This window comes from Streptomyces sp. NPDC023481, assembly GCF_055560195.1.
This window is the reverse complement of sequence record NZ_JBVHJE010000005.1, coordinates 1-230,686: the sequence shown is the minus strand read 5'-3', so window position 1 is coordinate 230,686 and position 230,686 is coordinate 1. Positions and strand designations below refer to the sequence as shown.

176 protein-coding genes, 2 pseudogenes and 1 riboswitch (1 of these 179 cut by a window edge) are annotated in these 230,686 nt (G+C 74.2%); of the genes and pseudogenes, 90 read left to right on the top strand and 88 right to left on the bottom strand.

Features of this window, described 5'->3' with window-relative positions; all coding sequences use genetic code 11:
* The 8 genes from ACZ3ZD_RS13260 to qcrB form a co-directional block, all read left to right on the top strand.
* Nucleotides 1-7,729, top strand: partial view of a non-ribosomal peptide synthetase gene (locus tag ACZ3ZD_RS13260; RefSeq protein ID WP_467396148.1) — the 3' portion only. 11,678 nt of this gene lie to the left of the window's left edge; 7,729 of the gene's 19,407 nt are visible here — the last part of the coding sequence; the start codon falls outside the window, past its left edge; it ends in the stop codon at nucleotides 7,727-7,729.
* Nucleotides 7,730-7,742: 13 nt separating this feature from the next.
* The gene (locus ACZ3ZD_RS13255) at nucleotides 7,743-27,614 is read left to right on the top strand and encodes a non-ribosomal peptide synthase/polyketide synthase (RefSeq protein ID WP_467396146.1); all 19,872 of its coding nucleotides are present in this window, start codon (nucleotides 7,743-7,745) and stop codon (nucleotides 27,612-27,614) included.
* A 132-nt stretch (nucleotides 27,615-27,746) separates the two neighbouring features.
* Nucleotides 27,747-27,950, top strand: a complete 204-nt coding sequence (locus ACZ3ZD_RS13250) for an MbtH family protein (protein WP_014676677.1) — start codon at nucleotides 27,747-27,749, stop codon at nucleotides 27,948-27,950.
* Nucleotides 27,951-28,132: 182 nt separating this feature from the next.
* Nucleotides 28,133-28,702 (top strand): GNAT family N-acetyltransferase, encoded by a 570-nt coding sequence (locus ACZ3ZD_RS13245; RefSeq protein ID WP_467396144.1) that lies wholly within the window; start codon nucleotides 28,133-28,135, stop codon nucleotides 28,700-28,702.
* Nucleotides 28,699-29,949 (top strand): MFS transporter, encoded by a 1,251-nt coding sequence (locus ACZ3ZD_RS13240; protein WP_467396142.1) that lies wholly within the window; start codon nucleotides 28,699-28,701, stop codon nucleotides 29,947-29,949. Before ACZ3ZD_RS13245 ends, ACZ3ZD_RS13240 begins: the two co-directional genes overlap by 4 nt.
* A gap of 94 nt (nucleotides 29,950-30,043) precedes the next feature.
* Nucleotides 30,044-32,491 carry a SpoIIE family protein phosphatase gene (locus ACZ3ZD_RS13235; protein ID WP_467396141.1) on the top strand — a complete coding sequence of 816 codons (2,448 nt, stop codon included), beginning with the start codon at nucleotides 30,044-30,046 and terminating at the stop codon, nucleotides 32,489-32,491.
* 80 nt (nucleotides 32,492-32,571) lie between these two features.
* Nucleotides 32,572-32,847 (top strand): hypothetical protein, encoded by a 276-nt coding sequence (locus tag ACZ3ZD_RS13230; protein WP_467396139.1) that lies wholly within the window; start codon nucleotides 32,572-32,574, stop codon nucleotides 32,845-32,847.
* The gene (qcrB, locus tag ACZ3ZD_RS13225) at nucleotides 32,844-34,340 is read left to right on the top strand and encodes a cytochrome bc1 complex cytochrome b subunit (RefSeq protein ID WP_467396137.1); all 1,497 of its coding nucleotides are present in this window, start codon (nucleotides 32,844-32,846) and stop codon (nucleotides 34,338-34,340) included. Before ACZ3ZD_RS13230 ends, qcrB begins: the two co-directional genes overlap by 4 nt.
* Here the strand turns inward: qcrB and ctaF are convergent.
* Nucleotides 34,276-34,659, bottom strand: coding sequence for an aa3-type cytochrome oxidase subunit IV (gene ctaF / locus ACZ3ZD_RS13220; protein ID WP_467396135.1), 384 nt, complete (start codon nucleotides 34,657-34,659; stop codon nucleotides 34,276-34,278). The genes qcrB and ctaF overlap by 65 nt on opposite strands.
* The gene (gene ctaD / locus ACZ3ZD_RS13215) at nucleotides 34,656-36,338 is read right to left on the bottom strand and encodes an aa3-type cytochrome oxidase subunit I (protein ID WP_467396134.1); all 1,683 of its coding nucleotides are present in this window, start codon (nucleotides 36,336-36,338) and stop codon (nucleotides 34,656-34,658) included. The genes ctaF and ctaD overlap by 4 nt, the downstream gene beginning before the upstream one ends.
* Nucleotides 36,339-36,434: 96 nt before the next feature.
* Here ctaD and ACZ3ZD_RS13210 point away from each other — a divergent pair, with 96 nt between their 5' ends.
* Together ACZ3ZD_RS13210 and ACZ3ZD_RS13205 are read left to right on the top strand one after the other, a co-directional pair.
* Complete coding sequence (locus ACZ3ZD_RS13210; protein WP_467396133.1) at nucleotides 36,435-36,803, top strand: DUF6479 family protein; 369 nt, start codon at nucleotides 36,435-36,437, stop codon at nucleotides 36,801-36,803.
* Nucleotides 36,804-36,986: 183 nt separating this feature from the next.
* Nucleotides 36,987-37,172 carry a hypothetical protein gene (locus ACZ3ZD_RS13205; RefSeq protein ID WP_467396131.1) on the top strand — a complete coding sequence of 62 codons (186 nt, stop codon included), beginning with the start codon at nucleotides 36,987-36,989 and terminating at the stop codon, nucleotides 37,170-37,172.
* A gap of 9 nt (nucleotides 37,173-37,181) precedes the next feature.
* Here the strand turns inward: ACZ3ZD_RS13205 and ACZ3ZD_RS13200 are convergent, their stop codons facing one another.
* Both ACZ3ZD_RS13200 and ACZ3ZD_RS13195 read right to left on the bottom strand, forming a co-directional pair.
* Nucleotides 37,182-37,766: an isochorismatase family protein gene (locus tag ACZ3ZD_RS13200; protein ID WP_467396129.1), complete on the bottom strand. Its 585-nt coding sequence runs from the start codon at nucleotides 37,764-37,766 to the stop codon at nucleotides 37,182-37,184.
* Nucleotides 37,767-38,054: 288 nt separating this feature from the next.
* Nucleotides 38,055-38,492 (bottom strand): MarR family winged helix-turn-helix transcriptional regulator, encoded by a 438-nt coding sequence (locus ACZ3ZD_RS13195; RefSeq protein ID WP_467396128.1) that lies wholly within the window; start codon nucleotides 38,490-38,492, stop codon nucleotides 38,055-38,057.
* Nucleotides 38,493-38,635: 143 nt separating this feature from the next.
* Between ACZ3ZD_RS13195 and ACZ3ZD_RS13190 the strand changes: the two genes are divergently transcribed.
* From ACZ3ZD_RS13190 to ACZ3ZD_RS13160, 7 genes and pseudogenes are all read left to right on the top strand, one after another.
* The gene (locus ACZ3ZD_RS13190; protein WP_467396126.1) at nucleotides 38,636-41,671 is read left to right on the top strand and encodes an FAD-binding and (Fe-S)-binding domain-containing protein; all 3,036 of its coding nucleotides are present in this window, start codon (nucleotides 38,636-38,638) and stop codon (nucleotides 41,669-41,671) included.
* A 2-nt stretch (nucleotides 41,672-41,673) separates the two neighbouring features.
* Nucleotides 41,674-42,783 carry an enolase C-terminal domain-like protein gene (locus ACZ3ZD_RS13185; RefSeq protein ID WP_467396124.1) on the top strand — a complete coding sequence of 370 codons (1,110 nt, stop codon included), beginning with the start codon at nucleotides 41,674-41,676 and terminating at the stop codon, nucleotides 42,781-42,783.
* Nucleotides 42,784-42,854: 71 nt separating this feature from the next.
* The gene (locus ACZ3ZD_RS13180; protein ID WP_467396122.1) at nucleotides 42,855-43,865 is read left to right on the top strand and encodes an SDR family oxidoreductase; all 1,011 of its coding nucleotides are present in this window, start codon (nucleotides 42,855-42,857) and stop codon (nucleotides 43,863-43,865) included.
* 4 nt (nucleotides 43,866-43,869) lie between these two features.
* A complete protein-coding gene (locus ACZ3ZD_RS13175) occupies nucleotides 43,870-44,385 on the top strand; it encodes a metallophosphoesterase family protein (RefSeq protein ID WP_467396121.1) in 516 nt (171 codons plus the stop codon).
* A 7-nt stretch (nucleotides 44,386-44,392) separates the two neighbouring features.
* Nucleotides 44,393-44,989 (top strand): GNAT family N-acetyltransferase, encoded by a 597-nt coding sequence (locus ACZ3ZD_RS13170; protein ID WP_467396119.1) that lies wholly within the window; start codon nucleotides 44,393-44,395, stop codon nucleotides 44,987-44,989.
* Nucleotides 44,990-45,031: 42 nt separating this feature from the next.
* Nucleotides 45,032-46,477: pseudogene (locus tag ACZ3ZD_RS13165) on the top strand (MFS transporter); the annotation flags it as partial.
* Between the two features lie 237 nt (nucleotides 46,478-46,714).
* Nucleotides 46,715-47,503: a dienelactone hydrolase family protein gene (locus tag ACZ3ZD_RS13160; protein WP_467396507.1), complete on the top strand. Its 789-nt coding sequence runs from the start codon at nucleotides 46,715-46,717 to the stop codon at nucleotides 47,501-47,503.
* A 43-nt stretch (nucleotides 47,504-47,546) separates the two neighbouring features.
* Here the strand turns inward: ACZ3ZD_RS13160 and ACZ3ZD_RS13155 are convergent, their stop codons facing one another.
* Nucleotides 47,547-48,668 (bottom strand): XdhC family protein, encoded by a 1,122-nt coding sequence (locus ACZ3ZD_RS13155; RefSeq protein WP_467396117.1) that lies wholly within the window; start codon nucleotides 48,666-48,668, stop codon nucleotides 47,547-47,549.
* A gap of 196 nt (nucleotides 48,669-48,864) precedes the next feature.
* Between ACZ3ZD_RS13155 and ACZ3ZD_RS13150 the strand changes: the two genes are divergently transcribed.
* From ACZ3ZD_RS13150 to ACZ3ZD_RS13140, 3 genes are all read left to right on the top strand, one after another.
* Complete coding sequence (locus tag ACZ3ZD_RS13150) at nucleotides 48,865-50,847, top strand: GTP-binding protein (protein WP_467396115.1); 1,983 nt, start codon at nucleotides 48,865-48,867, stop codon at nucleotides 50,845-50,847.
* A gap of 86 nt (nucleotides 50,848-50,933) precedes the next feature.
* Entirely contained in the window at nucleotides 50,934-52,790 is a 1,857-nt protein-coding gene (locus tag ACZ3ZD_RS13145; protein WP_467396113.1) for an endoglycosylceramidase, read from the top strand.
* A 198-nt stretch (nucleotides 52,791-52,988) separates the two neighbouring features.
* Nucleotides 52,989-54,014 (top strand): alcohol dehydrogenase, encoded by a 1,026-nt coding sequence (locus tag ACZ3ZD_RS13140; RefSeq protein WP_467396111.1) that lies wholly within the window; start codon nucleotides 52,989-52,991, stop codon nucleotides 54,012-54,014.
* A gap of 42 nt (nucleotides 54,015-54,056) precedes the next feature.
* On the opposite strand, the gene ACZ3ZD_RS13135 is transcribed toward ACZ3ZD_RS13140, so the two are convergent.
* Nucleotides 54,057-55,292 (bottom strand): glycosyltransferase, encoded by a 1,236-nt coding sequence (locus ACZ3ZD_RS13135; protein ID WP_467396505.1) that lies wholly within the window; start codon nucleotides 55,290-55,292, stop codon nucleotides 54,057-54,059.
* 222 nt (nucleotides 55,293-55,514) lie between these two features.
* Here ACZ3ZD_RS13135 and ACZ3ZD_RS13130 point away from each other — a divergent pair, with 222 nt between their 5' ends.
* Nucleotides 55,515-57,488, top strand: a complete 1,974-nt coding sequence (locus ACZ3ZD_RS13130) for a ricin-type beta-trefoil lectin domain protein (RefSeq protein WP_467396109.1) — start codon at nucleotides 55,515-55,517, stop codon at nucleotides 57,486-57,488.
* Nucleotides 57,489-57,505: 17 nt separating this feature from the next.
* Here ACZ3ZD_RS13130 and ACZ3ZD_RS13125 read toward each other — a convergent pair whose 3' ends face one another.
* The 3 genes from ACZ3ZD_RS13125 to ACZ3ZD_RS13115 form a co-directional block, all read right to left on the bottom strand.
* Nucleotides 57,506-57,661: a hypothetical protein gene (locus ACZ3ZD_RS13125; protein ID WP_467396107.1), complete on the bottom strand. Its 156-nt coding sequence runs from the start codon at nucleotides 57,659-57,661 to the stop codon at nucleotides 57,506-57,508.
* Complete coding sequence (locus tag ACZ3ZD_RS13120; RefSeq protein WP_467396106.1) at nucleotides 57,658-58,506, bottom strand: bifunctional 5,10-methylenetetrahydrofolate dehydrogenase/5,10-methenyltetrahydrofolate cyclohydrolase; 849 nt, start codon at nucleotides 58,504-58,506, stop codon at nucleotides 57,658-57,660. The genes ACZ3ZD_RS13125 and ACZ3ZD_RS13120 overlap by 4 nt, the downstream gene beginning before the upstream one ends.
* Nucleotides 58,507-58,532: 26 nt before the next feature.
* Nucleotides 58,533-58,613: riboswitch (ZMP/ZTP riboswitch) on the bottom strand.
* A 158-nt stretch (nucleotides 58,614-58,771) separates the two neighbouring features.
* Complete coding sequence (locus ACZ3ZD_RS13115) at nucleotides 58,772-59,137, bottom strand: nuclear transport factor 2 family protein (protein WP_467396105.1); 366 nt, start codon at nucleotides 59,135-59,137, stop codon at nucleotides 58,772-58,774.
* A gap of 171 nt (nucleotides 59,138-59,308) precedes the next feature.
* Here ACZ3ZD_RS13115 and ACZ3ZD_RS13110 point away from each other — a divergent pair, with 171 nt between their 5' ends.
* The 4 genes from ACZ3ZD_RS13110 (at nucleotide 59,309) to ACZ3ZD_RS13095 (ending at nucleotide 61,850) form a co-directional block, all read left to right on the top strand.
* A complete protein-coding gene (locus tag ACZ3ZD_RS13110; protein WP_467396104.1) occupies nucleotides 59,309-59,611 on the top strand; it encodes a hypothetical protein in 303 nt (100 codons plus the stop codon).
* Nucleotides 59,612-59,770: 159 nt separating this feature from the next.
* A complete protein-coding gene (locus ACZ3ZD_RS13105) occupies nucleotides 59,771-60,859 on the top strand; it encodes an S-(hydroxymethyl)mycothiol dehydrogenase (protein ID WP_467396102.1) in 1,089 nt (362 codons plus the stop codon).
* The gene (locus ACZ3ZD_RS13100) at nucleotides 60,859-61,488 is read left to right on the top strand and encodes an MBL fold metallo-hydrolase (RefSeq protein WP_467396100.1); all 630 of its coding nucleotides are present in this window, start codon (nucleotides 60,859-60,861) and stop codon (nucleotides 61,486-61,488) included. Before ACZ3ZD_RS13105 ends, ACZ3ZD_RS13100 begins: the two co-directional genes overlap by 1 nt.
* 71 nt (nucleotides 61,489-61,559) lie before the next feature.
* Nucleotides 61,560-61,850, top strand: a complete 291-nt coding sequence (locus ACZ3ZD_RS13095) for an SDR family NAD(P)-dependent oxidoreductase (protein ID WP_467396099.1) — start codon at nucleotides 61,560-61,562, stop codon at nucleotides 61,848-61,850.
* Between the two features lie 75 nt (nucleotides 61,851-61,925).
* Here the strand turns inward: ACZ3ZD_RS13095 and ACZ3ZD_RS13090 are convergent, their stop codons facing one another.
* A complete protein-coding gene (locus ACZ3ZD_RS13090; protein ID WP_467396098.1) occupies nucleotides 61,926-63,314 on the bottom strand; it encodes a pyridoxal phosphate-dependent decarboxylase family protein in 1,389 nt (462 codons plus the stop codon).
* Nucleotides 63,315-63,390: 76 nt separating this feature from the next.
* On the opposite strand from ACZ3ZD_RS13090, the gene ACZ3ZD_RS13085 reads away from it, so the two are divergent.
* From ACZ3ZD_RS13085 to ACZ3ZD_RS13075, 3 genes are all read left to right on the top strand, one after another.
* The gene (locus tag ACZ3ZD_RS13085) at nucleotides 63,391-64,779 is read left to right on the top strand and encodes an aminotransferase-like domain-containing protein (protein WP_467396096.1); all 1,389 of its coding nucleotides are present in this window, start codon (nucleotides 63,391-63,393) and stop codon (nucleotides 64,777-64,779) included.
* Between the two features lie 165 nt (nucleotides 64,780-64,944).
* Nucleotides 64,945-65,640: a L,D-transpeptidase family protein gene (locus ACZ3ZD_RS13080; protein ID WP_467396094.1), complete on the top strand. Its 696-nt coding sequence runs from the start codon at nucleotides 64,945-64,947 to the stop codon at nucleotides 65,638-65,640.
* Between the two features lie 181 nt (nucleotides 65,641-65,821).
* On the top strand, nucleotides 65,822-66,007 hold the full coding sequence (locus tag ACZ3ZD_RS13075; protein ID WP_467396092.1) for a hypothetical protein: 186 nt from the start codon (nucleotides 65,822-65,824) through the stop codon (nucleotides 66,005-66,007).
* Nucleotides 66,008-66,091: 84 nt separating this feature from the next.
* Here the strand turns inward: ACZ3ZD_RS13075 and ACZ3ZD_RS13070 are convergent, their stop codons facing one another.
* The 3 genes from ACZ3ZD_RS13070 to ACZ3ZD_RS13060 all read right to left on the bottom strand — a co-directional run bounded on the left by ACZ3ZD_RS13070 (nucleotide 66,092) and on the right by ACZ3ZD_RS13060 (nucleotide 69,875).
* Nucleotides 66,092-67,468 (bottom strand): S1 family peptidase, encoded by a 1,377-nt coding sequence (locus ACZ3ZD_RS13070; protein WP_467396090.1) that lies wholly within the window; start codon nucleotides 67,466-67,468, stop codon nucleotides 66,092-66,094.
* A gap of 138 nt (nucleotides 67,469-67,606) precedes the next feature.
* The gene (locus tag ACZ3ZD_RS13065; protein ID WP_467396088.1) at nucleotides 67,607-68,437 is read right to left on the bottom strand and encodes an SAM-dependent methyltransferase; all 831 of its coding nucleotides are present in this window, start codon (nucleotides 68,435-68,437) and stop codon (nucleotides 67,607-67,609) included.
* 193 nt (nucleotides 68,438-68,630) lie between these two features.
* A complete protein-coding gene (locus tag ACZ3ZD_RS13060) occupies nucleotides 68,631-69,875 on the bottom strand; it encodes an MFS transporter (RefSeq protein ID WP_467396086.1) in 1,245 nt (414 codons plus the stop codon).
* Nucleotides 69,876-70,009: 134 nt separating this feature from the next.
* Between ACZ3ZD_RS13060 and ACZ3ZD_RS13055 the strand changes: the two genes are divergently transcribed.
* Nucleotides 70,010-70,936: a LysR family transcriptional regulator gene (locus ACZ3ZD_RS13055; protein ID WP_467396084.1), complete on the top strand. Its 927-nt coding sequence runs from the start codon at nucleotides 70,010-70,012 to the stop codon at nucleotides 70,934-70,936.
* A 51-nt stretch (nucleotides 70,937-70,987) separates the two neighbouring features.
* On the opposite strand, the gene ACZ3ZD_RS13050 is transcribed toward ACZ3ZD_RS13055, so the two are convergent.
* Complete coding sequence (locus ACZ3ZD_RS13050) at nucleotides 70,988-71,905, bottom strand: aminoglycoside phosphotransferase family protein (protein WP_467396082.1); 918 nt, start codon at nucleotides 71,903-71,905, stop codon at nucleotides 70,988-70,990.
* A 162-nt stretch (nucleotides 71,906-72,067) separates the two neighbouring features.
* Between ACZ3ZD_RS13050 and ACZ3ZD_RS13045 the strand changes: the two genes are divergently transcribed.
* A complete protein-coding gene (locus ACZ3ZD_RS13045; RefSeq protein ID WP_467396080.1) occupies nucleotides 72,068-72,454 on the top strand; it encodes a PPOX class F420-dependent oxidoreductase in 387 nt (128 codons plus the stop codon).
* Between the two features lie 27 nt (nucleotides 72,455-72,481).
* On the opposite strand, the gene ACZ3ZD_RS13040 is transcribed toward ACZ3ZD_RS13045, so the two are convergent.
* From ACZ3ZD_RS13040 to ACZ3ZD_RS13030, 3 genes are all read right to left on the bottom strand, one after another.
* Entirely contained in the window at nucleotides 72,482-75,034 is a 2,553-nt protein-coding gene (locus tag ACZ3ZD_RS13040; RefSeq protein WP_467396078.1) for an alpha/beta hydrolase family protein, read from the bottom strand.
* Nucleotides 75,035-75,370: 336 nt separating this feature from the next.
* Entirely contained in the window at nucleotides 75,371-75,781 is a 411-nt protein-coding gene (locus tag ACZ3ZD_RS13035) for a Zn-ribbon domain-containing OB-fold protein (RefSeq protein WP_467396076.1), read from the bottom strand.
* 165 nt (nucleotides 75,782-75,946) lie between these two features.
* On the bottom strand, nucleotides 75,947-76,702 hold the full coding sequence (locus ACZ3ZD_RS13030; protein WP_467396074.1) for a TetR family transcriptional regulator: 756 nt from the start codon (nucleotides 76,700-76,702) through the stop codon (nucleotides 75,947-75,949).
* 257 nt (nucleotides 76,703-76,959) lie between these two features.
* Between ACZ3ZD_RS13030 and ACZ3ZD_RS13025 the strand changes: the two genes are divergently transcribed.
* The 3 genes from ACZ3ZD_RS13025 (at nucleotide 76,960) to ACZ3ZD_RS13015 (ending at nucleotide 79,198) form a co-directional block, all read left to right on the top strand.
* On the top strand, nucleotides 76,960-77,802 hold the full coding sequence (locus ACZ3ZD_RS13025) for a hypothetical protein (RefSeq protein WP_467396072.1): 843 nt from the start codon (nucleotides 76,960-76,962) through the stop codon (nucleotides 77,800-77,802).
* Nucleotides 77,803-77,894: 92 nt separating this feature from the next.
* Nucleotides 77,895-78,647: a peptidoglycan-binding domain-containing protein gene (locus ACZ3ZD_RS13020; protein ID WP_467396071.1), complete on the top strand. Its 753-nt coding sequence runs from the start codon at nucleotides 77,895-77,897 to the stop codon at nucleotides 78,645-78,647.
* 38 nt (nucleotides 78,648-78,685) lie between these two features.
* On the top strand, nucleotides 78,686-79,198 hold the full coding sequence (locus ACZ3ZD_RS13015; RefSeq protein ID WP_467396503.1) for a flavin reductase family protein: 513 nt from the start codon (nucleotides 78,686-78,688) through the stop codon (nucleotides 79,196-79,198).
* 27 nt (nucleotides 79,199-79,225) lie between these two features.
* Here ACZ3ZD_RS13015 and ACZ3ZD_RS13010 read toward each other — a convergent pair whose 3' ends face one another.
* From ACZ3ZD_RS13010 to ACZ3ZD_RS12985, 6 genes are all read right to left on the bottom strand, one after another.
* On the bottom strand, nucleotides 79,226-81,619 hold the full coding sequence (locus ACZ3ZD_RS13010) for a SpoIIE family protein phosphatase (RefSeq protein ID WP_467396069.1): 2,394 nt from the start codon (nucleotides 81,617-81,619) through the stop codon (nucleotides 79,226-79,228).
* 112 nt (nucleotides 81,620-81,731) lie between these two features.
* Nucleotides 81,732-82,112, bottom strand: a complete 381-nt coding sequence (locus tag ACZ3ZD_RS13005; RefSeq protein ID WP_467396067.1) for a hypothetical protein — start codon at nucleotides 82,110-82,112, stop codon at nucleotides 81,732-81,734.
* 420 nt (nucleotides 82,113-82,532) lie between these two features.
* Complete coding sequence (locus ACZ3ZD_RS13000; protein ID WP_467396066.1) at nucleotides 82,533-83,450, bottom strand: MurR/RpiR family transcriptional regulator; 918 nt, start codon at nucleotides 83,448-83,450, stop codon at nucleotides 82,533-82,535.
* Between the two features lie 77 nt (nucleotides 83,451-83,527).
* On the bottom strand, nucleotides 83,528-85,249 hold the full coding sequence (locus ACZ3ZD_RS12995) for a phospholipid carrier-dependent glycosyltransferase (protein WP_467396501.1): 1,722 nt from the start codon (nucleotides 85,247-85,249) through the stop codon (nucleotides 83,528-83,530).
* 91 nt (nucleotides 85,250-85,340) lie between these two features.
* Entirely contained in the window at nucleotides 85,341-87,248 is a 1,908-nt protein-coding gene (locus ACZ3ZD_RS12990; RefSeq protein ID WP_467396064.1) for a phosphatase PAP2 family protein, read from the bottom strand.
* 447 nt (nucleotides 87,249-87,695) lie between these two features.
* Complete coding sequence (locus tag ACZ3ZD_RS12985) at nucleotides 87,696-88,337, bottom strand: nucleoside/nucleotide kinase family protein (protein ID WP_467396062.1); 642 nt, start codon at nucleotides 88,335-88,337, stop codon at nucleotides 87,696-87,698.
* A gap of 101 nt (nucleotides 88,338-88,438) precedes the next feature.
* On the opposite strand from ACZ3ZD_RS12985, the gene ACZ3ZD_RS12980 reads away from it, so the two are divergent.
* Both ACZ3ZD_RS12980 and ACZ3ZD_RS12975 read left to right on the top strand, forming a co-directional pair.
* Nucleotides 88,439-89,179 (top strand): HAD family hydrolase, encoded by a 741-nt coding sequence (locus ACZ3ZD_RS12980; protein ID WP_467396060.1) that lies wholly within the window; start codon nucleotides 88,439-88,441, stop codon nucleotides 89,177-89,179.
* On the top strand, nucleotides 89,176-91,530 hold the full coding sequence (locus tag ACZ3ZD_RS12975) for a glycoside hydrolase family 65 protein (RefSeq protein WP_467396058.1): 2,355 nt from the start codon (nucleotides 89,176-89,178) through the stop codon (nucleotides 91,528-91,530). Before ACZ3ZD_RS12980 ends, ACZ3ZD_RS12975 begins: the two co-directional genes overlap by 4 nt.
* 111 nt (nucleotides 91,531-91,641) lie before the next feature.
* On the opposite strand, the gene ACZ3ZD_RS12970 is transcribed toward ACZ3ZD_RS12975, so the two are convergent.
* Nucleotides 91,642-92,022 carry a BlaI/MecI/CopY family transcriptional regulator gene (locus ACZ3ZD_RS12970; protein WP_467396056.1) on the bottom strand — a complete coding sequence of 127 codons (381 nt, stop codon included), beginning with the start codon at nucleotides 92,020-92,022 and terminating at the stop codon, nucleotides 91,642-91,644.
* A 165-nt stretch (nucleotides 92,023-92,187) separates the two neighbouring features.
* Here ACZ3ZD_RS12970 and ACZ3ZD_RS12965 point away from each other — a divergent pair, with 165 nt between their 5' ends.
* The 3 genes from ACZ3ZD_RS12965 to ACZ3ZD_RS12955 all read left to right on the top strand — a co-directional run bounded on the left by ACZ3ZD_RS12965 (nucleotide 92,188) and on the right by ACZ3ZD_RS12955 (nucleotide 95,259).
* Complete coding sequence (locus ACZ3ZD_RS12965; RefSeq protein WP_467396054.1) at nucleotides 92,188-93,747, top strand: hypothetical protein; 1,560 nt, start codon at nucleotides 92,188-92,190, stop codon at nucleotides 93,745-93,747.
* Nucleotides 93,744-94,688, top strand: a complete 945-nt coding sequence (locus tag ACZ3ZD_RS12960) for a lysylphosphatidylglycerol synthase domain-containing protein (protein ID WP_467396052.1) — start codon at nucleotides 93,744-93,746, stop codon at nucleotides 94,686-94,688. Before ACZ3ZD_RS12965 ends, ACZ3ZD_RS12960 begins: the two co-directional genes overlap by 4 nt.
* An 82-nt stretch (nucleotides 94,689-94,770) precedes the next feature.
* On the top strand, nucleotides 94,771-95,259 hold the full coding sequence (locus ACZ3ZD_RS12955) for a DUF5709 domain-containing protein (protein ID WP_467396050.1): 489 nt from the start codon (nucleotides 94,771-94,773) through the stop codon (nucleotides 95,257-95,259).
* 79 nt (nucleotides 95,260-95,338) lie between these two features.
* On the opposite strand, the gene ACZ3ZD_RS12950 is transcribed toward ACZ3ZD_RS12955, so the two are convergent.
* On the bottom strand, nucleotides 95,339-95,545 hold the full coding sequence (locus tag ACZ3ZD_RS12950; protein WP_467396048.1) for a hypothetical protein: 207 nt from the start codon (nucleotides 95,543-95,545) through the stop codon (nucleotides 95,339-95,341).
* Between the two features lie 225 nt (nucleotides 95,546-95,770).
* Here ACZ3ZD_RS12950 and ACZ3ZD_RS12945 point away from each other — a divergent pair, with 225 nt between their 5' ends.
* Together ACZ3ZD_RS12945 and ACZ3ZD_RS12940 are read left to right on the top strand one after the other, a co-directional pair.
* The gene (locus ACZ3ZD_RS12945) at nucleotides 95,771-97,606 is read left to right on the top strand and encodes a glycoside hydrolase family 15 protein (protein ID WP_467396046.1); all 1,836 of its coding nucleotides are present in this window, start codon (nucleotides 95,771-95,773) and stop codon (nucleotides 97,604-97,606) included.
* 101 nt (nucleotides 97,607-97,707) lie between these two features.
* Nucleotides 97,708-97,944, top strand: coding sequence for a hypothetical protein (locus tag ACZ3ZD_RS12940; protein ID WP_467396044.1), 237 nt, complete (start codon nucleotides 97,708-97,710; stop codon nucleotides 97,942-97,944).
* A gap of 126 nt (nucleotides 97,945-98,070) precedes the next feature.
* Here ACZ3ZD_RS12940 and ACZ3ZD_RS12935 read toward each other — a convergent pair whose 3' ends face one another.
* The 6 genes from ACZ3ZD_RS12935 to ACZ3ZD_RS12910 form a co-directional block, all read right to left on the bottom strand.
* On the bottom strand, nucleotides 98,071-100,806 hold the full coding sequence (locus ACZ3ZD_RS12935; RefSeq protein WP_467396042.1) for a SpoIIE family protein phosphatase: 2,736 nt from the start codon (nucleotides 100,804-100,806) through the stop codon (nucleotides 98,071-98,073).
* Between the two features lie 94 nt (nucleotides 100,807-100,900).
* Complete coding sequence (locus ACZ3ZD_RS12930; RefSeq protein ID WP_467396040.1) at nucleotides 100,901-103,396, bottom strand: SpoIIE family protein phosphatase; 2,496 nt, start codon at nucleotides 103,394-103,396, stop codon at nucleotides 100,901-100,903.
* 96 nt (nucleotides 103,397-103,492) lie between these two features.
* A complete protein-coding gene (locus ACZ3ZD_RS12925; RefSeq protein WP_467396038.1) occupies nucleotides 103,493-103,780 on the bottom strand; it encodes a DUF1232 domain-containing protein in 288 nt (95 codons plus the stop codon).
* Between the two features lie 29 nt (nucleotides 103,781-103,809).
* The gene (locus tag ACZ3ZD_RS12920; protein ID WP_467396036.1) at nucleotides 103,810-105,027 is read right to left on the bottom strand and encodes a hypothetical protein; all 1,218 of its coding nucleotides are present in this window, start codon (nucleotides 105,025-105,027) and stop codon (nucleotides 103,810-103,812) included.
* A 282-nt stretch (nucleotides 105,028-105,309) separates the two neighbouring features.
* A complete protein-coding gene (locus tag ACZ3ZD_RS12915) occupies nucleotides 105,310-106,275 on the bottom strand; it encodes a DUF1152 domain-containing protein (protein WP_467396034.1) in 966 nt (321 codons plus the stop codon).
* Nucleotides 106,276-106,413: 138 nt separating this feature from the next.
* Complete coding sequence (locus ACZ3ZD_RS12910; RefSeq protein ID WP_467396033.1) at nucleotides 106,414-107,778, bottom strand: FAD-dependent oxidoreductase; 1,365 nt, start codon at nucleotides 107,776-107,778, stop codon at nucleotides 106,414-106,416.
* Nucleotides 107,779-108,008: 230 nt separating this feature from the next.
* On the opposite strand from ACZ3ZD_RS12910, the gene ACZ3ZD_RS12905 reads away from it, so the two are divergent.
* Nucleotides 108,009-109,073, top strand: coding sequence for an NAD-dependent epimerase/dehydratase family protein (locus ACZ3ZD_RS12905; RefSeq protein ID WP_467396031.1), 1,065 nt, complete (start codon nucleotides 108,009-108,011; stop codon nucleotides 109,071-109,073).
* Between the two features lie 6 nt (nucleotides 109,074-109,079).
* Here the strand turns inward: ACZ3ZD_RS12905 and ACZ3ZD_RS12900 are convergent, their stop codons facing one another.
* The gene (locus ACZ3ZD_RS12900) at nucleotides 109,080-110,702 is read right to left on the bottom strand and encodes a C40 family peptidase (RefSeq protein WP_467396029.1); all 1,623 of its coding nucleotides are present in this window, start codon (nucleotides 110,700-110,702) and stop codon (nucleotides 109,080-109,082) included.
* A gap of 362 nt (nucleotides 110,703-111,064) precedes the next feature.
* On the opposite strand from ACZ3ZD_RS12900, the gene ACZ3ZD_RS12895 reads away from it, so the two are divergent.
* Nucleotides 111,065-113,080: a DUF1996 domain-containing protein gene (locus ACZ3ZD_RS12895; RefSeq protein ID WP_467396499.1), complete on the top strand. Its 2,016-nt coding sequence runs from the start codon at nucleotides 111,065-111,067 to the stop codon at nucleotides 113,078-113,080.
* Nucleotides 113,081-113,162: 82 nt separating this feature from the next.
* A complete protein-coding gene (locus ACZ3ZD_RS12890) occupies nucleotides 113,163-113,795 on the top strand; it encodes a GNAT family N-acetyltransferase (protein ID WP_467396027.1) in 633 nt (210 codons plus the stop codon).
* A 24-nt stretch (nucleotides 113,796-113,819) separates the two neighbouring features.
* On the opposite strand, the gene ACZ3ZD_RS12885 is transcribed toward ACZ3ZD_RS12890, so the two are convergent.
* Entirely contained in the window at nucleotides 113,820-114,500 is a 681-nt protein-coding gene (locus ACZ3ZD_RS12885) for a lipoprotein (protein WP_467396026.1), read from the bottom strand.
* Between the two features lie 97 nt (nucleotides 114,501-114,597).
* Nucleotides 114,598-115,239, bottom strand: coding sequence for a class I SAM-dependent methyltransferase (locus ACZ3ZD_RS12880; protein WP_467396024.1), 642 nt, complete (start codon nucleotides 115,237-115,239; stop codon nucleotides 114,598-114,600).
* A 91-nt stretch (nucleotides 115,240-115,330) separates the two neighbouring features.
* Between ACZ3ZD_RS12880 and ACZ3ZD_RS12875 the strand changes: the two genes are divergently transcribed.
* From ACZ3ZD_RS12875 to ACZ3ZD_RS12865, 3 genes are all read left to right on the top strand, one after another.
* The gene (locus tag ACZ3ZD_RS12875) at nucleotides 115,331-115,789 is read left to right on the top strand and encodes a flavodoxin family protein (protein WP_467396022.1); all 459 of its coding nucleotides are present in this window, start codon (nucleotides 115,331-115,333) and stop codon (nucleotides 115,787-115,789) included.
* Nucleotides 115,790-117,045: 1,256 nt separating this feature from the next.
* Complete coding sequence (locus tag ACZ3ZD_RS12870; RefSeq protein ID WP_467396020.1) at nucleotides 117,046-117,522, top strand: hypothetical protein; 477 nt, start codon at nucleotides 117,046-117,048, stop codon at nucleotides 117,520-117,522.
* A gap of 610 nt (nucleotides 117,523-118,132) precedes the next feature.
* Entirely contained in the window at nucleotides 118,133-118,882 is a 750-nt protein-coding gene (locus tag ACZ3ZD_RS12865) for a bestrophin-like domain (protein WP_467396019.1), read from the top strand.
* Here ACZ3ZD_RS12865 and ACZ3ZD_RS12860 read toward each other — a convergent pair.
* A complete protein-coding gene (locus ACZ3ZD_RS12860) occupies nucleotides 118,864-119,856 on the bottom strand; it encodes an acyl-CoA desaturase (protein ID WP_467396017.1) in 993 nt (330 codons plus the stop codon). The genes ACZ3ZD_RS12865 and ACZ3ZD_RS12860 overlap by 19 nt on opposite strands.
* A 236-nt stretch (nucleotides 119,857-120,092) precedes the next feature.
* Here ACZ3ZD_RS12860 and ACZ3ZD_RS12855 point away from each other — a divergent pair, with 236 nt between their 5' ends.
* The gene (locus ACZ3ZD_RS12855) at nucleotides 120,093-122,261 is read left to right on the top strand and encodes an alpha/beta hydrolase family protein (protein ID WP_467396015.1); all 2,169 of its coding nucleotides are present in this window, start codon (nucleotides 120,093-120,095) and stop codon (nucleotides 122,259-122,261) included.
* Between the two features lie 33 nt (nucleotides 122,262-122,294).
* Nucleotides 122,295-122,555, top strand: a complete 261-nt coding sequence (locus ACZ3ZD_RS12850) for a hypothetical protein (protein ID WP_467396014.1) — start codon at nucleotides 122,295-122,297, stop codon at nucleotides 122,553-122,555.
* A gap of 7 nt (nucleotides 122,556-122,562) precedes the next feature.
* Here ACZ3ZD_RS12850 and ACZ3ZD_RS12845 read toward each other — a convergent pair whose 3' ends face one another.
* Nucleotides 122,563-124,182: a peroxidase family protein gene (locus ACZ3ZD_RS12845; protein ID WP_467396012.1), complete on the bottom strand. Its 1,620-nt coding sequence runs from the start codon at nucleotides 124,180-124,182 to the stop codon at nucleotides 122,563-122,565.
* Nucleotides 124,183-124,503: 321 nt separating this feature from the next.
* Nucleotides 124,504-125,787: a cytochrome P450 gene (locus ACZ3ZD_RS12840; RefSeq protein ID WP_467396011.1), complete on the bottom strand. Its 1,284-nt coding sequence runs from the start codon at nucleotides 125,785-125,787 to the stop codon at nucleotides 124,504-124,506.
* A gap of 353 nt (nucleotides 125,788-126,140) precedes the next feature.
* Here ACZ3ZD_RS12840 and ACZ3ZD_RS12835 point away from each other — a divergent pair, with 353 nt between their 5' ends.
* From ACZ3ZD_RS12835 to ACZ3ZD_RS12815, 5 genes are all read left to right on the top strand, one after another.
* Nucleotides 126,141-127,391: a beta-ketoacyl-[acyl-carrier-protein] synthase family protein gene (locus ACZ3ZD_RS12835; RefSeq protein ID WP_467396010.1), complete on the top strand. Its 1,251-nt coding sequence runs from the start codon at nucleotides 126,141-126,143 to the stop codon at nucleotides 127,389-127,391.
* A gap of 28 nt (nucleotides 127,392-127,419) precedes the next feature.
* Nucleotides 127,420-128,355 carry an acyl-CoA desaturase gene (locus ACZ3ZD_RS12830; RefSeq protein ID WP_467396008.1) on the top strand — a complete coding sequence of 312 codons (936 nt, stop codon included), beginning with the start codon at nucleotides 127,420-127,422 and terminating at the stop codon, nucleotides 128,353-128,355.
* 799 nt (nucleotides 128,356-129,154) lie between these two features.
* Nucleotides 129,155-130,030 (top strand): helix-turn-helix domain-containing protein, encoded by an 876-nt coding sequence (locus tag ACZ3ZD_RS12825; RefSeq protein WP_467396006.1) that lies wholly within the window; start codon nucleotides 129,155-129,157, stop codon nucleotides 130,028-130,030.
* Between the two features lie 95 nt (nucleotides 130,031-130,125).
* A complete protein-coding gene (locus tag ACZ3ZD_RS12820; RefSeq protein ID WP_467396004.1) occupies nucleotides 130,126-130,941 on the top strand; it encodes an SAM-dependent methyltransferase in 816 nt (271 codons plus the stop codon).
* A 258-nt stretch (nucleotides 130,942-131,199) separates the two neighbouring features.
* Nucleotides 131,200-131,700: a hypothetical protein gene (locus tag ACZ3ZD_RS12815; protein ID WP_467396003.1), complete on the top strand. Its 501-nt coding sequence runs from the start codon at nucleotides 131,200-131,202 to the stop codon at nucleotides 131,698-131,700.
* Nucleotides 131,701-131,747: 47 nt separating this feature from the next.
* Here the strand turns inward: ACZ3ZD_RS12815 and ACZ3ZD_RS12810 are convergent, their stop codons facing one another.
* On the bottom strand, nucleotides 131,748-132,911 hold the full coding sequence (locus tag ACZ3ZD_RS12810; RefSeq protein ID WP_467396001.1) for a PP2C family protein-serine/threonine phosphatase: 1,164 nt from the start codon (nucleotides 132,909-132,911) through the stop codon (nucleotides 131,748-131,750).
* 416 nt (nucleotides 132,912-133,327) lie between these two features.
* On the opposite strand from ACZ3ZD_RS12810, the gene ACZ3ZD_RS12805 reads away from it, so the two are divergent.
* Genes ACZ3ZD_RS12805 through ACZ3ZD_RS12795 form a run of 3 tightly spaced genes read left to right on the top strand, consistent with a single transcriptional unit; the run spans nucleotide 133,328 to nucleotide 135,002 of the window.
* Nucleotides 133,328-134,008, top strand: coding sequence for a hypothetical protein (locus ACZ3ZD_RS12805; RefSeq protein ID WP_467395999.1), 681 nt, complete (start codon nucleotides 133,328-133,330; stop codon nucleotides 134,006-134,008).
* The gene (locus tag ACZ3ZD_RS12800; protein WP_467395997.1) at nucleotides 134,005-134,274 is read left to right on the top strand and encodes a BON domain-containing protein; all 270 of its coding nucleotides are present in this window, start codon (nucleotides 134,005-134,007) and stop codon (nucleotides 134,272-134,274) included. Before ACZ3ZD_RS12805 ends, ACZ3ZD_RS12800 begins: the two co-directional genes overlap by 4 nt.
* The gene (locus tag ACZ3ZD_RS12795) at nucleotides 134,271-135,002 is read left to right on the top strand and encodes a metallophosphoesterase family protein (protein WP_467395995.1); all 732 of its coding nucleotides are present in this window, start codon (nucleotides 134,271-134,273) and stop codon (nucleotides 135,000-135,002) included. The genes ACZ3ZD_RS12800 and ACZ3ZD_RS12795 overlap by 4 nt, the downstream gene beginning before the upstream one ends.
* 155 nt (nucleotides 135,003-135,157) lie before the next feature.
* On the opposite strand, the gene ACZ3ZD_RS12790 is transcribed toward ACZ3ZD_RS12795, so the two are convergent.
* From ACZ3ZD_RS12790 to ACZ3ZD_RS12755, 8 genes are all read right to left on the bottom strand, one after another.
* The gene (locus ACZ3ZD_RS12790; protein ID WP_467396497.1) at nucleotides 135,158-136,405 is read right to left on the bottom strand and encodes an MFS transporter; all 1,248 of its coding nucleotides are present in this window, start codon (nucleotides 136,403-136,405) and stop codon (nucleotides 135,158-135,160) included.
* A gap of 381 nt (nucleotides 136,406-136,786) precedes the next feature.
* A complete protein-coding gene (locus tag ACZ3ZD_RS12785; protein WP_467395993.1) occupies nucleotides 136,787-137,776 on the bottom strand; it encodes an aldo/keto reductase in 990 nt (329 codons plus the stop codon).
* Between the two features lie 166 nt (nucleotides 137,777-137,942).
* Entirely contained in the window at nucleotides 137,943-139,169 is a 1,227-nt protein-coding gene (locus tag ACZ3ZD_RS12780; protein WP_467395991.1) for a cytochrome P450 family protein, read from the bottom strand.
* A gap of 61 nt (nucleotides 139,170-139,230) precedes the next feature.
* Entirely contained in the window at nucleotides 139,231-140,442 is a 1,212-nt protein-coding gene (locus ACZ3ZD_RS12775; protein ID WP_467395989.1) for a cytochrome P450, read from the bottom strand.
* On the bottom strand, nucleotides 140,439-141,065 hold the full coding sequence (locus ACZ3ZD_RS12770) for a GTP-binding protein (RefSeq protein ID WP_467395988.1): 627 nt from the start codon (nucleotides 141,063-141,065) through the stop codon (nucleotides 140,439-140,441). The genes ACZ3ZD_RS12775 and ACZ3ZD_RS12770 overlap by 4 nt, the downstream gene beginning before the upstream one ends.
* Nucleotides 141,046-141,408 carry a DUF742 domain-containing protein gene (locus ACZ3ZD_RS12765; protein ID WP_467395986.1) on the bottom strand — a complete coding sequence of 121 codons (363 nt, stop codon included), beginning with the start codon at nucleotides 141,406-141,408 and terminating at the stop codon, nucleotides 141,046-141,048. Before ACZ3ZD_RS12765 ends, ACZ3ZD_RS12770 begins: the two co-directional genes overlap by 20 nt.
* A complete protein-coding gene (locus ACZ3ZD_RS12760) occupies nucleotides 141,405-141,812 on the bottom strand; it encodes a roadblock/LC7 domain-containing protein (protein ID WP_467395984.1) in 408 nt (135 codons plus the stop codon). The genes ACZ3ZD_RS12765 and ACZ3ZD_RS12760 overlap by 4 nt, the downstream gene beginning before the upstream one ends.
* On the bottom strand, nucleotides 141,809-143,530 hold the full coding sequence (locus tag ACZ3ZD_RS12755) for a sensor histidine kinase (protein WP_467395982.1): 1,722 nt from the start codon (nucleotides 143,528-143,530) through the stop codon (nucleotides 141,809-141,811). Before ACZ3ZD_RS12755 ends, ACZ3ZD_RS12760 begins: the two co-directional genes overlap by 4 nt.
* Nucleotides 143,531-143,862: 332 nt before the next feature.
* On the opposite strand from ACZ3ZD_RS12755, the gene ACZ3ZD_RS12750 reads away from it, so the two are divergent.
* Complete coding sequence (locus tag ACZ3ZD_RS12750) at nucleotides 143,863-147,237, top strand: pyruvate carboxylase (RefSeq protein ID WP_467395980.1); 3,375 nt, start codon at nucleotides 143,863-143,865, stop codon at nucleotides 147,235-147,237.
* A 66-nt stretch (nucleotides 147,238-147,303) separates the two neighbouring features.
* On the opposite strand, the gene ACZ3ZD_RS12745 is transcribed toward ACZ3ZD_RS12750, so the two are convergent.
* From ACZ3ZD_RS12745 to ACZ3ZD_RS12720, 6 genes are all read right to left on the bottom strand, one after another.
* The gene (locus ACZ3ZD_RS12745) at nucleotides 147,304-148,284 is read right to left on the bottom strand and encodes an SMP-30/gluconolactonase/LRE family protein (RefSeq protein ID WP_467395978.1); all 981 of its coding nucleotides are present in this window, start codon (nucleotides 148,282-148,284) and stop codon (nucleotides 147,304-147,306) included.
* 164 nt (nucleotides 148,285-148,448) lie between these two features.
* Entirely contained in the window at nucleotides 148,449-148,913 is a 465-nt protein-coding gene (locus tag ACZ3ZD_RS12740; RefSeq protein WP_467395976.1) for a hypothetical protein, read from the bottom strand.
* 114 nt (nucleotides 148,914-149,027) lie between these two features.
* Nucleotides 149,028-149,804: a polysaccharide lyase family 7 protein gene (locus ACZ3ZD_RS12735; protein ID WP_467395974.1), complete on the bottom strand. Its 777-nt coding sequence runs from the start codon at nucleotides 149,802-149,804 to the stop codon at nucleotides 149,028-149,030.
* 122 nt (nucleotides 149,805-149,926) lie between these two features.
* The gene (locus ACZ3ZD_RS12730; protein ID WP_467395972.1) at nucleotides 149,927-151,141 is read right to left on the bottom strand and encodes a chitinase; all 1,215 of its coding nucleotides are present in this window, start codon (nucleotides 151,139-151,141) and stop codon (nucleotides 149,927-149,929) included.
* A 129-nt stretch (nucleotides 151,142-151,270) separates the two neighbouring features.
* Entirely contained in the window at nucleotides 151,271-152,563 is a 1,293-nt protein-coding gene (locus tag ACZ3ZD_RS12725; RefSeq protein ID WP_467395970.1) for an MFS transporter, read from the bottom strand.
* 79 nt (nucleotides 152,564-152,642) lie between these two features.
* The gene (locus tag ACZ3ZD_RS12720) at nucleotides 152,643-153,650 is read right to left on the bottom strand and encodes a Ppx/GppA family phosphatase (protein ID WP_467395968.1); all 1,008 of its coding nucleotides are present in this window, start codon (nucleotides 153,648-153,650) and stop codon (nucleotides 152,643-152,645) included.
* 259 nt (nucleotides 153,651-153,909) lie between these two features.
* On the opposite strand from ACZ3ZD_RS12720, the gene ACZ3ZD_RS12715 reads away from it, so the two are divergent.
* From ACZ3ZD_RS12715 to ACZ3ZD_RS12700, 4 genes are all read left to right on the top strand, one after another.
* Nucleotides 153,910-155,076 carry an FAD-dependent oxidoreductase gene (locus ACZ3ZD_RS12715; RefSeq protein ID WP_467395967.1) on the top strand — a complete coding sequence of 389 codons (1,167 nt, stop codon included), beginning with the start codon at nucleotides 153,910-153,912 and terminating at the stop codon, nucleotides 155,074-155,076.
* A 374-nt stretch (nucleotides 155,077-155,450) separates the two neighbouring features.
* The gene (locus ACZ3ZD_RS12710; RefSeq protein ID WP_467395965.1) at nucleotides 155,451-156,806 is read left to right on the top strand and encodes an FAD-binding protein; all 1,356 of its coding nucleotides are present in this window, start codon (nucleotides 155,451-155,453) and stop codon (nucleotides 156,804-156,806) included.
* Between the two features lie 142 nt (nucleotides 156,807-156,948).
* Entirely contained in the window at nucleotides 156,949-159,489 is a 2,541-nt protein-coding gene (locus ACZ3ZD_RS12705) for a discoidin domain-containing protein (protein WP_467395963.1), read from the top strand.
* A gap of 893 nt (nucleotides 159,490-160,382) precedes the next feature.
* Nucleotides 160,383-162,665, top strand: coding sequence for a catalase (locus tag ACZ3ZD_RS12700; protein ID WP_467395961.1), 2,283 nt, complete (start codon nucleotides 160,383-160,385; stop codon nucleotides 162,663-162,665).
* 87 nt (nucleotides 162,666-162,752) lie between these two features.
* Here ACZ3ZD_RS12700 and ACZ3ZD_RS12695 read toward each other — a convergent pair whose 3' ends face one another.
* The 6 genes from ACZ3ZD_RS12695 to ACZ3ZD_RS12670 all read right to left on the bottom strand — a co-directional run bounded on the left by ACZ3ZD_RS12695 (nucleotide 162,753) and on the right by ACZ3ZD_RS12670 (nucleotide 168,970).
* On the bottom strand, nucleotides 162,753-164,420 hold the full coding sequence (locus ACZ3ZD_RS12695) for a PP2C family protein-serine/threonine phosphatase (protein ID WP_467395959.1): 1,668 nt from the start codon (nucleotides 164,418-164,420) through the stop codon (nucleotides 162,753-162,755).
* Nucleotides 164,404-165,465 carry a SpoIIE family protein phosphatase gene (locus tag ACZ3ZD_RS12690; protein ID WP_467395957.1) on the bottom strand — a complete coding sequence of 354 codons (1,062 nt, stop codon included), beginning with the start codon at nucleotides 165,463-165,465 and terminating at the stop codon, nucleotides 164,404-164,406. The genes ACZ3ZD_RS12695 and ACZ3ZD_RS12690 overlap by 17 nt, the downstream gene beginning before the upstream one ends.
* Nucleotides 165,462-165,908 (bottom strand): anti-sigma regulatory factor, encoded by a 447-nt coding sequence (locus tag ACZ3ZD_RS12685; RefSeq protein WP_467395955.1) that lies wholly within the window; start codon nucleotides 165,906-165,908, stop codon nucleotides 165,462-165,464. Before ACZ3ZD_RS12685 ends, ACZ3ZD_RS12690 begins: the two co-directional genes overlap by 4 nt.
* A complete protein-coding gene (locus tag ACZ3ZD_RS12680; protein ID WP_467395953.1) occupies nucleotides 165,908-166,288 on the bottom strand; it encodes an STAS domain-containing protein in 381 nt (126 codons plus the stop codon). Before ACZ3ZD_RS12680 ends, ACZ3ZD_RS12685 begins: the two co-directional genes overlap by 1 nt.
* Nucleotides 166,285-167,178 (bottom strand): STAS domain-containing protein, encoded by an 894-nt coding sequence (locus ACZ3ZD_RS12675; protein WP_467395951.1) that lies wholly within the window; start codon nucleotides 167,176-167,178, stop codon nucleotides 166,285-166,287. The genes ACZ3ZD_RS12680 and ACZ3ZD_RS12675 overlap by 4 nt, the downstream gene beginning before the upstream one ends.
* A gap of 613 nt (nucleotides 167,179-167,791) precedes the next feature.
* Nucleotides 167,792-168,970 (bottom strand): acyltransferase family protein, encoded by a 1,179-nt coding sequence (locus tag ACZ3ZD_RS12670; protein ID WP_467395949.1) that lies wholly within the window; start codon nucleotides 168,968-168,970, stop codon nucleotides 167,792-167,794.
* Between the two features lie 565 nt (nucleotides 168,971-169,535).
* Between ACZ3ZD_RS12670 and ACZ3ZD_RS12665 the strand changes: the two genes are divergently transcribed.
* Nucleotides 169,536-170,261 (top strand): hypothetical protein, encoded by a 726-nt coding sequence (locus tag ACZ3ZD_RS12665; RefSeq protein WP_467395947.1) that lies wholly within the window; start codon nucleotides 169,536-169,538, stop codon nucleotides 170,259-170,261.
* 11 nt (nucleotides 170,262-170,272) lie between these two features.
* On the opposite strand, the gene ACZ3ZD_RS12660 is transcribed toward ACZ3ZD_RS12665, so the two are convergent.
* On the bottom strand, nucleotides 170,273-171,130 hold the full coding sequence (locus ACZ3ZD_RS12660) for a hypothetical protein (RefSeq protein ID WP_467395945.1): 858 nt from the start codon (nucleotides 171,128-171,130) through the stop codon (nucleotides 170,273-170,275).
* A 182-nt stretch (nucleotides 171,131-171,312) separates the two neighbouring features.
* Between ACZ3ZD_RS12660 and ACZ3ZD_RS12655 the strand changes: the two genes are divergently transcribed.
* From ACZ3ZD_RS12655 to ACZ3ZD_RS12640, 4 genes are all read left to right on the top strand, one after another.
* Nucleotides 171,313-172,431, top strand: a complete 1,119-nt coding sequence (locus ACZ3ZD_RS12655) for an abortive phage infection protein (RefSeq protein ID WP_467395943.1) — start codon at nucleotides 171,313-171,315, stop codon at nucleotides 172,429-172,431.
* Nucleotides 172,432-172,536: 105 nt separating this feature from the next.
* A complete protein-coding gene (locus ACZ3ZD_RS12650; RefSeq protein WP_467395941.1) occupies nucleotides 172,537-172,974 on the top strand; it encodes a Fur family transcriptional regulator in 438 nt (145 codons plus the stop codon).
* Between the two features lie 33 nt (nucleotides 172,975-173,007).
* The gene (gene katG, locus ACZ3ZD_RS12645) at nucleotides 173,008-175,233 is read left to right on the top strand and encodes a catalase/peroxidase HPI (protein WP_467395939.1); all 2,226 of its coding nucleotides are present in this window, start codon (nucleotides 173,008-173,010) and stop codon (nucleotides 175,231-175,233) included.
* A gap of 255 nt (nucleotides 175,234-175,488) precedes the next feature.
* The gene (locus tag ACZ3ZD_RS12640; RefSeq protein ID WP_467395937.1) at nucleotides 175,489-176,676 is read left to right on the top strand and encodes a right-handed parallel beta-helix repeat-containing protein; all 1,188 of its coding nucleotides are present in this window, start codon (nucleotides 175,489-175,491) and stop codon (nucleotides 176,674-176,676) included.
* A gap of 61 nt (nucleotides 176,677-176,737) precedes the next feature.
* Here ACZ3ZD_RS12640 and ACZ3ZD_RS12635 read toward each other — a convergent pair whose 3' ends face one another.
* Together ACZ3ZD_RS12635 and ACZ3ZD_RS12630 are read right to left on the bottom strand one after the other, a co-directional pair.
* Entirely contained in the window at nucleotides 176,738-178,747 is a 2,010-nt protein-coding gene (locus tag ACZ3ZD_RS12635) for a glycoside hydrolase (protein WP_467395935.1), read from the bottom strand.
* 207 nt (nucleotides 178,748-178,954) lie between these two features.
* Nucleotides 178,955-179,683, bottom strand: coding sequence for a hypothetical protein (locus tag ACZ3ZD_RS12630; protein ID WP_467395933.1), 729 nt, complete (start codon nucleotides 179,681-179,683; stop codon nucleotides 178,955-178,957).
* 484 nt (nucleotides 179,684-180,167) lie between these two features.
* On the opposite strand from ACZ3ZD_RS12630, the gene ACZ3ZD_RS12625 reads away from it, so the two are divergent.
* The gene (locus tag ACZ3ZD_RS12625) at nucleotides 180,168-180,350 is read left to right on the top strand and encodes a hypothetical protein (protein WP_467395931.1); all 183 of its coding nucleotides are present in this window, start codon (nucleotides 180,168-180,170) and stop codon (nucleotides 180,348-180,350) included.
* A gap of 79 nt (nucleotides 180,351-180,429) precedes the next feature.
* Nucleotides 180,430-181,320, top strand: a complete 891-nt coding sequence (locus ACZ3ZD_RS12620) for an SDR family oxidoreductase (RefSeq protein WP_467395929.1) — start codon at nucleotides 180,430-180,432, stop codon at nucleotides 181,318-181,320.
* 25 nt (nucleotides 181,321-181,345) lie between these two features.
* Here the strand turns inward: ACZ3ZD_RS12620 and ACZ3ZD_RS12615 are convergent, their stop codons facing one another.
* The 4 genes from ACZ3ZD_RS12615 to ACZ3ZD_RS12600 all read right to left on the bottom strand — a co-directional run bounded on the left by ACZ3ZD_RS12615 (nucleotide 181,346) and on the right by ACZ3ZD_RS12600 (nucleotide 184,438).
* On the bottom strand, nucleotides 181,346-182,422 hold the full coding sequence (locus tag ACZ3ZD_RS12615) for a phosphotransferase (RefSeq protein WP_467395927.1): 1,077 nt from the start codon (nucleotides 182,420-182,422) through the stop codon (nucleotides 181,346-181,348).
* A 104-nt stretch (nucleotides 182,423-182,526) separates the two neighbouring features.
* Entirely contained in the window at nucleotides 182,527-183,117 is a 591-nt protein-coding gene (locus tag ACZ3ZD_RS12610) for a 2'-5' RNA ligase family protein (RefSeq protein WP_467395926.1), read from the bottom strand.
* Nucleotides 183,118-183,184: 67 nt separating this feature from the next.
* Entirely contained in the window at nucleotides 183,185-183,955 is a 771-nt protein-coding gene (locus ACZ3ZD_RS12605) for a polysaccharide deacetylase family protein (protein ID WP_467396495.1), read from the bottom strand.
* Nucleotides 183,956-184,282: 327 nt separating this feature from the next.
* Nucleotides 184,283-184,438 (bottom strand): DUF6131 family protein, encoded by a 156-nt coding sequence (locus ACZ3ZD_RS12600; protein WP_467395924.1) that lies wholly within the window; start codon nucleotides 184,436-184,438, stop codon nucleotides 184,283-184,285.
* Between the two features lie 322 nt (nucleotides 184,439-184,760).
* Between ACZ3ZD_RS12600 and ACZ3ZD_RS12595 the strand changes: the two genes are divergently transcribed.
* On the top strand, nucleotides 184,761-185,633 hold the full coding sequence (locus tag ACZ3ZD_RS12595) for an SGNH/GDSL hydrolase family protein (RefSeq protein WP_467395922.1): 873 nt from the start codon (nucleotides 184,761-184,763) through the stop codon (nucleotides 185,631-185,633).
* Nucleotides 185,634-185,675: 42 nt separating this feature from the next.
* Here ACZ3ZD_RS12595 and ACZ3ZD_RS12590 read toward each other — a convergent pair whose 3' ends face one another.
* Both ACZ3ZD_RS12590 and uppS read right to left on the bottom strand, forming a co-directional pair.
* On the bottom strand, nucleotides 185,676-187,091 hold the full coding sequence (locus ACZ3ZD_RS12590) for an oxygenase MpaB family protein (RefSeq protein ID WP_467395920.1): 1,416 nt from the start codon (nucleotides 187,089-187,091) through the stop codon (nucleotides 185,676-185,678).
* A complete protein-coding gene (gene uppS, locus ACZ3ZD_RS12585; protein ID WP_467395918.1) occupies nucleotides 187,088-187,840 on the bottom strand; it encodes a polyprenyl diphosphate synthase in 753 nt (250 codons plus the stop codon). The genes ACZ3ZD_RS12590 and uppS overlap by 4 nt, the downstream gene beginning before the upstream one ends.
* 239 nt (nucleotides 187,841-188,079) lie before the next feature.
* Between uppS and ACZ3ZD_RS12580 the strand changes: the two genes are divergently transcribed.
* Both ACZ3ZD_RS12580 and ACZ3ZD_RS12575 read left to right on the top strand, forming a co-directional pair.
* Complete coding sequence (locus ACZ3ZD_RS12580; RefSeq protein WP_467395916.1) at nucleotides 188,080-189,279, top strand: serine hydrolase domain-containing protein; 1,200 nt, start codon at nucleotides 188,080-188,082, stop codon at nucleotides 189,277-189,279.
* Nucleotides 189,276-190,853 (top strand): alpha/beta hydrolase, encoded by a 1,578-nt coding sequence (locus tag ACZ3ZD_RS12575; protein WP_467395914.1) that lies wholly within the window; start codon nucleotides 189,276-189,278, stop codon nucleotides 190,851-190,853. The genes ACZ3ZD_RS12580 and ACZ3ZD_RS12575 overlap by 4 nt, the downstream gene beginning before the upstream one ends.
* A gap of 11 nt (nucleotides 190,854-190,864) precedes the next feature.
* On the opposite strand, the gene ACZ3ZD_RS12570 is transcribed toward ACZ3ZD_RS12575, so the two are convergent.
* Nucleotides 190,865-192,862, bottom strand: a complete 1,998-nt coding sequence (locus ACZ3ZD_RS12570) for a glycosyltransferase (protein WP_467395912.1) — start codon at nucleotides 192,860-192,862, stop codon at nucleotides 190,865-190,867.
* Between the two features lie 234 nt (nucleotides 192,863-193,096).
* Here ACZ3ZD_RS12570 and ACZ3ZD_RS12565 point away from each other — a divergent pair, with 234 nt between their 5' ends.
* Both ACZ3ZD_RS12565 and ACZ3ZD_RS12560 read left to right on the top strand, forming a co-directional pair.
* Entirely contained in the window at nucleotides 193,097-193,972 is an 876-nt protein-coding gene (locus ACZ3ZD_RS12565) for a TIGR03619 family F420-dependent LLM class oxidoreductase (RefSeq protein WP_467395910.1), read from the top strand.
* A gap of 228 nt (nucleotides 193,973-194,200) precedes the next feature.
* Complete coding sequence (locus tag ACZ3ZD_RS12560) at nucleotides 194,201-195,835, top strand: phosphodiester glycosidase family protein (protein ID WP_467395908.1); 1,635 nt, start codon at nucleotides 194,201-194,203, stop codon at nucleotides 195,833-195,835.
* Between the two features lie 176 nt (nucleotides 195,836-196,011).
* On the opposite strand, the gene ACZ3ZD_RS12555 is transcribed toward ACZ3ZD_RS12560, so the two are convergent.
* On the bottom strand, nucleotides 196,012-196,419 hold the full coding sequence (locus ACZ3ZD_RS12555) for a hypothetical protein (RefSeq protein WP_467395906.1): 408 nt from the start codon (nucleotides 196,417-196,419) through the stop codon (nucleotides 196,012-196,014).
* A 175-nt stretch (nucleotides 196,420-196,594) separates the two neighbouring features.
* On the opposite strand from ACZ3ZD_RS12555, the gene ACZ3ZD_RS12550 reads away from it, so the two are divergent.
* Nucleotides 196,595-197,581: an aldo/keto reductase gene (locus ACZ3ZD_RS12550; RefSeq protein ID WP_467395904.1), complete on the top strand. Its 987-nt coding sequence runs from the start codon at nucleotides 196,595-196,597 to the stop codon at nucleotides 197,579-197,581.
* Between the two features lie 118 nt (nucleotides 197,582-197,699).
* Nucleotides 197,700-198,074, top strand: coding sequence for a hypothetical protein (locus ACZ3ZD_RS12545; RefSeq protein ID WP_467395902.1), 375 nt, complete (start codon nucleotides 197,700-197,702; stop codon nucleotides 198,072-198,074).
* Nucleotides 198,075-198,141: 67 nt separating this feature from the next.
* Here the strand turns inward: ACZ3ZD_RS12545 and ACZ3ZD_RS12540 are convergent, their stop codons facing one another.
* The 12 genes and pseudogenes from ACZ3ZD_RS12540 to ACZ3ZD_RS12485 form a co-directional block, all read right to left on the bottom strand.
* Nucleotides 198,142-198,381, bottom strand: a complete 240-nt coding sequence (locus ACZ3ZD_RS12540) for a hypothetical protein (protein ID WP_467395900.1) — start codon at nucleotides 198,379-198,381, stop codon at nucleotides 198,142-198,144.
* A gap of 117 nt (nucleotides 198,382-198,498) precedes the next feature.
* Nucleotides 198,499-199,380: a DMT family transporter gene (locus ACZ3ZD_RS12535; protein ID WP_467395899.1), complete on the bottom strand. Its 882-nt coding sequence runs from the start codon at nucleotides 199,378-199,380 to the stop codon at nucleotides 198,499-198,501.
* A gap of 37 nt (nucleotides 199,381-199,417) precedes the next feature.
* A complete protein-coding gene (locus ACZ3ZD_RS12530; RefSeq protein ID WP_467396493.1) occupies nucleotides 199,418-199,969 on the bottom strand; it encodes a hypothetical protein in 552 nt (183 codons plus the stop codon).
* A gap of 18 nt (nucleotides 199,970-199,987) precedes the next feature.
* Nucleotides 199,988-200,614, bottom strand: a pseudogene (locus ACZ3ZD_RS12525) (hypothetical protein); the annotation flags it as partial.
* The gene (locus ACZ3ZD_RS12520) at nucleotides 200,611-200,931 is read right to left on the bottom strand and encodes a DUF2071 domain-containing protein (protein ID WP_467395897.1); all 321 of its coding nucleotides are present in this window, start codon (nucleotides 200,929-200,931) and stop codon (nucleotides 200,611-200,613) included. The pseudogene ACZ3ZD_RS12525 and the gene ACZ3ZD_RS12520, both read right to left, overlap by 4 nt.
* A 116-nt stretch (nucleotides 200,932-201,047) precedes the next feature.
* Entirely contained in the window at nucleotides 201,048-201,323 is a 276-nt protein-coding gene (locus tag ACZ3ZD_RS12515; RefSeq protein ID WP_467395895.1) for a DUF4190 domain-containing protein, read from the bottom strand.
* 1 nt (nucleotide 201,324) lies between these two features.
* Nucleotides 201,325-201,489, bottom strand: coding sequence for a hypothetical protein (locus tag ACZ3ZD_RS12510; protein ID WP_199833654.1), 165 nt, complete (start codon nucleotides 201,487-201,489; stop codon nucleotides 201,325-201,327).
* A gap of 168 nt (nucleotides 201,490-201,657) precedes the next feature.
* A complete protein-coding gene (locus tag ACZ3ZD_RS12505; protein ID WP_467395892.1) occupies nucleotides 201,658-201,939 on the bottom strand; it encodes a hypothetical protein in 282 nt (93 codons plus the stop codon).
* A gap of 115 nt (nucleotides 201,940-202,054) precedes the next feature.
* A complete protein-coding gene (locus tag ACZ3ZD_RS12500) occupies nucleotides 202,055-202,870 on the bottom strand; it encodes an ABC transporter permease (protein WP_467395890.1) in 816 nt (271 codons plus the stop codon).
* A 33-nt stretch (nucleotides 202,871-202,903) separates the two neighbouring features.
* The gene (locus ACZ3ZD_RS12495; protein WP_467395888.1) at nucleotides 202,904-203,797 is read right to left on the bottom strand and encodes an ABC transporter permease; all 894 of its coding nucleotides are present in this window, start codon (nucleotides 203,795-203,797) and stop codon (nucleotides 202,904-202,906) included.
* Nucleotides 203,798-203,800: 3 nt separating this feature from the next.
* Nucleotides 203,801-205,000 carry an ABC transporter substrate-binding protein gene (locus ACZ3ZD_RS12490; RefSeq protein ID WP_467395886.1) on the bottom strand — a complete coding sequence of 400 codons (1,200 nt, stop codon included), beginning with the start codon at nucleotides 204,998-205,000 and terminating at the stop codon, nucleotides 203,801-203,803.
* Between the two features lie 27 nt (nucleotides 205,001-205,027).
* Complete coding sequence (locus tag ACZ3ZD_RS12485; protein ID WP_467395884.1) at nucleotides 205,028-206,059, bottom strand: ABC transporter ATP-binding protein; 1,032 nt, start codon at nucleotides 206,057-206,059, stop codon at nucleotides 205,028-205,030.
* 110 nt (nucleotides 206,060-206,169) lie between these two features.
* Here ACZ3ZD_RS12485 and ACZ3ZD_RS12480 point away from each other — a divergent pair, with 110 nt between their 5' ends.
* Both ACZ3ZD_RS12480 and ACZ3ZD_RS12475 read left to right on the top strand, forming a co-directional pair.
* A complete protein-coding gene (locus ACZ3ZD_RS12480; protein ID WP_467395882.1) occupies nucleotides 206,170-206,910 on the top strand; it encodes a FadR/GntR family transcriptional regulator in 741 nt (246 codons plus the stop codon).
* A 39-nt stretch (nucleotides 206,911-206,949) separates the two neighbouring features.
* Nucleotides 206,950-207,711, top strand: coding sequence for a cache domain-containing protein (locus ACZ3ZD_RS12475; RefSeq protein WP_467395880.1), 762 nt, complete (start codon nucleotides 206,950-206,952; stop codon nucleotides 207,709-207,711).
* Between the two features lie 78 nt (nucleotides 207,712-207,789).
* Here ACZ3ZD_RS12475 and ACZ3ZD_RS12470 read toward each other — a convergent pair whose 3' ends face one another.
* Nucleotides 207,790-208,440 (bottom strand): FMN-dependent NADH-azoreductase, encoded by a 651-nt coding sequence (locus ACZ3ZD_RS12470; RefSeq protein WP_467395878.1) that lies wholly within the window; start codon nucleotides 208,438-208,440, stop codon nucleotides 207,790-207,792.
* A gap of 130 nt (nucleotides 208,441-208,570) precedes the next feature.
* Here ACZ3ZD_RS12470 and ACZ3ZD_RS12465 point away from each other — a divergent pair, with 130 nt between their 5' ends.
* Nucleotides 208,571-208,960, top strand: coding sequence for a winged helix-turn-helix transcriptional regulator (locus tag ACZ3ZD_RS12465; RefSeq protein ID WP_467395876.1), 390 nt, complete (start codon nucleotides 208,571-208,573; stop codon nucleotides 208,958-208,960).
* Nucleotides 208,961-208,964: 4 nt separating this feature from the next.
* Here ACZ3ZD_RS12465 and ACZ3ZD_RS12460 read toward each other — a convergent pair whose 3' ends face one another.
* Nucleotides 208,965-210,443: a glutamate-cysteine ligase family protein gene (locus ACZ3ZD_RS12460; RefSeq protein ID WP_467395874.1), complete on the bottom strand. Its 1,479-nt coding sequence runs from the start codon at nucleotides 210,441-210,443 to the stop codon at nucleotides 208,965-208,967.
* Nucleotides 210,444-210,615: 172 nt separating this feature from the next.
* Between ACZ3ZD_RS12460 and ACZ3ZD_RS12455 the strand changes: the two genes are divergently transcribed.
* The 3 genes from ACZ3ZD_RS12455 (at nucleotide 210,616) to ACZ3ZD_RS12445 (ending at nucleotide 213,705) form a co-directional block, all read left to right on the top strand.
* Complete coding sequence (locus tag ACZ3ZD_RS12455) at nucleotides 210,616-211,605, top strand: hypothetical protein (RefSeq protein ID WP_467395872.1); 990 nt, start codon at nucleotides 210,616-210,618, stop codon at nucleotides 211,603-211,605.
* Between the two features lie 541 nt (nucleotides 211,606-212,146).
* Nucleotides 212,147-212,554: a YciI family protein gene (locus ACZ3ZD_RS12450; RefSeq protein WP_467395870.1), complete on the top strand. Its 408-nt coding sequence runs from the start codon at nucleotides 212,147-212,149 to the stop codon at nucleotides 212,552-212,554.
* An 8-nt stretch (nucleotides 212,555-212,562) separates the two neighbouring features.
* Entirely contained in the window at nucleotides 212,563-213,705 is a 1,143-nt protein-coding gene (locus tag ACZ3ZD_RS12445; RefSeq protein ID WP_467396492.1) for an RNA polymerase sigma factor, read from the top strand.
* A 58-nt stretch (nucleotides 213,706-213,763) separates the two neighbouring features.
* On the opposite strand, the gene ACZ3ZD_RS12440 is transcribed toward ACZ3ZD_RS12445, so the two are convergent.
* On the bottom strand, nucleotides 213,764-215,335 hold the full coding sequence (locus ACZ3ZD_RS12440; RefSeq protein WP_467395868.1) for a glycerol-3-phosphate dehydrogenase/oxidase: 1,572 nt from the start codon (nucleotides 215,333-215,335) through the stop codon (nucleotides 213,764-213,766).
* A complete protein-coding gene (locus tag ACZ3ZD_RS12435) occupies nucleotides 215,332-215,943 on the bottom strand; it encodes a TetR/AcrR family transcriptional regulator (protein WP_467395866.1) in 612 nt (203 codons plus the stop codon). Before ACZ3ZD_RS12435 ends, ACZ3ZD_RS12440 begins: the two co-directional genes overlap by 4 nt.
* Nucleotides 215,944-216,133: 190 nt before the next feature.
* Here ACZ3ZD_RS12435 and ACZ3ZD_RS12430 point away from each other — a divergent pair, with 190 nt between their 5' ends.
* The 5 genes from ACZ3ZD_RS12430 to ACZ3ZD_RS12410 all read left to right on the top strand — a co-directional run bounded on the left by ACZ3ZD_RS12430 (nucleotide 216,134) and on the right by ACZ3ZD_RS12410 (nucleotide 221,885).
* The gene (locus tag ACZ3ZD_RS12430; RefSeq protein ID WP_467395864.1) at nucleotides 216,134-217,723 is read left to right on the top strand and encodes an FAD-binding oxidoreductase; all 1,590 of its coding nucleotides are present in this window, start codon (nucleotides 216,134-216,136) and stop codon (nucleotides 217,721-217,723) included.
* A 38-nt stretch (nucleotides 217,724-217,761) separates the two neighbouring features.
* Entirely contained in the window at nucleotides 217,762-218,643 is an 882-nt protein-coding gene (locus tag ACZ3ZD_RS12425; RefSeq protein ID WP_467395862.1) for a diacylglycerol kinase family protein, read from the top strand.
* A 63-nt stretch (nucleotides 218,644-218,706) separates the two neighbouring features.
* Nucleotides 218,707-219,075: an NUDIX hydrolase gene (locus tag ACZ3ZD_RS12420; protein ID WP_467395860.1), complete on the top strand. Its 369-nt coding sequence runs from the start codon at nucleotides 218,707-218,709 to the stop codon at nucleotides 219,073-219,075.
* A gap of 116 nt (nucleotides 219,076-219,191) precedes the next feature.
* Entirely contained in the window at nucleotides 219,192-221,693 is a 2,502-nt protein-coding gene (locus ACZ3ZD_RS12415; RefSeq protein ID WP_467395858.1) for an ATP-dependent Clp protease ATP-binding subunit, read from the top strand.
* A 42-nt stretch (nucleotides 221,694-221,735) separates the two neighbouring features.
* Nucleotides 221,736-221,885 carry a hypothetical protein gene (locus ACZ3ZD_RS12410; protein ID WP_467395856.1) on the top strand — a complete coding sequence of 50 codons (150 nt, stop codon included), beginning with the start codon at nucleotides 221,736-221,738 and terminating at the stop codon, nucleotides 221,883-221,885.
* 35 nt (nucleotides 221,886-221,920) lie between these two features.
* Here the strand turns inward: ACZ3ZD_RS12410 and ACZ3ZD_RS12405 are convergent, their stop codons facing one another.
* On the bottom strand, nucleotides 221,921-222,298 hold the full coding sequence (locus ACZ3ZD_RS12405; RefSeq protein WP_467395854.1) for an STAS domain-containing protein: 378 nt from the start codon (nucleotides 222,296-222,298) through the stop codon (nucleotides 221,921-221,923).
* 345 nt (nucleotides 222,299-222,643) lie between these two features.
* On the opposite strand from ACZ3ZD_RS12405, the gene ACZ3ZD_RS12400 reads away from it, so the two are divergent.
* Complete coding sequence (locus tag ACZ3ZD_RS12400) at nucleotides 222,644-224,347, top strand: LCP family protein (protein ID WP_467395852.1); 1,704 nt, start codon at nucleotides 222,644-222,646, stop codon at nucleotides 224,345-224,347.
* Between the two features lie 25 nt (nucleotides 224,348-224,372).
* Here the strand turns inward: ACZ3ZD_RS12400 and ACZ3ZD_RS12395 are convergent, their stop codons facing one another.
* On the bottom strand, nucleotides 224,373-225,218 hold the full coding sequence (locus ACZ3ZD_RS12395; protein WP_467395850.1) for a DUF1206 domain-containing protein: 846 nt from the start codon (nucleotides 225,216-225,218) through the stop codon (nucleotides 224,373-224,375).
* A 613-nt stretch (nucleotides 225,219-225,831) separates the two neighbouring features.
* Entirely contained in the window at nucleotides 225,832-226,947 is a 1,116-nt protein-coding gene (locus tag ACZ3ZD_RS12390; protein WP_467395848.1) for an MFS transporter, read from the bottom strand.
* Nucleotides 226,948-227,261: 314 nt separating this feature from the next.
* Here ACZ3ZD_RS12390 and ACZ3ZD_RS12385 point away from each other — a divergent pair, with 314 nt between their 5' ends.
* The 3 genes from ACZ3ZD_RS12385 (at nucleotide 227,262) to ACZ3ZD_RS12375 (ending at nucleotide 230,559) form a co-directional block, all read left to right on the top strand.
* Nucleotides 227,262-227,924, top strand: coding sequence for a ScbR family autoregulator-binding transcription factor (locus ACZ3ZD_RS12385; protein ID WP_467395846.1), 663 nt, complete (start codon nucleotides 227,262-227,264; stop codon nucleotides 227,922-227,924).
* A 93-nt stretch (nucleotides 227,925-228,017) separates the two neighbouring features.
* Entirely contained in the window at nucleotides 228,018-228,143 is a 126-nt protein-coding gene (locus ACZ3ZD_RS12380; protein WP_467395844.1) for a hypothetical protein, read from the top strand.
* 235 nt (nucleotides 228,144-228,378) lie between these two features.
* Nucleotides 228,379-230,559 (top strand): MMPL family transporter, encoded by a 2,181-nt coding sequence (locus ACZ3ZD_RS12375; RefSeq protein ID WP_467395842.1) that lies wholly within the window; start codon nucleotides 228,379-228,381, stop codon nucleotides 230,557-230,559.
* Nucleotides 230,560-230,686: the final 127 nt, after the last annotated feature.

The window sequence follows — 230,686 nt, the reverse complement described above, 5'->3', positions numbered from 1 at the left end:
CGTGCCCGTCACCCACCACGACTGGTCCGGCCGGCCCGCCGAGTGGGGCGCGCGCGAGCTGGACCGGCTGCTCGCCGAGGACCGGCAGGCCGGCATCGACCTCGGTTCGGCGCCCCTGATGCGGCTGACGCTGATCCGGCTGGCACCGGACCGGGTCCGGCTGGTGTGGACCTTCCACCACGTCCTCCTCGACGGCTGGAGCGCCGCCCAGGTCTTCGACGAGGTGTGCGAGCGGTACGCGGCCCTCACCTCCGGGCGCCGCCCCGCCCTGCCCGAGCGCAGGCCGTTCGCCGACTATCTGCGCTGGCTGTCCGGGCGGGACACCGGCCGGGCCGAACGGTACTGGCGGGACACCCTCGCCGGCTTCCAGGCGCCCACCGAACTGGCCCGGGACCGGCGGCCCGCCGAGGCCCACCGCGCCTCCTCCTCCGGGTCGGTGCGCACGACCCTCGACCCGGACGTCTCGGCGCGGCTGCGGGAGACCGCCCAGCGGGCCGGGCTGACCCTCAACACGGTCCTCCAGGGCGCGTGGGCGCTGCTGCTGTCCCGCTACGGCGGCGGTGACGACGTGGTGTTCGGTACGACCGTCTCCGGCCGGCCCGCCGAACTGCCGGGCGTCACCTCGATGGTGGGCCTGTTCATCAACACCCTGCCCACCCGGGCCCGCGTCGACGGGACGCGCCCGCTGCTGGACTGGCTGCGCGACCTCCAGGCCGCCCAGTCCGAGGCCCGCCGCCACGACTTCGTCTCACTGGCCCAGGTGCAGTCGTGGAGCGACGTGCCCGGCGGCACCGGACTGTTCGACTCCATCGTGGTCTTCGAGAACTACCCGTTCGACGAGGGTGCGTTGGCCCGGCACGGCCTCGCCATGGAACAGGAACGGGACCTGGAGCCCACCAACTACCCGCTCAGCGTGGTCGTCGCGCCCGGCGACACCCTGGCCGTGCACCTCGACTACGACCCCGCCGCGTTCGACGCCACGACGGTGGAGGCGCTCGGCGCGGGCCTGCGCACCCTGCTCACCGGCATGGCCGCCGACCCGGACCGCCGGCTGGCGGAACTGCCGCTGCTGGACCCGGCCGCGGGACGGGCGCTGGTGGACCGGTTCGGCGGAGGCACGGCCGAGGCACCGTACGACACCCTCCCCGAGGCGTTTGGCCGGCAGGCCGGGCGCACCCCGGACGCCCCGGCCGTCCGGCACGGCGACACCTGCCTCACCTACCGCGAACTCGACGCCCGCTCCAACCGGTTGGCGCGACAGCTCATCGCCGCCGGCGCCGGACCCGAGCGCTTCGTCGCCCTCTGCCTGCCCCGCACCGCCGACCTGCTCGTGGCTCTCCTCGCGGTGCTCAAGAGCGGCGCCGGCTACCTGCCCGTCGACCCCCAGTACCCGGCCGAGCGCGTCGCGTTCCTCTTCGGGGACGTACGGCCCGACGCCGTGATCACCGCCACCGAGACCGCCGGACGGCTGCCCGAGGGCCCCTTCACCCGCATCCTGCTGGACGCGGACCAGGACACGGACCAGGGCACGGACACGGACACCGGGGTGCCGGACACCCCGGTCGGCGACGACGAACGGCGCGGCCCCCTGCTGCCCGGCCACCCCGCCTACGTCATCCACACCTCCGGCTCGACCGGCCGGCCCAAGGGCGTCGTCGTCAGCCACGCCTCCGTGCTGGCCCTCACCGACTGGGCGGCGGCCGAGTTCGGCGGCCGGGGCCTGCACCACGTGGTCGCCTCCACCTCGCTCAACTTCGACGTGTCGGTCTTCGAGATCTTCTCGCCGCTGCTGTCCGGCGGCTGCGTGGAGGTCGTCCGGGACCTGCTGGCCCTCGCCGAGCGCCCCGGACCCTGGCACGCCGGACTGCTCAGCGCGGTGCCCTCGGCACTGGACCGGCTGCTCGCCGAGGACGCCGTCGACCTCACCGCGGACACCGTCGTCCTCGCGGGGGAGGGGCTGCCCGCCCGGACCGTACGCCGGGTCCGCGCGGCGATCCCCGGCAGCCGGATGCACAACATCTACGGCCCCACCGAGGCCACCGTCTACGCCACCGCCTTCACCTGCGACCCGGCCGACCCCGACCGCGACCCGCCGATCGGCCGGCCCCTCGGCGGTGCCCGCGCCTACGTGCTGGACGAGCGGATGCGCCCGGTGCCCGTCGGCGCGCCCGGCGAGCTGTTCCTCGCCGGTACCGGGGTCGCCCGCGGCTATCTGCGCCGGCCCGGGCTGACCGCGTCCCGCTTCCTGCCCGACCCGTTCGGCCCGCCCGGCAGCCGCATGTACCGCACCGGCGACCTGGTCCGCTGGACGGCCGACGGCGACCTCGTCTACCTCGGCCGCGGTGACGACCAGGTGAAGGTGCGCGGCTTCCGCATCGAACTCGGCGAGGTCGAGGCCGCCTTGGCCCGCCACCCGGCGGTGGCGGCGGCCGCGGCCCGGGTGATCGAACAGGCCGACCACCGCCGCCTGATCGGGTACGTGGTGCCCCGCGCACCGGTCCACTCCGACGCCACCGTGCCCGCCGGGTCCGCTCTGCCCGACACCGCGCAGTTGCGGGCCTTCCTCGCCCGCAGCCTCCCCGACCACCTGGTCCCGGCCCTCGTCGTCCCGTTGGAGCGGCTGCCGCTCGGCGCCACAGGAAAGCTCGACCGGCGGGCACTGCCCGTGCCGGAGCGGGCCGCGCAGGGCACCGGCGAGGCCGGCCGGCCGCCGCGTACCGAGGCCGAGCAGACCCTCGCGGCCATCTGGTCGGAGGTGCTGGGCGTGCCCGAAGTCGGCGCCGACGACAACTACTTCACCCTCGGCGGCGACTCCATCCTCGGCATCCGGATCGTCTCCGCCGCCCGCCGGGCCGGGCTGGCGCTGACCCCCCGGCACCTGTTCACGCACCAGACCCTCGCCGAACTCGCCGCCGCGGCGGAGCGCGTCCCGGTCGCCGCGGTCACGGCCGAGCAGGGCCCGGTCACCGGCGACGCCCCGCTCACCCCGGTACAGCACTGGCTGCTCGACACCCTCACCGGCGACCCCGCGCACTTCAGCCAGACGGTCGCCTACGAGCTGGCCGAGGACCCCGACGAGAACCTGCTGCGGGGTGCCCTGGCCGCCGTACTGGAGCACCACGACGCCCTGCGGCTGCGGTTCGAGCGGGACGGGGACGGGCGGTGGCGGCAGTACGGCACCGCGCCCGGCGCCGGGCACCCGCACCTGCAGGTGCACCAGGGGGCTGCGTCCCGCGCGGTGGCCGACGCCCTCGGCGCCGGCTTCGACCTGGCCGCGGGGCCGCTGCTGCGGGCCGCGCTGTGCCGCCCCGACGACGGTCGCCCCGTCCTGCTGCTCGCCGCCCACCACCTGGTGGTGGACGCCGTGTCCTGGCGCCTGCTCCTGGAGGACCTCGACACCGCCTACCGGGCGCTGCGCGACGGCGAGCGGCCCGCCCTGGGACCCAAGAGCACCGCGTTCCGGGACTGGGCCCGGCGGCTCGCCGCGCACACCCAGGCGGGCGGCTTCGACGCCGAACTCGCCCACTGGCAGCACCTCGACGCCGGCACCGCGCTGCCCGTGGACCACCCCGACGGCACGAACACCGTCGCCGACGAGGAGAGCGTGACCGCCGGCCTCGACGCCGACGAGACCCGCCGGCTGCTCCAGGACGTGCCCGACGCGTACCGCACCCGCGTCAACGACGTCCTGCTGTGCGCGCTGGGCCGGGTCCTGGCCCGCTGGACCGGCCGGGACCGGGTCGCGGTGACCCTGGAGGGCCACGGCCGCGAGGACCTGTTCGAGGACACCGACCTCGCCCGTACGGCCGGCTGGTTCACCGCCATGTACCCGGTCGCCCTGGACGTGCCCCGGGACGCCGGCACCGGCACCGTGCTGAAGGCGGTCAAGGAGAACCTGCGGGCCGTACCGCACGGCGGACTCGGCTACGGCGCGCTGCGCCACCTGCACCCCACGGCCGGCCACGAGCTGCCCGGCCTGCCGCCGGTCTGCTTCAACTACCTGGGCCGGCCGGACGCGAACCCCGCCCCCGGCGGGCTGCTGCACGCGCCCCACGGCGGTCTCGCCGGCGGCATGGACCGCTCGGCGCGGCGGCCGCACCTCCTCGACGTGCTCGGCCGGGTATGCGAGGGACGCCTGGAGTTCACCTGGTCGTACAGCGGCGCGGTGCACCGGCGGGAGACCGTCGCGCGGCTGGCGGCCGAGCTGGCCGACGAACTGCGCGCCATCGTCCGGCACTGCGCCGAACCCGGCGCGGGCGGCCGTACCCCCTCCGACTTCCCGCTCGCGCCGCTCGACCAGGCGGCCGTCGACCGGCTCGTCGGCGACGGCGCGGACGTCGCGGACGTGTACCCGCTCACGCCCACCCAGACCGGCATGGTGATGCACGGCCTGGACGAGGCCGAACACGGCCTGTACGTCGAGCAGATCACCTTCGTCGCGGACGGCGCCGACGACCCGGCCACCCTGGCCGCCGCCTGGCAGCACGTCGTCGACCGCACCCCCGTGCTGCGCACCTCCGTCGCCCTGCACGGCGTACCCGTGCCGCTCCAGATCGTCCACCGGACCGTGACCCTGCCGGTCACCGAGCACGACTGGAGCGGACTGCCGGCGGACCGGCGCGAGACGGAACTGGAGCGGCTGCTCGCCGACGAGCGGGCCCGGGGCCTCGCCCTGGACCGCGCCCCGCTGCTGCGGCTCGCCCTGGTCCGGCTCGGCCCGGACGCGGTGCGCGTGGTGTGGACCTTCCACCACGTCCTGCTGGACGGCTGGAGCGTCTTCCACGTGCTGTCCGACGTCACGGCCGCGCACGCCGCCCTCGCCCGCGGCGAACGGCCCCGACTGCCCGAGCGCAGGCCGTTCGCGGACTACGCCGCCTGGCTGGCCGCCCGCGACACCGGCCCCGCCGAGGAACACTGGCGCGCCGCCCTGGCCGGCCTCGACTCGCCGACCACGCTTCCCTACGACCGCCGTCCCGCCCCGGGCACCACCGCCCGCTCCGGCACCTGGCTGTCGCAGCGGCTCGACGCCGAACACACCCGGGAGCTCCAGGAGTTCGCCCGCCGGCACCGGCTCACCCTCAACACGCTGGTGCAGGGCGCCTGGGCGCTGCTGCTGGCGCGGTGGAGCGGACAGCGGGAGGTGTGCTTCGGCACCACCGTCTCCGGCCGGCCCGCCGACCTGCCCGGTGCCGACACCGTCACCGGCCTGTTCATCACCACCCTGCCCGCCCGGACCGCGGTCGACGGCAACGCCGGCTGCGCCGCCTGGCTGCGCGCGGTGCAGGAGGCCCGCGCCGAGGACCGCCGGCACGACCACCTGCCCCTGAACACCCTGCACGCCCTCACCGGACTCCCCTCGGACGGCGCGCTGTTCGACAGCCTGGTGGTCTTCGAGAACTACCCGGTCGGCGACGCCACCGCGGGCGCGCACGGGCTCGCCCTGCGCGACCTGGACGCCCGGGAGGCCACCAACTACCCGCTCACCGTCGTCGTCTCGCCCGGCGAACGACTCGCCGTCGAACTCGGTTACGACCCGCGGTACTTCGACGCGGCCACCGCCGCCTCCCTGGCCGGACAGCTGCTGCACACCCTGCGGGCGCTGGCCGCCTCCGACGGCACCGCCCGCCTGGACGACCTCGACCTGCTGCCGCCCGGCGAGCGGGACCGGCTGCTGCACGGCCCGGCCCGTCCGGCGCTCCCCCCGGTGCCGCCCGCCACCCTGCCCGCGCTGGTCGAGGCCGCCGTCGACCGGTGGCCGACCGCCCCGGCGCTCGGCGCGCCCGGCACGCTGCTCACCTTCGCCGAGGTCGAGGCGCGGGCCAACCGGCTGGCGCACCGGCTCATCGCCCGCGGCGCCGGACCCGGCGACCTCGTCGCGCTGCTGCTGCCCCGCTCGACGGACATGGTGCTGGCGCAGCTCGCGGTGGCGAAGGCGGGCGCCGCGTTCCTGCCCGTCGACCCGGCCTACCCGGAGGAGCGGACCGCCCTGATGCTGCGCGACGCGGCGCCCGCCCTCACCCTCGACGCCAAGGAGGTCGCCGGGCTGCTCGCCGCCCCGCCGGACGGCGTACCCGGACACCGGCCCGGCGACGGCGACCGTACCCGTCCGCTCGACCTGGACGACCCGGCCTACGTCATCTACACCTCCGGCTCCACCGGCACCCCCAAGGGCGTCGTCGTCACCCACCGCGGGCTCGCCGCCTTCTCGGCCGCCGAGGCCGCGCACTACCAGGTCACCCCCGGTGACCGGGTGTTGTCGTTCGCCACGCCCAGCTTCGACGCCTCCGTGCTGGAACTGTGCATGTCGCTGCCGCACGGCGCCCGGCTGGTCGTCCCGCGGCCCGGCCCGCTGCTCGGCGCCGAACTGGCCGACACCCTGCGGGCCGAGCGGATCACGCACACCCTGCTGCCGCCGGCCGCGCTCGCCACCCTGCCCGCCGACACCCCCGGGACGCTGCCCGACCTGAAGACGCTGACCGTCGGCGCGGACGCGTGCGGCGCGGAACTCGTCGCCCGCTGGGCCCCGCACCACCGCATGGTCAACTCCTACGGCCCCACCGAGGCCACCGTCGTCGCCACCTGGTCCGCACCCCTGGAGGCGGACGGCGGCGCGCCGCCCATCGGCCGCCCGCTGCCCGCCACCGGCGCCTACGTCCTCGACGCCCGGCTACGGCCGGTCCCCGACGGCGTCGTCGGTGAGCTGTGGCTCTCCGGAACGGCGTTGGCCCGCGGCTACCTCGGCCGGCCCGGACTGACCGCGTCCCGGTTCCGCGCCGACCCGTTCGGGCCGCCCGGCACCCGCATGTACCGCACCGGCGACCTGGTGCGCCGGGACAGCGCGGGCGAACTGCACTACCTGGGCCGCACCGACCACCAGGTGAAGCTGCGCGGCCACCGCATCGAGGCGGGCGAGGTCGAGGCGACACTGGTCCGCCACCCGGGCGTGCTGGACGCCGTGGTGACCGTACGCGAGGACGAACCGGGCCAACCGCGGCTGGTCGCCCACCTGCTCACGGAACCGGGCGCGCAGCCGCCCACCCCGACCGAACTGCGCGCGCTGGCCGCCCGGTTCCTGCCCGGCTACATGGTGCCCTCGGCCTTCGCGGTGCTGGACCGCTTCCCGGTCACCGAGAACGGCAAGACCGACCGTGCCGCCCTGCCCGCCCCGGCACCGGCCGAGGAGGGGACGCGCCCCGAGTACGTGGCCCCCCGCACCCCGGCCGAGGAGGCGCTGGCGGCCATCTGGGAGGAGACCCTCCAGACGACCGTGGGGGCCGAGGACGACTACTTCCTGCTCGGCGGCGACTCCATGCGGGCCCTGCTCATCGCCTCCCGCGCGAACGACACCTTCGGCGTCACCCTCACCCCCCGCGACATCCTCCTCTCCCGCACGGTCGCCGCCCTGGCGGAACTCGTGGAGGAACAGATCCTGAACGAACTGGAGGAGGAGGCCTACGGCGACACCGGCTCCGCCGACGGCGAGGCCTCCTGGCACGGGTCCGCGGAAGCCTCCGGCCACGGTGGCGGCGATACCGGAGGCGACGAGTACGGGGCCGGTGCGCACGGCTCAGCCGAGGCCGCCGCGTCGCCCACCGCCGGTGCCCCCGCCCCCGACGACCCCGCTGCCGACGCCCCCCAGCCCCCCGCCCCCGGCACCGCCCAGGCTCCCGCCCCCGGCGGCCCCCGCTCCGAAGACGCCCCCCGCGGCGGCTATGACCACGAACGGTGAGGATCCGACGACCATGACGTCTTCGACCCCTTCCAACCCCTCCGGCTCCGCGCGGCCCACCCGGCCCTCCCGGCGGGACCGTGCGCAGGCGCTGCCCGAGGAGATGCGGGAGGCGCTGCGGCGGCGGCTGGCCGGCCGGGCCGGCGGCGCTGCGCCGGGCGCCCGGCAGGGCATTCCGCGCGCCGACCGGGACCGCCCGCTGCCGTTGTCGTTCGCGCAGCAGCGGCTGTGGTTCCTGGACCGGCTGCGCCCCGGCGACCCCCGCTACAACAGCGCGGTCGCGGTCCGTCTCACCGGTGCCCTGGACCGCGAGGCGCTGACCGAGGCGCTCACCGCCGTCGTGGCCCGGCACGAGGCCCTGCGCACCACGTTCGAGGAGACCGACGGCCGCCCGGTGCAGCGGGTGCACCCCGCCGCACCGGTGCCCGTGCCGGTGCGGGACGCCGGCGATCTGGACGCGGACCTGCTGGCCGAGTACTCCCGCCCGTTCGACCTGTGCCACGGCCCCCTGCTGCGGGCCCTGCTGCTGCGCGAGTCGGACACCGCGCACGTCCTGTTGCTGACGGCCCATCACATCGTCACGGACGGCTGGTCCATGGGCGTCGTCCTGGACGAGCTGTGCACCGTCTACGACGCCCTCGCCCAGGGCGCCCGACCGGACCTGCCCGCGCCGGCCACCCAGTACCCGGACTTCGCCGTGTGGCAGCGCGCCCAGCTCTCGGGCCCCCGGCTGGAAACCCAACTCGACTACTGGAAGACCAAGCTGGCCGGGGCCGTGGCGCCCGAGCTGCCCCTGGACCGGCCCCGGCGCGGCGAGGAGGCGGGCGACGGCGCCGTCCACACCTTCACCGTCCCCGCCCCGCTCACCGCCCGGCTCCGCGACCTCGCCAGGGAGCAGCACAGCACCCTGCACACCGCCCTGGTCGCCGCCACCCAGGCGCTGCTGGCCCGCTGGTCCGGGCAGGACGACATCACCGTCGGCTCGCTGACACCCGGCCGGTCGCGCACCGACCTCGAACGGACCGTCGGGTTCTTCGTGAACACCGTCGCGCTGCGCACCCCCGTGGACGCCTCCGGATCCTTCCGCGACCTGCTGGCGCAGGCGGCCGAGACCGTGGGCGACGCCTTCGCCCACGGCGACACGCCGTTCGAGCGGGTCGTGGAGGCGGTCGGCGCGTCCCGCGAGGCGGGCCGCAACCCGCTGTTCGACGTCATGGTCCTGCTGCACCCCGACCCGCCCGCCGCGACCGCCCCGCGCTCCCTGGCCACCAGCCCGGTCACCGTGCCCCGGCAGGCGGCCACCTTCGACCTGAGCATCGAGTTCGTGCCGGACGGCACCGCCCTGACCGGCCTGCTGGAGTACCGCACCGACCTGTTCGACGCGGCCACCGTCGAGCGGCTGGCCGGACAGCTGCTGCGCCTGCTCCAGGGGGTCACCGACACCCCGGACCGTCCGCTGGGCACCCTGCCCCTGCTGTCCGGGGACGAGGTACGGCGCATCGTCCACGACTGGAGCGCCGGCCCCCGCCTCTCCGTGGACGGCGCCCTGCACCCGGCCCTGTTCGAGCGCCGCGCCGCCGACACCCCGGACGCCCTCGCCCTCGTCGCGGGCGGCGAACAGCTGGACTACGCCACGCTCAACGCCCGCGCCAACCGGCTCGCCCACCACCTCATCGCACTCGGCGCCGGCCCCGAACGGCTGGTCGCGCTGCGGCTGCCCCGCACCGCCGACATGATCACCGCGATCCTCGCCGTCTGGAAGTCCGGCGCGGGCTATCTGCCGCTCGACCCGGCCCTGCCCGAGGAACGCGTCCGGTACCTGCTGGACGACGCCCGCCCCGCCCTGGTCCTGGACGAGGCCGCCCTGCGCGCCGTACCCGCGGCCCTCCCGGACACCGACCCCACCGACACCGACCGGCGCGCCCCGCTGCACCCCGAGCACACCGCGTACGTCATCCACACCTCCGGCTCCACCGGCCGCCCCAAGGGGGTCGCCGTGTCCCACCGCGCGGCGGCGCACCTGCTGGCCGCCCACCGGGCCGGCTTCGTCGCCGAGGCGGGCGGCGGCCCGCTGCGGGTCGCGCTCACCGCGTCCTTCTCCTTCGACACGTCCCTCGAAGGCGTGCTGCTGATGGCCGACGGCCACCCGCTGCACCTGGTGGACGAGACGACCCGGATGGACCCGGCCGCCCTGGTCGAGTACGTCGTCCGGCACCGTGTCGACTTCCTCGACGTCACCCCCTCCTACCTGCGGCAGCTGCTGCCCGCCGGGCTGCTCACCGACCCCCGGCACCACCCCCGGGTGCTCATGCTCGGCGGCGAGGCGGTCGGGTCCGCGCTGTGGCGGGAGCTGGCCGCGCACCCGGACGTGACGGCCCACAACTTCTACGGCCCCACCGAGTGCACGGTCGACGCGCTGTCCTGCCGGATCGACGGCGGCGACCGCCCGCTGGTGGGCCGCCCCCTGCCGGGCCTGCGGGCGTACGTGCTGGACGACCGGCTCCAGCCGGTGCCGCCCGGCGTCGGCGGCGAGCTGTACCTCGCCGGCCCCCAGCTGGCCCGCGGCTACACCGGCCGCCCAGGCCTGACCGCCGCCCGCTTCCTCGCCGACCCCTACGGGCCGCCCGGCACCCGCATGTACCGCACCGGCGACCTGGCCCGCTGGACCGCCGACGGCCGCCTCGACTACCTCGGACGCGCCGACGACCAGATCAAGGTGCGCGGCCACCGCATCGAACCCGGCGAGATCGAGGCCGCCCTGCTCGCGCTGCCCGGCATCGCCGCCGCCGCGGTCGCCGCCGTACCCGACGCGCACGGCCACACCCGCCTCGCCGCCTACGTCGTCCCCGCGCCCGGTGCGCCCCGGCCCGCCCCCGCCGACCTGCGGGAGGCCCTGCGCCGGGTGCTGCCCGACGCGCTGGTGCCGTCCTCCTTCACCCCGCTGGACGCGCTGCCGCTGACCACCAGCGGCAAACTGGACCGCCGCGCCCTGCCGGCCCCCGAAACCGCCACCGGGGAAAGGGAGTTCGTCGCCCCACGCACCCCCGGCGAGGAGGCCCTGGCCGGAATCTGGGCCGAGGTGCTCGGCGTGGACCGGGTCGGCGTCACGGACAACTTCTTCGAGCTGGGCGGCGACTCGATCCTCAGCATCCAGGTCGTCTCCCGCGCCCGCGCCGCGGGCCTGCGGATCGGCTCCCAGGACGTCTTCCGGCACCAGACGGTCGCCGACCTGGCCGCCGCGTCCCGCCGTACCGACGCCCCGACCGCCCCCCGGCGCCCGCACACGGACGGGCCCGCGCCGCTCACCCCCGTCCAGGAGTGGTTCTTCGCCACGCACGGCCCGCTACGGCACTACGCCATGTCCATGATGCTCGACCTGCCGTACGACCTGGACGAGCGGGCGCTGGAACGCGCGGTGGACGCCCTGGTGGCCCGGCACCCGGCCCTGCGCACCCGCTTCACCCGCACCGCAGACACCTGGCGGCAGCACCCCGGCACCGGCCCGGCCACCGGACTGCTCACCCGCCACGACCCCGGAACCCCGCCCACCGACGCAGCCGAGGCCGCCCGCGCGGCCCTCGATCCGGCCACCGGGGCCCTGTTCCGCGCCGCCCTGCTCACCGGCGGCGGACGTCCCCGACTCTTCGTCACCGCCCACCACCTGGCGGTGGACAGCGTGTCCTGGCGGGTGCTGCTCGCCGACCTGGAACAGGCCTACCGGCAGGCGGCGGCCGGCGAGGAACCCCGGCTGGAGCCCGAACACACCCCGTTCGCCGACTGGGCGCGCGACCTCACCGACCGGGTCCGGGCCGGCGACCTGGACGACGACCTGCCCCACTGGACGGCGGAGGCCGCGCTGCCGCGCACCCCGCTCCCCGTCGACCTCCCCGGCACCCCGCTCGCCGGATCCGTGCGCACCGTCCGCACCCGGGTGGACCGCGCCACCACCGAGGCACTGCTGCGCCGCGTGCCCTCGGCCTACCGCACCCAGGTCAACGACGTGCTGCTGAGCGCGCTGGCCCGGGTGCTGGCCGACTGGACGGGCACGGACCGGGTGACCGTCGCCCTGGAGGGCCACGGCCGCGAGGAGGACCTGGTCGAGGGCGCCGAACTGGGCCGCACGGTCGGCTGGTTCACCACCCAGTACCCGGTCACCCTCACCCCGGCCGGCCCGGCCGACTGGGGGACCACGCTCAAGGCCGTCAAGGAGCGGCTGCGGGCCGTGCCCCGCCGGGGCCTCGGCTACCAGGCGCTCGGCCACCTCGGCTCACCCCGGCCCGACGCGCGCGGCCTCGCCGGACTCCCGCTGCCCCAGGTGTGCTTCACCTACCACGGCCAGTGGGAGACGCCCGGCGGCGGGGACTTCGCGCCCGTCGCCGACGTACCCGGACGGGACATGGACCCCGGCGCGCCGCTGGACCACCTGCTGGACGTGTCCGCCCTGGTCACCGCCGGCGAACTGGAGATCACCTGGCACTACAGCGACCAGGTGCACCGCTCCGGCACCGTCCGGGAGCTGGCCGAGGGCATGGTGCGCGCGCTCGCCGCCATCGCCGAGCACTGCGCCCGGCCCGGCGCGGGCGGCCGTACCCCCTCCGACTTCCCGCTCGCCGGCCTCGACCAGGCCGGCGTGGACCGCCTGGTGGGCGACGGCCGGGACGTGGAGGACCTGCTGCCGCTGACCCCGCTCCAGGAGGGCATGCTCTTCCACCGGCTGGTCGGCGGACCGGACGACGTGTACGTCGACCAGGCCGCGCTGCTGCTGGACGGGGTGACCGACCCCGGCGCCCTCGCCGCGGCCTGGCAGCGGGTGACCGACCGCACCCCCGCCCTGCGCACCTCGGTCGTGTGGGAGGACGTGCCGGTACCGCTCCAGATCGTGCACCGCCAGGTCACCGTGCCCACCGAGCAGCTGGACTGGCGGGACCTGGACGCGGGGGAGCGGGAGGCGCGCCTGGACCGGCTGCGCGCCGACGACCTCGCGCGCGGCCTCGACCTCGGCACCGCGCCCCTGATGAGGCTCACCCTGGTCCGGCTGCCCGACGACCGGCTGCACCTGCTGTGGACCTCCCACCACCTGATCCTGGACGGCTGGAGCCTGGCCCAGGTGCTCACCGACGTCTTCGAGGAGTACGCGGCCCTCACCACCGGCGCCGCGACCCGGCCCCCCGTGCGCCGGCCGTTCGCCGACTACGTGCGCCGGCTGGCCGGCCAGGACACCGAGGCCGCCCGCGAACACTGGCGGAACGTGCTCGCCGGGTTCGCCACCCCGACCCCGCTGCCCGTCGACCGTGTCCGGCGCCCGGGCCACGAGACCCGTTCCGGCCGCGTGCACACCGCCGGCCTGTCCGAGGAGGTGTCCGCACGGCTGGCCCGCACCGCCCGCGCGGCCGGACTCACCCTCGGCACGGTGGTGCAGGGCGCCTGGGCGCTGCTGCTGTCCCGCTACGGCGCCGAGCGGGACGTGCTGTTCGGCACCACCGTCTCCGGCCGCCCCGACGACCTGCCCGGCGTCGAGTCGATGATCGGCATGTTCATCAACACCCTGCCCACCCGGGTCCACGTGGACGGGGGCCGTACCGCCACCGCATGGCTGCGGGAGCTCCAGGAAGAGCAGGCCGGGGCACGGCGGTTCGCCGCCGTGTCCCTCGCCGAGCTGACCTCGCTCAGCGACGTGCCCGCCGGCAGCCCGCTGTTCGACAGCATGGTGGCCTTCGAGAACTACCCCTTCGACCAGGCACGTTCGGCCGCCACCGGGATCCGGCTCACGGACGTCTCGGCCCGCGACGCCACCAACTACCCCCTCGTGCTGCGGGCCTACCAGGGCGAGCGGTTCGGCTTCGACCTCGGCTACGACCCCGAGCTGTTCGACGCCGACACGGTACGGTCCCTCGCCGGCCGGCTGTGCCTGCTGCTCACCGAACTGGCCGACGACCCGGACCGGCCGCTGCGCGCGCTCGCCTGGACGACCGCCGAGGAGCGCCGGCGGATGCTGGCCGACTGGAACGGCACCGAGGAGGGCAGGCCCGCCGACACCCTGGACGCCCTGTTCGCCGCCCAGGCCGCCCGCACCCCCGACGCCGAGGCCGTCACCTGCGGAGACGACCGGCTCGACTACGCCACCCTGGACGCGCGGGCCGCCCGGCTCGCCCACCGGCTCGCCGAACTCGGCGCCGGCCCCGAGACGTTCGTCGCCCTCGCGCTGCCCCGCTCCACCGACCTCGTCGTGGCGGTCCTCGCCGTCCTCAAGACCGGCGCCGCCTACCTGCCCGTCGACCCCGCGCTGCCCGCGGAACGCGTCCGGGACCTGCTCGCCGACGCCCGCCCGGTCGCCCTGGTGACCACCCGGCGCACCGCGGCCGACCCGGCCGTACCGGTCCTCCTGCTGGACGATCCCGGTGTCCGCGCCGACCTGGCCCGCCGCCCCGCCGCCGGCCCGGCCCGCCGCGCACTGCCGGAGAGCCCCGCCTACGCCATCTTCACCTCCGGCTCCACCGGCCGGCCCAAGGGTGTCGTCGTCCCGCACGCCAACGTGGTCCGGCTGTTCACCCGCACCCGGCACTGGTTCGACTTCGGCCCCGACGACGTGTGGACGCTCTTCCACTCCTACGCCTTCGACTTCTCGGTGTGGGAACTGTGGGGACCGCTGCTGCACGGCGGGCGGCTGGTGATCGTCCCCGAGGACACCGCCCGCTCCCCGGAGGACTTCCTGCGCCTGCTCGCCGACGAACAGGTCACCGTCCTCAACCAGACCCCCTCCGCCTTCTATCCCCTCACCCGTGCCGACGCCGAACTCCCCGACGTGAGCGAGCGGTTGGCGCTGCGCACGGTCGTCTTCGGCGGTGAGGCGCTGGACGTGACCCGGCTCGCCGACTGGTACACCCGCCACCCGGACACCGCGCCCCGCCTGGTGAACATGTACGGCATCACCGAGACGACCGTGCACGTCACCCATGCGCCACTGGACCGGGCGACGGCCCACGCCGGCACCGCGAGCCCCATCGGCACCGGCATCCCCGACCTGCGGCTCTACGTCCTCGACGACACCCTCCAGCCGGTGCCGCCGGGCGCCGTCGGCGAGCTGTTCGTCGCCGGCGAGGGCCTCGCCCGCGGCTACCTCAACCGGCCCGGCCTCACCGCGACCCGGTTCCCCGCCGACCCGTTCGGGCGGCCCGGCACCCGCATGTACCGCACCGGCGACCGGGCCCGCTGGCGGGCCGACGGCACACTGGAGTACCTGGGCCGCGCCGACCAGCAGGTCAAGATCCGCGGCTACCGCATCGAACCCGGCGAGATCGAGGCCGCCCTGCACCGCCACCCCGGCGTGGGAGCCGCCACCGTCGGCGTCTACGAGGACACCTCCGGGACCCGCCGGCTCGTCGCCCACGTCGTCGGCACCGGCACCGGCGAACGCGCCGTACCGCCACCGCCCGCCGCCGAACTCCGCGCCCACCTGGAAACCCTGCTGCCCGCGCACATGGTGCCGGCCGCCTATGTACCGATGGCGGCGCTGCCGCTCACCGCCAACGGCAAGCTCGACCGGCGCGCCCTGCCCGCGCCCGGCCCCGACGGCTTCGCCGCCGACGGCACGCGGACCGCGCCGCGCACCCCGGCCGAACGGTTGGTCGCCGCCGCGTGGACGGACGTCCTGGACACCGACGAGGTCGGCGTCGACGACGACTTCTTCGCCCTGGGCGGCGACTCCATCCTCGCCGTCCGCGTCACCGCACGGCTGCGCGCCGCCTTCGGCACGGACGTCTCACCCCGGCTGCTGTTCACCCACACCACCGTGTCCGCGCTCGCGGCCGCCCTGGGCGAACCACGGACCGGGGACACCGCCGACGCCATCCCGGCCGCCGCCGCCGACGGCCCGGCCCCGCTGTCGTACGCCCAGCAACGCCTGTGGTTCCTCGACCGGTTCGAGCCGGAAAGCACCGAGTACACCACCCTGTCCGTGCTGCGGCTGCGCGGGACGCTCGACACCACGGCCCTGCGCACCGCCCTCGACGGCCTGGTCGCCCGGCACGGCACCCTGCGCACCACCTTCACCGAACACGACGGCCACGCACGGCAGGTCGTCCAGCCGGCGCGGCCCGTGGACCTCCCGGTGGAGGACCTCCCGGACACCGCCGCCCTGGACGCCCTGCTGGACCGGGAGGCCGCCGCCCCCTTCGACCTGGCCACCGGCCCGCTGTTCCGGGCCCGCCTGGCCCGGTTCGCCGCCGACGACCACGTCCTCGTGCTGGCCACCCACCACATCGTCACCGACGGCTGGTCCACCGGCGTACTCGCCCGGGACCTGGGCGAGCTGTACGCGGCGGCCCTGGAGGACCGCCGCCCCGACCTGCCCGAACTGCCCGTCCGCTACACCGACTACGCCGCCTGGCAGCGCACCCGCGCCGAGCGGGCCGAGGCCGAACTCGCCCACTGGCGCCGGGTCCTGGACGGAGTGACCCCGCTGGAGCCGCCCACCGACCGGCCCCGGCCGGCCGTCCGCACCCGCGAGGGCGCCCTCGTCACCTTCACCCTGCCCGCCGCCCTGACCGAGCGGCTGCGCGAACGGGGCCGCGAGGCCGACGCCACCCTCTACATGACCCTGGTCGCGGCCTGCCAGGTCCTGCTCGCCCGCTGGGCCGGGCAGGAGGACGTCACCGTCGGCACCGTCACCGCGGGCCGCGAGCGGCCCGAACTGCACGACGTGGTCGGCATGTTCGTCAACACGCTGGTGCTGCGCTCCCGGGTCCGCCCCGAACTGCCGTTCCGGGAGTTGCTGGCCGAGGTGCGCACCACCGTCCTGGACGCGTTCGCCCACCAGGAGGTGCCCTTCGAGCGGGTCGTGGACGCCCTCCAGCCCGAGCGGGACACCAGCCGCACCCCGCTGTTCCAGGTCATGGTCGCCCTGCACAACCTCGGCGCCGAGCTGCCCCGGCTGCCCGGCCTGACGGTGGAGCCGGTGACCCCGCCGGTCCGCACCGCCACCTTCGACCTCGCCTTCGACTTCACGGAGACCGACGGCGGCCTCACCGGCTACCTGGAGTACAACACCGGGCTGTTCGACGCCGACACCGCCGAACGCCTCGCCGCCCGGCTGCGGACCATGCTGGAGGCCGCCGCCGCGGACCCCGGGCAGGCCGTGGGCCGTCTGCCGCTGATGACCGACGCCGAACGGCGGCAGGTGCTCCGGCAGGGGCAGGGCGCCCGGCTGCCCGAGCCGGACACCACCTTCCCCGCGCTGTTCGAGGCGCAGGCCGCCCGCACCCCGCACCACACCGCCCTGGCCGCCCGCGACACCACCCTGGACTTCGCCGCGCTGAACCGGCGCGCCAACCGGCTCGCCCACCACCTCATCGCCCAGGGCGCCGGTCCCGAGGACGTCGTCGCCGTACGGCTCCCGCGCACCTCGGAGCTGATGACGGCACTCCTCGCCGTTCTCAAGGCGGGTGCCACCCTGCTCTGCCTGGACCCGGAACTCCCCGCGGAGCGGCAGGACCTCCTGCTCGCCGACGCCCGCCCGCACATCCTCCTGACCGACCTCGCCGCGGTGCCCTGGGACCGGCTGCCCGCACACGACCCGACCGACGCCGACCGGGTCAGGCCCCTGCTGCCGGGCCACACCGCCTACCTCGTCTACACCTCCGGCTCCACCGGCCGCCCCAAGGGCGTCGCCGTCGAACACCGGCAGCTGGTCAACCTGTGCCACGACCACCACGCCCACCTGCTCGCCCCGCACACCGGCGACGGCCGGCGGCTGCGGGCCGCGCTCAGCGCGTCCTTCTCCTTCGACACCTCATGGGAAGGGCCGCTGCTCCTGACCCTCGGCCACGAGGTCCACCTGATCGACGAGGACGTCCGCCTGGACCCGGAGGCGTTCTGCGCGCAGGTCGCCGGGCACCGCCTCGACCTCGTCAACGTCACCCCGTCCTTCCTGCGCGAACTCACCGCCGCCGGCCTGCTCGCCCCCGGCCGCCACCACCCGCGGCTGCTGCTCGTCGGCGGCGAGGCCGTCACCCTGGCGGACTGGCGCGAACTCGCCCGGGTGGAACGGGAGTCGGGGGTGGCGGTGTACAACATGTACGGGCCCACCGAGTGCACCGTCGACGCCGTCTACGGCCGCACCGCCGACCGCCCCGACCGGCCGGTCATCGGCCGCCCCGGCGGCAACCTGCGCGCCTACGTGCTCGACGGCGACCTGCGCCCGGTGCCTCCCGGCGTGCCCGGCGAGCTGTACCTGGCCGGGGCCCAGGTGGCCCGCGGCTATCTGCACCGGCCGGGCCTCACCGCCGCCCGCTTCCTCGCCGACCGGTTCGGCGCGCCGGGGGAGCGGATGTACCGCACCGGGGACCGCGTCCGCTGGGACCGGGACGGACTGCTGGAATTCCTCGGCCGGGTGGACGAACAGGTCAAGATCCGCGGGTTCCGCATCGAACCCGGCGAGGTGGAGGCCGCCCTCCTGGCCCACCCGGACGTCGCCGACGCCGCGGTCACCGCACGCGAACACGCCGGCCGGCTCGTCCTCGTCGGCTACGTGGTGCCCGCCGGCGAGCGCCCCCCGTCCGCCGACGAACTCCGCCTCGCCCTGCGCCGTACCCTGCCCGACCACATGGTGCCTGCCGCGTTCGTCCCGCTGGCCCGCATCCCTCGTACCACCAGCGGCAAGACCGACCGGCGCGCCCTGCCCGCCCCGCCCGCGCAGCCCGACAGCGCCACCCCGTACGTCGCCCCCCGGCCCGGCACGGAGGAACGCCTGGCGGCGATCTGGGCGGAGGTGCTCGGCGTCGAACGGGTCGGCGCCCGCGACAACTTCTTCGCGCTCGGCGGCGACTCCATCCTGAGCATCCAGATCGTCTCCCGCGCCCGGCAGACCGGTCTCGCCCTCACCACCAAGGACGTCTTCCGCCACCAGACGGTCGCCGAACTCGCCCTGCGCGCGAAGGAGTCCGCCCCCCGCCCGGTCGCCGCTGAAGAGGCGGGTGAGGCCCCGCTCACCCCGATCCAGCACTGGTACCTGGACGACCGCGACCCCGCGGCTCCGCTCCGGTTCACCATGACCCAGCGCCTCGAACTCGCCCCCGGCACCGACCAGCCGGCGCTCGCACAGGCCGTCGACGCCGTCGTACACCACCACCCGGCCCTGCGCACCCGGTTCTGGCACACCGCCGACGGCTGGCGCCAGGAGGCCCTGGACGAGGCACCGGACGGCGTCTTCAGCCGCCACGACGTGGCCGGACTGGACGACACGGCGCTGGAGGCCGCCGTCCAGCGGCTCACGGACGAGGCGCAGGCCGGCCTCGATCCCCTCGCGGGCCGGGTCGTCCGCGTGCTGCTGCTCGACCGGGGCCCGCGGCAGGCGGCCCAACTGGTCGTCACCGCCCACCACCTGGTGATCGACGGGGTGTCCTGGCGCATCCTGCTGGCGGACCTGGAGGCCGCCCACCGGGCCGCGGCGGCCGGCCGTCCGGTCGGACTGCCCGCCACCGGCACCGCCTACGGCCACTGGGCCGCCCGCCTGGACCGGCACACCCGCTCCGGCGCCCTCGACGCCGACCTGCCGTACTGGACCCGCACCGCCGAGGCCCCCGCAGAACTGCCCGCCGGACGCCCCGGCCCCAACACCCACGGCACCGCCGCCACGCTCACGGTCACCCTGGACGAGCGGACCACCGACGCCCTGCTGCGGCAGGTCCCGGAGGCCTACCGCACCCAGGTCAACGACGTCCTGCTCAGCGCTCTCGGCCGGGCCCTGGCCCGCTGGTGCGGGCGCGACACGGTCCTGCTCGGCGTGGAGGGACACGGCCGCGAGGACCTGTTCGAGGACGTGGACCTCTCCCGGACCGTCGGCTGGTTCACCGCGGAGTTCCCGCTCGCCCTGCGCGTCGCCCCGGACGCCGGCTGGCACGACACCCTCCGCTCGGTCAAGGAGCAGCTGCGCGCGGTACCGCTGCACGGCCTGAGCCACGGCGCCCTGCGCCACCTGCGGCCCGACAGCCCCCTCACCCGGACCCCGGCCCCACGGGTCGGCTTCAACTACCACGGCCAGTGGGACACCGGCGGCGCCGACGGCCTGTTCCGCGCCGCCCTGCCCCCGGCCGGCCGGGACACCGACCCGGACGAACCCCGCCCCTACGTCCTGGACATCACCGGAGTGGTCCAGGGCGGCCGGCTGGAACTCGGCTGGACCTACCCGGCGGCCGTCTACGACGAGAGCACGGTCCGCGGGCTCGCCGAGGACACGCTCGCGGCCCTGCGGGACATCGTGGCCCACTGCGCCCGGCCCGGCACGGGCGGCCGTACCCCCTCCGACTTCCCCCTCGCCGGCCTCGGACAGGACCAGCTGGACCGGCTCGTCGGCACCGGCCGGCACGTCGAGGACGTCCTGCCGCTCACCCCGCTCCAGTCCGGCATGCTCTTCCACGGCCTGGTGGACACCGAGCACGCCTACTTCGACCGTACGGCGGTACGGCTGTCCGGCGTCGCCGACCCGCGCGCCTTCGCCACCGCCTGGCAGCAGGTCGCCGACCGCACCCCGGCGCTGCGCACCAGCGTCCACTGGCAGGGCCTGCCCCACCCGGTGCAGGTGGTCCACCACCGCGCCGAGCTGCCCGTCACCCACCTCGACTGGCGCACCCTGACGCCCGCACAGCGCGCGGAGGCCACCGAGCGGCTGCTCGCCGAGGACCGCGCGGCCGGCCTGGACCTCGGCACCGCGCCGCTGACCCGGCTCACCCTGGCCGCCCTGCCCGGCGACGAGGTCCTGCTGCTGTGGTCCACCCACCACATCGTCCTCGACGGCTGGAGCACCGGGCAGCTGCTCACCGAGGTGTGCGAGCGGTACGCCGCCCTCACCGGCGGCCCCGACCCGGCGCCCCCGGCACGGCGGCCCTTCGCGGACTTCCTGCACTGGCTGCGCGAGCAGGACGAACCGGCGGCCGAGCGGCACTGGGCCGAGGCCCTGGCCGGCTTCACCGCCCGCACCCCGCTGCCGTACGACCGCACACCCGCCGAGGCCCACCGCGCCCGGTCCGCCGCCGCCGTCCACCACGAGCTGGACGCGGACGTCTCGCGCCGGCTGCGGGAGGGTGCCGCCCGCGCCGGGCTCACCGTCAACACCGTGGTGGAGGGCGCCTGGGCGCTGCTGCTGGCCCGCTACAGCGGCCGGGACGACGTGGTGTTCGGCACCACCGTCTCCGGCCGCCCGGCCGAACTGCCCGGCGTCGACGGCATGATCGGCATGTTCATCAACACCGTGCCGGCCCGGGTCCGGATACCCGCCGGACCGGTGCTGCCCTGGCTGCGCGGCCTCCAGGACCGGCAGAGCGACGCCCGCCGCTTCGACTTCCTGGCCCTGCCCCGTATCCGGTCCGTCGGCGAAGTCCCGCCCGGGGAACCGCTGTTCGACAGCATGGTGGTGTTCGAGAACTACCCCGTGGACGAGTCGGCCACGGCCCGCACGGGCGTCCGCGTCGAGGAGGTGCGCGCCGACGACGCCACCACCTTCCCCTGGTGCCTGCGCGCCCACCTGACCGAACGGCTCGGCTTCGACCTGGCCTACGACCCCGCCCTGTTCGACGCCGGCACCGTCGAACGCGCCGCGGACCGGCTGGCCGCCCTGCTCTCCGCCCTGGCCGACGGGTTCGACACCGACCTGGCCGCGCTGGACCTGCTCACCCCGGCCGACCGCGGCCTGCTGGCCGCCTGGAACACCACCGCCCGCCCGACCGCCCCGCGCAGCCCCGTCGACCTGTTCGCGCAGCAGGCTCGCCGCACCCCGGACGCCCCCGCGGTCCGTGACGGCGACCGCGAACTGTCCTACCGCCAACTGCACGACTGGGCAGCGGCATTGGCCGCACACCTGGTCGCGGACGGACTCGCGGCCGAGGACCGGGTCGCGCTGCTCGTGGACCGCTCCGCCGAACTCGTCGTCGCCCAGCTCGCGGTGCTCATGGCCGGCGGTGCCTACGTCCCCGTCGACACCCGCGCCCCCGAGGAGCGCCGCCGCGCCCTCCTCGCCCAGGCCGGCGCCACCGTCCGGCTCACCACCACCGACGTGGCCGCCGCCCGCACCGGCACCGGCGAGGTGCCGGCACCGGCCGCCGACCCCGACCGGCTGGCCTACGTCATGTTCACCTCCGGCTCCACCGGCCGGCCCAAGGCGGTCGCGGTACGGCACCGGGACGTGGCGGCCCTCGCCACCGACAGCCGGTTCGCCGACGGCGTCTGCGCCCGGGTGCTGCTGCACTCGCCGGCGGCCTTCGACGCCGCCACCTTCGAGGTGTGGGCCCCCCTCCTCACCGGCGGCTGCGTGGTCGTGGCCCCGGGCGAGACCGTGGACGCGGCCCTGCTGCGCCGGCTGGCGGCGGACGGAGGGCTCACCGCGCTCTGGCTGACCGCCGGACTGTTCCGGCTGCTCGCGCAGGACGCCCCCGACTCCTTCCGGGGCCTGAGGCAGGTGTGGACCGGCGGTGACGTCGTGCCCGCCCAGGCCGTGCGCCGGGTGCTGGCCGCCTGCCCCGGCCTGACCGTCGTGGACGGCTACGGCCCCACCGAGACCACCACCTTCGCCACCTCCTGCGCCCTCACCGACCCGGCCGCCGTACCCGACACCGTGCCCATCGGCCGGCCGCTGGACGACATGCGGGTGCACGTCCTCGACACCCGGCTGCGGCCCGTACCGCCGGGCTGCGCGGGCGAGCTGTACGCGGCCGGGGAGGGTGTCGCCCGTGGCTACCTCGGCCGCCCCGGCGACACCGCGGCCCGCTTCCTCGCCGACCCCTACGGCCCGCCCGGCGCCCGCATGTACCGCACGGGCGACCTGGCCCGGCGGCGGCCGGACGGCACCGTGGAATTTCTGGGCCGCGCCGACGACCAGGTGAAGATCCGCGGCTTCCGGGTCGAGCCCGGCGAGGTCGAGGCCGCCCTCGCCGCCCATCCGGACGTCACCGACGTGGCCGTGCTGGCCCGTGAGGACCGCCCGGGCGCCAAACGGCTCGTGGCCTACGTCGTCGGACCGGCCGGCCGGGACGGTGAGGGCCTGCGTGCCTTCGCCGCCCGCACCCTGCCCGACTACCTGGTGCCCACCGCCGTCGTCCCGCTCGACGCCCTCCCGCTCAGCCGCAACGGCAAGGTCGACCGGGCCGCCCTGCCCGCGCCGCGGGCCCTGCCGGGCGGCACCCGGGTCGAGCCGCGCACCGAGGCCGAGCGCCGCACGGCCGCCGTCTTCGGCGAGGTGCTCGGCAGCGAACCGCCCGGCGTGGAGGACGACTTCTTCCAGCTCGGCGGCGACTCCATCCTCAGCATCCGGCTCGCCTCCCGCCTCGCCGAGGCCTTCGACACCGAGCTCACCCCGCGCGCGGTGTTCACCCACCCCACACCGGCCGGCCTCGCCCGCCTGCTCGACGCACGGCAGGGCGCCGGCCGGGCGGCAATCACCCCGGCCGCCCGGGAGGGGGCCGCGCCGATGTCGTACGCCCAGCAACGCCTCTGGTTCCTCGAGGAGTTCGCGCCCGGCGGCGCCGAGTACGTCACCGCGCTCGCCCTCCGGCTGCGCGGCACCCTGGACACCCGCGCCCTGCGTGCCGCCCTCGGTGCGCTGGTGGCCCGGCACGAGTCACTGCGCACCACCTTCGACAGCGTCGACGGACACGGCGTCCAGCACGTCCACCCGCCGCAGGACGTGCCGCTGCCCGTGCGCGACCTGACCCGACTGGCCGTCCCGGCGCGTCAGCCGGCGCTGCGGGGCCTGCTCGCCGAGGAGCGCTCCCGGCCCTTCGACCTGCGTGAGGGACCGCTGCTGCGCACCGGACTGGTCCGGCTGGCCGAGGACGAGCACGTGCTCACCCTCACCCTGCACCACATCGTCACCGACGGCTGGTCCACCTCCGTCCTGCTCGGCGACCTCGCCCACTACTACCGGGCCGAACTCGGCGCAGCATCCGACGAGTTGCCGCCGCTGCCGGTGCGGTACACCGACTACGCGCACTGGCAGCGCACCGCCGGGGAGGCCGCCGCCGAAGAGCACCTCGCCTACTGGAAGCGGCACCTGGCCGACACCGCGCCACTGGACCTGCCCACCGACCGGCCCCGTCCGCCGGTGCGCACCAGCGCCGGTGCGACCACCCGGCTCGCGGTGCCCGCCCGGACCGTGCAGGGGCTGACCCGGCTCGCCCGGGAGCACGGCACCACCCTGTTCACCACGCTCGTCGCCGCCGCCCAGGCCTACCTCGCCCGGCTCTCCGGAGCCGAGGACATCGCCGTCGGCACCGTCACCTCCGGCCGCGACCGGCCCGAGACACAGGGCCTCGTCGGGTTCTTCGTCAACACCCTGGTGCTGCGCTCCCGAGCCGAGGCCGGGCAGCCCTTCACCGGGTTCCTCACCGCCGTACGGCAGACCGTCCTCGACGCCTTCGCCCACCAGGACGTGCCCTTCGAACGGGTCGTGGACGAGGTGCAGCCGGTCCGCGACACCAGCCGCAGCCCCCTGTTCCAGGTCATGGTCGTCCTCCAGAACACCCCGGCGGCCGCGCTCGACCTGCCCGGCCTCGACGTCACCGACGTGGAACCGGAGTCCGAACAGGCCGCGTTCGACCTCACCCTGGAGTTCGCCGAGACCGGCTCCGGAGCGCTGCACGGCCTGCTCACCTACAACACCGACCTGTTCGACCCGGCCACCGCCGAACGGATGACCGCCCAGCTCGGCACCCTGCTGCACGCCGTCGCCGAGGACCCGGACCGCCCGCTCGGCGCGCTCCCGCTGACCTCCGCCGACGAGCTGAAGACGCTGCTGGAGCAGGGCCGGGGCACCTTCCGCGCGGTACCCGAGTCCACCCTGCCCGCCCTGTTCGAACGGCAGGCCGCCCGGACCCCGGACGCGCCGGCGCTGCTCGACGGCGACCGGGAACTGACGTACGCGGAGGTGGACCGAGCCGCCAACCGGCTCGCCCACCGGCTGCTGCGGGACGGTGTCGGACCCGAGCGGGTGGTCGCCCTGGCGCTGCCCCGCTCGGCGGCGGCCGTCGTGGCCCAGCTCGCGGTCGCCAAGGCCGGCGGTGCCTTCCTGCCCGTGGACCCCGACTACCCGCCGCAGCGCAGGGAGTTCATGATCCGGGACGCGGGCGCCCACCTCGTCCTCGGCGACCCCGCCGAGGTCTGGGCCGCCGACGGACCGGAGACGGCACCGGCGGACACCGACCGCCCCACCGCCCTCACCCCCGCCCACCCGGCCTACGTCATCTACACCTCCGGCTCCACCGGCACCCCCAAGGGAGTGGTGGTCACCCACCGGGGCCTCGCCTCCTTCGCCGCGGCGGCCGCCGCACAGTACGCGGCCGGCCCCGGCGACCGGGTCCTGCAGTTCGCCTCACCCAGCTTCGACGCCTCCGTGCTGGAACTGTGCGTCTCCCTGCTGAGCGGGGCCGCCCTGGTCACCGGCGAGGAGGGCCCGCTGGTCGGGGAGCGGCTCGCCGAGGCGCTCGCCGAGCGGCAGGTCACTCACGCGCTGATCCCGCCGGCCGCGCTGGCCACCGTACCGGCGGACACGGCCGCCGCACTGCCCGGGCTGCGCACGCTCATCGTGGGCGCCGAGGCCTGCCCGGCCGACCTGGTCGACACCTGGGCCCCCGGCCGTCGGATGGTCAACTCCTACGGGCCCACCGAGGCCACCGTCGTCGCCACCTGGACCGGCCCGCTGACCCCCGGCACCGGCGCCCCGTCCATCGGCCGCCCCGCCGGCCACACCCGCGTCCGCGTGCTCGACGCCGCGCTGCGTCCCGTACCGCCCGGCGTGACCGGCGAGCTGTACCTCGCCGGACCCGGACTCGCGCGTGGCTACCTCGGCCGGCCGGGACTCACCGCCCAGCGGTTCGTCGCCGACCCGTTCGGCGCGCCGGGGGAGCGGATGTACCGCACCGGGGACCTGGTCCGCTGGACCGCCGACGGCCGGCTCCGCTTCGCCGGACGCGCCGACGACCAGGTCAAGCTGCGCGGCTTCCGCATCGAACCCGGCGAGATCGAGGGCGCGTTGCGGCGCAGCCCCCTGGTGCGGGACGCGGTCGTCGTCGTCCGCGCGGAGGAGGGCCCCGGCGCACCGGCCCGGCTCGTCGCCTACGTCGTCCCGGCCGGACCGGCCGACGCCGGGCTGCCCGTCGGCGAACTGCGGCTGCACCTGGCGGGATCGCTGCCGCCGCACATGGTGCCGTCCGTCTTCGTACCGCTCGACCGGCTGCCGCTCACCCCGAACGGCAAGACCGACCGGCGGGCCCTGCCCGCACCCGGTCCGGTGCGCTCCGCCGACGGACCGCGGACCGCGCCGCGCACCGAGACCGAACGCCGGATCGCCCGCATCTGGGCCGATGTGCTGGGCCTGGAGGAGGTCGGCGCCGACGACAACTTCTTCGCCCTCGGCGGCGACTCGATCCTGACCATGCAGGTCGTCTCCCGGCTGCGCCGCGACGGCCTGCACGTGGCCACGCGGGACCTGTTCACGCACCAGACCGTCGCCGAACTCGCCACCGTGGTCCGCAGCGCGCCCCGCCGCCGCGACGACGGCCCGGTGACCGGCGAGGTGCCGCTCACCCCGATCCAGTCGTGGTTCCTCACCACCCCCCGCGCCGCCCACCACCACTTCAACCAGTCGGCGCTGCTGGAACTCGACGGCACCCCCGACCCCCGGGCGCTGCGCGCGGCCCTCGGCGCACTGCTGGAGCACCACGACGCGCTGCGCATGCGGTTCACCCAGGAGGCCGACGGCTGGCGGCAGTTCAACCCGCCGCCCGCCGCCGGCACCGACTCCCTCGTCCACCACGACCTGACCGGGCTGTCCGCCGAGGACGCCGACGCGGCCATGGCGAAGGCCGCCGACGAACTCCACGCGAGCTTCGACCTGGCCCGCGGCCCGCAGCTGCGCGCGGCCCTGTTCACCGGGGACCCCGGCCGGCCCGCGTTCCTCCTCCTCGTCGCCCACCACCTGGTGGTGGACGCCGTCTCCTGGCGCATCCTGCGCGACGACCTGGAGACCGCCTACCAGCAGGCCCTCCAGGGCGAACCGGTCACCCTGGGCGAGCGCGCCACCAGCTTCCGGGACTGGGCCCGCGGCCTCGCCGCGCACGTCGCCGAGGGCGGCCTCGACCACGAACTGCCGTACTGGGAACAGGCGGTGGCCACCGACGACGTACCGGCCCCGGCACCCGGCGCGGGCCCGGCCGCCACGGTGAGCGTGGAGCTCGACGAGGAGGACACCACGGCCCTGCTCCGCTCCGCGCCCACCGCCTACCGCACCCGGGTCAACGACGTGCTGCTCGCCGCCCTCGCCCTGGCGCTGGCCCGGTGGACCGGACGCGACCGGGTCCGCCTGGACCTGGAGGGCCACGGCCGCGAGGACCTGCTCGACGGCGTCGACCTCTCCCGCACCGTCGGCTGGTTCACCACCGTGTACCCGGTCGCCGTCCAGGTGTCCGACCCCGGCGACCTCGGCCCGGACCGCGACTGGCGGTCCCTGGTGAAGTCGGTGCGCCGCCAGCTGCGCGCCGTACCCGGCAACGGCATCGGCTTCGGCGCGCTGCGCACCTTCGGGCCGCCCGAGGTCCGCGAACGCCTCGGCGGCGCCGCACACAGCCAGGTGGTGTTCAACTACCTCGGCCAGTGGGACGCCCGGCCCGACACCGCCGGCGGCGGCCTGGTCCGCGCCGAACACGGCTCCTTCGGGCAGGACCACGATCCCCGGGACCCCGGCTCGCACCCGGTGGAGGTGGTCGGCGCGGTGCAGCACGGCCGGCTCGCCTTCACCTGGCACCACCGGCCCGGCGTCCACGACACGGCGACCGTGCGCCGGGTGGCCGAGGAGTTCGCCGACGCCCTGCGCCACCTCGCCCGGCACGCCCGGGGCGGCCGGTGACACCCGGCCGGCCCGGACCCCGGCCCCCACCGCGGACCCCGCCGGCCCGCGGGCCACCGCCCACCCGGACCCGCATGACCACATGACCACATGACGGCACGACGACATCACGGCATGACGAAAGGACACGACATGGACGAGAACACCCGCTACCAGGTGCTGCGCAACGACGAGGAGCAGTACTCCCTCTGGCCCGTCGACATCGAGGTGCCCGCCGGCTGGCAGCCCGTCGGCAAGGAGGGCACCGAGGCCGAGTGCTCCGCCTACGTCGACGAGGTCTGGACCGACATGCGGCCCAAGAGCCTGCGCGAGCGCATGGAGAACGCCGGCGCCTGACCACCGCGGCCCCGCACGACCACCGCGGACCCGCCGGGCCGGCCCCGCACGACGCCGGCCCGGCGGCCCGCCCTCCCCGCCCACCAGCCGGCCCGACACGCCGGCCCGGCCCCCCACGTGCCGCCGTCCCGGCGCCCCACCGCCCTCGGCCCCCGCCACCGCATCACCTCCGAGGAGCCGCCATGACCCCCGTCCTGCGCACCGAACGCCTGGAGTTCCTCCCCTACCGGCCCGAACACGAGGACGTCTTCGTCGCCCTGCTGCGCGACGCGGAGGTGTGCCGCTGGATGGGCCAGGACCTCGTACCCGAACCGGAGATCCGCGCCCTCTTCCGCGCCATCCTCACCGACGTCTACCCGCAGCGCCGCTTCGACGTCTGGGGCCTGTGGCACGCGGGCGCCTACGTCGGCCACGCCGAGGTGAAGCCGACCGGCAACGTCGACGGCCACGAACTCGTCACCGCGCTCGCCCCCGCCTACTGGGGCCACGGCCTCGGCGGCGAGGCCGTCCGCGGCCTCCTCCGCCACGCCGCCGACGACCTCGGCCTCGCCGAGGCCTACGGCATGGTCGGCGCCGAGAACACCGCCAGCCTGAGCATGTGCCACCGCCTGGGCTTCCGTCACGTCCGCGACATCACCGCCGACGACGGCACGGTGACCAAGCTGCTGGTCATCCCCACGGCACTGGGCGCGGTCCCGGACCGGACGACCGAGGGCGCGGGCGGGCCCGTCCGGCGTGAGGAGGCCGTATGACACGGGCACCGGTCAGCGACGGCGACACGGAGGCCGCGGGCGGGGAACGGGCGGGCGGCCTGTGGCGCAACCGGGACTTCACGCTGCTGTGGGCCGGGCAGTGCCTGTCCGATCTCGGCGGCGCCATGGTGGACCTCGCGCTGCCGCTGCTGGTGCTGCAGCAGACCGGCTCGCCGGCCCGGGCCGGGCTGGTCGGTACCGTCGGACTGGTCACCGCCCTGGTGTGCCGGCTGCCGGCCGGGGTCCTCGCCGACCGTGCCGACCGCCGCCGGCTGATGCTCGGCTGCGACGCGCTGCGGCTCGCCGGGTACACCCTGCTCGGCTGGGCGGTCCTGACCGGCCGGGCGAGCCTGCCCGTGATCCTCGCCGTGGTGGTCGCCGGCTCCGCCGCCACGGCCGTCTTCAGCACCGCCGAGCACGCCTCGGTACGCAACCTGGTCCGCCCCGGCCAACTGACCTCCGCCGTCGCCCGCAACGAGGCGCGGACCTACGGCGTCTCGCTGGCCGGACCGCCGCTGGGCGGCCTGCTGTTCGGGCTCGGCCGGGCCCTGCCCTTCCTCGGCAACGCGCTCAGCTTCCTGCTGTCCCTCGTGGCCGTCTGGCGCATCCGCGGCCCCCTCCAGCAGCCCCGGAGCGAGGCCGCCCCACCCCTCGGCGCGTCCACCGTGCAGGGCCTGCGCTTCCTGCTCGGGCATCCGTTCCTGCGCGCCCTGCTGGTGATCGCCGCCCCGCTGAACATGGCCTTCACCGGCATGATCTTCGCGATGACGCTCGCGCTGCGCCGCGCCGGCGTCTCCCCGCCGCTGATCGGACTCGCCGGCACGATCTTCGCGCTCGGCGGCCTCCTGGGCGCGCTCGCCGCCCCGGCGCTCCAGCGGCGGCTGCGGCTGCCCGTCCTGATCACGCTGCTGTGCTGGGCGACCGCCGCGTTGATGGCCGTCGGCACGCTGCTGGCGGGCACGGTGGCGGGCGCCGTACCGCTGGCCGCCGCCGTGTTCCTCGGGCCCACGGCGAACGCCGCCCTCTTCGCCCACCAGGCCGCCGTCACCCCCGACCACCTCCAGGGGCGGGTGGTGGGGGGCGTCCTGCTCGCGGCCGGCTCGGCCGCCGCGCTCGCCCCCGCCCTGGCCGGTGCGCTGCTGGCCCGCTTCAGCCCGGTCCAGGCCACGCTGGTCTTCCCCGCCCTGGTCACGGCCGCCGCCCTGACGGCCACCCTGAGCCGGGGCATCCGGACGATGTCCGGCTAGGCCCTCCCCGCTTCCGGCCCCGGCCCACGCTCCCCGGAGGTTCGGACAGGTCACAGGGGCTGCGCGGGCGGCTCATACGCGCTGTAATGGCGAGGTGGTGAGTGAGGGCGCTGCGGTCAGCGGAACGAGAACGGCGCCCGAGCGTGCCGAAGTCGCCCTCGCCTCGCTGATGGCGTCCCCGGACACCCCCGACCGGCTCCGCCGCCTCCTCGAACAGGCGCTCGTGTTCGCCGGGGCGTCCTTCGCCGGGGTGTACAGCCCCGGCGACGACCCCGCCCAGCTCTGTCTGGCCGAGTCGGCCGGCCTGCCCCGCACCCTGTACGGCCTGCGCGACTGCTACCCGGTCGCCGGCGGCTCCCCGGTCGCCGAGGCGCACCGCGCCGGACGCCCCCGGTGGCTCGGCCCCGCCGAACTGGCCGGCTGCCCGGACGCGCGCCGCACCCCGTCCCCGGACTTCTGCGTGGCCGTCCTGCCGCTCTCGCAGGGCAGCGGCTGCCTGCTGGCGGTCGGCGAGCACCCCGGCGGCTTCGGCACCGACGAGCGGGCCTGCCTCGAACTGGTCGCCGGCGCGCTCGCCGTCCCCGCCCCGGCCGCCGCGGGCGAGACCGGCGACCTGCCCGAGGACGCCTTCAGCCTGGCCATGGACACCGGCCGGGTCGAGGTCGGCGGGGCCATCCTGCGGCTGCTCGACATCGACCGGGACGACTTCGACGGCCGCGTGGAGACCCTGCTGGGCCGCGCGGTCCCCGAGGACCTGCCGGCGCTGATGTCCGTGGTCGAGGCCGACCACATGTCCATCGGCGAGCGCGAGCTGGAGTTCCGCGTCCTGCGGCCCACCGGGCCACCCCGGTGGCTGCGGCTGCGCGGCCGGCTGCTGCCCGGCGGCGAGGGCCGCACCGCCCGGCTGGTCGGCACCGTCGCCGACGCCTCCACCCTGCGCTCCGACGTCACCGACGTGGCCAGGGTGCAGCGCCTGGCCGCCGCCCTCGCCACCGCCGGCACCGTCAAGGACGTCGGCCAGGCCGTCGTGGCCGCCCTGCGCAGACCGCTCCAGGCCGACCGGATCGCACTGGCCGAACTCGAGAACGACCGGCTGGTCGTCACCGTCCTCGACCCGCCCGAACCCGAGGCCTGGCCTGAGGTGTGGCGCAGCGAGTGGCGCACCGAGTGGCCCGACGCGCCGGTGCGCGCCATGCCCACCCTGGCCGCCGCGCTGCGCGAGGGACGCGCCCGGATCTGGCCGGCCGGCAGCCCGCTGGAGCCCGCCCTCGCCGAGGTCGGCCCGGGGGGCCTGGCCGTACTGCCGCTGCCCGCGGCCGGCCGCATGGCAGGCGCCTGTCTGCTCGGCTGGGACGACCCGCACGACTTCGCCCCCGACGAGCGCGCCCTGCTCACCGCCTGCGCCGGCCTCGCCGGCCAGGCCCTGCTGCGCGCCCACGCCTTCGACGCCGAGCACGAACTCGTCGGCATGCTCCAGCGCACCCTGCTGCCCCGCCGCCTGCCCCGGCTGCCCGGCGCGGTCGCCGTCGCCCGCTACCTGCCCACCACCGCGGGCCTGGAGGTCGGCGGCGACTGGTACGACGTGATCCCGCTCGCCGACAACCACGTCGCCCTCGTCATCGGCGACGTCCAGGGACACAACGCGGGCGCCGCCACCCTGATGGGCCAGATGCGCACCGCGCTGCGCGCCTACGCCGCCGAGGGCCACCCCCCGGACGTGGTCGTCGCGCACGCCAACCGGCTGCTGCTGGAGATGGAGACCGACCTCTTCGCCACCTGCGCCTACGTCGACGTGGACATGGAGCAGGGCACCGCCTGGTGCGTGCGCGCCGGGCATCTGCAACCGGTGCTGCGCCACCCCGACGGCACCGCCGAGATCGTACGGGCCGAGGGCGGCCCGCCGCTCGGCGTGCTCGCCCAGGCGGAGTTCCCGATGACCCCGCTGCGCCTGAGGCCCGGCACCGTGCTGGCGCTGACCACCGACGGCCTGGTGGAGTCCCCCGACTCCGACCTGGACACCGGCATGGCCGGGCTGGCCAGCCGGCTGTCGGCCGCCGACCCCGCCCACCTGGGCCTGGTCGCCGACGCGCTGCTCTCCGGCGCCCACCGCGGCGACGACGTGGCGCTGCTGCTGGTGCGCTACGACGGGATGGCCGTACGGCCGCTGCGGGAGAGCTGGACGGTGTGGCGGGTGCCCGAGGCGGTCCGGCACGCCCGCCGCTTCACCCGACGCACCCTGCGCGGCTGGGGCGTGTCCCAGGACGCCCTCGACGCGGCCCTCCTCATCGTCTCCGAACTCGTCACCAACGCCCTGGTGCATACCGGCGGCCAGGTACGGCTCGACCTCAGCCTGGTCAACCACCGGCTGCGTCTCGCCGTGGCCGACACCTCCCCGCGCAGCCCGGTGCAGCCCACCAGCATCGGCTGGGAGGCCACCGGCGGCCGGGGCATCCTGCTGGTGGAGGCCGTGTCGGCGGCCTGGGGGACGGTCCCGGTCAGCGGCGGCAAACAGGTCTGGGCGGACCTCGTCACCGGCGGCTGACGCCCGCTCGGGTGCGCCGTAGAGCCGTTCAGACAGGCTGGGGAGGCGTGTTCCGCCACCCGTGTCTAGGGTCGGTTGATGTGGCACACACCTTCGAGGAACTGGTGCAGAAGCAGCGCGCGGCCGAGGCGGCCCACACCATGGTCGAGGAGCTGCGCGACGCCTACGGCCCGCCGGCCGAGCGGGGCATGACGGGCGCCCAGTCGGGCACCTACGAGACCGCCCTGCGCGCCTGGCGGGACCTGGCCCGCGATGTGCAGACCGCGGTGAGCGAGTACGCCAAGGAGACCGGCCGGCCCCGGCGCGAGGTCGAGGCAGAGGTGGAACGGGCGGCGGCGTCCGAGGACGACCGGTGAGAGGCGGCGGCGCCCGCCGTGCGGAGCGGGCCGCCAAGGCCCTGGACGCACGGTTGCCGCTCACCGAGGGCGGCGCGGTGCTGCGCAAGGCGTTCCCGGAGCACTGGTCCTTCCTGCTCGGCGAACTCGCCCTGTACAGCCTGCTCGTGCTGGTGCTGACCGGGGTGTGGCTCACCCTGTTCTTCCAGCCGGAGATGCGCGAGGTGGTGTACGCCGGGTCGTACGTGCCGTTGCGCGGGGTGCGCATGTCGGCCGCCTTCGACTCCACCCTGCGGATCAGCTTCGACGTGCGCGGCGGCCTGCTGATGCGGCAGACCCACCACTGGGCCGCGCTGGTCTTCGTCGCCGCGATCGGCCTGCACATGCTGCGGATCTTCTTCACCGGCGCGTTCCGCCGGCCCCGCGAGCTGAACTGGGTGATCGGGCTGACCCTGTTCGCGGTCTCCCTCGCCGAGGGCTTCGCCGGCTACTCGCTCCCCGACGACCTGCTCTCCGGCACCGGGCTGCGCATCGCGCAGGGCATCATGCTGTCCCTGCCGGTGGTCGGCACGTACGTCGCCTTCTTCGCGTTCGGCGGCCAGTACCCGGGCCACGACATCATCACCCGGCTGTACCCGCTCCACATCCTGCTGCTGCCCGGCCTGCTCATCGGCCTGGTCACCGTGCACCTGATCCTGGTGTTCCACCTCAAGCACACCCAGTGGCGCGGCCCCGGCCACTCCCACCGCAACGCCGTCGGCAAGCCGATGTACCCGCAGTTCTCCGCCACCTCCGCGGGCCTGTCCTTCACGGTCTTCGGTGTCCTGGTGCTGCTCGCCGGTCTCGCCCAGGTCAACCCGGTCTGGAAGTACGGCCCCTACCGCCCCGACCAGGTCTCCACCGCCTCCCAGCCCGACTGGTACGTCGGTTTCCTGGAGGGCTCGCTGCGGCTGGTGCCCCCCTGGGAGACGAACGTCGCCGGGCACACGCTCATGTGGAACGTGCTGCTGCCGGCCGTCGTCCTGCCCGCCCTGCTGTTCGCCGTGCTCTACGCCTATCCGTTCGTGGAGCAGCGCCTGACCGGGGAGCGGCTGCGCGAGCAGCACCTGTGCGACCGGCCGCGCGAGCGCCCCGTCCGCACCGGCCTCGGCGTGGCGGGCACGGTGTTCTACGGCGTGCTGGTGATCGCCGGCGGCAACGACGTCATCGCCCAGACCTTCCGGGTCTCCGTCAACGCCATCACCTGGGTGCTGCGCGTCGCGCTGGTCGTGGCACCCGTCCTGGCCTTCCTGGTGACCCGCTGGCTGTGCCGGGCCCTGACCGCGGCGGAGCGGGAGCGGCTGGAGGAGGGGGTGCCGACGGGCGAGATCCACCAGACCCTCAGCGGCGGCTACGTCTCCGACCACGAGCCCGTCACGTCGTTCCGGCCGGGCGCCCCGCGCAGGCCCCTCACCGGTGCGCGTACTGGAACACCAGCCCGGCGACACCGCGAGCCAGAATCCCCAGACCGATGAGGAACAGCCACAGCCCGAAGACCACACCGCTCGCCGTCACCGCGAAACCGAGCGCGGTGACGACGGGCCAGCCGCTCTGGTCGGGGAAGAACGCCACCAGCCCGGCCGCGTCCACCACCTCGGCCCTGGTGCGGTCCTGGGCGCGGCTGCCCCGGCGCCGGTACTGGATCAGGCAGAAGAAGGCGGTCAGCGACGCCATCGCGCACGCCACGACCAGCGCGACCGTGCCGCTCACCTCCTGCGACCACACCCCGTACAGGGCGGCGGCGCCGCCGAAGAAGACCGCCACCACGCCGAACAGCAACGCTTCCGTCTTCACCGGAGCAGCTCCTCTCCGGGCGGCTGCTCGATCCCGGGATGGTGCAGGTCGAAGGCGGGCGACTCGGAGCGGATGCGCGGCAGCGCCACGAAGTTGTGCCGCGGGGGCGGGCACGACGTCGCCCACTCCAGGCCGCGCCCCCAGCCCCAGGGATCGTCCAGGGTGACCCGCTCGCCCCGGACGGCCGTACGCCAGACGTTGTACAGGAACGGCAGCGTGGACACGCCGAGCAGCAGCGCGCCCAGCGAGGACAGGGTGTTGAGCAGGGCGAAGCCGTCCGCCGGGAGATAGTCCGCGTACCGGCGGGGCATCCCCTGCTCGCCGAGCCAGTGCTGCACCAGGAAGGTCAGCTGGAAGCCCGGGAACAGCAGCCAGAAGTGGATCTTGCCGAGCCGTTCGTCCAGCATCTTGCCGGTGAACTTCGGCCACCAGAAGTAGAACCCGGCGAACATCGCGAACACCACCGTGCCGAACAGCACGTAGTGCAGGTGCGCCACGATGAAGTAGGTGTCGGTGAGGTGGAAGTCCAGCGGCGGCGAGGCGATCAGCACCCCGCTCAGCCCGCCCAGCAGGAACGACACCAGGAAGCCCATCGACCACAGCATCGGGGTCTCGAACGAGACCGACCCGCCCACCATGGTCCCGATCCACGCGAAGAACTTGATGCCGGTGGGCACCGCGATCAGGAACGACATGATGGAGAAGAACGGCAGCAGCACCGCACCGGTGGCGAACATGTGGTGCGCCCACACCACCGCGGACAGCATGGTGATCGAGGTCGTCGCCCCGATCATCGGCACGTACCCGAACAGCGGCTTGCGGGAGAACACCGGGATGATCTCGGAGATGATCCCGAAGAACGGCAGCGCCACGATGTAGACCTCGGGGTGCCCGAAGAACCAGAACAGGTGCTGCCACAGCAGCGCGCCGCCGTTCGCCGCGTCGAAGACGTGGGCGCCGAACTTGCGGTCGGCCTCCAGCGCCAGCAGCGCGGCGGTGAGCACCGGGAACGCGGGCAGGATCAGGATCGAGGTGAACAGCACGTTCCAGGTGAACATGGGCATCCGGAACATCGTCAGGCCCGGGGCGCGCAGGGTCACGATCGTGGTGATGAAGTTGACGGCGGTCAGGGTCGTGGAGACACCGCTCACCACCAGGCCCATCGCCCACAGGTCGCCGCCCGCGCCGGGGGAGAAGTAGGCGCTGTTCAGCGGGGCGTACGCGAACCAGCCGAACGCCGCCGCACCCTCCGGCACCAGGAACCCGGACACCACCATCAGCCCGCCGAACAGGTACATCCAGTACGACAGGGCGTTCAGCCGGGGCAGGGCCAGGTCCGGGGCGCCGATCTGCAGCGGCATCACCGCGTTGGCGAACCCGGCGAACATCGGTGTCGCGAACAGCAGCATCATGATCGTGCCGTGGATCGTGACGAACTCGTCGTAGCCCTGTCTGCTCAGCAACTGCAGTCCGGGCCGCGCCAGTTCGGCGCGCATGCCGAGCGCCAGCAGCCCGGCGAACAGGAAGAAGCAGAAGGAGGTGACCATGTAGAGCCGGCCGATCACCTTGTGGTCGGTCGTGGTGACCCACCGCAGCAGGGTGCGGCCGGGACGCGGGGCGGGGGCCGTGTAACGCGTGACGATCTCGAACGTTTCCGGCACTTCTGGCAGATCGGTCATCCCGGGCGAGGCTACTCGCGGTGACCGAGGGGCCGGTCACGCCACGCCCTGCGCACATCCGGTCGTATCCGCCGCTCGGCCGGGTACCCGGAGGTCATGAACAATGCCATGTACCAAGCGGCCGCCGGCGCTCAGGTGTTCGGATACGTCCTGATCCTGCTCGCCGGTCTGGCCTGCGTCGCGGGACTGATCTGGGCCTTCCGGCTGGGCATCAAGGTGCGCGAGCGGGAGTCGGCGCCGCCGCGCCCCGAGGAGCAGCCCACAATGCCGGCGTCCGGGCCGGTCCACGAGACGCGCGAGGTCCGTGAGCCCGACGAGGTGCCCCGCGCGGCCGACGGCGGCGAGCGCCTGACCCCCCACCAGCTCGGCAACGTGGGCAGCAAGCGCGCCGAGGACCAGAGCCGGCCCCGCTGGTCGCCCGGTTCCAGCGGGTCCTTCGGCGGCGGTGGCGGCGGGCGTACCTGAACCGCGCCCGAACGCCGCGCGCCGGGCCCGTGTTTCGGGCCCGGCCGCCCGGGGACCCGGTCGGACACAGATTCGCGGCCGGACCCCGGCGGGCCCGGCGGACGGCTCCCGCACCGGACGGTTCCCGCATCGGACGGCTTCCGTACCGGACGGTTCCCGTACCGGGCGGGGCGCAGAAGGAAGATGGACGACGTGACCGCGCATGCCAGCGAGAAACCTGCCATACCCGACGCGGAGACGGGCTGGGCCGCCGCCCACCGCCTGCGGAACCGAGGGGTACGCACCTGCGTGCCCGCCGTCGTGGACAGCGCCTCGGCGCACCGGCAGGGCCCGGACGCCGAGGACAACATCGTGCGCGGCGAGGACTGACCCGGTCGCTCAGGCGCGGGTCTTGGCGAGCAGTTCGAGGATCTCCGCGGTCGTACCGGTCTCGCCGAGCCGCGGGAAGACCCGCTCGACGCTGTTGGCGTGCGCCTCGGCGTCGGCGTCGGCCATGGCGTCCGTGGCGAGCGTGACGTGGTAGCCGTGGGCATAGGCGTCGCGGGCGGTGGACTCCACGCCGATGCTGGTGGCGATGCCGGTCAGCACGATCTGCGTGACACCCCTGCGGCGCAGCTGGACATCCAGGTCGGTGCCGTGGAAGGCGCTCCAGTTGTGCTTGGTGACATGGATGTCACCGGCGTGCCCGGACAGTTCGCCGACGACGACGTCCCAGCCCTCGGGGAAGGCCAGTCCACGCGGCCCGCGCTCGGTGCGCCCGGGGACGGCGTCGGCCCCGTCGGGCGCGAAGGACACCCGGACCAGGACGACGGGCAGCCCGTGCGAGCGGAACGCGCCTGCCAGGTCGGCGGTGCGGGCCACCACCTCCGGGCCCGGGAAGGGGTGGGTGGGCATGGCGACGATGCCGCTCTGCAGGTCGATCGCGACGAGGGCGGTGCGGGGGTCGAGCGTGGTGAGCGACATGGGTCGGTCAGGCCTTTCGGGAATCCGGGGAAACGCGGGGAATGAGCCGGCCGAGGGGACGGCCGGGCGGGTCGTCGCCGGCGGCAGCACCTAGCCGGCGAGCAGGGACGGGGCCGGCGCGATACGGGCGGGCCGCCGCGGTGGCGGCGGACGCGCCCGGCGCGCCGAGGCGGGGGCACACGTATGGCGGCCGCGGGCCTGTGAACGGCGGCCCGGCCTGCCGGGACAGGGCGTACCGCGGCGGGATGGCGGCGAACGCCCTCCCGGCGCGGGCCGCGAGCACCGCCGTCACGGCCGGGACAGCCGTTCCAGCAGCTCCAGTGCCGCGAGGACCGTCCGCCGCTCCTGTTCGGTGTAGCGGTCCTGGAAGGCGCGGGCCAGCCACTCCTCACGGACCTGCCGGTTGCCCTCGGTGCGGGCCCGGCCGCCGTCGGTCAGCGTGACCAGCTGGCGGCGGCCGTCGTCGGGGTCGGGAGCGCGCCGGACCAGTCCGTGCCGCTCCAGGGCGGCCAGCGTGGTCGCCATGGACTGCGGACGCACCCCCTCGGCCGCGGCGAGTGCGCTGGCCGTGGCCGCGCCGTGCTTGCCGACCAGGGCGAGCGCCGACTCCTGCGAGGGGCTGAGGTCGGCGTCCTGCGCCACCTCGCGGATGCGGCGCCGCAGCCTGCTGAAGACCACGCGCAGATCGCGTGCCGCGCGAGCGGCGGAGTCGGAGATGTCGGCCATGCGGTCAGGTTAGGACCGGCAGCCGAAACTGTCCAGTTGGAGCTGTACACCTCAGACTGTTCAGTTTTGCCTGTCTGTTTGCCGGGGTACTCGCGGCCTCGGACAACGCACGGCGGTGACCCGACTGAGCTAGAGGAGCACAGATGACCCCTCCGGACAGGTCCGGCCTGGAGGCGGCACTCCGGGCCGAGGTGGACGGCGAAGTCCGTTTCGACGCGGGCAGCCGCGGCGCCTACGCCACGGACGGTTCGAACTACCGGCAGGTCCCGCTGGGCGTCGTCGTGCCCCGCACGGTGGAGGCGGGCGCCCGCGCGGTCGCGGTCTGCGCACGCTTCGACGCCCCCGTCCTCTCCCGGGGCGGCGGCACCAGCCTGGCCGGCCAGTCCACCAACACCGCCGTGGTGATCGACTGGAGCAAGTACTGCACCGGGGTGATCTCCGTCGACACCGAACGGCGCACCTGCGTGGTGGAGCCCGGCATCGTCCTGGACGAACTCAACCGGTACCTCGCCCGCCACCGGCTCCAGTTCGGCCCGAAGCCGTCCACCCACAGCCACTGCGCGCTCGGCGGCATGATCGGCAACAACTCCTGCGGCTCCACCGCCCAGGCCTACGGCAAGACCGTCGACAACGTCCGGCGCCTGGAGATCCTCACCTACGACGGGCAGCGCGCCTGGGTCGGCCCCACCCCGCCCGACGAACGCGCCCGGATCATCGCCGGCGGCGGCCGGCTCGCCGAGATCTACGCCGGCCTCGACCGCATCGCCACCGAGTACCTGGCCGACATCCGCCACGGCTACCCCAAGATCCCCCGCCGCGTCTCCGGCTACAACCTCGACTCCCTGCTGCCCGAGAACGGCTTCGACGTCGCCAAGGCCCTCGTCGGCAGCGAGGGCACCCTGGTCACCGTCCTGCGCGCCGAGATCGACCTCGTGCCCGTACCGCCGTACAAGTCCCTGCTCGTCCTCGGGTACGACGACATCTGCGCCGCCGCCGACGACGTCCCCCGCCTGCTGGAACACTGCTCGCCCAGCCAGCTGGAGGCGCTGGACGGGCGCATGGCCCAGCTGATGCGCGAGGAGGGCGCCTACCTGGACTCGCTCGCCATCCTGCCCGAGGGCGACAGCTGGCTGATGGTGCAGTACAGCGGCGACAGCCAGGAGGACGTCGACGCCCAGGCACACGCGCTGCTCCACGCCCTCGGCCGCGACGAGAAGGACGCGGACGTCGCCTTCTCCGACGACCCCGCGCGCGAGGAGAAGATGCTCAGGGCCCGCGAGGCCGGCCTCGGCGTCACCGCGCGCCCGCCGGACGGCCGGGAGACCTGGGAGGGCTGGGAGGACTCCGCCGTACCGCCCGAACGCCTCGGCGACTACCTGCGCGACCTCAGGCGGCTGTTCGAGGAGTTCGACTACGACCACCCCTCCCTGTACGGCCACTTCGGGCAGGGTTGCGTACACACCCGCATCCCCTTCGGACTGCGCAACGCCGAGGGCGTGGCCGGATTCCGGCGCTTCCTGGAACGCGCCGCCGACCTCGTCTGCTCCTACGGCGGCTCCCTCTCCGGCGAGCACGGGGACGGCCAGTCCCGCGGCGAACTGCTCACCCGGATGTTCGGGGAACGGCTCGTCACCGCGTTCGGCGAGCTGAAGGCGCTCTTCGACCCCGGCAACCGGATGAACCCCGGCAAGATCGTCCACCCCAACCCGGTCGACGGACAGCTGCGGCTCGGCCCCAGCTGGCGGCCGGACACCCCCACCACCCACTTCGGCTTCCCCGAGGACGACCACTCCTTCAACCGCGCGGTCATGCGCTGCGTCGGCATCGGCAACTGCCGCGGCCACTCCGGCGGCGTCATGTGCCCCTCGTACCGCGCCACCATGGAGGAGGAGCACTCCACGCGCGGCCGGGCCCGGCTGCTGTTCGAGATGCTCGACGGCCACGCCGACTCCGCGATCGAGGACGGCTGGCGCTCCACCGAGGTACACGACGCCCTCGACCTCTGCCTGGCGTGCAAGGGCTGCAAGTCCGACTGCCCGACCGGCGTCGACATGGCCACCCTCAAGGCCGAGTTCATGTCCCACCACTACGAGGGACGGCTGCGTCCCATGGCGCACTACTCCATGGGCTGGCTGCCCCTGTGGGCCCGGCTGTCCCGGACCGCGCCCTCCCTGGTCAACTCGGCGCTCCACGCGCCCGGTCTGGCGCGCCTGGGCAAGCGGCTGGCCGGCGTCGCCGCGGCCCGCCAGGCCCCCGTCTTCGCCGAGGAGTCATTCCTCCAGTGGTGGCGGGCGCGCGGCCGGGAGGAACCCGACCCGGCCGACCCGCGCACCGTCGTGCTGTGGCCCGACACCTTCAGCACCTACTTCCACCCGTCCATCGCCCGGTCGGCCGTCCGGGTCCTGGAGGACGCCGGCTTCCGGGTCGCCGTCCCCACCCGGCCGGTGTGCTGCGGCCTCACCTGGATCTCCACCGGCCAACTGCCCGCCGCCAAACGGGTGCTGCGCCACACCCTCGACGTGCTGCGCCCCTACCTGGAGGCCGGCACCCCGGTCATCGGCCTGGAACCCTCCTGCACGGCCGTCTTCCGCTCCGACGCCCCCGAGCTGATGCCCGGCGACCAGGACGTGGAGCGGCTCGCGGCCCAGACCCGCACCTTCGCCGAACAGCTCGTCCACCACGCCCCCGACGACTGGCAGCCGCCGCGGCTCGCCCGGCAGGCGACCGTGCAGACCCACTGCCACCAGCACGCCATCATGAAGTTCGACGCCGACCGCGAACTGATGCGCCGGGTCCACCTCGACGCCGACGTGCTCGACGAGGGCTGCTGCGGTCTGGCCGGCAACTTCGGCTTCGAACGCGGCCACCACGAGGTGTCCATGGCCGTCGGCGAACAGGGCGTCCTGCCGGCCGTCCGCGCCGCCGCCCCGGACAGCCTGGTCCTCGCCGACGGCTTCAGCTGCCGCACCCAGATCGAACAGGGCGGCACCGGCCGCCGCGCCCTGCACCTCGCCGAGGTCCTCGCCCTCGCCCTCGACGGCAACCTGCCCGCCGACCACCCCGAGAAGCTGGCCGACCGGCCCGCCGAGCCGTCCGGTACGGCCCGCTGGGCGACGACCGCCGCCGTGGCCGCCGTCGCCCTCGGGGCCGTGGGCGGACTGCGGCGGCTGCGGAGGTGACCATGAGCGACCAGCCGGCCGTCGAGGCCGTGGACACCGCCGTCTACACCGTGCCCACCGACGCCCCCGAGGCGGACGGCACCCTCGCCTGGGACAGGACCACCCTCGTCCTGGTCACCGCCCGGGCCGGCGCCACCACCGGGCTCGGCTACACCTACGCGCCCGCCGCCACCGCCCACCTCGTCCGCGAACTGCTCGCCGGCACCGTCACCGGCCTGTCCGCGTACGACGTGCCGCGCGCCAACGAGCGGATGTGCCGGGCGGTGCGCAACGCCGGACTGCCCGGCGTGGCCGCCCAGGCGATCGCCGCCGTCGACATCGCCCTGTGGGACCTCAAGGCCCGCCTGCTCGGCCTGCCCCTGGTCCATCTGCTGGGCGCCGCCCGCGACGACGTGCCCGTCTACGGCAGCGGCGGCTTCACCACCTACGACGCCGCCCGGCAGGAACGCCAGCTGCGCGGCTGGGCCGAGGACGAGGGCATCCCCCGCGTCAAGATCAAGATCGGGGAGTCGTGGGGCTCCCGACAGGACCGCGACCTGGAACGGGTGGCACGCGCGCGGGCCACCGTCGGCGACGGCGTCGAGCTGTACGTCGACGCCAACGGCGGCTACACCGCCGGCCAGGCCGTACGGATCGCCGGCGCGCTCGCCGACCACGGCGTCACCTGGTTCGAGGAACCCGTCTCCTCCGACCACCTCACCACCCTCGCCGACGTCCGCGCCCGCACCCCGATCGACGTCACCGCCGGCGAATACGGCTACACGCTCGCCTACTTCGAGCACATGCTGGCCGCCGGAGCCGTCGACTGCCTCCAGGCCGACGTCACCCGCTGCGGCGGCATCACCGTCTGGCTGCGCGCCGCCGCCCTCGCCCACGCGCGCGGGATCGACGTCTCCGGGCACTGCGCGCCCCACGCCCACGCCCATGCCGCCGCCGCCGTGCCCAACCTGCGCCACCTGGAGTGGTTCCACGACCACGTCCGTATCGAGCGGCTCCTGTTCGACGGCGCCCTCGACCCCCGCGGCGGCCGCATCACACCGGGCGCCGACGGGGCACCCGGCCTCGGCCTGACCCTCGTGGAGGAGAGGGCGGCACCGTACCGGACGGAGTGAGCCGGAAGACCGTCCCGCGACCGCGTCCCGGGACCACCGCACACGCAGGAGACGCAGAAGAGGAGAAGAGCATGTCCCCGACCGTCGTCATCACCGGCGCCAGCGCCGGCATCGGCCGCGCCACGGCTCGCCTGTACGCCCGGCGCGGCGCCGACGTCGTCCTGGTCGCCCGCGGCGAGGGCGGCCTGGCCGCGGCCGCCGACGAGGTCGCGGCGCTCGGCGGACGGCCCCTGGTACAGCCCGCCGACGTCGCCGACCCGGCCCAGACGGAGGCCGTCGCCGAGGCCGCGGAGAAGGAGTTCGGCCCGATCGACGTCTGGATCAACTGCGCCTTCGCCAGCGTCTTCGCACCGTTCGACGAGATCACCCCCGAGGAGTACCGGCGGATCACCGAGGTCACCTACCTCGGCTTCGTCAACGGCACCCGCTCGGCCCTCAAACGCATGCTGCCCCGCGACCGGGGCACGATCGTGCAGGTCGGCTCCGCGCTCGGGGAACGGTCGATCCCGCTGCAGTCCGCGTACTGCGGCGCCAAGCACGCCATCAACGGCTTCACCTCCTCGCTGCGCACCGAACTGCTGCACCGGGGCAGCAACGTGCGGGTCACCGTCGCCCAGATGCCCGCGGTCAACACCCCCCAGTTCGAGTGGGTCCGCTCCCGGCTGTCCAAGCACCCCATGCCGGTCCCACCGATCTACCAGCCCGAGGTCGCCGCGCGGGGCGTGGCGTACGCCGCCGACCACCCGGGCCGCAAGCAGTACTACATCGGCGCCACCACCGTGGCCACCATCTGGGCCAACCGGTTCGTCCCGGCGCTCCTCGACCGCTACCTGGCCCGCACCGGCTTCGACTCCCAGCAGACCGACCGCATCCCGCCCACGGGCCTGGACAACCTCTTCGCACCGGCCGACCGGACACCCGCCGACGACCAGGGCGCGCACGGCTCCTTCGACGACACCGCGCACGCCCGCTCCTGGCAGGAGATCCTGGTCCGGCACCCCGCCGCCACCGCACTCGGCGCGGGCGCCGCCGCCCTGGGCGCCGTGAGCGGATACCGCCGGCTGGCGTCCCGCCGAGGCTGACGGCGTGCGCCTGCTGCTGATGTCCGACACGCACCTGCCCAAGCGGGCCAAGCGGCTCCCCGAGCAGCTGCTCGCCGAACTCCCGCGCGCGGACGTGGTGTTCCACGCCGGGGACTGGGTCGACACCGCCACCCTCGACCTGCTGGAGAGCCGCAGCCGCCGGCTGGTCGGCGTGTACGGCAACAACGACGGCCCCGGGCTGCGCGCCCGGCTGCCCGAGGTGGCGTACGCCGAACTGGGCGGCCTGCGCTTCGGCGTCGTCCACGAGACCGGGCCGGCGCAGGGCCGCGAGGCCCGCTGCGCAGCCCGTTTCCCGGACCTGGACGTCCTGGTCTTCGGGCACAGCCACATCCCCTGGGACACCACCGCCCCCGGCGGGCTGCGCCTGCTCAACCCCGGCTCCCCGACCGACCGCCGCCGCCAGCCCCACTGCACCTACCTGACGGCGACCGTCGCCGACGCGGCGCTCACGGACGTCACCCTGCACCGCCTGCCGCGGCGGGGAACGGACCTGGCATGATCACCGGGTGACCCCCGGACCAGGCATACCCGCCGTCGTCCCCGCCGGCCGGCTGTCCGGCGGAGTACAGCCCGTGCTGCCGCTGCCCGGCGGCCTGGAGCTACGGCCCTGGCGCCTGGACGACGCCGACGCCGACGCGCTGCTCACCGCCGGACGGGACCCGGCGATCAGCCACTGGAACCTGTTCACCGTCGGCGACCGGGCCGAGGCCCGCGCCCGGATCGAGCGCCTGCACGCGCGCCGGCGGGACGAGACCGGCGCGATCTGGGCCATCGCCCCACGCGGCGGCGCCGCCGTCGGACTCGCCGGGCTCAACGACGTCGACCTGGCGGCCGGCACCGCCGAGATCGTCTACTGGCTGCTGCCCGAGGCGCGCGGCGGCGGCCTCGCGGTCACGGCGGCCCGGCGGCTCAGCCGCTGGGCCCTGGCCGACCTGGGACTGCACCGGCTGGTCCTGTGCCACTCGACGGCCAACCCGGCCTCCTGCCGGGTGGCGGAGAAGGCCGGGTTCACCTTCGAGGGCACCCAGCGCAGCGCCCTGCTGCACGCCGACGGCTGGCACGACCAGCACCTGCACGCACGGGTGGCCGGAGACCCCGAGTAGCAGGGGCGGGGGATTGTCAGTGCCGGGTGGTACCTCTGAGGTATGGCCCAGTCACCGGCAACCCTGCTGCGGCGCGCGGTGCGCCCCGCCGCGCGCGCCGGCTCCCCGTACACCGTCCTCGTCGTCATGTGCGCCGGGTACTTCCTGGTGCTGCTCGACGTCACGATCGTCAACGTCGCCCTGCCCGCCATCGGGTCGGGGCTGGGCACGGACGTCGGCGGCCTCCAGTGGACGGTCGACGGATACGCGCTGGCGCTGGCCGCGCTCATGCTCACCAGCGGCACCGCGGGGGACCGGTACGGCCACAGACGGATCGTGCTGGCCGGGCTCGCCGTGTTCGGCACCGGGTCGCTGGGCTGCGGCCTCGCCCCGGACGTGCCCGTGCTGGTCGCGGCCCGGGTGGTGCAGGGCGTCGGCGCCGCCCTGCTGCTGCCCGGCACGCTGGCCCTCATCGGCAGAGCCTTCCCCGACCCGGCCCGGCGGGCCCGCGCGATCGGCGTCTGGGCCGGCATCGGCAGCCTCGCCCTGCCCGCTGGCCCACTGCTCGGCGGTGCCCTGACCGACGGCCCGGGCTGGCGGGCGATCTTCCTCGTCAACGTGCCGATCGTGCTCCTCGCCCTGGTCTTCACCCTCGCCGTGGTCCGCGAGAGCCGGGACCCGGCCGCCCACCCGCTCGACCTGCCCGGCCTGCTGCTCGGCGCCCTCGCCCTGCTCGCGACGACGTTCGCCTTCATCGAGGGCGGCCGGTCCGGTGCGACGGCCCCGGACGTGCTCGCGGCGGCCCTCGTCGCCGCGGCGGCGCTGGTCGCGCTCGCCGCCGTCGAACGCCGGCGCGGCGACAGCGCGATGGTCCCGCCCGCCCTGCTGCGCCGGCCGGCGTTCGGCGCGGCCAACGCCACCGCCGGGATCATGAACCTGTGCACCCTGGGCACCCTGTTCGTGCTGCCGCTGTTCCTGCAGTCGGTGCAGCACCGCTCGGCCTTCCAGGCCGGTCTGATGCTGCTTCCGCTGTTCACCCCGCTCGCCGTGTGCGCGCTGCTCGGCGGGAGGATCACCAGCCGTGTCGGCGCCCGCGTGCCGGCGGGCGCCGGACTCCTCGTCGCCGCCGCCGGACTCGCCCTGCTCGGCCGGACCACGGCCCACTCCGGCCCTGCGCTGCTCGTCCCCGCGTTCCTGCTGTGGGGGCTCGGCGTCGGCCTCCTCACCCCGGCCGTGGTCGCCGCCGCCATCGGCGCCGTGCCCGCCGAGCGCTCCGGACTGGCCTCGGCCCTCAACAACACCGCCCGCCAGACCGGCGGCGCCATCGGCATCGCGGTGGCCGGCGCGGTCGCCGGAGCCCCGGCCGACCGGACCCGCTTCCTGCACGGCCTGCACGCCGTGGCGCTCGGCTCGGCGTGCCTGTACGCGGCCACGGCCGTCCTCGCCCTGGTGCTCCTGCCGGGCACCTTGTCGCCCCGGCGGAGACGAGCGGGGCGCCGGGGCCGCAGGAGAGACCCGGTGGACACTGAACAACGGGACCCTCGTCGGCCCGCTTCCCGTCTCCCCGACCCCTACTTCCGAGCGGCCCCCCTCCGGATGACCACGGCCCTCGCCCACCCGGAGCAGATCCGCGCGGACCACCGCGCGGAGGTGTCCCCACCGCCACGAACCGAAACCAGCCGTGCTGTTCTGCCGGCGGAAGAAAACCGGCCGGACCGGGCTCGACGATCACTACAGTCGCGTCTCATGACGACGATCACGACGCGCACGGTCGAGTATCCGGCCGACGGTTTGACGATGATCGGGCACCTCGCGCTCCCGGCCGGTGCCGGCCGCCGGCCCGCGGTGCTGCTCGGACCGGAGGGCACGGGGCTCGGCGACGTCGAGCGCCGCCGGGCCGATGCTCTCGCCGAGCTGGGATACGTGGTGCTGGCCTTCGACCTGCACGGCGGGCGCTGTCTGGGCGACCCCGAGGAGATGCTGTCCCGTTGCCTGCCGCTGCTCGCCGATCCCGACCGGATGCGGGGCATCGGCCACGCGGCGCTCGACGTGTTGCGCGCCGAGCCGCGGACCGACCCCGACCGGATCGCCGCCGTCGGCTACGGCACCGGGGGCGCCGTCGGGCTGGAACTCGGGCGTGACGGCGTCAGCCTGCGCGCGATCGCGACGGTCAACGGGTTGGTCACGGGCCGGCCGGGCGAGGCGGCGCGCATCCGCTGCCCGGTGTGGGCCGGGGTCGGTTCGGAAGACCCGATCATGCCACCCGCGCAACGGGAGGCGTTCACCGCGGAGATGCAGGCGGCGGGCGTCGACTGGCGCCTCACGGTCTACGGCGGCGCCCTGCACGCCTTCCACCACCCGCCGGTCGACCACACCGTGCGTCCCGGCGTCGGCTACCACCCCCGGCACGCGCGGCGAGCCTGGCGCGACGTCGTCGACCTGCTCGCCGAGTGCCTGCCCGTGGCGGAGGATCCGGGGCGTGACCCGGGTGAAGCCGGATCCACGGCGGGACAGGCCGGACCCTCGGACCGGTGACCTGAGTCGGGTACGACGTCCTGAGGGCCCTGCCGGTGACCCGTCAGGAGCCCGGCACCTCGGACCACCCGTGCGGATGGATCGCCCCGCTCGTCCCGCTCAGCGGCGCCCCGCTGCCGCCCCACCGCAGCGCCACGATCTCCGCCGCCACCGACACCGCCACCTCCTCCGGCGTACGGGCGCCGAGGTCCAGGCCGACCGGGGAGCGCAGGCGGGACAGTTCCTCGTCGGTGAGGCCCAGGTCGACCAGCCGGCGGAGCCGGTCGTCGTGGGTGCGCCGGCTGCCCATCGCCCCGATGTAGGCCGCCGGGCGGCGCAGCGCCTCCCGCAGCAACGGCACGTCGAACTTCGGGTCGTGGGTGAGGACACAGATCACGGTCCGCCCGTCGGTGTGCGTGCCGCGCAGATACCGGTGCGGCCAGTCCACGACGACCTCCACGCCCGCCGGGAACCGCCGGGGCGTGGCGAACACCGGCCGGGCGTCGCACACGGTGACCCGGTAGCCGAGGAAGTCCCCGAGCCGGGCCACGGCCGCGGCGTAGTCGATGGCGCCGAACACCAGCATGCGCGGCGGCGGCGCGAAGGAGTGCAGGAACACCGTGACGGTGTCCTCGCGCCGCTCCCCGTGCGGCCCGTAGTGCCGCAGGCCGGTCACGCCGAGGGCGAGGTCGCCGCGCGCTTCGGCGGCCACGGCCGCGTCGAGACCCCGGGTGCCCAGGCTGCCGGCGGCCGTCCGGGGCCACACCGCGAGGGTGGCGCCGCGCGGCGCCGGCCCGTCGACCACGGTGGCCGCGGTGACCGGCTCACCGGCCGCGACGGACGCGGCGACCGCGCCGAACACGGGATCCCGGGCCGGGGTCACCGGCCGGACCAGGACGGTGATCTCACCGCCGCAGGTGAGCCCCGCCGCGAAGGCGTCCTCGTCGCTGTAGCCGAACGTCACCAGCCGGACCGCGCCGGTCTCCACGGCCTCCTGGGCCAGCTCGAACACCGCGCCCTCCACGCAGCCCCCGGAGACGCTGCCGACCACTTCGCCGCCCGGGCCGACCGCCAGCGCGGCGCCGGGCCCGCGGGGCGCGCTGCGGCTGACCGAGACGACCGTGGCCAGCCCGAACGGCACCCGGGCGGCGTACCACCGGTCCAGTACCGCGAGAATCTCACGCATCGTCCGCTCCTCGGCCCGTCGGCCCCCGCCGCACCCGGCACGGCATCCGGTTGAACGTTAATCCGTTGGCGGTGCCGTCGCCGTTCTGCTGCACTGCACCGGTCGAGTTCCCGCAACCCGCCAGGAGCGATCATGCGCGCACCGTTCATGTCCAGCCCGGAAGGATCCACCCACTCTCTCAAGGACATGACACTTCGTGCCTCTGCTCAATCTGGGAATCCTGGCCCATGTCGACGCGGGTAAGACGAGCCTGACCGAGCGGCTCCTGCACACCGCCGGAGTCATCGAGGAGATCGGCAGCGTCGACGCCGGCAGCACCACCACCGACACCCTCGCGCTGGAGCGCCGGCGCGGCATCACCATCAAGTCCGCCGTCGTGTCGTTCCCGCTGGACGGCGTCACCGTCAACCTCATCGACACCCCCGGCCACCCGGACTTCATCGCCGAGGTGGAGCGGGTGCTCGGCGTGCTCGACGGTGCCGTTCTGGTCGTCTCCGCGGTCGAGGGCGTCCAGGCGCAGACCCGGGTGCTGATGCGCACCCTGCGCCGGCTGCGCCTGCCCACCCTGGTCTTCGTCAACAAGATCGACCGGCGTGGCGCCCGGGAGGAGGCCGTACTCCGCCAGATGGCCCGGCGGCTGGCCGTACCGCTCGTCCCGACGGGGACGACCACCGGGCTCGGCACGCGCGCCGCCCGGTTCCGGCCCGGCCTCGGCCCGGCCGCGCTGGAGGCGCTGGCGGACCGGGACGACGGGCTGCTCGCCGCCTACCTCGACGGCGGGGTCCCGACGGGCCGGCTGTACCGCGCCCTCGCCGCGCAGACCCGCAGCGCGTCCGTCCACCCGGTGTACTTCGGCTCCGCGATCACCGGCGCCGGCGTGCCCGAGCTGATCGCCGGCATCGAGCGGCTGCTGCCCCCCGCTGCCGGCGACCCGGACGGCCCCCTGGCGGGCACGGTCTTCAAGATCGAGCGGGGTCCGGCGGGGGAGAAGGCGGCGTACGCCCGCCTCTTCTCCGGCACCCTGCGCGTCCGCGACCGGATCCCGCTCGGCGACGGCCGCCGCGACACCGGCGAGGAGGGACGCGTGACCGCCCTGAGCGTCTTCGACCACGGCACGGACACCCGGGCCGACAGCGCCGCGGCGGGCCGGATCGTCAAGGTGTGGGGCCTCGGCGGCGTCCGGATCGGCGACGCGCTCGGGGCCCCGGCACGGTCGTACGAGCACCACTTCGCGCCACCCACCCTGGAGACGGTCGTCGTCCCCGGCCCCGGCACCGACCGGCGCTCGCTGCACCTCGCGCTCACCCAGCTCGCCGAGCAGGACCCGCTCATCGGCGTCCGCCACGACGAACTGCGGGGGGAGACCTCGGTGTCCCTCTACGGCGAGGTGCAGAAGGAGGTCGTCCAGGCCACCCTCGCCGACGACTACGGGCTGGCCGTCACCTTCCGTGAGACGACGACCCTGTGCGTCGAACGCCCGGTCGGCAGCGGGCACGCCGTCGAGTTCAACAGGAAGGACGGCAACCCCTTCCTCGCCACCGTCGGCCTGCGCGTCGACCCCGCCCCGCCCGGCACGGGCGTCGCCCTCCGCAGGGAGGTGGAGCTGGGCTCGATGCCGTACGCCTTCTTCAAGGCCGTCGAGGACACCGTCCGGGAGACGCTCGGCCAGGGGCTGCACGGCTGGCAGGTCACCGACTGCACGGTCACCATGACCCACTCGGGCTACTCGCCCCGGCAGAGCCACGCGCACCAGCGCTTCGACAAGAGCATGTCGAGCACCGGCTACGACTTCCGGGGCCTGACCCCGCTCGTCCTGACCGAGGCGCTGCGCCGCGCCGGCACCCTGGTGCACGAGCCGGTGCACCGCTTCCGCCTGGAGGCGCCGGCCGACACGCTCGGCGCGCTGCTGCCGGTGCTGGCCCGGCTCGGCGCCGTACCGGAGAGCACGGGCACGCGCGCCGCGGTCTGCCTCCTGGAGGGCACCGTGCCGGCCGCCCGGGTGCACGCGCTGGAGCAGCGGCTGCCGGGGCTGACCCGGGGCGAGGGCGAGCTGGAGACGGCCTTCGACCACTACGCGCCGGTGACCCGGGGGACGGTCCCGGAACGGCCGCGCACCGACCACAACCCGCTGAACCGGAAGGAGTACCTGCTGAGCTTCACGCGCCGGGTCGGGGAGTGACACCCGAAGTGAGCTGACCCATAGTCAACTTACTTGAGAGTCAGAAGCTATTGACGCTTTCCGGACATCGCCGGACCGTGGTGGACATGCCTACCTCACGGGTACGTCTGCTGGCCGTGCTGGTCGTCCTCAGCGGATCCCTGGCGGTGGCGGGAGCTCCGCCCGCCACCGCCGCCACCCCCTCCGACTCCCTCTGGTTCGACGGCGCCGCGCTGACCGTGCGGGACGGCCGGTTCACCGACGGCCAGGGCCGCGAGATCGTCCTGCGCGGCTACAACGTCTCCGGCGAGACCAAACTGGAGGAGAACGCCGGCCTGCCCTTCGCCTCCACCGCCGACGCGCGCAAGGCCGCGGTCGCGCTGCGCGCCCTCGGCGGCGGCAACGCGGTCCGCTTCCTGCTCTCCTGGGCCCACGCCGAGCCCGCACGCGGCCAGGTGGACACCGGCTACCTGGCCGCCGCCACCGAACAGATGGGCGCCTTCCTGGACGCGGGCATCCGGGTCTACCCCGACTTCCACCAGGATCTCTACTCCCGGTACCTGTTCGACACCGGCAGCTGGTACACCGGCGACGGCGCCCCCGCATGGGCGGTGGCCGCCGGGGGTTACCCCAAGGAGTCCTGCGGCATCTGCCTCTTCTGGGGCCAGAACATCACGCAGAACACGGCCGTGCAGAAGGCCCAGTACGACTTCTGGCACAACGCCCACGGCCTGCAGGACGCGTTCCTCGCCACCGCTCAGACCACCATGGCCTACCTGCGACAGCACCTGAGCGTCGTGCAGTTCGCCGGAGTCGCCGGCTTCGACCCGTACAACGAGCCGTACGCCGGAAGTTACGACTCCGGGCAGACCTCCCGCACCTGGGAACGGGACCTGCTCTGGCCGTTCTACGTGCGGTTCCGCGCCCGCATGGACGCGGCCGGCTGGAAGGACAAGCCCGCCTTCGTCGAGCCGAACCTGTTCTGGAACTCCAACATCTCCACGCAGCGACAGGAGGGCGGCCTGCTCGACGCGGGCACGCTCGGCCCGGGTTACGTCCTCAACACCCACTTCTACGACCAGAAGGCCATCTCCGGCGTCCTGATGTGGGGCAAGGCGGCCGACGGCCAGTACGCCACCGACTTCGCCGCCGTCCGCGACCGCGCCGCGGCCGCCGGAACCGCCGCCGTGGTCAGCGAGTTCGGCCACCCCCTGTCCGGCACGGTGGCCGACAAGGCACCGACCGTCCTGAAGGCCATGTACCAGGGCCTCGACTCCCGTCTGTCCGGAGCGGGTTGGTGGGCGAACCCGGCCGCCTCGGGCCCGGTGCTGTCCGGCACCCAGTGGCAGTGGGACCTCTACAGCGGCCGGCACCACGAGCCGATGAACGGCAACCCCGGCAAGGTGCTCACCGCCGGTGACGCCTGGAACGACGAGGACCTCTCGGCGGTACGGCTCGACGACTCCGGGACCGCCGTCCTGCGCCAGGACGCCCGCCTCCTGGACCGCCTCTACCCGGGCGCCACGGCCGGCACCACCCTCGCCTTCACCTACGAGGACCGCTCCCGCGACGGCTCCACCACCCTCACCTGGAACCCCGTCCCCGGTTCCCTGCCGAACGTGGCGAAACTCGTCGGCACGGGCCAGTACGGGCTGCTCGTGTGGCGCTCCGGCGACGGCACCGCGCCCACCGACCTGCACCTGCCGGCGTCCTTCCCGACCGCTGCCACCACGGTCGTCTCCGACCTGGGCACGGTGTACGGACCGCCCGCGTACACCTCATCCACCCCGGTTGCCGTCGCCCCGGAGCCGGGCGGCACCGGCAGCCGCCGGCTCCTGCTCACCGACACGGACTCCGGCGTCCCGCACTACGCCCTGGTCACCAACGGCGCCACCGCCCCCTCGGCGGACCTGCTGGCCGCAGCGCGGTCCGAGCTGGCCGCGTGGGTCGCGGCGCGCTTCTGACGACGGCGGGGTGAGGGGGACGTCACGCGCGCCCGCCGGACCGGCCTCCTTCCCACCGAGGCGGCGCCGCGTGGCCGCCGCCTCACCCCCACGGCCCCGCCCAGGTCAGCGGGGGCGCGCCCGGTTCGGCGCGCGGGATCGGGCCGGAGCTGGTCTGCTGGTGCGGGGGGGCCGTCGTACCCCTACCGCGGAGAGACCATGAGTACCTACCGAGTCGCGCAGGTGACCCAGCCGGGCGGCACCTTCGAGCTGGTCGAACGCGAGGTGCCGCAGCCGGGTTCCGGCCAGGTGCGGATCGCCGTCGAGGCGTGCGGGGTCTGCCACAGCGACGCCCTCTTCGTGAGCGGCCAACTCCCCGGCGTCTCCTTCCCGGAGGTCCCCGGGCACGAGATCGCCGGGCACATCGAGGAACTGGGCCAGGGCGTGCGGGAGTACGGCTGGCAGGTCGGCGACCGGGTGGCCGTGGGCTGGTTCGGCGGCAGCTGCGGCCACTGCACGCCCTGCCGCGAGGGCGACTTCGTCGTGTGCCGCAACCTGAAGGTGCCCGGCTGGACCTACGACGGCGGCTTCGGCGAGAAGGTGATCGCGCCCGTCGACGCGCTCGCCCGCATCCCCGACGGGCTGGCCGCGAGCGACGCCGGACCGATGGCCTGCGCGGGCGTGACCACGTACAACGGTCTGCGGCGCAGCTCCGCCCGGCCCGGCGACCTGGTCGCGGTGCTCGGGCTCGGCGGGCTGGGCCACCTCGGGGTGCGGTACGCGGTCGCGATGGGCTTCGAGACCGTCGGCATCGCCCGGGGCGCCGAGAAGGCCGACTTCGCCAAGCAGCTCGGTGCCCACCACTACATCGACAGCACCTCCGGCACCCCGGTCGCCGAGGCGCTGCAGTCCCTCGGCGGCGCCAGGGTCGTGCTGGCCACCGCCGGGAACTCCGAGGCCATCACGGCCACCGTGGACGGCCTGGCGCACCGCGGCGAACTCGTCGCCATCGGCGCGGACACCGCACCCCTGGGCATCAGCCCGGCCCAGCTGCTCATGGCCGGCCGGGTGGTACGCGGGCACCCGTCCGGCACCTCGCAGGACGTCGAGGACACGATGGCGTTCAGCGTCCTGCACGGCATCCGCCCGATGACCGAACCGGTCCGGCTGGAGCAGGCCGGGGAGGCGTACGACAAGATGCTCGCCGGCGCCGCCCGCTTCCGCATGGTGCTCACCATGGGCTGACCGCGCCCCCTCGACACGGGGCCACCGGGGGCCGGCGCCGCCCTACGGCCGGCCCTCCAGCCGGGCCAGTGCCGCGAGCACCGGTGCCGTGCCGTCCTCGTCACGCAGGCGCGCGGCCAGGCCGCCCGCGCGCCGCCGGTACGCCGGGTCCCGGGTGGCCCGTACCAGCGCGGCGGACAGCGCGTCCACGGTCAGCCGGCCCAGCGGTACGACGGCCGGGGCGACGCCCAGGGCGGCCAGCCGGGCGGACCAGAACCCCGCGTCGAACTGCACCGGCACCGGCACGGCCGGCACCCCGGCGCGCAGCCCCGCCGCGGTGGTGCCCGCGCCCGCGTGGTGGACCACGGCGGCCATGTGCGGGAAGAGCCCCGCGTGCGGGACCTCGCCGACGGTCAGCATGTCGTCCCCGTCGGCCGCGAGCCCGCCCCAGCCGCGCTGGATCACCCCGCGCAGCCCGGCCCGCCGCAGCGCCGCCACCACCCGCGCGCTCAGCCCGCGGGCGTCCGGCACGGTGGCGCTGCCCAGACCGACGAACACCGGGGGCGGCCCGGCTTCGAGGAACTCCCGCACCCGCTCGGGCAGTTGTGTCTCCGTGTCGTACGGCCACCAGTAACCGTCCACCTGAAGGCCGGGCCGCCAGTCGCCGGGCCGGGGCACCACCAAGGGGCTGAAGCCGTGGTGTACCGGCCACAGCCGCCGCTCCCGGGCCCGCCGCGCCGCGCCGGTCCGCAGCGGGGGCAGGCCGAGCCGGGCGCGCAGGGCCGGCACCGCGCCGGAGAAGACCCGTTCCACGGCCAGGCTCACGCCCTGCCCGGCGAGCCGGTTGGCCGGCCCTCCCCAGGATCCGCCACCCAGCACCGCGGGGGCGAACTCCCGGGTGGCGGACAGGGGTTGCAGATAGACGCCCAGGCTCGGCAGCCGCAGCCCCTCGGCGATGGTGTGCCCGAGCGGGGCCAGGGAGGCGGACAGCAGCAGCACGTCGCTGTCCCGGGCCGCGGTCAGCAGGTCCTCGGTCATCCGCCCGACCGCGTGCCGCGCCAGCGCCACCACCCGCAGCAGCTTTCCGGCGCCGCTGGAGCTCTGGTGCAGGCCCCGGCCGCGCGGGGACTCCAGCTCCGCCCGCGGGTCCACCGGCAGCGCGTGGAACCGCACCCCGGAGCCGGCCACCAGCGGCTCGAAGCGGCCGTGCGTGACCAGGGTGACCTCGTGCCCGGCCAGCACGAGCCGGTGTCCGAGCCCGGTGTAGGGGGCGGCGTCGCCCCGGGAACCCGCCGTCATGATCGCAACGCGCACGACAGCCAGTATGGCCGCTCCGCCCGGGACCCGTGCCCCAACGGCGTGTGGTCCTCCACGGATTCACGCCTGCCGCAGCCGTTGACTTCGCCCCCGGGCGGCTCTACGGTCGGCCCGCAGTTGTTCGGTTCACCGATCTGCGTTCGATATGTCGGCCATGTTGGCCACCCGACCACCCGACCACCGGTTCCGCCCGCGGAGGCGCCGATGTTCCCCCCACCCCGTCCGAGCGCCGGCGGCCCCGCACGCCGCTGGGTCACCGCCGTCGTACGCCTGCTCGTTCCCCTCCTCGCCGTGGCCGCCGCCCTCCTCTTCGTCCAGCCGGTCCAGGCCCGGGCGGCCGTGACGCCCCGTCAGGTACCGGTGCCCACCGCGCCCATGGGCTGGGCGTCCTGGAACAGCTTCGCCGCGAAGATCGACTACAACGTCATCAAGCGGCAGACCGACGCCCTCGTGACGGCCGGCCTCCCCGGCGCCGGCTACCGGTACGTCAACATCGACGAGGGCTGGTGGCAGGGCACCCGGGACAGCGCCGGCAACATTACCGTCGACACCGGCGAATGGCCCGGCGGCATGAGCGCCATCGCCGACTACATCCACAGCAAGGGCCTCAAGGCCGGCATCTACACGGACGCCGGCAAGAACGGCTGCGGCTACTACTACCCCACCGGCCGGCCCGCCGCCCCCGGCTCCGGCAGCGAGGGCCACTACGAGCAGGACATGCTCCAGTTCTCCAGGTGGGGCTTCGACTTCGTCAAGGTCGACTGGTGCGGCGGCGACGCCGAAGGACTGGACGCGGCGAAGACCTACCAGGAGATCAGCACCGCCGTCACCAAGGCCACGGCCGCCACCGGCCGCCCGCTCACCCTGTCCGTCTGCAACTGGGGCAAGCAGAACCCCTGGAACTGGGGACCGGGCCTCGCCCCCATGTGGCGCACCAGCACCGACATCGTCTACTACGGCGACGCGCCCTCGCAGAGCAGCATGCTCGCCAACTTCGACCAGGCGCTGCACCCCGCCGCCCAGCACACCGGGTACTACAACGACCCCGACATGCTGATGGTCGGCATGCCCGGCTTCACCGCCGCCCAGAACCGCACCCACATGGCCCTCTGGGCGCTCTCCGGCGCCCCGCTGCTGGCCGGCAACGACCTCACCACCCTGTCCGCCGAGACGGCCGCCATCCTGAAGAACCCCGAGGTCATCGCCGTCGACCAGGACCCGCGCGGCCTCCAGGGCGTGAAGGTCGCCGAGGACGCGACCGGCCTCCAGACGTACGGCAAGGTCCTCGCCGGCACCGGGAACCGCGCCGTCGTCCTCCTCAACCGCACCTCCGCCGCCCATGACATCACCGTCCGCTGGTCCGACCTCGGCCTGACCGGAGCCACGGCCGCCGTCCGGGACCTGTGGGCACGCGGCAACCTCGGCTCCCACGCCACGAGTTACACCACCAGCGTCCCGGCGGGCGGCTCGGTACTGCTGAAGGTCACCGGCACCGAGGCGGCGAGCAGCGGCGCGAGTGCGTCCCAGGCCGGCCGGTACACCGGCGTGACCGCAGCCGACACCGGCCTGAACGTGGTCGACATCGCCTACACCAACACCGGCTCCACCGCCGTCACCGGCTCCCTCCAGGTGAACGGCCAGACCCCGACGACGGTGTCCTTCCCGCCCACCGGCGCCGGCCAGGGCACGGTCTCGGTGCAGGCGCACCTCACCAGGGGCAGCGCCAACTCCCTGGTGTTCACCGGCGGTCCGGCCCTCGGCGCCCTGACCGTGCGCCCGCTGCCGGGCACCGGCGCCACCCTGCTCGCGGGCCGGCAGTCCGGCCGCTGCGCCGACGTGTACGACAACACGATCACCAACGGCACCCCGGCCGAACTGTGGGACTGCAACGGCGGCGCCAACCAGGCCTGGACCTACACCTCCCGCAAGGAACTCGTCGTCTACGGCGACAAGTGCCTCGACGCCTACAACCTCGGCACCACCGACGGCACCAAGGTCGTCATCTGGGACTGCAACGGCCAGGACAACCAGAAGTGGACCGTCGGCACCGACGGCACGATCACCAACGTCCACGCGGGACTGTGCCTGGACGCGTCCGACGCCGGCACCGGCAACGGCACCCCGCTGGTGCTGTGGACCTGCAACGGCGGCGCCAACCAGAAGTGGTCCCGGACCTGAACCGACGCACCCCCCGGCTAGGCGGCGGACGCCACCAGGACCGCGGCCGCCAGCAGCGCGCACCCGAGTACACAGCAGGCCAGCAGCCTTCCCCGCAGCACCCGGTACCGTGTCTCGTACGCCTGCCGCAGTTCCTCCGCACGCTCGGCGCTGACCGCGCCGCCGCCCGTCACACCCCGAGCTGCCGGGCGGCGGCCGCCACGGTCTGCTCCAGCAGCGTGGCGATCGTCATCGGACCCACCCCGCCCGGCACCGGGGTGATCAGCGCGGCACGCTCCACGGCGGAGTCGAAGTCGACGTCGCCGACGTTCCCCGCGTTGTAGCCCGCGTCGATCACGACCGCGCCCGGCTTGACGTCCTGCCCGCGGATCAGCCGCGGCCGGCCCACCGCGGCCACGACGATGTCGGCCTCCCGGACCGCCGCCGACAGGTCGCGGGTGCGCGAGTGGCAGTAGGTCACGGTCGCGTCCCGGGCCAGCAGGAGCATCCCCACCGGCTTGCCGAGGATCGCGCTGCGGCCCACCACCACGGCCCGCTTCCCGGCCGGGTCGACGCCGTACTCGTCCAGCAGCCGCACGATGCCGCCCGGTGTGCAGGAGACGAAGCCCGGCAGTCCGAAGCTCATCGTGGCGAACGAGGCGAAGGTGACGCCGTCCACGTCCTTCTCCGGCGCGATCGCCTCGAAAGCGGCCCGCTCGTCGACGTGGTCACCCACCGGATGCTGGAGCAGAATCCCGTGCACCCCCGGGTCGGCCGACAACTCCCGCAGGGTACCGACGAGTTCGGCGGTCGTGGTGCTCGCGGGCAGCGCCACGTGCCGGGACTCGATGCCGGCCTCGCGGCAGCGGTTCCGTTTCATCCGGACGTACGTCACCGACGCCGGGTCCTCGCCGACGAGCACGGTCGCGAGACAGGGAGCGGTACCGGTGCGTTCGGTGACATCGGCGGCCCTCCTCGCGGTGTCCCGCACGATGCGGCGGGCGGGCGCGGTGCCGTCCATCAACCGGGCCTGGGTCATGCTGCACTCTCCTGAGCTGGATCGACTCTCCTCGCCCAGGCGCGCGGCAACCACCACGGACCGCTCCCCGGTGGTGCTCCACCTCAGCGCCAGTCACGGCCCGCGTACAGCGTAACCGAGGGCGCGTAGGCCCCTCACGGCCCCGGTCGGCCGCGGCCGCCGGGGTCCGGGCCGGCCGTACGGCGGCCCGGACCGGCGCGACCCTCCTTCCGGCGCCCGCCGTACCCGCCGGGTGCCCTCCGTCCTACTCCTCCTCCTGCTCCTCCTACTCGTCCCAGGCCTGCACGATGAGCTGATCGGCGATCTTGCCGTCCCGCAGGGTGACCATCGACTCGGCGAGCACCCGGGTGCCGTCCGCGTACTCGCAGGACTCGCTGTACGCGGCCTGGTCGCCCTGGACGACGCACCGGTCCAGCCTGTGCGTCATGTCGCGGCTGTAGATGTCGTCCAGCAACTCGGCGATCTGGCCCCGGCCGTGCAGGACGGTGGGATGACTGGGCTGGTTGTTGCGGTCGACGATGCGGATCTCGGCGTCGTCCGCGTACAGCGACAGCAGGTTGTTGCCGGTGTCGCCCTCGATGGCCCGGCGCAGTTTCTCGGTGTCGAAAGCGGAACCCGTCGCGGTACCCATGGTGACCTCCTTCAGGCGCCCGCGGCCCGGTCGGGAGCGGGCCGCACGGGCCCCATCTCCGAGCCTGCTCCGCCCCGGCGGCGCCGGCAAGCCCGGCCGCCGTCCTCCGCCTCACGGGTGAGCGCGGCCCGCCACCCGTGTCCGGCCGGGGCCCGCGGCCGTTGCAGGGACATGATCTCAACACGACGTATCGTCGCCGCCGTCGGTCTGGCCGCCGGGGTCGCCGGCCTCGCCGCACCGCAGGCGAGCGCGGCGGGCACCGGCGCACCGCTCGTCGGCCGGCTCGGCGCGCTGAGCACGCTGGACTCGCTCGCCGTCAGTGACATCCCGGCACCGGAAAGGAACCGCGTCCCGCGGGTCAGTGAACAGGTGGGGGAGCTGAAGCACCTGCGCGAGCTGAACCAGCTCAACCAGCTGGAGCAGGTCGTCGCCCCCGCCGCGCCCCTGCTGGGACTGGTCCCGGCCGTCCACTGACCGCGCCCGCCGCGCCGAGGGCCGTCCCGGCCGGGACGGCCCTCACCGCTGTCCGCCGCCGGTGGCGCGAAGATCCACGATCACCCTCGTGGACCGCCCGCTTCCCGCCACGCGCGCGTAGGGTCGGCGGCGAAGGCATTCGACGGAAGGGGCCAGAGCATGGCGCAGGAAGTACGCGGCGTGATCGCACCGGGCAGGGACGAGCCCGTACGGGTCGAGACGATCGTGGTGCCGGACCCCGGGCCCGGCGAAGCCGTCGTACGCGTCCAGGCCTGCGGGGTCTGTCACACCGATCTGCACTACAAACAGGGCGGCATCTCCGACGACTTCCCGTTCCTGCTCGGCCACGAGGCCGCCGGCGTGGTGGAGTCGGTCGGCGACGGCGTCACCGACGTCGCCCCGGGCGACTTCGTCATCCTCAACTGGCGTGCGGTGTGCGGCCAGTGCCGGGCCTGTCTGCGCGGCCGGCCCTGGTACTGCTTCGACACCCGCAACGCGCGGCAGAAGATGACCCTCGCCGCCACCGGCCAGGAGCTGTCCCCGGCCCTCGGGATCGGCGCGTTCGCGGAGAAGACGCTCGTCGCGGCCGGCCAGTGCACCAAGGTCGACCCGGCCGTCTCCCCGGCGGTCGCCGGCCTCCTCGGCTGCGGGGTGATGGCCGGCATCGGCGCCGCGCTCAACACCGGGAACGTCGGCCGGGGCGACGCGGTCGCCGTCATCGGCTGCGGCGGTGTCGGCGGCGCGGCCGTCGCCGGATCGAACCTGGCCGGCGCGGCGAAGATCATCGCGGTGGACATCGACGACCGCAAGCTGGAGAAGGCCCGCACGCTGGGCGCCACCCACACCGTCAACTCCAAGGAGACGGACCCGGTCGCGGCGATCAGGGAGCTGACCGGCGGCTTCGGCGCCGACGTCGTCATCGAGGCCGTCGGCCGCCCGGAGACCTACCAGCAGGCCTTCTACGCCCGCGACCTCGCCGGAACCGTCGTCCTCGTCGGCGTCCCCACCCCCGAGATGAAGCTCGAACTGCCCCTGCTCGACGTCTTCGGCCGCGGTGGTGCCCTCAAGTCGAGCTGGTACGGCGACTGCCTGCCCACCCGGGACTTCCCCACGCTGATCGACCTCCATCTGCAGGGCCGCCTGCCGCTCGACGCGTTCGTCACCGAGACGATCCCACTCGACCGGGTGGAGCAGGCCTTCGAGCGGATGCACCACGGCGACGTGCTGCGTTCGGTGGTGGTGCTGTGATGACCGTACGCATCGAACGCCTCGTCACCACAGGGCAGTTCAGCCTCGACGGCGGCACCTGGGACGTGGAGAACAACGTGTGGATCGTCGGCGACGAGCGGGAGGTGATCGTCATCGACGCCGCCCACGACGCCGAGGCCATCGCCCGCGCGGTCGACGACCGGCGCCTGACCGCCATCGTGTGCACCCACGCCCACAACGACCACGTCAACGCCGCCCCGGCGCTCGCCGACCTCACCGGCGCCACCATCTGGCTGCACCCCGACGACCTGCCGCTGTGGAAGCAGACCCATCCGCACCGCGACCCCGACCGGCACCTCCTCGACGGCCAGGTGATCGAGGCCGCCGGCGCCGACCTCACCGTCCTGCACACCCCCGGCCACGCCCCGGGCGCCGTCTGCCTCTACGACCCCGGCCTCGGCACCGTGTTCACCGGCGACACCCTCTTCCAGGGCGGCCCCGGCGCCACCGGACGCTCCTACTCCGACTTCCCGGCCATCATCGACTCCATCCGCAACCGCCTGCTCACCCTGCCCCCGGAGACCAAGGTCCTCACCGGCCACGGGGACACCACCACCATCGGCGCCGAGGCGCCGCACCTGGAGGAGTGGATCAGCCGCGGCCACTGAGCCGCGGACACAGCCCGCGGACGTCGGTGGACACCGGTGATACCGGGCCCGGGGGGCCGTACCGTCGGCCCATGACCGATCCGACGCGCTTCGCAGGACACGGAGTTCTCCTCACGGGCGGCGGCCGCGGTATCGGCGCGGCCGCCGCCCGGCGCATCGCCGGGGAGGGCGGCCGGGTGCTGGTCACCGACCGGGACCTGCCGGAGGCCGAGCGGACCGCTGCCGCGCTCCGCCGGGAGGGCCGCACCGCCGAGGCGTTCGCCTGCGACGTGGCCGAGCCGTCAACACCGGCTTCCGCACGGCCGTACGGCGCTCGTGACCGCCGTCGGCACCGGCTTCCACACGGTCGTACGGCGTCCTGACCGGCAGGCGTACCACGCTCCTGATCGCCGTCGGCACCGGCCTTGCGCCCGGCGCGTACGACGTCCCGTTCTCCCTCAGCCCGAGGCCGCCGCCAGCGCCCGCAGGACCCGTTCGGTGTCGGACTCGGTGGTGCGCCAGTTACTGAACGCGGCGCGCAGGCCGGGGACCCCGTCGTACACCGTCGGGGTCACGAACGCCTCCCCGGACTCCGCGACCGCCCGGGCCAGCGCCGCCACCCGCTGCGGCGACGGGTCCGCGGCGAGCGTGAAGCAGACCACGTTGAGCCGGACCGGGGCCAGCAGGCGCAGGCCCGGCAGCGCGTCGACACCGGCGCCGAGCCGGCGGGCCAGGGCCACACTGCGCTCCACGATCTCCCGGTGCCCGGCCCGCCCGTAGGCGACCAGCGAGAACCAGGCCGGCAGGGCCCGCAGCCGGCGCGAGTTCTCCGGGGTCAGATGCAGGAACTCCGGCTCGCCCTCGGGGCCGCCCAGGTACGGCGAGGCGTTGTGGAACACCGCCACCTGCAGATCGCGCCGCCGGGTGAACTGGACGGCCGCGTCATAGGGGACGTTCAGCCACTTGTGCAGGTCCACGCAGACCGAGTCGGCCGCGTCGAGCCCGTCGACCAGCGCGGCGTGCTCCGGTGAGAGCGCGGCGAAGGCGCCGAACGCCGCGTCCACGTGCAGCCAGAAGTCGTACCGCTCCTTCAGCGCCGCGATCGCCTGCAGATCGTCGAAGTCGACGGTGTTCACGGTGCCCGCGTTCGCGACGACGATCACAGGCCGGCCGGCCCGCTCGGCCAGCGCCGCCTCCAGCGCGGTGACGTCGACGGCCTCCCGGTTGCCGGGCAGCAGCGGCACCCGCCGCAGCCGGTCCCGGCCCAGGCCCAGCACCGACATCGCCTTCGTGACGCTGGAGTGCGGGCTGCCGGAGAGCACGTCGAGCGGGCCCAGCGCGGCGGCGCCCTCCCGGGAGACATCCACGCCGAGCCGCTCGCCGGCCCACTCCCGGCCGATCGCCAGACCGACCGTGTTCGACATGGTCGCGCCCGTCACGAACGCCCCGCTGTGCGCCTCGCCCAGCCCGAACAGCTCGCGCAGCCACGCCACCGTCTCCCGCTCCAGCTCCTGCGCCCAGGACCCGCCGGCCCCGGACAGGTTCTGGTCGAACGCAGAGGTGAGCCAGTCCCCGGCGACGGCCGCCGGTGTCGCACCACCGGTGACGAAGCCGAGGTAGCGCGGGCCCGCGGAGCCGGAGAAGCCGGGCGCCCACCGCTCGGCGAACCGGGCGAGCGCCCCGTCACCGCCCGCGCCCGCGTCCGGGAGCGGGGCCCGCCCGGACGGCGGCCCGGGCGCGGCGACCGGCCGCTCGGCCAGCCCCTCCACCTCCCGCACGGCGAGATCGCGGGCGGCCTGCAGCAGGTCGGGAAGCCGGGAGAGATCACCGGCGAGCGTACGGTGCATGCGCCGCAGCGTAGACCGCGGCGAGCGCCGGACACCTGGTCCACTTCAGCACAACTGGATCAACGAAACTGGACCGGTGGACACAGGATTCGTCGCCGCGCTGGGCGACTGGCGCGACCGCCCCGGGCCGCTCGCCCGGACCCTCGCCGCCGCGGTGCGCGACGCCGTGGTCGACGGCCGGCTCCCGGCCGGCACCCGGCTGCCCTCGGAACGGGAACTGGCCCGCACCCTGCGCCTGAGCCGCGGCACCGTGGTCACCGCGCTCGGCCTGCTGCGCGCCGACGGCTGGCTGCGCACCCGGCACGGCAGCGGCAGCGCCGTACGGCTGCCCGACCGCCTCACCGAGCGCACCACCCCCTGGTCCCTGGACCGGGGCGGCGCCCCCGACGCCGGCCTGGACCTCACCCTCGCGGTGACCGCCGCGCCCCACGAGGCCTACCGCGCCGCCCTCGCCCGCGCCGTCGAACGCAGCGCACCGCTGCTCGTCGACTCCGGTGTCGCCACGGCCGGCCTGCCCCGCCTCCGCGAGCTGATCGCGGACCGCTACACCCGCGCCGGCCTCGCCACCCGCCCCGAGCAGATCCTGGTCACCGCCGGCGCCCAGGCCGCCCTCACCCTGCTCCTGGACCACCTGCACACCGACCCCAGGGCCCCCGTGGTGGTGGAGAACCCCGCCTATCCGGGCGCCCTCGCCGTGCTGCGCGCCCGCCGGGCCCGCCTGCTGCCGGTCCCCGTGACCGCCCCGGTCGGCTGGGACCTGGAGCACCTCACCGCCGCCGTACGCCGGCACCGCCCCCGGCTCGCCTACCTGGTCCCCGACTTCCACAACCCGACCGGCGCCCACATGGACCCCGCCGCCCGCCGGGCCCTCGCCGCGCTCGCCGACCGCCACCGGCTGACCGTCCTGGCCGACGAGACCATGCGCGACCTGGACCTGCGAACACCGCCCGGCACCGAGCCCCACCTCGCCGGCGCTCGGGTCGTCCACATCGGCTCCGCGAGCAAGACCCTGTGGAGCGGCCTCCGGGTCGGCTGGATCCGGGCCACCGCGGACCTCGTACGGCGGCTGCGGCGCAGCCCGCTGCAGGCCCAGCTGTCCCCGCCGCCCCTGGAACAGCTCATCGCCGCCGAACTCCTCGGCGCACCGCTGGCCGCCCTGCTCGCCGACCGGCGCGCCCGGCTGCGCGCCCAGCGCGACCACCTCGCCGCGCTGCTCGCCGGCACCGGATGGACGTACACCGTCCCGGCGGGCGGGCTGACCCTCTGGCTGCACCTGGGTGACGCCGGCCCGGACGCCGCCGACCTCGCGGCCAGGGCCGCCGCACGCGGCCTCGCGATCACCCCGGGACCCCGCTTCACCGCCGACCGCACCACGCTGACCCGCCATCTGCGCCTGCCGTTCACCGCGACACCCGACACCCTGACCCGGGCGGTCGGGCTGCTGCGGGAGTGCTGGACGCCCTGAGCGCCGTACGGCCTGAAGTTCACCGTTTCGTCACAGCCTGACCGGAACGACAACCCTCGCCCGCCCGACCCGGTCTAGTAGTCCGAGACCGCGGGAACCGCGCCGGACAGGACCGGGGAGGCCCGGGCGAACGAACAGGACACGAGGGGAAAGGGACGAGGCCGCATGGGGGTCATACGCAGACGAGGGGTGGTCGCGCTGGGCGTCACGGGACTGGTGGCGCCGCTGGCGCTCGCCCTGACCGCGACACCGGCCCAGGCCGCGAGCTGCACCACACGGACGGGGCCGTACCAGAAGCAGGTCGAGAAGTTCCTGGGCCGGCCGGTCGACGGCAGGCAGTCCGCCGCGGACTGCAGGGCCATCCAGGCCTTCCAGACCCGGCACGGCATCACGCCCGACATCGGGTACGCCGGTTCCGTCACCTGGGGTGTGATGGACCTCATGAACAAGCAGAAGGCCGTCGGGAACAAGCCGAACAAGGACGGCAAGTGCCCGGTGAACAAGGGCCGGATCGCCTGCGTGAACCTCACGCTCCAGCTCAGCTGGATCCAGGACGGCAACCGGCTCGTCTACGGACCGGTACCCGTGCGCACCGGACGCGACGGCTTCGAGACCCGCACCGGCCTGAAGAAGATCTACTGGCGGGACATCGACCACCGCTCGACCATCTACGACGTGTCGATGCCCTACAGCCAGTTCTTCGACGGCGGCCAGGCCTTCCACTCCGTGGGCCTGAGCATGTGGAACCCGCCGGGTTCGCACGGCTGCGTCAACATGACCACGAAGGACGCCAAGAAGTACTGGTCGCTGCTGCGCACCGGCGACGACGTCTTCGTCTACGGCCGCAAGCCGGGCACCTGAGCCCGCACCCCCCCGCCCTGCCGTGCCGGCCCGTGCGCGAGGCCCGGCAGGACGCAGGGGGAGGTGAACGGACGCGGAATGAACTGCCGCTTCCGGTCGACACATTGACGTGATGAGCAACACGGTCCGAAATGCCCCTATCGCGGGTACTTACTCACAGCGCCTTCACGCCGGTCGGCATATGCTTCACAGCATGTCCACCACTGTTGCAGCCGCCTCCGAGCGATCGGCCGCGGAGGTCAACGAGGAGATCCGGGCCCTGTGGCGCCGGTCGGGCGGGACACTGACCACCGAGCAGCGCGCGGAGTACCAGCGGCTCGTGATGGAGTGGGCCGCCGCGGCCCCGCGGGCGCGCCGGGCGGCCTGACCGACCCCGCGCACAGCACGCCGAACCGTCCGGGCACCCGTGAGCACACGGGTGCCCTTCTCGTCGTCCCCCCGGGCCTTTCCGTCAGCCCCACGTCGCCGAGTAGTACCGCTGGTACGCCTTGCGGTCCTGCTCGGCCCGGATGAACCGGGTCGCGACCAGCGCGATCAGACTGCCCGCGATGACCAGCAGCCCGGGCCCGATGTTCCGGGTGTCCGTCAGCCGTGCCAGCAGGGTGCTGCCCTCCGAGGCGCCCGTCACCGGGGCCGAGGAGCCGGGCGAGGCCGTGCCGGGGGCCGCCGCGCGCTGGTTCGCGGGCGCCGACGACGCGGGGGAGGGGGTGCCGCCCGGGGCGCCGCCCGTGTTCTGCGCCGACACGATCAGCTGGACCCCGAGCGCCGTCAGCGCCTTGGTCACCGGCTGGAAGAACGTCGTACCGCCCGTCGTGCAGTCGCCGTTGCCGCCCGAGGTGACGCCGAGCGCGACGCCCTCGGAGAACAACGGGCCGCCGCTGTCGCCCGGTTCGGCGCACACCGTGGTCTGGATCAGCCCGGTGACCGTCCCCTCCGGGTAGTTGACCGTGGCGTTCAGCGCGGTGACCTGCCCGTCGTGCAGACCGCTGGTGCTGCCGCTGCGGAACACCCGCTGCCCGACCGTCGGATCGGCGGACCCCGTGATCCGCACCCCCTTGCCGCCGCCGATCGCGACGACGTCGGCGCCCGCGCCGGCCTTGCCGGCGGTGTACTGCACGAGCGAGAAGTCACTGCCCGGGAAGGAGCTGTTCACCGTCCTGCCGAGCTGCTGGTCGCCCTGGTTGTCGGCGAACCAGGTGGCGCCGGCCGGCCCGCAGTGCCCGGCCGTGAGGATGAAGTCCGACTGGCCGTTGGTGACGTTGAACCCCGCGGAGCAGCGGCCGCCCGTCGACAGGATCGGCTGGGCGCCGTTCAGCCGCGTGGTGAAGGTGCCCTTGGTCCGCTCCATGTGCACGAAGCCGCCGATGCGCGCGGCGACCCCGGTCAGCCGGGACCAGTCGCCGGCGGACACCGTGCGGTCCGCCTGCACCAGGACCTGGTTCGTCCGGTAGTCCACCGCCCATGCCGTGCCCGGCACCCGCGGCGCCGAACGCAGCCTGGCCGTGGCCGACTTCAGCTCGTCCATGCTGTGCGGCACCATCTTCGCCTCGGCCCCGGCCCGCCGCACCGCCCGCGCCGCCGCCTCGTTGGTCACCGCGACGACCGGGCGCCCGTCCGCGCCGATCCAGTTGCCCGCCGTACGGGCCGTGCCGAGCCGCGCCACCAGCGCGGCACCGGGGTCGTCGGTGGCGGCGAACGGCCGGGCGGAGGCGGGCGGGGGCTCGCTCGCCATGGCCGCCTGGGCGACCATCGCGCCCCCCAGGAGGAGTCCGCCGACCGCCGCCAGCCGTGTCACTCGCCGGACGACCCGTCGTCGTGCGTGCCGCATGCATGGCTCCCGAAGCCGAACCCGAACGCGCGGGGCCCCACCGGCACCGCGGAGCCCTCGGATCGTCGAGGGCCCGCACTTCCATACGGCGCCCGGGGCCACGGCGTTCACCGGCGACGGCGAACTCCCTTGCCGGGTTCAGCTCTTGCGGGCCACCCCGCCGAACATGGCGACCTCCTCCGGCTCGGCACCGGCCGCGTGCTCCGGGCGCCAGCGCGAGCAGGACACCACTCCCGGCTCCAGCAGCTCCAGACCGTCGAAGAACCGGGCCACGTCCGCGGGCGTGCGCTGCGTGAGCTTCGGAGTGCCGTGCTCGTTCCAGAACCTCACCGCCTCGTCCACGTCCGGCATCGACGGGCTGGTGACGGTGTGCGACAGCACCAGGTGGCTGCCGGCCGGCAGCCGGTCCGTCAACCGCCGCACCAGACCGTACGGGTCCTCCTCGTCGCCGATGAAGATGACCACGCCGAGCAGTATCAGCGCCACCGGCTCCGTGAAGTCCAGGGTCTTCGCCGCGTGTTCGAGGATCGCGTCGACATTGCGCAGGTCCTCGTCCAGATAGTCGGTACGGCCCTCCGGCGTGCTGGTCAGCAGGGCCCGCGCGTGCGCCAGGACCAGCGGGTCGTTGTCGACGTACACGATCCGGGACTCCGGCGCGATCCGCTGCGCCACCTCGTGCGTGTTGTCGGCGGTGGGCAGTCCGGTACCGATGTCCAGGAACTGCCGGATGCCCACCTCGCGGACCAGGTGACGCACGGCGCGGCCGAGGAAGCGCCGGTCGGCGCGGGCGTACTCGCCGATGCCCGGGTGCAGTTGGCGGATCTGGTCGCCGGCCGCGCGGTCGACCTCGTAGTTGTCCTTGCCGCCGAGCCAGTAGTTCCAGATCCGGGCGGTGTGCGGCTGGCTGGTGTTGATACGGGCGCGCAGCGACACGGCCACGTCGTTGGTGGCTGCCGGGTTGTCGGTCACGTGGGTCAGCTCCTGGATACCTGATGAGATGCCGTGATGCGTGATACGTGATGCGGTGGTGCCTGGTCGCGCCGGGGAGGTGCGTCGGCGGGACGCCCGGCGGGAGACCCGCCGTGCACAACGCAATCTAGACGTCCGGGTCGCCCCGCGCCGACCGACCGGGGTTTTCCGCCCGCGGGCGACCCGCCCGGCGTCAGGTGCGGCTCGGGGCCGGCTCCGGGTCGGGCCGGGGCGCGGTGGCGCGGCGGGGCAGGAGCAGGGGGGTGGCCAGCAGGAGCAGGCCGGCCAGGCCGATGGCCGGGCGCGGGCCGAGCACGGTGCCCAGCACGCCCCAGACGGCCGTCAGGAGGGCGGTCGAGGCTTTGGTCGTCACCTGCCAGGCGGAGAGCGTGCGGGTGACCCGGTCGGCGGCGGTGCGTTCGAGGCGGAACGTGGTGTAGACGGGGTTGAAGACCCCGCAGCAGAAGATCAGCCCGAGTTCGACGCCCATCACCAGCAGCAGCCCCCCGGCCCCCGGGCCCAGGAAGGCCAGCCCGACGGGCCAGAGCGCGCGCAGCGCCCCGGACGCGACCAGGACCCGGTGCTGCCCGAACCGGGTGACCAGCGGCCGGGCCAGCCGCGAACCGAGCAGCCCGCCGACCGAGGGCGCGGCGAAGGCGAGGCCGTACTGCCACGGTGCGAAGCCGAGCCGCCCGAGCATCAGGACGGTCAGCAGCGGCTGGGTGGCCATCACCAGGCCGTTGAACAGGGCGGTGTTGAAGAACAGCGGGCGCAGCGCCGCGTCGGCGAGGATGTACCGCCAGCCGTCCAGCAGGTCCCCGGCCCGCAGGCGCGTAGCCTCCCGCCGCTCGGGCCGGGGCTCGTGCCCGCCCGTCGCGCGGATGCCCACGGCCGACAGCAGGTAGCTGACCGCGTCGGCCACCACGGTCGCCACCGGGCCGAGCAGCCCGATCGCGGCACCGCCCAGCGGAGGCCCGACGATCGTGGTCGACCACGCCGTGGACTCGAACCGGGCGTTGGCCACGAGCAGGTCCTCGGCCGGCAGCAGCGTCTTCAGGTACGCGCCGGAGGCGGCGCGGAAGGTGATGTCGGCCGCGGCGACGACGACCGAGACCAGCAGGAGCTGGAGGAAGGTGAGCGCGCCGAGCGCGAACGCGGTGGGGATCGTCAGCAGCGCCGCGCACCGCACCAGGTCCATCGCGATCAGCACGGGCCGCTTGCGGCGGAACTCCACCCACGGACCGAGCGGCACCGCCACGGCCGCGCCCACCGCGGCGCCCACGGCGGACAGCGCGGCCACCTCCGCCGGCCCGGAGTGCAGCACCCGGACGGCGATGAGGGGGAAGGCGCCGAAGGCGAGCCAGGTGCCGAGCGCGCTGGTCCCGTAGGCCGCCCAGAGCCACCCGAACCGCCGCCCCAGCCGGTGCCCGCTCTTCATACCCGACGCCTCCCGCCACCCGCCCGTACCACCGATCCGCGAACCGGAGACATCCAACCGAGCGCCCTACCCGCGGATCAAACAACCACCGAGACCACCGCCACAACCGATGGTTGTGGCCGTAGGCTGTCGGCATGGACCTCGACGCCGTCCGGACCTTCGTCGCCGCCGCCGACGCGGGCCGGTTCCAGGAGGCGGCCGCCGAGCTGGCGATCACCCAGCAGGCCGTCTCCAAACGCGTCGCCGCGCTGGAGCGCCACCTGGGGGTGCGCCTGTTCACGCGCACACCGCGCGGCGTCCAGCCGACCATCGACGGGCAGGCGTTCCTGCCCCACGCCCGCGAACTGCTGCGCGTCGCCGAGCGCGCGGCCGCCTCCGTGCGCACGGGCCGCCGTCCGCTGCGCGTCGACGTGATCGCCTCGCGCGTCGCGCCATCGGGTCTGATGCGCGGCTTCCACCGCGCACACCCCGAGATCGAGATCGACGTGCTGTGGCTGTTCGACGCCGACACGGCCGTGGCCGCGATCCGCTCCGGTGAGATCGACGCGTCCTTCCGCGCCGTCGCCGCGCCCGGCCACCCCCTGCCCGAGGACATCGAGTCCGTGCGGGTGCTCGACGAGCCGCTCCAGCTCCTCACCGGCCCCCGCCACGCGCTGGCGGGCGCCCGGTCGGTGCCCCTGGCCCGGCTCGCCGGACACCGGATCTGGATGCCCGGCATCGTCCCCGGTACGGAGTGGGCCGCCTACTACGACGACCTCGTCGCCGAGTTCGGCCTCACCATCGAGGCGACCGGCCCCAACTTCGGCTCCGACGCGCTCCTCGACACGATCGCCGACACCCCGGCCCTGGCCACGTTCATGGGGGAGCAGACGCGGCTCGTGTGGCCCGCCGGCCACGGCCTGCGCCGCATCCCGGTGACCGACCCGACGCCCGTCTACCCGCACTCGCTCCTGTGGCACCGCGACAACCCCCAGCCGGCCCTGGCCGTCCTCCGCGCCCACCTCGCCACCCCGTCCGGCCACGACACCACCGGCACCTGGACCCCGGCCTGGGCGCTCTGACCGCCCACCCGGGGCGGGTCGCCGTACCGCCGCCGGTCCCGGACCTGCCGGTCACCGGCGGGCCGTCGCGGTGAGCCGCCGCAGCGCGGCCCGGGCGGGCGGCCCCCACGTGGATTTGCCTCCCGGCCGGCCGTGGACGCCGGCGTGTCCGATGTGGAGACAGGCGAGGGCGCGCAGCACCGCCCAGCCGCGGGCCCGGCGCAGGGTCGCGGGGTCCGGGCCCGGCCGGTACGCCGCGTGGAAGCGGTCGACGGCACCGTCCGGCAGCAGGATCCATGCGGCGGCGAGGTCGAAGGCCGGGTCGCCGGCGAAGAGGTCGCCGAAGTCGATCACACCGCAGAACGTGCCGTCCGAGGTCAGCACGTTGGCCGGATGCAGGTCGCCGTGCAGCCACAGCCTCGGGCCCGCCCAGTCCGGCGCGGCGGCGGCGTCCTCCCAGACCGCGCGGACGGCGTCCGGGTCGCGGACGAGCCCCAGATCGGCGGCCGACGCCAGTTGGCGGGCGAGGTGCTCGGCGGTGCCGGCCAGCGGGCCACCGCGGTCCCGGCCCTCGGGCGCCCCGTCGGGGGCGGGGCGGTGCAGGGCGGTCAGGAACGCGGCGAGGGTGTCGGCCCCCTCCGCGGCGCGCGTGACGGGGGAGCGGTCGGCGGGCTCGCCCGGCACCCAGGTCGTGACGAGCCACGGCCGGGGGAACCGTGCGGAGGGCTCACCGAGACGCCGGGGGACGGGCACCGGCAGCGGAAGGCCCGGGGCGAGGAGGGGAAGCCAGGCGTGTTCCTTGCGCAGCAGCGCGTCCGCGGACCGTGTCGCCCAGGGCAGCCGGACGGCGAGGCCGTCGCCGAGCCGCCACACCTGGTTGTCCCAGCCGAGCGCGCCGAGCCTCAGGGGGCGGTCCGCCAGGTCGGGGTGCTGCTCGCGCAGCAGACCCCGGATCAGGTCCTCGGTGATGTCGATCTCGGTGGCCGTCATGGGGGGCAACGGTAGCCGGGCGGCGGCCCACCTCGGTCACCGGTGCGAACCTGCCAACTCCGTCCGCGCGCAACGCGGTTGACACCTCACCGCCCGCGCCGGTGTTCCGGTCGGCGCTGTCCGGCCCTCCTGCCGCGGCGCGCCGCCTCCTAGACTGCGGGTATGGACGACTCGCGGCTCGACCGGCTCGGTTCCGGCAAGTACCTGCTGGTGACCAGTTACCGCAAGAACGGCACGCCCGTCGCCACCCCGGTGTGGGTGGTCCGGGACGGCGACACCCTCGGGGTGTGGACGGTCGCCGACAGCTGGAAGGTCAAGCGCATCCGGCGCCGCCCCGATGTCCTCGTCGGCCCCTGTGACGTGCGCGGCAACCCCACCGGTGACCTGACGCCGGCCACCGCCGAGATCACCGACGCGGCCACCACCGCCCGCTACCGCAAGCTGATCGCCCGCAAGTACGGCGTGGTCGGCCGCCTCACCCTGTTCGGCAGCCGGCTCCGGCGGGGCCTGGACGGCACGGTCGGGATCCGGGTGACCCTCGGGCAGTGAGGGCCAGGGGCCACCCGGCAGTCGCGGCTACGACGCGTCGCGCACCGAACCCGTCAGCTCCAGCCCACCGGTCTGCGGCTCACCGGTGCGCGGGTCGACCTGCCGGAACCGCAGCGACTCCGTGGTCTCGCGCACCCCGTCCCGCACCGTCGGCAGGGTGATGTCCGCGCTGGTACGCCCCGCGGGGATGTCCGCGTACAGGTAGAGCCCGTTCACCTTGGACAGCGGACGCTCGGGGTCGGGCTTCTCCCCGCTCATCTCCCGCAGCCAGCCCGCCGGGACGTCCTTGGTGGACACCTCCGGCGCGGCGGCCGGCACGACCGCGAACAGCGCGCCCATGTCCACGTCGACGGCCTCGGACAGCGACACCCGCCACTTCAGCGACTGCCCCTCGGTCACCTCGCCGGCGACGGGCGTGACGGTCATCGTCGGCGCCGGATCGTCGTCGTGGACGGTGATCCCGCCCCGGTAGGACCCGACGACCGCACCGCGGACCGCCTTGACCAGCACGTCGTGCGACACGTCGGCGCCGTACCGGGTGTTTCCCCTGACCTCGACCGGTACGTCGATGTCCTGGCCGCCCGGACGGACCGTCACCAGCCGGCCGGTGGCCTCGCCGGTGACCGGGTCGACGACATAGACCCGGACCTGACCGCTGCCGCCCCGGCCCGACACCCGCGCCGGGACCCGGTAGGTGCGCACACCCGAGTCGCCCTCGGCCACGGTCGTCCGGCCGAGGTCGACCCGCGGCAGCGCCTGGGTCCGCACCGCCGGTGTCCCCGGCCGCCAGCCCCACGCGTCCATGAGCCAGGCCCGCCCGGACGTCGAACGGGAGGTCAGCTCAAGCGACTTGACCGAGCCCAGGTCGAGCCCGGTATGCCCGGCCGGCAACGGCAGCCGGATCTCCCGCGCCCAGTAGGCGGCGGTCCGCTCACTGCCGGGGAGCCCGTCCAGGGCGACCCGGCCGAGCTTCGCCTTCCTGCCGGCGCTGTCGGTCAGGGACACGTCGAGCCGCGTGCCCGTGGAGTTCGGCGGCACGAACAGCCGCAGCGCCAGCGCCCTGGCACCGGCCAGCGACACCGGCTTGCCCACGGTCACCCGGGCGGGGGCGCCGGAGCGCGTCCAGTGCAGCGCGATCGCGTGCCGGCCCGCCTCCCGGTCGACCTCCCACTGCGCGAAGTGCGGCGAGGACCCCTTGGCGCCCTGCCCCAGACAGGCCGTGGCCGGGCTCGGGTCCACCGCGGCGCACAGCTTGCCGCCGGTCACCGACACCCCGCCGTCCGGCAGGAACCCGCCGCCGCGCCGGGCCCCCACCGCGTGGCTGAGGACCCGCGCCGGGTCCGCGGACGGCGCCCGCCTGCCGGAGCCGTCCAGCAGCGGCCGTACCCGGTCGTCGCCGGAGAGGAACAGCCGCGCCGCGGCGGCGATGTACGTCGAACCGGCCCGGTGCTGCTGGTCGGCGGTCAGCCGGGTCGCCGCGTGCCTGCCGCACACCCTGTCCGGGTGCCCCGGTTCGTCGGAGAAGTCGTCCTCGGCCGGCGCCGCGGCCTGGCCGGGCGTCCACTCCGAGTTGAAGAAGTTGTGGTTCGCGCCGACCACGTACACCGCGCTGTGCAGCGCCGTACCGTTGCCGACCCCGCGCGTGCCGTCGACGTACACCTCGCCCTGGAGGTCGGAGACGTCACCGTCGCAGCCCGGCAGGATGGTCACCGACGGCACGTCGGGCACCGGGTTCTGGCCGAAGACGGTCGGGCCGATCAGCACGGTGCCCCGGATGGTCCAGCGCACCGGCCCGTGGTAGCCGTCCTGTGCCGCGGGCGGAGCGGAAAGGCTGTCCAGGGCTGCCCGGTTGACGCCCTCGCCGCCCCGCGAGTGCCCGACCAGCAGCACCCGGGACAGGTCGGCGCGGGGCGCCTCGCGGACCGCGTCCGGCGCGGTGGCGGGGTGTTCGGACCAGCCCGCCCAGCGGGCCAGGTGCAGCCGCACCAGCGACGAACGGGCCTGTGCGCCGCCGTCCTCCGCCGCGAAGTCCTGTCCGTTGATCCCGTTGGCCGAGATCGACACGGTCACATAGCCCTGGGAGGCGAGCAGCCTCTGGTCGCGCAGGTAACCGCGGTGGCTGGGCACCGGCTTGGTGCCGGCCGGGCAGGGCCAGGTACCACTGGAGGAGTCGCGGCCCTTGTAGCACGTGTAGTGCCGGCCGTGCAGGAACAGGGCCAACGGCCGCCTGCCGGTGGCGCCGACCGGGGCGACGACGACCGCGCGCATCTCCACCGGCTTCGCAAAGCCCGGCAGCCGCACCGACTTCAGCGCGTACTCGCCCGTCCTGGTGCGGTACGCGCCGGGCTTGCCCGGATCCACGCCGTTCGCCGGCAGCGCGGCCGGCACCCGGGGCGCCGCTTCGGCACCGGTCGTCTCCCGCGCGTCCAAGCGCCTTCCGCCGGACCAGACTTGCAGCCGCTTCAGCGCGCTCGGCCGGCGTCCGTCCAGCGGGAGCCGGAAGGTGTGCCCGTCGGCCGTGGGCCGCGGCACCCCCAACAGCCTGTCCCCGGCGCGGAACTCGACGCGCGCGTCCCCCATCGGCACCGGCTTCCGCGACCGCCACACCAACTGCGGCGCCGCGTCACCGCCGGCCAGCCGCCACCCCGGCGGCAACGGCGCGTCTGTTGTCGACGCCCTTGGTGTCGCGGTCGGTTGGGAGTGGGCGACCGCCACTCCCGGGGATGCCCCCGCCACCGCGAGTAACGCGGTGGCGGTCACCCATATGCGCCGGGCACGGACCACATTTCCTCCTCGAACCACGACCACGGACGTCCCGGTCCTCCGGGCGTCCCTCGTCCGGTGAGGATGAAGGGGGCAGGCTGTGGGTTGCCTGTGCGGGAGAGGTGATCGATCACATCCGGCGGCGTACGGCGGTCAGGTCCAGGCGCGGTACTCGTCCAGCAGTTGGAAGACCGGCTCGCCGCGTACCGGGTCCTGGGCGGTGGACAGCCGGACCCGGTCGCCGCTGTGGATCCCGATGGGCGGCCCCATGACCCGGCCTCGTACGACGAACCCCTCGGCCATCTCGATCAGCGACACATTGCGCGCGGCGGGCGTGTTGCGGTGCACCACGGTGGAGTGGCGGACCGTGCCGACGCCCTCGCTGCGCTCCGTGCGCAGCTCGCTGCCCTGGCAGACCGGACAGAGCAGCCGGTGGTACGTCGCGGTGCCGCACCAGGTGCAGCGCTGGAAGTGGATGGCGTCCCTGGAGTCCGCCGCGGGGTCGAGAACACCCGCAGCGGAACCGGCCGCCGGAAGCGAGGTGCTTGCTGAGTGGTGGTACACGCTGGTCAACTCCCTGCGCTCGGCCGGAATAGCGCGCGCCCGGCGAGGACCGGGCACAGGTGTGCGCGGTTGCCGTGCCACCGTGCACGCCGTCAGGTTATGGCACTGAGTGTCACTCGTAAAGGCACTCCGTACCCCAAATTTGCGCCAGGTGCGACCGGTCGGTCAGCCGCGGCCGAGTGCCGTCTCCAGTTCCTGCACCACCCGCCACAGCGGGGCGTCCCGGCGCGCGACCAGCACCACCACGTCGTCGCCCGGCGCCGGTGCGGCCTCGGCGCCGGCAGGTCCGGGCCAGAGGGTCACGGGAGCGGTCACCGGAGCGGCCGCCGTCCGGCCGAACGTCCGCTGTACGTGCCCCAGCGCGTGGTCCACCGCCGCGCCCGGGTCGTCCTCACCGTCCGACCGCAGCCAGGAGCGCAGCGCGTTGTTGTGCGCGGCGACGACCGCGGCCGCGATGACGTCGGCGTTCAGGGTCCCGTCGGGCCGCCCCGCGAACCGCGCGCGCAGGTACTCGGCGAGCGCCCGCTCGTAGCGCCACACCACCGACAACTCGTAGGCACGCAGGCCCGGGACCTGCCGGGTGAGGCGGTAGCGCTGCACGGAGAAGGTCGGGTTCTCGGCGTACATCCTGAGCACCAGCCGGGCCGCGTCGCACACCCGCCGCACCGGATCGTGCTCCGGGCCGCCCGCCGCCAGGAACGCGGTCATGTCGGCCAGGCAGCGCTCGTGGTCGGGGAAGACCACGTCCTCCTTGGAGGGGAAGTAGCGGAAGAACGAACGCCGGCCGACCCCGGCCAGGGTCACGATGTCGTCCACGGTGGTCTGCTCGTACCCGCGTTCCAGGAACAGCCGGAAGGCCGCCCCCACCAGGGCGTCCCGGATCGGCGGCTTCGCGGCCGGCGCCGCGCTGCTGGAGCTCATGGGCGGGAACGTAGCACCCGCACCCGGTGGCATGACACTCAGTGCAGCAAGAGCATCCCTTTGGGGGAACTGAGTGCTGCTGAGGTCACGCGCCGCGAACCCCGCACCCGCCCCGACGGGGGTGGCCGAAAGCCGCCGTACGGTACGGCGTAACCTTTCTCCGCCGTTCCCCGCCTCACCGCCGTTCCCCGCCTCCCCGCCTCTCCACCTCCCCGCCTCCCAGCTTTCCCCGCCCAGCGCCGCCCCGAGGAGCCACCATGACGGCCGCCCGTCCCCGCCTGCTCTACGTCACGGACCTGGCGTACCAGGCCCGCGGGCGCCGGTACTGCGACGAGGACATCCACCTCGCCTCGCGGCTGCGCGACCACTTCGACCTGGCCCTGTGCCACCCCCGGGACGCGGTGGCCCTGATGGACGGCTTCGACGCCGTCGTCGTGCGCAACAGCGGGCCCGTCCTCGGCTACCAGCGGGAGTACGACGCCTTCCGCGCCCGCGCGCTCGCCGCCGGCACCCGGGTGTACAACCCGCTCACCGGCAAGGCGGACATGGCCGGCAAGCAGTACCTGCTCGACCTGACGGCCGCCGGCTACCCGGTGATCCCGACCGTCGACCGGGTCGAGGACCTGGACCGGCTGCCGTCCGCCAAGAGTTACGTGGTCAAGCCGAAGCTGGGCGCGGACTCCCTCGGCCTGCGGATCGTCCCGGCCGGCCGGCTCGCCGAACTCGCCGTCGGTGACGTCCTGATACAGCCCCGCGTCGACTTCGTCCACGAGGTGTCGTTCTACTTCGTCGACGACGACTTCCAGTACGCCCTGTACGCCCCCGATCCGAGGCGCCGCTGGGAGCTGGCGCCCTACGCGGCCACCGCCGCCGACCTGGAGTTCGCCCGCCGGTTCGTCGACTGGAACGACCTCGGCCACGGCATCCAGCGCGTCGACGCCTGCCGCACCCTGGACGGGGACCTGCTCCTGGTCGAGCTGGAGGACCTCAACCCCTACCTGTCCCTGGACGCGCTGCCGGAGGAGGCCAGGGACGCCTTCGCCACCGCGTTCACGGCATCCCTGAGCCGGTACGTGCTGGGCGCGCTCCACCCCGCCTGACGGGTCCGGGCGGCTGAACGCGGCCGCCGTGGGCGCCGTATCCCCGTGCGGGGCGCGAACGCCCCGTATCCGCGGGACGGAAGGAGAGCCAGGTGCCGACACCGCCCGACCCCGAACAGCCGCCGCCGGCACGGGTGCTGGAGCCCGTCCGGGTGCTGCGGCCCCGCCGTTTCGATGCGCTCGCGGAGCTGATGCGGGAGTTCCGGCCCGAACCGGTGACGTACGAGCCCCTCGGGGCCCGCCCAGCCGAGGACGACACCGAGGAACTCCCACCCGTCCCCACGGCCCGCCACTCCGCCAAGCACACCCCTGACCCCGCCACGCACACCGCGGGCCCTGCCACGCACACCGCGGGCTCCGCCAAGCGCCCTCCTGGCCCCGCCACGCGCACCCCTGGCTCTGCCGCGCGCACCTCCGGTTCCGGACTGCGCCGGGCAGCCGTCGGCGTGGCCGTGGCGGCCGCGGCACTCGTCGGCTTCGGCTGCGCCCTGCTGCTTCCCGGCCGTCCGCACACCGCCGCCGCTCCGGCCCCACCGGCCACCGCGGCCCCGGCCGCCACCACCCCGGCCGCGCCGACCCCCACCGCCGCGACCGACCCGGACGGCCCCGGCACCCTCCGCCAGGGCGACACCGGCCCCGCGGTCACCGACCTCCAGCGACGCCTGCTGCGCATCCCGGACGTCTACCGCGACGGCTCCACCAGCGGCAGTTACGACGCCACGCTCACCGAGGCCGTGGCCCGCTTCCAGCTCTGGTACGGCGTCAGCGGTGACGAGACGGGGGTCTACGGGGACGACACGCGGCGCGCGCTGGAGTCTCGAACCGGCTTCGGAGACGATGCATGAGCGAACGGGACCGAAGTGGCGGCAAGGGAGCGGACGGCATGGCCAACGAGAGCGGCACGCGGGACGAGGCGGCGGAGCCGAGTGGCTTCTTCGACCGGCTGGACCCGGACATGTGCGTGGTCACCGTGGCGGCGGGCGGTGAGCGGGCCGGCTGTCTGGTCGGCTTCGCCTCGCAGTGCTCCATCGAGCCGCTCCGGTTCGCCGTGTGGCTGTCCAAGGTCAACCGCACGTACCGGGTCGCCCGGGCCGCCCAGGTCCTCGCCGTCCACCTGCTCACCCGGGACCAGCGGGACCTGGCGGAACTCTTCGGCGGCGAGACGGGCGACGAGACCGACAAGTTCGCCCGGCTCGACTGGCGGGAGGCACACGGCGGCGCCGCCGTCCTCACGGACGCGGCGGCCTGGTTCGTCGGCACCATCCTGCACCGCACCGACGGCGGCGACCACGTCGGTTTCGTGCTCGACCCGGTCCAGTGGGGCGAGGGGCGGGGCGGACCGCTGCTCCGGCTCTCCGACGCCCTCGACATCGACGCGGGCCACCCCGCGGACTGAGGCAGGCCCCGAGCCCGGACGGCACCGCTAGCCGTCCGCGTCCGGCCACTCCTCCAGAGGCATCCGGATGTCCAGCACACACACGTCGTCCCGCCGCTCCTCCGCGAGCATCGAGGCGAGCAGCGCGTCCAGGGAGTCGGACTCGTCGCAGCCGTGCAGGCGCACCGCCTCGGCCAGCCGGGAGAAGCCCGCGTCAAGGCCCTCGCCGGGGCGTTCGACCAGGCCGTCGGTGTAGAGCAGCAGCCGGTCCCCGGGCTCCAGCCGCAGTTCCCGCGACTCGTAGGCCGGGTCGGACATGGCGCCCAGCAGCATGCCGCCCGGCCGGTCCAGGAAGGACACCTCGCCCCCGCGCACCAGCAGCGGCGGCGGGTGCCCGGCCTGCGCCCAGGCCAGGACCTGGCGTTCGGGGTCGTAGCGGGCCAGCACCATGGTGGCGGTGATCTGGCCGTCCCGGGAGTGCAGCAGCAGCTGGTTCAGCCGCGCCAGTGCCCCGGTGAGCGAGGAGCCGGTGCTGACCATGCCCTTCGCGGTGAACCGGAGCTGGGCCATGGTGGCCACGGCGTCGATGCCGTGCCCCGCGACGTCACCGACCACGAACAGGGCGTCGGCGGCGGGCAGTTCGATGGCGCTGAACCAGTCGCCGCCGACGTGGATGCCGGACTGCGCGGGCAGGTAGGCGACCTCGACGCGCAGCCCGGCCAGCTGCACCGGCTTGCTGGGCAGCGGCAGCAGGGCGTGCTGCAGCCGGGCCGCGAGGGCCCGTTCGGCCTGGAGGATGCCGCGCTGCAGGAGCATCGTGCGTTCGCTCTCCACCAGTGCCAGTTCCGCGCTGCGCTGGGCGGTGAGGTCCTGGACGAAGCCGTGCACCTCGACCGGGGTGCCGTCGGGCGCCGTGACGGCCTCCGCGACCATCCGCAGGTGCCGCACGCCCGAGGGTGTGTCGATGCGGAACGGCACGTTGAACGACCGCCCGCGGGAAACGAGTTCGGCGATGGCGTGGGCCAGCGGCCCGGTGTCCTCCGGCAGCGCCAGGTCGGGCAGCTGCTCCAGCCGGACCGGCTTCTGCCCGGGGATCCGGCCGAGCACGGCGTACGTCTGCGCGGCCCAGGAGATCTCCTGGGTGATCAGGTTCCAGTTCGCCCAGCCCAGGTTGCCGAGCCGTTGCACGTCGGAGAGGCGCTGCTCCTGCCGGTCCACCGGGTCGTGCCGCAGCCAGGTGACCACCAGGCCCTCGCCCAGCGGGGCCGCCCGCACGGTGTAGGTGGCGGTCACCGGGACCTCGCCGACCACGTCCTGGTAGGCGAACGGCTCGCCCTCGAAGGGCACCCCGGTCTCCAGGGCCTGCAGATAGCCCTGCCACAGCGGTTCGCCCGCGACCGCCGGGTAGCTCTCCAGGATGTGCCGGCCGACCATGTCCCGGCCGGTCCGGCCGAACACGTCGACCGCCTCCGGGGTGGCGGCGTCGATGCGGTAGTCCTCCACGTCGCCGGTGGGGGCGCGCAGCGGGGTCAGCAGGATCGTCGCGCCCGGCAGCGCGTCGAACACGGCCTGCACGGTGGGGGAGAGGTCCCCGGGCGTGCCGCTCTGCGGGCCGTCGAAGGCCCGCAGCCGGCCCGCGCACAGCCGGGCCACGGCCCGCAGCAGTTCCCGCTCGCGCGGTGCGAACGGCTCGTCCCGCCGGCGCAGCACCCCGAGGGCGGCGTGGGCGGTCTCGCCGGCCGGCACGGGCAGCCAGGCCCGGGTGGGCCACCGCTCCGGCGGGTCCCCGATGAGCAGGTACCGGGTGCGGTCGGCGGGGAGGTCCTCCAGCCAGCACGGCTCCCCGGACCGCAGGGCGTCCATCGCGGCGACGCCGGTCACCGGGGGCAGCTGACGCCACTGGGCGGCGAGGGTGGGGTCGAGGCCCGCGTACCCCACCAGCCCGAGGCCGCCCTCGGGCAGCCGCTCGTACAGCATCACCGCGTCGGCGTCCGTCTCCTGCGTCAGGTGCTCCAGCAGGCAGCCGGCCAGTTCGTGCGGTGAGGTGACCCGGACGAGGTCGCGGGCGAGGTGTCCGAGCACGTCCGCGAGGTCCGTGGTGTCGGCGGGCGCGGTCCCCCAGGAGCCTGGGCCGGCGGGCGGTGCGGCCGGGGTGGCGGTGGGCCGTTCCATGGGCGGCAGGGCGCCCAGGGTGAGCCAGCACTGTTCGAGGAGGGTGCGGTTGCCGTCCTTGGCCCGCTGGGCCAGTTCCTCGTGGGCCGTGTCGGGCGTACAACCGGTGAGGGCCATGAGCACGCCCTTGGCCCGCTCCAGGACCGCCGAGGTCGCGGCCAGGTCGCGCAGCCGTTCCAGTTCCGCGCGCTGCCGGGCGACGACCTTGGCCAGCGCCGCTACATCGGCGTGGGGGTCCCGGTCCACCGGGGGCAGAGGCTCGCTCGTCACGCGACGAGCATTGCACACCTCGGGCCGTTCGATCACTCGTCTGCCGGGTCAGGATTCGTACGCCCCTCAGGGAAGCGGCGCCTGCGGGGAAAAGCGCAGGTCGGGCCGGAGATCAGCGGCTGGTCCCGCGACCGGCCAGTGCCTCGCTGACCGCCCGTACGCTGCGCGCGATGTGCTGCAGCTGGAGTACCTCCGCCGCGTACATCTTGATCGTGTGTTCGATCACCGACTCGGGTAGTCCCAGCATCGGCAGCTCGGCCCGGGCGGTCTGCAGGGCGGTGCGCGCGACCCGGATCTCCTGCTGCACCTGGATCTGCGCGTGCCGGGCGAGCAGGACGGGGTGCCGGATGAGCGCCGGATAGCTGGCGTAGCGCGCGGGGATCAGCTCGCGCAGCCACTTGGCGGCCGAGCGCTCCCAGTCGTACGAGCCCGGGGTCTTGACCTGACAGGGCCAGTCGGGGGTGGTGCGCGTGCTGGTCAGGGGCATGATCATCGCTTCCGGTGGGCGGCGTCGTGAGGGTGTCGACGGATGTTCGGGGCGGCCCCGGCCTAGGGGATGACCGGGGCCGCCACGGGCGCGTCGCGCAGACGGCGCGCCCCGGAGCACCCCCGGCACCGACGTGGGTAGGGGACGGCGGCGAGGGGTGTCCGTGCGGGGGCCCCGGGCGCGGGGAGCCGGCGCTGCGAGCGGTGGTGCGTGCGCATGGGCGGTCCGTCGGCTTTCTCGGGGCGGTGAAGCGGGGTGCGCCGAGCAGTATTTATATATACCGACCGCTTTGCAAGAGGTATGAAAACATTCATGCGCGTTATGCGGTGAATCATCCCCGTCCAGGGGGTGGATGACCGCAAGATCTTCACGGCCTGCCCGTAAACGGCGGAAGGATCGGCCGGTCGGCCCGGGCAGCAGGCCCGGTCAGTCCCGGAGGAAGAACTGGTGCTGCTCGGAGAGCTGTTCGTACTTCTCCAACCGGGCCTGGGTGCGCTCCGGATCGGCGTCGGTCATGGCCTGCAGCAACGCGGCCGCCAGCACGCCGGGCGCCGCGTAGGAGTCGAACACCAGCCGGGAACCGGTCCCGGTGGCGAAGACGACGTCGGCCTCGTCGGCCAGCGGCCCCAGCGCCAGATCGGTCACCAGGGCGACCCTCAGACCCGCCCCGCGGGCCACCCGGACGGCCTGGAGCGTCTCCTGGGAGTGCCGGGGCATCGCGAACGCCAGCACCCAGCTGCCGCCCGCCTCGCGCGCCTGGAGCAGCGCGTCGTAGGCCACGCTGCCGCCGCGCGTCACCAGCCGCACGTCCGGGTGGATACGGCGGGCGGCGTAGCCGAAGTACTCGGCGAGCGACACCGAGATGCGCAGGCCCAGCACGGTCAGCGGGGTGGAGCGGGACAGCTCGCGGCCGACCTGGATGACCCGGTCGGGGTCGGCGAGATCGCGCCGCAGGTTCTCCAGGTTCTCGATCTCGGCGTCCACGGCCGCCTGGAGCTCGTTGGCCCGGTTCTCCTCGCCGGGCCCGCCGGCCAGGCTGCTGAGCGCGATCGACTGGAGCGTCTCGCGCAGGGCGGGGTAGCCGCTGAAGCCGACGGCCGCCGCGAACCGGGTGACGGAGGGCTGGCTGACCCCGACCCGGTCGGCCAGCTCGGTGATCGACAGGAACGCGGCCTCGGTGATGTGCTCGATCAGGTACTGGGCGATGCGCCGCTGCCCCGGCGACAGACGGGGGCCGTCGAAGAGTTCCCTGAGCCGGGAGGTCGGGGCGGCCTCGGCCTCGGGCGCCGACTTCCCCGAAGTGATCGCTGACGCCTGTGCGCGTGCCTGCTGCGGCGAGGGCACTGGTCGGCCTCCTTCGTCTGCCCGAGCACTCAACATAGCTCACGGACCGCCGTGACCAGCGTCTCGGAGCAGGGGCCTCACCGGCGGTACAGGCTGATGGAATGCCCCACTTCGCCGACCGGCCGGCTGCCTTTGATCAGCTCGGCCAGCCGCCCGCGCGCCTTGGCGACGGCGGAGTCCGACACCACCAGCAGCCCGTGCACCCGGCCGGGCGGCACGGTCCGCGGATCGGCGGCGCGGATGCCGTAGTACGACGGCACCCCGCTGCCCTTGTACACCAGCCACACCCGCTCACCGGGGTACCGCTCCCGGAGCCGGTCGGCGAGGCGGCCCAGGTCCTGACCCCAGTCCACGTTCGAGTCGTGCAGCAGCCGGTGGGTGTGCGCCGGGCCGCCGAACGCCTCGTTCGCGTACGGCAGGTAGTACGGGAACGTCCGCACCGAGCTCACCGCCACCCACAGCACCAGCGTGCCGGCCGCGAGCCCCGCCCACCGCCACCGCAGTGCGGGCACACCGGCCGCCGCGACCGCGAGGAACACCGGCACGAACAGCGCGTACCGGGTGCCGAAGTCCCGTGCCCCCGTCATCGCCGCCGCCAGCAGCACCACCGGCGCCACCAGCAGGTACGGCGCCGCGGGCCGCAGCCGCCGTACCGCCACGACGGCCACCGCACCGGCCGCGCCCAGCGCCATCAGCCCCAGCGGGGTCTTCACCAGCAGCGCGGCCGGCAGGTAGTACCAGAGCGAACCGGTGTACAGGCGCCCGAACAGATAGCCCTGCCAGGGCTGGTCCTCCAGCCCGAACTGCACCCGCATCCCGGCCCGGTAGGCGTCCGGCACCGGCAACAGCTCCACCAGCCGCGCGCGCAGCCCGTGCACCCCCGGCACCGGCTCGGCGGGCACGAACCGCAGCCGCGGGTCGACGGCCAGATACGCGGCCCACACCACGGCGACGGCCACGACCGCGACGACACCGGCACCCACCAGCGCCGACACCACCGGCCGCCGCACCCCGAGCCGGCGCAGCGGCCGCCAGGACACCGTGCCGGACCGGTGGGCCGTCAGGGCGGACAGCGCCGCCAGCGCCATCAGCACCGGCACCGCCGGCAGCGCGCTCATCTTCGTCGCCACGGCCGCGCCCAGCGCCGCGCCCGCGAGGGGCAGGTACCGGGCCGGGCGGCGGCGGGCCCGCCAGGCCAGCCAGGACGCCGTCAGGACGAAGGCCGCGGCCGGCATGTCCAGCGTGGCCAGGGACCCGTGCGCGATCACGTCGGGCGAGAACGCGTACAGGGCGAGCGCGGTCAGGCCGCCCGCCGTGCCCGTCACGTCCCGGGCGAACGCGAACACGACCAGCCCGCACAGCAGGGTCAGCGCGATCACCGGCAGCCGCGCCCACAGCATCAGCCGCCCGGGATCGTTGCCCGAGCCGTACAGCAGATGCCGGCCCGCCTCGCCCTGGTCGCCGGTGCCCGACGGGTCGTAGTGCGGGTCCGCCACCGCCACCCCGGCCGCGATCAGCAGCTTCCCGAGCGGCGGATGCTCGGGGTTGTAGCGCACCCGGTGCTCACGCAGGTAATCGGTGGCCGTGACGACGTACACCGGCTCGTCGATCGTCGGGGTCTGCTGGACCGCCGTGGTGACCATCGCCGCCGCCATCTGCGCGAGCAGCAGGAAGACCAGGAGCGGCGGCAGCCACCGCCGGTGCCGGCGCAGCCGGGCGTACCGGCCGGCCGGTGCCCGCCGTACCGGCTGAGTGGGGGCCTCGGGTGCGAGGACCGGGTGTCGTGCGCGCGCCATCATCCGCCCCGCGGCGGCACCGGCCGTACGGCGACGGGGGCGCGGGGGCCGGCTCGTGGCCCCCGCTGTCACACCGCTCCCGCCGCCGCGGACGTCACCGCCGCACGAGTCGTACCGACAGACCTTCTGCCGTGTACACGGGTACGGCCCGCAGCGCGTCGGAGTTCACCTCGATCCGGTCGAACCGCCCGGCCAGCCGGGGCGCGGCGAGGACCGGCAGGACGCTGCCCGCCGCCGGCGGCCGCTCGGTGTCCAGCCGCAGCGCCAGCACCGCCGGGCCGCCGAGCACGGCCCGGCACCCGGCCGTCAGCGGTGCCCTGCCGCCGGCCCGCACGGTGACCTCCAGGGTGCCCGCCTCCTGCGCGTAGGCGCCCCGCAGCCGCAGCCGCCGGGCCACCCGCAGCGTGCCGCCGGTCACCCGCACGTCCCCGTGGCCCAACGCGTCCTCGGAGCCGGCCGCCAGCGTGCCCCCGGCCAGCACGGTCCCGCCGGTGTACCGGTTGCGGCCGGTCAGCGTCAGCGCGCCCGTGCCCCGCTTGGTCAGCCCGCCGCGCCCGCCGATGTCGTTGCGCCAGCTGTCCGCCGCCGAGAAACCGCCGGCCGCCGCGTCCATGGTGACGGTGACGGCCGCGTCGAAGGCGCCGTAGCCGTCCGCCGCGGCGAACAGGTCGAGCCGGCCCCACTGCTCGAACCCGTCCAGCAGCGCGTACCCGGAGGGCAGACCGGTGCTGCGCAGCACCTCCCGGCGCTGGCCCGCGGTCAGGTACGGCAGCCGGGTCTCCAGCAGCACCTCCGCGCCCTTGGGCACGGTCAGCGGCAGGTCGCGGCCCTGCCGGGGCAGCACGTACGTCAGCCGGTGCCGCACCGCGCGCCGGTTGGCCTCCCGGTCGGCGTAGGGGTCGTCGGCCGGGTGGGCGTAGGCGTAGAGCGTGTCGGCGGTGGTGCCGGTCCGCGCGGTGAGGTAGGCCAGCGCCTGGGCGCGGGCGGCGGCCTTCAGCCCGGCGTTGGCCGGGTCGGCGAGCGTGGCCGCGGCGAGCGCGGTGGCCATGGTCCGGCCGCCGATGACGTCCACCGGGTGGTGCATGCCGGCCACGATCCGGGTGTGGCTCAGCTCGAACGCGCGGGCCACCAGCTCCTGGAACCGCTCCGGCACGGCGTACGCGTACGCCAGCGCGGCGAGGTGGAAGGCGTTCGTGTGGCCGCTGGGGAAACCGCCGTCCCCGGCGGGGGAGGTGCCGCGCTGGCGCAGCAGCTGCGGGGCCACGACCACGTCGGACGCGTACACCGGGAAGCCGTACGCGTCCGTCCGGCCGGTGTCCACGACCTCGCTGTCCTCGGTCAGCCGCCACGGACGGGGGTACTGGTAGGCGGCCTTGGCCGGGTTGCCGGAGGCGTAGGGGCCGCGCAGGGTGTCGACCAGCTCGGCGACCCTGCCCAGCGCCGAGTCGTGCGCGCCCGCGCCGAGGGCCGAGCCCGCGGGGGCGTCCGCGGGGACCGCGTCGTCGACCGTGGTCGCGGGGGTGCCGTCGGGCGCGCTCGTGATCGAGGTGACCGCCTGGGCGCCCTGCCGGTACGGGCCGGCCAGCGGGCCGAGGCCGGCGATCACGGCGTAGCTCTGGTGCTGGCGGTCGTAGACGAACGCCTCCCGGGCCTGGGCGTCGGTGCGTTCGGCGGTGACGCGCGCGCAGTAGCGCAGGTCGGCGCGGAGGATGTCGGGGCGCAGCGGGACGCCGGTGTTCCACGCCGAGCCGGTCTTCCACAGCCGGCCGAAGCCGCCGAGGACGCGGACCACCGCGTTGGTCTCGGGCGTCAGGTTGGCCGGGGTGTTGGTCCGGTAGTCGTCGACGAACGCGGCCGGCCCGGTCGCGGCCTTCGCGTCGGCCGCCGGCAGCCAGATGGCGATGGCCGGCACGGTGAGCACGCCCGCCGACGCGGCCAGCGAGGTGGTGAGGAACCCGCGCCGGTTCGGAACGGGGGGACGGTGCCCGGCGGTTGACGACATGCCTGTGCCTCTCGAAAAGGGCCCCCGTGAACGCCGGTTCCGCTGTGCGCAGTTGCGCGATCCCGGGGGAAACGCTGGGGAGGTGGGGTGAACGGGTGCATGTCTAGGGCCGGTCCGTGTCCGCCCGGGTGGCCTCCGGCGACCGCGGAGTGTGCACCGGGTGAACGCGCACCCCCACCACACAGAACCAGACGCCACCGCCCACGCGGTGCGCCTCGCCCCCGGCGTTCCCGCCGCTTTCCCGTCCCCCGCGCTCCGGTGCCGCCGAACCCTCGCGTCGCCGTGCTCCCGCATCCGGTGCCGCCGAGCCCCGCGCCTCCGCGCGCACCTCGCGTCCCGCGACCCCGAGCGCCCCGGCACCCCGCGTCCCGCGCCTCCGCGCACCTCGCGCCGCCGAGCCCCACGCCCCCGCACCCCAGCGCGCCCGCACCCCCGCGCCCCCGCGCCTCAGCGCAGTACGCCGGCCGGTATCACCAGATCCGCGTGCTGTCGCGTCGTCGCGACCAAGTCGGCGTTCTGCTGGTCCGGGCCCCGTACCCACGACACGGCCGCCGCGTGCTCCTTGCCGAACTCCTCGTGGCGGGCGACCAGTCGGTGGATGCGTTCCTGCTCGTCGATCTCGCAGAACCACACCTCGTCCAGGCACGGCCGCACCCGCGCCCACGAACCCTCGTCCAGCAGCAGGTAGTTGCCCTCGGTCACCACCAGCCGGGTATCGGGCGGCACCGGGATCGCGCCGGCGACCGGCTGCTCCAGGACCCGCTCGAACCCCGGCGCGTACACCACCTCGCCGGTCTCCTCGCGCAGCCGCCGCAGCAGCGCCGCGTACCCGCCCGCGTCGAAGGTGTCCGGCGCGCCCTTGCGGTGGCGGCGGCCCAGCCGGTCCAGTTCGGCGTCGGCGAGGTGGAAGCCGTCCATGGGCACGTGCGCCACCCAGGGCGGCCCGTCGCCGTTCAGCGCGGCCGTCAGGCGTTCGGCGAGCGTCGTCTTGCCCGCGCCGGGGGCGCCCGCGATGCCGAGCAGGGCGCGCCGGCCGCCCCGGGGCAGGGCGCGGGCGCGCAGGAGGAGGTCGTCGAAGGTCAGCGGCACACCGCAGAGTCTGCCACCGCGCCACCACCCGTCCGCCCCCGCGCGCGGCATGTGGCGTGCGCCACCCACTGGAGTTCCCCGTACGGGGAACAGTCCTGGGTATGACTCAGCTCGGTCTGCCCGACACCATCCAGGCCTGTCTCTTCGACCTCGACGGGGTCGTCACCCGGACGGCCGTCGTGCACGCGGCGGCCTGGAAGGAGACGTTCGACGCGTTCCTGCGCGACTACGACGGCGAGCAGGGACGCCCGTTCGACGCCTCCGCCGACTACGACGAGTACGTCGACGGCCGCCCCCGCGCGGACGGCGTCCGCTCCTTCCTGGCCTCGCGCGGCATCCGGCTGCCCGAGGGCGACCCCGGCGACCCGCCGGACGCCCGGACCGTCCACGGCCTCGGCAACCGCAAGAACGAGCTGCTGCTGGAGAAGATCCGCACCGGGGGAGTGGAGGCGTACGAGGGCACCCTCCGGTATCTGGAGGCGGTCCGCGCCGCCGGCCTGCGCACCGCGATCGTGTCCTCCAGCGCCAACTGCCGGGACGTGCTGCGCGCCGTCGACGCCGAGCACCTCTTCGACGTACGCGTCGACGGCGTGGTGGCCACCGAGCGGAACCTGCCGGGCAAACCGCACCCCGACACCTTCCTCGCCGCCGCCCGCGACCTGGGCGTCGAGGCCTCCCGCGCGGCCGTCTTCGAGGACGCGCTGGCCGGCATGGACGCGGGCCGCGCCGGCGGCTTCGGGTACGTCGTCGGCGTCGACCGGGTCGGCCAGACCGACGCGCTCTACCAGCACGGCGCCGACACCGTCGTACAGGACCTCGCCGAACTGGGAGGCAAGCAGTGATCACCGACCGCTCGTACGCCGTCGAGCCGTGGGCCGTCCGCGAGACCGCCCTCCACCTCGACGTCCTCGCCCAGAGCGAGTCGGTGTTCGCCCTGTCCAACGGACACGTCGGCTGGCGCGGCAACCTCGACGAGGGCGAACCGCACGGCCTGCCCGGCAGCTACCTCAACGGCGTCCACGAGGTGCACCCGCTGCCGTACGCCGAGGCCGGCTACGGCTACCCGGAGTCCGGGCAGACCGTCATCGACGTCACCAACGGCAAGATCCTGCGCCTGCTCGTGGACGACGAGCCCTTCGACCTGCGCTACGGCCGGCTCGTCTCCCACGAACGCGTCCTCGACCTGCGCCGCGGGGTGCTGGAGCGGACCTGCGAGTGGACCTCGCCGGCCGGGTCCACGGTCCGGGTGCGCTCCACCCGGCTGGTGTCGCTGACCCAGCGGGCGGTGGCCGCCGTCGCCTACGAGGTGGAGGCCGTCGGCGACCGCAGCCGGGTGGTGATCCAGTCGGAGCTGGTCGCCAACGAGAGCCTGCCCGAGCCCGACGGCGACCCGCGCGCGGCACGGGCGCTGAGGTCCCCGCTGGAGCAGGAGGACCACTTCGCCTCCGGCAACCGGCTGCGGCTGGTGCACCGCACCAAGCGCAGCGGCCTGCGGGTCGCCGTGGCCGCCGACCACACCGTCACCGGCCCCGAACGCACCACCACCCGCAGCGAGAGCGGAACCGACGTCGCCCGGCTGACCGTCACCTCCGTCCTGGAGCCCGGTCAGACGCTGCGCGTGGAGAAACTGGTCGCGCACGGCTGGTCCGGCACCCGGTCGCTGCCCGCGATGGCCGACCAGGTCGACGCCGCGCTCGCCGCCGCCGGCCACGACGGCTGGCAGGGCCTCCTCGATGACCAGCGGGCCTGCCTGGACGACTTCTGGGCCCGCGCCGACGTCGAGGTGGAGGGCGACGAGGAGGTCCAGCAGGCCGTCCGGTTCGCGCTGTTCCATGTGCTGCAGGCCGGCGCCCGCGCCGAGCAGCGTGCCATCCCGGCGAAGGGACTGACCGGCTCCGGCTACGACGGGCACGCCTTCTGGGACACCGAGATGTTCGTGCTGCCCGTGCTCACCCACACCGCGCCCCAGGCCGTCGCCGAGGCGCTGCGCTGGCGGTACAACACGCTGGACGAGGCCCGCGAACGCGCGGTCCAACTGGGGCTCGCCGGGGCCGCGTTCCCCTGGCGGACCATCGCCGGACCGGAGGGCTCCGCGTACTGGCCGGCCGGCACCGCCGCCTTCCACGTGAACGCCGGCATAGCCGACGCCGTCGTCCGGTACGTCGAGGCCACCGGCGACACCGCCTTCGAGCGGGAGACGGGCGTGGAACTGCTGGTGGAGACCGCCCGGCTGTGGCGGTCGCTGGGCCACCACGACGCGCACGGCGTCTTCCACCTCGACGGCGTCACCGGCCCCGACGAGTACAGCGCGGTCGCCGACGACAACACCTACACCAATCTGATGGCCCGGCAGAACCTGCTGTCCGCGGCCGACGCCGTGGCACGCCATCCGCGCGAGGCGCGGCGGCTCGGCGTGGACGAGGAGGAGAGCGCGGCCTGGCGGGACGCCGCCGACGCCATGCACGTCCCCTACAACGACGAGCTGGGCGTCCACGAACAGCACGCCGGCTTCACCCGCTACCAGCGCTGGGACTTCGCGGGCACCCGCCCCGACCAGTACCCGCTGCTGCTCCACTTCCCCTACTTCGACCTCTACCGCAAGCAGGTCGTCAAACAGGCCGACCTGGTGCTGGCCATGTACACGTGCGGCGACTGGTTCGAGCACCGGTACGACGAGGAGCAGATCGCCCGGAACTTCGCCTACTACGAGCCGCTGACCGTCCGCGACTCCTCCCTGTCGGCCTGCTGCCAGGCCGTCATGGCCGCCCGCACCGGCCATCTGGACCTCGCCTACGCCTACACGTGCGAGGCCGCCCTGATGGACCTTCAGGACCTGGAGCACAACACCCGGGACGGGCTGCACATCGCCTCGCTCGCCGGCACCTGGATGGCCCTGGTCGCGGGCTTCGGCGGGATGCGCCGCGCCGGCGAGCGGCTGCGGTTCGCGCCCCGCCTGCCCGAGCGGCTGCGCAGGCTCGCCTTCCACGTCCAGTTCCGCGGGAGCCGGCTGCGCGTGGACATCGGCGCGGACAAGGTGACGTACGTGCTGCTGGACGGCCCGCCGCTCCGGCTCAGCCACCACGGCGAGGCCCTCACGGTCAGCACCGACGAGCCGGCCGTGCGGTCCGTCCCGCCGGCGCTCCGCCGCCCCACCCCCGCCCAGCCGCCGCACCGCGCCCCGAGCACCGGCTGAGCGCGGCCGCCGACAGCGGCGGGGCGGACGCGGCGCGCCTCACGCATCCCGGCACACGAGCCCTACGACCCCCCGGCGCGTGCGCCTCACGTGCCGGGGGGCGAGCGGACTTCACGCGCCCCCGGCGAGAAGGTCGCGCAGCGCCCGCTCCTGCTCGGGGCTCAGCCCGGTCACGAACTGCCGGAGCGCGGCGATCGGGTCCGGCCCCCGGTCCAGGGCCTCGTGCATCGCCTCCGCGGTCAGCTCGGCCGCGTTCTTGGCGGCCCGGTACGCGCCGCGCCGCCCGTCGGCGTCCCGCAGCACCAGCCCCTTGTCGTACAGGCGTTTGAGGATCGTGTGGACCGTGTTGTAGGCGAGTCCGCCGCCGATGCCCTGCTGGATCTCCGCCGGCGTCAGCGGCCGCTCGGCGGCCCAGAGCGCGGCCAGCACCTCGCTCTCCAGCGCCCCGGCGCTGCGCCGCTCCGGCCTGCCGCGGGACCCTGTGCCAGCCATGCCCCAACCTTACAGCGCGTAGGGCCGTCGGCCGGATGGCCCTGTCTGCCGGGCACCGCCGGGCGGACGTGGTTAGGTTGGTGGTGTTCCCCGGCCCCCTCCCTCGGCCCCGCAGCCCATGGGTGACGGTGGGCCCTACGACTCGCAGGGGACAGAGGGGTGGTCATGGCCGGCAGCGCGCACGCGACAGTCGACACGGCCCGCCGCGCGCGTCCGCGGCGTGCGTCCGCCGGCCCGCCCCGCTCCGCCTGGCCACCGGCGGCCGTCGCCGCCGCCTTCACCCTGGCCCAACTGCTCCTGGTGCGGCCGGGCATGGGCCTCGGCTGGGACGAGTCGGTGTACGTCAGCCAGGTCAGCGGCCATGCTCCCGCGGCCTACTTCAGCGCGCCCCGCGCCCGGGGCATCTCCCTGCTGGTCGCCCCCGTCGCGGCCTGGTCGTCGTCCACCCCCCTGCTGCGGGTCTACCTCGCCCTGCTCTCCGGGCTCGCCCTGTTCGTGGCCCTGCGCGCCTGGCGCGGACTGTTCCCCACCCGCGTCCTCGCCCTCGGCGGCGCCCTGTTCGCCTCCCTGTGGGTGACCCTGTTCTACGGCCCGCAGGCCATGCCCAACTACTGGGTCGCCGTCGGCGCCCTGGCCGCCACCGGCTGCTTCCTGCGCGCCCGTACCCGGCCCACCGCCCTGTGGGGCGTGGCCGGCGGCGCGGCCCTCATGGCGTGGATGCGGCCGATGGACGCGGTGTGGGTGACCCTGCCCCTGCTCGTCCTCGGCCTGGCCCGGGACCACCGGCGGGCCCTGCTCGTCCTGTCGGCCGGGCTCGCCGCCGGTGCCGCCGAGTGGTTGGTCGAGGCGTACACCGGCTACGGCGGCCTGGCGCGCCGGCTGTCCGACGGCTCGGCGATCCAGGGCGGCCTCGGCTGGCACCTGGCCGTCGTGGACCAACTGCGCAGCCTGGGCGGGCGCACGCTGTGCCGGCCCTGCACCGGCGCCCTGCCGCACCCGCTGCTCACCCTCTGGTGGTGCACCCTGCCCCTGCTCGCCGCGCTCGCCCTGGCCGTCGCCGTCCGCGCCCGGCGCACGACGGCCACCGCCCTCCCGCTCGGCTGCGCGGCGACCGCCGCCTTCCCCTACCTCTTCCTGATCGGCTACGCGGCCCCCCGCTTCCTCCTACCCGCCTACGCCCTGCTCGCCCTCCCGGTCGCGGACGCCCTCCTGCACCTGGCGACGGCCCCGCCGCGCCCGCCCCGCCGGCTCCGGCGCGCCACCCCGCGCCCGGCTGTGGCGCCGGTGCCGGTCCCGCACCTGCCCCGGCGCGCGACCCTGCCCAGGGCCCGGCCGGTCGGTGCGGTCCTGGTCTGCGCCGGGCTCGCCGTGCACCTCGCGGTACAGTTCGCCGTGCTCCGGCACACCGTGGACGCCACCACCGCCGCCCACCGGGAGTGGGCGCGCACCGCGAACGACCTGCGCCGCACCGGCGTGCGGCCGCCCTGCCTGGTCGCCGGCGCCGAGGCACCGCCGATCGCGTTCGCCGCCGGCTGCGCCTCGGTCGCGACGGCCGGGCCCAACGCCAACACCACCGAGGACGGCATCACAGGGGCCGCCCGGCGCACACCGGTCGCCGTACTCGTCCCGGCCGGCTCCGCGCCGCCCCGCTACGCCCGCGACTGGCCGTCCGTCCCCTCCGGCACGATGCGCGTCTACTACGCCGTACCGGGCGCCGGCTCATGACGGCGCCCGCACTCTCCGCCGGCCTCGGCCGCCGGCACGCCCGCTGGCAGGCCGGCGTCTGCCTCGCCGTCCTGCTCGGCGCGGTGTACCTGGGCCGCCGGCACTGGCCCGCCGTCGAGAGCGGGGCCGACCGGCTGGCCGTCGCCGACCAGGGCTGGCTGCTGGTCGGCGCGGCTGCGGCCCTGGGCACCTGGGTGGCCTCGGCGTTCGCCCAGCAGGGCGCCGTCGTCCCGCGGCTGCCGGGGCCCCGGCTGCTCGCGGCCCAGTTCGCCGCCTCCGCCGCCAACCACCTGCTGCCCGCGGGGCTCGGCGCGGGCGCGGTGAACCTGCGGTTCCTGATGCGCTGCGGGCTGCCGGCCGGGCGCTCGGCCGGCGCGCTCGCCGTCAAGGCCGCCGCCGGTGCGACCGCCCGCCTGACCCTGCTCGCGCTGCTCGCCCCCGCCTGCCCGGGCCTGCTGCACCTGCCGCACATCCCGCCGACGGCGGTCGCCGTCGCCCTGGGCGTCGCCGTCCTCGCGGCGGCCCTGCTCGCCAGTCCCCTGTGGCCGCGCTGCCGGCGGCCGCTCGCCGCCGTCCTGGCCGACATCCGCGCGCTGCACGCCTGCCCGGTCCGCGCGGCGGCCCTGTGGGGCGGCTCCGCGGCCTTCGCCCTGCTGCACGCACTGGTCCTCATCGCCGTCACCCGGGCCGTCGGTCTGCCCCTCGGCCCGCTCCAGGTCGCCCTGCTGTACCTCGCGGCCAGCAGCGCCGCGGCCCTGCTGCCCACACCGGGCGGCCTCGGCTCGCTGGACGCCGCGCTGGCCCTCGCCCTCACCGCCGCCGGCACCCCGGGCGCCGCCGCCGCGTCCGCCGTGCTCGGCTACCGCCTGCTGACCGTGTGGCTGCCCCTGCTCCCCGGCCTGCTGGTACTGGGGGTGCTGGTGCGCCGCAAGGCCCTGTGAGCACCGGGGGTTAATGATCCGGCCACGGGAAACGCGGACCAGGACCGTCCGAGAACCCCGAGAACTCCCGGAGGAGACGACCATGAGCGACCAGCAGTCCGAGCAGACCCCCATGGCGGACGACGCCTACCAGCCCACCGGCACCAACGAGGAGCAGGAGGACGCCGGGCCCCTGGACCTGCAGGACGCGGTCGGTGAACGCACCTACGACGACATGCTCGACGAGGGCTACTCCCCGCCCGAACGCCCGCTCGGCGTCACCCGGCACGGCACCACCGCCGCCGAGCAGCACGAGGGGGAGACCCTGGACGAACGGCTCGGCCAGGAGGTCCCGGACGTGACCGCGCCGCCCGGCGACGACGTCGGCGACCTGCCCGGCGGCGAGGGCGAGCCGGTCGACCCCGAGGCCGGCGCATCCCGCGCCGGACGACTCGTCGCCCCGGACGAGGGTGCCCACACCGACACCACCAAGGAGGAGGTGGCCCGGGACGTGGGCATCGACGGGGGAGCGGCCGGTGCCGAGGAGGCGGCGATGCACGTCGTACCGGACGAGACGGACCTGCCGGAATAACCCCCGGGCACACCACCGGCCGGGCGTACGTACGCCCGGCCGGTTTCCCCGTGGTGTCCCCGTTGTTCCCCGGACCGCCTCAGGGCAGCAGCTTCTCGATGGCCGCCGAGCCCTCCGACTCCAGCTTGCGACGCGCCCAGTCGAGCGTCTTCGGGTTGACGTCCCTGCCCGCCGCCATCACCAGGTCCTCAGGGGTGACGTCCCCGGGGGGCGCGGAGTGGAGCAGGGCGTCCGGGGTGCAGACGTCGTCCGACGAACGGGACTCTTCGGGTGTGGATGTCGACATGATGCCTCCTCCTCGGTCCGGATGACCGCATCCGTGCCGGTGCCTCCGAACGGAGCACACTCTCACCATTCCCCCACCCGGCGCGGCCTGCATCCGGAAGCGCCCCGGGACAGGGGTGAGGAGCACCTTCCCAGGCCACACGGAACCACTCCCTCCTAAGCTGGAAAACATCCGAAAGCGGGAAAACACCCCACACCGGACCGCACCCCTCACGGGAGGCCGCCGATGGCCCAGACGCCGTATCCCGAGGACGCTCCCCGCGTCTCCCGCTACCTGCCCATCGCCGAACACGGGCTCATCGGCGACCTGCGCACGGTGGCCCTGGTCGGCAGCAACGGCACGATCGACTGGTACTGCTGCCCGTCCTTCGACGCCCCCAGCGTCTTCGCGGCCGTCCTGGACGCCGAACGCGGCGGCAGCTTCGAACTGGCCGCCGCCGTACGCGCCCGCACCAAGCAGTTCTACTTCCCCGACACCAACGTGCTGATCACCCGCTTCTACACCGAGGACGGCGTCGGCGAGGTGCAGGACTTCATGCCGGTCGTCACGGAGAGCGGCGACTCGGGCCGGCACCGGCTGATCCGGCGCGTGGTCTGCGTCCGCGGCACCGTCCCCTTCCGGGTGCTGGTCGCCCCCCGCTTCGACTACGGCGCCGCCCCGCACACCGTGCGGACCCTGGACGGCCTGGTCGTGTTCGAGTCGCCCGCCCAGACGCTGGCGCTCACCTCGACCGTCGCCCTGGAGTGCGACGACCGCGACGCCCGTGCCGACTTCAAGCTCAGCGAGGGCGAGTCCGCGGTGTTCGCCCTCGACCAGGTCGACGGCGCCATCGCCCCGCGCGGCTGCGCCCACGCCGAGGCGGAGCGGGAGTTCAACGCCACGGTCACCTACTGGCGGCACTGGCTGCACCAGTCCCGCTACCGGGGCCGCTGGCGCGAGATGGTGCACCGCTCCGCGCTCACCCTCAAGCTGCTCACCTACGCCCCCACCGGCGCCATCGTCGCGGCCCCCACCACCAGCCTGCCCGAGCAGCTGGGCGGCGAGCGCAACTGGGACTACCGGTACGTGTGGGTGCGGGACGCCGCCTTCGCCGTCTACGCGCTGCTGCGGCTCGGCTTCAGCGGCGAGGCCGAGGCGTTCATGCGGTTCCTGACCACCCACATCAGCCCCGGCTGCGGCGACGGCACCGGCCCGCTGCAGATCATGTACGGCATCGACGGCCGCGCCGACCTGCCCGAACGCGAGCTGCCGCACCTGGAGGGCCACCAGGGCTCGTCCCCGGTCCGGGTCGGCAACGCCGCCGCCGGCCAGCTCCAGCTCGACATCTACGGCGCCCTGATCGATTCCATCTACCTCTACGACAAGTGGGCCCAGCCCATCTCCAGCGGCCAGTGGGACGACGTGTGCGACCTGGTCGACTGGGTCTGCGACCACTGGGACCAGCCCGACGAGGGCGTGTGGGAGACCCGCGGCGGGCGGAAGAACTTCCTCTACTCGCGGCTGATGTGCTGGGTCGCGATCGAGCGGGCCATCCGCCTCGCCACCCACCGGGGCCTGCCGGCCGACCACCGCCGCTGGCGCCAGGCCCGCGACACCATCTACCGGCGGATCATGGACCGCGGCTGGTCGGAGCGCCGCAACGCCTTCGTGCAGTACGAGGGCGGAGACGTCCTGGACGCCTCCCTGCTGATGATGCCGCTCGCCAAGTTCATCGCCCCCACCGACCCCAAGTGGCTGTCCACCCTGGACGCCCTCACCGAGGACCTCGTCTCCGACTCCCTCGTCTACCGCTACGACCCGCAGGCCAGCCCCGACGGCCTCCGCGGCGACGAGGGCACCTTCTCCATCTGCTCGTTCTGGTACGTCGAGGCCCTCGTGCGGGCCGGCCGGCTCGACGAGGCCCGGCTGGCCTTCGAGAAGATGCTCACCTACGCCAACCATCTCGGCCTGTACGCCGAGGAGATCGGCCGCACCGGCGAACAACAGGGCAACTTCCCGCAGGCGTTCACCCACCTCTCCCTGATCAGTGCCGCGTTCAACCTGGACCGGGCCCTCGGCTGAACCATCCCGGTGAGCGGCGAGTAGGGGCCAGGCCGCACGGGTACCCGGGGCCCTGTCGAAAGCGGAACCGACACAGGGTCGACAGAAGGAGGAGACCCCCGATGACCAGCACCAGCGAGACCGGCGACGTCACCGGCACCCGCGACAAGGACTACAACCTCATCTGGTACGTCGAGGCGTGCCTGAGCAACGCCCTGCGTCTGGAGCAGTACATCCAGGACGCCGAACGCGACAAGGACAACGAGGTCGCGGAGCTGTTCCGCAAGGCCCAGTCCGACAGCCGCAAGGGCGCCGAGATCGGCAAGCAGTTGCTGCGGGCGCGGCTCAACGGCGGCTGACCACCGCGCCGCTCACCGCCCCGCTCGGGCGAACCGGGAACCCGGAACGGGCCCGGCGGACCGGACACGTGCCCGGCCGCCGGGCCCGCACCCGCGCCCCCACGGACGTCCCGCACCCCCCGGACCTCAGGGGAGCGGTTGTTCCGCCCAGATCACCTTGCCGTGCGGGGTGTACCGGGTGCCCCAGCGCTCGGCGAGCTGGGCCACGAGGAACAGGCCCCGGCCGCCCTCGTCCGTGCTCGCCGCGTACCGCAGGTGCGGCGAGGTCGTGCTGCTGTCGGAGACCTCGCAGATCAGCGTCCGCTCCCGCAGCAGCCGGACCCCGATCGGGTCGCGCCCGTAGCGGATGGCGTTGGTGACCAGCTCGCTCAGGATCAGCTCCGTCGTGAACGCCAGCTCCTCCAGGCCCCACTCGGCCAGCCGCCGGGTCACCGAGGCCCGTACCTCCGACACCGCCGCCGGGTCGGACGGCACCTCCCACTGGGCGACCCGGTCGTCGCCCAGCACCCGGGTGCGGGCGACGATCAGCGCCACGTCGTCGCTCGGCCGGGCCGGCAGCCGGTCCAGCACGGTACGGCAGGTGTCCTCGGGCGAGGAGCCCGGCGTCCGCAGCAGGGCCTCGCGCAGCAGAGCGAGCCCCTCGTCGATGTCCCGCTCCCGGTCCTCCACCAGACCGTCGGTGTACAGCACCAGCCGGCTGTCCTCCGCCAGCTCCAGCTCGGCCGTCTCGAACGGCAGCCCGCCCAGGCCCAGCGGCGGACCCGCGGGCACCTCCGGGAACTCCACGGAGCCGTCCGGGTGCACCAGCGCGGGCGGCGGATGGCCGGCCCGGGCCAGGGTGCACCGCCGGGACACCGGATCGTAGATCGCGTACAGGCAGGTCGCCCCCGTCACCACGGCCCCGCCCGTCGCCGGCGTCTCGTCCTGGTCGAGCCGGCCGACCAGCTCGTCCAGCAGACCGAGCAGCTCGTCCGGGGGCAGGTCGAGGGAGGAGAAGTTGTGCACGGCCGTACGCAGCCGGCCCATGGTCGCCGCCGCGTGCAGCCCGTGCCCCACCACGTCCCCGACGACGAGGGCCACCCGGGCACCCGACAGCGGCAGCACGTCGAACCAGTCGCCGCCCACGCCGGCCTGCGCCGGCAGATACCGGTAGGCGAGGTCCAGGGCGCCCTGCTCGGGCAGGGTGCGCGGCAGCAGACTGCGCTGCAACGTGACCGCCATGCTGTGCTCGCGGGTGTACCGCCGGGCGTTGTCGATCGACACCGCGGCCCGCGCCACCAGCTCCTCCGCGAGCGCCAGCTCCTCGGAGTCGAACGGCTGCGGCTTCTCCACGCGCCAGAAGTTCGCCAGGCCCAGCACCAGACTGCCCGCCCGCAGCGGCACGGTGATCAGCGAGTGGATGCCGTACGCCAGCACCCGGTCGGTGCGCTCCAGGTCCTGCGCCCGCCAGCCGGGCTCGTCGCGCAGCCGCTCCACCACCACCGACTGCCCGGTGGTCAGGGCACGGGCCTGCGGCGAGGTGGCCACGAACCGGATCCGCTCGCCGACCGGGTACAGCGGGGAGTCCTTGCGGACGCCCGCGCAGGACGTGCGGCGCAGCGCCGTCCCGGGCCGCGGCTCCTCACCGCTCAGCACCGCGTCGAACAGGTCCACCGTCGCGAAGTCCGCGAACCGGGGCACCGCCAGCTCGGCCAGTTCCTCCGCGGTCCGGGTCACGTCCAGGCTGGTGCCGATGCCCACCCCGGCGTCGTACAGCATGTTCAGCCGCTCCCGGGCCACGTCCGCCCGCCCCGACAGGGCACGCAGCTCGGTGGAGTCGCGCAGCGTGGTGACGCTGCCGGGCGGGCCGCCGCGCAGGTCGGTGGGGCGCTGGTTGATCGCCAGCAGGCGGTCCTTGACCAGGTGCACCTCGTCGGTGGCGACCCGGCCCGAGCCCAGCAGCCCCGCCGTCTCGTCGTCCAGGCCCAGCTCCCGCACATGCCGCCGCTCGGCGTCCGCCGGCAGGTCCAGCAGGCGGTGCGCCTCGTCGTTGGCGAGCAGCAGCCGGCCGTCGCCGCCGACGATCAGCACACCCTCGCGGACCGCGTGCAGCACCGCGTCGTGGTGCTCGTACATCCGGGTCATCTCGTACGGCCCGAGGCCGTGCGTCTGGCGCAGCAGGCGCCTGCTGACCAGCGCCGTGCCCGCCGTGGCCAGCGCGAGCGCCACGGCCGCCGCGGCGAGCAGCAACGGCAGCTGCTGGTCGGCGGCCCCGCCGACGTGCGCCGTGGTGATGCCCGCCGACACCAGGCCCACCACCTTTCCGGCGGCGTCCTTCACCGGCACCACGACCTGCACCAGCGGTCCTATCGTGCCGGTGATGTGCTCGGTGACCGTGCCGCCCGCCACCGCCGGGCCGATCGTGCCCACGAACTTCTTGCCGATGCGGTCCGGGTTCGGATGTGTGTAGCGGACCCCGTCGGTGTTCATCACCACGATGAAGTCCACCCCGGCCGCCCTGCGCGCGGCCTCCGCGCGCGGCTGCAGTACGGCCGTGGGATCCGCGGAGCGCAGCGCGGATACCGTGCCGGGCGCGTGGGCGAAGGTCTCGGCCACGGCGAGGGAACGGTTCGTCGCCTCCGTGTCGCTGTCGTGCCGCACCTGGAGGACCTGCGCCACCACCGCCGAGACGACCAGCAGCAGCACGATCACCACCTGCAGGAGGAACACCTGACCGGCCACACTGCGCCCGGTCACCGCGGACCACAGCACCCCCGGCCGACTGCCCCGGCCGCCCGGCTGCCGCGGCGGGCTGTGCGGTGCGCGCGGGTGCCCGAGAGAACGGGGCGGCCGAGACACGGGCCGGCCGGGCAGTCGCACCATGTGCCCATGTCTACACTGCCCGGCGCCTTCAGGCGAGACCGTCCCCCGAGCCACCGGCCGCCGACCGGAGTTCCGGGGGCCGGCGCGGCCGGGTTCAGGGGCCGGGGAGCGCGCGGCGGGCGGCGAGCAGGAGGGCGACGTCGTCGGGGCGGTCGGTGGCGTGCCGGGCGGTGGCCGTGAGCCGGTCGGCGACCCCGGCCAGGGACCGCCCACCGCGCCGGCCGGCGGCGGCACCGGCCCTGGCGAGCGCCAGCCGCAGCTCGGTGATGCCGTCGTCGACGTCGGCGCCGGGCCGCTCCACCAGGCCGTCGGTGTACAGGGCGAGGATCGCGTCCGGCTCCAGCAGCAGCTCGGTCACCGGGTACCGGGCCTGCGGATCCACCCCGAGGACGACACCCCCGGGTATGTCCAGCGCCCGGGTGTCGCCGTCGGGGGCCCGCAGCAACGGGGGCAGATGGCCGGCCCGGGCGATCCGGGCCCGGCCGGTGGCGGGGTCGAGGCGCAGGTAGCAGCAGCTGGCGAACTGGCCCGGATCCAGGTCGATCAGTAGGTGGTTGGAGCCGCTCAGCACCTCGTCCGGCGGCCGGTCGCCCAGCGCGAACGCGCGGACCGCGCTGCGCAGCTGGCCCATGGTGGCCGCCGCCTGCACCCCGTGCCCCTGCACATCGCCGATGACCAGCGCCAGCCCGTCCCCGGCCTCGACCACGTCGTACCAGTCACCGCCCACGTCCAGTCCCTGCGTGCCCGGCAGATAGCGGCCCGCCGTCTCCACCCGCGGATGCGCCGACAGCCGCCGCGGCAGCAGCGCCTGCTGCAGGCCGCGGGCGAGGGCCGCCTCGTCGTCGTAGCGCCGGGCCCGCTCCATCGCGTGCGCGATCAGCCCGGCGAGCGCGGTGAGGACCGTGCGCTCCTCCGTGCTGAAGCTGCGCTCGCGGTCGAAGCCGAGGATGCAGGAGCCGACCGGCCGGCCGGAGGCGATCAGCGGCAGGAAGGCACGCGCCCCCTCGTCCGCGTCGAGCGCGATGCCCGGGTAGCCCGCCGCGATCTGCCCCATGGACTCGAAGAACAGCGGCCGGCCGGTGGTCAGCGTTTCCACCCCGGGCAGGTGGGCGTCGAGGCCGACGCCTTCGAACGCGACGAGGAAGCCCTGCGGGAACCCGGTCTCCCAGGCCAGGTACAGATGCCGGTCCTGGAGCAGGTAGATGGCCAGCCGCCGGCCGCCGAACGCGGGCAGCAGCTCCTGCATCACCACCTCCGACACCTGCCGGGCGGTCACCGCGTCCGTCAGCGCGATGGCCAGCGCGATCGGCCGGTACAGCGGCGTCATCGCGTGACCGCGGGCCAGTGCGCCCGCCGCGACGGGCGCGTCCGGGGCTGCCTCCCACGTGGCGTCCACACGGCTGGCCGGGACGAGGGTGCAGGCCAGCAGGTCCGGGCCGGGGTGCACCGACACGGCCAGCCAGTCGCCCTCGGCGGGTGCGTCCCGTTCCCCGGCCGGCCGCCGGGCGTGGAAGTGCACCGGCTCGGTGGAGAGCAGGGCACCGCGCAGATGGTCGTCGTACGGCGGCCCGGTCAGCCAGGGCAGCGCCTCCCACAACGGCCGCCCGAGCAGCGCCTCCCGCGGCCGGCCCGTCAGCCGGGCCGCGGCCGGGTTGACGTACACGAGCAGCCCCAGCCGGTCCAGGCAGAACACGCCCTGCGGCAGCAGGTCGGCCGCGCCGTCCGCGGCGGCGGAGGTACCGGGGTCGTACACCACCCCGCCGATCGCCGGCCCCGCCCGGTCGGGCGGCCGCAGGTCCAGCAGCCGCGGTGTGCCGTCCCGGGCGCGCAGGCCGAGCGGTGCGAGCGGCGGTTTCCCGGCGGCGGCGTCGCGCAGCGCGGCCAGGATCCGGTGCGCGTCGGCCGGGGCCACGGCGTCCGCGAGCGCCGCCGCCGTCCCCGCGAACTCGCCGGGCCGCAGACCGAGCAGTGCGTGCAGCCGGTCGTCCGCGTGGACCAGGGACCTCGTCGGGTCCCAGCTGAACCGTCCTATGGCGGCCCGCGCGGGCCGGCTCGGGGGCGGCCGCAGGCACAGCGGCTCCGCGTCCCAGGACACCGCGTCCTCGTCGCCGTCGGTCAGGCCGAGCAGGTCGGCGCCCAGGCCGTCGGTCAGCCGGGTGAGCACCTCCCGGTCGACGAGTTCCTCCACGGTGTCCGCCACCGCCGGGTGCAGCACGCTGAGCACGCCGAGCGGCTCCGTCCGGCCGGGCACCGGCACGTGCGCGGACCCGAACGGGAAGGGCAGACCGGCCGCGAACTGGGGATAGCGGCGCATGGTCTCGGTGGCGTTCGGGAGGATCACCTGGGTGCCGAGCCGGTAGGCCTCGGCGACCGGGAACGGCCGGTCGACGTGCAGCCGCCACCAGGGCTTGAACAGCGGGCCGGGCAGTCCCACGAGCACCGCGAGGCGCAGCAGGCCCGGGCTGCCGGACCGCAGGTACACCCCCGCCACCCGGCCGCCGGCCCCGGTGAGGGCGCCGGTCGAGGCGTCGGCCAGCAGCGCGGTCAGCCGGGCCCGCGTACGGACGGCCCGCTCGTCGCTCCCGGCCATCGGCCCTACCTCGTCCCGTGCGCCTCCGGGTGGATGACACAGCAAGAATGCGCCACGAGACGCGCGGAACGCACCTGGACGCCCCCGCGCGGCCGGTCAGGACCCGGCGGTCTCCCGCGGCAGCGGCCGGGCGGCGTGCAGGCTGCGCAGGGCCAGGAGGAGGACGCCGATGTCGTCCAGGTAGACCGGGTCGGGCAGCAGGTCGGTGGGCAGCACCAGATACGCGATCGCGCCCCAGAACACCCACCGCGGCCCTGTCGGCAGTCCGGCCCGCCGCAGGGTCCGCCGCGTGCGCACCAGCCGTACCAGCAGTCCCACCGCGACGGCGAGCAGCACCGCGGCGACGACGGCGCCGATCACCAGCAGGGTCGTGGTCGTGTCCATCCCGGCTCCTCGTCCTGGTCGCAATCCGCCTACGACCGGTTGTCGTGGGCGCCCTCGGTGTCCCTGTCCCTGTCCTTGCCGTCGTCCGTCTCCCGCGCGGTGCCGTTCGGCGAGGCGCCCGCGGCGGGCTCCGGCTGCTGCCGCCCCCTGGCCGTCAGCTTCAACCTGTCGAGTGTCCGCGTCAGCTGTTGCAATGCCCCCGGGGTGCGCGGGACGGGCCGCTGCTCGGGCAGCGCGGGCGCGGGCACGTCGCGGTAGGCCGCCAGGGCCTCCAGCGCCTGCTCGGCGGCCTGCTTGTACAGGTCCCGGGACTTCGTCATCGCCTCCAGCGCCTCGGCGTACATCGCGACCAGCCGCCGCTCGCGCTCCAGCTGCTCCCGCACGGTCAGCAGGGTCCAGTTGTCCCGCAGGTCCGTCAGCGCCTCCGCGACGCCCTCGGGCAGCGGCCGGGGCAGGGCCACGAAGTGCCGCAGCGCCGCGACGAGCCCGGCCGGCTCGGAGCCGTCCAGGAACACGCTGCGCACGCTGTGCTCCCGGCCGTCGTAGTCCTTCGGCGCCGGATCCGGCGGCAGCAGTACGGCGCCGCCGCGCGGCACCTCCACGCCGAGGTCCTTCAGCGCCCAGTTGACGGCGCGCAGCTGCTGCGGGGTGGCCCGGTGCTCGACCACGCGGTGCCGCAGCCCGGGTGGCAGCAGCCGGGCCAGCGGCAGCCGGCCCCGCTCGTCGGGCGTCATCGCCTCGTGGACGACGACGTGCACGCACCACGCCTCCCGGGCCGCGTCCCGCAGCCGGCGCCGCATCTCCCTGTCGTCCTCGGGCAGCGCGTTGACCTGCCCCAGGCGCAGGCCGTCGACCGTGAGGTGGTGGTCCCAGGAGCCGTCCTCGCCCTCGGCGGAGCCGTCCTCGGGCCAGAACAGGGTCGCGGGCGAGGGCCAGGCGTCGTCCCACGGCCGTTCCGCCTCCGCGACCAGCCGCCACTCGTGGCCCTGCGGCCGGCCCTGGCGCGGTACGAGGGTCAGCCGGGCCCGCACGGTCACCGTGCCGCCGGCCCGCCAGCGCGCCTCGAAGACCCGCCGGCCGGGGTCCCCGGCCGCGGGCGGTTCGGCGAAATCGTCGATGTCCCCCCTGTTCTTGTGCCGCTGCAGGGTGCGGCGGACGACCTCCTCGGGTGCGGGACCGGTGTGGCGGCCCCGGGCCGCCCAGAGGGTCTGCGGAAGGGTGGCGCGGTCGGTGGCGGAGTTCGACATGAGCCAATCTGCTGATGGGGGCGGTTGAGCCTCCCAGTATCACCGTTCGGCGGGAGGATGCGGCGGCCGGGGGCCCGGCCCCGCGCGTCGTACGGAGGTGCGACCGGCGCACGGGGTGTGCGCCGTACGCCCGGGGTGTGCGCGGAGCGCGTCAGGTGAGCGCGGTTCACCCGTGCCCGGCCGCCCCGGGCGCCGCCCACACTGTCGGGTGAACGGGGTCCACCCGTCCATCCGCTCAGGGGCGGACCCCGTTCACCTCCGCGCCGGGGCCGCCGGCCGGTGTCAGTGCGGGAACGCCCGGGGCGGCCGCTGCCGGGGCAGCTCCTCCCGGAACCCGTTGACGGCCGTGCTGATCTGGCGCATCAGCACGGTCTCCTCCAGCCGGTCCAGGTACAGGTTGGCGTGCGCCAGCGCGGGCAGGTCCACGCAGAAGTACAGCGCCATCAGCGGGTTGACGAACAGCTCGCTGCCCCGGGTGCGTTCGGTGAACCGCACGTCGCCGAAGTCACCCCGCACCGCCGCGGCGACGGACCCGTGCACGATGCTGGGGTGGCTCGCGTGGCAGCGCTGGGCGTGGTCCACGGCGTCGAGGTAGGCGGCGCCCTCGGGGCTGTCGCGCGGCAGGGAGAACGCGCCCAGGTAGCCACCCGCGCGGTCCAGGGCGGCCAGGTTCTCCAGGACCAGGGAGTGGTTGACGCCGTGGTGGGCGTCCACACCGAAGCCCAGGCAGGCCACCAGCCGGTCCGGCACCTCGTCCAGACCGGCGACGGCGGCCAGGCTCGCCATGTCCTCCTCGGGCGTACCGAGCCCGTGCTCGTCCCCGCGCATCAGGATGTCCGTGCCGCCGTCCACCAGCACGATCGCGTCCACCCCGCCGAGGTGCGCGCACAGCGCCCGGTAGGCGGCCCGCAGCGGTCCGACGCCCGTGAGGGGGAAGGCGTACACGGTGTCGGGCAGGCCCCGTGAGCGCAGCCATCGGGCGAGGGAGCGCTCGGGGAAGTAGTCGCCGCGCAGCGGGGTGTCGGGCCGGACGGCGGCGACGTCCTGCTCGACCCAGCTGTCCAGGTCGAGGCCGTACAGGTCGGCGAAGGACAGACTGGCCAGGTGCACCTCCTTGCCGGCCGAGCGCAGCGCGAGGGCCAGGGGGAGTCCGGCGTAGACGTCGAAGCCGCCGCCGGCGCCGGCGACCAGCACGCGACGGGCCTCGCGCAGGCGGGCGAAGAGGGCGGGTTCGGTCAGCGAGAACACCGCAGGACCCTAACAGGGCTGCCCCGCAGGCGCCTTGGGGATTCCCGCGCTACGGCCCCGGAGACGGCCCCGGGTGTCCACAGGGCCCGGGGCGACCGGCCGCGTCCGCCGCCACCGGCCGCCCGGGCCTCCCAGGGGCTACGCGCCGCTCTCCCGCAGCATGTCCTCGCGCTCGACGAGCTTCACGCGCTCGCGGCCCTGCGGCTCGCCCAGGGCACGCTCGGCGGCGTCCAGCCTGTACCAGCCCTCCCAGGTGGTGAAGCGGATGTTCCGCTCGGCGAGGAAGGCGTCCACGGCCTGCGGTTCGGGTGCGGACGGAGTGTGCAGCCGGCCCTGGGCGAAGTCGTCCAGGAGGTTGGCGACGGTCTCGTTGGCGTCGCCCTTGGTGTGCCCGATCAGGCCGATGGGGCCGCGCCGGATCCAGCCGGTGACGTAGGTGGACTGCAGGTGGGTGCCGCCCTCCTCGATCACCCGGCCGCCGTCGTCCGGGACGGTGCCGGAGTCGAGGTCCCAGGGCAGCTTGGGCAGCTTCTCGGAGAGGTAGCCGACCGCGCGGTAGACGGCGGTGACGTCCCAGTCCTTGAACTCGCCGGTGCCCTTGACGTTGCCGGTGCCGTCCAGGGCGGTGCGCTCGGTGCGCAGGCCGACGACCTTGCCGTCCTCGCCGAGGATCTCGGCCGGCGACTCGAAGAAGTGCAGGAACAACTTGTGCGGGCGGTCGCCGACGTCCCGGATCGCCCAGTTCTCGAGCGTCTTGGCGACCATGTCGGCCTGCTTGTTGCCGCGCCGGGTCTCGATCGAGCCCTGGTCGTAGTCGATGTCCTCGGGGTCGACGATGACCTCGATGTTCGGGGAGTGGTCCAGCTCGCGCAGTTCCATCGGGCTGAACTTCGCCTGCGCCGGGCCGCGGCGGCCGAAGACGTGGATCTCGGTGGCCTTGTTGGCCTTCAGACCGTCGTGGACGTTCGGCGGGATCTCGGTCGGCAGCAGTTCGTCGGCGGTCTTGGCGAGGATGCGGGCGACGTCCAGGGCGACGTTGCCGACGCCGAGCACGGCGACCTTCTCGGCCTCCAGGGGCCAGGTGCGCGGCACGTCGGGGTGGCCGTCGTACCAGGAGACGAAGTCGGCGGCGCCGTAGGAGCCGTCCAGGTCGATGCCGGGCAGCGACAGCTCGCGGTCGGCCATCGCGCCGGTGGAGAAGATCACCGCGTCGTAGAAGGCCCGCAGGTCGTCCAGGCTGATGTCGGCCGGGTAGTCGACGTTGCCGAACAGGCGGATCTGTGGCTTGTCGAGCACCTGGTGCAGGGCGGTGATGATGCCCTTGATGCGCGGGTGGTCGGGCGCGACGCCGTACCGGATCAGGCCGAACGGGGCGGGCATCCGCTCGAAGAGGTCGATGGACACACCGGGTTCGGCGGCCACCTCGGATTTGAGCAGGGCGTCGGCGGCGTAGATCCCGGCGGGGCCGGCTCCGACGATGGCTACCCGCAGGGGGCGCGGCATGATCAGGTTCCCTTCGAGGCGAATGGGTGACGTGATCAGGAAGCCTAAACTAAGGCAGCCCTAAGTTGGTACGCGGGTCCGGTCTATGACCTCATAAGGCGATCTTATGACATGCCCAGCGGTGACTTATGGGCGATCGCCGCCGGCCCGCATCCGAAGCCGCCTCCCTGTTCCCTCCCGTCGACCCCGTACTCCAACCTGTCCTGTACACGACGGAAGGGGAGGGAAGCGTGGGCGAGAGCGCGGGCGCGGGGGAGAGCGTGGCGGTGACGGGTGGCAGCGGATTCGTCGGCAGCCATCTGGTCCGGCGTCTGCTGGAGCGCGGCTACCGGGTCCACACCACCGTGCGCCGGGCCTCCGACGCGCCGAAGGTACGCCCGCTGTGGGAGCTCCAGGAGGCGTTCCCCGGTCGGCTGCGGCTCTTCGAGGCGGACCTGCTGGCGGACGGCCCCTGGGACGAGGCCTTCCACGGCTGCTCGGCCGTCTTCCACGTCGCCTCGCCGTTCCTCATGCCCGAGCGCATCCGGGACGGGCGACGGGACGTCGTGGAACCGGCGTTGACCGGCACCCGCAACGTCCTGGCGGCCGTCGGCCGGACTCCCGAGGTGCGCACCCTGGTGTTCACCTCCACCGTGGGGGCGATCTTCGGGGACTACGCCGACGTGCGCGCGATGGACGGGCAGGTGTTGTCGGAGCGGTACTTCAACACCACCAGCACGGTGGCGGACAACCCCTACCACTACGCCAAGACGCGGGCCGAACGCGCCGCGTGGGCGGCGGCCGCCGCGCAGGACCGCTGGCGCCTGGTGTCGATCAACCCCGGCCTGATCCTGGGCCCCTCGTTCACCCCCGCCTCCGACTCCGGCAGCCTCTTCCTGCTGGACGAACTGTTCCGGGGCTGCTTCTGCTACGGCGCCCCGGACTTCAGCTTCACCACCGCCGACGTCCGGGACGTGGCCGACGCCCACATCGCGGCGGCCGAGAACCCCGAGGCGCACGGGCGGTACATCGTGGCGGCCGAGACCATGACGTCGTTCCACGAGATGTCCCGCATCGTCCTCGCCCGCCACCCCCGCGACCTGCGGCTGCCGCGCACCCGGCTCCCGCACTGGCCGGTACGCGTCCTGGGCCCCGCGTTCGGGCTCACCCAGGACTACATCCGGCGGCACCTCGGCATCCGCTTCCGCGTCGACAACAGCCGCGGCATCCGCGAACTGGGCCTCACCTACCGCCCGGTCGAGGAGACCCTCCTCGACCACTACGCGAGCCGGCGCGCCCGGCGGCGCCGGGGCTGACCCGGGTCAGGCCGGCCGGACGACCCGGTGGATCGCCGCCTCGCCGGCACCGTAGATCGACTCCTCGCGGATGGACGACCCCGGTCCCGGGGCGTGGACCATCATGCCGTCGCCGACGTGCAGGCCCACGTGCCGGTCGTCGTCGAAGAAGAGGACGAGGTCACCGGGTTCGATACCGCCGAGCGTCACCGGGGTGCCGGCCAGCGCCTGCTCGTGCGCCGCGCGCGGCAGCGTGACACCGGCCGCCCGCCACGCGGCCTGGGTGAGGCTGGAGCAGTCGTACGACCCCGGTCCCATCGCACCCCAGACACACGGCTTCCCGATCTGCGCCCGGGCGAACGCGATGGCCTTCGCGGCACGCGGGCCACGCGCCGACTCGGGGGTGGACGTGGCGAGGGGGGCGGTGGCGGGGAAGGTGAGGGACCCGGTGCCAATTAGTGCGGTGAGGGAGCCGGTGTCGGTCACGGGGGCAGTGGTGACGGGGGGCTGCGGGCCCGCGGCCGGCGCCGCCGTGGCCGGCATCGGCGGTGCCGTCCACTGCGGCTGCTGCCACTGTCCCGTCGCCCCGGTCCCGGCCGCCCACGCGGGCTGGACGGCGGTGCGCCGGGAAACCAGGTCGCGCGTCCTGTCGAGTTTCCACCGGGCGCCGGACTTGGCGGCGGCGGGGGAGAGGCGCCCGGGCACGGCGGTGCCGGGCAGAGCCCTGGGCAGCTGCACCGGGGGGCCTGTCGGCGGTGCCTGTACGGGGGTTGCCGTGGGCATGGGCGCCGGGGCCGCCGTCGGCACGGGGAGGGGGGCCCCGGCCGGCACCTGTACGGCAGTCTCCATCGGCACCTGTACGGCAGCTTGCAGGGGCGCCTGCACCGCAGTTGCCACCGGCGCCTCGAACCGGGCTCCCGTCGCTGCCTGGAGGGGGCCCGCCGTGGGCGCCGGCACAGGAGTCCCTGTCGGCGCCTGCCTTATGGCTTCCAGTGCGGTGGCTCCCGCGGTCACCGGCAGGGCGGCGGGGCTCGCCGGTCCGGGCGTACCCCACCCGCCCGGCTCCGTCATGCCCGTACCGGGCAACTCCACCGCGTGTCCCGGCAGTTCAAGGCTCGTCGTACCGCCCGTCGCGGCGGGCAGCGCCATCTGCCCGCTCGGCAGAGCCTGTACGGGCCGACTCGTCACGTCCGCCGGTGAGCCGGGCGGCAGCCCGGCCACCGCGCGGGGGCCCCGTTCAAGGGGCTCGGGCCGCTGGGCGGACGGCAGGGCCGGTCGCTCACCGCCCGGAAGGGCGAGGGGCTCGTCCCCGGCCGGAAGCGCCCGGACCTCCCAGTCGGCCCCGGACGGACCGTCCATCCGCGCCGGCGAACGGCCGGGCGTCGGAGGGACGTCGGGAAGCCGGTCGGCGGGCAGTACGGCCGGGACGCTCGGGCCCAGCTTGGCGCGTGCCGTGTCGAACCACTGCCGGGCGACCTCGTCGAGCCCCGGATCCGGACGCCGGCCCGCCCGCTTGGCCAACGGGACGCCACGGGACCGTGTGCGGGCGGCCATGGCCCGGGTCGCGTTGAAGTTCCCGGTGGCGTTCTCCGCCTGGTCGTAAAGCGATGCGATGCGCTGCCGAACCTCGTCGCGGCTTTCCGGCGCCATGGAAGACGTGCTCCTTCCTTGCCCCGCAGGGCAGTTGAGCGGCACGCCGGGGCAGAGCCGGGCGGCGGCCTCGCGTCAACCTAGCCAACGTGTGTGCCTCGTGTGAAGGTTGAGGTGTGAAATGTCCGATACATATTCGTGATGTTCGCCGGGATGTTCGACGGGGAAAGGCGGGGGACCCTGGTTGCCTGTGAGATCCCGGTGAATTCGCGCGTCCGTTGAACACGATGGCTCCGCCCTCCGTATGAAGCCGGGGAACTCCATGCCCGACCGGTGCTCACACGCAGGGGACGACCTTGGTACGCAACAGCCGCAGACGCCCGACCCGTGCCCGACGCGCGACCCTGGCGGCGGTCGCCCTGATGCTGGGCGGCGCCGGCCTCGTCACGGCGAACGTCTATGCCTCGGCCAGCACGGGCTGGGGCGGCAATTCCGGCACGGACACCGCCGGACACCTCCGGTCCGCCGGCATGGCGACCATCGACTGCCCCGACATCGGCAGCCGGCTGACGGCCGTACCGGACGCGGCCCGCGCGGACGTCGACCGCGAACTCGCCCGGCTCGACCAGCAGACGGCGGCGGCCTACCGCCAACTCCAGCAGGCCGGACAGGCGGGGCAGACCGGCAGCCCGGACACCGGCTCCCTCGACGCCGCGATCATGCGGCCGCTGAAGGAGCAGCGGTCGGCGTCCATCGGGCGGATCGCCGACGCCATCGACCGGGTGGGGGAGCGCCCGCAGGGCCTGGACTCCCTGGCCGCCTGCACCCTGCGCCCCGGCGACACCGGCCAGGCCGCCGACGCGCCGACCGGCGACGGCCGGCAGGATGGCACCGGCCAGGGGCAGAGCGGCGCGGGTCAGGGCGGCACGGGACAGAGCGGCGCGGGGCAGGGGGGCAACGGGCCCGTCGTCTCCGACTACGCCGACATCACCGCCGTACAGCCCGACGCACCGGCCCCGCCCCCGCAGGCCGACGCCTCACGCGGCAGCTTCACCTCCGAGTGCGGGGTCAACGCCAACGGCCTGTTCAACTCCGACAACGTCATCGTCGCCCCCGGCGTCTCCAACGGCGCCCACCACTTCCACGACTACGTCGGCAACCAGGGCAACAACGCCTTCGCGAGCGACGACGACCTGGCGCGGGCCGGCACCAGTTGTGTCGACCAGGGTGACAAGTCCACGTACTACTGGCCGGTGCTGCGCCTGCAGAACGGCACCCGGGAACGGGACGCCGGATCTCCCGGCGGCGGCACGGAGGGCAACGCGGGTCAGATCGTCACGCCCAAGCAGGTCACGCTGACGTTCGTGGGCAGCCCGCGTGGCAAGGTCACCGCCATGCCGCGGTTCCTGCGCATCATCACCGGCGACGCCAAGGCGTTCGTCAACGGCCCCGGCAACGCCAACGCGTCCTGGAGCTGCACCGGTTACGAGAACCGCCAACTGAAGGACAAGTACCCGCTGTGCCCGCCGGGCAGCGACGTCGTGCGCACCTTCCGGTTCCAGAGCTGCTGGGACGGCCGCGACATCGACAGCGCCAACCACCGCACCCACGTGGCCTTCACCGCCGTCGACGGTTCCTGCCCGGCGGGCTTCCGGCCCATCCCGCAGCTGGTCCAGCGCATCGTCTACGACGTCGACGCGCCGAGCCTCGCGGACGGCGGCCGCACGGTCCCGCTGTTCGCGGTGGACTCCTTCCCGGAACAGCTGCACAAGCCCGTCACCGACCACGGCGACTTCATCAACGTCTTCGACGAGGGCCTGATGCGCGAGATGGTCGACTGCATCAACTCGGGCCGCGCCTGCGGAGCGCCGGGCGGGGACCACTCCGGTACGACGGCGACTCCGACCGTGAGCCCCACCGCTCCGACCACGAACCCCACCACGAGTCCCGCCTCGGCCGCCCCCGGCTACGGCCACACCGAGCAGCCCGCTGACGGCACGGCCGGGCAGCCCGGCGGGAGCGGGACCACCGTGTCCGCGCCGCCCGCGGCCTCCCGGCCCGCCGAGGCCCCGCGTCTCGACGCGACGACGGCACCGGCCCGCACCACCAAGCACGACACGCACAGCACGAACGGCACCGGCGGCAGCGGCGACACGGACGGCAAGGCCACGCCGACCGAGCCCGCCACACCCCGCTCCACACCGGCCCGTTCGGCGCCGGCCCGGACGACGCCTCCTGTGGCCACGCCCGCCTCCTCCGCACCCGCCGAGGTCACCGCCGCGGCCTTCGCTCCGCCGTCGTCCACGCAGCCCGAACCCCAGGCCGCACAGGGCGGCCTGGCGGAGACGGGAGCCCATCTGTGGCCCGCCGCCATGGGCACCCTGCTCGCCCTGTCCGGCCTGTTCATGCTCCTGCGGGCCAGGCGCCTGCGCTACTGACCGTCACATGGGGGTGGCCGCCGTACCGTCACGGCGAGCCACACCCTTGTGAGAGCGCTCCCATAGCGCGCAGGATGCGGGTATGCCGAGCTTCTCCCAGGCCCCCGTGACCCGGCCGTACCGTCCCGCCGACCGGGACGCCGTGGCCGACGTCTGCGTCCGCACCGCGCACGAGGGAGGCGACTCCCGGGCGGTCTACACCGACCAGCGGCTCATGCCGTCGATCTTCGCCGAGCCGTACTGCCACTTCGACCCGGACCTCGCCTTCGTCCTGGACGACGGCACGGGCCGGGCCGTGGGGTACGTCGTCGGCACCGCCGACACCGAGCGCTTCGTCGCGGACTTCCGGCGGGACTGGATCCCCCGGCTGGCCGGCCGCTATCCGGAACCCGCCGGGCCGCCCCGGACGCCCACCGAGGGGATGATCCGGCTCCTGCACCACCCGGAGCGCATGCTCGTCCCCGAAGTCGCCGGCTACCCGGCCCACCTGCACATCGACCTGCTGCCGGCCTGGCAGGGGCGGGGCCACGGCCGCCGCCTGCTGCGCACCTTCCTGGATGCCCTGCACCGGCGGGGCGTCCGGGCGGTCCACCTCGGCATGGTCACCGCCAACACCGGGGCCCGGGCGTTCTACGACCGCGTCGGCTTCCACCGGATCCCGGTCGCGGACGCCGGCCCGCTCACCTACCTGGGCCGGACCACGGCCCCGGACTGAGCGGACGCGGTCGGTCAGGTCAGGTCAGGTCAGGTCGAGGGTCCGCTTGGCGAGTTCGTACGCGGGCCGCATCTCCTCGTGCTCCTGGGTGTCCATGCCGCCGAGGTGCAGGACGACCGGGCCGTCGGGCGTGGCGACCGCGAAGGCGCTCTCCTTCTTCGTCTCCCCCAGCAGCTTGCTGGTGTAGAGGTACTCCACCTCGACGGCGTCGACGCCACCACCGGTCCGGAAGGAGTGGTACCTCGCCTTGCCGACGTTGTCCTCCGCGGCGACGAACGCGCGCAGCACACCGGCCGTGTCCGCGTTCCCGGGCCTGCCGGTCCACACGCGCAGGAAGCCGATGTTGCCGGCCGGCTTGGCGTCGATCTCGCAGGCCGCGGTGACCGGACCCTGACGGAGGAAGGCGTCGGCGAGGGCCCCGCCCAGGTCGCCGTCCTCACCCTTCGAGCCCTTGGACAGCTCCTTGTCGGCGTCGATGGACCTGGCCTTCCAGTGCCGGGCGACGGCGAAGCTGACGGGCAGCTCGCAGGCCGAACCGGCAGCGCCGACCGTGCCGCCGCGCGCCGCCGTGGCCTCGGTCCCCGCGTCCGCCGGCGGGCTCGCTGACTTCTTCCCCGCGCTGTCGCCGTCCGTCGACCCGGCGCAGCCGCCGAGCAGCGCGGCGAGCGCCGCCGCCACGACCAGACGGCCTCCGACGGTCCCCACCCTGACCTGCACCGTTGCCTCCCCTTCGGTTCAGAGCCGTCACTGTAACCGAGGGCACCGACAGCGCCGAACGGGAATCCGGCTCAGCGACCGCGGGTCACCGCGCCGCACGTCGGGCGAGGAGGAACAGCTGCGGCTCGGGTGTGGCGTCGGGGTGGGGCGGGGTGAACACCTCGTGCTCCTCGGCCAGCACCGTCAGGCCCGTCCCGGACACCAGCTCGGTGAACGCCTCGGCGGCGAAGCTCGTCACCCGTACCGGCTGCCCCATGAAGACGGTCTCGACGTCCTCCACGTCCAGCGGCACGGTGGCCAGCACGACCAGCCCGCCGGGCCGTACCGCCCGGGCCAGCTTCGCCACGACCGCGGCCTGTTCTGCGCGGGTCATCTGGAGCAGCGAGAAGTAGGCGCACGCGGCGTCGAAGGAGCCCTCCGGCAGCGTCGTCTCCCGGATGTCGGCGAGCCGGAACTCGGCGTCGGGCACCTGCCGGGCGGCCAGTTCGACCATCACCGGGGAGACGTCGACGCCCAGCACCCGGTGCCCGGCCCCGGCCAGCGCCGCCGCGGTCGGCCGTCCCGTGCCGCTGCCCACGTCCAGCACCAGGCTGTCCGGCGCCAGCAGCTCCAGGAGCCGATCGAGCGACGCCTGGTGCGGTGCCGAGCCGGCGAACGCCCGCTCGTACTCCAGCCCCAGCGCGTCGAACACCACGGCGGCAGGCGCCCGGCGGTCCTTCTCGCTCACCACGACTCCTCCCGTCCCCCCGTGTGCCCTCGCGGCGTCGGCCGCGGCCCGCGTTTGCCACGGGCCGCGGACGCACGGCAGGGTGCCGCATGTGCCTACCCTGCTGATCGTCCATCACACTCCCTCGCCCCACTGCCAGGCGCTGTTCGAGGCCGTCGTGTCGGGCGCCACCACACCGGAGATCGAGGGCGTCCGCGTCGTCCGCAAGGCGGCCCTGTCGGCCACCGCCTCCGACGTGCTGGAAGCCGACGGCTACCTGCTCGGCACGCCCGCCAACCTCGGCTACATGTCCGGCGCCCTCAAGCATTTCCTCGACCAGATCTACTACCCCTGCCTGGACGAGACCCGTGGCCGCCCCTTCGGCTACTACGTGCACGGCGGCAACGACGTCACCGGCGCCGTCCGCTCGATCGACACCGTCACCACCGGCCTCGGCTGGCGCCGGGCGTCCGATCCGGTGACCGTCACCGGCGAGCCGCGCAGGAGCGACACCGAGGCCTGCTGGGAACTGGGCGCCACGCTCGCGGCGGGCCTGATGCCCGGCGGTTGAGGGTGGCCGGCGCCGTCGCGCGGCCACCGGAGTGATCTTCGTACGGTCACAGCCGGTGACCGGCGTGGGTCGAAGCCCGCCCGCAGAACGCTCTGTTACTCCTCTTTGTGTGTTCATAGGACAGTTAGGGAGGTGCTGGCGAGCCCTCGGGACACGTCTCCCCGCGGTGTTGCCGCTGCTCATGGCCGCGTACGGCGGGCCACCGCAGCGTGCCGTCGCCGACGGCGCGGGAGACCAGGGGCTGGCCCTCCGGGTCGCCGTCGACACCCGACCGGGTGTGGAGGCGACCCACCCCGGCATCCGCGTCGGCCGCCCGCTGGAGAAGACGTACCGCCTGATCAACCGCACCGGGGCCGACCTGTACGACGTGCGGGTGAGCGACCCGGGCCTCCCGGACGCCGACATCCGCTGCGTCGGCGGCGGCGACCACCTGCCGATGCTCCGCGGCCTGGACTCGGCGACCTGTACCGCCTGGGCCACCGCCCGACCCGGCACCTGGATCGCCGACGTCACCGCCGTCGGGCGCGTCCCCTCCCTCGGCGTGGAGTCCCGAGCCACCGCCCGCTCCGGGTACGCCGGCGTCGGAGGGCACCTGGAGCTGACCGAGACCGTGACGACCGGCGCCGAAGCCCTGGGCGTGGCCACCGTCTTCTACGACGTGACCAACACCGGCAACCGCACGGTGTTCGACCTCCGGCTCACCGACCCCGTCCTCCAGCCGCCCGCCATCGTCTGCGCGTGGGGCGGCGACACCGTCCCGAGCCTGGAACCCGGCGGCACGGCACGGTGCGTGGCGACCATGGAGCTGTTCCCGGGCCGGTACCTCAGCGAGGGGTGGGTGAGGGGCAGCGACCGGCTCAAGACGCTACGGCCCGACGGCTGCCCGGAGTGGCCGCCGCTGCTCAAGGCCCACGCGACCGGCGAGTTCACCCTGCCCGAGCCGCCCACGCCTCCGGCGCCGGTACCGCCGCCTCCGCCTCCACCGCCGGTCCTTCCTCCACCGCCGGTCCTTCCTCCGCCCCCGGCCCTCCCGCCGCCCCCGGTCGCGCCTCCGCCTCCTCCCGTTCCCGCGCCCGTGCCGCCCCCTGTGCCCGCGCCTCCTCCCGCGCCTCCGGTGCTGCCGGTGCCGCCGGGAGGCGTTTTTCCTCCGCCCCCGCCGCTGCCTCCGGCCGGTACGGGCGCCCCTGTACCCGGGCTGGCAGTACCCGCGCCCGCTGCCGCTCCGGGGGCGGCGGCAGGGGGTGTTGCGGGAGCTGGTGCGGTGGCAGGAGCCGCTGCGGGCGTCGGGGCCGGTGCGGGGATCGGGGGTGGTGCCGCGGCCGGTGCCGGTACGGCAGCCGGTGCGGGTGCGGCAGCTGGAGGAGCCGCAGCAGGTGCAGGTGGTGCGGCCGGAGGAGCGGCCGCGGGCGCCGGAGCTGCGGCCGGTGCGGGCGGGGCTGCCGCAGCAGGGGGAGCGGCGGCCGGAGCCGGAGCCGGAGCCGGAGCCGGAGCGGTCGCCGGGGCAGGTGCCGGAGCCGCTGCGGCGGCCGGTGCCGGAGGGGCGGCCGGCGTGGGCACTGCGGCGGGCGGAGCGGGAGCGGGAGGGGGTGCAGGTGCAGGTGCAGGCGCAGGAGCGGCAGCCGGGGCTGGTGCCGGGGCCGGCGGCGGGGCGGCCGCAGGCGCCGGAGCAGCCGCCGGCGGGGGAGCGGCCGCAGGGGGAGCTGGAGCCGCAGCCGGCGGTGCGGCGGCCGTAGGAGGAGCCGCCGCAGGAGGAGCCGGAACCGCCGGCGCTGCCGCCGCCGCGGGAGGCACCACCACAGGCCTCGCGGCCGGCGGAACGGCGACCGGCGGTGCCGCGACCGCCGGCACAGCAACCGAAGGGCCCACGGGAGGCGGAACAACCGGCGGAGAGACAACCGGCGGCCAAGCGACAGTCGGCCAGTCCACGGGCGGCGAGACGACGAGCGGCGGCCAGTCCACCACCGGCGAGGCAACGACCGGCGAGGCAACCGGCGGCCGCTCCGTCACCCCGAGCCGCCCCCCGTCCACCACCCCCGTCACCACGCCGGCCATCCGGCCCCCCAACTCCCCACCCCCCAACTCCCCACCCCCCAACTCCACGTCCCCCCACTCCCCAGCCCCCCGCACCCCGCTCCCGCGCCCCCCGAACGCCTCCATCCTGACCCGGTTCGTCCGCCCCGGTGGCGGGCCGACCGGGCTCGGGCTGCTCGCCCTGCTGCTTCTCATGCTGATCCCGGCCGCCCTCGCCGCAGCCCTCCTCGGCTCGCGGCGCATCGGCAAGTAGGCGACAGGCGAGGACCGTTCACGCACAGAGCACGTACCGACACGACAGGAGACGAGCCGATGATCGAGACCTTCGCGGTGGTGGTGGGGATCGCCATGGTGGCCGCGGGCATCGTGGTGATCCGGCACCACTACTGGCCCCCCGGCCCTGACGAGGAACCCCGCGAGGACGTCGCCGAGTACATCTCCATGATGGTCGGCGTGCTGTACGCCCTCGTCCTCGGTCTTTCGATGGTGTCCGTGTGGGAGACCAGGTCCGGCGCCGTGGGCCATGTGCAGGCCGAGGCCAGTGCGGCCCACCAGATCCGGCTGCTGTCCGCGGGGCTGCCGGCGCTGGAGGGGGAGCGGACCCGGGACGCCGTGGACGCGTACGTGCACCACGTCCTGTCCGCCGAGTGGCCCGCGATGGCGCAGGGGGAGCCGCCGGGCCGGCGCGGCTGGGACCTGCTGAACGACCTGCGGGCGGCGGGCCAGGTGCCCGCCGACGCCACCCCCGCGCAGCAGGCCACGTTCCAGGAAACCCTGGCCCAGCTGAGCGCGCTGGACGACGCCCGGCGCGGCCGGGAGGCGGACGTGACCGACGCCCTGTCATCCGTGCTCTGGTTCGGACTGATCGTCGGCGGTGTGCTCACCGTGGTCTTCATGTTCATGTTCGGGGTACGGCGCAGCTTCACCCATGTGGTGATGGTGATGGGCCTGACGGCGCTCATCACCTTCACCGTGCTGCTGGTCTACGAGCTGAACCAGACCTTCACCGGCATGTTCGCCGTCGACGCCTCCCCCTTCACCCGCTACTTCACGGGCGGTTGACGGTGCGGTTTCCGCCGGCCCGCGACCTCCTCGCGCAGCCGCGCGGTGATCCGCCGCTCGTCCGGCCACCGCACGTCGTACGCCCAGCCCCACCGTTCGAACCTCGCGATCAGCCACGCCGTGAGGTCCGGCTGGCCGCGCAGCCCGCCGTGCCGGGCGCTGTTGGGGTCGGCGTGGTGGAGGTTGTGCCAGCCCTCGCCGAAGGTCAGCAGCGCCACCCAGCCCACGTCCCGGGACTGGTCGCGGGTGGTGTAGTGGCGCGGACCGAAGGCGTGGGCCACGGAGTTGACCGACCAGGTGACGTGGTGGACGACGGCGTACCGGACCAGGCTCGCCCAGAAGAGGGTGACCAGCGCGGACCGGGTGTCCTGGGTGACCGCCAGGACCAGCACCGGCGGCAGGCCCAGGGAGACGGCGATGGTCAGCGGGTAGCAACGGTCCAGGAGGCGTACGTCCGGGTCGGCGAGCAGATCGGGGGCGTAGCGCGGGTAGTGGGCCCGCAGCCCCGAGGCGAACCAGCCGACCTGGGCGTGCCACAGCCCCTTGAGCAGCGCACGCCGGCCGGTGCCGTACTTCCACGGCGAGTGCGGGTCGCCGTCCCGGTCCGCGTACTGGTGGTGGCGCCGGTGCTCGGCCACCCACAGGGTCACCGGGCCCTCCATGGCGAGTCCGCCCGCGACACCGAGGGCGAACCGCAGCGGTCGTTTCGCCTTGAACGACAGATGGGTGAAGTGTCGGTGGTAGCCGGCGGTGATGCCCATGATGGACAGCGCGTACATCCCGGCGCCGAGGACGACGTCGTACCAGCGGGGCCCCCAGCCGCCGGCCAGGGCGACCGGCAGGGCCAGTACCAGTACGGCCAGCGGGAACACCACGATCGCGAGCAGCGTGTTGGTGCGCAGAGTCAGCCCCGTCGGCACGGTGTGGGGGAGCGGGGTGCCCAGGCCCTCGGGGCGTTCGGGGGACAGGGTCACGGCGCGCCTCCCGCGGGGAGAGGCGGGGAGAAACAGGGAGTCATGTGCGGCGATTATGCGGCAGCCATATGCCCGTGAAGCCCAGGCTCGGCGGGCGGTACGGCACCCGGCGGCATCCTCTACCTGGATGGATGAAGGTGCGGGCGCGCACGCCCTGGCCGACCATGGGAGCGAGGCCGCGCCGACGGACGCGGCCGAAGCCCTGTTCCCGAGTCGTCGAGCCGAGGGAGTGTCGGATGCGAGCGGACGGCAGCGCACCCGGACGGCCGGCGCCGGACGGACAGGACCCCAGGGAACTGCTGCGCCGGTGCGCCCGCGACGTGGTCGACGTCGCCGAGGGCATCCGCGCGGTCTCCGAGCGCACCAGCACGGCGCTGTTCGCCCCGGCCCTCACCGCCTCCGCCCGCCGCCGCCCCCGTACCGGTCTCACCGCCCAGTGGGCGCTGCTGCGGGCCCTGACCACCAAGCAGGGCCTCGGCGGTTCCGCGATCACCGCCCCGAACGGCATGGGACACGTGATCGGCGCCGCCGCGGAGGTGCTCGGCCGGGAGAGCCTGGCCGCCCTCGTGGCGGTCACCTCGCTGCGGCTGCGGATCGCCGCCGTGCTGGTCGACCACCCGGAGTTCGAGCGCGACCCCGGCATGCGCCGGCTGACGGAGGCCGTCACCGCCGACAAGGACCTGGCGGCCGTACGCGCCCTGCGCGCCCTGTTCCGCGACCAGGGCGCCCAGCGCGCGCTGTCCGGGCTGGCCCCGGTGATGGCCGAACTCCTCGCCATCCGCGCCCTGTTGGACGAGGACCCGAAGAACGACGCGACCGGCTGGGCGCTGGCCACCGGCCGCGAGCTGTCCGCCGACCCGCTGCACGGCATCAGCGCCGCCCATCTCGCCGGCATGGACAAGGGCGACGGCGCCGCCGAGGCCGTCGGCCTCACCGACCAGGAACGCCAGGTCATCGCCCCGAGGGGCTCCTTCCTCGGCTTCCTGCGCAACATCGAGATGCTCTCCACCGACGGGCGGATCCTGCTGCAGAACGTGCGCGGCCCGGACGGCGTCGTCCGCTACGTCCTCCAGGCACCGGGCATGGCACCCGGCCGCCCCCGCAACGACTCCCCGCAGGACTTCGTCGGCGCCTGGCGCAACCTGTTCATGACCGACTCGCCCTACACCCGCTCGATCCTGCTCGCCCTGGCGGACTACGGCATCCCGCGCGGCGCCGACCTCGCGCTGATCGGGCACAGCGAGGGCGGCATCGCGGTGATGAACCTGGCCCAGGACGAGGAGTTCTGCCGCACCTACCGGGTCACCCACGTCATCGCCGTCGGCTCCCCGGTCGACAACAAGAAGCCCGCCGACCCGCGCACCTGGGTCGCCAGCATCACCAACCAGCACGACATCGTGCCCGTCCTCGACGGCCGCGGCGCCGGCTCCGCCTTCGACCCGCACCCGAACTGGTACGAGGTCGACTACACCGGCCCCACCCACGAGTTCCCGCTGTGCCACATGCTCCGCGAGTACATCGAGCACCTCAGGACCGTCATCCCCGAGGCCCGCGAGCGCGTCGACGAGGCCCTCGCCCCCTACCGGGGCCCCGTCGTGCGCACGCAGGCGTACCAGCTCAAGGACCGCGCCCACCCGCCCGAGGGCTACCCCTTCCTCACCCTGCCCACCACCTCGGTGCCCACCACGGCCGGCCCGGTCGACGTGCCGGTGCGCTATTACGACTCCTCCGCCGCCCACCTGTGCTTCCCCGTCGACGCCGACGCGGCCCGCGGGCTGCTGCCCGACGTCACCTGGATGACGCCGAGCCGGCTCGGCCGGCGGGCCATGGCGGTGCTGTCCCTGTACGAGCACCGCTGCACCACCATCGGCCCGTACACCGAGATCGCCCTGTCCGTGCTGGTCGACGACCTGTGGCGGCCCCACCCCTACGACGTGGCGCTGGACCTGCTGCGCCGCGTCGACCTGCGCCGCACCGGCCGGCACGTGCTCTGCCTCGCCGTCACCAGCGAGGAGGCCAGGGCCGTCGCCCAGCAGATCTGGGGTCAGCCCGCGCTCCGGGTGACCGCCGAGGCCGACCTGACGGGCCGGGACATCGGCGTCCGCTCCCCGGACCTCGGCCTCGCCGTCGAGGGCCGCCTCGGGCGCGGCGTGCGCTGTCCCGAGGCCGACTGGATCCTCTACGGCCGCCGTGGCGAGAGCACGATCCGCACCCTGGTCCGGGCCCACGGCAGGCTGCGGCTGCACACCGGCACCGGCATCCGGCTGCGGCTCGACACCGGGGCGGCCGAACCCCTGGCCGGGCAGCTGCGCCGGCTCGGCCTGGACGGGACCCGGCCCCGGTTCGTCCTCACCTGCCCCCAGTTCATGCAGCACCGCAGCGCCGGCGCCGTCCTGCCGCGCTGAGCGCCCCCACCCCACCGCCCACGGGAGCATGTCATGGTGACCGAGTCCGCCGACGTCAGGTCGTACGACACCGAACTCCTCGACCACGCCGGTTCGCTGCGGTCGGACGCCGAGCTGATGGAGGAGTACGCCCGGCGGCTGCGCGCCACCGCGGCCACCCTGGACGGCTGCCGGGCCGGCCCCGCCTGGAGCCGGCCCGCACTGGAGCGGCAGGCCGCCGCCTGCGTCACGGCGGCGGAGCACCTGCGCACCGCCGCCGAGGCGTTGCTCGCGCACGCCCGCACCGGGGACTGAACGGGTTTCAGCGGCCCACGGCAGCCCGGGCGTCGGCGGCGGTCCGGCCGAGCGAGACGTCGTAACGCGCCTTGTCCTCCGGCAGGTTGCGGTGCACCAGGTCGGAGAAGCTGCGTGTCTCGCGGACGGCGCGCAGGCCCTCGGGGGAGAAGGTGGCCGGGCCGAACAAGCGGGGCGAGAGCAGCGGGTTGTTCAGCGCCTCGGAGAACGCGTCGACGGAGATGATGCGTTCGAGCAGCCGCCCGAAGATCGCGCCCGGCTCCGGCTCCTCCGCGAACAGGCCGACATAGAGGTCGATCGCGTCGACGTCGCCGTACACGTCCAGCAGCGCCTCCCGCACCCGCGGGTCGCCGGAGATCTGCCGCGGGTCGGTGACCCGGGGGAACCCGTAGTAGGCACGGTAGTCGTTGTACGAGGCCAGCCGCAGTTCCCGGCCCACGGCGACGCTGCGCGCCTCGATCGGCAGCAGCAGCTCGTCCGTGTTGAACAGGCCGGACAGGCCGGCGGGTTGACGGGACAGGTCCTCGAAGAGCGGCCCGAGCCCCCGCTCCACGACCAGCCGCCCGTTGGCGATCGTCCGCGCGAGCGGCACCGGACGGCCGGCGATGGTGTACGTCGACGGGATCAGGCTGTGCCAGCGGTAGACGAGGCTGAACTCGATCGTCGCCCAGTTCTCCCGGTGCCACACCCCGCGGTCGGTGCGCACGGGATCGAGCACGAAGCCGAAGTGGTACGGCGTGATGTGGTTGATGTACTCCTCCAGCATCACCCGGATCATCATCACGATCAGCGTGTTGCGGGTGGTCTGGAAGATCCGCTCGTCGTCCCAGTCCGGATGGGCGTCGGCGAGGATCCCGGCCAGCCGGTTGTGCTCGCGCAGGAACAGCACGTTCAGCGCCATCGGACCGATGTGCGCGTGCACGCGCTCCCCGCCGCACGCGAACAGCGTGTCCAGGTACTCCTCCGGCACCTCGTCGAACCGGACCGGCCGGATCGCCAGGAACTCCTCCGTGATCCTCCCGTCCGCGCACAGGGCGGGCGGGAACTCCGCCCCGTCGATGATCCGGCTCTTCAGCCGGCCGCCCTCGAAGGTCCGCAGACAGGCGGTGACCTCCTCGCGGTCGCCGTACAACTGGCACATGTCCAGGGTGTGCGGCGAGTCGGTGCGGCGGGGGTCGCCGGTGGCCGCGTGACCGCGCAGGAAACCGTCGGTGAACCACTGCGCGAACGCGGGCAGCAGCGCGCTGGACCGGGTGCAGAAGCGGCCGTCGCCCTCCCGGCGGAACAGCTCGGCGACCTTCTCCGGGGCGGGCAGCCCCTTCCGCGGCGCGGCCGGCGGCAGGTGCCGGCCCACCCAGGAACGGTCGGTCAGCGAGTCCCAGGAGGTGTACGGGGCCTTGGTGCTGAGCGGGTTGGGGCGCGTCGGCGCCTTCAGCACGGCCAGGTCGGTCAGCTTGGAGTTGAGCCTGCGCTGCAGCCACCGGCTGCGCCGAACCGCCTGCCAGGCCGGGCCGTAGTGGGTCAGCAGATGCGTCTCGAAGCGGTTGCGCAAGCCGTCCCGGGACCGGTCCCGGTTCCCGGTCCACGGCACGGCCCGGGTCTGGGGCGGACGAGTGGTGACGGTCATGGGTCCTCCGGTCGGTTCGCGGGCCGGCACCCCACGGCGAGGCGCGGGGCCGCACGTACGGGCGGTCGTGGTCGTGGGGTGCGTGGCGTCCGGCGGGGTGCGCGGTCGTCCTCGGTCATGCTCGGGTGGGGTTCGCGGCTGGGTCGGGATCGTGATCGGGTGGGCGTCGCGGTCGGGTCTGGTCGGGTCGGGACGAAGCCGGGTCGGGGTTCACGCGCGGGTACCGGTCCCGCTCGGGCGGGGTGCGCTTGTCCCGGCGGGGCCCCGGGTGGGCGGCGGCCGCCGGCCGGTGCGCGGGGCGTCGCCGGCCGTCGTGGGGGGTCAGTTCGCGGCTACGGCGGGACGGCCCGAGCGCACCGCGTAGTGCTGCGGGAACGGGGTGCCCGCGTAGTCCAGGGCGCGTTCGGCGCCGGGCAGCGGGCGCATGCCGGGGCGCAGCAGCACGCGCCGCACCAGCTCGGGCACGATCACCTGGGCCGCGTACCGGCCGACGCAGTCGTGGGCGCCGTAGCCGAGAACGAGGTTGTGCGCGGGCGGCCGTCCGGGCCGGAACTCGGCCGGCGCGTCGAGCACCTCCTCGTCGAACATCGCCGACGCGAAGCAGGCCAGCACCACGCTCCTGGCCGGGATCACCGTCTGCCGCGGGGTGCCCGCGGCCAGCACGTGGTCGCGCAGGCACAGCCGGGGCGTGACCGGCACGAACGGGTGGAAGCGCAGCGCCTCCCACACATAGGCGTCGAAGCGCGCCGGGTCGCCCTCCCGTGCCGTGCGCACCGCCTCGGCCAGCACCTCGGGGCGCACCGCGAGTTCCTTCAGGGCGGTGGCCGTGCACTGGGTGGCGTTCTGCTGATAGCCCGTCAGGTACCCGACCAGGTTGGCGTTGATCCGCTCGTCGTCGAAGCCGTACTCGGCGGGCAGCCGGGTGCGCAGCATCCGGCCGAGGACGTCGTCGGGCCCGCCGTCGTGGACCGTGTCCCGGCGGCGCGCGATCAACTCGGCCACCCGGTCGTGCAGTTCGCGGCCGGCCGCCACGCCCGCCGCGTGGACCTCCGGGTCCCGCTCGGGATTGACGGCGAACGCCCACTGCATCCGCCGGGTGCACGAGTGCAGCGTCTCCTCCTCGATCCCGGTGAACCCCAGATAGGCCACGGCGACCCGGGCGGCGGCCACGCGGGCGTAGTCCTGGACCAGGTCGAAGGTGTCGGCGCCCCGGCCGGTCACCTCGTCCAGCACCTCGTCGGCGATCCGCGCGGTCAGCTCCCGCACCCGGGGCGCGTCCTCGGCGGCGAGCATCAGCTGCCCGTACCCGCGCTCCCGCCAGTGCACGTCGGCGCCGTCCCGGGCCAGGACGAACGGCGCGCCGAGCACGTCCTCCAACGCCGGCCCGAACACCCCCACGGTGAACGTCCCGGGCGCCGACAGCACCTCCAGGACGTCGGGGTGCCGGGTGACGAACACGCCGACGGGCGTACTGAACACCGGCCGCCGGGCGCGCAGCTCGGCGAAGAGGGCCGCCCTGCCGGTCGCCATGGTCGTGCGCAGCAGGGCCACCCGCTGGGGGACGTCGTCCTCCGGGATCGCGTCGTACGCGGCGAGAAAGTCCATGACGGCCATTCAGCCACCGGCCCGCGGGCGTCGCACGTCAAACAGGCATTCGGGGCAGAGCGGGCACGTGTGCGTACGAGGGCGCTGTCGGTGCCGGCCGGCAGGCGGCCTGGAAGAGGCACTCGCGTGCGCTTGGTCCGGCGCGGTCCGTGCGCTGGACGGGTGGAGGACAGTCCCGCTGGGGGCCGTGACCCCTTCGGCCCGTACGCACGCCTCCGCCTCCACGCGCCCGCATCCACGCGTCCCTTTCGCACGTCCGGATTCACGCATCCGGGTGGTAGGGCCGGCCGGTGTGGGCCGAACGAGCTGCGGCGGCCCGGAACCGCACCCAACGGCCCGGATAATCACCCCCCATGCAGCAGGTGAGAGCAGGCGTGCGGCGGACGGCCCCGGTGGCCGTCACCGGACTGGGCATGGTCACCCCGGCCGGCATCGGCCGGGACGCGGCCTGGGCGGGCCTGTGCGCCGGGCAGTCCACCGCCACCGCCGACCCCGCCCTGGACGGGCTGCCCGTCGCCTTCTCCTGCCAGGTGCCCGCCCGGGACACGGCCCGCCTGCTCGGACACCGGCTGGCCCGCCGACTGGACCGGTTCACGACCTTCGCGCTGCTCGCCGCCCGTGAGGCCGTCGCCGACGCGCGGCTCGCCCCGGGCGGCTGGGACGGCGCCCGGGTCGGGGTGGTGATGGGCGTCGGCACCGGGTCGATGCAGGGCTGGCAGGCCGAGTTCGACCGGCTCGCCGCCCACACCCCCGACCGCGTCTCCCCGCTGGCGCTGCCCCGCAGCGTGCCCAACATGGCCGCCGCGGAGATCGCCCTGGACCTCGGCGCGCTGGGCCCCAACATGGTGGTCAGCACGGCCTGCGCCTCCGGCACCAGCGCGCTCGGCCTGGCCCGGGACTGGCTGTTGTCCGGTCGCTGTGACCTGGTCCTGGCCGGCGGCAGCGAGTCGGCCCGGCTGCGCATGACCGCCGCCTGCTTCGCCCAGATGCGGGCCCTGTCCCGCCGCGCCGACACCCCGGACGCGGCCTCCCGCCCGTTCGACCGGGACCGCGACGGCTTCGTCCTCGGCGAGGGCGCGGCCGTCCTCGTCCTGGAACGCACCGAGGACGCCCGCGCCCGGGGCGTACGGCCCGAGGCCCTGCTCGCCGGGTTCGGCGCCTCCTGCGACGCCCACCACTTCACCGCCCCGCACCCCGACGGCGACGGCGCCGCCCGCGCGCTGAGCGGCGCCCTCGCCGACGCCGGCCTGGCCCCCGAGGACATCGACCACGTCAACGCGCACGGCACCGCCACCCCGCAGGGCGACGCCGCCGAACACAACGCCCTGCACCGGGTCTTCCGCCGGCCCCCGCCCGTCACCGCGGTCAAGGGCACCATCGGGCACGCCATCGGCGGCGCCGGGGCCATCGAGGCGGCCTGCACCGTGCTCACCCTGCGCCACCAGCTGATCCCGCCCACCGCCAACCTGGACACCCTCGACCCGGCGATGGACCTGGACGTCGTCGCCAAGGTGCCCCGCCCGCACCGGATGCGAGCCGCCGTCAGCAACTCCTTCGGCTTCGGCGGCCAGAACGCCGTGCTCGCCTTCACCGCCGTCGACTAGCCCGGCCCCCGGCCGAGAAAGGGTCGCCATGTCCCCGGAGCCCCCCGGATCCGTCCCGTCGGCGGCCGGCAGGTGGTCCTGGCCCACCGGCGAGCAGCTGATGATCGGGGTCTTCGTCGTCGTACCGTTCCTCGCCGTGCTCGCCGCCGTGCCGTTGGCGTGGCGGCACGGGCTCAGCCCCACGGACCTCGCGCTGGCCGTCGCCTTCTACCTGGTCAGCGGGCTCGGCATCACCGTCGGCTTCCACCGGCACTTCACCCACGGCTCGTTCAAGGCGCGAAGGCCGCTGCGGATCGCGCTCGCGCTGGCGGGCAGTCTCGCCGTACAGGGGCCGCTCATCACCTGGGTGGCCGACCACCGCAAGCACCACAGGTACTCCGACCGGGACGGCGATCCCCACTCGCCCTGGCGGTACGGCCACTCACCCCGCGCCCTCGCCAAGGGCATGTTCCACGCCCACCTGGGCTGGCTGTTCGAGACCGAGCACGCCTCGGCCCGGACGTACGCGCCCGACCTCGTCCGCGACCGCGCCCTGATGCTGATCTCCCGGCGGTTCGGCGTCCTGGTCCTCGCCTCCCTCGCCCTGCCCGCCCTGCTGGGCGCGGCGCTGACCCGGTCCTGGCAGGGCGCGCTCACCGCGTTCCTCTGGGCCGGACTGGTCCGCGTCTGCCTGGTCCACCACGTGACCTGGTCCATCAACTCCATCTGCCACGCGGCCGGTTCCCGCCCCTTTCGCAGCCGCGACCGCTCGGGCAACGTGTGGTGGCTGGCCCCGCTCTCCTTCGGCGAGTCCTGGCACAACCTCCACCACGCCGACCCCACCAGCGCCCGACACGGCGTACTCACCGGCCAACTCGACGCCAGCGCCCGCCTGATCCGCTGGTTCGAACACCTCGGCTGGGCCTACGACGTCCGCTGGCCGGACCGACGCCGGGTGACCAGCCGCCGCGACAGCGACGTCTGACGGGCAGGTGGGGGTGTTTCCGGAGGGCGGTACGTGCCGTCCCGGCACGGGAAAGCGGGTCGGGGCCGGATGCCGTAGCGCCGCGCGGCCGGCTCAGCCGGGCTGTTCCTGGGAGCCGGGCCTCGGGCGGGTGCGGGTCCAGGACGGGTCGGCGGTCGGAGCGGGGGTGGGGGTGGTGTGGTGCATGGTCTTCCTTCGGACGAGTGGGGGTGGTCCGGGATACGACAGTGGGGAGTCGAGGCGGGCACGCCCTCTTCCGCGTCGTCGTGGAAGAGGGCGCGGCCGTACCGGGGTTCTTCAGGCCGCCGTACCGCCCGTGCGCGGGGCCCCGGAGGCGAGCCGGTCGGAGCCGTGAGGCCCAGGGAGTCGACCGGAGCGCTCGCCTCCGGGTGGTATGAGAACGCCGGCCGGAGTGGGCGGCACGGCGCGTATCGGGTGCGGTCGATCCGTTCCGTGGTCGGGGGAGGGCGGAGCCATCGCCGTACGCCTTTCGTCCGGCCTCGCGGAGGGGGCCGCGGGCATCGGGCCGGCCGCTCGCTCGGCGGACGTCACACCGCCCGCGCAGCAGGCCGTGCCGGCGGCCGTCTCCCCCGAGCCGACCGCGCCGCCTGCTCCTGGATCGGCCGGAGCAGTGAGTCCACTCTGGCATCCGCCAACCACGCACCGCAACCAGCAAGTTGAAATTTGCAAGTGGCGAAGTGCATGCTGCATCCGCCAGAACGTGATCGAATGGGTGGGCACGCCCGATCGCGTGCGAGGCTGACGTGCGGGACCTGGGACCTGACGAGGGGGTGGGGGCGTGACCGCGGACACCGACTGGGGCGGCGCCCCTTCCGTGCTGCGCATGATCCTCGGCCGGCAGCTGGAGGAACTGCGCACTCGGGCCGGCCTCGGCTACGCGGAGGCGGGCGCGGCCATCGGCGTCAGCCACTCCACGATCCGGCGCATGGAGGCCGCCAAGGTGGCCCGGCTGCGGCTCGCGGACGCCGAGAAACTCCTCCAGGTCTACGGCGTCACCGACCGGCAGGAGATCGACACCTTCCTGCAGTCCGTCCGCGAGGCCAACAAGCGCGGCTGGTGGCACACCTACCGGGACGTCATGCCCGACTGGTTCGCCGCCTACCTCAGCCTGGAGCAGGCGGCCGCGCAGGTCCGGGCGTACGAGAACCAGTTCGTGCACGGCCTGCTGCAGACCGAGGACTACGCCCGCGCCCTGCTCACCGCGGACGCCCCGCACGCCTCCGCGGAGACCACCGAACGCCGCGTCGCGCTGCGCATGCGCCGCCAGGAACTGCTGGCCAGGCCCGCACCGCCACGGCTGTGGGTGGTGATGGACGAGACCGCGCTGCGCTGGCCGGTCGGCGGCCCCGAGGTGATGCGGGCGCAGATCGACCACCTCATCGAGGTCAACCGGTTGCCCCATGTCACCGTGCAGCTCATGCCGTTCGCCAACGGGCCGCATCCCGCCCTGCGGGCCGGTGCCTACCACCTCTTCCGGTTCCGGGCCCGCGAACTGCCCGACATCGCCTACCTCAGCGGCCTCGTCGGCGCCGCCTACCTCGACAAGGCGGAGGACGTCGTGGTCTACCGGGAGGCCCTGGACCGGCTGAGCGCCCAGGCCGCCTCCCCCACCAGAACCGAGACCCTGCTCGGCACGCTGCGCAAGGAGTGGTGACCCGCACCCGCACCCCGGACCCACGCACCCGCCCCCCGCGCCGCGAAGTCCCGCCGCGAAGCCCCCGACACCTCGACCGAATGGGAGACACGGAGTTGCCCGACAACGGATGGCCGGCCGACCGGATCGACACCGAGCACGCCCACTCCGCCCGCATCTACGACTACATACTCGGCGGCAAGGACTACTACCCCGCCGACAAGGAGGCGGGCGACGCGATGGCCCGGGAGTGGCCCGCGCTCCCGGTGCACATGCGTGCCAACCGCGACTTCATGAACCGCGCCGTGCGCTGGCTCGCCGAGGAGGCGGGCATGCGCCAGTTCCTGGACATCGGTACGGGCATCCCGACCTCGCCCAACCTGCACGAGATCGCCCAGGCCGTGGCCCCCGAGTCCCGGGTCGTCTACGTCGACAACGACCCGATCGTGCTCACCCTCTCCCAGGGCCTGCTGGCCAGCGCCCCCGAGGGCCGCACCGCCTACCTGGAGGCCGACTTCCGGGACCCCGCGGCCATCCTGGACGCCCCCGAGCTGCGCGACACCCTGGACCTGAGCCGGCCCGTCGCGCTCACCGTCATCGCGATCGTCCACTTCATGCTGGACGCGGACGACGCCGTCGGGGTGGTACGACGACTGCTGGAGCCGCTGCCCTCCGGCAGCTACCTGGCGATGTCCATCGGCACCGCCGAGTTCGCGCCGGCGGAGGTGGGCCGGGTCGCCCGCGAGTACGCGGCCCGCGACATGCCGATGCGCCTGCGCACCCTGGACGAGGCGCACGCCTTCTTCACGGGCCTGGACCTGGTCGAGCCCGGCATCGTCCAGGTGCACAAGTGGCACCCCGACGGCAGCGGCGAGCAGGGCATCCGGGACGAGGACATCGCGATGTACGGCGCGGTCGCCCGCAAGCCGTGACAGACCCGGGGCCGGGGTCCGACCCACCTCCCGGACCCCGGCCCCGCCTTCGGCCGTACGACGGCCTGGCGGGTGCCCGGGCGGCACCGCGCCCCTGTCCGACCATCCGTGCCATCCCTGCCATCCTGCTTCGGAAGCACCTCGGGAATGGCCGAAACCCGTACTCCACAACAGGAACCAGGGCGCACGGAACAGTGTCTTAAGGTCCGTCGACGGCCGGCATCGGACCGGCCGCGAAGAACCGGGGGAACAGCACACATGACCGTCCGCAGTCGCAAGACCCTGCTCACCGCAACGGCTCTCACCGCCGGCCTCACCCTGGCCGCCGTCACGCCCGCCCTGGCGGGAGCCTCCGCGAACCACACCACCCGCGCCGCCGCAGTGTCGTCCGCCCAGGGCGACCCGCGCAACACCACCCAGCGGGTGGCCGACTTCTACGGCGCCTACATCGACGCCGTCTGGACCACCGACGACACCACGGCCGGGACCGCCGCCAAGGCGCTGCGCGGTTTCTACCTGTCGGCCGCCGCCAAGAAGCAGGTCGCCGCCTACGAGAAGAAGCAGCACGCCGACGGCATCCTGTTCGCGCAGAACGTGCCGGTGAAGTGGAAGGTGGCCTACACCGGTTCCGGCATGGGCCACGCCACCAGCCGGGTCACGCTCACCTGGGGAGACGGCCCGCACCCGCAGGTCAGCCGGATCGACGTCCAGTCCGACCTGAAGACCCTGAAGATCACCGGGCTGAAGCAGGCCCGCTGACGAGGGACCCGGACGTGGGTCCCGCCCCGCCCCATTCGGAGCGGGGCTCACGCCCGCCGCGGTCGCTCGGCCGCGCCGCGGCCCGGGTCCCCGCGGCCGTGATGCCGGCGGCGTTCGACGGGGATGCGGTGGACCGCGATGAGCGCGGCGTCGTCGCCCAGCCGGCCGCCGGCGTGGGCGAGCAGATCGCGCCGCAGGTGGTGCATCAGCGCCTCGGGGCTGTCCCCGGCCCACCGCAGCACCCGGTCCGGCAGGGGATAGAAGCGGCCGCGCTCGTCCCGGGCCTCCACGACCCCGTCCGTGTAGAGCAGCAGCGTGTCACCCGGCTCGAAGGAGAACACGTCCAGCGTGTGCTCGCCGCCGCTCAGCACCCCGAGCGGCGGCGACGGGTGCAGACTCGGGACCGTCACGACGTGCCCGGGGCTCAGCAGCAGCGGCGGCGGGTGACCGCAGCTGGTCATCCGGGTGACCGGGTCGCGGTCCGGGATCTCCACCAGGAGGGCGGTCGCGAACCGCTCGCCCTCCTCCTCCGGGGCCTCCAGGTCGGCCGCGTACCGGGACACGCTCTGGTTCAGCCGGTTCGCCAGCTCGGCCAGCGGGATGCGCCGGTGGGCGCTCTCCCGGAAGGCGCCCAGCAGCAGCGCCGCCTCGCCGATGGCGGACAGCCCCTTGCCGCGGACGTCACCGATCAGGAGACGTACCGCGCCGTCGCTCACGGTCGCCGCGTACAGGTCGCCGCCGATCTGCGCCTCGTCCTCCGCGGCCAGGTACAGCGATGCGATCCGCAGCGGGCCGATCTGGTCGGGCAGCGGCCACATCAGCACGTGCTGCGCGGCCTCCGCGACCGTGCGGACCTGGGCCAGCTGGGCCTGCCGGCGCTGGCGCAGGGCGCTGTAGACGACGGTGAGCACCACCAGCACGGTCAGAGTGATGATCTGCACGATGTGGTTGCTGGTGCCGAGCCCGCCCTGGACGCCGATGAGGAGCTGGGCGCCCACCGCGAGCGCACCGATGCAGGCCGTCGTCCGGGGCCCGGCGAAGGAGGGGGTCAGCGCCGGCGCGATCACCAGGGCCGGCCCCAGATGGATGTCGGCCGGGGTCCGCAGGTCCACCACCGTGATCACGGCGATGAGCGCGACCGGGAGCACCAGCAGCGCGTGCGCCGACTGCCACGGCTGCCGCGGGCCCACGCGCCCGAGCCGGGGTGCCATGCCTCCCAGCGTGCGCCCGGCGCGGGTGCCGCGCACGTCACGCCGTAGCGGCGGCCCTCCGCCGGCGCGGGTGCCGTGTGTGTGGTGCCGTGCTCGATGGTTGCTCGCTGGTGCGGGTGCCGCGCCCGTCCCGCCCGTCCCGCGCATACCGTGGATCGCTCGGCGGCGCGGGTGCCGCGCACGCCTCGCCCTACCGATGGCCGCCCCGCCGGCGCGGGTGCCGCGCGCGTCACGCCGCACCGGTGGTGCCCCGGCTCGCGTCCGCGAGCCGGTACCGCGCCGTCGTAACCCCGGCGCCCGCCGTGGCGGAGCGAACCTTTCCGGCGACGCCGTGTTGCGGGCGGCGCGCCGGGTACCCGTACGACCCCCTGGGCCGACCCGCCGCCCGGGGTGCCAGGGTGCCGAATGGAGAGGTCATGACGCACAACGGGGAGGACACCGCGCCCCTGACGCGACCGGAGGTCACCGAACTCCGTCTCGCCTCGGGACCGGACCCGCTCACGCCCACACCGGATCCGCCGGAACTGCCGCAGGACCGCAGCCAGGCCATCCTGGAGGCCACCAAGGCGATCGGCGCGCTGCTCAAACGCGCCGGGCACCCCTTCGCCCTGGCCGGCAGCGTGGCCGTGTACGCCCACGGAGGCAGCCGCTACCTCCAGCACGACGCCGACTTCGCCATCCTGCCCGACGACGCCGAAGCGGTGGCCGCCACCCTGCGCGAGGCGGGGCTCGGCGTGCGGACCCCGCCGGAGGACTGGCTGCTGAAGACCACCTGCCACGGGCAGAACATCGACGTCATCTTCGCGCTGGCACACCAGCCCGTCACCCGGGACATGCTCGACCGGGCACACGTGCTGCCGGTCGACTCGGTGCTCATGCCCGTGCTCTGCCCCACCGACCTGATCCGCAGCCTGATCAGCGCCTTCTCCGAGCACTACTGCGACTTCGGGTCGGTGCTGCCGGTGGCCCGCGCGGTCCGCGAGAAGGTCGACTGGGACACGGTCCGCGCGTCCTGCGGTGACCAGCCCATGCCCGCCGCGTTCCTCTTCCTCCTCGAACGGCTGAACGTGATCGACCCCCCGGAGGGGCAGCCATGACCGACACCAGCCCGCCGGCGCCGGGCACCCTGGACTACCGCGTCGCCCACCTCGCCGAGCACCTGGCCTGCGGAGACCTCGCGGAACTCGGCGTACGGCTCGAACTGCGCGGCGACACCGTCCTGCTCACCGGCACCGTGCCGTCCACCCAGTGCCGGGACGACATCCTGCGCATGGCCCGCGAGGAACTGGCCGGGCATCCGGTCCACAGTGACCTGCTCATCGCCGGGACCTCCTCGCCCGACCACGGAGAGGACCTGACATGATCCGCGTCGCGGCCGTCGGGGACATCCACATGGGCCCCGAGAGCCAGGGCACCCTGCGGCCCTCCTTCGAAACCCTGCCGCAGTGCGCCGACGTCCTGCTGCTCGCCGGCGACCTCACCCGGCACGGCACACCCGAGGAGGCCGCGATCGTCGCCCGGGAGATCAAGGATCTCGGGGTGCCCGTCGTCGCCGTACTCGGCAACCACGACCACCACGACGAGCGGCCCGAGGAGGTCACCGCGATCCTGCGCGACGCCGGCGCGCACGTCCTCGAAGGACAGGCCACCGTCGTCACCGCCGACGGCGCCCGGATCGGGGTCGCCGGGACCAAGGGCTTCGGCGGCGGCTTCGTCGGCCGCTGCGCCGGGGAGTTCGGCGAACCGCTCATGAAGGAGTTCGTCCGCTACACCCGCCGGTGCGCCGACGGCCTGCACAGCGCCCTGAAGGACCTGGACGAGCAGGACTGCGACGTACGGATCGCGCTGACCCACTTCGCGCCGGTGCCCGACACGCTGGCCGGGGAGCCGCCGGAGATCTACCCGTTCCTCGGCAGCTATCTGCTCGCGGAGGCCATCGACACCGGCGGCGCCGACCTCGCGGTGCACGGACACGCCCACGCCGGCACCGAGCACGGCATGACCAGCGGGGGCGTCCGCGTCCGCAACGTCGCCCAGCCGGTGATCGGCCAGGCCTTCCACGTGTACCACCTGCCCGGCCGGCACGTCTGACACCGGCCGGCGACCGGACCGGCATGACTGAGGCCGACGGGCGACCGGACCGGCACGACTGGCGCCTGCCGGCGACCGGACCGGCATGACTGGCACCGGTCACCGGTCGGGACCGGTCCGGCACGTCTGCACCGGCCGGCGACCGGGCCGGTGGATCAGGCCGCCGTCCCCAGGGCCGCGCGGCCGGTCACGTCGCCGTCCTTCGCACGCACCGTCAGCGGCACCGGTCCGCCGCGGCGGCGCACCAGCAGGCCCGCGCCCACCGCCCCGGCGATGAGCAGCCCGCCGGCCACCAGGGCGCCGCGCGCCCCGGCCCACTCCATCAGCAGGCCCAGCAGCGGCGGCCCGCCGAGGCTCCACACCGTGCCGACGCTGCTCCACACCCCGAGCACCCGGCCCCGCAGATGCGGCGGCGGGTCGGTCTGCAGGACGGCCGTGCCGGCGGTGTCGGAGACGGACTCCACGACCGCCATCGGCAGGACCAGCACCAGCAGCACGGCCAGCGACGGGGACAGGCCCGCCACCACCTGGAGTAGGGCGCCCGCCGCCGCGAGCAGGCCCACGGTCCGCACGGACGGCCTGCGCAGCCGGGCGCCGAGTACCGCGCCGAGGATGCCGCCGACGGCCAGCACCGTGGACACCGTCCCGAACGCCCCGGCGCCGCCCGCGAGCGGCCCGGTGACGAGGACGGCGAGAGTGAGGCCGTAGTTGCGGCCGAAGACCGAGCTGAGCCCGGTGATGCCCGCCAGCGCGACCAGGCGGGGCCGGCGCGCGAAGAAGGACAGGCCCTCCCGTACGGTCATCCGCTCCGGGGCCGTGGCCACCCGCGGCCCGGCCGCCGGCTCCGTGGCGGCCCCGGGCGCCGGCCGCAGGAACGGCACCACCGCTGCCACGAACAGGAACGACAGCCCGTTGGCGGCGTAGGCGGCGCCCGTGCCGAGGAAGCCGACGGCCACGCCGGCCAGGGCGGTGCCCGCCAGCCGGCCGGCGCTGTGCACCAGCGCGCCCACACCGATCGCGGACGGCACGTCGGCCGCCGGCACCAGGTCGTTGCCGAGCAGCGCGCAGGCGGGCCCGTCGACGGTGGCGATGACGCCGGTCACCGCGGCCAGCACCAGCAGGGCCGGCATGTCGATCCGGTCCAGCGCCACCAGCAGCGCCGTCGTGAAGGCGACCGCGCCCAGCAGGGCCTGGCTCACGGCGACCGTCAGCTTCCGGGGCCAGCGGTCCACGGCCGCGCCGCCGACCAGGCTCACGAACAGCGCGGGCGCCGCCTGCACCGACATGGACAGGCCGGTCGCCGCCGCCGAGCCCGTGATGTGCAGCACCAGCAGGTTCTGCACCGTGAGCTGCATCCAGGTACCGGCGTTGGAGACGAGGTTCGCGGCCGACCACCAGCGCATGCTCCGGTACCGCAGGGAACGCCACGGCGAACGGGAGACGGAGGCGGCCGGGGCGCACGCGGGCGCGGACGTGGACGCGGGCAGGGCGGGGGAAGAGGGCACGGCGGGATACTCGACAACCAGGCGGGGGACAGACCGGCGGTTCCCGTCGGTCCGGCGGCGTTGCACGGCCGGGCCGCCTGGTCAGGGCGCCGACCATCGTGGCAGACGGGACCCCACGGCCGCCGCCACCGCCCCCGCCCGTCTCCGCCGGCGGCCCCCAACCACCCCGGCGGATCGGCTACTTGAGCCCCGCGTGGGTTTCCTCACAGGCACACCGCCGGCCCACCCCGGTCCGGCCGGCTGTGTGCTCGGCCACACCCGGTGAGTCCCACGCAGACGTCAGCGGTTGACCGACCGCATCCCCGACTCGTCGTACCGCTCACCCGACACCTGCGGCAGCTCGGCGTCGATGCGGGCCAGGTCCTCCGCGGTCAGCTCGATCGAGGCCGCGGCGGCGTTCTGCTCCAGGTAGGTGCGGCGCTTGGTACCCGGGATCGGCACCAGGTTCTCGCCCTGCGCCAGCACCCAGGCGATCGCCAGCTGGGCCGGGGTCACGTCCTTCTCGGCCGCGATCTCCTTGACCTTCGCCGCCAGCCGCAGGTTGGCCTCCAGGTTGGCGTCCGTGAAGCGGGGGTTCTCCCGGCGCCAGTCGTTCGCGTCCAGCTCGTCCGGGGAGCTGAACCGGCCGGCGAGGAAGCCGCGGCCGAGCGGCGAGTACGGCACGAAGCCGATGCCCAGCTCCCGGCAGACGGGCAGCACCTCGGCCTCCACGTCCCGCGACCACAGCGAGTACTCGCTCTGCACCGCGGTCACCGGGTGCACGGCGTGCGCCCGCCGGATGGTCTCCGCGCTCGCCTCGCTCAGCCCGATGTAGCGCACCTTGCCCTCGGCGACCAGCTCGCCCAGGGCGCCGACGGTCTCCTCGATCGGCACGTTCGGGTCGACCCGGTGCTGGTAGTACAGGTCGATGTGGTCCGTGCCGAGCCGCTGGAGCGAGCCGTGCACCGAGGTCCGCACATGCTCGGCCGAGCCGTCCTGCCGGCCGACCGTGCTCATGTCGCCGGGCACGGCGTCGTCCATCCGGTAGTTGAACTTCGTCGCGATCACGTACTCGTCCCGGTGCCCCCTGATCGCCTCGCCCACGAGCGACTCGTTGGTGAGCGGCCCGTAGAGCTGCGCGGTGTCGAGGAAGTCGATGCCCAGTTCGAGGGCGCGCCGGATGGTCGCCATCCCCTCGGCCTGGTCGGCGGTGCCGTAGAAGGCGGACATCCCCATGCACCCGAGCCCGAGGGCCGATACCTGGAGATCCCGCAGCATGCGCTTCTGCATGGGGAATTCCTTCCGGAGTACTCGATCGCCGTTCCGGCGCGGCAGCTGGCCTGTCTCCATCTAGCGACGGATCCCGGCCCCCGGCATCCCGTGGGGGATGCCCTGCGCGCCGTCGGTGACGCTACGAGTTGGAGCGCTCTCGAAGTCAAGGCGTCCCGGACGCGGGCTACGGCTTCAGCCGCACCGGCAGCTCGTACAGGTCGTTCTGCGTGACCACCGGCTTGTTGCGCAGCTCGCTCGCCGGTACCGCCAGGTCCAGGCCGGGGAACCGGTCGTAGAGGGCGGGCAGGGCCACGCCCGCTTCCAGCCGGGACAGTGCGGCGCCCGGGCAGACGTGGGGGCCGTGGCCGAAGGAGATGTGCCGGTTCCGGGTGCCGCGGGTGATGTCGAACCGTCCGGCGGTGGGTCCGTGGGCGTTCTCGTCGCGGCCGATCGCGCCGTACGACACGATCAGCGCGTCCCCGGCCGGGATGACCCGGTCGCCGACCGGTACGTCCTCGGTCGCGAACCGGATCAGGACATGGGAGGTGGGCGTGGAGTACCGCAGGGTCTCCTCGATGACCGCCGACCAGTCGGCCCGCCCGGACAGCACCAGGGCGCGCTGTCCGGGGTGGGTGGAGAGGTTGACGACGGCGTTGACGATCAGGGAGATCGTCGTCTCGTGGCCCGCCGCCACCATCAGCTGGAGGGTGGAGACGATCTCCTCGTCGGTGAGCCGGTCGCCGTCCTCCGAGGCGAGGACGAGCGCGCTGGTCAGGTCGTCGCCGGGCGCGGCCCGCTTCGCCGCGACCGTGTCGGCCATGATCTCCGCCAGCTCGGTGAGGGTCGCGACGACCTCCTGCGGCGTGGTCTGCGTGGAGAAGAACTTCTCGAACAGCACCTTCAGCCGGGGCAGCCGCGCCTCCTCGATCCCCATGAGGTCGGCGATGACCGCCATGGGCAGCGGATATGCGAAGGCCGCCTTCAGGTCGACGGTGGAGCCGTCGGCGGGCAGCGCGTCCAGCAGGTCCCGGGTGAGCTTCTCGATCCGCTCCCGCATCCGCTCCACCCGGCGCGGGGTGAGTGCCTGAGCGACCAGGCCGCGCAGCCGGCGGTGGTCGGCGCCGTCCACCGTGAGCATGGAGCGGCCCGGGTTGGCCAGGCCGATCAGCGGCCAGTCCGCGGGTATCTCGCCGCGCCGCCAGGCACCCCACACCTCGATGTCCTTCACCAGCCGCGGGTCGGTGAGCAGCGCCCTGGCCTCGGCGTGGTGCGTGACCGCCCACACCGGCACCCCGCCGGGCAGCTCGACGGCGGCGAGCGGGCCGGCCGCGCGCAGCGCCGCGGTCTCGGCGTCCAGGTCGGTGACGAAGGGGTCCAGGGCGATCCGGGGTGCTTCGGTACCGGTCGTCATCGTGACGTGCCTCCCAGGGCGGGGTCGAGTACGGCGAGGGCGGGACGGCGGGGGCGCGGGATCAGCGGGCGAGCACGGGGGTGAACCGGACGGGCAGCCGGGTCAGCCCCCGCAGCCAGGGCGAGGGCCGGCGGGTGAGGGACCCGGCCGGCACCGCCAGGTCGATGTCCGGCAGCCGGTCCAGGACCACCTCGATGCCGGTCCGCGCGATCACCTCGGCGACCTCCTGCGCGGGGAACGGGCAGCGGTGCTCGCCGTGACCGAAGGAGAAGTGCGCGTTGTTGCCGCCGGTCAGCGCGGAGGCGTCGGTGCGCACCTGCGGATCGGAGTTGGCCCCTTGCAGGCCGAGCAGCAGCAGGTCGCCTGCCCTGATCTGCCGGCCGCCGAGATGCGTGTCGCGGGCGGCCCAGCGGCCCGCCACGTTCTGCGTCGGCGTGTCCTCCCACAGCACCTCGTTCATCGCCTCGGCGACGCTGTTGCGCCCGCCGAACAGGGAGGCGGCGAACCGGTCGTCGGTCAGCATCAGCCGCAGCGAGTTGCCGATCCAGTCGGCGGTCGGCTGGTGCCCGGCCGCCATCATCACCATCAGGTCCTGCACGATCTCCTCGTCGCCGAACCCGCTCTCGTCGGCGAGCATCCGGGAGACCACGTCCTGCGCGGGCTCCTTCTTCCGGTCGGCCAGCAACTGCCCCATGGAAGCGGCCAGATGCGCCTGACCGGCCAGCGCCCGCTCCCGCCCGTCGATCATGTCGTTGAGGGCGGTCACCAGCCCCGGACCCTCCTCGTCCGGGAAGCCGTACAGCCGGGCCAGGACCCGCACCGGCAGCAGCATCGCGTACTGCCCGACCAGATCGGCCTCGCCCGCGGTGCACAGCGCGTCGATCAGCTCGTCCGCGAACCGCTCGGCGTGCCCGCGCAGTTCGAACGGGTCCACCGCCTCCAGGGCGTTGCTGATCATGGCAGCGCGCTGCCGGTGCCGTTCGCCGACCGTGTAGAGGATCGACGGCTGCCGACGGCCGATCATCGGCAGCAGCGGCCAGTCCGCGGGGATGTCCTCCCACCGGTTCCACAGCTCGGAGTCCCGGCTGAACAGCACCGGATCGCCGGTCACCTGGTGCAGTTCGCGGTAGCCGAGCACCAGCCAGGCCGGGACGTCACCGTCGAGCAGCACCGGGACCACGGCGCCGTGGTCGCGCCGCATCTCCCGGTAGAGCGTGGCGGGTTCGGTCTGGAACCGGGGGCCGCTGAGCGGGACGGCGTCGGGGGTGGTCACACGAACTCCTGTCGGGGCAGGCCCGCCCGCACGGACGGGTCGGCGTACCGGTGCCTGACGTGCTGCACCAGGGTGATCAGGACCTGCTTGGCCGACTCCCGGGAGCGGGCGTCGCAGTCGACCAGCGGCACCCGCGGGTCCAGGTCCAGGGCCTCGCGGACGTCCGCGCCGGCCCGGACCGGGCCGCCGAAGTCGTTGCAGGCCACGATGAACGGCGTGCCGTGGTGCTCCAGCCGGTCGATGGCGTACCAGGAGTCGTCGATCCGCCGGGTGTCGACCAGTACGACCGCGCCGAGCGTGCCGGAGAACAGCCGGTCCCACAGGAACCAGAACCGCTCCTGGCCCGGCGCGCCGAACAGGTACAGCACGTTGCGGGCGTCCAGGGTGATCCGGCCGAAGTCGAAGGCGACCGTGGTGCCCGGCTTGCCGCGCACCTGCCGGATGTCGTCGACGCCCTCGCCGGCCCGGGTCATCGTCTCCTCGGTGTTCAGGGGACGGATCTCGCTGACGGAACGGACCAGGGTGGTCTTGCCGACGCCGAAGCCGCCCACGACCACGATCTTGAAACCCTGGTCGGCGGAGGCACCCAGCGGGGTGCGCGCGTCAGAGGTTGCGGAGTCCAACGAGCACCTGCTCCAGGATGTCGGGATCGGTGATGGCGGGGCGGCGCGGATGCCGGGTGCTGACCCGGCCCGCCGCCAGGAGGTCGCACAGCAGCACCTTGGTGATGCCCACGGGCAGCCGCAGTTCGGCGGCGATCTCCACCACCGCGGTGGGCAGCCGGGTCAGCTCCAGGATCGCCACGTGCTCCGACTGCATCCCGGCCGCCGGCTCCGACTCGGCGACCACCAGGGTGACCAGGTCGAGGGGCGTGTCGGGGGCGGTCCGGGTGCGGCCCTGGGTGAGGGTGTACAGCCGGTCCGGGGCGTCGTCCCGGCCCGGGCGGTGCCCGTCCGGTCGGCTCATGACGTACGGGGCGGAGCGGTCAGGTGCTCGCCGAGCTGCTCCACCAGTTCGCTCATGTTGTGCCCGACGACACCGGCGTCCGCGTCCTCGGTGGCGATCACGGCCAGATGGGCGCCGGCGCCCGCCTCCACGATGAACAGCACACCGCCGTAGAACTCCGTCATCGCCGAGCGCACCCCGCCGCTGCCGTCACCGAACTCCACGGAGGCGCCGTGCGACAGCGACTGGATGCCGGCGGCGATCGCGGCGAGCTGGTCGGCCCGGTCGACGCTCAGCTCCGGCGTGCGGCACAGCTTCAGCCCGTCCCGGGACAGCACGAGCGCGTGCCGGGTCCCCGGGGTCCTCTCCAGCAGGCCTTCCAGGAGCCAGGTGAGCTTGTCGTCGGCGGTGATCGGACCGGTCATGAAGGGGTGTCGCCTTCCGGGTGCGCGTGCGGGTGTGCGGGGGCGGAGCCGTTCCGGCCGCCGTCGTACGGGAGACCACCGGCCGGCTCGTCCGGCGCGGGGCTGTGCGGGGCTCCGGCGGGACGACGGTCCTGTACGGCGTCCGGCGCGGGCGCGGCGGCGGGGTCGTCGGGGGTGGGCGTGGGGACGGGCTGTGCGGTGGCCGGCGTGTGGTCCGGTGCCGTCGCGGGCCGGGGCGCCGGGGGTGCCGGGTCGGACTGTGCCGCGCCCGGCGTGTGCTCGGACGCGGTGACGGAAGGGGCCGGCGCCGACGGCCGTACCGCCTGCCGGAAGCTGCTGAAGCGGGCCACGCGGGCCTTGGCCGTGTCGGGAGCCGGTGCGCCGGGGGACGCGGCGGTGCCCGGCGCCGAGCGGGCGCGTTCGGCCTCGGCGAGCGTACGGCCCCGGCGCCGCTTGGGCAGCCCGGCCGGGCCCTCCTCCGGCGGCGCGGCGGAGTCGTGGACGACGGCGGTGTCCACCGCGACCGGAACCGGCGCCGGCGCCGGCGGGCCGCTCACGGGGGGCGGGGCGGCGGCGGCCGGGGCGGGGCTGGTCAGGATGTCCTGCGGGATCAGCACCAGCACGCCCGTGCCGCCGCGCGCCGACGGCCGGAACGACACCTTCAGCCCGTGCTTGCGGGCCAGCCGGCCGACCACGGCGAGCCCGAGCCGGGTGCCGGTGAGACCGCCGAGGCCGGTGATGTCACCGGAGACCGCCTGCTCGGCTCGGCGCAGCTGCACCTCGCCCATCACCAGCCCGCTGTCCTCCACGGACACGATGACACCGGCCGGCACCTCCTCCACGTAGACATGGACCTCGGCGGTCGGCGGCGAGAAGTTCGCGGCGTTGTCGAGGAGTTCGGCGAGCGCGTGCATCACGCCCTCGGCGGCGTGCCCGGCGACGAAGGCCTCGCTGGCCGAGTGCACCCGGACCCGCCGGTAGCCGGCGATCCGGCCCATCGCGCCGCGCAGGATCGACTCCATCCCGATCGGCCGCGCCCACCGGCGGCCCGAACGCGCCCCGGTGAGCACGGCGACGGAGTCGGCGAGCCGGCCGGCCTGGGCGGTGCGGTGGTCGAGATGGAGCAGGTCGGCCAGCACCTCCTCGTCGGTGTGCCGGTCCTCCATCGCCCGCAGGTCGGCGAGCGTGGCCGTGGCGAGGGCCTGCATCCGGGCGGCGGCGTTGGAGGTGGCGGAGAGCGCGGTGGCCCGTTCCCGCCGGGCCCGCTCCGACTCGCCGGCCAGCCGGGCGTTCTCCTGCCGCAGCCGGTCCAGCTCGCGCGCGGCCTCCTGCTCGAACCGGGCGCGGCCGGCCTCGAACGACTCCGTCAACTCCGCGCGCTGCTGGGCGAGTTCGTCGATGAGCCGCTGCTGCTCCTGGCGCGCCTCCTCAAGGGTGCGGGCCTGCTGCTGGAGCAGCCGCCCGATGTCCTGGGTGGCGCCCTCCAGCCTGCGCCGGCTGGTGCGCGCGGTGTGCAGGGCGTGCGCGGCCGTCGCCACCGCCGCGCTCAGTACGACGGCTGCCGCGCCCGCGCCCCAGGCGAGCGGGGCCCGGACGGTGCCGGGCGCCGCCGCCACGGCCGCGCAGACCACGAGCGCCGACAGCGCACCGGTCACGGCGAAGGCGCAGGCGAACGTACGGAGGGAAGGGCGGTCGCCGGGATGCGTGGGCGCGGTCATCGGTCCGGTGGGATCCTCGCGGCAGAGACGGTGACACAAGTGGTCAAGTGGCCGTAACTATACGAGGGTTAGTGATCGAAACAGAACGGTTCCATGCTCTTTCCCCGTGTACCGGGACGCCGTACCGGGACGGTTGTAGGGCATTCGGGTGAAACGGACCCCCGCGCACGCCCGCCGGGTCGGCGTGCCCCTGTGGCGCCGCCCACTGCGCCGGTGTGATGGTTTTCGCACCTCGACCCGTGCGGGCACCCCCTAGGGTGGCCGCGAGTACGGCAGGGCGTGGCTGACACCAGGGTGTTCGTCGCCGGCAGGGCAGCTGAAGGGAATCCAGGATGTTCCGCAAGGTGCTGGTCGCCAACCGTGGAGAGATCGCGATCCGCGCGTTCCGGGCGGGCTACGAACTCGGCGCGCGAACCGTCGCCGTGTTCCCGCACGAGGACCGCAACTCGCTGCACCGGCTGAAGGCCGACGAGGCGTACGAGATCGGGGAACCGGGGCACCCGGTGCGGGCCTACCTCTCCGTCGAGGAGATCGTGGCCGCCGCCCGCCGGGCGGGCGCCGACGCCGTCTACCCGGGCTACGGCTTCCTGTCGGAGAACCCGGAACTGGCCCGCGCCTGCGAGGAGGCCGGCATCACCTTCGTCGGCCCGAGCGCGGCCACGCTGGAGCTGACCGGCAACAAGGCCCGCGCGGTCGCCGCCGCCCGCGCGGCCGGCGTACCGGTGCTCGGCTCCTCCCAGCCCTCCACCGACGTGGACGAACTGGTGCGCGCAGCCGAGGAGATCGGCTTCCCCGTCTTCGTCAAGGCGGTCGCCGGGGGCGGCGGGCGCGGCATGCGCCGCGTGGAGGACCCGGCCCAGCTGCGCGAGTCCATCGAGGCCGCCTCCCGCGAGGCCGCGTCCGCGTTCGGCGACCCGACCGTCTTCCTGGAGAAGGCCGTCGTGGAGCCCCGCCACATCGAGGTGCAGATCCTCGCCGACGGCGAGGGCAACGTGATCCACCTCTTCGAGCGGGACTGCTCGGTGCAGCGCCGCCACCAGAAGGTCATCGAGCTGGCCCCCGCGCCCAACCTGGACCCGGAGCTGCGCGACCGGATCTGCGCCGACGCCGTCCGCTTCGCCCGCGAGATCGGCTACCGCAACGCCGGCACCGTGGAGTTCCTGCTCGACCGCGCCGGAAACCACGTGTTCATCGAGATGAACCCGCGCATCCAGGTCGAGCACACCGTGACCGAGGAGGTCACCGACGTCGACCTGGTCCAGGCCCAGATGCGGATCGCCTCCGGCCAGACCCTCGCCGACCTCGGCCTCTCCCAGGACACGGTCACCCTGCGCGGCGCCGCCCTCCAGTGCCGCATCACCACCGAGGACCCCGCCAACGGCTTCCGCCCGGACACCGGCCGGATCAGCGCCTACCGCTCCCCGGGCGGCTCCGGCATCCGGCTCGACGGCGGCACCACCCACGCCGGTACGGAGATCAGCGCGCACTTCGACTCCATGCTGGTCAAGCTGACCTGCCGGGGCCGCGACTTCCCCGCCGCGATCGGCCGGGCCCGGCGCGCGGTCGCCGAGTTCCGCATCCGCGGTGTCGCCACCAACATCCCGTTCCTCCAGGCGGTCCTGGACGACCCCGACTTCCAGGCCGGCCGGGTCACGACCTCCTTCATCGAGCAGCGCCCGCACCTGCTGACCGCCCGCTCCTCCGCCGACCGCGGCACCAAGCTGCTCACCTACCTCGCCGACGTCACCGTCAACAAGCCGCACGGCCGGCGGCCCGATCTGCTCGACCCGCTGACCAAGCTGCCCCCGCTGCCGGCGGGCGAGCCGCCCGCCGGCTCCCGCCAGGTCCTCGTGGACCTCGGCCCCGAGGGCTTCGCCCGGCACCTGCGCGAGTCGCCGACCATCGGCGTCACCGACACCACCTTCCGCGACGCCCACCAGTCCCTGCTCGCCACCCGGGTGCGCACCAAGGACCTGCTCGCCGTCGCCCCGGTCGTCGCCCGCACCCTGCCGCAGCTGCTGTCCCTGGAGTGCTGGGGCGGCGCCACCTACGACGTCGCCCTGCGCTTCCTCGCCGAGGACCCCTGGGAGCGGCTGGCCGCCCTGCGCGAGGCCGTGCCCAACATCTGCCTCCAGATGCTGCTGCGCGGCCGCAACACCGTCGGCTACACCCCGTACCCGACCGAGGTGACCGACGCCTTCGTACAGGAGGCCGCCGCCACCGGCATCGACATCTTCCGCATCTTCGACGCCCTCAACGACGTCGGCCAGATGCGCCCCGCCATCGACGCCGTACGCGAGACCGGCACCGCGATCGCCGAGGTCGCCCTCTGCTACACCGCCGACCTCAACGACCCCGGCGAGCGGCTCTACACCCTCGACTACTACCTGCGCCTGGCCGAGCAGATCGTCGACGCCGGCGCCCACGTCCTCGCCATCAAGGACATGGCGGGCCTGCTGCGTGCCCCGGCCGCCGCCAGGCTGGTCTCCGCGCTGCGCCGCGAGTTCGACCTGCCCGTGCACCTGCACACGCACGACACCGCGGGCGGCCAGCTCGCCACCTACCTCGCCGCGATCCAGGCCGGCGCCGACGCGGTGGACGGCGCGGTGGCCTCCATGGCCGGTACGACGTCCCAGCCGTCGCTGTCCGCGATCGTCGCCGCCACCGACCACTCCGAGCGGCCCACCGGCCTCGACCTCCAGGCCGTCGGCGACCTGGAGCCGTACTGGGAGGGTGTCCGCAGGATCTACGCCCCGTTCGAGGCGGGCCTCGCCTCGCCGACCGGCCGGGTCTACCACCACGAGATCCCCGGCGGCCAGCTGTCCAACCTGCGCACCCAGGCCGTCGCCCTCGGCCTCGGCGACCGCTTCGAGGACATCGAGGCGATGTACGCGGCCGCCGACCGCATCCTCGGCCGGCTGGTCAAGGTCACCCCGTCCTCCAAGGTGGTCGGCGACCTCGCGCTGCACCTCGTCGGCGCCGGCGTCTCCCCGGACGCCTTCGAGGCCACGCCCGACAGGTTCGACATCCCGGACTCGGTGATCGGCTTCCTGCGCGGCGAGCTGGGCACCCCGCCCGGCGGCTGGCCGGAGCCGTTCCGCACCAAGGCACTCCAGGGCCGCGCGGCGGCCAGGCCCCTGCCGGAGCTGTCCGCCGAGGACCGCGAGGGCCTGGCCAAGGACCCGCGGGCCACCCTCAACCGGCTGCTGTTCCCCGGCCCGACCCGCGAGTTCGACACGCACCGGCAGTCGTACGGCGACACCAGCGTGCTGGACAGCAAGGCCTTCTTCTACGGCCTGCGCCCGGGCAAGGAGTACGCCGTCGACCTGGAGCCCGGCGTCCGGCTGCTGATCGAGCTGCAGGCCATCGGCGAGGCCGACGAGCGCGGTATGCGCACCGTGATGTCCACGCTGAACGGCCAGCTCCGCCCGATCCAGGTCCGTGACCGCGCGGCGGCCTCCGACATCCCGGTGACCGAGAAGGCCGACCGCTCCAACCCGGGCCATGTCGCGGCACCCTTCGCCGGTGTGGTGACCCTGGCCGTCGCCGAGGGCGAGGAGGTGGCGGCCGGCGCCACGATCGCCACCATCGAGGCGATGAAGATGGAGGCCACCATCACCGCTCCCAAGGCGGGCCGCGTCTCCCGGCTGGCCATCACCCGCATCCAGCAGGTGGAGGGCGGTGACCTGCTGGCCGAACTGGTCTGACGCGCCGGGCGCCCCGCGCGGCCGGCCGGGTCCGTCGGCCCGCCGCGCGTGTCCGGTGCGAAGCGCCTATCCGCGCCCGATGAGGTGGCGCAGGTGGGAGAGGAGCAGGTTGGGGTCGCGCCGGGTGGTGAAGGCGGCGCTCGGCACGTACACGGTCCGGCCGCGGACGGCCACCGAGGTCGGGTTGGACAGGCCGTCCCGGGCGGTGAGCACGTCCGTGACGGTGCCGTCCGGCTGGACCAGGACGACCCTGCTGCCGGTGTTGAGCGCGGCCAGCACGCTCCGGCCGTGCCCGGGGAAGGTGAAGTCGTCGATGCCGGGGAGCGCGTCGGCCCGGGTCTCGACGGGTCCGGCGCTGCCGTCCGAGCCGACGGGGATGCGCAGCAGGGTGCCCCGGTCGCTGTTGGACACCCACACGGCGTCCCGGCGGATCTTGATGCCGTTGGCGCCGAAGCCGTGCGCCGGCGGCGCCGGGAGCGGGGCCAGCGCCCTTCCCGCCACCCACGCCGTGGCCGTGCCGCCCGCCTGCGGGACGCGCCAGATCGTGCCGCGCACCGAGTCGGCCGCGTAGAGCACGCCTCGCTGCTCGTCCAGGGCCAGCCCGTTGGGCAGCCCGTCGGCCGGCAGCGCGGCGATCCGCCGCGGCGCGCCGCCGTCGGGGGAGAGGCGCCAGATGCCGGTCGCGTCGGTGCCGGTGGCGTAACCGACGTACAGCGTGCCGTCGTGGGCGCGGGCGATGCCGGTGACGGCGGCGCGGTGCACGAGCGGGGTGGCCGGGTGCGCCACGGCGGGCAGGGTCGCGCGGACGCTGGTGCGGCCGTCGGGGGTGACATGGGCGATCTGCCGGGCGAAGGCGAGGGTCAGATCGGCGGAACCGTCGCGGTCGAGCACGATGTTCTCGGGTGTCTGCCCGGCGGCCAGGTCGAAGTGGGTGAGGACGCTCGCGTCCGTGACGAGGGGCTCGTCGCCGGTGGCGGGCGCGGCGGCGACCAGGCCGAGCGCGAGCGCGGCCGTGGCGACACCGGTCAGGCGGGGAAGTCGGGGCATGTGACCTCTTTTCGGTCGGCGCGCGGGGCGCCGGCGTGCGGGGCCACACCAACATGACGGGGGACGGGTCGCCGGTGGCGGGAGCCGGGCCGCGGGATCGCCCGCGCGGCCCACCGCCGGGCGCCCCACCGGGCGCGCCCGGGTGACGCCCGGGGCCCGGACCGTCAGTCCCAGAGCGGATACGTCATGACCTGCTGGAAGCCCTCCGGACGGTCCTTGGGGTAGGTCAGGCTCATCCGGGTGTAGTGCTGGACGCCCGGGTGCTTCTTCCAGGGCTTGGCGTCGTCGAGGCGGACGGTCACCGGGTACGCGTGGAAGCGGCCGGCCGCGCAGTACGGCTTGCAGTCGTTGACCATGTTCACGCCCACCGCGGTGGCGCCGCCCGGACTCCACTGCGACCAGTGGAGTCCGGTCAGCCGGCTGTTGCCGTCACCGCAGGCCAGGATGAAGTCGCCGGGCCGTACGGTGCGGTGCCAGAGGCAGTCGACCAGGACGGGCCGCGCCGCGCCGGTGTGGGCGGGAGGAGCGGCGGCGGTGACCGGCGGACTCGCCGTGGCCGTGGTCATGGACGCTGTGAGCAGGGCTCCGGCCGCCAGGGTGACCGCCGTTCCCACCAGTGATCCGCGCATGGTCGCTCCCACCCGTCGTACTGTGTCCGACCGCGTGCCCCCGACGCTACGACCGTCCTGCCGATTGCACCAGTCGCGCAGGTCGGACCCGGTGTCGGCCGCGGTCGGCCGTGGTCAGCCGTGGGAGACGGTCAGCCCGTAGAACGCCACACGGGCGCCGGCGGTGGTGCTGTCGGAGGAGGACTGGTTGTAGGACCCGGCCTTGAAGTACTGCTTGTACGGCTTGAAGGCGGACGGGATGGCGTAGCGGCTGGTGCTGCCGTTCACGGTCAGTTCGACGGTGTTCCCGCCGGAGACGGCGATGGTGTAGGTCCACGTCTTGCCGACGGAGACGTGCCCGACGGGGTGCTGGGTCTGGCCGCCGGACGGCGAGTCCTCGGTGCCGAGGACGATGTCCCCGTTCGCGTGGTAGTACAGCTCCACCAGCGGCTTGGTGGAGGAGCCGCCGGAGCCGAGGTGGATCTGGCCGACGCACACGTTCTTGGTCACGGAGACGACCCGCAGGGTGGCGCTCAGCCGGTGGGAGCCGCTCAGCGGCCAGTCGGCCGCGCTGCCGTCGCGGTTCATCTCGCGCAGCTCGGAGCGGGCGTAGTTCGAGTTCGGTGTGGTGACGCCCTTCTCGGGCGCCCAGAACGTCATCGCGCCGTCGCGGGTGTCGGTGTAGAAGTACTGGTCCTGGTAGCCGTTGGCGCCCTGGAGCCGGGACGAGGGGATGGTGGTCGGGGAGCCGGGCGAGCCGACGGGCTCCTGGAGCTGCCAGACGGACAGGTCGAAGTTGCCGCCGGGCGCGACGTGCGGGTCTGCCGCGTTCGCGCCGCCGGTGCCGAGCGCGGTGAGGGCGACGGCGAGGGCCGCCGTGGCCGTCGCCGTGAGAAGCCGTGACCGGTTCATGTGGGGGTCCTTTCGTCGGACCGGGATGCGTTCAGCATGGTGAACGTTGAACGCATCCTTGGTCGTCGATGACCCGAGAAGCTAAAGGTCTGAACCAGACACGTCAAGAGTGGCGGCAGACCTCAGCAGGCGCCCTCGTCCTGCCAGGGTCCCCACTGCGAGGCGCCGGGCACCTCGTTCTGGGTCCACCACTTCGCCTTCCAGTTGTGCTTGCCGTACGAGACCTCGTTGCCCTGCGTGTACACCGCGCTCGCGCTCCACGCCGGCTTGCAGGAGCCCGGCGTCGGCGTCGGCGTGGGAGTCGGGGTGGGGGTCGTGCTCGGCGGGGTGGCTCCGGCGAACTGCACCGAGTACTTCGCGAAGTCCCACGCGTTCTGGGGCACGCTGGAACACGTGCCGGAGGTGCGACCGCCGTTGTCGGCAGGGGTGCACTGCCGGTCGCGGTTCAGCGACCAGAAGGTGAACCGGTCCATGTGGTGGCTCGTGGCGTAGTCGAGGACGGTCTGGAAGTCGGCCTGCGTGAAGAACTCGCCGGTGTCGCTACGGCCGTTCATGCCCGAGAAGCCCTCATGGGCGTAGGCGGTCGCCTGGTCCCAGCCGAACGTGGACTGGAGGACGGAGTTGAAGTTGGTGAGCGCGGCGGTCTGGCTCGCCGCGCCGTTGAAGCCGCCGTCGAACGGCATGATGGAGAAGTTGTTCGGGGTGAACCCCTGCGACTTGGCCTCCAGCAGCATCTGCTTGCCGAACCAGCCGGTGCCGTCCGCCGTACCGGCCGTGGTCACGGAGACGTACAGCCCCGGGTTGTTCTGCTGGAGGATCTTCGCGGCGCCGATCTCGTTGTGGATCGCCGCGCTGTTCTCGTACTCCGGCTCCTCCAGGTCGAAGTCGACGGCGTGCAGCCCGTACTTGGTGATGACCTGCTGGTAGGCCGCCGCCGTGGACGCCGGGTCGGCGCAGGCCTGGCCGAGCTTGGTGCCGCCGTAGCCGCCGATGGAGACGGAGACGTCGCCGCCCTTGGCGCGGATGGCAGCGATCGCCGACTGGACGGCGGTGTCCGAGGAGACCGGCGCGGTGCCGCCCCAAGTGGGCGTGCAACCGCCGCCGTTGGGGGCCAGGACGAACGCCAGCTGGAAGGCCTTCAGACCGGTGGCGTCCATGATGGCGCCCGGGTCCGGCGGGTCGTTGTCCAGCGGCATCAGATAGGGGGCGGCGGCGTACCAGCGGTTGGCGAGCGCGGTGGTCGCGCCCGAGGCGTTGCCCGCGACCAGTGCGGTGGCGCCGACGGCGGCGAGGGTGACGGCCGCCGCCGCGCCCAGACATGCCCGAAGACGTCTCACGTCTGCCTCCAGAGGGTGGAAAGTGCGGGGACCCCGAAGCGGGGAGCCCCACCCTCCGGGAGCTGTTGCGGCCACGTCAATAAGTTGGACTAGACCAAAGTGTGCTTTGGACTAGACCATGCGACTTCTTTACCTGGCGTCGACCGAAGGCCCGGGCCGGCCGCGGGCGATCAGACAGGCCGGCACGGCCACCGCGGCGCCGATGCACAGCAGCGCGGGATAGCCCAGCGCGTGCACGAGCTGACCGCCGACCGCACCGGCCAGGGACAGGCCCACGAACAGGGCGCTGTTGTTCCACGACAACAGGGCGGTCGCCCGCTCGGGGAACACGTCGACCAGATGGCGCTGCTGGGCGGGGAAGAAGCCGTACGCGGCGGGCGCGAACAGGGCCAGGGCACCGGCCAGCACCCCGGTGAGGGGGAACACCAGCGCCACGACGGCTTCCAGGACCGCCATCAGCGCCAGTGCCGACCTGGTGACCCGCACCGGATCGGCCCGGTCCGCGTACCGGCCGCCCACCTGCCCGCCGACGACGGCACCGACGCCGTAGACGACCAGCAGCCACGGCACGGCGGCGGCCCGGCCGTCGGAGTGCAGCGCGACGGCCAGGAAGGTGTAGAGGCTGTACACCGAGAACGCCCACAGGGTCGTCACGGCTACGGCGGCTACGGCGATCCCCTTGCCGGGGGGCCGGGTGGGGGGCCCGGGTGGCGCCGTGCCCGCGCCGGGAGGCTCGCCCGGACCAGGGCGTCCCTTCGGCTCCGGTGCCGGTGCGCCCGTGCCGGGTCCCCCGTCCCGCTCCGGTACCGCGGTCCCCGTCGGCGTCGGACGGCGGGCCCGCCAGGCGAACAGGTGGGGGAACGCCAGCAGGAACGTGCCCGCAGCCAGGATGACGAACGCCGCCCGCCAGCCCACGTACCGCCCCAGGAGTGAGCCGGCCGGTGCGCCCACCCACAGGGCGGTGAGCAGGCCCGAGCCGACCACGGCCAGGAGCTGCGCCCGGGCCTGGGGCCGGGCACGGGTGCTGACCAGGGCGTACACCGTGGGGCCGGTCGCGGCGGCCGCGAGACCGGCCACCACGCGGGCCAGCAGCAGGACACCGAAACCCGGCGCCAGCGTCGTGCCGACGTTGGCCGCGGAGAACAGCACCAGCGCCACCACCAGCACCGAAGCCCGGTCCCATCGGTCGCAGACCCAGCCCGCGAACGGCGACGCCACCACGTACGCGACCGAGAAGGCCGTGACCAGCAGGCCGGTGCCGGCCACGGAGACGGCGAACGACGCCGCGATCTGCGGGAGCAGCGGCGCCACCACGAACAGGTCGGTTCCCACCAGGAACTGCGTCAGCCAGGCCAGCGCGACCGGCCCGGCGGACAGACCGGACACCGTGTCCACGGCAGGCTCGTCGCGGGGCGACTGCATGGTCCGACGCTAGGGCCTGTGCCGGGGCGCGGCCATCGGGGACGTACAGCCGGCTGAAACCGGAGCGCTCCCGCCCCGGTCAGGCGGGCGGACCGGCGATGCGCAGGCCGGCTGCCAGGGCCGGCGCGGGGGTGGCCGTCCCGCCCGTGGCGTCCGTCCACCAGTCGGAGCCGTCCTCGACATAGCGCAGGAGCACACCCTCACGGATCGCCCAGGGGCAGACGACGGTCCGCTTCAGGCCCATCAGCTTCAGTGCCGTGTGTCCGACGACCGCCCCGGCCAGGCTCTGGGCGGCGCGCGGCGCCGAGATCCCGGGCAGCCGGGCGCGTTCGACGGCGGACAGCCCGGCGAGGGAGCGTACCGCCCCGCGCAGGTCCCGGCAGGCCAACTCCCGGTCCACGAACGGCCCGTACCGCCCCGGCGGGGCCCCGCACAACCGGGCCAGCTGCTGGAACGTACGCGAGGTGACGGCCGCCGTACGCGGACGCTCCCAGCGGATCCGCGAGGCCACGTCCCGCAGCTCGTGGCGGATCCGGCGGCGCAGCTCCTTCAGCTCGCCCGGCGCGGGCGGATCCTGGACGCCCAGGTACTCCCGGGTCAGCCGGCTCGCACCGAGCGGCAACGACGCGGCGAAGTCGGGCAGCCGGCCCCGGCCGAAGGCCACCTCCAGCGAGCCGCCGCCGATGTCCAGCAGCGCCAGCGGGCCCGCCTTCCAGCCGAGCCAGCGGCGGGCCGCCAGGAAGGTCAGCTCGGCCTCCGTCTCGCCGGGCAGGGTGCACATGCGGATACCGGTACCGGACGCCACCCGTTGCAGCACCTCGTGGCGGTTCGGCGCGCCGCGGACCACGGCGGTGGCGAAGGCCAGCGGGCCCGCCGCATGCCACCGCCGGGCCGTGGCGCCCGCCGCGGCCACCGCCTTCACCAGCTCGTCCACCGCCTCGCCGGCGATCGTGCCGTCCGGGCCGACCCGCTCGGCGAGGCGGAGCTTCCACTTCACGGTGTGCACCGGCAGCGGAACGCCCCCCTCCACGTCTGCGATCACCAACCGGACCGTTCTCGAACCCGCGTCCACCACGCTCACCCGCATGACCCGGGCGTACCCACTTCACCGGCGGCGACCCCCGAGCACGGGGGGCGTGCCGGTGCACGCACCACCCGGCCACGCGCCTCGGGACCGGCTCCCCCGCCACGTCCGCCGGCTCCCGCCCCCGGCCTGCGGTTGCTCGCCACCCCTGTCCGACTGTCCGAATCCCACCGCCTACCACCCCCGGCAGGCCCCCCGCTGCCCTTAGATGGTCATGACCGCGGGCGGCGCGGGGGAGTGGCGGGTGACCGGAGCGGATGCGATGAGGGTACTGGTGATCGGCGGTGGCATCGCGGGGACCGCGACCGCCCTGGGCCTGCACAAGGCCGGTCTCGACGTGACCGTGTTCGAGGCACACCCGGACACGGCCGAGGACATCGGCGCCTTCCTCACCCTGGCGAGCAACGGCATGCGGGCGCTCGCCGAGCTGGGTGCCACGCACGCCGTCACCGCCGTCGGTTTTCCGCTGACTTCCCTGCGGCTCCTGGACAGCCGGGGCACCGAGGTCGCGCACCAGCCGCTGGGCGAGGCCGACGACCCCGCCCTGCGCTACCGCTGTCTGCGCCGCGGCGAACTCAACGCGGCCCTCCAGGGCGAGGCCCTGCGGCGCGGGATCCGGCTGCGCCACGGCGCCCGCCTGGTGTCCGTGACGGACGGACCGGACGCCGTCACCACCCACTTCGCCGACGGCACCACCGCCACCGGGGACCTGCTCGTCGGCGCCGACGGACTCCATTCGACCGTACGCCGGCTGCTCCGGCCCGAGGTACGCCCCGCGTACGCCGGTCAGCGCGTCTACTACGGTTACACCGGCACCGCGCCCGCTCCCGGCCCGGAGGGCGCCATCACCATGGTGCGGGGCAGCGCGACCGCGTTCGGGTACGCGGTGTCCCCGGCGGGGGAGACGTACTGGTTCGCCCGTGCCGGCGGCGAGCCGCTGCCCGCCGGGGCGCCCGCCGCGCCCGCCGCCGAGCTGCGTTCCCGTCTGCTGCCGTTGCTGCGCGAGGACGCGACGCCCGCCGCCGGTCTGGTCGAGACGGCCGACGGGGCGATCATGGTCACCAACGCCACGGAGCTGCCCCTCGGCACGGCCTGGCACACGGGACGGGTGCTGCTCGTCGGCGACGCGGCCCACGCCGCCTCCCCGGCGACCGGCCAGGGTGCCTCGATGGCCCTGGAGGACGCCGTCGTCCTGGCCAAGGCGCTGCGCGACCTGCCCGACACCGAGGCCGCGTGCACCGCGTACGAACGGCACCGCCGCCCACGCGTCGAGCACAACATCACCGTCAGCGGCGGCCTCTCCCGGGGCACCCGCACGCCGTCCGGAACGGCACCGGTCGCGGCCCGCCCCACCGAGCCGGACGAACGGCTGCTCCGCCAACTGGCCTGGGACACCCCGCTGTCCATGGCCCCGACCGAGGCGCACTGAACGCCGGGACGGCCGCGTCGACGGCCTCTTCCGCCTCGCAGCCGCACGCACCATTCCCCGCTCGGGCCGGCGCGAGGGCGCCGTCACCCGAAGCCGACCTGACGCGGAGGGGAGGGCCCGGCGGACAGCGTGCACTTCGCCGCCGGTATCGCCCTGGGCCGGCCGGCCGCACGGTGACCGGCCTGTACGGCGAACCGGGCACCGGCGCGGGCGGGCTGATCGCGGCGGCCGACGGCGAGACCCACGCCGTCTTGCTGTACCCGTTCAGGCGTCAGCGGCCCGCGCCCCGTTGAGCCGGCCCCGTGCCGAGCGCCCCGTTGAGCCGGCCGCGGGCCGTCTCGACGCGGCGCGCCGCCGTCTGATGTGATGCCCGCATGACCCTGGCCGACGACCTCGCCGCCCGCTTCGGCCGGGCCCTGGACACCCGCCCGGAGGCCCTGCGGGACGCCGCGCGGGACTTCGGGCACCTGGTGCGGGAGGCTCCGCTGGCCGTGCTGCGCCCGCGGTCCGCCGCACAGATCCAGGACGTGCTGGAGTTCGCCGGGCCCCGGCACCTCCCGGTCGGTGTGCGCGGCGGCGGCCACTCGCTGTACGGCCAGAGCCAGGCGGGCGGCGGGATCGTCCTGGACCTGGGCGACCTGAACCGCGTCGGACCGGTGACAGACAGTCACGTCACCGTACAGGCGGGCGCGTTGTGGCGGGACGTGCTGGCCGCCACCCTGCCGCACGGCCGTACACCCCCGGTCCTCACCGACTACCTGGGCGCGGGCGTCGGCGGAGTCCTCTCCGCGGGCGGCCTCGGCGGCGCCACCCACCGGCACGGCCTGGTCGCGGACCAGGTGCGGGAGCTCGAAGTGGTGACCGGAGCGGGGGAGCACCGGATCTGCTCGCCCGACCGGGTCCCCGCGCTGTTCCACACCGTCCTCGCCGGACTCGGCCAGTGCGCCGTCATCGTCGGGGCCACCCTGCGCCTGGTCCCCGCACCCGAACGCGTCCGCCGGTACTGCCTCTTCTACGACGACCTGCCCCGCTACCTCGCCGACCAGCGGCGGCTCGCGGAAGAAGGACGCTTCACCTACCTGGAGGGCCAGGCACGCCCGGTCGGGGACCGCGGCTGGCGGTACATGATCGAGGCCGTGGCCCCGCACGACGGCCCGCGCCCGCCCGACGACGGCCGCCTGCTCGACGGACTCGCCCACGATCCGGCCACCCTGGAGACGGCCGACCTCGGGTACGCCGAGTTCGCCCACCGCGTCGACACGGACGAGGAGACGCTCCGCGCGACGGGGGAGTGGCTGCACCCGCACCCCTGGCTCAACCTGCTCCTCCCGCACGGAACCGCCGAACACGTCGTCCGCTCCGTGCTCGCCGACCCGGCCTTCGCCGACCTGCGCACCACCGGCCTCGTCCTGCTCTACCCGCTCCGCTCCGACCGGCTGCGCGCACCCCTCTTCCGCCGCCCGGCGGGCCATGTCCTGTGGCTGTTCGCCCTGTTGCGCACGGCTCCGCCGGACAGCCCCGGGACGGCCGCCCGGATGGTGGCCGCCAACCGCGCCGCCCACGACCTGGCCCGGGCCGCCGGCGCCGTGGCCTATCCGGTCAACGCCCTGCCGCTGTCCGCCGCCGACTGGCGGGAGCACCACGGCACCGGCTGGCGGGCCTTCGCGGACGCCAAACGGCGCCACGACCCGTGTCTGATCCTGGGCCGCGGCCACGGTCTGCGCCTCTGAGCGAAGTCCCCGGCCCGAACCGGCGGTTGAAGGAATCTGGTGTCCGACGTCTTGTGGCCCGCTTGGTTCATCCCTTAAATCAAAACATGAACTAAGCCGTGGGGTCAGGCGTGTCGACCCCGCCCTCGTCTGGAGCCGCCGTATGAGACTGAGATCCCTGGGTGTCGCGCTCGCCGCCACGGCAGCGCTGATCGCCCTGCCCACCACACATCCCTCGGCCGCCGCCGCCGAAACCCCCCTGTCCCAGGGGAAGACGGCCACCGCCTCGTCCCAGGAGAACAGCGGCACCGCCGCCGCCCTCGCCGTCGACGGCGACACCGGGACCCGCTGGTCCTCGGCCGCGGGCGACGACCAGTGGATCCGCGTCGACCTCGGGGCCACCGCCACCGTCGACCGCGTCGTCCTCGACTGGGAGGCCGCCTACGGCAAGGACTACAAGGTCCAGATCTCCGCGGACGGCACCACCTGGACCGACCTGAAGTCCGTCACCGGCTCCGACGGCGGCTCCGACACCCTCGACGTCTCCGGCCGGGGCCGCTACGTACGGATGCTCGGCGTGCACCGCGCCACGCAATGGGGCTACTCCCTCTGGGAGTTCCAGGTGTTCGGCAGCGCCGACGGCGGCCGGCCGGGCTGCGGCACCGCCAACGCCGCCCAGGGCAGGCCCGCCACGGCCTCCTCCACCGAGAACGCCGGCACGCCCGCCTCCGCCGCCGTCGACGGCGACACCACGACCCGTTGGTCCAGCCAGGCCGCCGACCCGCAGTGGCTCCGGATCGACCTCGGCGCCGTCGAGGACCTGTGCGGGATCGACCTGAACTGGGAGGCCGCCTACGGCAAGGACTTCCAGCTCCAGGCCTCCACCGACGGCCAGAGCTGGAACACCCTCAAGACCGTCACCGCGGCGACCGGCGGCACGGCGTCCTACGACGTCACCGGCTCCGGCCGGTACGTGCGCGTCTACGGCACCGCCCGCGGCACCGGCTACGGCTACTCCCTGTGGGAGGTCGCCGTGCACACCGGCACCACCGGCGTCCCGCCCGTCCAGGGCGGCGGAGACCTCGGCCCGAACGTCATCGTCGTCGACCCCTCCACCCCGGGCCTCCAGCAGAAGTTCGACGACGTCTTCGCCCGGCAGGAGTCGGCCCAGTTCGGCACCGGCCGCTACCAGTTCCTGCTCAAGCCCGGCACCTACAACGGCATCAACGCCCAACTCGGCTTCTACACCTCGATCTCCGGCCTCGGCCTCAACCCCGACGACACCCGGATCAACGGTGACGTCACCGTCGACGCCGGCTGGTTCAATGGCAACGCCACCCAGAACTTCTGGCGTTCGGCCGAGAACCTCTCCCTGAACCCGGTCAGTGGCACCGACCGCTGGGCCGTCGCGCAGGCCGCGCCCTTCCGCCGGATCCACGTCCTGGGCGGCCTCAACCTCGCCCCCAACGGCTACGGCTGGGCCTCCGGCGGCTACATCGCGGACTCGAAGATCGACGGTACGGTCGGTCCGTACTCCCAGCAGCAGTGGTACACCCGGGACAGCTCGGTCGGCGGCTGGACCAACGGCGTGTGGAACATGACGTTCTCCGGTGTCCAGGGCGCCCCCGCGACCAACTTCGACAGCGGCCCGTACACCACCCTGGACACCACCCCGGTCTCCCGCGAGAAGCCCTTCCTCTACCTGGACGGCTCCGCCTACAAGGTGTTCGTCCCGGCCAAGCGCACGAACGCCCGGGGTGTCTCCTGGCCCGCGAACGCGGGCACGTCCCTGCCGCTCGACCGGTTCTACGTCGTCAAGCCGGGTGCCACCGCCGCCACCATCAACGCGGCACTCGCCCAGGGCCTCAACCTCCTGTTCACCCCCGGCATCTACCACCTCGACCAGACCATCGACGTCACCCGCCCCGACACCGTCGTCCTCGGTCTCGGCCTCGCCACCCTGGTCCCGGACAACGGAGTCGACGCGATGCACGTCGCCGACGTCGACGGCGTGCGGCTCGCCGGGTTCCTGATCGACGCCGGTCCCGTCAAGTCCGACACCCTGCTGCGCATCGGCGCCCCGGGAACGCACACCGACCACTCCGCCGACCCCACCACCATGCAGGACGTGTTCGTCCGCGTCGGCGGCGCCGGACCCGCGCTCGCCACCAACTCCGTGGTCGTGAACAGCGACGACGTCGTCATCGACCACACCTGGCTCTGGCGCGCCGACCACGGCGACGGCGTCGGCTGGGACACCAACCGCGCCGACTACGGCCTGCGCGTGAACGGCGACGACGTCCTCGCCACCGGCCTGTTCGTGGAGCACTTCAACAAGTACGACGTCTACTGGAGCGGAGAACGCGGCCGGACGATCTTCTTCCAGAACGAGAAGGCGTACGACGCCCCGAACGCCGCCGCCATCACCCACGACGGCATCACCGGCTACGCGGCCTACAAGGTCGACGACTCCGTCACCACCCACGAGGCATGGGGCCTGGGCAGCTACTGCAACTACACGGCCGACCCGTCGATCGTGCAGGCGCACGGCTTCCAGGTGCCGGTGCGCCCGGGGATCAGGATGCACGACCTGCTGGTGATCAGCCTCGGCGGCAAGGGCCAGTACGCGCACGTCGTCAACAGCACCGGCGCACCCACCTCGGGCACCGACACGGTCCCGTCCAAGGTGACGTCCTTCCCGTAAGGGCCCCGGCCGGCCTCCGGCCACCGCCCGGAGGCCCCCGGGTCCTGCCACGCGCGGCCGCGCAGCCGCGCGTGGCAGGCCGTCGGCCGTGCAGGCCGGCGCCTCCACCACCGCCGGCAGCACCCGGCGGCCCCGCTCGCCCCACGTCCTCGCCCCACGTCCGCGAACTCGAACAGGCCGTCCTGCCCCGCGACGCCTTCATCGGACCGGCTGAACAGCTACCCGCCGAGCGGGCCGGGCCGTGCCGCCGCCGAGATGGGCCGAAAGGGTCTGCCCTTGCCCGCCGGGCGTGCCGGTCGTCGCGCCCGGCGAGGTGATCACCGCGGAGGTCCTCGACCACCTGAGCGGCGGTGTCACCCACGGCGTCCTCATCGCGGGCGCGGCGGACCCCTCCCTGGAGACGCTCCGCGTCCCGACCCGCCCCCGACCGGATCGGCTCCCGGGCCGCCCGCGCCGCTCCGGCACGTGGCCGCCCGAACTGCGCCGGGCGGGGTCTGCGCCTAGGGTGGCGGGTGCGGGCGGCCGGGTTTCCCGTCTGCCCCGGGTCAAGCAGCCGGCCCTGCGGACGGACGGACACGTCCTCGGCAGGGGGCGCTCGGCCCTGCCGGTGGTCACCGGGTCGGACCAGCGCGTCCGGCGGGCCCGCCTCCCGGCAACTCGATACGAGACGGCCCGACTTCACCCCGACCGGAAATCCCCCGTGATTCCCGGTTTCGGACGCCCCGGCCCGGGGACCCCGGTACCGGGGCCACCGGCGACCCTTTCGTTATGGATTGGCCTGATAAACGGATATGCCCTGGTGTCGGCGCCCGCCCCGGCGTGGCCACCGCATCGGGCACCCACCTCGCCCATGCCGGGCCCACCCCCGTGACCCAGCGAAGGAAAAGGTACTGATGAGCGAGACGAACCCCCTGAAGCGCGCGGCGGACAAGGTGGCCGACGCCCTGCACGGTGAACCCGCGGGCCCCGAGGACGGGATCCCGGGGAAGCCGGGATCCCGGTCGCCGTCGGTCGCCGAACCCACCGAACCCCATGACCCGCTGCCCCCCAAGCCCGACCAGACCGGCCCGGACACCGTCTCGCCCACCGGACAGCCGACCGGCGCCGACCAGGCCCGGATGGCGCAGAGCGGCAGCTATCTGACCAACGCCCAGGGCACTCGGCTGTACGACACCGACCACTCCCTCAAGGCCGGCCCCCGCGGACCGGTCCTCCTGCAGGATCACCACCTGCGGGAGAAGATCATGCACTTCGACCACGAGCGCATCCCCGAGCGCGTGGTCCACGCCCGCGGCGCCGGCGCGCACGGCGTGTTCCGCAGCTACGGCACCGCCGCCGACGTCACCAAGGCCGCCTTCCTCGCCGAGGACGTCGAGACACCGGTGTTCGTCCGCTTCTCCACCGTGCTCGGCTCCCGGGGCTCCTCCGACACCGTCCGCGACACCCGCGGCTTCGCGACGAAGTTCTACACCAGCGAGGGCGTCTTCGACCTGGTCGGCAACAACATCCCCGTCTTCTTCATCCAGGACGCCATCAAGTTCCCGGACGTCATCCACGCCGGCAAGCCGCACCCCGACCGGGAGATCCCGCAGGCCCAGAGCGCCCACGACACCTTCTGGGACTTCGTCACCCTGCACACCGAGGCCACCCACCACACCCTGTGGAACATGTCCGACCGGGGCATCCCGCGCTCGTACCGCACGATGGAGGGCTTCGGCGTCCACACCTTCCGCCTGGTCAACGCCGAGGGCCGGACGACCCTGGTGAAGTTCCACTGGAAGCCGAAGCTGGGCGTGCACTCCCTGGTGTGGGAGGAGGCGCAGATCATCAACGGCGTCGACCCCGACTTCCACCGCCGGGACCTCGCCGACGCCATCGAGGCGGGCGCCTACCCCGAGTGGGAGTTCGGCATCCAGACCTTCCCTGACACCCCCGACCAGACCTTCGAGGGCATCGACCTGCTGGACCCGACGAACATCGTCCCCGAGGAACTCGCCCCCGTGCAGCCGATCGGGCTGCTCACCCTCAACCGCAACCCGTCGAACTTCTTCGCCGAGACCGAGCAGGTCGCCTTCCACGTCGGCCACCTCGTCCCCGGCATCGACGTCACCGACGACCCGCTGCTCGCCGGCCGGCTCTTCTCCTACCTCGACACCCAGATCACCCGCCTGGGCGGCCCCAACTTCCCGCAGCTGCCCATCAACCGGCCGCACGCACCCGTCAACGACATGCTGCGCGACGGCATGCACCAGACCGCCGTACACCGGGGCACGGCCCCCTACCGCCCCAACTCCCTCGACGGCGGCTGCCCCTTCACCCCGGGCGCGTCCCTCGACGGCGCGTACGTCGAGACGCCCGTACGGGTCCCCGAGGCGACCAAGGTGCGCGAGGCACCCGAGTCGTTCGACGACCACTTCAGCCAGCCGCGCCGGTTCTGGCTCAGCATGAGCCCGGTGGAGCGCGAGCACATCATCGGCGCCTACTCCTTCGAACTCGGCAAGTGCTACGAACAGGCCGTCAGGGAACGCGCGTTGCAGGTCCTCGCGAACATCGACCCGGAGCTGTGCGCAGGCGTCGCCGCCGGTCTCGGCCTGCCCGCGCCCCGGCCCACGGTGCCCCTGGCCGACGTCGAGCCCAGCCCCGCCCTCTCCCAGGTCGGGCACACCTGGCCCACCGACGGCCGGATCATCGGCATCATCACCGGTCCCGACGGCGACCTCGACGGGGTACGGGCCGTACGCCAGGCGGTGCTGGACAGCGGCATGGTCCCGCTGGTCGTCGCACCGGCGGGCGGCACCCTCGGCGACGGCACGGACGCCCTGACCGTCCAGCGGACCTACGCCACCGCGCGCTCCGTGGAGTTCGACGCGCTGCTGGTGGCCGGCACCCCGGGGGTGGGGGCCGACGCCTATGGCGCCCGGGACGCCAAGGCGGGCCAGCCCAGCCTCCGCGAGGCCACACCCGACCCGCGGGTGGGGCTGCTGCTGGCCGAGGCGTACCGGCACGGGAAGGCCATCGGCGCCGCCAAGGGCGGGGAGGTCGCGCTGGAGGCGGTCGGCATCCCGCTCGACGCGCCCGGCGTGGTCGACGGCGACACCGCCACCACCGTGCTCCAGCAGCTCACCCGGCTGCTGGCCGCCCACCGGGTCTGGGAACGCTTCCCGTCCGCCGCCTGACCCGGCCGGCCGGGGCGCACCGCGCTCCGACCTTCTCCGAGTGGCGCCGGCCCCCGAGCGGGGCCGGCGCGAGGCGGCCGAGCCGGGTCACTCCCCGGTGGTGCGGCACAACAACAGGCAGATGTCGTCGTCGTGTTCGGAGTCGTGCAGCATCGGTTTGAGCAACGCGTCGGCCGCCGCGTTCAGATCCACCAGATCCGCACCGCCGAGCGCACCCATCGCCTGGGCCAGCCGGTCGATGCCCGCGTCGATCCCGGCGGACCGGCGCTCCACCAGACCGTCCGTGTACAGCGCGAGCGTGGAACCCGCCGGCAACTCCAGGGTGTGCTCCTCGTACGTGTACGGCACCGGAACCCCGAGCATGATCCCCGGCTTGGCCTCCAGCACCCGCACCTCGCCCCCGGGACCGCGCGCGACGGCCGGCGGATGCCCGGCGGCGGCCCACACCACCCCGGGCTCCCCGGGCGTGAACCGGGCGATCGCACAGGTCGCGTACAGCTCCGGCTGCTGGTGGCGGAGCATCCGGTGCAGCAGGGTGAGGATCCGCGCCGGCCCGTTGCCCTCCACGGCGTACGCGCGCAGCGCGGTGCGCAGCTGGCCCATGATGACCGCCGCGCGCAGCCCGTGGCCGGTGACGTCCCCTATCACCGCCAGCACACTGCCGTCCGGCTGCGGGAAGGCGTCGTACCAGTCGCCGCCGATGTTCAGACCGTGCGTCGCCGGCAGGTAGCGGGCCGCCAGGTCGACACCCCGGGTGGCGGGCAGGTCGGTGAGCTGCGCCCGCTGCAGGGCCTCGGCGACGTCCCGGTGCTGCTCGTACTGGCGGGCGTTGTCCAGGGCGATGCCCGCCCGCCGGGCCAGCTCCAGCAGCATCACGGTGGTGTCCGGGTCGAACCGGTCGCCGGGCGCGGCCAGCGTGAGCACGCCCTGCACGGTACGTGCGCCGAGCGGCAGGCACAGCAGCGACCGGTCCGGGGACAGCGCCGAGGCCGGCAGGTCGTCCACGCCCGGCAGCTCGCCCGGGTGCGGACCCGCGTGCTGCGGGCGGCCGGTGCGGGCCGCCGCCACCGATGCCGCCGCCCGCTCGCCCGGCGGGGTCGGATCGTCGTCCACGAGCCAGATGTCGACGTGCCGCGCGTACTCCGGGACCAGCAGCTCCGGCAGCCGGCGCAGGATGTCCTCGTGTTCGAGGGACGCGTTCAGGACCGCGCTCGCGTTGGCCAGGAAGGTCAGCAGCCGGCGGGCGTTCTCCGCCTCCGCGCGCGCCGCCCGCTCGGCGTCGAGGAGTTCGCGCTGCGCCAGCGCCGCCGCCTCCAGCTCGGCGTGCAGCGCCAGCACACCCTGGTTGGTCTGGTGCAGCTCCTCCCGGTGGAACCCGAGAAGCTCCTCCGTCTCGGTCAGCTGCCCCAGCAGGGCGGCGGCGTCCGCGTCGGCGTCCAGCAGCGCCTCCGGGAGCGGGGCGTCCTCCAGGCCGGACGGCGGAGCGGCCACCGGCGAGGGACAGACCAGGGCGTGCCGCCAGGGCTCGGGGACGTCCAGGGCGACCCGCAGCTCGCCGCCGGCGCCGGCGGTCACGGTCAGCTCCGTGCCGCCCACGGCGAGGCCGCCGCGCAGCCGGGCACCGAGCGCGGCGAGGAAGCGGACCCGGTCCAGCGCGGGCACCCCGGCGTCCGTGAGGAGCCGGGCCAGCACGGCACGGGCCCGAGCCGCGTCGGCGGCGGTGGCGATGGTCCAGTTCTCAGAGGCGGCTGTCATAGGCGCTGGTCCGGCGGTCGGGGGCCAGTACGGCCACGCTGGTGTCGTCGCGAACGGGGCGGGCGGGGCTGCCGGCGTCCCGCAGGATCGCCGCCGCCACCACGGACGGGTCATGGGCGAGCAGCAGGGGGTCCTCCGGAGGGCTCCAGCGGCTGGGCAGACCGTCGCTGTGCACGACGAGCAGACTGTCCCGGCGCCACGGCACCCGGCGCACCGGGACGTGCGCCGGGAAATACGCCCCCACGATCCCCGGGTGGGTGACGAGCGACGACCAGGAGTCCCCGGTGCGCAGCCGGGCGCCGGCGTTGCCGACCCCGGCGAACGTCAGCTCCGCCCGCTCCTCGTCCACCTGGGCCACCGTCACCGCCGCGCCCCGGGTGGGCCGGAGCACCGTGTGCAGCCGGCGCAGGAGGTCCACCGGCGGCAGGTGGGCGGAGTGGCGCAGCTCCGCCACCGCGGCGCCGGAGGCGTGCGCGGCCTTCGCGCCGTGCCCGAGACCGTCCGCGAGCAACAGCGTCAGCAGACTCCCCGAGCGCGCCCAGGCCCAGGCGTCACCGCACTGCTCGGCCTGCGCGAGGGAGACCGTGATCCCGCCCGCGGGCACCGGCTCCCCGGACGCCCCGCGCCGGTCGGCCTCCGGGTCTATCCGGGCCGCCGCCACGGTCCCGCGGCCCGGCAGGCTGAACAGGTGGAAGGAGTTGGCGCTGCGCAGACAGCTGCCCAGGCCCGCGCCGAGCGAGCCGGTGGCGGTGGACCAGCCGTCCCGCAGCGCGACACCGACATCGGCGATGCCCGGCCCGTGGTCGAGCGAGTACAGCTGCACCGACGTGCCCGCCCCACCGGACGGCGCCGCCACGAGGTTCACCACCATCAGGCCGCCACCGGCGTGCTTGAGCAGATTGGTGGCCAGCTCGGTGGCGACCAGCTCCGCGTCCGCCGTACGCCCGGGAGGCAGGTCCGCCTGCCCGCACGCCTCGCGCGCCGCGATCCGGGCGTCCCGGACCCGCGTGGAGTCGTGCACCGGGATCTCCCACACCCGGCTCATCCCACCCCCGGGCGGGACGCGGGCACCGGGCTGACCCAGGCGACGGCCGTGACGGTCGTGCCCCGGCCGGGCTCGGAGTCGACGCTGAACTCGTGCACCAGCCGTTTCGCTCCGCTCAGCCCGAGTCCGAGGCCGCCGCCCGAGGTGTATCCGTCGGTCATGGCCAGCTCCAGGTCGCGGATGCCCGGACCGCTGTCGATGAAACTCATCCGCAGGCCCCGGGTACGGCCGTTGTCCAGCGGGATGAGCTCAGCCCGCCCGCCGCCGCCGTGCACCAGCGTGTTGCGGGCCAGTTCGCTCGCCGCCGTGACCAGCTTGGTCTGCTGCACCAGACCGAAGCCGAGCTGCGCCGCGCACTGCCGCACCTGCTGCCGGACCCAGGCCAGATCCGCGTCCGAGCCGATGGGCAGGCTCGTCGCGGTTGTTTGGCCGGACGGCTGCATCAGCTCCCCCTCTGCGTGAGCAGTTCCATGGCACGGTCGACGTCCAGGGCGGTGACCAGACCGGGCAGGGTGAGCCCCAGTTCGACCAGGGTGATCGCCACGGCGGGCCGCATCCCGGCCAGGACCGTTCGGGCCGCCAGCAGGCTGGCCGTGGAGGCGATCTCCGCGAGCACGCGGCCGAGAAAGGAGTCGACGATCTCGACGCCCGAGATGTCGAGCACCACACCGGTCACCCGGCTGGTGGAGATACGGCTGGTGATGTCGTGCTGCAACTGCTCGGCCATGTCGTCGTGCAGTTCGCCCTGCAGGGAGACCAGCAGGACGTCGCCCAGGGCGAGTACCGGGACCTGGGCGGCCTGACCTGGGATCGGCTGGTTCACCGTGCGCTCGCACCCGCGTCCGCACGGGAGATCTCGATGCCCTGCTTGGCCAGCGCGTAGGCCAGCGCGTCGGACAGCGAGGAACGGGTGACCACCGTGCCCAGGTCGATGCCGAGCTGCACGATGGTCTGCGCGATGGCCGGACGGATCCCGGAGACGATGCACTCGGCACCCATCAGGCGGGCCGCCGCCACCGTCTTCATCAGGTGCTGGGCGACGAGCGAGTCGACCGTCGGCACCCCGGTGATGTCCAGGATGGCGTACCGGGCCCGCTGGTCGACGATGGCCTCCAGCAGCGACTCCATCACGACCTGGCTGCGCGCGCTGTCCAGCGTTCCGATCAGGGGTACGGCGACCGTGCCCTCCCACAGCTTGATCACCGGGGTGGCCACTTCGAGCAGCTGCTGCCGCTGCCGTTCGATCAGGTCCGCGTTGGCGTCCAGCGCGGTCTCCATCACCACCAGGCGCAGGGTGCACAACAGCAGGGTCAGCGCCAGCGCGGACTCCTGTGCCCGCGGGGCGGCCGGGTCGGGGAACTCCTCGCGCAGCAGGTCGACCGCCGAGCCGCGCAGCGCGGCCACCTCGTCGGCGATCTGGGCCGGGGTGGATCCGGCGCGGGCCCGGGTCTGGGTCATCCGCCCCAGCTGGTCGCGCACCGGCGTGAAACCGGGCGCCCCGATGTCCTCCAGACGTCCGCTGGCGGCCACCTCGGACAGCGCCTCCAGGACGGCCTTGCACGCCTCGACCGCCTCGTCACGGGAGACGGTGAACACCGACCGGAACAGGGGGGCGTCGGCCCAGCGCTGGGCGATCTGCTCCTTGCGCTGTTCCAGGAAGGAACCCACCACCTGCGGTGCCGATGCGACCGCGTCCTGTTCGGGCACGCTCATCCTCTCCTCTCGCACGGTCAGGTCTGCCGTTCCGCCGGCTCCCGACGCCGATCATTGCCGACCGCCCACCGTAGCTCTCGGTGTCCGACGTGGCCAAACCCGCCCCCGACACCCCGCTTACCTGAACTTTCCCCAGGTCACGAGCGCGTTGTCCGGAGGATCGAGCGGATGGCGGCGGCAGCGGATCGCCGGGCCGGTGCGGGCGGGGGCGGTGCGCCGGGGTGGTGCCGGGGCGTGGGTGCCGGGTCGCGCCGGTGGTCGCGGGGGTGGCCGGATGGCCGGGGCGCCGGGTGTCGTCCCGGGTCGGCGGGTCACCGGGACGGAGGTGTGGGGCAGACGCGAGCGTGGGTCGTACGACCCCGCTGCCCTGCTTCCCGCGCACGTGGATTCGGCTCCTTCGCTGCGTTCGACCGGTGCCGGCCCGTCGGCGGGTGCCGCCGGGCCGGTGTCGGGAGCCGCCTACCCCGAATGACGCGGGACTCTCCTCGCTGTTGCCGACGTCACCCGCGCGTGCGACCGGTCGGCCACCGAGGCGACGACGTGCGGCGGGCGGTGGGGAGGGCGTCAGCCGGGGGAAAGGGAGGAGCGTGTGGCCTGCCGCACCCGGCCGGCGTCAGTCGCGTGCGGGTGCGGGTGCCGGGGCCTCCCGGCTGGCCGGTACCCGGGCCGGCCGGCGCCGGCGCAGCAGCAGGCGCCGCGCCGGGCACTCCACCACCTCGTACAGCAGCCAGGACAGGCCGAGCGACAGAGCGAACACGGTCGCGGTGACCGCCAGCGCGGCCGGCGTGCCGAAGTGCGGCTTCTTGCCCAGCACCTCGGCTCCGGCGCGCAGCACCAGCAGATGGATCATGTAATAGGCGAACGACAGCTCCCCGAGCCGTACCATCCGCCGACGCCGCCACAGGGACGGCAGCCCGTTCAGGTCGGCGACCGCCGCCGCGGGGATGAGCAGGGTGAAGCCGGCGAGGGTGCACGCGAGGGAGGAGTAGCCGGGCGTGACCTGCGGCACCATGAAGTAGCCGATGACGGTCAGGGCGAGCGAGGCCTCCAGACCCGGCCCGCGCCAGCGGTCGAGCAGTACCAGCCGCGCGGTGACCGCGCCGAGCACGAACTCGGGCAGCCGCGCGGCGGGGAACGAGTAGATCGGGTGGTCCCACCAGTGGTGGGCGTCCGACCACGCCAGCACCAGGACCGCCGCCACGGACAGCGCGCCCAGCGCGAGCGAGCCGCGCACGTCGAGCCGGCGCAGCAGAAGGAAGAGCAGCGGGAAGGCGGCGTAGAAGAACGCCTCGCAGGCCAGGGACCAGCTCACGGGGTCGAGGGTCTGCCACCACGGCTGCCACCAGGAGTGCAGCAGCAGCACGTTCGCCAGCGCCTGCTTCACCGTGGGCCGGGGCTGGTGGGCCAGCGTGTACGCCATGAGGAACGCGATGCCGAGAGTGACCAGGTGCACCGGGTAGATCCGGGCGACGCGCCGCCGCCAGAAGGCGAGCGCGCGGTCGCGGGGCCGCGCCGACCAGGTCAGCACGAACCCGGACAGGACGAAGAAGAACGATACTCCGGTGGCGCCGGCGCCGAAGGCCCAGTTCACGAAGCGGCCGGCGGTGCCGCCGAAGTAGCCGAAGTTGTTCACGTGCAGGCCGAACACCAGCAGCGCGGCCATCCAGCGCAGCCCGGTGAGCGACGGCAGGGAGGGCGGGGCGGCCGGTGCGGCCGCCGCGGGGGGCCCGGCGGTGGCCGCGCCGGTTTGGGCGGACGGCGTCCGGGGCGCCCGGGTCGTCGCCGTGGTCATCACATCACCTGCTGCTGGGGGTTCGCGTGGGGCATGAAGGGGAACGTTGCCCGTTCACCCCCCGTTCATCACGTCACATGGCAAACATCACACTGCTGCCGAACGACGGGCCGCCGCGGATGCCACGGACGGCGGGACGGTGTACACCCACACGAGTGAGGCCACCCGGCATGCTGACGGACGCGCTCCCTGACCGCCGGACAGGCACTCCTCCGGGACGTCGGTTGCCGGGCTTCGCCGAGCGGGACTCGGTCTCGACGGCCCGTGGAGGCACCCCCCCCCCGAGGGGCCTGGGCACGACCCCCACCGCACCGGAGCCGTCGTCCGCCTCTGCGTGAGCGACGCCGACGCGGTCCCTGCGGAGTGGAAGACCGCCGCCGGTCGAAGGCCGCTTGACCGAGCCGACGGACACCCCGTACCCCCTCGGGGAGTTCGCGTACCTGGACCCCGACGGCACCGCCCACCGCGTGGGCTCACCGCGGGCGCACCGGGGCCGACGGGTGTGCAGGCCGCCGACGCCGGAAAACCGTTCGCCGCACCGCCCTGGGCAGGCGATGATCCGCCTGTGACGACGTCGAAGCAGTGCATGGTCCGGGTAGCCGCCCGCAACAACGCCGAGTGGTGTGCGGCGATGAGCCGATCGCACGGTGTGGCGGGCGAGTTCGGCCCGGACGCCTGGGCGGCCCCGACCCGCACCCCGCCGTACTACCCCGACGCGGTGACACTGGCGCCCGGTGCGGACCCGGCCGCCCTGGCCGCGCGCGTCGACACCACCGCGCGGGGCGCCTCCGTCAAGGACAGCTTCGCCGACCTGGACCTGACCGCGGCCGGATTCCAGGTCCTGTTCGAGGCGCAGTGGATCCACCGCGCGGCGGGTGCCCCCGCCACCGCCTCCGACCTCGCGTGGAAAGTGGCCGACGCCCCGGGCACCCTGCACGCCTGGGCGCTGGCCTGGGACGACGGCGACGGCGACGCGGACCTCTTCCGGCCCGGACTGCTCGACGACCCGGCCACCTTCGTGCTCGCCGGGCGGGACCCGGGCGGCCGGGTGGTCGCCGGAGCGGTCGCGAGCCGCAGCGACCGGGTGGTCGGCATCTCCAACGTCTTCACCTCGAACGCCGGCCCCGACGCCGCCTGGCCGGGCCTCCTGCACGCGGTACACCGCCTGTTCCCGAGCCTGCCGGTGGTCGGCTACGAACACGGCGCCGCCCTGGAGACCGCCCTCCGCCACGGCTTCGAGCCACTCGGCCCCCTACGGATCTGGCGCCACGGACAGGACCTCTCGTCCTAGGCCATCTCCGGTCACTCGCGCGGTCCTTGCGCCGTCCTCTTCCTCACCTGTGTCCGGGCCTCCTGGACGGCGTGGTCGGCCCGGCGGGCCCGTTCCTGCGCGGCCTCCCTGTCGGTTCGTGCCCGGTGCTGCTCCTCCTCGGCGTGCCGCAGTCGCTCCCGCAGCTCGCGGACCCGTTCCTCCGTTTCGGCCCGCCGGGCGTCGGCCTGTTCCAGCGCCCGCCGGGCGGTGTCGGCCTCCTTCTGGCGGGCGCGCAGTTCCCGCTCGGCCTCGCGGGCCAGGCGCCGGCGGTGCTCCGCTTCCTCCCGGCGCTCCTTGTCCTGGGTACGGCCTCGGCCCGGGGCGGGCTTCGCCGGCTCGGGCGCGGGCCGGCGGGCGAGCAGGGTCTCGTCGGCCGCCGGGAACCCGCCCGTCGGACGCAGCGGCTTCACCAGCCGGCCCGCCGCCCACTCCCGCGCGGCCTCAGGGTCGGCGAGGACGGCGTGCAGCGTGTCCTCGACCTCCCGCTGGACGCCCTCGCCCACCGGATGCCCGGCCGACGCGGCCAGCCGCCGCGCCTGGCGGCCCAGCGCGCCGATCACCTCGTTCCGCTGGTGGGCGAGCCCGCGCAGCCCCGCCCCGTCCAGCTCGCGGTGCGCGCGGCGCAGTTCCTCGCCCAGGCCGAGCAGCGGCTCGACCTCCTCCGGCTGCCGGCGCACCAGCAGGTTGCTGACCCAGGCGGCCAGGCTCGGCCGTCGCAACGCGCCGATCTCCTTGGCGAGGGCCTGGTCACCGGCCTCGCGGGCGTCCCGGGCGCGGCTGTCCCGGGCGGCCACGAACTCCTCCGGCCGCAGCCCGTACAGCTCGTCGGCGACGCCGTCCAGGTCCACCGGTATCCCTCTCGACAGTCACCTCGATGACAGAGTCCGAGTCTCCCACCCGGCGCCGCGAATGTCCGTTTCACGGTGCTCCTTCCGGCCGCGACTTTCGGCGGGGGATTCCCGCCCTTCGGCCCCGCTCCGTAGACCGTCGGCGGACGCCGCCCGCCAGGTCGGCCCGGCAGGGTGACCGTATGGAGAAGACCAAGGGGATCAAGCGGGCACAGTTCCTGGCCGGCCTGGCGTCCGCGGGGCTCGCCACGGCCGTGCTGCCCTCGGGGCCGGCGCGGGCCGCGCAGCGAGGACTGCGCCACCACGGGGTCGTCTACACCGTGGGGGAGGGCGAGACACCGGGTACGGCCTTCAGCGCGGCCCGGATGCGCGAGGACATGCGGGTCATCCGGGACGAGCTGGGCGCCGACACCGTCGACGTGACGGGCGACGGCGTGGAACGACTCACGGCCACCGCCGCCGAGGCGGCCGAACGGGGCCTGCGCGTCTGGCTCCAGCCGACCCTCGGCGACGTGCCCGAGCGGGACATCCTGGAACACCTCGCCGAAACCGGCCGGTTCGCGGAACGGCTGCGCCGGCAGGGAGCCGCGGTGGACCTGAGCGTCGGCTGCGAGTTCTGGCTGTTCGTGCCGGGAATCGTGCCCGGCGACACGGCCCTCGAACGCGTCCGGAACCTGCTCGCCGGCCGGGTGGACCCCGTCGCGATGCAACGCCGCCTGGACCGCTTCACGGCGAAGGCCGCCGGGGTCGGGCGGTCCGTCTTCGGCGGCCGGCTCAGCTATGCCGCCGCCCAGGACGACCAGGTCGACTGGCGCCTGTTCGACATCGTGGGCATCGACTACTACGCCTACTTCCCCGACCCGGCCGACCACGTACGGGAGTTGAGCCGCTATCTGCGGTGGGGCAGGCCCCTGGCCATCACCGAGTTCGGCACCTGCGCCTATGTCGGGGCGCCCGAGGCCGGCGGGATGGCCTGGGACGTCGTCGACTACGACAAGAAGCCCGAGGAGATCAAGGGCCACCTGGTCCGCAGCGAGCGCACCCAGGCGGCGTACCTCACGCGCCTCCTCGACGTGTTCACCTCCATGGGGCTGTACGCGGCGATGGCCTTCGAGTTCGTGACCCCCGACGCCCCGCACCGCCCGGACGACCCCCGGCACGACCTCGACATGGCGAGCTACGCCCTCACCAGAACCGTCAAGGACCACCCGGACGACCCGGACTCCGACTGGCACTGGGAACCGAAGCAGGCCTTCCACGCCCTGGCCCGCCGCTACCGGGACGGCTCGGGGCACGCCTGAGCCCGGGCCGGGTCCCCCAGGCGTGCGGCAGCCCACGGCACGCGGCCAGAATTGCATCGTTCGTTTTCTTGAACCACTCGTGTTTATGGGGGTAGGTTCGCCCTCATGACCGCCTCCCCGAGCCCGACCACCGCCGAGGAACTGCGCGGTGCCGGCCTGCGCGTGACGGCAGCCCGCGTCGCGCTGCTGGAGACCGTCCGGGACGGCGACCACCTCGGCGTCGAGGCGATCGCCGCCGGAGTCCGCGATCGCGTGGGTCACATCTCCGTACAAGCCGTCTACGAGGCCCTGCACGCGCTCACCGCCGCGGGCCTCCTGCGCCGTATCGAACCGGCCGGCCATCCGGCCCGGTTCGAGGGGCGCGTGGGCGACAACCACCACCACATCGTCTGCCGGTCCTGCGGCACCGTCGCCGACGTCGACTGCGCCGTCGGCGACGCGCCCTGCCTGACCGCCGCGGACGACCGGGGCTTCGCCATCGACGAGGCCGAGGTCGTCTACTGGGGCCTGTGCCCCGACTGTTCCACCGGCCGCAGTTCCTGAGCACCGAGTTCCGCACAGTTCGGAAGGATTGCCATGACTGAGAACCACGACGCGATCGTCACAGACGCGAAGGCGGAGGAGGCCAGCGGCGGTTGCCCCGTCGCGCACGACCGGGCCCTGCACCCGACCCAGGGTGGCGGCAACCGCCAGTGGTGGCCGGAGCGACTCAACCTGAGGATCCTTGCCAAGAACCCGGCCGTGGCCAACCCCCTCGGCACGGAATTCGACTACGCGGAGGCCTTCAAGGCCCTGGACCTCGCCGCCGTGAAGCGGGACATCGCCGAGGTGCTCACCACGTCGCAGGACTGGTGGCCCGCCGACTTCGGCAACTACGGCCCCCTCATGATCCGTATGGCCTGGCACAGCGCGGGCACCTACCGCATCAGCGACGGCCGCGGCGGCGCCGGCGCCGGCCAGCAGCGCTTCGCGCCGCTCAACAGCTGGCCGGACAACGTCAACCTGGACAAGGCCCGCCGCCTGCTGTGGCCGGTGAAGAAGAAGTACGGCCAGAGCATCTCCTGGGCCGACCTCCTGATACTCACCGGCAACGTCGCCCTGGAGCAGATGGGCTTCGAGACCTTCGGCTTCGGTGGCGGCCGCGAGGACGTCTGGGAGGCCGAGGAGGACGTCTACTGGGGCCCCGAGACCAACTGGCTGGACGACAAGCGCTACACCGGCGACCGTGAGCTGGAGAGCCCGCTCGGCGCCGTCCAGATGGGCCTGATCTACGTCAACCCGGAGGGCCCGAACGGCAACCCGGACCCGATCGCCGCGGCCCGCGACATCCGTGAGACGTTCCGCCGCATGGCGATGAACGACGAGGAGACCGTCGCGCTCATCGCCGGCGGCCACACCTTCGGCAAGACGCACGGCGCGGGCCCGGCGGACCACGTCGGCGACGACCCCGAGGCCGCCTCGATGGAGGAGCAGGGCCTGGGCTGGCGCAGCACCCACGGCACCGGCAAGGGCGGCGACGCCATCACCTCCGGACTCGAGGTGACCTGGACCGCCACGCCCACCCGGTGGAGCAACGGGTTCTTCAAGAACCTCTTCGAGTTCGAGTACGAGCTGGAGCGCAGCCCGGCCGGCGCCCACCAGTGGGTGGCCAAGAACGCCCCGGAGATCATCCCGGACGCGCACGACCCGGCGAAGAAGCACCGCCCGCGGATGCTGACCACCGACCTGGCGCTGCGCTTCGACCCGATCTACGAGCCGATCTCCCGCCGGTTCTACGAGAACCCGGACGCGTTCGCGGACGCCTTCGCCCGCGCCTGGTACAAGCTGACCCACCGTGACATGGGCCCGAAGTCGCTGTACCTCGGCCCGGAGGTCCCGCAGGAGACCCTGCTGTGGCAGGACCCGCTGCCGGAGCGCGAGGGCGAGCTGATCGACGGGGCGGACATCGCCACCCTGAAGGCCACGCTGCTCGACTCGGGGCTGACGGTGTCCCAGCTGGTCGGCACCGCGTGGGCGTCCGCGTCCACCTTCCGCGTCAGCGACAAGCGGGGCGGCGCCAACGGCGCCCGTATCCGCCTCGCCCCGCAGCGCGGCTGGGAGGTCAACGACCCCGACCAGCTGGCGCAGGTGCTGCGCACCCTGGAGGGCGTGCAGCAGGAGTTCAACGCCTCCTCCGGCGCCAAGAAGGTGTCGCTGGCCGACCTCATCGTCCTCGGCGGCGCCGCCGGCGTGGAGAAGGCCGCGAAGGAGGCCGGCTTCGAGATCGAGGTGCCCTTCACCCCGGGCCGGGTCGACGCGACCGAGGAGCACACCGACGCCGAGTCCTTCGAGGCGCTGGAGCCGACCGCGGACGGCTTCCGCAACTACCTCGGCAAGGGCAACCGCCTGCCGGCCGAGTTCCTGCTGCTCGACAGGGCCAACCTGCTGAACCTGAGCGCCCCCGAGACGACGGTGCTCGTCGGCGGCCTGCGCGTCCTCGGCGCCAACCACCAGCAGTCCCAGCTCGGCGTCTTCACCAAGACGCCCGGCGTCCTCACGAACGACTTCTTCGTCAACCTGCTCGACCTGGGTACGACGTGGAAGGCGACCTCCGAGGACCAGACCACGTTCGAGGGCCGCGACGCCGCCACCGGCGAGGTCAAGTGGACCGGCAGCCGTGCCGACCTGGTCTTCGGCTCCAACTCCGAGCTGCGCGCGCTCGCCGAGGTGTACGCCTCCGACGACGCGAAGGAGAAGTTCGTCAAGGACTTCGTCGCCGCGTGGAGCAAGGTGATGGACGCGGACCGGTTCGACCTCCTCTGACCCTCCCGACACGCCGAAGACGCGCTGAACACGACGTCCGGGTCCGCCCTGCGGGGCAGACCCGGACGTTTCGCTGTCTCGGGGAGCCCGTCAGAGAGCCCGCGCTATTCACACATCTGAATAAAAATCATGTACGCGACGATTGACGTGGGCATGGCCTCTCCCTACTGTCGGGGCAGTCGCAAGAGAGAAAGCGCTTTCTCACCGCCTGCACCATGCCACAGCAGCACAGCCAACCCGCAGGGAGACAAGCCGATGCAACTGAGACCAGCCATCGCGTGTGCCGGTCTGCTCGCCGGCGCGGTCGTCGCGCTGTCCGGCACCACGGCCGGGGCCGCGTCCACGGCGGCGGCCGGCGCCGTGCTCTACGTGTCACCGAACGGCAGTGACGGCGCGGCCGGCACCCAGTCGGCCCCGACCACGCTCGCTTCGGCCATCAGCCGGATCACCCCCGGCGGCACGATCTACGTGCGCGGCGGGACGTACCGCTACTCCTCCACGATCACCATCCCGGCCGGAGCGAACGGCACCTCCAGCGCCCGCACCACGCTCTCCGCCTACCCCGGCGAGAAGCCCGTACTGGACTTCTCGGGGCAGAGCGAGGGTTCGTCCAACCGGGGCATCCAGCTGAACGCCGACTACTGGCGGTTGTACGGCCTGACCGTCGAGCACGCTGGCGACAACGGGATCTTCGTCGGCGGCAGCAACAACGTCGTGGAGCGCGTGGTGACCGCCTACAACCGGGACACCGGGCTCCAGTTGGGCCGGATCGCCTCGACCACGCCCAGCTCCCGGTGGCCGTCGAACAACCTGGTCGTCAGCTCCGAGTCGCACGACAACGCCGACTCCGACGGCGAGGACGCCGACGGCTTCGCCGCGAAGCTGACCACCGGGACCGGGAACGTCTTCCGCTACGACGTCTCGCACCACAACATCGACGACGGCTGGGACCTGTTCACCAAGAAGGACACCGGCGCCATCGGACCGGTCACCATCGAGTACTCGCTGTCCTACGGCAACGGCACGCTGAGCGACGGCACCGTCAACTCCAACGGCGACCGCAACGGCTACAAGCTCGGCGGCGACGACATCGCCGTGAACCACGTGGTCCAGCACAGCATCGCCTACAAGAACGGCCACCACGGGTTCACCTACAACAGCAACCCGGGCACGATGGCGATCTCCGGCAACGTCGCCGTCGACAACGCCGAGCGCAACTTCTCGTTCGACAAGGGCACCTCCGTGTTCCGCACGAACACCTCGTGCCGCTTCGCCGTCAGCGGCTCGAACGACAAGACCGTCGGCAACGCCGACAGCTCCAACCAGTTCTGGACCGGCACCAACGGATCCCGCTGCACCTCCTACGCGGGCGCCCTCGGCTGGTCCTTCGCCTCCGACGGCCACCTCGTGGTGACCTTCGGCGGGAAAGTCGTGAACCCGTAGGCGGTGCACGGGAGTCAAGGAAGCGGGACGCCGCTGCGGGCGGCGTCCCGCTTCCGGTCGTTCAGCAGGCGGAGTTGGTCTGCGTGAGCAGGCCCAGCCGCCACGGCAGACTGTTGTAGTCACCGCCCGCGTTCGGGTCCATGCCCTGGTAGAGGTACTGGAGCCGGCACGCGGGGATGGTCAGCGTCTGGTCGTATCCGGCGCGGATCATCTCGCCGTGGCTGATGTCCCTGGTCCAGGCGCCCGACGGGAAGGCCACATTGCTCGCCCGCGCGAAGGGGTTGTTCTCGGACGCGGCCAGCGGGCTCCAGGAGCCGGCGAGACTGCCGGAGGTCCAGGAGCGGAAGTAGCGCCGCCCGTCGGAACCGACCGCTTCCACGAGCATCAGATACTGGTTGCCGCCCTGGACCCGGTAGATGTTGCTCGCCTCGAACAGGGCGTACTTGTTGGAGTCCTGGGCGGCGATGACGGTGTTGGTGAACCCGTTCGGGAACTGGCCGACGGTGGTCTGCGAGCGGTAGAGGTGCCCGTTGTCGTCGGAGGAGAACAGGTAGCAGTTGGCGCTGTCGCAGATCACCCACATGTCGACCCAGTAGCCGTTGCCGATGTGCTGCTTGATGACGTCCGGCATCGAGGCGTAGAAGTTGCGCGGCGCGCTCCAGCCGTTCGGGTTGCTGATGTCCGCGTTGGTGGAGTACGACGCGTTGCCCGTCTGGTAGACGAGGTACCACAGCTTCTGCGGCGCGTAGTAGAACACCTGGGGCGCGGCCCGGTAGCCGCTGCCGATGGCCGTGCGGTCGAGGTAGTGGTGGGTGGCCGACCCCGCCTGGGACCAGTCGCTGAAGCTCAGGTAGACGAGGTTGTAGCCGGAGGAGCCGGCCACGCTGGCGAACACGTGCCACTTGCCGTTGTAGTAGACGACGGACGGGTCCTTGATCCCGGCGATGTTGTGGGTCGCGTCCGGCTTCGGCGCGATCAGCTGCTTGCTGGAGGACCAGGTGAAGCTCGACGGCAGCGCGGCCGCGGCGGACGGGGCCGCCGGGGCGGCCGCCGCACCGCCGAGTGCGGACAGCACCGCGCCGTAGGCGGCCTTCTTGTTCCCGGCGCCGTCGAACAGCAGCGGGTTCTCCCCGCTGCGCCAGGAGTCGCTGTCACGGATGCCCCACACGGTGATGCCGGTGCAGCGCGCCACGTTCCGGCAGGCCCTGACCGTGTTCGCGTACGCGGTCGCCGGTGCCTGCGCGATGTCCAGCTCGGTGATCTGCACGTCCACGCCGAGGGCGGCGAAGTTCGCCAGCGTCGTCTGGTAGCTCGAGGGCGGCCCGGACGAGCCGAAGTGGCTCTGGAAGCCGACGCAGTCGATCGGCACGCCACGGGACTTGAAGTCGCGCACCATGCGGTACACGGCCTGGGTCTTGGCGTCCGACCAGTTCTCGATGTTGTAGTCGTTGTAGCAGAGCTTGGCCGCCGGGTCCGCCGAGCGGGCGGTGCGGAAGGCGTCCTCGATGTAGCCGTCGCCGAGGACGTTCTGGAAGACGGTGGCGCGCCGCGCGCCGCTGCCGCCGTCGGCGAACGCCTCGTTCACCACGTCCCAGGCGTACACCTTTCCCTTGAAGTGGTTCATTTCGGTGGTGATGTGATTGTGCATCACACTGCGCAGGGTGGTGGCGTCGGAGATCGAGCCGACCCAGCCGGGCAGCTGGGAGTGCCAGACCAGGGTGTGGCCCCGCACGCGCTGGCCGTGGGCGACTGCGTGGCTGACGATCTGGTCGGCGGCCGTGAAGGTGAACGAGCCCCGGGAGCGCTCCGTGGCGTCCCACTTCATCTCGTTCTCGGGCGTGACCGCGTTGAACTCCCGGTCCAGGATCGTGGTGTACGTCCCGTCGCCCAGCTTGCCGGCGGCCACCGCGGTGCCGAAGTACCGCCCGGACTGGGCGGCTTGGGCGCCGAGGGTACTCGCCTTGATCGGTGCGGGCCGGGCGTCGGCCGTACCGGTCACCGCGAGGGTGACGGCGGCGAACGCGCCCAGGAGGGAGGCCAGGCGCCGGCCGGGCCTTCGAGGACAGTTCATGGTTCTCCTCGTACGGTCGATCGTTGCGGGCGGGTGCGGTGGTGTCTTTCTGTCATGCGCATGACATAGCGGAATCACCGCCTGAGCAGCTGTTTGGTATACCGAACAGTGGTCGGCGTTCCGGATGCTCTGGATGATAGGAGGGGGTGACGGGTCGTCAATACCCCTCGCATCATTCGTGGTGCGGAGCGAAATGTTTCGGAGTCGTCAGCCGACCGGATCGGACGGGCGCACGGGGTGGGTCTCCAGGTCCGGCGCCGCCAGCAGGTCGGCGATCAGCTCCGGTGAGCCGCCGACGTAGGTGCCGGTCAGGTCCACGTCCGCGCCCAGGCACCAGGAGCGGTCCTGCGGCCACCACAGATCGGGAAGCTCGGCGAACTCGTCCAGGGACACCGGGGAGACGGCGTCGGTCAGCCGGCCGGCGAGCAGCACCTCGTCCCGGCCCGGCGTCTCGAACGTCGGGAACCGCTCCCAGTCCCAGCGGCCGTACCCGCTCCACAGCCCGAACCAGCACTCCTGCGGGGTCCCCGTGTGCCGGGCCAGCAGGGGCAGCAGCACCCGCGCGACCTCCGGCGGGGTCGGTCCCTCGTCGGGCCGCTCGTCCCACACCCCGGGCAGGCCCGGATCGGAGCGGTTGCCGTCGTCCTGCTCGGCGCGGATGACCTCGTGCCAGCGGGTGACCGGGGTGACCCGCGTGCCTTGGGCTGCGGCCACCGTGGACCAGCGCACCGGCCGCTCGTCGAGCCGTGCCGGGTGCAGGATCCGGGCGTACGCGGCGAAGCCGGGCGCCGCGACGCCCGCGACCGTGCCCATGGCGGCCGGCTCCGGCGCGTGGACGGTGAGCCAGTCGGCGGGGGAGAGGTCGTCGGCCCGCGCCCGCAACCGCCCGTACCACTCCGGAGCGGGGTCCTGGCGGATCAGGCGGAAGTCATGCACGCCCCACAGTATGCCGTGCGGGGCGGCGGGGACCGGGGCCCTGGCCTGCCGTTTCCCTCAGGGCCGGGGCGGCTGCGGGTGGGCTGCCGCAGGGGCGGGAGGTGACCTCCATGCCGAGTCCGGCCGGATCCGTGGAGTACCGGCCCCGGGCGCCGTGGTGGTGGTTGATTCTCGCCACTCGGGCCCGGCCTCCCACCCCAGGAGGTGCGCCAGGAACGCGGACTCCTGGTTGTCCCGGGCGTGGACGACGGCCAGGCGCCCTGACGGTGTCACCCACGGTGACCATCGCGTCGTGCCGTCGGCCGGCGCTGCGGGGGTGCCTGAGGTGCGGTTCCGGGCGGTATCCCGGGCCACTGACCGGAATCCGCCACCCCGGCGGGGACGGGTTTCCCAGTACCGGCAGTAACATGATCACCTTGTTCCGGGTGTACCAGTCAGTCAACTCGGCGCCGCTCCCTCGGCGCCGCCCTGCCCGGAGAAGTCGATGTCTTCTGTCAACGACGCGTTGGACAACGCGCGCTTCACCTACGAACAGCACATGCGGACGTGCCGCCAGTGCCATGCCGACGGAGCGCACTGTGCCGTGGCGAAGCACCTCCTGCGGATCTACAACCTCGCCCGCCGCGACCACCTGCGCGCCACCGGCCAGGACGCGCCGGGGGCTTGATCGGCACGAGCGCTTTTCGCCCGGCCAGAGGGGGGAACCCGGTCGTCTGTCCCGTTCCGCCGAGACGCAGGAGACCCCCGTGACGGACCCGCAGGGTGACCGGCCGAACCCGGTCACACAGCACGCCCGCCCCGACTTCCCCTCTCAGGACCAGCCGCATCCGGGCTGGACCGGCCCGATGGACCCGCCGCCCGACCACGGCGAGGAGTCGTACCGCGGCTCCGGCCGGCTCGACGGCCGCAAGACCGTGATCACGGGAGGGGACTCCGGCATCGGACGGGCGGTGGCGCTCGCCTTCGCCCGGGAGGGCGCCGATGTGCTCTTCACCCATCTCGCCGAGGAGGAGGACGACGCCCGCGAGACGGCCCGGCTGGTGGAGGAGGCGGGGCGCAAGGCGATCGCCGTGCCCTGCGACATCCGCGACGAGGCCGGCTGCCGGTCCCTGATCGAGCGCGCGGTCGCGGAGTTCGGCCGTATCGACGTCCTCGTGAACAACGCCGCCTACCAGATGTCCCAGCCGGACGGCATCGAGGCGATCACCACCGAGCAGTTCGACCGGGTGATGCGGACCAACCTGTACGGGATGTTCTGGCTGACCAAGTTCGCCGTACCGCACATCCCGGCCGGTGGCTGTGTCGTCAACAGCACGTCCGTGCAGGCCTACCAGCCCAGCCCGCACCTGCTGGACTACGCGATGACCAAGGGCGCGATCGTCACCTTCACCCACGGGCTGGCCCAGATGCTCGCCGAGCGCGGCATCCGGGTCAACGCGGTCGCACCGGGGCCGGTGTGGACGCCGCTGATCCCCGCGACCATGCCCGACACGGCGGAGTTCGGAAAGCAGAGCCCGCTCGGCCGCCCGGCCCAGCCCGCCGAACTGGCCCCCGCCTACGTCTACCTCGCCTCCCCCGAGGCGAGCTTCATCACCGGGGAGATCCTCAACGCGACCGGCGGCACCCCGCTGCCCTGACCCGCGCCGCCACCGCGTGCGGCGGTCAGCCGGCCCGGAACGGGGGCTCGCCCAGCAGCTCCAGCAGCCACGCGGCGCCCTGCGCGGCCCCCGGGTCGGCGCCGGACGCGTCGGAGAACATCCGGCCCCAGGAGGCGGCCCGGCCCAAGGCGCTCAGCCGCCAGGCGAGTTCGGCCGCGCGCCGCAGCTCCGCCGCGGTGCGGCCGTCTCCCGTCCACGGCTCCAGATAGGCGTCGAGCAGCCGGGGCAGCACCTGCGGCCCGTAGCGGTCACGGACCCGTTCGAGCGGGACGCGCAGGCTGCAGAACGGGTGGGAGACGGTGGCGTCGCCCCAGTCGAAGAAGGTGAACCGGCCCGGCGCCGGCCGGAACAACTGGCCGTCGTGGAGGTCGGCGTGGTCGAGGGTGTCCGGGACACCGGCGGACGCGAGCTGCGCGCACCAGTCCACGAGGCGGGGCCGCAGACCCGCCAGCCGGGCGCGTTCGTCCGGGGTCAGCGCGGAGTTCCCGGCGAGCAGCCCGTCGAACACCCCGGGCAGGTCGCGGGTCCGCGCGGCCGGCACCCCCAGCCGTTCGATCTCCTCCGCGTGCGGCACCAAGGCGCGCTGCACGCACGCGTACTGGCGCAGCAACGCCTCCCACTCGCGCGGCTCGACCGGCTCCCGGCCGAGCACGGCCCGGAACAGGTCGCCCCCGTCCGGCAGCAGCGCCCAGCCGCGCTCCGCTTCGACGGCCAGCGGACACAACACGTGCTCCGGCACCCAGCGGGCCAGCGCGGCGGTCAGCGGCCCCTCGAAGGCGCTGCCGGGCGGATTGGCCTTGAACCAGACGGCGGAGCGCGGCAGTTCGCCCGTCGGCCGAGGAGCGGTCGCCTCCCGTGTGCCGGCCGGCCGTACGGCGACGCCCGCCGTCACCGGCACCCGGATCAGCACCGACCACGGCCGGAGCCGTACCTGGAGGGCGCCGGACGCGCGCAGGCCGTGGGTGACGAGGTGGGCGGCCACCCAGTCGAGGGCCGCGGCGCGCCAGGACTCCCGTTCCCACGGGGTCACCGCATCCGGGTACCGGCCCCGGTCCACGACCGTCGTGTCATCGTCTCGCATCGGCCCATCCCAGCATCGCGGCAGGCGACCCGGCCAGCGGTTTTCCCCGCCGGAGGGCGCCCCACCCCGAGCCCGGGAAGAGCCCGCGCCGCCCCCGCGTACGACTACGGCAGCCGGATCTCACCCGTGCCCAGGGTGATCACGGCACGGGGACGCATGGGCTCCTGGCCGCGCCGGGACAGCAGGACCACCTCCCCGACCACCGCCGACAGCGCGCCCAGCCGGACGGCGCACTCGGCGGCCAGTCGCTTCGGGTCCTGCGTGCGGCCGAGGGACAGATGCGGGGTGAAACGCCCCCCGCGCCCCCGGCAGAGCGGGAACCGCAGCTCCAGTTCCCGGTGCAGCCGGGACCAGGGCGCCGGGCCCGCCGCGGCCGGGTCGAGCCACACCGTCGCGTGGTGCCGGTGCCGGAACCAGCGCACACCGGCAAGGCGCGCAGGGAACGCCGTACACCGTGCCGCCCCTGCGGCGAGCAGCGGTACGGCCCGCTCGAACTCCTCCTCCGGTACGAAGCCGAACAGCAGGTTCACGTGCGGCGGCCAGCGCCGTACCTGCGGATCGTGCTCCCAGCGGATCTCCTGGACCGCCGGCCACAGCTCCGGCGGCGGCAGCCAGGCCACCGCGGTCCGAGCCGTCGGCGCCACCTCCAGCGCGTCCATCGGCTCGGCCCCGCCGTACACCGGACACCCGTCCACACGCCCATGGTCCCAGGCGCCGCCACACGGCTCAGGGCATCCGAGGGCGGGTCCGGGCCGCCCGCGGTCAGCGCACCGGGAAGCCGAACGCGTACCCCTGCTGCTTCAGCCAGGGCAGGAGGGTGCGCAGGGCCACCACCGTCTGGGAGCGGTCGCCGCCCGCGTCGTGGAAGAGGAGCGTGGGCCCGTTGGCCAGTTCGCCCTTGACAGTCGTGATGATCGCGGCGCTGCCCGGCCGCTCGAAGTCCTTCGAGTCGACGTTCCACCCCAGCGGCCGCATCCCGTGCGAGGCCGCCAGTTTCCGGCTGTACGGGGTGAAGGCGCCGCCCGGGGCGCGGTAGTACAGCGGGCGGACGCCCCCGGACGCCTTGGTGATCTGGCGCTCCGCGTCGACTATCTGCCGCGCCTGGTAGGACTCGGGCTTGGAGTCCATGGTGGTGTCGTGGGACACGGTGTGGTCGCACAGCCGGTGCCCGGCGGCCACCACCTGCCTGACCAGATCCGGGTGCGCCTGGGCCTGGGGGCCGATCATGCAGAACGTGGCCTTCGCACCGTTGTCCCGCAGCACGCGCAGCACCTGCGGGGTCCAGACCGGGTCGGGGCCGTCGTCGATGGTGATGTTGACGGCGTGGCCGCCCCGGTCGGATGCGTGGGCGATGACCGCGGACACGGGTGCCGTCTTCGGCGCGGCGGGCCGGGCGGCCCCCGGTGCGGCGGACCCGCCGCCGCTCTGGCCGGCCTGCGCGGTCCACACCGAGGTGGCGGCGGCCACCGCCGTGACCCCGACCGCCGCCGCGATCACCCGGCCGTACCATCCCCGTCCGCCATGCCGCGCCATGTCCGTCCCGCCCCCTGCCGTGTCTGCCTTCGCCGTGCCGATGTGCTTCGGCACCTGGCAGGACGGTGACGGTCGGGCAGGGGATCCCGCTGTTACGGATCACGGACAATTCCGCGGCGCTTCCGCGACAGTCGACGGCAGCGGCCGTACGGGCGCGGGGAGTCGGGGAGGCGGCGCGCCATCCCGGGAGGCGCGAGGTGCAAAGGCGGCGCGCCATCGCGGCGCGCGGGTACGGCCCGCCGGAGTTTCCTCCGGCGGGCCGTGGCTCGGTTCCTGCCGCGGCGGGCGCCGAGGTCGGCGCCCGCCGGGAGGATCAGTTGTCGCCGCTCACCAATAGTGTCGCCGTCCGGCGACCGCGTGGCCCATGGCTCCCATGATCCACAGGATGGCTCCCACCACCAGCAGGATCACGCCGATGGTCCACAGGATCGATATGCCTGTGACGAAGCCGATGATGAGCAGAATGACGCCGAGGGCGATCATGACGTGCCTCCAGCCGGTGATGGTGGTGCTCCTGCCCTTCGTGTTCCCCGGATTCCGGCGGAATATCAGGCCGTCGGACTTTCGGAAGTTCTGTCGGCAAGGTTGACTCCGCGGTACGGCGGCCTCACATTACCTAGCGGTAGCAACCGGCGGTAACACCGCCGTAGCCGCGGCCGGCGCCCCCCGGCCGCCCCGCACTCCCCACCCGCTCGACACACCCCCCTGCGCTCGATCGAGCCGCCCCGTTTCCGTGATCCACCACCCCCACGGCACCGCCGTGCCCGGCTGTCCCGTGTCCCCACCCGGGAAGGGAGAGCACCACATGCCCCTGCCTGCCCTGCGCCGCGTCCTCACCGCGGCCTCCGCCGCCGTCGGTGCGCTGGCCCTCGGCCTCGCCACGGCCCCCGCCCAGGCCACGACACCCCTGAACTACGCCGCCCTGGGCGACAGTTACAGCGCCGCCTCGGGGGTCCTCCCCGTCGACCTCACCAGCCCGCTGTGCCTGCGCTCCACGGCGAACTACCCCCACGTCATCGCCGCCCGGGCGGCGGCCCGCCTGACGGACGTCACCTGCGGTGCCGCCCAGACCAAGGACTTCACCGAGGCCCAGTACCCCGGCGTCGCCCCGCAGACGGACGCGGTCACCGCCGACACCGGCCTGGTCACCCTGACGATCGGCGGCAACGACAACGGCACCTTCATCAACGCCGTCGTCGCCTGCGGCACCGCGGGCGTCCTCAGCGGCGGCCGGGGCAGCCCGTGCAAGGACCGGTACGGGACGTCCTTCGACGACCAGATCGACGCCACCACCTACCCGGCGCTGGAGTCCGCCCTGCGCAGTGTCCGCGCCAAGGCGCCCCGGGCCCGGGTGGCGGTGCTCGGCTACCCGTGGATCACGCCGGCCACGGCCGATCCGTCCTGCTTCGTCAGACTGCCGGTCGCCACCGGGGACGTGCCGTACCTGCACGCTCTCCAGGCGCACCTCAACGCCGTGGTCCGACGCGCCGCCGAGGAGACGGGGGCCACGTACGTCGACTTCGCCGGGGCCTCCGCCGGGCACGACGCCTGCCAGCCGGTCGGCACCCGGTGGATCGAGCCGCTGCTGTTCGGGCAGAACGTGGTCCCGGTCCACCCGAACGCCCTCGGCGAGCGGCGCATGGCCGAGCACACCCTGAGCGTCCTCGGCCTCGGCTGACCGCACACCACCGCACCGGTGCCGCTCACGCGCCGGTCCCGGTCACGCGTCGGCGAGCAGCGGGTCGTAGGGCGTCGAACGCTCCCGGCCCGACATGAACGCCAGGAAGTCCCGTACGAACGCCGCCCGCGTGTACGTGCCGTCCGCGCCCGGCACGTCCCGGCGGAACCCGGTACGGAACAGCGCCCGGTACTCGTCCACGTCGAGGCGCTGGTCGCCGTTCGCGTCGGTGACGTCGAAGAGCACCTCGGCGACCCTGATCAGCGCGGGACCGGCGAGGGACGGCACGGCCGCCGCGTACTCCGGGGCGCTGACCCGGCCGTCCCCGTCGGTGTCGAGAGCCGCCTGCAACTCCCGCCACCAGGCGGCGAAGGCGTCGTAGAGCCGCGTCTCCTCCGGCTCGTCCAGGTCGAGGCGCCCGGCGATCTCGCGGGCCATGGCGGCGAGGTCGGGCCAGTCCAGGTAGCCGTCCCCGGTCTGGTCCAGCACCTGCGTGAAGAACTCCTCCGCGCTGCGCCGCGCCACGGCTGCCGCGCCCGCTCCGGTGTCCGGCTCCGGTGGGAGCGGGGCCAGCAACCGGACCAGCGCCCCGGCCCGCCTCAACCGGTCCCGCAGCGCGCCGATCGTCCGGGCCCGGGGATCGTCGCTGTCGGGGGAGAGGGAGAGCAGGTCGATGACGGCCTCGGGCCTCACCCAGCCGTCCGGGAGGAACCGGGCGAGGCCCGCTCCCAGGTAGACGCCCTGCATCAGGGTCTGCGCGCCGGGCAGTTCGGGCAGCCCCGCCCGCCTGCGGAACGACTCCGGAAGGGACGCCACCGTGACCGCGCCCAGCAGCGGACCGGCGACCGCCCGGCCGGCCGCCCACAGGGTGGGCACGCCGTGCAGCAGCGGCGGGGCCGGCAGATGGTCGAGGAGCCGGTAGAGGATGATCCGCATCGCCTCCGTGTTCTCCAGCTCCTCCTCGACCACCCGGTCGTAGTACGGCCAGAACTCCGCCACTGTGGACGGCAGTCGGCCGGCATCGCCGTCGATGGCGGCGAGGTACGCCCGGAACGCGGCGTACAGCCGCTCCAAGCCGTCCTGCCCCAGCGGCTGCCCGCTCATCCGGCACATGGTGACGCTGCTCTCGAACAGCGTCGCGACCACCCAGGCCCGCACCGCGGGATCCAGCGCGTCGTAAGGGCGTTGGCGCGCGTCGGTGCCCTTCAGCCGGGCGTGCAGCCGGTTGAGCCGCGCCGCCTCCCTGCGCCGCACCTCCTCGTCGGCGCCGAACATGCGCTGGAGACTGACGACCGTGTTGCGCAGCCGGCGCCACGGGTGGGTCACGAACGTCGAGCTGTCGAGCAGGGCCGCGCCGACCTGCGGGTGCGCGGCTTCCAGGACGGTCGCCCGGATGATGGCCGGCGCCCAGCGCGGATCGTGGAAGAACTCCTGGTACTGGTTGCCCGTGTCGGTCACGCTGGTCGGTCTCCGTTCGCGTTCGGCCGCACGCCGCCGAAGCGGCGGTCGCGCTGCTGATAGGTGTGCAGGCACTCCAGGAAGTGGGTCGCCCGGAAGTCGGGCCACAGCACCGGCGGGAACATCCACTCCGCGTAGGCGACCTGCCAGAGCATGAAGTTGGAGATGCGCTGCTCCCCGGAGGTGCGGATGACGAGGTCCACGTCGGGTGTGTCGGGAAAGGGCAGGTGCGCGGCGAAGCTGCGCTCGTCCACGGACTCGGCCGGCACGCCGCTGCGGATCAGGGACCGCGCCGCCGCCACGATGTCGCTGCGCCCGCCGTGGTCGAACGCGACGGTCAGCGTCATGCCCCGGTTCTCCCCGGTCAGCGTCATCAGATCGGCGAAGTCCCGGGCCAGCGCGGGCGGAATCCGCGGATCCGCCACTCCGAGGAACCGGCAGCGGATCCCGCGCGCGTGCAGCAGCGGGGCGTGCTTGCGTACCACGCGGCGCACCAGCCGCATCAGGAAGTCGACCTCCGTGCTGGGGCGTTGCCAGTTCTCGGTGGAGAAGGCGTACAGGCTCAGCCACTGCACGCCGGTCGCCCGTGCCGCCTCGATGACGTCGATCACCGTCGTCTCCGCCGCGCGGTGACCCGACGTACGCGGCAGCGACCGCCGTGCCGCCCAGCGTCCGTTGCCGTCCATCACGCAGGCCACGTGCCGCGGCACCCTGCCGACGGCACCGCCGGCGGCCTCCCCAACCGTCATGCCCCTGCTCCCCCCACGGCCACGAGCGCACCCCCGCGTCCCGCGCCCAGGTTGTCAGCCCCCGCCCCGGGAGACGGCGCGTCCGCCCCGCATTCACCCTTAGTACGCGCGTTCGACGAGGACATTTCCCCACCGGCCCCGGGGGTTCGCCTCCGGACGCCCGCTGGTGCTCGCCCCCGTCCCTAATGGCCCCCCTGCCGGAGTGAACGGCGTACGGGCGGTGCCTAGCGTGAGGTCGCATGACGATCTCTTCATCCCGTTCCGCACTGCGCCGTCGTACCGGCATCGCGGCCACGGCGCTGGCCTGCCTGCTGACCGCCGTCCCGGCCGCGGCCGCGCAGTCCGCACGGGACGCGCCCCGCGCATGCGGCCCGCACCCGGCGCTCGACCGGTCCGTTCACCACCTGGTGACGCAGGACCGGATCACCGGCGCCGCCGTGCTGGTCACCGGCGCCGGTGCGCCCTGCGCCCGCTGGACGGCGAGCGACGGCGTGGCCGACCTGCGCACCGGCCGTCCCATGAACACCACCGACCGGCTGCGCGTCGGCAGCGTCACCAAGACCTTCACCGCGACGGTCGTCCTCCAACTCGCCGCCGAGCGGCGGCTGTCCCTGGACGCGCCCGTCGAACGCTACCTGCCGGGCCTGATCCGTGCGGGCGGTCACGACGGCCGCCGGATCACCGTACGGCAGCTCCTCCAGCACACCAGCGGACTGCCCGACTACCTCGACGCCCCCGAGTGGCGGCACCCCGAACGGCTGCGGTACCGCCACTTCGAGCCGCGCCGGCTCATCGCCCGCGCCCTGCGGCTGCCCGCCCCGGAGCACACCTGGCACTACGCGACCACGAACTACCTGATCGCCGGTCTGATCGTGCGCGAGGTCACCGGCCACAGCCCGGAGACGGAGATCACCCGCCGCATCATCGGCCCGCTGGGCCTGCACGACACCTACTGGCCGGGCGACGCCCCGCGCATCCGGGGCCCGCACTCGCACAGCTACTTCACCTCGGGCGACGGCCACCGGGTGGACGGCACCGACTGGAACACGACCTTCGGCGGGGTCGGCGGCGCCCTGGTGTCCACCCCGGCCGACCTGACCCGGTTCGCCACCGCGCTGACCACCGGCCGGCTGCTGCCCGCGCCCCAACGCGCCGAGATGCGGCGCACGGTGGCCGCCGACCCCGACCGGCTCTGGCCCGGCGCCCGCTACGGGCTCGGTCTGATCTCCTCGCCGCTGTCGTGCGGCGGCACCTGGTGGGGCCACGCCGGCACCGTGCCCGGCGGCCACCGCGCGCTGGTCGCCACCGGCCCGGGCGGTCGGACCGTCGCCGTCGCCCTCAACGAGGTGCCCGCCACCCTCCAGGCCGAACTGGACTTCCTCGACGTCGTCGACAAGGCCCTCTGCGAGGGCACGCCCACCGAAAGGACACCCGCATGACCCGCTCGACCCCGCCCGCCGCCCGGCGTCCGCGCCGCCTGGTCGCCCGGGGAGCGGCTGCCGCCGCCCTGTCCCTGGCGGGCGCGCTGACCCTGGGCGCCGCCCCCGCCCCCGCCGCGGCCCGGCCGGCCGCCGACCCCCTCGCCCGCTACCACCACCAGCACCTCCACTGGAGGAGCTGCCTGCTCGGCCCCGACGACACCACCGGCAAGGAACTCGAACAGGCAGGCGCCCGTTGCGCCGACGTCACCGTGCCGTTGGACTACACCCGCCCCGCCGGCCGTACGATCACCGTCGCTATATCCCGGATCCGGGGCACCGACACCGCGCACCGTGCCGGCGCGCTGCTGCTCAACAGCGGCGGACCCGGCGGACAGACGATCGGCGACCCGCCGTGGGTCGGCAAGGCCATGAAGGACGTCGCCGCCCGCTACGACGTGGTCGGCGTCGACCCCCGCTTCGTCGGCCGCAGCACCCGGCTGGACTGCCGGTGGCCCACCGGCAGCATGATCCGCGGGGCCGGCACCGGCCGCGCCGGCTTCGACCGCACGGTCTCCCTCGCCGCGGACCTCGCCGACCGCTGCCGCACCCACGCCGGTGACCTGCTGCCGTACGCCACCACCCGGAACACCGCCCGCGACATGGACGTGATCCGCGCGGCCCTCGGCGAACGCCGCATCTCCTACCTGGGCTACTCGTACGGCACCTACCTCGGCCAGGTCTACGCGACGATGTTCCCGCGCCACGTCGACCGGGTCGTCCTGGACGGCGTGGTGGACCCCGCCCGCTACGGCCCACGGCTGCTGCGGGGGTCGGACGGGGCCAACCGGCACGCCCTGCGCGACTGGGCGGACTGGGCCGCCGCCCACCACGCGGCCTACGGACTCGGCCGCACCCGCAGCGCGGTCCTCGCCACCGTGGAGACGGTCCGCGCCGCCGCGGCCCGCACACCCCTGCGCCTGGGCGGCTACCGGGTGGACGACCACGTGCTGCCCGTCCTGGTCTTCAACGGGCTCTCCCAGGACAACCCTCAGGCCTACGGCGACTTCGCACAGGGCGTCCGGGACCTGCGGCGCGCCGCCGGGGGCCGGACGGTCACCCCGTCCCCGTGGCTGGCCTCGGCACTGGAGTTCCTGCTGACCGGGCACGAGTCCGCCTACGGCAGCGCGCAGGCGGCCATCCTGTGCGGGGACGTGGCCGCACCCCGCGACCCGGAGACGTACTGGCGCGATCTGCGGCGCGCCGGGACGGGGGACCGGCTGTTCGCGCCGGTCACGAACGGCATCAACGCGTGCGCCTTCTGGGACGCGCCGCGTGAACGCCCCACCACGATCCGCGCCGACCTGCCGGCCCTGCTCGTCAACGCCACCGGCGATCCGCGCACCGTCTACCCCGGCGCCGAAGCGGTCCACCGCCGGTGGCCCGCATCCCGTCTGGTGACCCTGCGCGGAGCCGACCAGCACGCGGTGTACGGCGTGTTCGGCAGCGCGTGCGTGGACACCACCGTCAACGCCTACCTGGCGAGCGGCCACCTCCCGGCCCGGGACGTGACCTGCGCCCGGCCCGCTACCTGAGGGGCCGCCCGCTACCTGAGGCGGTTGGCGAGTCCCTTGACGAGGTCGGTCCGCGCGACCTTGAGCGCGAAGCGGTCGGTCGTGCCGGGCAGCGGCCGGGCGTACCAGGGCAGTGCCCGGCGGCGCCACTTGGCGGGGGCCAGACCCGGGGGCAGCGCGGGCAGCGGCACGGACCAGGGGCCGAGCCGCAGCTCCGCCGTCCACACCCCGGCGGGGAGGGCGTCGACCGGCACGGTGAGGTGGAAGGTGCCGTCGGCGGCCGTCTCGCGGACCGGGAGCGTGACGGTGTCGCCGGTGCCGTTATCCAGGACCAGGGCGAGGGCGTCCGCGGGGTGTTCGGCCAGGTCCAGCCGTCCCCCGACGCGCAGCGCGGTGGGGGAGCCGTCGGCCCAGCGGATGTCCTTGTCGACGCGCAGGAGCGGCCGCACCCTGTGCTTGGACTCGCCGAGTTCGAGCGTGAAGTTGCCGTACGGCTTGGTGGTGTAGAGGGTGACGGCGCGCAGGCCCTCGCCGGTGGCGAGCACGCGGGTGCCGGGCTCGCCGGAGACGTCGGCGGCGCGCTTGCTGCCGATCCGCACCTCCTTGGCCAGCCCCTGGGCGCCGACGGCGAGGGAGATGTCCCACAGCCCGTCGGCGAGCGGCCGGCCGTCGGCGGCGGTCGCGATGTCGACGGTGGCCTCGAAGCCGGCCAGGTCGTATGCGTACTGCCCCTCGTCCTCGTCCGCGCCGAGCCCCGGCGTCGGGGTGTGCGTGACGGGCAGCCGGTACTCGGTCCTGCTGTCGCGTTCACGCAGGACCAGTTCCGTGCTGACGTCCCGCGTCTCCACGCGGTGCAGGTAGCCGTGTCCGGCCAGGCGGAGCACGCCGCCGTCCATCTCGGCGCGGCCGACGTGGTGGCGCAGGCCGAGCTGCGCGGTGACGTCGTAGCACGCGTCGGGGATCGCACGCTCGGGGTCACGCAGGAACGGGTAGCGGGCCAGCGCCCGGCCGTTCTCGACGAGGACCGGCGTGGCGACCTTGGTCCTGGCGAGCCGCTTCTCGAACGCGACGAGTTCGAGCACCTCGTCCAGCATGCGGTGGCGCACCAGGTGCAGCCGCAGCCGGGCCATGGCCGAGAGCCGGTCGTTCAGGCCCTCGTGCCACAGGGGCTCGATGATCTCCGCGAGCCGGTCCAGCGTCTTGAGCTGAGTGTCGCGGGGCTCGTGGACGAGGTGGCCGGCGAGCAACTGCTGGACTTCCACGGTCAGATGCCGGTGCGCCAGGTGGTCGCGGCCCGGGCCGGGCGGCACCAGCTCCAGGATCAGGTCGACCATGCGGGGCAGGAACTGCAGCCGCCGCTGCGTCCCCTTCAGACGGAGGGTGATGTTGCCGCCGTCCTCGCGCTGCATCCAGTACAGGCAGTCGTAGTCGGCGACCACGGAGATGCCCGAGGCGTGCAGGTAGGCCGCGCCGACGAACAGCTGGTCCTCGCCGATGGCCAGGTCGGTGGGGAAGCGCAGCCGGTGCCGCTCCAGCAGCTCCCGGCGGAACAGCTTCATCGGGTTGAGCGTCCAGTACACCCGGGAGGAGAACACGTCCGTGCGCGGCTGGTTGCGCTGGAACATCGACGTGGGTGCGCCACGGCCGCCGACCCCGACCATCTTGCCGAGCACGACGTCGGTGCCGTTCTCCTCGGCCATCCGCACCATGCGGTCCAGTGCCTCGGGGCCGAGCCGGTCGTCGGCGTCCAGGAAGAACACGAACGTGCCGGTCGCGTGGTCGAGTCCGAGGTTGCGCGGGGCCGACGGGCCGCCCGAGTTCTCCTGCCGGAAGACGCGCAGCATCTCCGGGTAGAGGCTCTGGAGGCGCTCCAGCTCGTCGGCCGTGCCGTCCGTCGAACCGTCGTCCACGACGATGACCTCGAGCCGCTCACGGCCGATGCTCTGCTCCGCGACCGAGGTGATGCACTGCGTCAGGTACGGCATCGCGTTGTACGCGGCGATGACGACCGAAACGGTGGCGCCAGGCATGATAACGCGCTCCAAAACACCGGGCGACCCGGGGCGGCTTCGAGTTTTCTGTGAACCTACCATGACCAGGGAGTGTCGCCGGAACGGACGACCGGTGAAGCGCCTCGCCGCCCGGCGGCCGACGGCAGGGTGTTTCGGGGTGCCCCGGCGGGGATGAACAGTCCCGGCGCGGGAGTTGGGACGGGGTGACAGGACGGTCCGCCGACCGTCGTACGGCCACCGAAAGGCGACCCCATGCCCCAGCTGCGCCTCGGCGTCTCCCTGCAACCGCGCTGGCCGCTCGACGACGGGGCCGGCCCGCTCCGCGCCGCACGCCGTGCCGAAGAGCTCGGCTTCGACCACGTCGCGGTCGGCAACCGCCTCCTGGACAGCGGCTTCGGCCTCGACACGGACCCGTTCGTGCTGCTGGCGGCCGTCGCGGGGGCGACGACCCGCCTGCGCCTGCTGACGTCCGTACTCGTCGCGCCGTACTACCCGGCCCTGGTGCTCGCCAACCAGGCCGCGACCCTGGACGTCGTCTCCGGCGGCCGCCTCGTCCTGGGCGTCGGCACCGGCTGGAACCCGGACGAGTTCGCCGCCGTCGGGGTCTCCACCCGGGACCGTGGTGCACTCACAGACGACCACCTCGCCGCCGCCCGGGCCCTGTGGACCCGGCGGCCCGCGGACTTCGAGGGGCCGTTCACCACTCTGCGCGCGGCACACCTCGGCGTGCCCCCGGTCACCGCCGGCGGGCCGCCCGTGTGGGTCGGCGGCCACAGCGACGCCGCCCTGCGCCGCGCGCTGCGGTTCGGCGACGGCTGGTACGGCACCGGTGCCGACGCCGCCGAGATCACCGACGTACGACGCCGCCTGCACGCTCTCGCCGGCACGGCGGACGCCGACCGCCTCACCCTCGCCACGTCCGTGTTCCTCACCCCGCCCGGCCTCCCCGCGACGGTCACGGCACCGGGCCGGCCGCTCGGCGGCACCGCGGCGACCATCGCCGCCGGCCTCACCCGCCTCGCCGAGGCGGGAGCCACCGTCTGCACCCTCTGGCTGCCCGTCGCCGGGGAACACGTCGAGGAAGCCATGGAGTGGACAGCGACGGAGCTGATGCCACGGCTGCCCTGAGGCACGGGGCACGGGCGGGGACACGTTCCGGCCGCACCCCACGCGCCACCCACGCCACCACGGTCGTGGACCCCGTCGACTCACGGCGGGCGATGGCGAGTTCACGTGCCTGTTGTGATTCCTTCCGTTCGCGAGACAGTGGATGTCACGTACGGCCGGTGAAGTGGACCATCGTTCAAGGTGTGTTCGGGGCACGGTCGCCCCCCGACCCTCGTGAGGTGCATGCGCATGCCTCGTACCCGCGTCCGGGGTGCCGCACGGCGCTCCGCCCGTGTCCGTGCCCGGCTCGCGGCAGCCCTCGTGCTCGCCGTCGCCGCCCCCGCCTTCCTGCCCGGTGCGGCGGAGGCCGGCCCGGCACACCCGAAGGGGGCCGAGCAGTGGAGCACGCAGACCGTCGCCCCCGGCGTCACGGTCCGCACCGGTGTCCTCCGGCACCCCGGCACACGGCACTCCTGGACGGTCACCGTACAGGCGCCGACCAGCAGCCGGTGGACCTCGAACGATCCGGACGCGCCCGTGACCTGGGCCGAGGTCTCCACCCGCGCATGGGCCGACGACACGGCCCGCGCCCTGACCCGGGCCGGCTTCCGGCCGCGCGTGGAAGGCGTGCGGTGGCCGTCCTACGCCGACACCCCGCACGGGCTGATGGGCTACCGGGTCCGGATCGGCCGTTTCGCCACCCAGCAGGAGGCGCGGACGGCCGCGGCGGCGGTCACCGCGGCCGGATTCCGCACGACCCCGACCTGGACCGGGTACGACGTCCAGGAGCCGACCGACCTGGAGAACGTCCACGTGGCCGTGATCGACCCGAGGACCTTCGACGGGACCGTCGAGGCCACCCACGACGGCGATGTGACACGGCGCGAGACCACATCGGCGGTGGCGCGGAAACTGCGCTCGCTGGTCGCGGTGAACGGCGGCTTCTTCGTGCTGTCACCGGGCGACGGGGTGCCGGGCACCATGTCCGGGATCGGCGCCTACCGCGGGGAACTGGAGTCGATGGCCGCCGGCTCCCGCTCCGCGCTGCTCATCGAGGACGGCGGCCGCGCCATCCGGATCGCGGACCTGACGAGCACCGCCACCGCCCGGGCGGGCAAGGCCGCCTACCCCGTCCAGGGCATCAACCGGCTGCCCGGCACCGTCCGGGACTGCGGCCGCCCCGGCAGCACGCCCAGCGAACTGCCCTGGCAGGACGTGACCTGCCGGCTGGCCGACGACCTGGTCCGGTTCACCGGTGCCTTCCGGGCCGCCCTGCCGACCGGCCCCGGAACCCAGGTCGTGCTGGACGCGTCCGGCCGTGTCCTCTCCATCGGCGCGCGCGGTGGACGAGGCGTGCCCGACGGCGGGCAGGTGCTGCAAGGCATCGGCGGGGCGGCCGACTGGCTGACGGCGCACGCCGAGCGGAACCGCCGTATCGAGGTGAGCGAGGTCGTCCGCACCGCCGGTGGCCGGCGCGTCACGCTCGACGGCGGCGACTCCCTCGTCAGCGCGGCGCCGACGCTGGTGAAGGACGGCCGCATCGACATCGACGCCGCCGCCGAAGGCGTGGTCGACCCCGAGTACACCTCCTTCGGATACGCCTGGGCCGACGTTCGCCAGCCGCGCACCCTGGCGGGCGTCGACCGGCGGGGCCGGCTGATCCTGGCGACGGTGGACGGACGGCAGACGAACGGCAGCGAGGGGTTCACCCTCTACGAGGCCGCCGCGTTCATGAAGTCCCTCGGCGCCGTACAGGCGATGAACCTCGACGGCGGCGGCTCCACCGCGATGGCCGTCGACGGCACCCTGGTCAACCACCCCTCCGACGCGGCCGGCGAACGCGCGGTCGGGGACACCGTCCAGGTCCTGCCCGCGGCGCACTGACGACCCGAACAGCGCCGCGCCCCGTGCGAGGCCCTGCACCTGTCCCGCACCCGGGTGGCCACGGCCCCCGGGGTGAGCCCCACCACGGCCGCCGGCCGGGAAGGCGGCCGCGACCCGGGCGGTGAGCGCCACGAGAGGTACCGACGCGTACGTCGGCTCCGTGGGTCTCGCCCTGATCACCAGGGGGCGACCGGTGCGAGCCGGGGGGTCCGGGTCTGGGTGCCGGGAGCGCACAGCACCACGGCCCAGAACTCGGTCGTGCGGCTGGAGCCGGTGTTCCGGGCCACGGCCCGCCACCCGTCGCTGGTCGGCGCGTTCGTTCGCACCATGAGGTCGGCACCGCCCGCGTCGAAGGCGTCGTAGCCACCACCCGTCGGCACCTGCCCCGGCGGGCACTGGGCCTCGGAACCACCGGACCGACCGGGTGCCAGCACGGCATGCCGGCCCTCGACCCAGGTGTAGTCCTCCGCCCGAGGCGCCGTTCGCCTCCCTCCCGGCTGGTCGGCCGTGTCGAGCGCGGTGGCCGTCCCACCCGGGGCGAGGACCGCGAAGACGACCAGGGCGGGAAGCGCGAGGCGTTTCATGCCGGAACCTTTCGGACTGGACGAGGGCGACACCCCCGGTATGCCCGCTGCGCCCACGCCGTCCGCTCCTCCTCACACGTGCGGAGCACACCGGCCGAGGGCGCGGGTTTGACTTGGAGTGCGCTCCAACACCTAGCGTCCTGGGAAACGATCGACGAGCCCAGGAGGCAGCAGCATGACCGACGTCCCCACCCGGTACCTGGGCGAACTGGCCGTCTCCGCGCAGGGCCTCGGCTGCATGGGCATGAGCCACGGGTACGGCGCCACGGACGACGCACAGTCGACCGCCACCCTGCACCGCGCCCTCGACCTCGGCGTGACCTTCCTCGACACCTCGGACTTCTACGGCTTCGGCCACAACGAGGAGCTGATCGGGCGGGCCGTCGCCGGACGGCGTGACGAGGTGGTGCTGGCCACCAAGTTCGGCTTCGCCAACCGCCTGGGCGAGCCCACCCTGATCCGCGGCGACGCCGCCTACGTACGCCAGGCGTGTGAGGCCTCGCTGCGCCGGCTCGGTGTCGACCACATCGACCTCTACTACCAGCACCGGGTCGACCCGCGGGTGCCGATCGAGGAGACCGTCGGTGCCATGGCCGAGCTGGTGCGGGCCGGCAAGGTCCGTCACCTGGGACTGTCCGAGGCCGGCGCGCAGACCATCCGGCGCGCGCACGCGGTGCACCCGATCTCGGCGCTGCAGAGCGAGTGGTCGTTGTGGACCCGGGACCTGGAGGCGGAGGTCGCCCCGGTCTGCCGCGAGCTGGGCATCGGCCTGGTCCCGTTCTCGCCGCTCGGCCGCGGCTTCCTCACCGGCCGCTACCACTCGGTCGAAGGACTGGCCGAGACCGACGTGCGGCGCAGCCAGCCGCGGTTCACCGACGGCAACCTCGAACGGAACCTGGCGATCGTGGCCAAGCTGGAGGAGCTGGCCGCCGCCAAGTCCGTCTCCGCCGGTCAGCTGGCCCTGGCCTGGGTGCAGTACCGGGGCGAGGACGTGGTGCCGATCCCCGGCACCCGGCGGCAGCGGTACCTGGAGGAGAACCTCGCCGCCCTGGACGTCGAGCTGACCCCGGAGGACCTCGCCGCGATCGAGGCCGCCGCCCCGGTCGAGCGGATCGCGGGCGACCGGTACGACGCGAACAGCCTCACCTTCGTCAACGGCTGACACCGGTAAGGGGCTCGCGAACCGGGGAAGGGTGGGTACACGGCATACCCGGCCTTCCCCGCCCCGGGGACGCACGCACAGGCCACCACCCGTCATCGCCGTGAGGGAGGCACACCCCATGCGCTCGAAGAGGAAGAGCATGACCGCGGCCCTGCTGGCAGCCGCCGCGCTGGGCGTCTGGGCCGCCCCGGCCCACGCGGTCGCCGGCACCGCTGCCACCGGTTCCGACACCGCTCGACCCGCGGTGTCGTACTGCGGTGCGGAGGAGGCCACCGGCCTGGCGGTGTCGGCCGAGCGGAGCGTGCCCTGCGCCACGGCCCTGCGCGTGGCGCGTGCCTACTCCAAGGCCGTGTCCGGTTCCGGGGAGGTGCCAGCGACGGTCCGCGTCGGCGGGGCCGCGTGGACGTGCCAGGAGCGTCAGGGTGACCCGAACCCGTACCAGGAGTGCGTCGACGCGAGCGACAGCGGCCGCCGGGTCATCGTCACGTCCTGACCGGGCAGCACCGCGGACGGCCGCCGACGGTAGCCGGACCCGGCCCGCACCGGCCGGCCGGGGCCGGCTACCGCGCCGGGTCCTCCTCCGCGCCCCGGACCGCCTTCTTCACCCTCTGCTCCAGCTCGGACCGCGACATGCCCCCGCGCGCCGAGTGCTCGGTCACCGCGGCCTCGAACGCCTCGGACGCCCGTCGCCAAGCCTGCCACTGGGCGTCGTACTCCTCGCCGCTCAGGCCGGCCAGCTGCGCGCGCTCCGCTTCGGCGGAACGCTCCAGCCTGACCAGTTCGTCCGGAATATCTGCCATACCTGGATGCTATGCACGCCGTCACCGAGGCGCCCGTCAGCCTCGTGCGACCGACGACGCGGGGAGCTCGGGCCTGCACGAGCCCCCCGTCGCCCGGCGGACCGGCCCCCGGCCGCCTCACGTCGGGGAACGCTGCTTCTCGGCCGGTACCGGCAGCACGACGATGCGCTGCACGGCCCGGCTGAGGACCAGCACACCGCCCACGATCAGCAGGGCACCGCAGGCCTCCGGCACGAGCCACCAGCCGGTGCGGATCCGCTCGTCGAACAGGGTGATCCCCAGGGTCAGACTCACCACCGCGTCACCGATGGTCAGCGCGGGCTGTGCCGCCGCCAGCGGACCGGCCTGCAACGCGTTCTCCAGCAGCAGCACGGAGGCGACACCGGCGCACGCGAAGCCGTACGTCTGCCACGACCGCAGGAACGCCGGGAAGCCGTGGTCGGCGAAGGTGCCGCTGGCCGACTTCAGGAGGGCGGCGGTCAGGGCGTTGCCCGTCGCGGAGGCGGTGGCCAGGAGCGCGGCACGCCGGGCGGGCGGGCGGCCCCGGCCCGCCAGGAGCACGGCCGCGGCCATCGCGCCGACGCACAGGCACAGCGCCGGAACCCACCGGGTGAGGGGCGCGTGATCGATCGCGCCGTGCGGGGCGGCGGACACGAGCAGCACGGCGAGGCCCGCCACAGAGCCGCCCACTCCCCACCAGCCCCACGGGGGCAGCCGCCGGTGCATCAGCGGCGCCGCGACCAGCAGCGCGAACGGCAGCTCCAGGATGAACAGCGGCTGGACCAGTGCGAGCGGGCCGTTGACCAGCGCCAGGCTCTGGAACAGCGCGGCACAGATCACGCCGGCCATGCCGATCACCCAGAAGGGCCGGCGCACCAGCTCGGCGATCAGCCGGAGCCCGCCGCGGCTGCTGGCCGAGGCCGCCTTGCGCTGGAACGCGGTGCCCACGGCGTTGCTCGCCGCTCCCGCGACGGCGAACACCGCGGCCAGTTCGATCACGGCCGACTCCTGCCTGTGGCGCTGTCCCGGGGAGGGGTCACGCGGCGGCCCGGCCGGTGGCGCGCAGCGCCGTCTCGGCCTCGTGCACGCGCCACTCCTCCACGGTGTCCTGCTGGCGCTCGGCCCGGTCGAGGAGCGTGTCGAGCAGCGCGGGGTCCAGGCGCTCGTCGGCCGGGGCGAGCCGGCGCAGGGTGGTCCACCCGGCCGCCTTGCCCTCCACCGCCATCCGCAGCGCCTCCAGCTCCAGCACGGTACTGAGCGGAGAGCGCCGTACCAGGCGGCCGTTGCCCTTCAGCCGGGCCGCCTTCTCGGCCGCCCAGGCCGCCCAGACCTTGTAGTGGCGCACGGGGACGTCCAGGTCGCGCATGATGTCCAGGAGTGCCGCCCGGTCCTCGGCGATCTCGGTGGCCACGACGTCGAGGGCACGGCCGAGCGCGGTACCGCGGGACGCGCGCGCCAGGTGGCCGACCCGCTGGGTGCCGGCGGTGGCGCCGGCGAGGTGGTCGTTGAGGTAGATGCCGAGCAGCTTCATGTCGGTGCCACCGGCGGGGTGCGGCCGGGGCGTACGGGACCGTACCGGTCCGTTCATGGCGGTCCTCCTTGGTTGCTCGCGCGGCACGCTCACCGTCGTCGTGACACGTACCAGGCTGGGGGAGCGGGGTGCCGAACCGAATCCGAACCGGACGGGGGGCTCGACCGGGGTGAGGGGGCCGAGGTCCCGCCCTTCGTGGACGGCACTCGCCGCGGTGATCCGGTGCAGATCGCGGGCGCCGTACCACTCGCGCCGGCCGCCGCCCGCGCTCCCACGGGTCCGCGTCCGGAGCAGCACCCGGGCCGGCGGGTCGGTCAGCGCCGTCCAGCCGGGGCGGGCGGCCAGCGCCGCGGGCACGGCCCTCAGCAGCAGGCCCGGCGGACCTCTGCGGCCGATGGTGAGGCGCAGGTCGAGCAGCGCACCGGCGGTGACCGTCCAGCGGTCGCCGGTGACACGGACCCGTACCGGCACGATCCGTACCTCGTCGAAGGCGTAGGTGCCCGCGACGAAGTCCGCCGTGCGCCGGGTCGGGGCCAGCAGCAGGCGGTGGCCGTCCTCCTGCTCCAGCATCACGTCGCTGAACGGGCCGAACGGCGAGCGCGGCCAGTGGCCGAGCACGACACGGGTCCCGGACGCCGTGCCGATACCGGCGATCCAGCCGTCGAAGCGGAGCCGGGCGGGGCCCGGTGCGGCCGGGTTCATCCGTCCGGGGCGGCACAGGGGAGGGTCCGGCCGCGGGACCGTACCGGGTGCGGGACACCCAGGCGTACGTTCCGGACGCCGTCCGGGCCCCGCCCGCAGGTGCGCGGGTCGGTCCCCGCGAACGGGGGCGCGTGCGCGGGCGAGCCGGGTGGGCGCACGCCGGCCATGACGAACGGCGTAAGGCTCAGCCGCACCGAACCGTCGTACGTGTCCACGGCGAGCCCGCGCGGCAGGAGGGGCTGCATGCGAGCGGGCGGGTAGGGCCGGTGCGCGAACGTCCGGGTCAGCCGGTCGGCCCGCAGCGCCGGCAGGTCCACGCGGTGAGGGGGGCCATACGACACCACGGGCACCGACTCCCCCGGAGCGCGGCCCCGAAACCCGGCGCGCCCCGCCGCCCGGTGGCACAGCCCCGCGGTGGTCGGCCGCGCGGTGGTCAGCCGCCCCACACGTACCAGGACGCCGTTCCGTGCGCGGACGCCAGGACGGCGAGCAGGACCAGGTCCGCGATGCCCAGTCCGAGGCCGAGGAGGGCGCGGAAGCGGCGGGGGGTGTTCCGCCGCAGGGCGACGACGGCCAGCACGATGGCGATGGGGCCGAGGACGAGGTTGAGGACGAGCAGTCCGACGAGCCCGAGGACGAAGGAGGCCACGGCCATGCCCTCGGTGTCCCGGCGGCCGGTCCGGTACGAGGCGGGAGCGGTCAGCCGCATCTCAGACCCTCCTCGTACGGTTGCGGCGGCGCCGTTCGCGGCCCGCGAAGACGACGAGCCAGACGGCGATGAGGGAACCGAGCACCAGCGTGAGCGGCCAGGGGAGATAGGCGGCCGTTCCCACGACGAGGCCCAGCAGGAGCAGGGCGACGACCAGGAAGAGCACGGCTACCTCCCCGCTCCGCCGACGGCCGCGGTGGTGACCGGGCAGGGCGGTTTTCGCACCGGTGCGGTCGGCTGCTCGCTCGGCTGCTGCTGGCTCCGCTTCTTCAACGCGTTCATGACATCGCGGGTTACCCGTGAGCGGCGTCTCACGCAGCCCTGCGGCCCCGGTTCACGTCGCGCGTGTTCCGCCGCCCCGTCGGATACGGCCCAGCAGATCCCGGTGGTAGGCGGCGAGTTGGCCGGCCGGCACCGGGGCGGGGCTGCCGGCGAGGGTGTACCAGGAGTCGCTCCCGGAGTGCTGGATGGCGACCCGCGCGCTGTGGCCGTCGGCCAGCAGGATGGTGGCGACGGTGAGGTCACCGGTGACGACACCGACCTCGTCGGTCAGCGCCCCACCGGGACCGGCCGTGACCCGGTCGACGTAACTGTTGATGCTGGGAGGGTTGTTCATGGCCCGCAGGTTTCCACCAACCCGCCCACGACACCCCACAGCGCGCAGGTGTCGCCCCCGACTGTCCCCACGTTGGCGGTGCGCCGGCCGGCGCCGGTGCTGTCCGGCTGGGGGTTCACACCCGGCTCGATGTCGCGGTGTCCGCCGACAGGCGTTGGGCGACGTAGATCGGGATCACCGACAGCAGGACCAGTACGGCGGCCACGACGTTGACCACCGGGGCCTGCCGGGGGCGGGTCATGTTGTCGAGGATCCAGACGGGGAGGGTCTCGATGCCCGGACCCGCGGTGAACGTGGTGACCACGATCTCGTCGAAGGAGAGGGCGAAGGCGAGCAGACCGCCCGCCAGGAGCGCGGAGCGGACGAGGGGGAAGGTGACGTCCCTGAAGGCGCGGAAGGGGGTCGCGCCGAGGTCCATGGCCGCCTCCTCGTAGGAGGAGGCCGTACGGCGCAGGCGGGCCACCACGTTGTTGAACACCACGACGATGCAGAAGGTGGCGTGCCCGACGATCACGGTGAACAGGCCGAGACCCACGCCCAGCGGAGCCAGGACCGTGCTGAACGCCGAGTTCAGGGCGATCCCCGTGACGATGCCGGGCAGCGCGATCGGCAGGACGACGACGAAGGAGACGGTGTCGCGGCCGAAGAAGCGGTGCCGGGCCACGGCGAAGGCGATCAGGGTGCCGAGGACCAGCGCGACGGCCGTCGCCCCCAGCCCCGCCCTCACCGAGGTCCACAGGGCGGCGCGGGCACCGGAGTCGTGCGCGGCCACCGACCACCAGCGCATGGTGAGCCCCGGCGGCGGCCAGCTCGCGCTGCGGTCGGGGTTCAGGGAGTCGACCAGGACGAGCAGCAGCGGGACGTAGATCAGCGCGAACCCGAGCCCCGCGCCGATGCGCAGGGCGATGCGCGCGGTGCGGCCGAGATGCATGGCGTTCTTCCTCTCCAGGCGTGCGGCGGCGGGCTACAGGCTGTTCAGCGCGCCCGTGCGGCGGATCGCCAGCAGGTACAGGACGATCACGGCCACGGGCACGGTGCCCAGCGCGGCGGCCATGGGCAGGTTGAGTTCGATGTTGGCGTACACGAGGTTGCCGATCAGCTGCGTCTTGCCGCCGACGATCTGCACGGTGATGTAGTCGCCGAGGCTGAGCGAGAAGGTGAACACCGACCCGGCGGCGACCGACGGCAGCACCATGGGCAGCACCACCGAGCGGAACGTCCGCCCCGCACGCGCCCCGAGGTCGGCGGAGGCGTCGAGCAGTCCGGCCGGGAGCTGCTCCAGGGCGGTGTGGATCGGCAGGATCATGTACGGCAGCCAGAGGTAGGTCAGGGTGAGGACCGTGGCGGGCAGGCCGTAGCCGGGGCCGCCGAGTCCGAACGGCGCCAGCACCCAGTCGGCGAGGCCGCCCTCGGACAGGATCAGCCGCCAGGCGTACACCTTGACCAGGTAACTCGCCCACAGCGGGGTGAGGATGGCCACGACGAGCAGCGGACGCCACCTTGGCCGGGCCACGCGCGCGGTGTAGAAGGCGACCGGGAAGGCGATCACCGCGCACAGCACGGTCACCGCGAGGGCCACCGCGACGCTGCGCAGGACGACCTGGCGGAAGACCGGCGTGGTGAACAGCGCGTGGAAGTTGTCCGTCGACCAGACCTTCACCACCTGGGAGGTGAAGGAGTTCGTCGTCCAGAAGGCGGACACGAACAGGACCGCCAGCGAACCGAGGTAGAGGACGGTCAGCCACAGCAGCGGGGCGGTGAGCAGCAGGGCCAGGCGCAGCCGGGGCCTGCGGTGCAGGGTCCCGGCGAGCCGCCGGGCGGTGCCCCGGCCGGCGTCGGCCGGCGCTTCGGTCGTCACTGCTCAGCCCTTGATCTCGGTCCAGGCCTGCACCCACTTGGCGTACGGCACGCACTTCACGTCCGTACGGCCGTCCAGGCACTGCTCGATGGGCGTGTTCCAGAAGGCGATCCTCTTCCAGTAGTTCTCGTCGGCGGCGTGGTAGACGGTGCAGAAGTTCCTGTCCGAGGTATGCGCGCACGCCCTGGAGTTGGCCGGGGCCTCGCCGAAGTACTCGGCGACCTGGGCGTTGACCTTGGGGGAGACGATCCAGTCGAGCCACTTGTAGGCGCAGTTGGGATGCTTGGCCTTCGCGGAGACCATCCAGGTGTCCGACCAGCCGGTCGAACCCTCCTTCGGGACCAGCGCCCTGACCTTCGCGCCCTCGGAGGAGGCGAGGTTGGCGATGACCTGCCAGGTGGTGCCGATCACCGAGTCCCCGCTCTTGAAGGCGGAGACCTCCTTCAGGTAGTCGCTCCAGTACTCGCCGACGTCCGCGTTCTGCCGCTTGAGCAGCGCCACGGCCGCGTCGAACTGCTTCTGGTCGAGGGCGTACGGGTTCTCGATCCCCAGGCCGGGCTTGGTGGCCTTCAGGTACAGGGCCGCGTCGGCGATGTAGATCGGTGAGTCGTACGCCGTGACGTGCCCCTTGTACCGCGGGGCGCCGTCGAAGACGGCCGACCAGGAGGTGGGCGCGGGCGCGACCTTCGCGGTGTTGTACATCAGCAGGTTGGCGCCCCGGCCGTGCGGGATGCCGTACATCCGCCCGTGTACGGAGTTCCAGGCGCCGTTCTTCAACCCGGCGAAGACGTCACGGTAGTTGGGGACGAGTCCGGTGTTGACGGGGGCGGCGTCACCGGAGGCGATCAGGCGCAGGGAGGCGTCGCCGGAGGCGGAGACGGCGTCGTACTGGCCGGTCTTCATCAGCTTGACCATCTCGTCCGAGCTGGCGGCGACCTTGGAGTGGACCTGGCAGCCCGTCCGCTTCTCGAAGTCGCCGACCCAGTTCACCTTGGGGTCGTCGGAGCCGTCCTCGACGTATCCGGCCCAGGCGATCAGGTTGACCTGGCCCTCGGTCGGGCCGAGCTTCGTCGGTGCCTTGAGGTCGGGCGGGTTGAGGCCGGTCGCCGAGGGGCCGCCGGAGACGGCGGAGTCGCAGGCCGCGGCGAGCAGCAGGGCGGCGGCGCAGACGGCCGAGGAGCGCAGGGTACGGGTGAGGCGCACGGCGTTCTCCAGGGGGAGGGGCGGTGATCAGGAGGGCAGGCGGACGGCGTGCCGGCGGTGCCACTGGAGGCGGACCCGGGTGCCGCGGTAGGCGGCGACGTCCGCGGAGGAGGTCTCCAGGTTCTGCTGGAGTGCTGTCAGCCGGCCGCCGCCGTCCAGGTCGACCAGGAAGCGGGTGGCGTCGCCCAGGTAGACGACCTCGGCGACGGTTCCGGCCGCGGTGGTGTGGTCGGGCTCGTCCGGCTCGGCGGCGTTCTTCAGCAGGCGGATCTTCTCCGGTCGGATGGTGTAGGTGCCCGGGGAGCCGGTGATCCGGTGGGCCGCCTCGCCGTCAAGGAGGTTGGAGGTGCCGACGAAGGAGGCGACGAAGGCGGTGGCCGGACGTTCGTAGATCTCCGCGGGGGTGCCGACCTGGGCGATGCGGCCCTCGTCGAAGACGGCGATCCGGTCGCTCATCGTCAGGGCCTCCTCCTGGTCGTGGGTGACGAAGACGAAGGTGATGCCCACCTCCCGGTGGAGCGCCTTGAGTTCGATCTGCATCTGCTCGCGCAGCTTCAGGTCGAGGGCGCCGAGCGGCTCGTCCAGCAGCAGCACGCGAGGCCGGCCGACGAGGGCGCGGGCCAGGGCGACGCGCTGGCGCTGCCCGCCGGACAGCTGGGCGGGCCGCCGCCGGCCGTAGCCTTCGAGGCGGACCTCGGCGAGCGCCTTGCGGGCGCGGACCAGACGTTCGGCCTTGGGCACCTTGCGGACCCGGAGCCCGTAGGCGACGTTCTGCTCGACCGTCATGTGCGGGAACAGGGCGTACTCCTGGAAGACGGTGTGCACGTCGCGCTCGAACGGGGCGAGGCCGGTGACCTCCTGTCCGGCGAGTTCGATCCGGCCCGCGTCCGGTGCCTCGAACCCGGCGACGAGCCGCAGCACCGTGGTCTTGCCCGAGCCGGACGGCCCGAGCATCGAGAAGAACTCGCCGTCCCGGACGTCCAGGTCGATCCCGGCCACGGCGGTGGTCTCCCCGAACGACTTGCGCAGGCCCTGCAACCGGATCGCACGTCCCTCCATGCGGGAACCTTTCTGGCGCACCGAACGTTGACGGCAAACATATGAAGTCATAGGTCATAGCTCAAGGTCCCGTCAGGGTAAAGCTTGAGTCAACGCACGAGGTGGTACCCGTGAGACAGCACGAGATCGACGCAGGCACCCGCAAGGCCGTCTTCAGCCCGGTGGACAACCGGGCCCGCGTGGACACGGTCGTCCACCGCATAGGGGACGCCATCGAGCTCGGCCTCCTCGCCGACGGCGAGCAGCTCCCCGGCGAGAGCGAACTGGCCGGCCGGCTCGGCGTCTCCACGGTCACCCTGCGCGAGGCGCTCATGGCGCTGCGGCAGCAGGGCCTCGTCACCACCCGCCGGGGCCGCGGCGGCGGCAGCTTCGTCTCACTGCCCGACGTCCCCGCCGACGACCGGCTCAGGTCCCGGCTGCGCGGCTGGAGCACCGAGGAGCTGCGCGACCTCGGCGACCACTGGGCCGCCCTGTCCGGGGCCGCCGCCCGGCTCGCCGCCCAGCGCACCGAACCCGCGGACCTCCGGCCGCTGCACCGCACGGCCCAGGAGCTGGCGCAGGCTCGGGACGCGGCGGCGCGCAGCCGGTTGTACGGCCGTTTCCACGTCGAACTCGCCGCCGCCGCCCAGTCGGCCCGGCTCACCCGCGAACAGGTCGCCCTGCAGAGCGAGGTGGGCGCCCTGCTCTGTCTCGTCCTGGCCGACGACCCCTATCGTGAAGAAGTTGCGGAACGTCACCGCTGCGTCGTCAGCGCCGTGCAGGATGGGGCCCACGACACGGCCGGCACGCTGGCCGAGCGGTGCGTCAGGGAGTCGGCGGCGCGGCTCGTCGCCGTACGCCTCACGCTCTGAGCGCGCCGCCCGCGGTTTTTCCGTCCGCTGGAGGACACCATGGGCGTCAGTTCCGGGCTCGCCGCCGTCGCCACGGACCCGGAGACACGGGTGGCCGCACAGGTCGGCGGCGCGCTGGAGGCCGTCTTCGCGGCGGTCGCCGCCACCCGCGCCGACACCGCGGCCCTGCTGCACCGGGTGGCCGCCGACGGCCGCGGGCCCGCCAGCCGCGACCTCGCCGCCCTGCGCCCCGGACTGCACCAGCGGCTGCGCCACGAGGACCTCGTCTCCGGCGTCGGCTTCGTCGCGGCCCCCGGACTGCTGACCGACGTACCGGCCTGGCTGGAATGGTGGCAGACGGACGCCGACGGCGCCGTACGCCCGCTGCTGCTCGATCTCGACCCCGGCAGCTCGGCCTACTCCGACTACACGCACTGGGACTGGTTCGCGCTGCCCCGCGACACCGGGCGCCGGGCCGTGGCCGGGCCGTACGTGGACTACCTCTGCTCCGACGAGTACAGCCTCACCCTGTCCCAACCGGTGCGGATTGGGGGGCGGTTCGCCGGAGTGGCCGCGGCCGACGTGTATCTGCGGCACTTCGAGGCGGCCGTGCTGCCGCTGCTGCGGGGACTGTCCCGGCCGGCCCGGCTGGTGAACGCCCGCGGCCGGGTCGCCGCCTCCGCCGACCCCGCCCACCTGGCCGGCTCCCTCACCAGGGGCCCGGACTTCGGCGCGGTCCTCGCCGCCGCGCGGCCCGGAGGGCACGAGGACCTGCGGCTGGTGCCGTGCCGGGGTGTGCCCCTGGTGCTCGTCCTGGCCTGACCGCGGCCGGGCGCACGCGTGACCCCGGGCCTGCGCGGTGCGCCGGCCCGGGGTCCGTGGTGCGGTACGGGATGCCGCTCAGGCGGCCAGACGCTCCGCCAGCTGACGCACCCTGGCGGCCGCGGCCTCGAAGGCACGGTCGCGGGAGGCCTCGTACAGCGGGACCAGCTCGGCCATCGCCGGGTTCTTCGACGCCATGGTCAGCTCCGCGACGATGAACTCCACGTCCAGGCCGAGGGCGTCGGCCAGGACGGCCTTGAGGTAGTTCTGCACGTACTCGTAGCCCTCGCGGGGGGTGCCCGGCGCGTACGAGCCGCCCCGGCTGGCGATGACCGTGACCGGGGTGCCCTTGGCGGACGGGTTCTCGCCCGCGGTGCGGCCCATGAGGATCACGTTGTCCAGCCAGGCCTTGAGGGTCGACGGGATCGTGTAGTTGTACATCGGGGCGCCGATCAGGATCGCGTCGGCCTGCTCCAGCTCCTCGATCAGCTTCACGCGCTCGGCGAAGACCGCGGCCTGCTCGGGCGTGTGGGCGCTCGCCGGGACGAAACCGGCGAGGTGCGCGTCGGCGGTGATGTGCGGGACGGGCTCGGCCGCCAGGTCGCGGTAGATGACCGTGCCCTGCGGGTGCTGCTCCTCCCAGTGCTTGCGGAAGGCCTCCGTCACGGCGCGCGAAGCCGACGCCTCGGCCGGGAAGACGGACGAATCGATGTGCAGCAGGGTGGCCATGGATGTCTCCAGAGAAGCTCAGGACAGCCGGACGTCGCAGCGCGCTCGGCTCACGTTTCGTACTGGACTATGTTTAACACATCGACTTACTTTTTCTCAGCCCCATACGGTGAAGTAGTACCCTGGAATCATGGCGGCGGAGCAGAACCACGACAGCGCGGCGTGCAAGCGGGTGGACGACGGAATCACCCGTGTCTTCCAGCTGCTCGGCAAACGCTGGAGCGGTCCGATCGTGGCCGTCCTGGTGGAGCAGCCCGCCTACTTCACCGACCTGCGCCGGGCCGTCCCCGGCATCAGCGAACGCATGCTGTCCGACCGGCTCGCCGAACTCGGCGCGGCCGGCCTCGTCCTGCGCGAGGTCGACGAGGGGCCCCCGCTCCGCGTGTCCTACCGGCTGACCGACGCCGGCGCGGCCCTGGAACCCGCCCTGCGCGCGCTCGCCGAGTGGGCGAAGTCCCACCTGCCGGAGGCGTCGGCCTGCCCCTCGACCAGCCTGGAGCGGCCCGCCGTGCACCGGTAGCGGCTCAGTCCACCGGCCAGGTGTGCACCGGGGCGTTGAGGTGCATGTAGTCGATGTACACCTGGGTCATCCGGCGCAGCGCCTCGTGCCGGCCGGCGTGCGCGGTGCCGGCGACATGATGGAACATCTCCTTCTGCCACACCGCTCCGTTGCGCGCCGTCACACACCGCTGCTCGATGACGCCGAGCAGCGGCTCCCGCCACGCCGCGTCCATACCCGAGAGCTCCAGGCCGCGGTGCGCGAGCGGCAGCAGCCGGCGCAGCACCAGCTCCGGCACCGGCACCTCGCCCATCCCGGGCCAGTACACCAGCGCGTCGATGCCCTGCCGGGCGGCGGCGTGCAGATTGTCCTCGGCGGCCGCGAAGGACATCCGCGACCACACCGGCCGGTCCTCCTCCACCAGGGCCCGGGTCAGCCCGTAGTAGAACGCGCCGTTCGCCAGGGTGTCGGCGACCGTCGGGCCGGCCGGCAGCACCCGGTTCTCCACCCGGATGTGCGGCAGGTCGTTCGCGACGGCGTACACCGGCCGGTTCCAGCGGTAGATCGTGCCGTTGTGCAGGGTGAGTTCGGACAGGTCGGGGGTGTCACCGCGGTCCAGCGTCTCCACCGGGTCCTGCTCGTCGCACAGGGGGAGCAGGGCCGGGAAGTAGCGCAGGTTCTCCTCGAACAGGTCGAAGACGCTGGTGATCCACCGCTCCCCGAACCACACCCGCGGCCGTACCCCCTGCACCTTGATCTCCTCCGGGCGGGTGTCGGTGGCCTGCTCGAACAGCGGGATCCGCGTCTCGTGCCACAGCTCCTTGCCGAACAGGAACGGGGAGTTCGCCGCGAGCGCCACCTGCACCCCGGCGATCGCCTGCGCCGCGTTCCAGTACCCCGCGAACTCCTCCGGCGACACCTGGAGATGGAACTGCGTGCTGGTGCACGCGGCCTCCGGGGTGATCGTGTCCGCGTACGTCCGCAGCCGGTCGGCCCCGTCGATCTCGATGCGCAGGTCCTCGCCGCGGGCCGCGAAGATCTGGTCGTTCAGCAGCCGGTACCGGGGGTTCTCCGACAGGGTGTCCTCGGTGATGTCGTCCTGCCGCAGCGTGGGCAGGATCCCGATCATGAGCAGCCGGGCGCCGACCGACCGGGCCCGCTGGTCGGCGTGGTTCAGCGCGGCCCGGATCTCCGACTCCCAGGCGTCCGGACCGCCCGCCGTCAGCCGCCGGGGCGGGACGTTGATCTCCAGGTTGAACCGGCCCAGCTCGGTGGACCAGGCCGGGTCGGAGATCGCCTCCAGCACATCGGTGTTGCGCATCGCCGGCTCGGCCCTGTCGTCCACCAGGTTCAGCTCTATCTCCAGGCCGACCTGCGGCCGCTCCGACTCGAACCGCGCCTCGCGCAGCATCTGCGCCAGCGCGTCCAGGCACTCGTGCATCTTGATCCGGTACCGGCGGCGGTCCTCGCGGGTGAAGACGAGCGCCGGGACGTCACGCCCCATCGGCCCTCCAGGCCCCCCATCGGCCCTCCGGGTCCCCTAATCGGACACCTCTCCACCAGCGTCGCACCATCGTCGTAGGGGCACCAAGCGGTGCGTCCGCCGCTTCCTCCCCATGATCACTTCTGAGTAGGGTGCGGCAGTCCACCCGCACCACCGCATCGAAGGAGCCCTCGTGCCCGCGCCCTCAGCCCGCCCCTCCCGCCGCCACCTGCTGACCGGAAGCGCCGGTCTGGCACTCGCCGCCTCCGCCGCGTCGCTGGTCTCCCCGCCCCGGGCCGCCGCGGCCGAGCCGAAGTCCACGGCGCTCTACCCGCTCAAACCGACGCACCTCCTGGAGGCCGAGACGCTGGTGGAGTACCTGCGGCTGCGCGCCAACGCCTGGGACCACAACCGGTACAACGTGGTGACCGACGGAAGGAACCTGGGCAGAACCACGGTCACCTGGGGCCGGCCCGGGCACCCGGAGGAGTTCGAGAACCTGTCCCAGTGCGCCTCCTTCATGACCCTGCTGCTGGAGCGCGCCTACGGCAGCGACACCGCCTACGGCTGGGCCACCGCCTCCTACTTCGACCAGTACTTCCCGACCAAGGGCGCCCCGGCCGGCACCACCCGCACCGGCACCTACCCCACCGCCGAGGACCTGCAGGCCGGATTCCTCGACGCCGCCGACGTGCCGCACTTCGACCCGGTGACCAAGCCGGTCAACCTGCGCCCCGGTGACATCGTCGCCTGGGACAAGGACCCCGACGACAAGTCCGTCCCCTACACCGGGCACACGGTGCTGATCCGCGCCTACCTGGGGACCTACGCCTCCTCCGTCGACAGCAAGCTCGGCATACCCGGTGTCGTCCCGCACCTCTTCCAGATCGTCGACTGCACCGACAACCCGCACGGCGGCCCCGACCTCACCAGCCAGACCAGCACCGACCGCTACCGCGCCTACCCCGACACCCGCGCCGAGCTGAGCGACGACAACCGCACCTGGACGCAGCACAACGGCGTCGGCTACGGCCACATGGTCTTCTACGCCGACCCGGACACGGGCCTCTTCGTGGGGTACCGCTGGAGCCTCAACAGCAACCAGCCGTACCCGGCGGTGGCGCAGCCCGCCGCGGGCAAGCGGCAGATCGCCGCGGGCCGCGTCAACGCGTTCGTGGTGTAGGACAGCGCGGCCGACGGGCGGGGCCCGGCGAACGGTGTCCCCCCGTTCGGCCCGGTGTCCCGGCCGGTCAGCCGCCCGCCGCTCCGCGCACGGCCGGGCACGGCCTCCTACGCCACCCCGCAACTCCCGCTCCCGCCTCGGAGGTTCCCGCAGGGGCGAGCGGGTGTCGCGGTGCCGGCGGGCCGCGCCGCCTCACCCGGCCGGGCCCCCCGGCTGGCGCGTGCGGGCGCGGTGCCGCAGGGTCGGAGCAGGATCGATCATCGGAGAGTCCGCGACGGGACCGCTGGTGCGGCACGTCCGCCGAGGTCGTGACTCCACGAACCGGCACACCGCCCCGGCCCCGAGCGGCGGTGCGCCGACCGGCAGGGACGGGGAACGGCGAATCCATGCGCTCGGGCCGTTCCCCGCCCCGTCGGGACCTTTGCGGGAAAAACGAGCTTCCGAAAAAAATCCGGACGGCGATGTCGAGAACGTCCGACCGGCTGCGTCCCAGGCGTGAACGCGACCACAATGTGTCGCACGAACACCAGGGAGAAGCACCATGGCCAAGTACCTGCTGCTGAAGCACTACCGCGGCGCCCCGGCTCCGGTGAACAACGTGCCGATGGACCAGTGGTCGCCCGAGGAGATCTCTGCGCACATCGGTTACATGCAGGACTTCGCGGCCCGGCTGGAGAAGACCGGCGAGTTCGTCGACGGCCAGGCGCTCGCCCCCGAGGGCGCGTGGGTCCGCTACGACGGCGAGGGGCGCCCGCCGGTCACCGACGGCCCGTTCGCCGAGACCAAGGACCTCATCGCCGGCTGGATGGTGATCGACGTCGACACCTACGAGCGCGCCGTCGAACTGGCCGGGGAACTGTCGGCCGCCCCCGGAGCGGGCGGCGAGCCGATCCACGAGTGGCTGGAGGTCCGGCCGTTCCTGGCCGCCCCGCCCACCGTCACGGAGTGACACCACCGATGGACGAGGCCCTGCTCAGGAGCCTCACACCGAGGGTGCTCGGCATCCTCGTCCGCCGCGGAGCCGACTTCGCGGCGGCCGAGGACGCCGTACAGGACGCCCTGGTCGAGGCGATCCGCGTCTGGCCGGCCGACCCGCCGCGAGACGCCCAGGGCTGGCTGGTCACCGTGGCCTGGCGCAGGTTCCTCGACCAGGTCCGCGCGGACACCGCCCGGCGCCGCCGTGAGGACCGCCACGACGAACAGCCGGCCCCGGGACCCGCGCCCGCCGTGGACGACACCCTCCAGCTCTACTTCCTCTGCGCCCACCCGTCCCTGACTCCGGCCTCCGCGGTCGCGCTCACCCTGCGCGCCGTCGGCGGCCTCACCACCCGGCAGATCGCGCAGGCCTACCTGGTGCCGGAGGCGACCATGGCCCAGCGCATCAGCCGGGCCAAACGCACCGTCTCCGGCGTGCGGTTCGACCAGCCCGGCGACGTCGCCACCGTGCTGCGCACCCTGTACCTCGTCTTCAACGAGGGCTACTCCGGCGACGTGGACCTCTCCGCCGAGGCGATCCGGCTCACCCGGCAGCTCGCGGCCCGGACCGACCATCCGGAAGTCGCGGGACTGCTCGCCCTCATGCTGCTCCACCATGCCCGCCGCGCCAGCCGGACGGCGCCCGACGGGAGCCTGGTGCCGCTCGCCGAGCAGGACCGCGGCCGGTGGGACACCGGGCTGATCGCCGAAGGCGTCCGGATCCTGCAGGCGGCCCTCGCCCGCGACCGGCTGGGCGAGTTCCAGGCGCAGGCCGCCATCGCGGCCCTCCACGCCGACGCGCCCACCGCCGGGGAGACCGACTGGGTGCAGATCGTCGAGTGGTACGACGAGCTGGCCCGCCTGACCGACAGCCCCGTCGTCCGGCTCAACCGCGCGGTCGCCGTCGGGGAGGCCGACGGCCCGCGCGCCGGTCTGGCGGCGCTCGCCGGGCTGGACACCGCGCTGCCCCGCCACACGGCGGTGGCCGCCTACCTCCACGAGCGCGACGGCGACCTGGCCACGGCGGCACGGCTGTACGCCGAGGCGGCCCACAAGGCGCCCAACCTCGCCGAGCGCGACCACCTCACCCGCCAGGCGGCCCGCCTCAACGCCCGCCGGCCCTGAGGAGCCGGACTCGTCCTCGGCGCGGTGCGCGGCCTGCTCCGACGGAATGGCAGGCGCGTCACCGCCCGCCCGGGACGCCCTCCCCGAGGACTTCCCGGGCCGCGGGGAGCGCCTGGACGCGGTCGCGGGGGACCACGCCGATGCGGGTGCGGCGGTCCAGGAGGTCGGACTCGTCCAGGGCGCCCTCGTGGTGGACGGCCCACAGGAGTTCGGCGCGGGTGACGGGGTGGCCGGGGATCACCGGTTCGGCCAGGGCGGGGTCCTCGGCGGCGAGGGCGTGGACCGCGACGGCCTCGGTGCCGTAGCGGCGGACCAGGCGGCGCGGTGCGGGCAGCGCGCGCAGCCGCTCCCGGGAGGCGGCGCCGACCAGCGGGAGCGCGGCGGTGGGGGAGGGGGCCGCGCGCAGGCCCCGGGCCGCCGTCGCCGCGTCCACGGCGTCCTGCGCCATCCGCCGGTAGGTGGTGAGCTTGCCGCCGACCACGGTGGTGACACCGTCCGGGGAGGTGACCACGGCGTGCCGGCGGGAGATGTCGGAGGTGCGGCCCGCCGAGCCGTCCGTGGAGGTGTCGAGCAGGGGGCGCAGCCCGGCGAAGGCGCCGACCACCTCGTCCCGGCCGACCGGGGTGTCCAGGGCCGAGCCCAGCACGTCCAGCAGGAAGCCGATGTCGGTCTCGGGCACCTCGGGCACGTCCGGTATCCCGCCCTCGACCGGCTCGTCGGTGAGACCGACGTAGACCCGGCCGTCCCCCTGCGGCAGCACCAGCACGAAGCGGTTGGTCTCGCCGGGGATCGGGATGTGCAGGCCGGCCGGCAGGGTGCCGAGCCGCTCCGAGCGCAGGACCAGGTGGGTGCCGCGGGACGGCCGGATCCGGATGCCGTCGGCGAGGGTGCCCGCCCACACCCCGGCGGCGTTGATCACCGCGCGCGCCCTGATCTCGCCCTCCTCGCCGGTGAGTTCGTCCCGGACGCGGGCGCCGGTCCCGGTCAGCTCCAGCGCGCGGACCCGGGTCAGCACCCGCGCGCCGTGCGCGGCGGCCGTCCGGGCCAGGGCGGTCACCAGCCGGGCGTCGTCGGTCACCCTGCCGTCCCAGGACAGCAGCCCGCCGCGCAGCCCGGCCGCGCGGACCGAGGGTGCCAGGTGCCGGGCCTCCGTCGCCGCCAGCCGGCGCGGAGCGGGCAGCACCCGGCGCGGGGTCCGGGCGGCCAGCCGCAGCAGGTCCCCGGCACGGAACCCGGCCCACGCCAGCGAGGCCTGCGCCCGGGACACCAGCGGGGTCAGCGGCAGCACGAACGGCTGGGCGGCCACCAGGTGCGGGGCGGTACGGGTCATCAGCACCCCGCGCTCGACCGCGCTCTCGTGGGCCACGTCGAACTGCGCGGAGGCCAGATAGCGCAGCCCGCCGTGGATGAGCTTCGAACTCCAGCGGGAGGTGCCGAACGCCAGGTCGTGGGCGTCCACCGCGACCACGTCCAGTCCGCGGGCCGCCGCGTCCAGCGCGACCCCGGCCCCGGTGGCTCCGAGCCCGACGACGAGGACGTCGGCCGTCCGGCCGTCCGCGGCCTCGGTCAGTTCCCGGCGGCGCCGGTGTGCGCTCAGGGACGAGCCGTCCGCGGCCTCGGTGTGGCTCATGGCGTCAGGGTCCTCTCCAGGAGGGTGCGCAGCTCACCGAGGAACGCGGCGGAGTCCAGCTCCGGATCGTCCTCGTCGGTCATCGTGCGCAGGGACAGGGTGAAGGACTGCACGGTCAACAGCAGGGCGCGCGCCTGCCGTTCGGGGTGGCCGGGCCGTACCGAACCGTCCGTGTGGCCCTCGCGCAGCGCGTCGCCCAGCAGGGCCAGCAGCGCCTCCTGGCTCGCTCCGCGCCGGTCGAGGACGTACGGCAGCAGCAGTTCCGGATCGACGTCGACGATCTTGCGGAAGAGCGGGTGCGCCCGGAACGCCTCGACGCCGGCCACCATCCCGTCCACGATCCGGGTGCGCGTGCCGGTGCCGGGCGCGGGCTGCGGTATGGCCCGGGTGGCCACGTCGATCCACTCCCGCGTCATCAGGTCGCCCACCAGGGTCCGCAGGTCCGGCCAGCGCCGGTACAGCGTCATCCGGGAGACGCCGGCGCGGCGGGCCACGTCGGCGAGCGTGGTGCGCCGCACCCCGACGGCGAGTACACAGTCGCGTACCGCGTCGAGCACGGCGTCGTTGTCCGAACCGCTGCCCGAACCGTTGTGACGAATAGGCGTCATGTGTCACAGTGTAACGCCCCGGGGCCGGGACGGAAGCGGTACGGCCCCGAAGGGGACCGGCCGGGCCGCGCGAACCGGCGTCCGACCGGTCCGACCGACACCGCGACCGGTGCCCCGACCGGCACGGAGACCAGCCCACTTCGACCAGCACCCCCGACCTGCCACCCCGACCTGTGAGGACGACCGTTCAATGGACATGCTGTGGAACGGCTGGGGCGACCCGGCCAAGGCGGCACCGCTGCCCGAGGCGGTGACCGGGCTGCTGCGCGACCTGCTCGGTGTCACACCGCGCAGCGCCCCCGCCCTCGGCCTGGAGGACATCCGCCCGCCCGCCCCCACGGCAGCCCCCGACGCCCTGCGCGCCCTCGCCGCGGCCGTCGGCGACGCGCACGTGCGCACGGACGCGGAGAGCCGGGTGCGGCACACCCGCGGCAAGTCCACCCCCGACCTGCTGCGCATCCGCGCCGGCGACGTCACCGACGTCCCGCAGGCCGTCGTCCTGCCCGCCACCCACGACGAGGTCCTGGCCGTCCTGCGTGCCTGCGCCGCGCACGGCCTCGCCGTCGTGCCCTTCGGCGGCGGCACCTCGGTGGTGGGCGGACTCGCCCCGCGGCGCAGCGCGTTCGTCGCCCTGGACCTGCGCCGCATGAACGCCCTGCTCGACCTGGACCCCGTGTCCCGCACCGCCGTCCTGCAGCCCGGCCTGCGCGCGCCCGAGGCCGAGGCCCTGCTCGCCGGGCACGGCTTCACCCTCGGCCACTTCCCGCAGTCCTTCGAGTGGGCCACCATCGGCGGCTTCGCCGCGGCCCGCTCCAGCGGACAGGCCTCCGCCGGGTACGGCCGCTTCGACGAGATGGTGCTCGGACTGACCGTTGCCACCCCCGAGGGCACCATCGAGACCGGCCGCGCGCCCCGCTCCGCCGCCGGACCCGACCTTCGCCAGCTGATCCTCGGCTCCGAGGGCGCCTTCGGCGTCATCACCTCCGTCACCGTACGGATCCGGCCGCTGCCCGAGACCCGGGTGTACGAGGGCTGGCGGTTCCGCTCCTTCGAGGAGGGCGCCGCCGCACTGCGCCGGCTCGCCCAGGACGGACCCCGGCCGACCGTGCTGCGCCTGTCCGACGAGACCGAGACGCTCGTCGGGCTCGCCCAGCCCGACGCCATCGGCGACGACCCGGCCCAGGGCGGCGCGGGATGTCTGGCCGTCACCGGGTACGAGGGGACGGCCGAGGACACCGCGTACCGCCGCGAGCGGGCGGCGGCCGTCCTGGCGGACTGCGGCGGCACCCCGGCCGGCGCCGAACCCGGCGAACGCTGGGCGCACGGCCGTTACTCCGCGCCCTACCTGCGCGACGCCCTGCTCGACGTCGGCGCCTTCGCCGAGACCCTGGAGACCGCGGCCTTCTGGTCCCGCGTACCCGAGTTGTACACGGCCGTCCGCACCGCCCTGACCGACACCCTCACCCGGGCCGGCACCCCGCCCCTGGTGATGTGCCACATCTCCCACGTGTACGAGAACGGCGCCTCCCTGTACTTCACCGTCGTCAGCGCCCAGGGCGAGGACCCGGTGGCCCACTGGAGGCCCGCCAAACACGCGGCCAACGAGGCCGTGTTGGCGGCCGGCGGCACCATCTCCCACCACCACGGGGTCGGCACCGACCACCGCGACTGGTACGTCCGCGAAGCCGGCCCGCTCGGCATCTCGGCCCTGCGCGCCGTCAAGCGCCGCCTGGACCCCGAGGGGCTGCTCAACCCCGGCGTCCTGCTGCCCACCGACTGACCCCACCCGATCCGACCGCCTGCCTCGGAGGCCCACCGATGCGCCAGTTCACCGCCGTCGTCAACCCCACCGCGGGCGGCTCCACCGGGGCGGCGCCCCTGCTCGCACTGGCCCGGCTGCTCCGCGCGGCCGGCGCCGGACTGGAGACCGAGTACAGCCGGAGTCTCGCCCACGCCCAGGACATCGCCCGCGCCGCCGGCGAGCGCGGCCGGATCGTCCTGGCCGTGGGCGGCGACGGCATCGCGGGCGGCATCGGCGGCGCGCTGAGCGGCACCGGAACCGTGCTGGGCCTCGTACCCGCCGGACGCGGCAACGACTTCGCCCGCGCGCTGGACCTGCCCGCAGACCCGGACGCCCTCGCCGACCTGCTGTTGCACGCCGAGCCCCGGCCGGTGGACACCATCGAGGTCGAGTCGGCCGTCCACCCGCGCACGGTGGTCCTGGGCAGCGTGTACGCGGGCGTCGACGCGGAGGCCAACCGGCACGCCAACAACGCCCGGCTGCTGCGCGGCGCCGCCTCCTACTACGCGGGCGGCCTGCGCGCCGTCACCACCTGGCGGGCGGCCGACTTCCGGGTCACCGTCGACGGCGAGGAGCACCACCACCGCGGCTACACCGTCGTCGCCGCCAACTCGCCCTACTACGGCTCCGGTCGGCTCATCGCGCCCGGCGCCCGCGTGGACGACGGGCTGATGGACGTCGTACTGATCCGCGACGCCCCGCGCCGGCTGTTCTTCACCCTGATGAACGAGCTGAAGACCGGCGCCCACGTCCGCCGCCCCGAAGTACGCGTCCTGCGGGGCCGGGAACTGCGCATCGAGGCCGGCCGGCCCGTCCCCTACGGCGCCGACGGCGAGGTGGACGCCACCCTCCCGGTCACCGTACGGGTACGGCCCGGGGATCTGCCGGTGCTGTACTGAGGCCCACAGGGAATCACCTGCCCACCCCTGGGTAGGCACCAAGTACCGCGGAGGGGGAGCCGTATGACGCTGGAACAGGCCGGGGGAGTGGTGCGGGCGGTCGTCCTGTACGACGGGCGGGTGCTGCTCGTGCCGGAGGGCGACGGCTGGGGACTGCCCGCGGGCACCCCGGAGCCGGCCGAGACCGCGCAGGCCACCGCGGCGCGGATCGTGTACGAGATCACCGGCTACCTCGCGGACGGCACCGACCCGCTGGAGCCGGAGGAGGGGGCGAGGGAGACGGCCGTGGTCTGCCAACTCCTGAGCGAGTCACCGTCGTCCGGCGGCCGCGTCGCACCGGACCGGCTCCGCTGGATCCCGGCAGGGGAGACCGCCGGCATCCCGCTGCCGGCCACGGTACGCGCCTACCTCCAGGGGCACACCCCGGTGTGACCGCGGCCTCCGCTTGCGGTGCCGCCCGCGCGGGGTTTCAGTGAGTACGGACCCCTCGCAGCCCCCTGTCCGGACACCCGTCCCGGATCGCTGCCCCTCGCGAGCCAGGAGGCGTCATGTCGATGTCGTTCGGTGGACCGCTCGGTTCCTCGGATCCGTTCAGCGAGCTGCTGAACCGCTTCTTCGGTATGTCGCCCGGGTCCTCCCCGCCCGCCGTGCAGCGCGTCCCCATCGGACGGCTGCTGACGGAGTCGTCGCGGGACCTGCTGAACCTGGCCGCGCAGCGGGCCGCCGAGGACGGCACCTCCGACCTCGACACCGAACACCTGCTCTGGGCGGCCACCCAGGTCGCGCCCTCGCGCCGGCTGCTCGCCCAGGTGGGCGTGGACCCCGACACGGTCGCCGCCGAGCTGGCCAAGGTCCTGCCCCGCGAATCCGCCGAGCCGTCCGCGCAGCCGGGCCTCACCCCGGCGGCCAAGCGCACGCTCCGCGCCGCCTACGCCCGCTCACAGGCGGCCGGCGTCTCCTACATCGGCCCCGAGCACATCCTGGGCGCCCTGCTCGGCGACCCCGACACCGGCGCCACCCGGATGCTGCGGACGGAGGGCCTGGACACCGGGCGTCTGGCCGGCCTGACCGAACAGCCGGCGGCGCGCGCCGAGGGGGCCCCGGCCGAACGGAAGACGCCGGCCACGACCCTGGACGAGTACGGCCGCGACCTGACCGAGGAGGCACGGGCCGGCAGACTCGACCCGGTGGTCGGGCGGGCCGAGGAGATCGAACAGACCGTCGAGATCCTCTCCCGGCGCTCCAAGAACAACCCCGTACTGATCGGCGAACCGGGCGTCGGCAAGACCGCCATCGTGGAGGGGCTCGCCCAGCGCATCGTGGCCGAGGAGGTCCCCGACGCCCTGAAGAACAAACGGGTCGTCTCGCTGGACCTGTCGGCCATGGTGGCGGGCGCGCAGTACCGGGGGCAGTTCGAGGAGCGGCTGAAGAAGGTCATCGAGGACGTCCAGGCGGCCGGCGGCGACATCATCCTGTTCATCGACGAACTGCACACGGTGGTGGGCGCCGGCGCCACCGGCGAGGGCTCCATGGACGCGGGCAACATGCTCAAGCCCGCCCTCGCGCGCGGGGAACTCCACGTGGTGGGCGCCACGACCATCGACGAGTACCGCAGGTACGTGGAGAAGGACGCCGCCCTGGAGCGCCGGTTCCAGCCGGTGATGGTCCCGGAGCCCACCGTCGAGGAGACCGTGCTGATCCTCGAAGGGCTGCGCGACTCCTACGAGGCGCACCACCAGGTCCGCTTCGACGACGCCGCGTTGGTGGCGGCCGCCGAACTCTCCGACCGCTACATCGGCGACCGCTTCCTGCCCGACAAGGCCATCGACGTGATGGACCAGGCCGGCGCCCGGGTGCGGCTGCGCGGCGCCGCACGCTCCACCGAGATCGTCCGCTGCGAGGACCGTATCGCCGAACTGCGGCGGGAACTCGAACAGGCCGTGTCCGCCGAGGACTTCGAGAAGGCCTCGGACCTCAAGCGGCGGATCGCCGAGGCCGAGGCGGAACTCGCCGGCATCGAGGAGCGCCGCGCGGGCGTCGTCTCCGTCACCGCCTCCGACATCGCCGACGTCGTCTCCCGCCGCACCGGGATCCCCGTCTCCCAACTCACCGCCGGCGAGAAGGAGAAGCTGCTGCGGCTGGAGGAGGAGATGCACGCGAGGATCGTCGGCCAGGACGAGGCGGTCACCGCGGTCTCCCAGGCCGTACGGCGCAACCGCGCCGGCATGGGCGACCCGAACCGCCCGGTCGGGTCCTTCCTGTTCCTCGGCCCGACCGGCGTCGGCAAGACCGAACTCGCCAAGACCCTCGCCGCCCTGCTGTTCGGCGAGGAGGACCGCATGATCCGGTTCGACATGAGCGAGTTCCAGGAGAAGCACACCGTGGCCCGGCTGGTCGGCGCGCCCCCCGGATACGTCGGCTACGAGGAGGCGGGCCAGCTCACCGAGCAGGTCCGCCGCCGGCCCTACAGCGTGGTGCTGTTCGACGAGGTGGAGAAGGCCCACCCCGACGTCTTCAACACGCTGCTGCAGATCCTGGACGACGGCCGGCTGACCGACGCCCAGGGCCGCACCGTCGACTTCCGGCACTGCGTCGTCATCATGACGTCCAACATCGGCGCGCGCCGGATCCTGGACCACCAGGGCGATGTGTCCGCTCTCAAGGACGAGTTGACGGACGAGCTGCGCGGCAGGTTCCTGCCCGAGTTCCTCAACCGGATCGACGACATCATCATCTTCCACGGCCTCACCGAGGACGACCTGGGGCGGATCCTGGACCACCTGCTGGACCGGAGCAAGCGCAAGGTGCACGCCCAGGGCATGGGCCTGGAGGTCTCGGACGCGGCCAAGAGGCTGCTGATCGCCCACGGTTACCAGCCGGAGTTCGGCGCCCGCCCGCTGCGCCGCACGATCCAGGCCGAACTCGACAACCGCATCGCCACCATCCTGCTCACCGGCGAGGCCGAGCCCGGCGACACCATCGTCGCCGACGTCCGGGACGACTCGCTGCACTGCTCGGTGCGGCGGAGCGAGGCCGGTCAGCCCGCCTGACCGGTGACAGTCCGGCGCACGGCTCCGGTGGAGTGAGGGGACATGCGGGGATATCGTGCTTGTGTACCCGGGCGGAGCCGATCGCGCTCCGCCCACTGCCGTCCGGAGGTGCCCATGTCCTCGAAGCGACGTCGGAAGAAGAAGTCGCGCCGCAAGCACGCGGCCAACCACGGGCGACGCCCGCAGTCCTGACAGCCGCGGGGGTCATCCGGGGGGGGCGGGGGCCTTCAGGCCTCCAGGGCGTCACGGACGCCGGGGTAGCAGGGCAGCAGGGGGGTGAGGCCGACGATCTCCAGGGTGCGCAGCACGGGTCTGCGCACGCCTGCCAGCCGTAGCCAGCCCGTGGGGCCGTGGGCCTGGTGGCCGGCGATGAGCACGTTGATGCCGCTGGAGTCCATGAAGGGCACGCCGCTGAGATCGGCCACGGTGCGCGCCCCGTCGGGGTCCGCGGGGACGAGGGCCCGGCGGAGGGTGCCGGAGGTGTGGTGGTCGACCTCGCCGACCACCGTGACGACGGTGACACCGTCGACGGCCGACCGGGTCACCGACAGCCTGTCCGGTTCCGTCTGTTCGTTGGTGCCTGTCGTGTCTGCCGCGTCTGCCACGTGATCCTCGTGTCCGTCGTTCGTCCGATCCTTGCCCTGAGCTTTTCTCTCCGGGAGGCTGCCCAGCATCGCACGGAGGATGCCGGTCGGTCCCGTCGCGCTCCCGCGTACACCCGGTGCTCACCCCGCAACCTCTCACGCCTCTCGGGTGTCCACTACCCGGAGTTCGGTAAGAACGGGTGACGGGGCCGTCGGCTCACGGCGAGGACACGTAGACTCCCGCTTTCCGGCCCGTTCCGGCGGGCCTGTGAATCGGATGTGCATCCGCGCTGTTCGGACAACGTGTTTGCTAGATTGCGCAACTACGCAATCGAGCGCTGGTGCGACCGTTCAGGGGAGTGGGAGATGAGCGACCCGTGGGACGGCCCGGCCGGCCGGGCCACGCGCAGCCGCGGCACACAGGTTCCGGAACAGCGCGGGGCCGAGCCGGCCGGCGCGCGTCAGCCGGGCGGCCGGGCCGCGGCCCGGGCCGCCTCGCGTGCGCGGGGCGGCCCACGGTCCCGACGCCGGGCCCGCCCGGCGGGCCGCGGCAGGCGGTTCCTGAAGATCACCGGGATCTGCCTGTCCGTCCTCATCGTGGTCACCGCCGGCGCGGGCTGGTGGTTCTACGAGCACCTGAACGGCAACATCCACAGCGTCTCCCTGGACGGCAAGGGCGGCACCGAGAAGGCCGACGCCTTCGGCCGCACCCCCATCAACATCCTCGTCATGGGCTCCGACGGCCGTACCAGCGCCACGGACTGCAAACTCGGCGGCGGCTGCGCGAAGACCGGTGTGCAGACCGGGAGCAACGCGGACGTGCAGATGGTGCTGCACATATCCGCCGACCGCTCCAACGCCACCGTGATGAGCATCCCCCGGGACACCATGACCAAGGTCCCGGCCTGCGAGGACAAGGAGAGCGGCCGGTCCACCGCCGGTTACTACGGCCAGATCAACAGCGCCCTCCAGTACGGCCCCGCCTGCCAGGTCGCCACGGTCCACCAGCTCACCGGCATCCCCATCGACCACTTCGTCAAGCTCGACTTCTCCGGCGTCGTGAAGATGTCCGACGCGGTCGGCGGTGTCTCCGTGTGCGTCAGCGACGACGTCTACGACACCTACTCGCACCTCAAGCTCTCCCAGGGCACCCACACCCTGAAGGGCGTCGCCGCCCTGGAGTTCGTACGCTCCCGGCACGGCTTCGGCGACGGCAGCGACCTGGGTCGTACGATCTCGCAGCACATCTTCCTGAGCGCGATGATCCGCAAGTTCAAGAGCGCGGGCACGCTCACCGACCCCACCGCGGTCTACCACCTCGCCGACGCCGCCACCAAGGCACTGACCGTGGACGACGGCCTGGGAACCGTGAAGAAGCTGATCTCGCTCGCGGGCGACGTGAACAAGGTCCCGACCAAGCGGATCACCTTCACCACCATGCAGACGGCCCCGGACCCGGCCGACAAGGACCGGGTCGTGGTCGGCGCCGGCGCCCAGTCCCTGTTCTCCACGATCGCCGACGACCAGTCCCTGACCACCGGTTCCGGCAAGAAGTCGGCGGCGGCCTCGGCGACCGCGAAGGCGACGGCCACCGCCGTGCCCGCCGCACGGATCACGGTGAACGTGGAGAACGGCACCACGGTCACCGGCCGTGCCTCGGCCGTCGCCGCCACCCTCACCGCCAAGGGCTTCAACCCGGGTACGACCACGGCCAACGCCCCGAGCCCCGCGGCGCGCACCACCCTCACCTACGGCGCCGGAGACAAGCCGGAGGCGCAGACCGTGGCCAAGGCGCTCGGCCTGCCCTCCTCGCACCTGCAACAGGGCACCGGCACCGGCCTCACCCTCGTGATCGGCACCGACTGGCCCGACGGCGACGGCTACCCGGGGGGCGGCTCCGCGCCCGCCGACGCCAAGGCCGCCGTCGGCGGCGCCCACGCCTCCACCGCCGACCAGGCCAAGACCTGCGCCAAGGTCAGCCCCTACAAGACGGTCAGCCTGGACGGCGTCCCCATGACCCCGGCCCAGGCGTACGCGGCGGCGCGGAACAAGCCCGACTCCGACAGCTGAGCGGCACGGCGGGCACCGGGCCGGGTCAGACCCTGCGCCAGCGCGCGTTGCACCAGGAGAAGAGGCCGAACGCGGCCAGGCCGAGCGCGACCAGGGCGAGCAGCCACGGCCCGGCCGGCAGGTCCCGGAAACCGCGCAGGGTGTCGTCCATGCCCCGGGCCTTCCCCGGCTGGTGCTGGACGGCCGCCACGACCGCGAACACCCCGGCCGCGGCGAAGACGACACCACGGGCGCTGCCACCGGTCACCCCGAGGGCCTCCACGACCCTGCGGGTCCTTGCGGACATCTCATGGATCCGCAGGTGCTTGCGGAACTTCCGCTGCATGGCCCGGGCCGCGATCCACAGCCCCGCGATCACCACGCCGACACCCGCGATGCCGAGGAGCCACTGGCCGCCGGGCCACGTCAGCACCCGGGCGGTGACGTCGTCGGTGTTCCGGTCGGAGGACCCGCTGCCGCTGCCCCGGTCCCCGGCCGCGTAGGCGAGCACGGAGTACGACACGAAACAGTAGAAGACGAAACGGCCCAGGTGCGCCGCCCTCTTGCCGAGCTTGGACCCGTCGGGGCCCGGCTCGCCGAAGACCGCCTCCGACAGCCGCCACAGCGCCATCCCGGCCAGCCCGATGCCCACGATCCACAGCATCGCCGACCCGAACGGCCGCCCGGCCAGCTCGCCGAGGGCGCCCCCGCGGTCGGCCTGCTGCCCGCCGCTGTCACCGCCGAAGGCGATCTGCAGCGCGATGACCGCCACGAGTACGTAGATCAGCCCGCGTGCCGCGAACCCCGCCCGGGCCGCCACGTCCATGGCGGTACTGTCCGCCGCCCGGCGCGCCCCGAACCGTCCCTGCAGTGCCCATGCGCGTGCGTTCATACACCGCCTGTTGCCCCCACACCGTGCTCCGACACCTGCACGCGCGGGCGCGCCGACTGCACGCGCGGCGGGCGGGACCCGCGCCCGGGTCACACGCCACGGTCCGCCGGCGGCCGCCCGGGCCGATGCGAGGCAGGGGGAAGGGGCCGATCGAAGGCGGCATCCCGGGAGCGGGCCGGCGGAGCGGCCGCCCGGGGTCGGGGGTGGCGGGTCGGGCGGTGGTGGAGGAGTCCTGGGTCAGGGGCGGCAGGCGGGGCGGTGTGGAGCGGTCCGGGGCCAGCGGCGGACGGGACGGGGCGGTGCCGTCCGGGTCAGCGGCGGCCGGTGGGTCGGTGGGGGAGCCGTCGGGGTCAGGGGCAGTGAACGGCTCGGGGTGGTGCCCTCCGGCGGCGGGCCGGGCCGGCACGGGAGTCGTGGGGCTCAGCGGCGGCGGGCGGTTCGGTTCTGGATCCGTCGGGCCAGCGCGGCGGGCGGCCGGGGTGGATCCGTCGGGTCAGTGGTGGCGGGCGGCGGCGCTGGATCCGTCGAGTCAGTGGTGGCGGACGGGCGGTCCGGGTGGATCCGTCCGTCGGACCAGCGGCGGCGGACGGGTCGGTGGTGGAGGAGTCCCGGGTCAGCGGTGGCGGGCCAGGATCAGGCGTCCGCCGAGCAGTACCGCGCACGCGCCGGTGGCCAGCAGGCCGCCGGCGAGGAAGGTGCCCCGTACACCGGTGAGCGGCAGGATCAGGCCGCCGAGCGCCGCGCCCGCCGCGATACCGGCGTTGTAGGAGCCGGAGTTGGCCGCGAGGGCGATGTCCGTGCGGCCCGGTGCGCAGTGCAGCATCGCGTTCTGGGCCGCCATGAACACCGGTCCGAGCGCGCCGCCCATCACGACCAGGCCCAGCACCGCCGCCACCGGATGGGTGCCCGCCGCGTACAGAACGAGCATGCCCACGGCCTGGACGGCGACGGCCGTGGCCAGCGCGGAGTACGGGAAGCGGTCCAGCAGCGCCCCCGTGATGCTCACTCCGGCCAGGCACGCGACGCCGGACACCGCGAACAGGGCGCCGACCGTGTCCGGCGGGAACCCGCTCACGGTGCCCAGGAACGGCACGAGGTAGGTGAACCCCGCGAACGCCCCGGTCGCGGAGAGGAACCCGGACGCCAGCACGGTCCCGAACCGGCGGGCGTCCGGGCTGCTGGCGTGGGCGGCGGGCTCCTCCTCCGGACGGGAGGTCGGCAACAGGACGGCGATCGTCACGAGGGAGACCAGCCCCAGTGCGGCCGGCAGGGCGACCGGCACCGGCCAGCCGTCGCGCCGGGCCAGCCAGGTCCCGACGGGCACCCCGAGCACGAGGGCGAGCGACCCGGCGACCGACAGCGCACCGACCACCCGCCCGCGGACCTCCGGCGCGAACAGGCCGACCGCGACCGGCCCCATCACCGCCCAGAACAGCGCCTGGGCCAGCGCGGTGAGCAGCCGGCCCGCGAGCAGCACCCAGTAGGAGGTCGCCAGCGCCGCGACCGCGCTGGACACGACCAGCGCCGCCAGCAGCCCGGTGAGCACATGACGGCGGGGGACCGCCCGCACGGCGAGGGCCAGCGGCAGCGAGGCGACGGCCACCGTCACGCCGTAGCCGGTGACCAGCAGGCCGACCGCCGGCAGCGACACCCGCAGGCTCTCGGAGATCAGTCCCAGCAGCCCGACCGGCAGGTTCTCCGCGGTGTTGAGGGTGAAGGCAGCCAGCATGAGGGCCCCGAGCACCGCCGCAGCGCGCCAGGGCGCCGGTCTCGCCGGGACCCCGCGGCCGCGTCCCGACCCGGCCCACCGCGCCTGCTGCGTGACATCGCCCATGCACCCAGCTCACCCGCCGCGCCGGTCCCACCGCAACCCGGTTTCGGGTCCGAGGCACCACGGCGAAACCCTTCCGGAACAGCGCCGCCCGCCCGTATGCCGGGCGCATGTGCCACCTGTGCGTCAACCGTCCCGGCGCGCCTTCCCGTTGAGACGCGTGCGGTATGGTACGAGCTGTTTGGTTTAATTTTCAGCTTGGGGGAGGGTCCATGGCTCAGCAGGAGCGGGCTGTCCGGACCCGACGCGCTGTTCTGGAAGCCGCCGCCGCCGTCTTCGCCGAGCGCGGCTACGCCGCCGCGACCATCGCCGAGATCCTCAACCGGGCCGGTGTCACCAAGGGCGCCCTCTACTTCCACTTCGACTCCAAGGCGGCCCTCGCCCGCGGCGTGCTCCAGGAGCAGATGCGGACGGAGTACCACCTCCCGCGCGAGCTCAAGCTCCAGGAGTGGGTGGACGCGGGGATGACCCTGGCCAAGCGGCTGCCCCAGGAACCCGTCCTGCTCGCCGGGGTCCGGCTCTCGGCCGATCTCCAGGGCCACGACATCCTCGGCAGTGCCTGGCCGGCCTGGGCCCGGCTGACCTCGTGCGTCCTGACGGAGGCCAAGCAGCGCGGCGAGGTGCTCCCGCACGTCGTGCCCGAGGACACCGCCCAGGTCTTCCTCGGCGCCTGGATCGGTGTGCAGTTCGTCTCGCAGGCCGTGGCCGGCTGGGCCGACCTGGACGAGCGGATGTCGGCGCTGTACGGCCACCTGCTGCCCGCGATCGCCGCCCCGGCCGTCCTCGTCCGCCTGGACACCGCACCCGACCGGGGCGCCCGCGTCATCGCCGAGGTCCACGAGAGGTCGACGGCCCTCGCCGGCGTCCCCGGCTGACACAACTTCCCCTGCACGGCCGCGCCCCGCCCGTGCTCGCATCGGCATGTACCAAACCGCTGCGACGGTTTCCCCGCGGGAGTGCTCGCGACCGTGGCATCACCGCCGTCCGTCGGCATCATCACCGCCCTCCGTACGGCTCACATCCCACCAGAAGGGCACGGCGCCGAACGCCTCCCGGGCGCCGAGGTGTTCGTCTGGCGCCGCCCCCGCCCGTGAGCCCGTGTTGGGGGCCCGTTCACCGTCCGGCCTCGGCTTTGTCCGGAAAATTGGCTGGTTTGCCTGTCCGGGCCCGGCCCCGCGCGTCTGGAGCGGGAACACGTGTTCCCGGTCATTAGGATGTGAGGCCAAGACAACCATGCGACCGGCCCGTGGATCCGGGCCGGTCGGGTCGCCGATGCCAGGGACCGCTCCCCGGGCTGCGGTGATCTTCCTTCCCAGGAGGACCCTCCGCATGTTCCGACGAATAGGCAACGCCGTCGTCCGTCATCCCGTTTGGACGATAGTGGCGTGGCTGATTGCCGCGGTGGCGATTGTCGCCACCGCTCCGAGTCTGCCCTCGAACAGTGACGAGAGCAGCTTCCTGCCCAAGAGTTACGAGTCCATCAAAGCGGCGGACCTGCAACAGAGGGCGTTCCCCAGCGCCTTCACCCCGTCCGCGATCGCGCTCTACCAGCGCACCGACGGCGGCCGACTCACCGCCGCCGACCAGAAGGACGTCGCCCGGATCACCGCCCGGCTGGGCGAGAAGCACATCGACCAGGTGCAGAAGGTCGTCCCCGGCCAGCCGTCCAAGGACGGCAGATACGCCCTGACCCTGGTGCAGATGGACAGCAAGAACGCCGGTCAGCCCAAACAGGCCGACGCGGCGAAGGAGTTGCGCGAACAGGCCAGGAAACTGGCTCAGGGCACCCATCTCGACGTCAAGCTCGGCGGCTCCGCCGCGCAGGCGCTCGACCAGCAGGACTCGTCCAAACGCGGCGAGGCGTTGATCGGTATCGGTACCTTCGTCATCATCCTGGTGACCCTGCTGATCATCTTCCGCGCACCGATCCTCGCCATCCTGCCCCTGATCCTGATCGGCGTCGTCTCCGCCGTCGCCAACGGGCTGATCGCCTACGCCACCAAGCTGTTCGACCTGCAGGCCAACAGCTCGATCTCCTCCATACTGATCGTCGTGCTCTTCGGTGTGGGCACGGACTACTTCCTGTTCCTGATATTCCGCTACCGCGAGTGCCTGCGCGCCGGTGAGGAACCCAAGCAGGCCATGATCAACGCCGTGGGCCGGGTCGGCGAGGCCATCGCCTCGGCGGCGGGCGCGGTCATCATCGCGTTCCTCGCCCTGGTGCTGTCCACGCTGGGCTTCCTCAAGCAGATGGGCCCGGCGCTCGCCATCGCGGTCGGCGCCACCCTGGTCGCGGGCCTGACCCTGATCCCCGCCGTGGTCTCGCTGATCGGCCCGAAGGTGTTCTGGCCCTCGAAGTCCTGGCAGAAGGAACCGCAGAACGCCCGCTTCGCCGCCCTCGGTCGGGGCGTCCAGCGCCGCCCGGCACTCACCGCCGTCGCGTCCGGACTCGTCCTGCTCGCCCTGTCGACCGGCATCCTCGGCTACAAGGCCACCTTCGACCTGGCGTCCGGCTCCATGCCCAAGACCAAGGAGTCGATGGTCGTACAGGACGAGATGCAGAAGGCGTACTCGGCGGGCGCCGCGGCACCCACCGACGTCTACCTGTCCAGCACCGACGGCAAGCCGCTGGACCGGACCGCCTTCGACGCGTACGCGAAGAAGCTCGGCGACGTCGACGGCGTGGCCGGCGCCCGGATGACCCAGCTCAACAAGGTCGGCACCACCGCGGACTTCACCGTCACGCTCAAGTACGAGGCGTCGACGGACAAGGCCATCGACGCCGTGGGCCGCGTCCGCGACGTGGCGCACTCCTCGGCGCCCGACGGCACCGAGGCCGTGGTCGGCGGCATGTCCTCGATCTACAAGGACATCGACGCGGCGGTCAACCACGACTACCGGACGGTCTTCCCCGTCGCCGCCCTCCTCATCATGGTGATCCTGGGCCTGCTGCTGCGCAGTGTGGTCGCCCCGTGGTACCTCATCGCCTCCGTGGGCCTCGGCTTCGGCGCCACCCTCGGCGCCACCGTGTGGATCTTCCAGGGGGCGCAGGGCCACTCGGGCCTGATGTTCATGCTGCCGGTGATCATGTACCTCTTCGTGGTCGCGATCGGCACCGACTACAACATCCTCATGATCGCCCGGCTGCGGGAGGAGGCCCGCGAGGGCCGGGAGCCGCGCGAGGCGGCCGGCATGGCGCTCCGGCACGCCGGGCCGACCGTGGCCGCGGCGGGCTTCATCCTGGCGGCGACCTTCGCCACGATGATGCTGGCGGGCAACTCGCTGCTCTCGGAGATGGGCTTCGCGGTCTCCTTCGGTATCGCGGTGGCCGCGTTCGTCATGGCGATGTTCTTCACCCCGAGCCTCACGGCCCTGATCGGCCACGCGGCCTGGTGGCCGGGCCACGGCGACCGGGCGCCGGCACCGGCCGCCGGCACCGCGGGTTCCGGCCCGGTCCAGGGTGACGAGGAGCGGGACACCGCCCACGATCCCGCCGGGCGCCGCGGCTAGGTCCTTTCTTTTGGATCAGGTCGGCTTGGGGTGGCGGTGCCTTTCGGCTGACCCGAGCGGGGTCTGGTGCGTGCAGCTGCAAGGCGGAGGAGGGAGTCGACGCGGAGCGTCGGCGACCGACGACAAC

Bases quoted from the DNA above. Each gene is read 5' to 3' on its own strand.
- ACZ3ZD_RS12420 (WP_467395860.1), top strand. From the start codon at position 218,707: ATGACGCTGGAACAGGCCGGGGGAGTGGTGCGGGCGGTCGTCCTGTAC.
- katG (WP_467395939.1), top strand. From the start codon at position 173,008: ATGACTGAGAACCACGACGCGATCGTCACAGACGCGAAGGCGGAGGAG.
- ACZ3ZD_RS12555 (WP_467395906.1), bottom strand. From the start codon at position 196,419: ATGAAACGCCTCGCGCTTCCCGCCCTGGTCGTCTTCGCGGTCCTCGCC.
- ACZ3ZD_RS12640 (WP_467395937.1), top strand. From the start codon at position 175,489: ATGCAACTGAGACCAGCCATCGCGTGTGCCGGTCTGCTCGCCGGCGCG.
- ACZ3ZD_RS12805 (WP_467395999.1), top strand. From the start codon at position 133,328: ATGACGCACAACGGGGAGGACACCGCGCCCCTGACGCGACCGGAGGTC.
- ACZ3ZD_RS13240 (WP_467396142.1), top strand. From the start codon at position 28,699: ATGACACGGGCACCGGTCAGCGACGGCGACACGGAGGCCGCGGGCGGG.
- ACZ3ZD_RS12970 (WP_467396056.1), bottom strand. From the start codon at position 92,022: ATGGCTGGCACAGGGTCCCGCGGCAGGCCGGAGCGGCGCAGCGCCGGG.
- ACZ3ZD_RS13030 (WP_467396074.1), bottom strand. From the start codon at position 76,702: ATGAGCTCCAGCAGCGCGGCGCCGGCCGCGAAGCCGCCGATCCGGGAC.
- ACZ3ZD_RS13120 (WP_467396106.1), bottom strand. From the start codon at position 58,506: ATGACCCAGGCCCGGTTGATGGACGGCACCGCGCCCGCCCGCCGCATC.
- ACZ3ZD_RS12900 (WP_467396029.1), bottom strand. From the start codon at position 110,702: ATGGCGCCGGAAAGCCGCGACGAGGTTCGGCAGCGCATCGCATCGCTT.
- ACZ3ZD_RS12540 (WP_467395900.1), bottom strand. From the start codon at position 198,381: ATGGCAGATATTCCGGACGAACTGGTCAGGCTGGAGCGTTCCGCCGAA.
- ACZ3ZD_RS12400 (WP_467395852.1), top strand. From the start codon at position 222,644: ATGAGCGACCCGTGGGACGGCCCGGCCGGCCGGGCCACGCGCAGCCGC.
- ACZ3ZD_RS13090 (WP_467396098.1), bottom strand. From the start codon at position 63,314: ATGCACCGTACGCTCGCCGGTGATCTCTCCCGGCTTCCCGACCTGCTG.
- ACZ3ZD_RS12920 (WP_467396036.1), bottom strand. From the start codon at position 105,027: ATGTCGAACTCCGCCACCGACCGCGCCACCCTTCCGCAGACCCTCTGG.
- ACZ3ZD_RS12955 (WP_467396050.1), top strand. From the start codon at position 94,771: ATGAGCGACCAGCAGTCCGAGCAGACCCCCATGGCGGACGACGCCTAC.
- ACZ3ZD_RS12980 (WP_467396060.1), top strand. From the start codon at position 88,439: ATGACTCAGCTCGGTCTGCCCGACACCATCCAGGCCTGTCTCTTCGAC.
- ctaD (WP_467396134.1), bottom strand. From the start codon at position 36,338: ATGACCGATCTGCCAGAAGTGCCGGAAACGTTCGAGATCGTCACGCGT.
- ACZ3ZD_RS12935 (WP_467396042.1), bottom strand. From the start codon at position 100,806: ATGGTGCGACTGCCCGGCCGGCCCGTGTCTCGGCCGCCCCGTTCTCTC.
- ACZ3ZD_RS12415 (WP_467395858.1), top strand. From the start codon at position 219,192: ATGTCGATGTCGTTCGGTGGACCGCTCGGTTCCTCGGATCCGTTCAGC.
- ACZ3ZD_RS13115 (WP_467396105.1), bottom strand. From the start codon at position 59,137: ATGGGTACCGCGACGGGTTCCGCTTTCGACACCGAGAAACTGCGCCGG.
- ACZ3ZD_RS12925 (WP_467396038.1), bottom strand. From the start codon at position 103,780: ATGGACACGACCACGACCCTGCTGGTGATCGGCGCCGTCGTCGCCGCG.
- ACZ3ZD_RS12790 (WP_467396497.1), bottom strand. From the start codon at position 136,405: ATGCGCTGGTGGTCGGCCGCGAACCTCGTCTCCAACGCCGGTACCTGG.
- ACZ3ZD_RS13025 (WP_467396072.1), top strand. From the start codon at position 76,960: ATGACGGCCGCCCGTCCCCGCCTGCTCTACGTCACGGACCTGGCGTAC.
- ACZ3ZD_RS13145 (WP_467396113.1), top strand. From the start codon at position 50,934: ATGCCTACCTCACGGGTACGTCTGCTGGCCGTGCTGGTCGTCCTCAGC.
- ACZ3ZD_RS12460 (WP_467395874.1), bottom strand. From the start codon at position 210,443: ATGGGGCGTGACGTCCCGGCGCTCGTCTTCACCCGCGAGGACCGCCGC.
- ACZ3ZD_RS13110 (WP_467396104.1), top strand. From the start codon at position 59,309: ATGATCTCAACACGACGTATCGTCGCCGCCGTCGGTCTGGCCGCCGGG.
- ACZ3ZD_RS12375 (WP_467395842.1), top strand. From the start codon at position 228,379: ATGTTCCGACGAATAGGCAACGCCGTCGTCCGTCATCCCGTTTGGACG.
- ACZ3ZD_RS13185 (WP_467396124.1), top strand. From the start codon at position 41,674: ATGAGCGACCAGCCGGCCGTCGAGGCCGTGGACACCGCCGTCTACACC.
- ACZ3ZD_RS12580 (WP_467395916.1), top strand. From the start codon at position 188,080: ATGACGATCTCTTCATCCCGTTCCGCACTGCGCCGTCGTACCGGCATC.
- ACZ3ZD_RS13100 (WP_467396100.1), top strand. From the start codon at position 60,859: ATGACCGTACGCATCGAACGCCTCGTCACCACAGGGCAGTTCAGCCTC.
- ACZ3ZD_RS13050 (WP_467396082.1), bottom strand. From the start codon at position 71,905: ATGACGGCCACCGAGATCGACATCACCGAGGACCTGATCCGGGGTCTG.
- ACZ3ZD_RS12750 (WP_467395980.1), top strand. From the start codon at position 143,863: ATGTTCCGCAAGGTGCTGGTCGCCAACCGTGGAGAGATCGCGATCCGC.
- ACZ3ZD_RS13210 (WP_467396133.1), top strand. From the start codon at position 36,435: ATGAACAATGCCATGTACCAAGCGGCCGCCGGCGCTCAGGTGTTCGGA.
- ACZ3ZD_RS12840 (WP_467396011.1), bottom strand. From the start codon at position 125,787: ATGGACTTTCTCGCCGCGTACGACGCGATCCCGGAGGACGACGTCCCC.
- ACZ3ZD_RS12435 (WP_467395866.1), bottom strand. From the start codon at position 215,943: ATGACGCCTATTCGTCACAACGGTTCGGGCAGCGGTTCGGACAACGAC.
- ACZ3ZD_RS12940 (WP_467396044.1), top strand. From the start codon at position 97,708: ATGACCAGCACCAGCGAGACCGGCGACGTCACCGGCACCCGCGACAAG.
- ACZ3ZD_RS12890 (WP_467396027.1), top strand. From the start codon at position 113,163: ATGCCGAGCTTCTCCCAGGCCCCCGTGACCCGGCCGTACCGTCCCGCC.
- ACZ3ZD_RS12695 (WP_467395959.1), bottom strand. From the start codon at position 164,420: ATGACAGCCGCCTCTGAGAACTGGACCATCGCCACCGCCGCCGACGCG.
- ACZ3ZD_RS13135 (WP_467396505.1), bottom strand. From the start codon at position 55,292: ATGACGGCGGGTTCCCGGGGCGACGCCGCCCCCTACACCGGGCTCGGA.
- ACZ3ZD_RS12995 (WP_467396501.1), bottom strand. From the start codon at position 85,249: ATGATGGCGCGCGCACGACACCCGGTCCTCGCACCCGAGGCCCCCACT.
- ACZ3ZD_RS12425 (WP_467395862.1), top strand. From the start codon at position 217,762: ATGCGCCAGTTCACCGCCGTCGTCAACCCCACCGCGGGCGGCTCCACC.
- ACZ3ZD_RS13200 (WP_467396129.1), bottom strand. From the start codon at position 37,766: ATGTCGCTCACCACGCTCGACCCCCGCACCGCCCTCGTCGCGATCGAC.
- ACZ3ZD_RS13180 (WP_467396122.1), top strand. From the start codon at position 42,855: ATGTCCCCGACCGTCGTCATCACCGGCGCCAGCGCCGGCATCGGCCGC.
- ACZ3ZD_RS12895 (WP_467396499.1), top strand. From the start codon at position 111,065: ATGCTGGGCGGCGCCGGCCTCGTCACGGCGAACGTCTATGCCTCGGCC.
- ACZ3ZD_RS12615 (WP_467395927.1), bottom strand. From the start codon at position 182,422: ATGCGAGACGATGACACGACGGTCGTGGACCGGGGCCGGTACCCGGAT.
- ACZ3ZD_RS13045 (WP_467396080.1), top strand. From the start codon at position 72,068: ATGGACGACTCGCGGCTCGACCGGCTCGGTTCCGGCAAGTACCTGCTG.
- ACZ3ZD_RS12735 (WP_467395974.1), bottom strand. From the start codon at position 149,804: ATGAACCGGTCACGGCTTCTCACGGCGACGGCCACGGCGGCCCTCGCC.
- ACZ3ZD_RS12780 (WP_467395991.1), bottom strand. From the start codon at position 139,169: ATGACGACCGGTACCGAAGCACCCCGGATCGCCCTGGACCCCTTCGTC.
- ACZ3ZD_RS12475 (WP_467395880.1), top strand. From the start codon at position 206,950: ATGGGCGTCAGTTCCGGGCTCGCCGCCGTCGCCACGGACCCGGAGACA.
- ACZ3ZD_RS13080 (WP_467396094.1), top strand. From the start codon at position 64,945: ATGGGGGTCATACGCAGACGAGGGGTGGTCGCGCTGGGCGTCACGGGA.
- ACZ3ZD_RS12785 (WP_467395993.1), bottom strand. From the start codon at position 137,776: ATGCAGAAGCGCATGCTGCGGGATCTCCAGGTATCGGCCCTCGGGCTC.
- ACZ3ZD_RS12930 (WP_467396040.1), bottom strand. From the start codon at position 103,396: ATGGCCGGGAGCGACGAGCGGGCCGTCCGTACGCGGGCCCGGCTGACC.
- ACZ3ZD_RS12705 (WP_467395963.1), top strand. From the start codon at position 156,949: ATGAGACTGAGATCCCTGGGTGTCGCGCTCGCCGCCACGGCAGCGCTG.
- ACZ3ZD_RS13005 (WP_467396067.1), bottom strand. From the start codon at position 82,112: ATGATCATGCCCCTGACCAGCACGCGCACCACCCCCGACTGGCCCTGT.
- ACZ3ZD_RS12990 (WP_467396064.1), bottom strand. From the start codon at position 87,248: ATGTCGTCAACCGCCGGGCACCGTCCCCCCGTTCCGAACCGGCGCGGG.
- ACZ3ZD_RS12545 (WP_467395902.1), top strand. From the start codon at position 197,700: ATGCGCTCGAAGAGGAAGAGCATGACCGCGGCCCTGCTGGCAGCCGCC.
- ACZ3ZD_RS12465 (WP_467395876.1), top strand. From the start codon at position 208,571: ATGGCGGCGGAGCAGAACCACGACAGCGCGGCGTGCAAGCGGGTGGAC.
- ACZ3ZD_RS12390 (WP_467395848.1), bottom strand. From the start codon at position 226,947: ATGCTGGCTGCCTTCACCCTCAACACCGCGGAGAACCTGCCGGTCGGG.
- ACZ3ZD_RS12715 (WP_467395967.1), top strand. From the start codon at position 153,910: ATGAGGGTACTGGTGATCGGCGGTGGCATCGCGGGGACCGCGACCGCC.
- ACZ3ZD_RS12800 (WP_467395997.1), top strand. From the start codon at position 134,005: ATGACCGACACCAGCCCGCCGGCGCCGGGCACCCTGGACTACCGCGTC.
- ACZ3ZD_RS12440 (WP_467395868.1), bottom strand. From the start codon at position 215,335: ATGAGCCACACCGAGGCCGCGGACGGCTCGTCCCTGAGCGCACACCGG.
- ACZ3ZD_RS12830 (WP_467396008.1), top strand. From the start codon at position 127,420: ATGTCCCCGGAGCCCCCCGGATCCGTCCCGTCGGCGGCCGGCAGGTGG.
- ACZ3ZD_RS12745 (WP_467395978.1), bottom strand. From the start codon at position 148,284: ATGCCCCGACTTCCCCGCCTGACCGGTGTCGCCACGGCCGCGCTCGCG.
- ACZ3ZD_RS12560 (WP_467395908.1), top strand. From the start codon at position 194,201: ATGCCTCGTACCCGCGTCCGGGGTGCCGCACGGCGCTCCGCCCGTGTC.
- ACZ3ZD_RS13105 (WP_467396102.1), top strand. From the start codon at position 59,771: ATGGCGCAGGAAGTACGCGGCGTGATCGCACCGGGCAGGGACGAGCCC.
- ACZ3ZD_RS12655 (WP_467395943.1), top strand. From the start codon at position 171,313: ATGGAGAAGACCAAGGGGATCAAGCGGGCACAGTTCCTGGCCGGCCTG.
- ACZ3ZD_RS12670 (WP_467395949.1), bottom strand. From the start codon at position 168,970: ATGACCACGGCGACGACCCGGGCGCCCCGGACGCCGTCCGCCCAAACC.
- ACZ3ZD_RS12710 (WP_467395965.1), top strand. From the start codon at position 155,451: ATGACCCTGGCCGACGACCTCGCCGCCCGCTTCGGCCGGGCCCTGGAC.
- ACZ3ZD_RS12850 (WP_467396014.1), top strand. From the start codon at position 122,295: ATGGTGACCGAGTCCGCCGACGTCAGGTCGTACGACACCGAACTCCTC.
- ACZ3ZD_RS12500 (WP_467395890.1), bottom strand. From the start codon at position 202,870: ATGCATCTCGGCCGCACCGCGCGCATCGCCCTGCGCATCGGCGCGGGG.
- ACZ3ZD_RS12725 (WP_467395970.1), bottom strand. From the start codon at position 152,563: ATGCAGTCGCCCCGCGACGAGCCTGCCGTGGACACGGTGTCCGGTCTG.
- ACZ3ZD_RS12950 (WP_467396048.1), bottom strand. From the start codon at position 95,545: ATGTCGACATCCACACCCGAAGAGTCCCGTTCGTCGGACGACGTCTGC.
- ACZ3ZD_RS12595 (WP_467395922.1), top strand. From the start codon at position 184,761: ATGCCCCTGCCTGCCCTGCGCCGCGTCCTCACCGCGGCCTCCGCCGCC.
- ACZ3ZD_RS12740 (WP_467395976.1), bottom strand. From the start codon at position 148,913: ATGCGCGGATCACTGGTGGGAACGGCGGTCACCCTGGCGGCCGGAGCC.
- ACZ3ZD_RS12815 (WP_467396003.1), top strand. From the start codon at position 131,200: ATGACCGTCCGCAGTCGCAAGACCCTGCTCACCGCAACGGCTCTCACC.
- ACZ3ZD_RS13040 (WP_467396078.1), bottom strand. From the start codon at position 75,034: ATGGGGGACGCGCGCGTCGAGTTCCGCGCCGGGGACAGGCTGTTGGGG.
- ACZ3ZD_RS12575 (WP_467395914.1), top strand. From the start codon at position 189,276: ATGACCCGCTCGACCCCGCCCGCCGCCCGGCGTCCGCGCCGCCTGGTC.
- ACZ3ZD_RS13140 (WP_467396111.1), top strand. From the start codon at position 52,989: ATGAGTACCTACCGAGTCGCGCAGGTGACCCAGCCGGGCGGCACCTTC.
- ACZ3ZD_RS12960 (WP_467396052.1), top strand. From the start codon at position 93,744: ATGACGGCGCCCGCACTCTCCGCCGGCCTCGGCCGCCGGCACGCCCGC.
- ACZ3ZD_RS12445 (WP_467396492.1), top strand. From the start codon at position 212,563: ATGGACGAGGCCCTGCTCAGGAGCCTCACACCGAGGGTGCTCGGCATC.
- ACZ3ZD_RS12485 (WP_467395884.1), bottom strand. From the start codon at position 206,059: ATGGAGGGACGTGCGATCCGGTTGCAGGGCCTGCGCAAGTCGTTCGGG.
- ACZ3ZD_RS12945 (WP_467396046.1), top strand. From the start codon at position 95,771: ATGGCCCAGACGCCGTATCCCGAGGACGCTCCCCGCGTCTCCCGCTAC.
- ACZ3ZD_RS12650 (WP_467395941.1), top strand. From the start codon at position 172,537: ATGACCGCCTCCCCGAGCCCGACCACCGCCGAGGAACTGCGCGGTGCC.
- ACZ3ZD_RS12835 (WP_467396010.1), top strand. From the start codon at position 126,141: ATGCAGCAGGTGAGAGCAGGCGTGCGGCGGACGGCCCCGGTGGCCGTC.
- uppS (WP_467395918.1), bottom strand. From the start codon at position 187,840: ATGACGGTTGGGGAGGCCGCCGGCGGTGCCGTCGGCAGGGTGCCGCGG.
- ACZ3ZD_RS12720 (WP_467395968.1), bottom strand. From the start codon at position 153,650: ATGCGGGTGAGCGTGGTGGACGCGGGTTCGAGAACGGTCCGGTTGGTG.
- ACZ3ZD_RS13155 (WP_467396117.1), bottom strand. From the start codon at position 48,668: ATGCGTGAGATTCTCGCGGTACTGGACCGGTGGTACGCCGCCCGGGTG.
- ACZ3ZD_RS12550 (WP_467395904.1), top strand. From the start codon at position 196,595: ATGACCGACGTCCCCACCCGGTACCTGGGCGAACTGGCCGTCTCCGCG.
- ACZ3ZD_RS12600 (WP_467395924.1), bottom strand. From the start codon at position 184,438: ATGATCGCCCTCGGCGTCATTCTGCTCATCATCGGCTTCGTCACAGGC.
- ACZ3ZD_RS12450 (WP_467395870.1), top strand. From the start codon at position 212,147: ATGGCCAAGTACCTGCTGCTGAAGCACTACCGCGGCGCCCCGGCTCCG.
- ACZ3ZD_RS13060 (WP_467396086.1), bottom strand. From the start codon at position 69,875: ATGAAGAGCGGGCACCGGCTGGGGCGGCGGTTCGGGTGGCTCTGGGCG.
- ACZ3ZD_RS13195 (WP_467396128.1), bottom strand. From the start codon at position 38,492: ATGGCCGACATCTCCGACTCCGCCGCTCGCGCGGCACGCGATCTGCGC.
- ACZ3ZD_RS12685 (WP_467395955.1), bottom strand. From the start codon at position 165,908: ATGCAGCCGTCCGGCCAAACAACCGCGACGAGCCTGCCCATCGGCTCG.
- ACZ3ZD_RS12515 (WP_467395895.1), bottom strand. From the start codon at position 201,323: ATGCGGCTGACCGCTCCCGCCTCGTACCGGACCGGCCGCCGGGACACC.
- ACZ3ZD_RS12755 (WP_467395982.1), bottom strand. From the start codon at position 143,530: ATGACCGCGCCCACGCATCCCGGCGACCGCCCTTCCCTCCGTACGTTC.
- ACZ3ZD_RS12700 (WP_467395961.1), top strand. From the start codon at position 160,383: ATGAGCGAGACGAACCCCCTGAAGCGCGCGGCGGACAAGGTGGCCGAC.
- ACZ3ZD_RS12910 (WP_467396033.1), bottom strand. From the start codon at position 107,778: ATGCCGCGCCCCCTGCGGGTAGCCATCGTCGGAGCCGGCCCCGCCGGG.
- ACZ3ZD_RS13205 (WP_467396131.1), top strand. From the start codon at position 36,987: ATGGACGACGTGACCGCGCATGCCAGCGAGAAACCTGCCATACCCGAC.
- ACZ3ZD_RS12965 (WP_467396054.1), top strand. From the start codon at position 92,188: ATGGCCGGCAGCGCGCACGCGACAGTCGACACGGCCCGCCGCGCGCGT.
- ACZ3ZD_RS12565 (WP_467395910.1), top strand. From the start codon at position 193,097: ATGCCCCAGCTGCGCCTCGGCGTCTCCCTGCAACCGCGCTGGCCGCTC.
- ACZ3ZD_RS13070 (WP_467396090.1), bottom strand. From the start codon at position 67,468: ATGCGGCACGCACGACGACGGGTCGTCCGGCGAGTGACACGGCTGGCG.
- ACZ3ZD_RS12765 (WP_467395986.1), bottom strand. From the start codon at position 141,408: ATGAGCCGACCGGACGGGCACCGCCCGGGCCGGGACGACGCCCCGGAC.
- ACZ3ZD_RS12635 (WP_467395935.1), bottom strand. From the start codon at position 178,747: ATGAACTGTCCTCGAAGGCCCGGCCGGCGCCTGGCCTCCCTCCTGGGC.
- ACZ3ZD_RS12760 (WP_467395984.1), bottom strand. From the start codon at position 141,812: ATGACCGGTCCGATCACCGCCGACGACAAGCTCACCTGGCTCCTGGAA.
- ACZ3ZD_RS12795 (WP_467395995.1), top strand. From the start codon at position 134,271: ATGATCCGCGTCGCGGCCGTCGGGGACATCCACATGGGCCCCGAGAGC.
- ACZ3ZD_RS13160 (WP_467396507.1), top strand. From the start codon at position 46,715: ATGACGACGATCACGACGCGCACGGTCGAGTATCCGGCCGACGGTTTG.
- ACZ3ZD_RS12845 (WP_467396012.1), bottom strand. From the start codon at position 124,182: ATGACCGTCACCACTCGTCCGCCCCAGACCCGGGCCGTGCCGTGGACC.
- ACZ3ZD_RS12855 (WP_467396015.1), top strand. From the start codon at position 120,093: ATGCGAGCGGACGGCAGCGCACCCGGACGGCCGGCGCCGGACGGACAG.
- ACZ3ZD_RS13190 (WP_467396126.1), top strand. From the start codon at position 38,636: ATGACCCCTCCGGACAGGTCCGGCCTGGAGGCGGCACTCCGGGCCGAG.
- ACZ3ZD_RS12395 (WP_467395850.1), bottom strand. From the start codon at position 225,218: ATGAACGCACGCGCATGGGCACTGCAGGGACGGTTCGGGGCGCGCCGG.
- ACZ3ZD_RS12430 (WP_467395864.1), top strand. From the start codon at position 216,134: ATGGACATGCTGTGGAACGGCTGGGGCGACCCGGCCAAGGCGGCACCG.
- ACZ3ZD_RS12505 (WP_467395892.1), bottom strand. From the start codon at position 201,939: ATGAACAACCCTCCCAGCATCAACAGTTACGTCGACCGGGTCACGGCC.
- ACZ3ZD_RS13250 (WP_014676677.1), top strand. From the start codon at position 27,747: ATGGACGAGAACACCCGCTACCAGGTGCTGCGCAACGACGAGGAGCAG.
- ACZ3ZD_RS12690 (WP_467395957.1), bottom strand. From the start codon at position 165,465: ATGAGCCGGGTGTGGGAGATCCCGGTGCACGACTCCACGCGGGTCCGG.
- ACZ3ZD_RS12385 (WP_467395846.1), top strand. From the start codon at position 227,262: ATGGCTCAGCAGGAGCGGGCTGTCCGGACCCGACGCGCTGTTCTGGAA.
- ACZ3ZD_RS13255 (WP_467396146.1), top strand. From the start codon at position 7,743: ATGACGTCTTCGACCCCTTCCAACCCCTCCGGCTCCGCGCGGCCCACC.
- ACZ3ZD_RS12675 (WP_467395951.1), bottom strand. From the start codon at position 167,178: ATGAGCGTGCCCGAACAGGACGCGGTCGCATCGGCACCGCAGGTGGTG.
- ACZ3ZD_RS13245 (WP_467396144.1), top strand. From the start codon at position 28,133: ATGACCCCCGTCCTGCGCACCGAACGCCTGGAGTTCCTCCCCTACCGG.
- ACZ3ZD_RS12865 (WP_467396019.1), top strand. From the start codon at position 118,133: ATGATCGAGACCTTCGCGGTGGTGGTGGGGATCGCCATGGTGGCCGCG.
- ACZ3ZD_RS12605 (WP_467396495.1), bottom strand. From the start codon at position 183,955: ATGGCGCGGCATGGCGGACGGGGATGGTACGGCCGGGTGATCGCGGCG.
- ACZ3ZD_RS13095 (WP_467396099.1), top strand. From the start codon at position 61,560: ATGACCGATCCGACGCGCTTCGCAGGACACGGAGTTCTCCTCACGGGC.
- ACZ3ZD_RS12530 (WP_467396493.1), bottom strand. From the start codon at position 199,969: ATGAACGGACCGGTACGGTCCCGTACGCCCCGGCCGCACCCCGCCGGT.
- ACZ3ZD_RS12470 (WP_467395878.1), bottom strand. From the start codon at position 208,440: ATGGCCACCCTGCTGCACATCGATTCGTCCGTCTTCCCGGCCGAGGCG.
- ACZ3ZD_RS13130 (WP_467396109.1), top strand. From the start codon at position 55,515: ATGTTCCCCCCACCCCGTCCGAGCGCCGGCGGCCCCGCACGCCGCTGG.
- ACZ3ZD_RS13015 (WP_467396503.1), top strand. From the start codon at position 78,686: ATGGCCAACGAGAGCGGCACGCGGGACGAGGCGGCGGAGCCGAGTGGC.
- ACZ3ZD_RS13075 (WP_467396092.1), top strand. From the start codon at position 65,822: ATGCTTCACAGCATGTCCACCACTGTTGCAGCCGCCTCCGAGCGATCG.
- ACZ3ZD_RS12410 (WP_467395856.1), top strand. From the start codon at position 221,736: ATGCGGGGATATCGTGCTTGTGTACCCGGGCGGAGCCGATCGCGCTCC.
- ACZ3ZD_RS12810 (WP_467396001.1), bottom strand. From the start codon at position 132,911: ATGGCACCCCGGCTCGGGCGCGTGGGCCCGCGGCAGCCGTGGCAGTCG.
- ACZ3ZD_RS12625 (WP_467395931.1), top strand. From the start codon at position 180,168: ATGTCTTCTGTCAACGACGCGTTGGACAACGCGCGCTTCACCTACGAA.
- ACZ3ZD_RS13055 (WP_467396084.1), top strand. From the start codon at position 70,010: ATGGACCTCGACGCCGTCCGGACCTTCGTCGCCGCCGCCGACGCGGGC.
- ACZ3ZD_RS12570 (WP_467395912.1), bottom strand. From the start codon at position 192,862: ATGCCTGGCGCCACCGTTTCGGTCGTCATCGCCGCGTACAACGCGATG.